The sequence below is a fragment of the Enterobacter sichuanensis genome (genome assembly GCF_009036245.1).
Taxonomy (GTDB): Bacteria; Pseudomonadota; Gammaproteobacteria; order Enterobacterales; family Enterobacteriaceae; genus Enterobacter; species Enterobacter sichuanensis.
Map to the genome: position 1 here is coordinate 114,640 of NZ_CP027986.1, position 230,686 is coordinate 345,325.

Annotated in this window: 197 protein-coding genes, 5 tRNA genes, 3 rRNA genes and 1 riboswitch (2 of these 206 running past the window's edge); of the genes, 129 read left to right on the plus strand and 76 right to left on the minus strand. The window is 55.4% G+C overall.

Annotation, left to right across the window (positions count from 1 at the left end):
* Positions 1 to 424, minus strand: the start of a protein-coding gene (rfaD, locus tag C1N69_RS00575) for an ADP-glyceromanno-heptose 6-epimerase (RefSeq protein ID WP_025758440.1). The gene continues 509 nt to the left of window position 1, outside the view; 424 of the gene's 933 nt are visible here — the first part of the coding sequence; the start codon lies at positions 422 to 424; its stop codon lies beyond the left edge, outside the window.
* A gap of 215 nt (positions 425 to 639) precedes the next feature.
* Between rfaD and kbl the strand changes: the two genes are divergently transcribed.
* The 3 genes from kbl to C1N69_RS00590 all read left to right on the plus strand — a co-directional run bounded on the left by kbl (position 640) and on the right by C1N69_RS00590 (position 3,813).
* Positions 640 to 1,836, plus strand: a complete 1,197-nt coding sequence (gene kbl / locus C1N69_RS00580) for a glycine C-acetyltransferase (RefSeq protein WP_025758439.1) — start codon at positions 640 to 642, stop codon at positions 1,834 to 1,836.
* 9 nt (positions 1,837 to 1,845) lie between these two features.
* Positions 1,846 to 2,871, plus strand: coding sequence for an L-threonine 3-dehydrogenase (gene tdh, locus C1N69_RS00585; protein WP_021242426.1), 1,026 nt, complete (start codon positions 1,846 to 1,848; stop codon positions 2,869 to 2,871).
* A 141-nt stretch (positions 2,872 to 3,012) separates the two neighbouring features.
* A complete protein-coding gene (locus tag C1N69_RS00590; RefSeq protein ID WP_095452069.1) occupies positions 3,013 to 3,813 on the plus strand; it encodes a glycosyltransferase family 2 protein in 801 nt (266 codons plus the stop codon).
* A gap of 11 nt (positions 3,814 to 3,824) precedes the next feature.
* On the opposite strand, the gene C1N69_RS00595 is transcribed toward C1N69_RS00590, so the two are convergent.
* The 3 genes from C1N69_RS00595 to gpmM are packed head-to-tail and all read right to left on the minus strand — an operon-like array spanning position 3,825 to position 7,598.
* On the minus strand, positions 3,825 to 4,757 hold the full coding sequence (locus C1N69_RS00595; RefSeq protein WP_047957459.1) for a divergent polysaccharide deacetylase family protein: 933 nt from the start codon (positions 4,755 to 4,757) through the stop codon (positions 3,825 to 3,827).
* A gap of 3 nt (positions 4,758 to 4,760) precedes the next feature.
* Entirely contained in the window at positions 4,761 to 6,020 is a 1,260-nt protein-coding gene (gene envC / locus C1N69_RS00600) for a murein hydrolase activator EnvC (protein WP_244956332.1), read from the minus strand.
* Between the two features lie 33 nt (positions 6,021 to 6,053).
* Entirely contained in the window at positions 6,054 to 7,598 is a 1,545-nt protein-coding gene (gene gpmM / locus C1N69_RS00605) for a 2,3-bisphosphoglycerate-independent phosphoglycerate mutase (protein WP_059386604.1), read from the minus strand.
* Positions 7,599 to 7,845: 247 nt separating this feature from the next.
* On the opposite strand from gpmM, the gene C1N69_RS00610 reads away from it, so the two are divergent.
* The 5 genes from C1N69_RS00610 to cysE all read left to right on the plus strand — a co-directional run bounded on the left by C1N69_RS00610 (position 7,846) and on the right by cysE (position 10,956).
* Positions 7,846 to 8,277, plus strand: coding sequence for a rhodanese-like domain-containing protein (locus C1N69_RS00610; protein ID WP_013094920.1), 432 nt, complete (start codon positions 7,846 to 7,848; stop codon positions 8,275 to 8,277).
* An 11-nt stretch (positions 8,278 to 8,288) separates the two neighbouring features.
* Positions 8,289 to 8,540 (plus strand): glutaredoxin 3, encoded by a 252-nt coding sequence (gene grxC / locus C1N69_RS00615; RefSeq protein WP_010426371.1) that lies wholly within the window; start codon positions 8,289 to 8,291, stop codon positions 8,538 to 8,540.
* Positions 8,541 to 8,572: 32 nt separating this feature from the next.
* Entirely contained in the window at positions 8,573 to 9,040 is a 468-nt protein-coding gene (secB, locus tag C1N69_RS00620; protein WP_003860835.1) for a protein-export chaperone SecB, read from the plus strand.
* Entirely contained in the window at positions 9,040 to 10,059 is a 1,020-nt protein-coding gene (gene gpsA / locus C1N69_RS00625) for an NAD(P)H-dependent glycerol-3-phosphate dehydrogenase (RefSeq protein WP_025758430.1), read from the plus strand. Before secB ends, gpsA begins: the two co-directional genes overlap by 1 nt.
* A gap of 75 nt (positions 10,060 to 10,134) precedes the next feature.
* Entirely contained in the window at positions 10,135 to 10,956 is an 822-nt protein-coding gene (cysE, locus tag C1N69_RS00630) for a serine O-acetyltransferase (protein WP_008502718.1), read from the plus strand.
* Positions 10,957 to 10,988: 32 nt separating this feature from the next.
* Here the strand turns inward: cysE and trmL are convergent, their stop codons facing one another.
* The 10 genes from trmL to C1N69_RS00680 form a co-directional block, all read right to left on the minus strand.
* Entirely contained in the window at positions 10,989 to 11,459 is a 471-nt protein-coding gene (gene trmL, locus C1N69_RS00635) for a tRNA (uridine(34)/cytosine(34)/5-carboxymethylaminomethyluridine(34)-2'-O)-methyltransferase TrmL (protein ID WP_025758428.1), read from the minus strand.
* 45 nt (positions 11,460 to 11,504) lie between these two features.
* Positions 11,505 to 12,845 carry an MFS transporter gene (locus C1N69_RS00640; RefSeq protein WP_047957462.1) on the minus strand — a complete coding sequence of 447 codons (1,341 nt, stop codon included), beginning with the start codon at positions 12,843 to 12,845 and terminating at the stop codon, positions 11,505 to 11,507.
* A gap of 178 nt (positions 12,846 to 13,023) precedes the next feature.
* On the minus strand, positions 13,024 to 14,211 hold the full coding sequence (gene lldD, locus C1N69_RS00645) for an FMN-dependent L-lactate dehydrogenase LldD (RefSeq protein ID WP_155030515.1): 1,188 nt from the start codon (positions 14,209 to 14,211) through the stop codon (positions 13,024 to 13,026).
* On the minus strand, positions 14,208 to 14,981 hold the full coding sequence (gene lldR, locus C1N69_RS00650; RefSeq protein ID WP_025758422.1) for a transcriptional regulator LldR: 774 nt from the start codon (positions 14,979 to 14,981) through the stop codon (positions 14,208 to 14,210). The genes lldD and lldR overlap by 4 nt, the downstream gene beginning before the upstream one ends.
* Positions 14,978 to 16,633: an L-lactate permease gene (gene lldP, locus C1N69_RS00655; protein WP_014882014.1), complete on the minus strand. Its 1,656-nt coding sequence runs from the start codon at positions 16,631 to 16,633 to the stop codon at positions 14,978 to 14,980. The genes lldR and lldP overlap by 4 nt, the downstream gene beginning before the upstream one ends.
* 278 nt (positions 16,634 to 16,911) lie before the next feature.
* Entirely contained in the window at positions 16,912 to 22,476 is a 5,565-nt protein-coding gene (locus C1N69_RS00660) for a DUF3320 domain-containing protein (RefSeq protein ID WP_155030516.1), read from the minus strand.
* A 256-nt stretch (positions 22,477 to 22,732) separates the two neighbouring features.
* Positions 22,733 to 23,095, minus strand: a complete 363-nt coding sequence (locus C1N69_RS00665) for a YibL family ribosome-associated protein (RefSeq protein ID WP_008502724.1) — start codon at positions 23,093 to 23,095, stop codon at positions 22,733 to 22,735.
* A gap of 58 nt (positions 23,096 to 23,153) precedes the next feature.
* The gene (mtlR, locus tag C1N69_RS00670; RefSeq protein ID WP_025758418.1) at positions 23,154 to 23,744 is read right to left on the minus strand and encodes a mannitol operon repressor MtlR; all 591 of its coding nucleotides are present in this window, start codon (positions 23,742 to 23,744) and stop codon (positions 23,154 to 23,156) included.
* Positions 23,741 to 24,889, minus strand: coding sequence for a mannitol-1-phosphate 5-dehydrogenase (gene mtlD / locus C1N69_RS00675; protein ID WP_275992104.1), 1,149 nt, complete (start codon positions 24,887 to 24,889; stop codon positions 23,741 to 23,743). The genes mtlR and mtlD overlap by 4 nt, the downstream gene beginning before the upstream one ends.
* A gap of 99 nt (positions 24,890 to 24,988) precedes the next feature.
* Positions 24,989 to 26,896, minus strand: coding sequence for a PTS mannitol transporter subunit IICBA (locus C1N69_RS00680; protein ID WP_025758415.1), 1,908 nt, complete (start codon positions 26,894 to 26,896; stop codon positions 24,989 to 24,991).
* 658 nt (positions 26,897 to 27,554) lie between these two features.
* Between C1N69_RS00680 and C1N69_RS00685 the strand changes: the two genes are divergently transcribed.
* The 6 genes from C1N69_RS00685 (at position 27,555) to aldB (ending at position 34,707) form a co-directional block, all read left to right on the plus strand.
* Positions 27,555 to 27,911, plus strand: a complete 357-nt coding sequence (locus tag C1N69_RS00685; protein WP_025758414.1) for a DUF3302 domain-containing protein — start codon at positions 27,555 to 27,557, stop codon at positions 27,909 to 27,911.
* 2 nt (positions 27,912 to 27,913) lie between these two features.
* Entirely contained in the window at positions 27,914 to 29,050 is a 1,137-nt protein-coding gene (locus C1N69_RS00690) for an HlyD family secretion protein (protein ID WP_025758413.1), read from the plus strand.
* Between the two features lie 90 nt (positions 29,051 to 29,140).
* Entirely contained in the window at positions 29,141 to 29,749 is a 609-nt protein-coding gene (locus tag C1N69_RS00695; RefSeq protein ID WP_025758412.1) for a glutathione S-transferase, read from the plus strand.
* Between the two features lie 103 nt (positions 29,750 to 29,852).
* Complete coding sequence (gene selA, locus C1N69_RS00700; protein ID WP_095441429.1) at positions 29,853 to 31,238, plus strand: L-seryl-tRNA(Sec) selenium transferase; 1,386 nt, start codon at positions 29,853 to 29,855, stop codon at positions 31,236 to 31,238.
* Complete coding sequence (selB, locus tag C1N69_RS00705) at positions 31,235 to 33,082, plus strand: selenocysteine-specific translation elongation factor (protein WP_155030517.1); 1,848 nt, start codon at positions 31,235 to 31,237, stop codon at positions 33,080 to 33,082. Before selA ends, selB begins: the two co-directional genes overlap by 4 nt.
* Before the next feature lie 86 nt (positions 33,083 to 33,168).
* Positions 33,169 to 34,707 (plus strand): aldehyde dehydrogenase AldB, encoded by a 1,539-nt coding sequence (gene aldB, locus C1N69_RS00710; protein ID WP_045286022.1) that lies wholly within the window; start codon positions 33,169 to 33,171, stop codon positions 34,705 to 34,707.
* Here aldB and C1N69_RS00715 read toward each other — a convergent pair.
* Entirely contained in the window at positions 34,704 to 35,666 is a 963-nt protein-coding gene (locus tag C1N69_RS00715) for a LysR family transcriptional regulator (protein ID WP_047957471.1), read from the minus strand. The two genes, aldB and C1N69_RS00715, sit on opposite strands and share 4 nt — an antisense overlap.
* 120 nt (positions 35,667 to 35,786) lie before the next feature.
* Between C1N69_RS00715 and C1N69_RS00720 the strand changes: the two genes are divergently transcribed.
* Positions 35,787 to 36,527 carry a MipA/OmpV family protein gene (locus tag C1N69_RS00720; RefSeq protein ID WP_155030518.1) on the plus strand — a complete coding sequence of 247 codons (741 nt, stop codon included), beginning with the start codon at positions 35,787 to 35,789 and terminating at the stop codon, positions 36,525 to 36,527.
* Between the two features lie 99 nt (positions 36,528 to 36,626).
* On the opposite strand, the gene C1N69_RS00725 is transcribed toward C1N69_RS00720, so the two are convergent.
* Both C1N69_RS00725 and C1N69_RS00730 read right to left on the minus strand, forming a co-directional pair.
* Positions 36,627 to 38,576, minus strand: a complete 1,950-nt coding sequence (locus C1N69_RS00725) for a glycoside hydrolase family 127 protein (protein ID WP_155030519.1) — start codon at positions 38,574 to 38,576, stop codon at positions 36,627 to 36,629.
* 10 nt (positions 38,577 to 38,586) lie between these two features.
* Complete coding sequence (locus C1N69_RS00730) at positions 38,587 to 39,987, minus strand: MFS transporter (protein WP_155030520.1); 1,401 nt, start codon at positions 39,985 to 39,987, stop codon at positions 38,587 to 38,589.
* Positions 39,988 to 40,212: 225 nt separating this feature from the next.
* Here C1N69_RS00730 and C1N69_RS00735 point away from each other — a divergent pair, with 225 nt between their 5' ends.
* Positions 40,213 to 41,031 (plus strand): helix-turn-helix domain-containing protein, encoded by an 819-nt coding sequence (locus C1N69_RS00735; protein ID WP_095452079.1) that lies wholly within the window; start codon positions 40,213 to 40,215, stop codon positions 41,029 to 41,031.
* Here C1N69_RS00735 and araD read toward each other — a convergent pair whose 3' ends face one another.
* The 8 genes from araD to yiaK all read right to left on the minus strand — a co-directional run bounded on the left by araD (position 41,032) and on the right by yiaK (position 48,598).
* A complete protein-coding gene (araD, locus tag C1N69_RS00740) occupies positions 41,032 to 41,727 on the minus strand; it encodes an L-ribulose-5-phosphate 4-epimerase (RefSeq protein ID WP_155030521.1) in 696 nt (231 codons plus the stop codon).
* Entirely contained in the window at positions 41,721 to 42,581 is an 861-nt protein-coding gene (locus C1N69_RS00745; protein ID WP_155030522.1) for an L-ribulose-5-phosphate 3-epimerase, read from the minus strand. Before C1N69_RS00745 ends, araD begins: the two co-directional genes overlap by 7 nt.
* Positions 42,582 to 42,583: 2 nt before the next feature.
* Positions 42,584 to 43,237, minus strand: coding sequence for a 3-keto-L-gulonate-6-phosphate decarboxylase UlaD (gene ulaD, locus C1N69_RS00750; RefSeq protein WP_045286013.1), 654 nt, complete (start codon positions 43,235 to 43,237; stop codon positions 42,584 to 42,586).
* Positions 43,234 to 44,739 carry an FGGY-family carbohydrate kinase gene (locus tag C1N69_RS00755; protein ID WP_155030523.1) on the minus strand — a complete coding sequence of 502 codons (1,506 nt, stop codon included), beginning with the start codon at positions 44,737 to 44,739 and terminating at the stop codon, positions 43,234 to 43,236. Before C1N69_RS00755 ends, ulaD begins: the two co-directional genes overlap by 4 nt.
* 64 nt (positions 44,740 to 44,803) lie before the next feature.
* The gene (locus tag C1N69_RS00760) at positions 44,804 to 46,123 is read right to left on the minus strand and encodes an MFS transporter (RefSeq protein ID WP_155030524.1); all 1,320 of its coding nucleotides are present in this window, start codon (positions 46,121 to 46,123) and stop codon (positions 44,804 to 44,806) included.
* A 45-nt stretch (positions 46,124 to 46,168) separates the two neighbouring features.
* The gene (locus C1N69_RS00765) at positions 46,169 to 47,095 is read right to left on the minus strand and encodes a DUF4862 family protein (protein ID WP_047957480.1); all 927 of its coding nucleotides are present in this window, start codon (positions 47,093 to 47,095) and stop codon (positions 46,169 to 46,171) included.
* 26 nt (positions 47,096 to 47,121) lie between these two features.
* Positions 47,122 to 47,589, minus strand: coding sequence for a YhcH/YjgK/YiaL family protein (locus C1N69_RS00770; RefSeq protein WP_059386745.1), 468 nt, complete (start codon positions 47,587 to 47,589; stop codon positions 47,122 to 47,124).
* Between the two features lie 10 nt (positions 47,590 to 47,599).
* Entirely contained in the window at positions 47,600 to 48,598 is a 999-nt protein-coding gene (yiaK, locus tag C1N69_RS00775) for a 3-dehydro-L-gulonate 2-dehydrogenase (protein WP_095441419.1), read from the minus strand.
* A 230-nt stretch (positions 48,599 to 48,828) separates the two neighbouring features.
* Between yiaK and yiaJ the strand changes: the two genes are divergently transcribed.
* Positions 48,829 to 49,641 carry an IclR family transcriptional regulator YiaJ gene (gene yiaJ / locus C1N69_RS00780; protein WP_025758387.1) on the plus strand — a complete coding sequence of 271 codons (813 nt, stop codon included), beginning with the start codon at positions 48,829 to 48,831 and terminating at the stop codon, positions 49,639 to 49,641.
* A gap of 72 nt (positions 49,642 to 49,713) precedes the next feature.
* Here yiaJ and avtA read toward each other — a convergent pair whose 3' ends face one another.
* Entirely contained in the window at positions 49,714 to 50,970 is a 1,257-nt protein-coding gene (gene avtA / locus C1N69_RS00785) for a valine--pyruvate transaminase (protein ID WP_025758385.1), read from the minus strand.
* A 171-nt stretch (positions 50,971 to 51,141) separates the two neighbouring features.
* On the minus strand, positions 51,142 to 53,172 hold the full coding sequence (locus C1N69_RS00790) for an alpha-amylase (RefSeq protein ID WP_155030525.1): 2,031 nt from the start codon (positions 53,170 to 53,172) through the stop codon (positions 51,142 to 51,144).
* Between the two features lie 314 nt (positions 53,173 to 53,486).
* Between C1N69_RS00790 and C1N69_RS00795 the strand changes: the two genes are divergently transcribed.
* Entirely contained in the window at positions 53,487 to 54,311 is an 825-nt protein-coding gene (locus C1N69_RS00795) for a protein bax (RefSeq protein ID WP_032672543.1), read from the plus strand.
* Positions 54,312 to 54,350: 39 nt separating this feature from the next.
* On the opposite strand, the gene xylR is transcribed toward C1N69_RS00795, so the two are convergent.
* The 4 genes from xylR to xylF form a co-directional block, all read right to left on the minus strand.
* The gene (xylR, locus tag C1N69_RS00800; RefSeq protein WP_021242460.1) at positions 54,351 to 55,529 is read right to left on the minus strand and encodes a D-xylose utilization transcriptional activator XylR; all 1,179 of its coding nucleotides are present in this window, start codon (positions 55,527 to 55,529) and stop codon (positions 54,351 to 54,353) included.
* A 33-nt stretch (positions 55,530 to 55,562) separates the two neighbouring features.
* Positions 55,563 to 56,744 (minus strand): xylose ABC transporter permease XylH, encoded by a 1,182-nt coding sequence (gene xylH / locus C1N69_RS00805; protein WP_155030526.1) that lies wholly within the window; start codon positions 56,742 to 56,744, stop codon positions 55,563 to 55,565.
* Positions 56,722 to 58,263, minus strand: coding sequence for a xylose ABC transporter ATP-binding protein (locus C1N69_RS00810; protein WP_047957484.1), 1,542 nt, complete (start codon positions 58,261 to 58,263; stop codon positions 56,722 to 56,724). Before C1N69_RS00810 ends, xylH begins: the two co-directional genes overlap by 23 nt.
* 71 nt (positions 58,264 to 58,334) lie before the next feature.
* Positions 58,335 to 59,327 carry a D-xylose ABC transporter substrate-binding protein gene (gene xylF / locus C1N69_RS00815; protein ID WP_025759158.1) on the minus strand — a complete coding sequence of 331 codons (993 nt, stop codon included), beginning with the start codon at positions 59,325 to 59,327 and terminating at the stop codon, positions 58,335 to 58,337.
* A 370-nt stretch (positions 59,328 to 59,697) separates the two neighbouring features.
* Between xylF and xylA the strand changes: the two genes are divergently transcribed.
* The 4 genes from xylA to C1N69_RS00835 all read left to right on the plus strand — a co-directional run bounded on the left by xylA (position 59,698) and on the right by C1N69_RS00835 (position 64,100).
* The gene (gene xylA, locus C1N69_RS00820; RefSeq protein ID WP_155031897.1) at positions 59,698 to 61,020 is read left to right on the plus strand and encodes a xylose isomerase; all 1,323 of its coding nucleotides are present in this window, start codon (positions 59,698 to 59,700) and stop codon (positions 61,018 to 61,020) included.
* Between the two features lie 62 nt (positions 61,021 to 61,082).
* Positions 61,083 to 62,537: a xylulokinase gene (gene xylB / locus C1N69_RS00825; protein ID WP_155030527.1), complete on the plus strand. Its 1,455-nt coding sequence runs from the start codon at positions 61,083 to 61,085 to the stop codon at positions 62,535 to 62,537.
* 103 nt (positions 62,538 to 62,640) lie between these two features.
* Entirely contained in the window at positions 62,641 to 63,180 is a 540-nt protein-coding gene (locus C1N69_RS00830; RefSeq protein ID WP_155030528.1) for an isochorismatase family protein, read from the plus strand.
* A complete protein-coding gene (locus C1N69_RS00835; RefSeq protein ID WP_047957487.1) occupies positions 63,180 to 64,100 on the plus strand; it encodes a GlxA family transcriptional regulator in 921 nt (306 codons plus the stop codon). Before C1N69_RS00830 ends, C1N69_RS00835 begins: the two co-directional genes overlap by 1 nt.
* Here C1N69_RS00835 and C1N69_RS00840 read toward each other — a convergent pair.
* Positions 64,093 to 65,088 carry an acyltransferase gene (locus tag C1N69_RS00840; protein ID WP_155030529.1) on the minus strand — a complete coding sequence of 332 codons (996 nt, stop codon included), beginning with the start codon at positions 65,086 to 65,088 and terminating at the stop codon, positions 64,093 to 64,095. The two genes, C1N69_RS00835 and C1N69_RS00840, sit on opposite strands and share 8 nt — an antisense overlap.
* 182 nt (positions 65,089 to 65,270) lie before the next feature.
* Between C1N69_RS00840 and C1N69_RS00845 the strand changes: the two genes are divergently transcribed.
* The 4 genes from C1N69_RS00845 to C1N69_RS00860 all read left to right on the plus strand — a co-directional run bounded on the left by C1N69_RS00845 (position 65,271) and on the right by C1N69_RS00860 (position 70,576).
* The gene (locus C1N69_RS00845; protein WP_025759165.1) at positions 65,271 to 65,576 is read left to right on the plus strand and encodes a YsaB family lipoprotein; all 306 of its coding nucleotides are present in this window, start codon (positions 65,271 to 65,273) and stop codon (positions 65,574 to 65,576) included.
* Positions 65,577 to 65,736: 160 nt separating this feature from the next.
* Entirely contained in the window at positions 65,737 to 66,648 is a 912-nt protein-coding gene (gene glyQ / locus C1N69_RS00850) for a glycine--tRNA ligase subunit alpha (protein ID WP_003860141.1), read from the plus strand.
* A 9-nt stretch (positions 66,649 to 66,657) separates the two neighbouring features.
* Positions 66,658 to 68,727: a glycine--tRNA ligase subunit beta gene (glyS, locus tag C1N69_RS00855; RefSeq protein WP_045286000.1), complete on the plus strand. Its 2,070-nt coding sequence runs from the start codon at positions 66,658 to 66,660 to the stop codon at positions 68,725 to 68,727.
* Between the two features lie 229 nt (positions 68,728 to 68,956).
* On the plus strand, positions 68,957 to 70,576 hold the full coding sequence (locus C1N69_RS00860) for an ABC-F family ATP-binding cassette domain-containing protein (RefSeq protein ID WP_155030530.1): 1,620 nt from the start codon (positions 68,957 to 68,959) through the stop codon (positions 70,574 to 70,576).
* Between the two features lie 39 nt (positions 70,577 to 70,615).
* Here C1N69_RS00860 and C1N69_RS00865 read toward each other — a convergent pair whose 3' ends face one another.
* Entirely contained in the window at positions 70,616 to 70,903 is a 288-nt protein-coding gene (locus C1N69_RS00865) for an HTH-type transcriptional regulator (protein ID WP_025759170.1), read from the minus strand.
* Between the two features lie 331 nt (positions 70,904 to 71,234).
* Here C1N69_RS00865 and C1N69_RS00870 point away from each other — a divergent pair, with 331 nt between their 5' ends.
* Positions 71,235 to 71,945, plus strand: a complete 711-nt coding sequence (locus C1N69_RS00870) for a DUF3053 domain-containing protein (protein WP_025759171.1) — start codon at positions 71,235 to 71,237, stop codon at positions 71,943 to 71,945.
* 247 nt (positions 71,946 to 72,192) lie between these two features.
* Complete coding sequence (cspE, locus tag C1N69_RS00875; protein ID WP_003860775.1) at positions 72,193 to 72,405, plus strand: transcription antiterminator/RNA stability regulator CspE; 213 nt, start codon at positions 72,193 to 72,195, stop codon at positions 72,403 to 72,405.
* A gap of 58 nt (positions 72,406 to 72,463) precedes the next feature.
* Here cspE and ghrB read toward each other — a convergent pair whose 3' ends face one another.
* The 6 genes from ghrB to C1N69_RS00905 all read right to left on the minus strand — a co-directional run bounded on the left by ghrB (position 72,464) and on the right by C1N69_RS00905 (position 78,516).
* Positions 72,464 to 73,438: a glyoxylate/hydroxypyruvate reductase GhrB gene (gene ghrB / locus C1N69_RS00880; RefSeq protein ID WP_095452088.1), complete on the minus strand. Its 975-nt coding sequence runs from the start codon at positions 73,436 to 73,438 to the stop codon at positions 72,464 to 72,466.
* Between the two features lie 26 nt (positions 73,439 to 73,464).
* The gene (locus C1N69_RS00885; RefSeq protein WP_155030531.1) at positions 73,465 to 74,745 is read right to left on the minus strand and encodes an MFS transporter; all 1,281 of its coding nucleotides are present in this window, start codon (positions 74,743 to 74,745) and stop codon (positions 73,465 to 73,467) included.
* Between the two features lie 117 nt (positions 74,746 to 74,862).
* Positions 74,863 to 75,801 (minus strand): sugar kinase, encoded by a 939-nt coding sequence (locus tag C1N69_RS00890; protein WP_155030532.1) that lies wholly within the window; start codon positions 75,799 to 75,801, stop codon positions 74,863 to 74,865.
* A 3-nt stretch (positions 75,802 to 75,804) separates the two neighbouring features.
* A complete protein-coding gene (locus C1N69_RS00895) occupies positions 75,805 to 76,554 on the minus strand; it encodes a sugar phosphate isomerase/epimerase family protein (protein WP_025759178.1) in 750 nt (249 codons plus the stop codon).
* A gap of 103 nt (positions 76,555 to 76,657) precedes the next feature.
* Positions 76,658 to 77,674: a LacI family DNA-binding transcriptional regulator gene (locus C1N69_RS00900; protein WP_155030533.1), complete on the minus strand. Its 1,017-nt coding sequence runs from the start codon at positions 77,672 to 77,674 to the stop codon at positions 76,658 to 76,660.
* A gap of 179 nt (positions 77,675 to 77,853) precedes the next feature.
* Positions 77,854 to 78,516, minus strand: coding sequence for an OmpA family lipoprotein (locus C1N69_RS00905; protein WP_021242473.1), 663 nt, complete (start codon positions 78,514 to 78,516; stop codon positions 77,854 to 77,856).
* A 211-nt stretch (positions 78,517 to 78,727) separates the two neighbouring features.
* Between C1N69_RS00905 and C1N69_RS00910 the strand changes: the two genes are divergently transcribed.
* Positions 78,728 to 81,007, plus strand: coding sequence for a molybdopterin guanine dinucleotide-containing S/N-oxide reductase (locus tag C1N69_RS00910; protein ID WP_244956333.1), 2,280 nt, complete (start codon positions 78,728 to 78,730; stop codon positions 81,005 to 81,007).
* On the opposite strand, the gene C1N69_RS00915 is transcribed toward C1N69_RS00910, so the two are convergent.
* Positions 80,970 to 81,416, minus strand: coding sequence for an N-acetyltransferase (locus tag C1N69_RS00915; protein WP_104557113.1), 447 nt, complete (start codon positions 81,414 to 81,416; stop codon positions 80,970 to 80,972). The two genes, C1N69_RS00910 and C1N69_RS00915, sit on opposite strands and share 38 nt — an antisense overlap.
* On the minus strand, positions 81,394 to 81,975 hold the full coding sequence (gene tag / locus C1N69_RS00920) for a DNA-3-methyladenine glycosylase I (RefSeq protein WP_155030535.1): 582 nt from the start codon (positions 81,973 to 81,975) through the stop codon (positions 81,394 to 81,396). The genes C1N69_RS00915 and tag overlap by 23 nt, the downstream gene beginning before the upstream one ends.
* Positions 81,976 to 82,132: 157 nt before the next feature.
* Here tag and C1N69_RS00925 point away from each other — a divergent pair, with 157 nt between their 5' ends.
* The 14 genes from C1N69_RS00925 (at position 82,133) to dppF (ending at position 98,608) form a co-directional block, all read left to right on the plus strand.
* On the plus strand, positions 82,133 to 82,828 hold the full coding sequence (locus C1N69_RS00925) for an autotransporter domain-containing protein (protein ID WP_095452092.1): 696 nt from the start codon (positions 82,133 to 82,135) through the stop codon (positions 82,826 to 82,828).
* A gap of 238 nt (positions 82,829 to 83,066) precedes the next feature.
* Positions 83,067 to 84,269, plus strand: a complete 1,203-nt coding sequence (locus tag C1N69_RS00930) for an L-lactate MFS transporter (protein ID WP_059386728.1) — start codon at positions 83,067 to 83,069, stop codon at positions 84,267 to 84,269.
* 438 nt (positions 84,270 to 84,707) lie between these two features.
* Positions 84,708 to 85,232: a long polar fimbrial major subunit LpfA gene (lpfA, locus tag C1N69_RS00935; RefSeq protein WP_059386727.1), complete on the plus strand. Its 525-nt coding sequence runs from the start codon at positions 84,708 to 84,710 to the stop codon at positions 85,230 to 85,232.
* A gap of 83 nt (positions 85,233 to 85,315) precedes the next feature.
* Positions 85,316 to 86,014, plus strand: a complete 699-nt coding sequence (gene lpfB / locus C1N69_RS00940; RefSeq protein ID WP_059386726.1) for a long polar fimbrial biogenesis chaperone LpfB — start codon at positions 85,316 to 85,318, stop codon at positions 86,012 to 86,014.
* 22 nt (positions 86,015 to 86,036) lie between these two features.
* Positions 86,037 to 88,565: an outer membrane usher protein LpfC gene (gene lpfC, locus C1N69_RS00945; RefSeq protein ID WP_059386725.1), complete on the plus strand. Its 2,529-nt coding sequence runs from the start codon at positions 86,037 to 86,039 to the stop codon at positions 88,563 to 88,565.
* Between the two features lie 17 nt (positions 88,566 to 88,582).
* The gene (gene lpfD, locus C1N69_RS00950; protein WP_155030536.1) at positions 88,583 to 89,656 is read left to right on the plus strand and encodes a long polar fimbrial protein LpfD; all 1,074 of its coding nucleotides are present in this window, start codon (positions 88,583 to 88,585) and stop codon (positions 89,654 to 89,656) included.
* A 5-nt stretch (positions 89,657 to 89,661) separates the two neighbouring features.
* Positions 89,662 to 90,189: a long polar fimbrial protein LpfE gene (gene lpfE / locus C1N69_RS00955; protein WP_059386723.1), complete on the plus strand. Its 528-nt coding sequence runs from the start codon at positions 89,662 to 89,664 to the stop codon at positions 90,187 to 90,189.
* A 218-nt stretch (positions 90,190 to 90,407) separates the two neighbouring features.
* The gene (gene eptB, locus C1N69_RS00960) at positions 90,408 to 92,099 is read left to right on the plus strand and encodes a kdo(2)-lipid A phosphoethanolamine 7''-transferase (protein ID WP_045285993.1); all 1,692 of its coding nucleotides are present in this window, start codon (positions 90,408 to 90,410) and stop codon (positions 92,097 to 92,099) included.
* A 91-nt stretch (positions 92,100 to 92,190) separates the two neighbouring features.
* Positions 92,191 to 92,267: transfer RNA gene (locus C1N69_RS00965), tRNA-Pro, on the plus strand.
* A gap of 620 nt (positions 92,268 to 92,887) precedes the next feature.
* Positions 92,888 to 94,495 carry a dipeptide ABC transporter periplasmic-binding protein DppA gene (dppA, locus tag C1N69_RS00970; RefSeq protein WP_025759189.1) on the plus strand — a complete coding sequence of 536 codons (1,608 nt, stop codon included), beginning with the start codon at positions 92,888 to 92,890 and terminating at the stop codon, positions 94,493 to 94,495.
* Positions 94,496 to 94,672: 177 nt separating this feature from the next.
* Complete coding sequence (dppB, locus tag C1N69_RS00980) at positions 94,673 to 95,692, plus strand: dipeptide ABC transporter permease DppB (protein WP_045285992.1); 1,020 nt, start codon at positions 94,673 to 94,675, stop codon at positions 95,690 to 95,692.
* 9 nt (positions 95,693 to 95,701) lie between these two features.
* A complete protein-coding gene (dppC, locus tag C1N69_RS00985) occupies positions 95,702 to 96,604 on the plus strand; it encodes a dipeptide ABC transporter permease DppC (protein WP_025759191.1) in 903 nt (300 codons plus the stop codon).
* Positions 96,605 to 96,614: 10 nt separating this feature from the next.
* Positions 96,615 to 97,598 (plus strand): dipeptide ABC transporter ATP-binding protein, encoded by a 984-nt coding sequence (gene dppD / locus C1N69_RS00990; RefSeq protein ID WP_008502772.1) that lies wholly within the window; start codon positions 96,615 to 96,617, stop codon positions 97,596 to 97,598.
* Positions 97,595 to 98,608 (plus strand): dipeptide ABC transporter ATP-binding subunit DppF, encoded by a 1,014-nt coding sequence (dppF, locus tag C1N69_RS00995; protein ID WP_008502773.1) that lies wholly within the window; start codon positions 97,595 to 97,597, stop codon positions 98,606 to 98,608. Before dppD ends, dppF begins: the two co-directional genes overlap by 4 nt.
* Positions 98,609 to 98,651: 43 nt before the next feature.
* Here the strand turns inward: dppF and coaA are convergent, their stop codons facing one another.
* Positions 98,652 to 99,602 (minus strand): type I pantothenate kinase, encoded by a 951-nt coding sequence (gene coaA / locus C1N69_RS01000; RefSeq protein ID WP_025759195.1) that lies wholly within the window; start codon positions 99,600 to 99,602, stop codon positions 98,652 to 98,654.
* Between the two features lie 318 nt (positions 99,603 to 99,920).
* Between coaA and C1N69_RS01005 the strand changes: the two genes are divergently transcribed.
* The 13 genes from C1N69_RS01005 to rpoC all read left to right on the plus strand — a co-directional run bounded on the left by C1N69_RS01005 (position 99,921) and on the right by rpoC (position 113,992).
* A tRNA-Thr gene (locus C1N69_RS01005) sits at positions 99,921 to 99,996 on the plus strand.
* An 8-nt stretch (positions 99,997 to 100,004) separates the two neighbouring features.
* Positions 100,005 to 100,089: transfer RNA gene (locus tag C1N69_RS01010), tRNA-Tyr, on the plus strand.
* Between the two features lie 117 nt (positions 100,090 to 100,206).
* Positions 100,207 to 100,281: transfer RNA gene (locus tag C1N69_RS01015), tRNA-Gly, on the plus strand.
* Positions 100,282 to 100,287: 6 nt separating this feature from the next.
* Positions 100,288 to 100,363: transfer RNA gene (locus C1N69_RS01020), tRNA-Thr, on the plus strand.
* 118 nt (positions 100,364 to 100,481) lie between these two features.
* Positions 100,482 to 101,666, plus strand: a complete 1,185-nt coding sequence (gene tuf, locus C1N69_RS01025) for an elongation factor Tu (RefSeq protein ID WP_014830236.1) — start codon at positions 100,482 to 100,484, stop codon at positions 101,664 to 101,666.
* A 229-nt stretch (positions 101,667 to 101,895) separates the two neighbouring features.
* Positions 101,896 to 102,279: a preprotein translocase subunit SecE gene (secE, locus tag C1N69_RS01030; RefSeq protein WP_013094999.1), complete on the plus strand. Its 384-nt coding sequence runs from the start codon at positions 101,896 to 101,898 to the stop codon at positions 102,277 to 102,279.
* A 1-nt stretch (position 102,280) separates the two neighbouring features.
* The gene (gene nusG, locus C1N69_RS01035) at positions 102,281 to 102,826 is read left to right on the plus strand and encodes a transcription termination/antitermination protein NusG (protein ID WP_003862341.1); all 546 of its coding nucleotides are present in this window, start codon (positions 102,281 to 102,283) and stop codon (positions 102,824 to 102,826) included.
* Positions 102,827 to 102,982: 156 nt separating this feature from the next.
* Positions 102,983 to 103,411 carry a 50S ribosomal protein L11 gene (gene rplK, locus C1N69_RS01040; protein ID WP_008503452.1) on the plus strand — a complete coding sequence of 143 codons (429 nt, stop codon included), beginning with the start codon at positions 102,983 to 102,985 and terminating at the stop codon, positions 103,409 to 103,411.
* Positions 103,412 to 103,414: 3 nt separating this feature from the next.
* Entirely contained in the window at positions 103,415 to 104,119 is a 705-nt protein-coding gene (gene rplA, locus C1N69_RS01045) for a 50S ribosomal protein L1 (RefSeq protein ID WP_013095000.1), read from the plus strand.
* A gap of 292 nt (positions 104,120 to 104,411) precedes the next feature.
* On the plus strand, positions 104,412 to 104,909 hold the full coding sequence (rplJ, locus tag C1N69_RS01050; protein WP_013095001.1) for a 50S ribosomal protein L10: 498 nt from the start codon (positions 104,412 to 104,414) through the stop codon (positions 104,907 to 104,909).
* Between the two features lie 66 nt (positions 104,910 to 104,975).
* Complete coding sequence (gene rplL / locus C1N69_RS01055; RefSeq protein WP_013095002.1) at positions 104,976 to 105,344, plus strand: 50S ribosomal protein L7/L12; 369 nt, start codon at positions 104,976 to 104,978, stop codon at positions 105,342 to 105,344.
* Positions 105,345 to 105,663: 319 nt separating this feature from the next.
* Positions 105,664 to 109,692 (plus strand): DNA-directed RNA polymerase subunit beta, encoded by a 4,029-nt coding sequence (gene rpoB / locus C1N69_RS01060; RefSeq protein WP_025759620.1) that lies wholly within the window; start codon positions 105,664 to 105,666, stop codon positions 109,690 to 109,692.
* Between the two features lie 76 nt (positions 109,693 to 109,768).
* Complete coding sequence (gene rpoC, locus C1N69_RS01065; protein ID WP_008503454.1) at positions 109,769 to 113,992, plus strand: DNA-directed RNA polymerase subunit beta'; 4,224 nt, start codon at positions 109,769 to 109,771, stop codon at positions 113,990 to 113,992.
* A 57-nt stretch (positions 113,993 to 114,049) separates the two neighbouring features.
* Here the strand turns inward: rpoC and C1N69_RS01070 are convergent, their stop codons facing one another.
* The 10 genes from C1N69_RS01070 to C1N69_RS01115 form a co-directional block, all read right to left on the minus strand.
* Positions 114,050 to 114,367 (minus strand): PTS lactose/cellobiose transporter subunit IIA, encoded by a 318-nt coding sequence (locus C1N69_RS01070; RefSeq protein WP_025759618.1) that lies wholly within the window; start codon positions 114,365 to 114,367, stop codon positions 114,050 to 114,052.
* 3 nt (positions 114,368 to 114,370) lie between these two features.
* Positions 114,371 to 114,676 carry a PTS sugar transporter subunit IIB gene (locus C1N69_RS01075; protein ID WP_014882067.1) on the minus strand — a complete coding sequence of 102 codons (306 nt, stop codon included), beginning with the start codon at positions 114,674 to 114,676 and terminating at the stop codon, positions 114,371 to 114,373.
* A 146-nt stretch (positions 114,677 to 114,822) separates the two neighbouring features.
* A complete protein-coding gene (locus C1N69_RS01080) occupies positions 114,823 to 116,364 on the minus strand; it encodes a sensor domain-containing diguanylate cyclase (protein ID WP_155030537.1) in 1,542 nt (513 codons plus the stop codon).
* A 336-nt stretch (positions 116,365 to 116,700) separates the two neighbouring features.
* Positions 116,701 to 117,828 (minus strand): 2-iminoacetate synthase ThiH, encoded by a 1,128-nt coding sequence (gene thiH, locus C1N69_RS01085; RefSeq protein WP_155030538.1) that lies wholly within the window; start codon positions 117,826 to 117,828, stop codon positions 116,701 to 116,703.
* Positions 117,825 to 118,595, minus strand: a complete 771-nt coding sequence (gene thiG, locus C1N69_RS01090; protein ID WP_155030539.1) for a thiazole synthase — start codon at positions 118,593 to 118,595, stop codon at positions 117,825 to 117,827. The genes thiH and thiG overlap by 4 nt, the downstream gene beginning before the upstream one ends.
* Position 118,596: 1 nt before the next feature.
* Positions 118,597 to 118,797 carry a sulfur carrier protein ThiS gene (gene thiS, locus C1N69_RS01095; protein WP_025759613.1) on the minus strand — a complete coding sequence of 67 codons (201 nt, stop codon included), beginning with the start codon at positions 118,795 to 118,797 and terminating at the stop codon, positions 118,597 to 118,599.
* Positions 118,781 to 119,536 carry a HesA/MoeB/ThiF family protein gene (locus tag C1N69_RS01100; protein WP_094917992.1) on the minus strand — a complete coding sequence of 252 codons (756 nt, stop codon included), beginning with the start codon at positions 119,534 to 119,536 and terminating at the stop codon, positions 118,781 to 118,783. Before C1N69_RS01100 ends, thiS begins: the two co-directional genes overlap by 17 nt.
* Positions 119,529 to 120,164 carry a thiamine phosphate synthase gene (gene thiE, locus C1N69_RS01105; protein WP_025759610.1) on the minus strand — a complete coding sequence of 212 codons (636 nt, stop codon included), beginning with the start codon at positions 120,162 to 120,164 and terminating at the stop codon, positions 119,529 to 119,531. Before thiE ends, C1N69_RS01100 begins: the two co-directional genes overlap by 8 nt.
* Positions 120,164 to 122,059, minus strand: a complete 1,896-nt coding sequence (gene thiC, locus C1N69_RS01110) for a phosphomethylpyrimidine synthase ThiC (protein WP_025759609.1) — start codon at positions 122,057 to 122,059, stop codon at positions 120,164 to 120,166. Before thiC ends, thiE begins: the two co-directional genes overlap by 1 nt.
* A gap of 79 nt (positions 122,060 to 122,138) precedes the next feature.
* A riboswitch (TPP riboswitch) is annotated at positions 122,139 to 122,247 on the minus strand.
* A 54-nt stretch (positions 122,248 to 122,301) separates the two neighbouring features.
* On the minus strand, positions 122,302 to 122,787 hold the full coding sequence (locus C1N69_RS01115; protein ID WP_025759608.1) for an Rsd/AlgQ family anti-sigma factor: 486 nt from the start codon (positions 122,785 to 122,787) through the stop codon (positions 122,302 to 122,304).
* Positions 122,788 to 122,882: 95 nt separating this feature from the next.
* Between C1N69_RS01115 and nudC the strand changes: the two genes are divergently transcribed.
* The 6 genes from nudC to C1N69_RS01145 all read left to right on the plus strand — a co-directional run bounded on the left by nudC (position 122,883) and on the right by C1N69_RS01145 (position 127,235).
* Positions 122,883 to 123,656 (plus strand): NAD(+) diphosphatase, encoded by a 774-nt coding sequence (gene nudC / locus C1N69_RS01120; RefSeq protein WP_155030540.1) that lies wholly within the window; start codon positions 122,883 to 122,885, stop codon positions 123,654 to 123,656.
* A 38-nt stretch (positions 123,657 to 123,694) separates the two neighbouring features.
* Positions 123,695 to 124,759, plus strand: coding sequence for a uroporphyrinogen decarboxylase (hemE, locus tag C1N69_RS01125; RefSeq protein ID WP_047957510.1), 1,065 nt, complete (start codon positions 123,695 to 123,697; stop codon positions 124,757 to 124,759).
* A 9-nt stretch (positions 124,760 to 124,768) separates the two neighbouring features.
* Positions 124,769 to 125,440 (plus strand): deoxyribonuclease V, encoded by a 672-nt coding sequence (gene nfi / locus C1N69_RS01130; RefSeq protein ID WP_047957511.1) that lies wholly within the window; start codon positions 124,769 to 124,771, stop codon positions 125,438 to 125,440.
* 41 nt (positions 125,441 to 125,481) lie between these two features.
* Complete coding sequence (locus C1N69_RS01135) at positions 125,482 to 126,072, plus strand: YjaG family protein (RefSeq protein ID WP_032644509.1); 591 nt, start codon at positions 125,482 to 125,484, stop codon at positions 126,070 to 126,072.
* Between the two features lie 186 nt (positions 126,073 to 126,258).
* On the plus strand, positions 126,259 to 126,531 hold the full coding sequence (hupA, locus tag C1N69_RS01140) for a nucleoid-associated protein HU-alpha (protein WP_002445246.1): 273 nt from the start codon (positions 126,259 to 126,261) through the stop codon (positions 126,529 to 126,531).
* An 11-nt stretch (positions 126,532 to 126,542) separates the two neighbouring features.
* Positions 126,543 to 127,235, plus strand: coding sequence for a DUF1481 domain-containing protein (locus C1N69_RS01145; protein ID WP_047957512.1), 693 nt, complete (start codon positions 126,543 to 126,545; stop codon positions 127,233 to 127,235).
* 91 nt (positions 127,236 to 127,326) lie between these two features.
* On the opposite strand, the gene purD is transcribed toward C1N69_RS01145, so the two are convergent.
* Together purD and purH are read right to left on the minus strand one after the other, a co-directional pair.
* Positions 127,327 to 128,619: a phosphoribosylamine--glycine ligase gene (gene purD / locus C1N69_RS01150; protein ID WP_095442149.1), complete on the minus strand. Its 1,293-nt coding sequence runs from the start codon at positions 128,617 to 128,619 to the stop codon at positions 127,327 to 127,329.
* A 15-nt stretch (positions 128,620 to 128,634) separates the two neighbouring features.
* Entirely contained in the window at positions 128,635 to 130,224 is a 1,590-nt protein-coding gene (gene purH / locus C1N69_RS01155; RefSeq protein WP_095442150.1) for a bifunctional phosphoribosylaminoimidazolecarboxamide formyltransferase/IMP cyclohydrolase, read from the minus strand.
* A 560-nt stretch (positions 130,225 to 130,784) separates the two neighbouring features.
* On the opposite strand from purH, the gene C1N69_RS01165 reads away from it, so the two are divergent.
* From C1N69_RS01165 to aceK, 7 genes are all read left to right on the plus strand, one after another.
* Positions 130,785 to 132,324, plus strand: a 16S ribosomal RNA gene (locus C1N69_RS01165).
* Positions 132,325 to 132,522: 198 nt separating this feature from the next.
* A 23S ribosomal RNA gene (locus tag C1N69_RS01170) occupies positions 132,523 to 135,425 on the plus strand.
* 70 nt (positions 135,426 to 135,495) lie between these two features.
* Positions 135,496 to 135,611 (plus strand): 5S ribosomal RNA (gene rrf / locus C1N69_RS01175).
* The 16S, 23S and 5S rRNA genes sit together here, the layout of an rRNA operon.
* A gap of 176 nt (positions 135,612 to 135,787) precedes the next feature.
* Complete coding sequence (metA, locus tag C1N69_RS01180; RefSeq protein ID WP_045286164.1) at positions 135,788 to 136,717, plus strand: homoserine O-acetyltransferase MetA; 930 nt, start codon at positions 135,788 to 135,790, stop codon at positions 136,715 to 136,717.
* Between the two features lie 270 nt (positions 136,718 to 136,987).
* On the plus strand, positions 136,988 to 138,589 hold the full coding sequence (gene aceB, locus C1N69_RS01185; protein WP_047957515.1) for a malate synthase A: 1,602 nt from the start codon (positions 136,988 to 136,990) through the stop codon (positions 138,587 to 138,589).
* A gap of 31 nt (positions 138,590 to 138,620) precedes the next feature.
* On the plus strand, positions 138,621 to 139,925 hold the full coding sequence (aceA, locus tag C1N69_RS01190) for an isocitrate lyase (protein WP_045286166.1): 1,305 nt from the start codon (positions 138,621 to 138,623) through the stop codon (positions 139,923 to 139,925).
* Positions 139,926 to 140,042: 117 nt separating this feature from the next.
* A complete protein-coding gene (gene aceK / locus C1N69_RS01195) occupies positions 140,043 to 141,779 on the plus strand; it encodes a bifunctional isocitrate dehydrogenase kinase/phosphatase (RefSeq protein WP_155030541.1) in 1,737 nt (578 codons plus the stop codon).
* Positions 141,780 to 141,816: 37 nt separating this feature from the next.
* Here aceK and iclR read toward each other — a convergent pair whose 3' ends face one another.
* Positions 141,817 to 142,647 carry a glyoxylate bypass operon transcriptional repressor IclR gene (gene iclR / locus C1N69_RS01200; RefSeq protein ID WP_045286168.1) on the minus strand — a complete coding sequence of 277 codons (831 nt, stop codon included), beginning with the start codon at positions 142,645 to 142,647 and terminating at the stop codon, positions 141,817 to 141,819.
* Between the two features lie 193 nt (positions 142,648 to 142,840).
* On the opposite strand from iclR, the gene metH reads away from it, so the two are divergent.
* Positions 142,841 to 146,524, plus strand: coding sequence for a methionine synthase (gene metH, locus C1N69_RS01205; protein WP_155030542.1), 3,684 nt, complete (start codon positions 142,841 to 142,843; stop codon positions 146,522 to 146,524).
* 116 nt (positions 146,525 to 146,640) lie between these two features.
* Positions 146,641 to 148,272, plus strand: a complete 1,632-nt coding sequence (locus C1N69_RS01210) for a Na/Pi cotransporter family protein (protein WP_025759001.1) — start codon at positions 146,641 to 146,643, stop codon at positions 148,270 to 148,272.
* On the opposite strand, the gene C1N69_RS01215 is transcribed toward C1N69_RS01210, so the two are convergent.
* Together C1N69_RS01215 and C1N69_RS01220 are read right to left on the minus strand one after the other, a co-directional pair.
* Entirely contained in the window at positions 148,269 to 148,556 is a 288-nt protein-coding gene (locus tag C1N69_RS01215; RefSeq protein WP_013095028.1) for an addiction module antidote protein, read from the minus strand. The genes C1N69_RS01210 and C1N69_RS01215 overlap by 4 nt on opposite strands.
* A 6-nt stretch (positions 148,557 to 148,562) precedes the next feature.
* Positions 148,563 to 148,865, minus strand: a complete 303-nt coding sequence (locus tag C1N69_RS01220) for a type II toxin-antitoxin system RelE/ParE family toxin (protein WP_155030543.1) — start codon at positions 148,863 to 148,865, stop codon at positions 148,563 to 148,565.
* Positions 148,866 to 149,061: 196 nt separating this feature from the next.
* Between C1N69_RS01220 and rluF the strand changes: the two genes are divergently transcribed.
* A complete protein-coding gene (gene rluF, locus C1N69_RS01225; RefSeq protein ID WP_048957452.1) occupies positions 149,062 to 149,934 on the plus strand; it encodes a 23S rRNA pseudouridine(2604) synthase RluF in 873 nt (290 codons plus the stop codon).
* A gap of 72 nt (positions 149,935 to 150,006) precedes the next feature.
* Here the strand turns inward: rluF and panS are convergent, their stop codons facing one another.
* Positions 150,007 to 150,951 carry a ketopantoate/pantoate/pantothenate transporter PanS gene (gene panS / locus C1N69_RS01230; RefSeq protein WP_155030544.1) on the minus strand — a complete coding sequence of 315 codons (945 nt, stop codon included), beginning with the start codon at positions 150,949 to 150,951 and terminating at the stop codon, positions 150,007 to 150,009.
* 93 nt (positions 150,952 to 151,044) lie between these two features.
* Complete coding sequence (gene lysC / locus C1N69_RS01235) at positions 151,045 to 152,394, minus strand: lysine-sensitive aspartokinase 3 (protein WP_045286172.1); 1,350 nt, start codon at positions 152,392 to 152,394, stop codon at positions 151,045 to 151,047.
* A 374-nt stretch (positions 152,395 to 152,768) separates the two neighbouring features.
* On the opposite strand from lysC, the gene pgi reads away from it, so the two are divergent.
* The 5 genes from pgi (at position 152,769) to C1N69_RS01260 (ending at position 158,615) form a co-directional block, all read left to right on the plus strand.
* On the plus strand, positions 152,769 to 154,418 hold the full coding sequence (pgi, locus tag C1N69_RS01240) for a glucose-6-phosphate isomerase (protein ID WP_094919312.1): 1,650 nt from the start codon (positions 152,769 to 152,771) through the stop codon (positions 154,416 to 154,418).
* Positions 154,419 to 154,785: 367 nt separating this feature from the next.
* Positions 154,786 to 155,028, plus strand: a complete 243-nt coding sequence (gene yjbE / locus C1N69_RS01245) for an exopolysaccharide production protein YjbE (protein WP_008503423.1) — start codon at positions 154,786 to 154,788, stop codon at positions 155,026 to 155,028.
* 118 nt (positions 155,029 to 155,146) lie between these two features.
* Positions 155,147 to 155,785 carry a YjbF family lipoprotein gene (locus tag C1N69_RS01250; RefSeq protein WP_155030545.1) on the plus strand — a complete coding sequence of 213 codons (639 nt, stop codon included), beginning with the start codon at positions 155,147 to 155,149 and terminating at the stop codon, positions 155,783 to 155,785.
* Positions 155,782 to 156,519, plus strand: a complete 738-nt coding sequence (locus C1N69_RS01255; RefSeq protein ID WP_155030546.1) for a capsule biosynthesis GfcC family protein — start codon at positions 155,782 to 155,784, stop codon at positions 156,517 to 156,519. The genes C1N69_RS01250 and C1N69_RS01255 overlap by 4 nt, the downstream gene beginning before the upstream one ends.
* The gene (locus C1N69_RS01260) at positions 156,519 to 158,615 is read left to right on the plus strand and encodes a YjbH domain-containing protein (protein ID WP_045286175.1); all 2,097 of its coding nucleotides are present in this window, start codon (positions 156,519 to 156,521) and stop codon (positions 158,613 to 158,615) included. The genes C1N69_RS01255 and C1N69_RS01260 overlap by 1 nt, the downstream gene beginning before the upstream one ends.
* Before the next feature lie 79 nt (positions 158,616 to 158,694).
* Here C1N69_RS01260 and C1N69_RS01265 read toward each other — a convergent pair whose 3' ends face one another.
* On the minus strand, positions 158,695 to 159,147 hold the full coding sequence (locus tag C1N69_RS01265) for an acyltransferase (RefSeq protein ID WP_155030547.1): 453 nt from the start codon (positions 159,145 to 159,147) through the stop codon (positions 158,695 to 158,697).
* 96 nt (positions 159,148 to 159,243) lie between these two features.
* On the opposite strand from C1N69_RS01265, the gene psiE reads away from it, so the two are divergent.
* Positions 159,244 to 159,654, plus strand: a complete 411-nt coding sequence (gene psiE / locus C1N69_RS01270; protein ID WP_000202963.1) for a phosphate-starvation-inducible protein PsiE — start codon at positions 159,244 to 159,246, stop codon at positions 159,652 to 159,654.
* 97 nt (positions 159,655 to 159,751) lie between these two features.
* On the opposite strand, the gene malG is transcribed toward psiE, so the two are convergent.
* From malG to malE, 3 genes are all read right to left on the minus strand, one after another.
* Positions 159,752 to 160,642, minus strand: coding sequence for a maltose ABC transporter permease MalG (gene malG, locus C1N69_RS01275; protein WP_025758991.1), 891 nt, complete (start codon positions 160,640 to 160,642; stop codon positions 159,752 to 159,754).
* 14 nt (positions 160,643 to 160,656) lie between these two features.
* Positions 160,657 to 162,201, minus strand: a complete 1,545-nt coding sequence (gene malF, locus C1N69_RS01280; RefSeq protein WP_155030548.1) for a maltose ABC transporter permease MalF — start codon at positions 162,199 to 162,201, stop codon at positions 160,657 to 160,659.
* Positions 162,202 to 162,321: 120 nt separating this feature from the next.
* Positions 162,322 to 163,512 carry a maltose/maltodextrin ABC transporter substrate-binding protein MalE gene (malE, locus tag C1N69_RS01285; RefSeq protein ID WP_032672582.1) on the minus strand — a complete coding sequence of 397 codons (1,191 nt, stop codon included), beginning with the start codon at positions 163,510 to 163,512 and terminating at the stop codon, positions 162,322 to 162,324.
* A 370-nt stretch (positions 163,513 to 163,882) separates the two neighbouring features.
* On the opposite strand from malE, the gene malK reads away from it, so the two are divergent.
* The 5 genes from malK to ubiA all read left to right on the plus strand — a co-directional run bounded on the left by malK (position 163,883) and on the right by ubiA (position 169,002).
* The gene (gene malK / locus C1N69_RS01290; protein WP_008500080.1) at positions 163,883 to 164,992 is read left to right on the plus strand and encodes a maltose/maltodextrin ABC transporter ATP-binding protein MalK; all 1,110 of its coding nucleotides are present in this window, start codon (positions 163,883 to 163,885) and stop codon (positions 164,990 to 164,992) included.
* 71 nt (positions 164,993 to 165,063) lie between these two features.
* On the plus strand, positions 165,064 to 166,374 hold the full coding sequence (locus C1N69_RS01295) for a maltoporin (RefSeq protein ID WP_155030549.1): 1,311 nt from the start codon (positions 165,064 to 165,066) through the stop codon (positions 166,372 to 166,374).
* Positions 166,375 to 166,488: 114 nt separating this feature from the next.
* The gene (malM, locus tag C1N69_RS01300) at positions 166,489 to 167,442 is read left to right on the plus strand and encodes a maltose operon protein MalM (protein ID WP_025758984.1); all 954 of its coding nucleotides are present in this window, start codon (positions 166,489 to 166,491) and stop codon (positions 167,440 to 167,442) included.
* Positions 167,443 to 167,622: 180 nt separating this feature from the next.
* Positions 167,623 to 168,120 (plus strand): chorismate lyase, encoded by a 498-nt coding sequence (gene ubiC / locus C1N69_RS01305; RefSeq protein WP_155030550.1) that lies wholly within the window; start codon positions 167,623 to 167,625, stop codon positions 168,118 to 168,120.
* 12 nt (positions 168,121 to 168,132) lie between these two features.
* Complete coding sequence (gene ubiA, locus C1N69_RS01310) at positions 168,133 to 169,002, plus strand: 4-hydroxybenzoate octaprenyltransferase (protein WP_025758979.1); 870 nt, start codon at positions 168,133 to 168,135, stop codon at positions 169,000 to 169,002.
* Positions 169,003 to 169,091: 89 nt separating this feature from the next.
* Here ubiA and zntA read toward each other — a convergent pair whose 3' ends face one another.
* Positions 169,092 to 171,263, minus strand: coding sequence for a Zn(II)/Cd(II)/Pb(II) translocating P-type ATPase ZntA (zntA, locus tag C1N69_RS01315; RefSeq protein WP_155030551.1), 2,172 nt, complete (start codon positions 171,261 to 171,263; stop codon positions 169,092 to 169,094).
* A gap of 76 nt (positions 171,264 to 171,339) precedes the next feature.
* On the minus strand, positions 171,340 to 171,966 hold the full coding sequence (locus C1N69_RS01320; RefSeq protein WP_095452270.1) for a lysoplasmalogenase: 627 nt from the start codon (positions 171,964 to 171,966) through the stop codon (positions 171,340 to 171,342).
* A 129-nt stretch (positions 171,967 to 172,095) separates the two neighbouring features.
* Here C1N69_RS01320 and C1N69_RS01325 point away from each other — a divergent pair, with 129 nt between their 5' ends.
* Positions 172,096 to 172,455 (plus strand): DUF2500 domain-containing protein, encoded by a 360-nt coding sequence (locus tag C1N69_RS01325; RefSeq protein ID WP_025758976.1) that lies wholly within the window; start codon positions 172,096 to 172,098, stop codon positions 172,453 to 172,455.
* Between the two features lie 82 nt (positions 172,456 to 172,537).
* Here C1N69_RS01325 and C1N69_RS01330 read toward each other — a convergent pair whose 3' ends face one another.
* Positions 172,538 to 172,819 (minus strand): DUF1145 family protein, encoded by a 282-nt coding sequence (locus C1N69_RS01330; RefSeq protein WP_008500088.1) that lies wholly within the window; start codon positions 172,817 to 172,819, stop codon positions 172,538 to 172,540.
* On the minus strand, positions 172,803 to 173,405 hold the full coding sequence (gene rsmD, locus C1N69_RS01335; RefSeq protein WP_047957528.1) for a 16S rRNA (guanine(966)-N(2))-methyltransferase: 603 nt from the start codon (positions 173,403 to 173,405) through the stop codon (positions 172,803 to 172,805). The genes C1N69_RS01330 and rsmD overlap by 17 nt, the downstream gene beginning before the upstream one ends.
* A 127-nt stretch (positions 173,406 to 173,532) precedes the next feature.
* Between rsmD and ftsY the strand changes: the two genes are divergently transcribed.
* From ftsY to livJ, 6 genes are all read left to right on the plus strand, one after another.
* A complete protein-coding gene (gene ftsY / locus C1N69_RS01340) occupies positions 173,533 to 174,996 on the plus strand; it encodes a signal recognition particle-docking protein FtsY (protein ID WP_094919301.1) in 1,464 nt (487 codons plus the stop codon).
* A 2-nt stretch (positions 174,997 to 174,998) separates the two neighbouring features.
* A complete protein-coding gene (ftsE, locus tag C1N69_RS01345; protein WP_025758973.1) occupies positions 174,999 to 175,664 on the plus strand; it encodes a cell division ATP-binding protein FtsE in 666 nt (221 codons plus the stop codon).
* Positions 175,657 to 176,712: a permease-like cell division protein FtsX gene (gene ftsX, locus C1N69_RS01350; protein ID WP_025758972.1), complete on the plus strand. Its 1,056-nt coding sequence runs from the start codon at positions 175,657 to 175,659 to the stop codon at positions 176,710 to 176,712. Before ftsE ends, ftsX begins: the two co-directional genes overlap by 8 nt.
* 251 nt (positions 176,713 to 176,963) lie before the next feature.
* The gene (gene rpoH, locus C1N69_RS01355; RefSeq protein ID WP_008500093.1) at positions 176,964 to 177,821 is read left to right on the plus strand and encodes an RNA polymerase sigma factor RpoH; all 858 of its coding nucleotides are present in this window, start codon (positions 176,964 to 176,966) and stop codon (positions 177,819 to 177,821) included.
* 137 nt (positions 177,822 to 177,958) lie between these two features.
* Complete coding sequence (locus C1N69_RS01360) at positions 177,959 to 179,224, plus strand: 4-aminobutyrate--2-oxoglutarate transaminase (RefSeq protein ID WP_155031898.1); 1,266 nt, start codon at positions 177,959 to 177,961, stop codon at positions 179,222 to 179,224.
* Between the two features lie 197 nt (positions 179,225 to 179,421).
* Complete coding sequence (gene livJ / locus C1N69_RS01365; protein WP_141237280.1) at positions 179,422 to 180,522, plus strand: branched chain amino acid ABC transporter substrate-binding protein LivJ; 1,101 nt, start codon at positions 179,422 to 179,424, stop codon at positions 180,520 to 180,522.
* A 90-nt stretch (positions 180,523 to 180,612) separates the two neighbouring features.
* On the opposite strand, the gene panM is transcribed toward livJ, so the two are convergent.
* Positions 180,613 to 181,002: an aspartate 1-decarboxylase autocleavage activator PanM gene (panM, locus tag C1N69_RS01370; RefSeq protein ID WP_025758967.1), complete on the minus strand. Its 390-nt coding sequence runs from the start codon at positions 181,000 to 181,002 to the stop codon at positions 180,613 to 180,615.
* Between the two features lie 424 nt (positions 181,003 to 181,426).
* Here panM and livK point away from each other — a divergent pair, with 424 nt between their 5' ends.
* The 11 genes from livK to ugpQ all read left to right on the plus strand — a co-directional run bounded on the left by livK (position 181,427) and on the right by ugpQ (position 192,823).
* Entirely contained in the window at positions 181,427 to 182,536 is a 1,110-nt protein-coding gene (gene livK, locus C1N69_RS01380) for a high-affinity branched-chain amino acid ABC transporter substrate-binding protein LivK (RefSeq protein ID WP_095441863.1), read from the plus strand.
* A 46-nt stretch (positions 182,537 to 182,582) separates the two neighbouring features.
* The gene (gene livH, locus C1N69_RS01385; RefSeq protein ID WP_025757805.1) at positions 182,583 to 183,509 is read left to right on the plus strand and encodes a high-affinity branched-chain amino acid ABC transporter permease LivH; all 927 of its coding nucleotides are present in this window, start codon (positions 182,583 to 182,585) and stop codon (positions 183,507 to 183,509) included.
* Positions 183,506 to 184,783 (plus strand): branched chain amino acid ABC transporter permease LivM, encoded by a 1,278-nt coding sequence (livM, locus tag C1N69_RS01390; protein ID WP_013099130.1) that lies wholly within the window; start codon positions 183,506 to 183,508, stop codon positions 184,781 to 184,783. Before livH ends, livM begins: the two co-directional genes overlap by 4 nt.
* A complete protein-coding gene (gene livG, locus C1N69_RS01395) occupies positions 184,780 to 185,544 on the plus strand; it encodes a high-affinity branched-chain amino acid ABC transporter ATP-binding protein LivG (protein WP_025757808.1) in 765 nt (254 codons plus the stop codon). Before livM ends, livG begins: the two co-directional genes overlap by 4 nt.
* Before the next feature lies 1 nt (position 185,545).
* On the plus strand, positions 185,546 to 186,259 hold the full coding sequence (gene livF / locus C1N69_RS01400; RefSeq protein ID WP_008500102.1) for a high-affinity branched-chain amino acid ABC transporter ATP-binding protein LivF: 714 nt from the start codon (positions 185,546 to 185,548) through the stop codon (positions 186,257 to 186,259).
* Between the two features lie 149 nt (positions 186,260 to 186,408).
* The gene (locus C1N69_RS01405; protein WP_420841803.1) at positions 186,409 to 187,551 is read left to right on the plus strand and encodes an IS481 family transposase; all 1,143 of its coding nucleotides are present in this window, start codon (positions 186,409 to 186,411) and stop codon (positions 187,549 to 187,551) included.
* Positions 187,552 to 187,805: 254 nt separating this feature from the next.
* Positions 187,806 to 189,122 carry a sn-glycerol-3-phosphate ABC transporter substrate-binding protein UgpB gene (gene ugpB, locus C1N69_RS01410; RefSeq protein ID WP_045285563.1) on the plus strand — a complete coding sequence of 439 codons (1,317 nt, stop codon included), beginning with the start codon at positions 187,806 to 187,808 and terminating at the stop codon, positions 189,120 to 189,122.
* Positions 189,123 to 189,278: 156 nt separating this feature from the next.
* Complete coding sequence (ugpA, locus tag C1N69_RS01415) at positions 189,279 to 190,166, plus strand: sn-glycerol-3-phosphate ABC transporter permease UgpA (protein ID WP_023618241.1); 888 nt, start codon at positions 189,279 to 189,281, stop codon at positions 190,164 to 190,166.
* Positions 190,163 to 191,008, plus strand: coding sequence for a sn-glycerol-3-phosphate ABC transporter permease UgpE (ugpE, locus tag C1N69_RS01420; protein WP_047957533.1), 846 nt, complete (start codon positions 190,163 to 190,165; stop codon positions 191,006 to 191,008). Before ugpA ends, ugpE begins: the two co-directional genes overlap by 4 nt.
* 1 nt (position 191,009) lies before the next feature.
* Positions 191,010 to 192,080, plus strand: a complete 1,071-nt coding sequence (locus tag C1N69_RS01425; RefSeq protein WP_025757813.1) for a sn-glycerol-3-phosphate import ATP-binding protein UgpC — start codon at positions 191,010 to 191,012, stop codon at positions 192,078 to 192,080.
* Positions 192,077 to 192,823, plus strand: a complete 747-nt coding sequence (gene ugpQ / locus C1N69_RS01430) for a glycerophosphodiester phosphodiesterase (protein ID WP_047957535.1) — start codon at positions 192,077 to 192,079, stop codon at positions 192,821 to 192,823. Before C1N69_RS01425 ends, ugpQ begins: the two co-directional genes overlap by 4 nt.
* Here the strand turns inward: ugpQ and C1N69_RS01435 are convergent.
* Complete coding sequence (locus C1N69_RS01435) at positions 192,807 to 193,184, minus strand: DUF2756 family protein (protein WP_047957536.1); 378 nt, start codon at positions 193,182 to 193,184, stop codon at positions 192,807 to 192,809. The genes ugpQ and C1N69_RS01435 overlap by 17 nt on opposite strands.
* 123 nt (positions 193,185 to 193,307) lie before the next feature.
* On the opposite strand from C1N69_RS01435, the gene ggt reads away from it, so the two are divergent.
* Entirely contained in the window at positions 193,308 to 195,053 is a 1,746-nt protein-coding gene (ggt, locus tag C1N69_RS01440; RefSeq protein ID WP_179958049.1) for a gamma-glutamyltransferase, read from the plus strand.
* A gap of 48 nt (positions 195,054 to 195,101) precedes the next feature.
* On the opposite strand, the gene yhhY is transcribed toward ggt, so the two are convergent.
* On the minus strand, positions 195,102 to 195,590 hold the full coding sequence (gene yhhY, locus C1N69_RS01445) for an N-acetyltransferase (RefSeq protein WP_059386348.1): 489 nt from the start codon (positions 195,588 to 195,590) through the stop codon (positions 195,102 to 195,104).
* 256 nt (positions 195,591 to 195,846) lie between these two features.
* On the opposite strand from yhhY, the gene C1N69_RS01450 reads away from it, so the two are divergent.
* From C1N69_RS01450 to gntU, 5 genes are all read left to right on the plus strand, one after another.
* The gene (locus tag C1N69_RS01450) at positions 195,847 to 196,884 is read left to right on the plus strand and encodes an oxidoreductase (protein ID WP_025757821.1); all 1,038 of its coding nucleotides are present in this window, start codon (positions 195,847 to 195,849) and stop codon (positions 196,882 to 196,884) included.
* A 123-nt stretch (positions 196,885 to 197,007) separates the two neighbouring features.
* Positions 197,008 to 197,703, plus strand: coding sequence for a pirin family protein (locus tag C1N69_RS01455; protein ID WP_025757822.1), 696 nt, complete (start codon positions 197,008 to 197,010; stop codon positions 197,701 to 197,703).
* 101 nt (positions 197,704 to 197,804) lie between these two features.
* Positions 197,805 to 198,800 carry a gluconate operon transcriptional repressor GntR gene (gntR, locus tag C1N69_RS01460; RefSeq protein ID WP_025757824.1) on the plus strand — a complete coding sequence of 332 codons (996 nt, stop codon included), beginning with the start codon at positions 197,805 to 197,807 and terminating at the stop codon, positions 198,798 to 198,800.
* A 126-nt stretch (positions 198,801 to 198,926) separates the two neighbouring features.
* Positions 198,927 to 199,454 carry a gluconokinase gene (gene gntK, locus C1N69_RS01465; RefSeq protein ID WP_025757825.1) on the plus strand — a complete coding sequence of 176 codons (528 nt, stop codon included), beginning with the start codon at positions 198,927 to 198,929 and terminating at the stop codon, positions 199,452 to 199,454.
* Between the two features lie 3 nt (positions 199,455 to 199,457).
* Positions 199,458 to 200,798, plus strand: coding sequence for a gluconate transporter (gene gntU, locus C1N69_RS01470; protein ID WP_045285558.1), 1,341 nt, complete (start codon positions 199,458 to 199,460; stop codon positions 200,796 to 200,798).
* Between the two features lie 106 nt (positions 200,799 to 200,904).
* Here the strand turns inward: gntU and plsB are convergent, their stop codons facing one another.
* Complete coding sequence (gene plsB, locus C1N69_RS01475; protein ID WP_025757827.1) at positions 200,905 to 203,325, minus strand: glycerol-3-phosphate 1-O-acyltransferase PlsB; 2,421 nt, start codon at positions 203,323 to 203,325, stop codon at positions 200,905 to 200,907.
* Between the two features lie 154 nt (positions 203,326 to 203,479).
* Here plsB and C1N69_RS01480 point away from each other — a divergent pair, with 154 nt between their 5' ends.
* The 4 genes from C1N69_RS01480 (at position 203,480) to C1N69_RS01495 (ending at position 206,296) form a co-directional block, all read left to right on the plus strand.
* Entirely contained in the window at positions 203,480 to 203,848 is a 369-nt protein-coding gene (locus C1N69_RS01480) for a diacylglycerol kinase (protein ID WP_155030553.1), read from the plus strand.
* A gap of 108 nt (positions 203,849 to 203,956) precedes the next feature.
* Positions 203,957 to 204,565: a transcriptional repressor LexA gene (lexA, locus tag C1N69_RS01485; RefSeq protein ID WP_025757830.1), complete on the plus strand. Its 609-nt coding sequence runs from the start codon at positions 203,957 to 203,959 to the stop codon at positions 204,563 to 204,565.
* A 63-nt stretch (positions 204,566 to 204,628) separates the two neighbouring features.
* Positions 204,629 to 205,966: an MATE family efflux transporter DinF gene (gene dinF / locus C1N69_RS01490; protein WP_095441868.1), complete on the plus strand. Its 1,338-nt coding sequence runs from the start codon at positions 204,629 to 204,631 to the stop codon at positions 205,964 to 205,966.
* A gap of 120 nt (positions 205,967 to 206,086) precedes the next feature.
* A complete protein-coding gene (locus C1N69_RS01495; protein ID WP_014882139.1) occupies positions 206,087 to 206,296 on the plus strand; it encodes a CsbD family protein in 210 nt (69 codons plus the stop codon).
* A 49-nt stretch (positions 206,297 to 206,345) separates the two neighbouring features.
* On the opposite strand, the gene zur is transcribed toward C1N69_RS01495, so the two are convergent.
* Complete coding sequence (gene zur / locus C1N69_RS01500) at positions 206,346 to 206,858, minus strand: zinc uptake transcriptional repressor Zur (RefSeq protein ID WP_025757832.1); 513 nt, start codon at positions 206,856 to 206,858, stop codon at positions 206,346 to 206,348.
* A gap of 115 nt (positions 206,859 to 206,973) precedes the next feature.
* Here zur and C1N69_RS01505 point away from each other — a divergent pair, with 115 nt between their 5' ends.
* The 4 genes from C1N69_RS01505 to pspG all read left to right on the plus strand — a co-directional run bounded on the left by C1N69_RS01505 (position 206,974) and on the right by pspG (position 210,402).
* Entirely contained in the window at positions 206,974 to 207,462 is a 489-nt protein-coding gene (locus tag C1N69_RS01505) for a cupin domain-containing protein (RefSeq protein WP_025757833.1), read from the plus strand.
* A gap of 172 nt (positions 207,463 to 207,634) precedes the next feature.
* A complete protein-coding gene (locus C1N69_RS01510; protein ID WP_025757834.1) occupies positions 207,635 to 208,945 on the plus strand; it encodes a conjugal transfer protein TraF in 1,311 nt (436 codons plus the stop codon).
* An 82-nt stretch (positions 208,946 to 209,027) separates the two neighbouring features.
* On the plus strand, positions 209,028 to 210,023 hold the full coding sequence (gene dusA / locus C1N69_RS01515; protein WP_155030554.1) for a tRNA dihydrouridine(20/20a) synthase DusA: 996 nt from the start codon (positions 209,028 to 209,030) through the stop codon (positions 210,021 to 210,023).
* A gap of 136 nt (positions 210,024 to 210,159) precedes the next feature.
* Positions 210,160 to 210,402, plus strand: coding sequence for an envelope stress response protein PspG (gene pspG / locus C1N69_RS01520; RefSeq protein ID WP_025757837.1), 243 nt, complete (start codon positions 210,160 to 210,162; stop codon positions 210,400 to 210,402).
* 184 nt (positions 210,403 to 210,586) lie between these two features.
* On the opposite strand, the gene C1N69_RS01525 is transcribed toward pspG, so the two are convergent.
* Positions 210,587 to 211,570 (minus strand): quinone oxidoreductase, encoded by a 984-nt coding sequence (locus C1N69_RS01525; RefSeq protein WP_047957542.1) that lies wholly within the window; start codon positions 211,568 to 211,570, stop codon positions 210,587 to 210,589.
* Between the two features lie 60 nt (positions 211,571 to 211,630).
* Between C1N69_RS01525 and dnaB the strand changes: the two genes are divergently transcribed.
* The 6 genes from dnaB (at position 211,631) to C1N69_RS01555 (ending at position 217,317) form a co-directional block, all read left to right on the plus strand.
* Positions 211,631 to 213,043, plus strand: coding sequence for a replicative DNA helicase (gene dnaB, locus C1N69_RS01530; protein WP_025757838.1), 1,413 nt, complete (start codon positions 211,631 to 211,633; stop codon positions 213,041 to 213,043).
* Positions 213,044 to 213,059: 16 nt separating this feature from the next.
* On the plus strand, positions 213,060 to 214,139 hold the full coding sequence (gene alr, locus C1N69_RS01535; protein WP_155030555.1) for an alanine racemase: 1,080 nt from the start codon (positions 213,060 to 213,062) through the stop codon (positions 214,137 to 214,139).
* A gap of 117 nt (positions 214,140 to 214,256) precedes the next feature.
* Positions 214,257 to 215,450, plus strand: a complete 1,194-nt coding sequence (gene tyrB, locus C1N69_RS01540) for an aromatic amino acid transaminase (RefSeq protein WP_155030556.1) — start codon at positions 214,257 to 214,259, stop codon at positions 215,448 to 215,450.
* A gap of 267 nt (positions 215,451 to 215,717) precedes the next feature.
* Positions 215,718 to 216,431 (plus strand): acid phosphatase AphA, encoded by a 714-nt coding sequence (gene aphA, locus C1N69_RS01545; RefSeq protein WP_025757841.1) that lies wholly within the window; start codon positions 215,718 to 215,720, stop codon positions 216,429 to 216,431.
* 113 nt (positions 216,432 to 216,544) lie between these two features.
* Positions 216,545 to 216,961 carry a secondary thiamine-phosphate synthase enzyme YjbQ gene (locus tag C1N69_RS01550; RefSeq protein ID WP_155030557.1) on the plus strand — a complete coding sequence of 139 codons (417 nt, stop codon included), beginning with the start codon at positions 216,545 to 216,547 and terminating at the stop codon, positions 216,959 to 216,961.
* A 2-nt stretch (positions 216,962 to 216,963) separates the two neighbouring features.
* On the plus strand, positions 216,964 to 217,317 hold the full coding sequence (locus C1N69_RS01555) for an MmcQ/YjbR family DNA-binding protein (protein WP_025757844.1): 354 nt from the start codon (positions 216,964 to 216,966) through the stop codon (positions 217,315 to 217,317).
* A 3-nt stretch (positions 217,318 to 217,320) separates the two neighbouring features.
* Here C1N69_RS01555 and uvrA read toward each other — a convergent pair whose 3' ends face one another.
* The gene (gene uvrA, locus C1N69_RS01560) at positions 217,321 to 220,143 is read right to left on the minus strand and encodes an excinuclease ABC subunit UvrA (protein ID WP_047957548.1); all 2,823 of its coding nucleotides are present in this window, start codon (positions 220,141 to 220,143) and stop codon (positions 217,321 to 217,323) included.
* Between the two features lie 251 nt (positions 220,144 to 220,394).
* Between uvrA and ssb1 the strand changes: the two genes are divergently transcribed.
* Both ssb1 and C1N69_RS01570 read left to right on the plus strand, forming a co-directional pair.
* Positions 220,395 to 220,919 carry a single-stranded DNA-binding protein SSB1 gene (ssb1, locus tag C1N69_RS01565; protein WP_008503384.1) on the plus strand — a complete coding sequence of 175 codons (525 nt, stop codon included), beginning with the start codon at positions 220,395 to 220,397 and terminating at the stop codon, positions 220,917 to 220,919.
* 116 nt (positions 220,920 to 221,035) lie between these two features.
* Positions 221,036 to 221,494 (plus strand): hypothetical protein, encoded by a 459-nt coding sequence (locus C1N69_RS01570; RefSeq protein ID WP_155030558.1) that lies wholly within the window; start codon positions 221,036 to 221,038, stop codon positions 221,492 to 221,494.
* 118 nt (positions 221,495 to 221,612) lie between these two features.
* Here C1N69_RS01570 and C1N69_RS01575 read toward each other — a convergent pair whose 3' ends face one another.
* A complete protein-coding gene (locus tag C1N69_RS01575) occupies positions 221,613 to 221,894 on the minus strand; it encodes a YjcB family protein (RefSeq protein ID WP_025757848.1) in 282 nt (93 codons plus the stop codon).
* A 487-nt stretch (positions 221,895 to 222,381) separates the two neighbouring features.
* Here C1N69_RS01575 and C1N69_RS01580 point away from each other — a divergent pair, with 487 nt between their 5' ends.
* Positions 222,382 to 223,782: a GGDEF domain-containing protein gene (locus C1N69_RS01580; RefSeq protein WP_155030559.1), complete on the plus strand. Its 1,401-nt coding sequence runs from the start codon at positions 222,382 to 222,384 to the stop codon at positions 223,780 to 223,782.
* A 339-nt stretch (positions 223,783 to 224,121) separates the two neighbouring features.
* Positions 224,122 to 225,687, plus strand: a complete 1,566-nt coding sequence (locus C1N69_RS01585) for an EAL domain-containing protein (protein ID WP_025757851.1) — start codon at positions 224,122 to 224,124, stop codon at positions 225,685 to 225,687.
* Between the two features lie 6 nt (positions 225,688 to 225,693).
* Here C1N69_RS01585 and soxS read toward each other — a convergent pair whose 3' ends face one another.
* Positions 225,694 to 226,020 (minus strand): superoxide response transcriptional regulator SoxS, encoded by a 327-nt coding sequence (gene soxS, locus C1N69_RS01590; RefSeq protein ID WP_013095071.1) that lies wholly within the window; start codon positions 226,018 to 226,020, stop codon positions 225,694 to 225,696.
* A gap of 98 nt (positions 226,021 to 226,118) precedes the next feature.
* On the opposite strand from soxS, the gene soxR reads away from it, so the two are divergent.
* The 4 genes from soxR to C1N69_RS01610 all read left to right on the plus strand — a co-directional run.
* On the plus strand, positions 226,119 to 226,577 hold the full coding sequence (soxR, locus tag C1N69_RS01595) for a redox-sensitive transcriptional activator SoxR (RefSeq protein WP_025757852.1): 459 nt from the start codon (positions 226,119 to 226,121) through the stop codon (positions 226,575 to 226,577).
* Positions 226,578 to 226,937: 360 nt separating this feature from the next.
* Complete coding sequence (locus tag C1N69_RS01600; protein ID WP_059386356.1) at positions 226,938 to 227,609, plus strand: glutathione S-transferase family protein; 672 nt, start codon at positions 226,938 to 226,940, stop codon at positions 227,607 to 227,609.
* 294 nt (positions 227,610 to 227,903) lie between these two features.
* Positions 227,904 to 229,253, plus strand: coding sequence for a guanine/hypoxanthine transporter GhxP (gene ghxP, locus C1N69_RS01605; protein ID WP_045285548.1), 1,350 nt, complete (start codon positions 227,904 to 227,906; stop codon positions 229,251 to 229,253).
* 150 nt (positions 229,254 to 229,403) lie between these two features.
* Positions 229,404 to 230,686: the 5' portion of a Na+/H+ antiporter gene (locus C1N69_RS01610; RefSeq protein ID WP_008503391.1), read on the plus strand. It continues 364 nt past the right edge of the window; the window shows 1,283 of its 1,647 coding nt (coding positions 1-1,283); it begins with the start codon at positions 229,404 to 229,406; its stop codon lies beyond the right edge, outside the window.

The following is a 230,686-nucleotide window of genomic DNA, read 5'->3' on the forward strand; positions in this document are numbered from 1 at the left end:
AACCGTAGACGTTCAGCGGCTGCTCATATTCGCGGGACTCGATGAAGTCCGAGGTGCGCCCGCCGTAGGTTGCCGCAGAAGAGGCGTACAGGAACGGAATTTCACGCTCGAGGCAGTAGTGCAGAATCTCTTTGGAGTACTGATAGTTGTTGTCCATCATGTACTTGCCGTCCCACTCGGTGGTGGATGAGCAGGCACCTTCGTGGAAGATGGCTTCGATCTCGCCGAACTCTTCCCCTGCCATAATCTGGATAAGGAAGTCTTCCTTATCCATATAATCAGCGATGTTCAGATCCACCAGGTTGACGAACTTGGTGCCGTCTTTCAGGTTGTCAACCACCAGGATGTCGGTGATGCCTTTGTCATTGAGAGCCTTAACAATATTGCTGCCGATAAAGCCCGCGCCGCCGGTAACGATGATCATAACTGTAACCTTTGAAGTGTGAAGCCCGGGGACAATCCCGGACGCTAATGTTTCTATCATATCATTAGTATGGCTGCCCTTCAGCCATTCACCTTCACAGCGCAGGGGTACGCGTGATTTATGCTGCAAAAACGACAAGAGATAATGTGTCATCTCGTCATGAACTATAGGTTTGGGTAATATGTCCCGAAATTTGCCGAGTCTGGAGAATTGCAATGCGTGGTGATTTTTACAAACAGTTAAACAGCGACCTCGACACCGCACGTGCGGAAGGGTTGTTCAAGGAAGAGCGTATTATCACGTCTGCCCAGCAGGCGGACATCACCGTTGCCGATGGCAGCCATGTGATCAACTTTTGTGCGAACAACTACTTAGGTCTTGCGAATCACCCTGAGCTGATTGCCGCGGCGAAAAACGGCATGGATACCCACGGTTTCGGCATGGCTTCCGTACGCTTTATCTGCGGTACCCAGGATAGCCACAAGCAGCTTGAGAAAAAGCTGGCGAACTTCTTAGGTATGGAAGACGCCATTCTGTACTCCTCCTGCTTCGACGCTAACGGCGGTCTGTTTGAGACCCTGCTTGGCGCAGAAGATGCCATTATCTCCGACGCCCTGAACCACGCGTCCATCATTGACGGCGTGCGCCTGTGCAAAGCGAAGCGCTACCGCTATGCCAATAACGACATGGTTGAGCTGGAAGCGCGCCTGAAAGAGGCGCGCGAAGCGGGCGCTCGTCATGTGCTGATCGCCACCGACGGCGTGTTCTCGATGGACGGTGTGATCGCCAACCTGAAGGGCGTGTGTGACCTGGCGGACAAATATGACGCGCTGGTGATGGTCGATGATTCTCACGCGGTCGGTTTTGTCGGCGAAAACGGCCGTGGCTCCCACGAATACTGCGACGTGATGGGCCGCGTGGACATCATCACCGGTACGCTGGGAAAAGCGCTCGGCGGCGCGTCCGGCGGCTATACCGCTGCGCGTAAAGAGGTGGTTGAGTGGCTGCGTCAGCGCTCCCGTCCGTACCTGTTCTCCAACTCCCTGGCGCCGGCTATTGTGTCTGCCTCCATCAAAGTGCTGGAGATGGTGGAATCCGGAGCCGAACTGCGCGATCGCCTGTGGTCCAACGCTCGTCTGTTCCGCGAAAAGATGAGCGCAGCAGGCTTTACGCTTGCCGGTGCTGACCACGCGATCATTCCGGTCATGCTGGGCGATGCGGTCATCGCGCAGAACTTTGCCCGTGAACTGCAAAAAGAAGGGATTTACGTCACCGGGTTCTTCTTCCCGGTGGTGCCAAAAGGTCAGGCGCGTATCCGCACCCAGATGTCTGCGGCGCATACGCCTGAACAAATTGAACGTGCGGTGGAAGCCTTCACCCGCATCGGCAAACAGCTGGGCGTCATTGCCTGAGGACGTAAGATGAAAGCGTTATCCAAACTGAAAGCGGAAGAAGGGATTTGGATGACCGACGTGCCGGAACCGGAAGTCGGTCATAACGATCTGCTGATCAAAATTCGTAAAACGGCTATCTGCGGTACTGACGTTCACATCTATAACTGGGACCAGTGGTCACAGAAAACCATTCCGGTACCGATGGTTGTCGGCCATGAATACGTTGGCGAAGTGGTGGGTATCGGTCAGGAAGTAAAAGGCTTCAAAATTGGTGACCGTGTCTCCGGTGAAGGCCATATCACCTGCGGTCACTGCCGTAACTGCCGCGGTGGGCGTACCCACCTGTGCCGTAATACCATCGGCGTGGGCGTGAACCGCCCGGGCTGTTTCGCAGAATACCTGGTGATCCCGGCCTTTAACGCGTTCAAAATTCCGGACAACATTTCTGACGATCTGGCCTCCATCTTCGACCCGTTCGGTAACGCGGTACACACCGCGCTCTCCTTCGATCTGGTTGGTGAGGACGTGCTGGTCTCCGGCGCGGGCCCAATCGGCATTATGGCCGCGGCGGTGGCGAAGCACGTTGGGGCACGTAATGTCGTGATTACTGACGTGAATGAATATCGTCTGTCGCTGGCGCGCAAAATGGGCGTGACCCGCGCGGTGGATGTCTCGAAAGAGAGCCTGACCGACGTGATGGAAGAGCTGGGCATGACCGAAGGTTTTGACGTGGGTCTGGAGATGTCCGGTGCGCCACCGGCGTTCCGCACGATGCTGGATACCATGAACCACGGTGGCCGCATCGCGATGCTGGGTATTCCGCCGTCGGATATGTCTATCGACTGGAACAAAGTCATCTTCAAGGGGCTGTTCATCAAAGGCATCTATGGCCGTGAGATGTTTGAAACCTGGTACAAGATGGCGGCGCTGATCCAGTCTGGTCTGGATCTGTCCCCGATTATCACTCATCGATTCTCCATTGATGAGTTCCAGCAGGGCTTTGACGCAATGCGTTCCGGTCAGTCCGGGAAAGTGATCCTGAGCTGGGATTAACAGAGAAAGCGCCTTCGGGCGCTTTTTTACGTCCTCTTCACGTTTCTGACATCCGCAATCAGAATATTTTGATTTTTTCTTCGCTTTTTTACCCACACACTTATAAAGTTTGTTGATTATCCGTTTACCTTTACAGTGCCTATGTTCAAGCTCACCGTTTGTTTATTGACCTGTAATTCTGCGCGTTTATTGCGCGAGGTTATCCCTCCACTGTTAACGGTGGCAGATGAAATTGTCGTTGTGGACTCCGGCAGCACGGATACCACGCTGGATATTTGTCGCGAATATGGACTTTCTATCCACCATCACCCCTATGCCATGCACGGTGCGCAGATGAATTATGCCGTTGATCTGGCGAGCAATGACTGGGTGTTGTGTATGGACAGTGATGAGATCCTGGATGCCGAAACGGTCGATTTTATTCTGGCACTGAAAGCCGGGGATGAACCTTCCGCCGATCGCGCCTGGCGCATCGCCCGATACTGGCATGTGCTGGGTGAAGAGGTACGCACCATTTACCCCGTCTCCTCTCCCGATTTCCCGGTACGGTTGTTTAATCGTACCCAGGCCCGTTTTAACCACCGTCCGGTGGACGACAAAGTTGAAGGTAAGGTTATTGCAGTAAAAATGCCGGGACGGGTGCGCCACGACACGTTTTATAACCTGCATGAAGTGTTCAACAAGCTGAACAGTTACACCACCCGTCTGGTGAAATACCAGCCTGTCCGGCCCTCAATTGGACGCGGCATAATCAGTGCGATCGGGGCGTTTTTCAAATGGTATCTGTTTAGCGGTGCCTGGCGTCAGGGCAAAGTCGGCGTGGTGACAGGACTCTATGCCACCGCCTACAGCTTTTTGAAGTATTTCAAATCCTGGTATCAGCATCAGGAGAAAAAAGAGCCCGTTGCGAAAGAGCATACGGACTCTCAGACGGCAAAATAAGCGTCAGGCAATCACGCTTTTTTTCCCCATCCCTGCCACTGCTGCTGGACGTATTTTACCAGCGTACTGTTGCTGATGCTGTCACCAATGACAGAGAAGAAGCGAGTCGCGTAGACCGGTTCAGGCGGCTGCTTCAGCACGCAGCGCTTCACGCCGCGGAACGGATTACGCGGCGCTGTCGGCGCGGGCTGTGCAGAATTCGGCGTAGAGGTATCCACCTGCGGCTCGTTCAGCAGATCGCTCGGGCGCACCAGCGTGATATCGGAAGGTAACGTCGGCAGCATTTGTTGCAGAACGCGAACGGTAGATGGGTGCGGGTGACCGATGGCAATGGCCGAGCCATTGCGGCGGGCCAGCTGCACCGCGCGATTAAACTGCATGCGGATATCGGCTTCGTTCTGGGTATCATCCAGGAACACTTTACGCTTAATGACTTTGACGCCCGTTCCCTGTGCCGCACGCATCGCCTGACTGTTGCCGATGGTCATGCTGTCGAGGAAATAGAGGTTGTAGCGCTCCAGCGCCTGCATCACTTTAAGCATCCCGTACAGGCTCGAGGTCATCGCGCTGCCCATATGGTTGTTCAACCCTACGGCATACGGCACTTTGTTGTATGCGTCGCGGATGATGCGCTCGATCTCATCGCTGCTCATATCCGGGCGCAGGGTGTCTTTTTCCAGCGGCTGCTTGCTGAGCGGTGCCATCGGCAGATGGATGAGGACCTGATGCCCGGCGTTATGGGCTTTAGTCGCCATCTCACGCGCGTGGGGCGCATTCGGAAGGACGGCAACAGAGATGGCTGACGGCATCGCCAGCACCTGATTTTCATAGTGTGGACGATAACCGAAGTCATCAATCACAATGGCGAGTTTACCTGCATATACCGGTGCAGCCAGCGCCAGTGCGCTGACGACGGAGAGAACAATGCGACGAAATTGAAGCAAAACTTATCTTCCCAACCACGGCTGTGGATTGACCGCCTGACCCTGACGACGAATTTCGAAATAGAGTGACGGGCGGCCCTGACCGCCACTGCTGCCCACAAGGGCGATGGGTTGGCCCGCGCGTACCTGTGTGCCGACGCTGACCAGCGCGCTCTGGTTGTAGCCGTAAAGACTCATATCGCCTTTACCGTGTTCGACCACGACCACCAGCCCGTAACCCTGCAGCCAGTCGGCCAGAATCACGCGGCCATCAGCGATGGCTTTCACTCCGCTACCTTCAGACGCACCGATAACTATCCCTTTCCAACGTAGCTCACCCTGCAACTGTTCGCCATAGCGATGCAGAATTGAACCACGAACGGGCCAGTAAGCCTGACCGCGAGGCGAGCCCAGGCCGCCGGTACGTGACATCAGGGAACGTTCGCTTTCGCTTGGCTTGTAGGTCGTCCCTTTACGGGACGCTTCCTGCTGTTTGTCGCGAACGGCCTGCGCCTCGCGGGCCTCTTTTTCAGCGCGCGCTTTTGCCGCGGCTTCCGCACGGGCGATGCTGTTACGCAGTTTTGATTCGTTGGCGCGCATTTCGCTCAGTTGGCTCTGACCTTCCTGAATGGAAGATTCAAGGCCGGAAAGGGTTTTCTTACGCTCGTTGCGGGCCTGCTCAAGTTTTGCCTGCTGGGCCTGCTGATCGTAGAGCAGCGTCTGCTGCTGGGTCTGCTTCTCTTCCAGCTCGGCTTTTTGCGTGGTGACCTCTTCGCGCGTCTGCTTCAGCTGCGCGATAGTCTCCTGACGCGCCTGGTTCAGGTAGCCGAAATAGGCCTGCAGGCGCTGGCCGCGCTGGCTCTCTTCACCGCTGAGGATCAGTTGCAGACCGGTGTGTTCACCCTGGCGGAATGCGGCATCAAGCTGTGCGGCAAGGTTGCGCTCCTGCGCATCGCGCTGCCGCTCCAGTCTGGCAATCGACGCGTTCATCTCGTCGATCTGCTTATTCAACTGGGCAAGGGTGTTTTGCGTTTCACGGAGTTTACGCGTGGCGGCAGAGATGGCCTCTTCCTGCTGCTTAAGCTGGGCGAGCAGGGCGGCACGCTGCTGCTGCTGCTGGCGTACCGCACGCTCTTTGGCGGCGATATCGGCCTGAATGGATTTCAGCTGGTCGCGGTCATCCGCGTGGGCGGATGCGGCGCACAGCAATACGCCAGCGCTGAGTGCGCTGGCGTAAAACAGAGGTCTGACTGATAACCTAAGCGGCTTCACGACCCATGTGATTGAAAAAATCGCCTTTCCCCTCATGGGGAGCGATTATTCCACGATGAACAGCGGCTTACCAGTCATCTCTTCAGGGATCGGCATCCCCATCAGCGACAACATGGTTGGCGCGATGTCAGAAAGCTTGCCGCCTTCCACTGCTTTCAGTGATTTATCACCGACATAAATCAGCGGAACGGGCAGGTTGGTGTGAGCCGTGTGCGCCTGGCCAGTCGCCGGGTCGCGCATCTGTTCAGCGTTACCGTGATCCGCGGTGATCAGCAGCTGGCCGCCAACGGATTCAACCGCTTTCGCGACTTGCTCAACGCAGTGGTCCAGCGCTTCAACTGCTTTTACTGCCGCTTCCATCACCCCGGTATGACCCACCATGTCGCCATTCGGATAGTTACAGATGATGGTGTCGTACTTGCCGCTAACGATTGCCGCAACCAGCTTTTCGGTCAGCTCAGCAGAGCTCATCTCTGGCTGCAGATCGTAGGTGGCGACTTTCGGGGAATTAATCAGAATGCGCTCTTCGCCAGGGAACGGCTCTTCAACACCACCGTTAAAGAAGAAAGTGACGTGCGCATATTTCTCGGTTTCGGAGATACGCAGCTGCGTCTTATCATTCTTCGCCATCCACTCACCGAAGGTATTCGCCAGTGAAGCGGGTGGATATGCGCATGGAGCCTTGATATCAGCGGCATATTCGGTCAACTGGATGAAGTTAATGTTCACCACTTTCTTACGGGCAAACCCGTCGAAGTCGCTGTTGACAAACGCACGGGTAATTTCACGCGCGCGGTCAGCACGGAAGTTCATGAAGATCAGCGCGTCGCCATCTTCCATCGCGGCATCCGCCTGGCCTTCAGCACGAATCACGGATGCTTTCACGAATTCATCGTTTTCATCACGGGCGTAGGCGGCTTCAAGCGCTTCAACGGCGGTCGCGAACTGGAATTCACCTTTTGCCAGGGTCATCAGGTCATAGGCCTGTTCCACGCGATCCCAGCGGTTGTCGCGGTCCATGGCGTAGTAACGACCAATAATGGAGGCCACGCGGCCTTTACCCAGCGCGGCGAATTTGTCTTCGAAGGCTTTCAGGGAGCCTTTTGCGCTACGTGGTGGCGTATCGCGGCCATCCAGGAAGGCGTGCAGATAGATTTTTTCCGCACCGCGCTCAGCGGCCAGTTCAACCATCGCCATGATGTGATCTTCATGACTGTGAACGCCGCCTGCAGAGAGCAGACCCATGATATGTACGGCCTTGCCAGCGGCAACGGCGTTATCGACGGCATCGCACAGCGTTGGGTTGGCGAAGAAGGTGCGTTCTTTGATTTCAACGTCCAGACGCGTCAGGTCCTGATACACAATACGTCCGGCGCCCAGGTTAACGTGACCCACTTCGGAGTTGCCCATCTGGCGATCCGGCAGGCCCACTTCCAGGCCAGACGCGTCAATCAGCGTATGTGGACGTTTTGCCCACAGCGCATCCATGACGGGGGTTTTGGCGGTGAAAATAGCGTTATCCTGGCTGTCTTCACGGTAGCCATAGCCATCCAGAATCACCAGTACCATAGGTTTTTTAGAAACCGACATTGCGACAACCTCATGCTCAAGAGTCAAAATTTGCGTAATTTTACTACAGCTGAATCGATCAAATAGCCGCAGAAGATCAAAGAAAGCGTAAGGGCAAGGTGCTTCTCAGACCATTTTGAGGCATTTTTTTAGGTGGCATGCCGCAGAAAATGGATTAGGTTAGGGTCGCTGGCTGTATTTGCCACAACGCACAGGTATACTCCTGTCCTGGTTTTTTTAATCACTAAGTCGGGAGTAGTTACCCTCCATGCAAGAAATTATGCAATTCGTTAGCCGCCATCCGGTTCTGAGCATCGCGTGGATTGGCCTGCTGGCCGCTGTGCTGTTCACCACATTTAAGGGTCTGACGTCTAAGATTAAGGTTATCACCCGTGGTGAAGCGACGCGTCTGATTAACAAAGAAGATGCCGTCGTAGTCGATCTGCGTCAGCGTGACGATTTCCGTAAAGGGCACATTGCGGGTGCGATTAACCTGCTGCCTGCTGAAATCAAAGCGAATAACGTGGGCGAGCTTGAGAAGCATAAAGCCCAGCCGATTATCGTTGTTGACGGTACCGGCATGCAGGCGCAGGAATCCGCCAGCCTGCTGCATAAAGCAGGCTTCGAAAACGTATCTGTGCTGAAAGAAGGCATTTCCGGCTGGAGCGGGGAAAACCTTCCTTTGGTGCGCGGTAAATAAGGAGTTCAGTGATGGCCAATATTGAGATCTACACCAAAGCGACCTGCCCGTTCTGCCATCGTGCGAAAGCGCTGCTGAACAGCAAAGGCGTCACGTTCCAGGAACTGCCTATCGACGGTGACGCGATTAAACGCGAAGAGATGATTCAACGTAGTGGTCGCACAACGGTTCCGCAGATTTTTATTGATGCGCAGCACATTGGCGGCTGTGATGACTTGTATGCGCTCGACGCCCGTGGTGGACTCGATCCCCTGCTGAGCTAAGAGACTTTAGGACAATTAAAAAGGGTTTTTCCATGTCAGAACAAAACAACACCGAAATGACTTTCCAGATCCAGCGTATCTACACCAAGGATGTCTCTTTCGAAGCGCCAAATGCGCCGCACGTTTTCCAGAAAGACTGGCAGCCAGAGGTTAAACTTGATCTGGATACCGCATCAACCCAGTTGGCTGATGACGTGTATGAAGTCGTACTGCGTGTGACCGTGACCGCCTCTCTGGGCGAAGAGACGGCTTTCCTGTGTGAAGTACAGCAGGGGGGGATCTTCTCCATCGGCGGTATCGAAGGTAACCAGATGGCGCATTGCCTGGGTGCATACTGCCCGAACATTCTGTTCCCGTATGCGCGTGAATGCATCACCAGCCTGGTTTCTCGCGGTACATTCCCGCAACTGAACCTTGCGCCAGTTAACTTTGATGCGCTGTTCATGAACTATCTGCAGCAGCAGGCTGGCGAAGGTGCTGAACAACATCAGGATGCCTGATGAGCACTGTTAATGCGTCAATGACTGTGATCGGTGCCGGCTCATACGGCACCGCTCTTGCCATCACGCTGGCAAGAAATGGTCACGAGGTGGTCCTGTGGGGCCACGACCCAAAACATATCGCGACGCTGCAGCGCGACCGCTGCAACGTGGCGTTTCTCCCGGACGTTCCGTTCCCTGACTCCCTGCATCTGGAAAGCGACCTTGCGACCGCGCTGGCGGCCAGCCGCAACATTCTGATTGTCGTCCCGAGCCATGTATTCGGTGAGGTGCTGCGTCAGATTAAGCCGCTGATGCGCCCGGATGCACGCATTGTGTGGGCGACGAAAGGGCTGGAAGCCGAAACCGGACGCCTGCTGCAGGATGTTGCCCGTGAAGCGCTGGGTGATGACATCCCGCTGGCGGTGATTTCGGGTCCGACCTTTGCCAAAGAGCTGGCCGCTGGCCTGCCAACGGCGATTTCGCTGGCATCAACCGATCAGACCTTCTCCGACGATCTGCAACAACTGCTGCACTGCGGCAAGAGCTTCCGCGTCTACAGCAACCCCGATTTTATCGGCGTACAGCTGGGTGGGGCGGTGAAGAACGTGATTGCGATTGGTGCCGGCATGTCCGACGGCATTGGTTTCGGTGCCAACGCACGTACGGCGCTGATCACCCGCGGCTTAACCGAGATGTCCCGCCTTGGCGAAGCGCTGGGTGCCGATCCGGCCACCTTTATGGGGATGGCGGGCTTAGGCGATCTGGTGTTGACCTGTACCGACAATCAGTCCCGTAACCGCCGCTTTGGCATGATGCTCGGACAGGGCAGCGATGTGAAAGCCGCGCAGGAGAAGATTGGTCAGGTGGTTGAAGGCTACCGCAATACCAAAGAAGTTCGCGAATTGGCGCACCGGTTTGGTGTCGAAATGCCAATAACCGAGGAAATTTATCAGGTATTGTATTGCGGAAAAAATGCGCGCGAGGCAGCATTGACCTTATTAGGTCGTGCGCGCAAGGACGAGCGCAGCAGTAACTAGTCGGAACCGTTATCACCTGAATGACCCAGCCAGCGCAGAACTGGCTGGTCATTATACTATCGTCTGGAGTTAGCAATGCCGTGTGAAGAACTGGATATCGTCTGGAATAATATTAAAGCCGAAGCCCGGGCGTTGGCCGACTGTGAGCCGATGCTGGCCAGTTTCTACCATGCAACGTTACTCAAGCACGAAAACCTCGGCAGCGCCCTGAGCTATATGCTTGCCAACAAGCTGGCATCCTCGATCATGCCCGCCATCGCCATTCGTGAAGTGGTGGAAGAAGCTTACGCCGCTGACCCGGAGATGATCGCCTCTGCCGCCTGCGATATCCAGGCCGTGCGCACCCGTGACCCTGCCGTCGACAAATATTCTACGCCGCTGCTGTACCTGAAAGGCTTCCACGCCCTGCAGGCTTACCGCATCGGCCACTGGTTATGGAATGAAGGCCGCCGCGCGCTGGCTATTTTCCTGCAAAACCAGGTTTCCGTAACCTTCCAGGTGGATATTCACCCGGCCGCGAAAATTGGCCGCGGGATCATGCTCGACCATGCCACCGGCATTGTTGTCGGTGAAACGGCGGTCATTGAAGATGACGTCTCGATCCTGCAGTCGGTTACTCTGGGCGGTACCGGTAAAACCAGCGGCGATCGCCATCCGAAAATTCGTGAAGGGGTGATGATTGGCGCGGGCGCCAAGATCCTCGGCAATATTGAAGTGGGGCGCGGCGCGAAAATTGGCGCGGGGTCTGTCGTGCTGCAGCCTGTGCCGCCGCATACCACCGCCGCTGGCGTGCCGGCGCGCATCGTCGGCAAACCCGACAGCGATAAACCGTCCATGGATATGGACCAGCACTTCAACGGCATTCACCATACCTTCGAGTACGGTGACGGCATCTGAGATTTTGCCCGGTGGCGCTGCGCTTACCGGGCCTACCTTAGAATGGCGCCCGGATACCCAAGCTGGCGCCATGCTTCATAGACCACCACCGACACTGCGTTCGACAGGTTCATGCTGCGGCTGTCCGGCATCATCGGAATACGGATTTTCTGCTCAGCGGGCAGGGCATCAAGGATTGTGGCGGGCAGGCCGCGCGTTTCCGGGCCAAACATCAGATAGTCACCCTCCTGATAGCTCACGGCGCTGTGTGCGGGCGTCCCTTTAGTGGTCAGGGCGAACATGCGCTGCGGCTTTTCGCTTTCCAGAAACGCGGCGTAATCAGGGTGGCGCACCACGGCGGTAAATTCATGATAATCCAGCCCTGCGCGGCGCAGACGTTTGTCGTCCCACGTAAAGCCCATCGGCTCAATGATATGCAGGCGAAAACCGGTGTTGGCACACAGGCGAATAATATTGCCGGTATTTGGCGGAATTTCTGGTTCGAATAAAACGATGTTAAGCATACTGCCCCCTTAATTGCGGGGGCAGAATAGCAGAAAAGAGAGGGACTACGCGACGCCGGGTTCCTGCAGGCGACAGCGCAGCATTTTATAGACGGTGGCCCCCGCAGCGACCAGTGCAGGCAGGCTGAGGATCATTAAAATACTGTCTGCCTGCCACTGCAGCGAAAGCAGTTGCGCGCTGGTCATGGTGCCCGCCACGCCGCCAAAACGGCCGATCCCCTGCATCCAGGCGATGCCCGTCGCGCGACATTCGGTGGGGTAAAAGGTGGCGGCCAGGGTTTGCATGCCCGATTGCGCACCGTTCATCGCGATCCCCATCAGGAATATCAAGGCGCCAAACAGGACGATATGGTTATGCTCAAGGCCAAGCAGCAGGATCAGCCCCATGGTCAGGACAAATCCTCCTGCGACCACTTTGTGCGCCTCCCAGCGGTCCATCATCCAGCCTGCGAGCAGAATGCCTGCGGTACCGCCAAAGGTGAACAGTGACGTCAGCCAGGCGGATTCCGTCAGAGCATAACCCATCCCCTGCATCAGCGTCGGCATCCAGCTCAGCAGGACGTAATAAATCACCAGCCCCATAAAATAGGTCACCCACAGCATCAGGGTGCCGGGTAGCCAGGGCATGGAAAACAGCTGCGCCACGCTCCCTTTTTTAGAGGCGACCCGTTCCTCCTGCAGGAAAAAGCCGGTCACGCCGTCCAGCGTGCTGCGGGCGAACCGGCTGGCGATGCGGCGGATCTGCATCACGTCTTTCCCGCGCTGCACCAGAAATTTCACCGACTCTGGCAAAAACAGCGCCAGCAGCAGCGTTAACATCAGCGGGGCAATCGCGCCGGTCAGCAGTACGCTCCGCCAGCCATGATGAGGAATCAGCCAGGAGGAGATCGCTCCGCCGCCCGCCGCGCCCAGCGGGAAACCGCAGTACATGGTGTTAATCGCCATGGCGCGACAGCGCTGAGGGGCAAATTCTGAGATAAGCGTGATAGCGTTAGGCATTGCCGCCCCCAGACCCAGCCCCGTCAGAAACCGCCATAGCGTCAGGGTGTTAAGGGTTTGCGCCCAGGCGGCCCCCAGGCTTGCAAGACCAAAGAACAGACACGAAAAGACCAGCACGCGCTTACGCCCCATTCTGTCCGACACCGGACCGGCGATCAGCGCGCCCAGTGACAGCCCCAGCAGCGCCGCACTTAGCACCGGCCCCAGATCCTGTTTATGGATACCCCATTCAGCCGACAGCGTAGGCGCAATGTAGCCCATCGCCGCCGTATCAAAACCATCGATCGCCAGAACCAGGAAACCCAGCACGATAAGAAGCCAGTGAAATCCTGAAAAGCGACTGTCATCGATCACCTGCTGAATATCCACCTTACCTGAATACGTCATACGCACCCCTCTGATGTAATGTTGTTTTTGTGTTCTTGTATTTGCTTGTCTATACAATTGCGGACGGCAGGGGGATGTCAAATTTTCTTATCCAATATGTTATCTGGATGTTATTTTTGGCATAAAAAAGCGCCCGAGGGGGGATCGGACGCGTGAGGGAAGGCAACGGGGGGAAGCGTCAGGCGGCGTTACTCTGAGCAAGGGGAGCCAGCGCTGCCGGTAATTTATTTAACTCCTGCACCAGAGAATCGTTACTGATTTCGCCGATCGTTTTCGCACCGGTCAGCGTCATCGCCACCTTCATCTCTTTTTCGATCAGGTTAAGCAGATTTGCCACGCCAGCCTGGCCGCTGGTGGCCAGCGCATACAGATATGCCCGACCCAGCAGCACGCTGTCGGCACCCAGCGCAATCATACGCACCACGTCCAGACCGTTGCGGATGCCGCTATCGGCCAGGATGGCAATATCGCCTTTCACCGCATCGGCTATTGCCGGCAGGGCGCGCGCGGAAGAGAGCACCCCGTCAAGCTGGCGTCCGCCGTGGTTAGAAACCACAATCCCGTCTGCGCCAAAGCGTACCGCGTCGCGGGCATCTTCCGGGTCGAGGATCCCTTTGATCACCATCGGGCCGTCCCAGAATTCGCGGATCCACTCCAGGTCTTTCCAGGAGATGGACGGATCGAAATTGTTCGCCAGCCAGCCGATGTAATCTTCCAGCCCGGTCGGTTTACCCAGATACGCCGAGATATTTCCCAGATCGTGCGGACGGCCGTTGAGGCCAACATCCCAGGCCCATTGCGGATGCGTTACAGCCTGCCAGTAGCGGCGCAGGGCGGCATTCGGGCCGCTCATGCCGGAGTGGGCATCACGGTAGCGCGCGCCGGGTGTCGGCATATCGACGGTAAAGACCAGGGTGGAGCAGCCCGCCGCTTTGGCGCGCTCCAGCGCGTTTCGCATAAAGCCGCGATCGCGCAGGACGTACAGCTGGAACCACATTGGGCGCTTGATGGTTGGGGCCACCTCTTCGATCGGGCAGACGGACACGGTAGAGAGGGTAAACGGAATGCCTTTGGCATCCGCCGCGGCGGCCGCCTGCACTTCCCCGCGACGGGCGTACATGCCGCACAGGCCTACGGGCGCAAGGGCCACCGGCATGGCGAGCGTCTCGTTAAACAGTTTTGTCTCAAGGCTCAGGTCAGACATATTTTTCAGCACGCGCTGGCGCAGAGCCACCTCCGAAAGATCTTCCACATTGCGACGCAGGGTATATTCGGCATACGCCCCGCCGTCGATGTAGTGGAACAGGAACGGGGGCAAAATGCGCTGCGCCGCGGCGCGGTAGTCACTGGCTGCTGAAATAATCATGCTTTGTTCTCCCTGGAAATATCACTGTCGCCAGGCAGACGGGTAATACGCGCCTGTCGTGCCTGGTCTTCATCGAATCGTTTAATGGTGGTGTGTACGAAGCCCAGATGCGCCATCATCGCTTTGCGCGCGGCCCCGGCATCACCGGCCAGAATGGCGTTGAGCACCGCCTCGTGTTGTTCAGTGAGCTGGGCAAACACCGGCGGGACCAGATACATGCGCTGGCGGCTCTGCTTCACGGAGGATTGCAGCAGGTCGAAGAAACCGCGCATGGTCTGGAGCAGCACCACGTTGTGCGACGCCTCGGCAATAGCCAGGTGAAAACGCACGTCCGCCTGGGAGGCGATATCCGGGTCGCTGCTTTGCGTGGCCTCAAAGCAGGCTTTGAGCTTCTCTTTGTCGGCGTCGGTTGCTCGCATGGCCGCGTGCCAGGCGGTACTGGTTTCGATGGCGTGACGCGCTTCAAGGATGTCGAAGCTGTAGTCCGGGTCGTTCTCCATCAGCGTTTTCAGCGGCTGCACGATGTTTTGTTCGGACCAGTCGTCATGCTGCCAGCGTACAAAGGTGCCGCCGCCGCGACGGCTCACCAGTACCCCTTCGCTGACCAGCGTGGCCAGCGCTTCACGCAGTGAGTTGCGTGATACGCCAAGCTGGGCGGCGAGCTGGCGCTCGGCGGGCAATTTCATGCCCGCTTCCAGCTGTTGTTCTTCAATCAGCGCCCGCACGCGAGAGGCAATCTCGTCGGACAGGCGTCTGGGCATCACTATCATGGGATCATCCAGGTTAAGACATAGGCCTGCAGGGTGGTAATCACCCCGACCATGCAGGTGAATATCAGGCTGTGTTTCACGGTAAAGCGGAACAGATCCGACTCTTTACCGACCAGTCCCACCGCCGCACAGGCAATGGCGATGGACTGCGGAGAGATCATCTTCCCGGTCACGCCGCCGGTGGTATTCGCGGCCACTAACAGCACGTCTGAGACGCCGATTTGCTGGGCGGCCGTCGCCTGCAGGGCGGCGAACAGGGCGTTAGACGAGGTATCTGAACCGGTCAGGAACACCCCCAGCCAGCCGAGGAACGGCGAGAAGAAGGTAAATGCGTGGCTGGTATGCGCCAGCGCCAGTGCCAGCGTCGATGACAGGCCGGAGTAGTTCGAGATAAACGCGAACGCCAGCACCATGCCGATGGAGTAGATCGGCAGCATCAATTCTTTAATGGTCGCCGCAAAGGTCTGCACCGCAGCGGCAGGCTTCATGCGCAGCCACACAACAGAAAGAATAGCGGCAAACAGAATGGCCGTGCCGGTAGCAGAGAACCAGTCGAATTTATAGACCGCGGCATACGGCGTGGCGGCGTGCACCACCGGCGGCATACGGGCGACCATCTTATCGAGGAACGGCACAGAGATGTTAATCACCATGTCATACAGCGCGCCACCTGGGGCAAACAGGGCCTTAAACGGCGGGATACTCCAGAGCGTCACCGTGGCAGTCAGGAACAGGAACGGCGACCATGCGCGGATGACCTGGCCTGCGGTATAGCCTGTACGCGCCAGGGTTTGATCGACCTGTGAGGCGCCCATATCGGCGAAGCGGAAAATACGTACCGGCTGCCAGCGCTTCAGGAACAGCGTCAGACAGACCAGCGAGACCAGCGAAGAGATGATGTCCGGCAGCTCCGGGCCGAGGAAGTTGGAGCTGAGGTACTGTGCAATAGCGAACGAACCGCCGGCGACCATCACCGCAGGCCACGTCTCTTTCACGCCGCGCCAGCCATCCATGATCGCCATGATCCAGAACAGGACGATAATGGTCAGGAACGGCAGCTGGCGGCCCACCATCTGGCCAATCTCAAAGCTGTCCAGCCCGGTCACCTGGCCTGCGACCAGAATCGGGATCCCCATTGCGCCAAACGCCACCGGTGCGGTGTTCACAATCAGACACAGTCCCGCGGCATACAGCGGGTTAAAGCCCAGCCCGACCAGCAGCGCGGCGGTGATCGCCACCGGTGCGCCGAAGCCAGCGGCCCCTTCAAGAAACGCCCCAAAAGAGAAGCCGACAATCAACATCTGCAGGCGCTGGTCCGGCGTGATGGAGAGAATCGACGAGCGGATGATGTCGAACTGCCCGGTTTTCACCGAGATTTTATAGACAAACACCGCCGCGATGATGATCCACGCAATTGGCCACAGGCCGTAGAAGAAACCGTAGACGACGGAGGCCAGGGCGCGATCGACCGGCATTTTGTAGAAGAACAGCGCCACCAGCAGCGCGATGGCGACGGTGTACGTCGCGGCAAGGTAGCCCTTCAGCTTGAGCTTAATCAGCGCAAAGAAGAAGAACAGGATCGGTAGCGATGCGATCAGGCTCGACAGCCAGATATTTCCGGCCGGGTCGTAGTTTTGTTGCCAGAGGCTCATGCAGGTCTCCTGAGGACCAGACAGCCTGCGCTGCGGGTGAGTCTCCGCTCATCTCTGCGTCACAGTCTGTGTAAAAGTGGTCCTGCCAATATTGTGTTGTAGGGTTAATGACAATGAATGGTTAACCAGATGTTATGAGCTAGCAATGGTTTTGTGAGCGAAAATGATGGAATTGTGAACCAGGGAAGAAAGAAAAGGGGGATTGGTTGGGCCAATTTTTTATGGGGCTCCACTATATGGTAGTGGGCCCCATAAAAGGGTTAATAGATGAACATGAATTAAACAGCGTTCTGAACGGAGGCGGTATCTCCGATAACAATCAAACCATCTTGTTGCTTAAGACGGTTATCGTTAATTTCCTGCTCAATGACTTCGGAGATCACTTTTCGAAGAACACTACTGGTCGATTTAAAACCAAGCATCCTTGAAATGGATGTAATGATCTCATCTTCAGTTGCACCCAGACTTGTGCTAACGATGTCAAACACACCTGAAGCGATTTCTACAGGTGCGATCAATTCTGGTTTACGGACGCCTGCAGATAAGACGTTCTGTCTGTTGCGGAGTCGAATTGATACTTCTTTGTGTATGAAAAATTCATGCTCCTTATAAATCTTACCTCGTTTACAGGCAATTTGAGCTGCCTGGCTAACAACGCTTTCTATCCGTGCACCGGCTCGCTGCAATCCCCATGCTGAGCGAAGACGAGTGATTACTTCGTTCAAATGGATAGGTGATTCTGTGAAGACTATTTTTTCAACCATATCAGCAAGTATGCTGATTGGCGTTTCATGTAAAGCATATGAAAGATTGGCTTCGGGTTGTGCTTCTTCATAAATGATAGACTGGTCATTAGCGGAATCAGCTCTATCAAAACCAACCTCAATAACGTCTTCTCGTTCAACGGTGACGATATCTACAGGAACGGCTCGGGAACGACCGTATGTATGTTCTGCTCTACTATTCAGTTCTCTTTTTGCATTTTCAATAGCATTAATAACTTTTTGCAATTGCTCCTCAGGTCTTTGGAACCAATCAGTACTCCAGATTCGGTGTATGATCCATCCATGATCTTCCAGAACGGCCTGACGTAAACGATCACGCTCTCTTGCAGAACGAGAGGAATGATAAGCGCTGCCATCACATTCAATCCCGAGAAGATACCGCCCCGGTAACTCAGGATCCGCAATTGCCAGATCGATAAAGAAGCCAGCGATTCCAACTTGTGGGTGCACCTGATAACCTCGGTTCTGAAGTGCTGAGGCGACCTGTTCTTCAAATACGCTGTCCATCGGACGTCCGGAAACGGTGGACACTGATAAACGTCCTGTGCGGGCATATTGAAGGAAGAGTTTGAACGCCAATACACCAACACCTTTTGCACGCTCGAGATCAATATCTTCATCGGTGATCGATGCAAAAACCTCACATCGGCGTTTCGCTCGACTAATCAGTACATTCAGCCGTCGCTCACCACCTTGTGAACCCAGAGGACCGAATCGCATTGCCAGATAACCTTGGTTATTACGCGCATATCCGACCGAGATCATGATGACATCACGCTCGTCACCTTGAATGTTTTCCAGGTTCTTAATGAAGAATGGTTCGCCAGGATGATAATTAAAGAAATCTTCATATTGAGGGTTTAAACGGCGGAGAATCTCTAATTCATCCTGAATAGCCTTACGTTGTGAAACAGAGAATGTTGCGACTCCCAGTGACAATTCAGGGTTCTGCTGTATATGTTCAAGAATTGCGGTAGCAATTCTTTTGGCCTCAATAGGATTGGCATTACCTGCACCTGATTCGAAAACACCGTTTTCAACATAATGGAATCGCAAACCCATACCAGCCTCTTCGGTATATGGGCTTGGGACAATAAACAATTTATTTTCGTAGAACTGACTATTTGAAACCGCGATAAGCGACTGGTGTCGACTGCGGTAATGCCAGCGAAGCATGCGCTGTGGCAAGCCTCTGGCAACAAACAATCCGAGTATGCTTTCGATATCTGCTACTTGCGTTGAATCCTCATCCCCATCATCGTTACTGGCTTCAGTCATACGAGAGAAGAAACTGGTTGGCGGTAATTGTCTTTCGTCGCCGACAACAACAACTTGCTGACACCGTGCAATTGCACCTATGGCATCGACAGGTTGAATCTGGCTGGCTTCATCCATCACAAGCAAATCAAATTTTTGCTTACCTGGGATCAAGAATTGTGCGACAGAGAGTGGACTCATCATCATTACTGGTTTGATTGCCTGAATTGCCGGGCCAGCTTTAAGCATCAATTGACGAATAGGCATATGGCCTCTTTTCCTCGCCATTTCAGCGCGCAGAACGCCAACCGGGCCTGCCGCTCCGGTTTTTGAAGGAATACGGCGATGATGTGCCCGAGCGACCTCAATACTTGAGCTCTTTATGCGGCGTAAATCCATTTCGGCAAAATACTGAACTTTTCGGTTATGAAGATCGCCGTCGAAGCGGGAAAGAGATGGCGTCTCTTTAACCATTAAACTGAACAGCGATTCATAATAGGCATATTCGACCGAGCTATAACAAGTGGATAATGGTAAGCGCCCATCCTCAAGCCGTTCTACCACTTCTGAGAGTCCCAGATTATTCGCCTGGTTGCGTCGGTGTTGCCAGGCAACCCATTTAGACAATTGCTCGGCATTTTCAATCCAGGAGATTAGTTTACTTAGGACGCTATCGATACGTAAATGCTGATTATCCAAATGGAATAATTCTTTGGTGGACGATTCGAGTTCGTTGTTCAGGTTTTCAAGTTCGTCAATAATTGAGACACGCGTCGCTGAAAGTTGATTCGCGGAATTCAGTAACTCATTACGATCATTTACGGTCGCGCAGACGAAGCGTAAGTCACCGTGATTTTCCATCCATGTATAACCGTTAACGAGATTGTGCCAGTTAGACCGTGTCTCTAGCCACGAATTACCAAATGCTGAACTTCCTAATTCGGATTGGGACTCAATGTCCTTCTTCTGATACTGCAATGCGATAATCTTCTTAACCAGCGTCAGGCGTTCACTGGGCCGATCTGCTGGATCTTTAAACACCTGATGTGATGTAGAGTCTATACGACTGAGTTTTTGAGCCAGAGCTTCAACATAGCTTAATGGAACTCGCTTAATAGAATAATGATTATCAAACCAAGATTCTGCAGTTGTGCCAAACGCTTTCCAAAGTTGTTTCAGTTCGATGGCAGCTTGATTAAGAAGCAGCTCCAGTTTCTGGCTAAGGTGCCTCAATGTTTCACGATCAGACAATTGGCTCGCAAGTAAACGTGCTTCTGAGCCAACATCTTTAAGTGTCGCCATCCATTCTACTAGTGCTTTCAAAGCACCGCTGTCACTGCTTTCACCACGCCAGTGTGAGCCAAAAGCACTGCTGCCAAACTCGCTAGCGTTGGCGATATTTTTTCGCAGTACTTGTGCCTGAATCACGTTATCCAAAAGCTCGATTTGCTGCTGAACAGGCAGATTTATATCGCGAATAAGAGAGCGGGAAAGCGCACGTGAACGGCGCCATTCACTATTCAATATTTTGAACATCCCTGTATGAATCGCGAGGTTATGACGAATTTGTGTAAGTTCGGTATCCCAAATGGTCTCCGAAACAAGAGGATCGATTTTCTGACGCAAAGCATGTAAATCAGCGATCGAATTGACCAACTCCCTGGCTTGCTCGACACCATGTTCCCATACAGACGCGACAAAGGCTTGTGGGCTCGCATCAGGGGCCTCTGCTACACGTATGCTGAGTTCAATCAGATTTTTGATTTCCTGAGATGAACGATACAGAGATTCAGTACCTAGCTCTTTAGTCAGATGGTTCACTGTTAATTGAATTTGGGGTATTAGCGGTAATAAGGCTCTGGAGGTCGAGAAGGCATCTGGTAAAAGGTCCTCCGGGATCGTTTGCAGCTCATCTCGAAATTCAAGAAGAGGGGTGTCAACCTGTTCATCATTAATTAGTTGTTTGATTTCATTTAAATCATTCTGATACGTTACACCCTGTTCAATTAGACTTTTTATTTCATTAAGAGAAGTAGACCAGACAGGATTTATTAGTGCAGCTTCCTCAAACTTGGGGGCCTGAGTTATGAGGTTAGCGATCTGAACGATTTTCTCCGCCTCGTTGAAATTTACGGGTTCAGGCGTTATCCCAACTCGTCCAGCAAGGGGCACGATAGTGCTTTGAAAATTATTTACTTTGTCCAGCAACGTAGTGATTTTTGGCATCAGGCGATCGAGCTCACCCGGTAAAACGGATTCTCTTTTTACGCCATTCCAGGGGTGATTACGGGGTAGTCCAATATCTTCAATTCGTTCAATAAGCTCTTTAACGAGATCCAGTCGTTTTATCAGATCGTTATTGTTCCATTCCTCGAAGCCATGAAGAATAAAGTCTGTAGGTGTTTGTCCATTTTGACGCAACCTTACCAATTGGCCAATCACCTGATAAGGGCTCAAACCCGAAGGTGTATAGACTTTGTGGAGGCGTGCTGGGTGCGCATTCAGGGAGTCACGGGCTTCGGTTAAGTTCTCTATCAATTCATCAGGAAATTCACCGCGAGGTGAGCCTAAATCCCACACTCGCTTCAACTCTTCAAGTAAAATCCGTTTATTGGCCTTATTACTGTGGAGTTCTAAACAAGCATCACCTACCCCTGTTTGATCTAAGCGCCGTTTGACCACTTCAAGAGCTGCCATTTTTTCTGCAACAAAGAGTACCGTTTTTCCATCCGCGATGGCTGAGGCAATGATATTGGCTATCGTCTGCGACTTACCCGTCCCCGGTGGCCCTTGTATAACAAGGTTTCTCCCTCTTCTTACTTCATGAATCGCGAGCGTCTGAGAGCTATCACTATCCATAATATGAAGCATATCTTTTGGCGAAATAATAGGGTCTATAGGACTCTCTTCTGAAAGAAGTCCATCGCTTTCATCGAACCCTTCCTCCATGAGCGCACGAATAAGGTATTGTGATGTGATCGCATCATCCTCAGGCCAGTTGGCAGGGTCAAGATCGCGATACATCAAAAACTTAGAAAAAGAGAATAAACCAAGAATTATGTCATTGGCCTTAACTTCCCAATCTGTTTTTATTGCTATAGCTTGCTGTACAGCCTCAAAGTAACCGCTTACGTTAATTTCATCATCATTAGATGGCAGTACCGGTAATGTGATCTGGTGTACGCGTTCAAGGAAGGCTTCCAGAGAGAGGTTAGGGATGATGTCTTCTGAGCGCGCTTTTAGCTTAAATCTTTCTCCTGCACTACCGCGCTCCAGGCTGACTGGTACAAGTATCAATGGGGCGTAACGGACATTCTCTTTATTGGCGGGATCTACCCACTTCAATGTGCCCAGTGCTAAGAAAAGGATGTTTGCGCCTTGCTCCTCTTCAAGCGTTTTGGAGTCGTGGTACAAATCGAGTAATCGAGTCTGCAATCCTTTAGGTGTTAAACGAGTCTGCAGTTTAGTATCAAGATGTTGCGATTTTATTTCTGTGTCTGATTCATCGAATTGATAAATAAAAGCTTTTTCTTCAGAAGGGCTATCTTCAGTCTCCAGATCGTCTTCTTTTCCTGATTTACCATGCAAAAAAGTGAACGTCTTTTTTTCATTAAACAGAAGGTTATAGACCTGTTCAGAACGCTCATCAATCACTTCCAGGAAGCGTGTATTCTTTGATCGCGGAATGTTGAGTAAGCGGTTCCTTGCCCCTAAATCCAGAAGTTCAGCCCTGGCTTTTTCAAGTTTTTGTTCTAAAGAAAGGGCGCTGTTTTGAAAGGTTGAGCTCTCAGTAGAATTCATAAAATTTATAACCTAATGCAATGACATACCATCACGCCAAGGAAGATATATTATATTTCAATGGCGTGCCGTGTGTATTAGTTAGATCGAAAGAAATGAATATCTACTTTACTCTTAAGGAAGGGAATTGTGAACCGGCAGATTTTACTGTTACATATTTACACTTGTGAGCAGTCATCTGATATTTAAGGCAAATACCCAATATATTCGCCTGGTGAATACATTGGGTCGGTTTGTGTTTAATTTAAATTAAATATCAGAACGCGGTCTTACAAAAACCCGTCATCTCTTTCAGGCCCATTTCGCGGCCAAGCTCGGTCATCGGGTGGACCACCACCAGACCACGGACGCTTTTCTTCAGCTTGCCCATGTCGGCCTGCTCTTTTTTGGTGATCGCGCGGCGGTGCGGCATGTTCATCAGCTTCTGCGCTTCTTTGCTCAGCTTCTGGCCTTTAACTTCACGCAAACGCTCGATCTCCGCTTCCAGCTTTGCGGTCTCTTTCTCAAGCTCGGCGTACTTCTCGGCGGAATCGACCAGCGAGAGACCAGCCATCTGGTGGCGGATCAGATCCAGACGGTCGCTCAGGCGTTTAATTTCGTTCTTTTCGACTTCTTTCATGACAAATAACTCTGAAAACGGGGAATTTACAGGGAAGGATACACCAATGTGAGCAGGCTTACTTCTGAAACGCTTTTTTTAAGCTGATTCGGGAAATCAGCTCAGTCAGGGAGAGGACCATTGTGGAACGGACAACCTGTTGATAACGCAACTTTTGCATCGCGTACAGCTCAGGGTCGCTGTTGTCAAAATGGGGGGCAGGGGGGAGCGCAGTGACGCAATGCAGCTCGCCAAAGGGGCCAAGGATCTCGTCATCGGTAAAGGTGTACTCATTACCGTCATGATTGAGCTCTTCGCGCAGCGCCATCAACAGCTCCGCATCTTCATACTCTTGTCGGTTCAGCACGCCAAGACCATAAATCAGCTTCAGACGCACGGATAAATCGCCCAGCGGCCCGTCGCCGTCCAGTAACGGTTCTACAGCATATTTTACCGCGTAGTCGTCTTTGCGGAACACCTGAAGCACCAGGATATTCACCGCCTCGGTTAATAGCTCGACGGCGGCAATCAGGAAGCTTCGTACGGTTTTGCCAGCATTCAGACGCTCAAGCACACGATTTTCAAAGGCCTGGGTTTGTTCCATTATTGCCTGCATATCTGACAATCTGTAATCAGGGCGCAGGATGACCTGCGCCTCACTGTGCATCATTTGGTTGCGTTGTATGCGTTAACCGCCTCCACAACCACGTCGCTGTTGGCGTCCAGACCGGAAATCTGCGCCAGCGCAGCTTGCGCGCCTTTGTCGTCAATCAACTGAGCCAGCTCAATCGCCTGGGGATCCTGCTCGCTGCGATAGTGCATCGCGGCGGCAATCCCTTTCACCAGGTTGGCGTGCGGCAGGCCGTATTCCAGCGTGCCCAGCAGCGGCTTAATCAGGCGATCGCCCGCGCTCAGTTTACGCAGCGGCTGGCGGCCTACGCGCTCAACGTCATCTTTCAGATACGGGTTTTCAAAACGACCGAGGATTTTCTGGATGTATGCTGCATGTTTCTCAGCATCAAAACCGTAGCGTTTGATCAGCACCGCGCCGCTCTCTTCCATTGCCCCTTTCACCACCGCACGGATCTTCTCATCAAGGATCGCGTCGCGAATGGTCTGATGACCGGCCAATTTCCCGAGGTAGGCGGTTATAGCATGCCCGGTGTTCAGCGTGAAGAGTTTGCGTTCGACAAATGCCATCAGGTTATCGGTTAATTCCATTCCCGGAATGGTCGGCAGCGTGCCTTTAAACTGGGTTTTATCAACGATCCACTCGCTGAAGGTTTCCACGGTCACTTCCAGCGGATCGTTGGTCGCAGATTCTGACGGCGGGACGATACGGTCAACGGCGGAATCCACAAACCCGACGTGCGCTTCCACCCAGGCTTTGTCTTCCTCTGCTACGGCGTTGAGCACGTGGCCTTTCAGCTGCGTGGTGCCGCGCACCATGTTCTCGCAGGCAATGATGTTCAGCGGGGTGTCGATGCCCTGCGCTTTACGTTTTGCCAGGCCTTTTGCCACCGCAGGGGCGATACGCTCCAGTACCACCGGGCCCACCGCCGTGGTGACCAGGTCAACGCTGGCGATAAGGTCGATAACGTCGTCGCCGATACTGCTTACCGCGTTGACGCCAGTGACCGTTTCCACCTGCTCATTTTCACCCACCACATGTACCTGGTAGCTATGACGGTCATTCAGGGCATCCAGAACGACCTGATTTACATCGGCGAATGTCAGCGTAATGCCCGCGTCTGCCAGCAGCTTGCCGATAAAGCCACGACCGATATTACCTGCGCCAAAATGTAATGCTTTCATAGTGTTAACCTTAATCAATGTTTTTACCCGAGAGGGCTGGGGTGAGGAACGTTTTCCCCTCACCCTAGCCCTCTCCCCGGAGGGGAGAGGGAAGAGAACTTATTTGTTCAGCAGAGCCAGCACTTCTTCCACGCTGGTGGTATTGGCCAGACGCTCAATGACAGACTCATCATCCAGCGCGTTGGTCAGGCTGGTAATCACCTGAATGTGCTCGTTGTTACGCGCGGCGATACCAATCACCAGACGGGCGATGTCGTCTTCTTCTTCACCGAAGCGCACGCCCTGCGGGTACTGACAGAATACGACGCCGGTTTTCAGAACGCGATCTTTCGCTTCCACCGTACCGTGCGGCACCGCGATGGATTCGCCCAGGTAGGTTGGCGTCAGTTTTTCACGTTCCAGCATCGCGTCTACGTATTCAGGCTGAACGTAGCCGCCTTTTACCAGCTGCTCACCGGCAAAGCGAATCGCTTCTTCTTTGGTTGCCGCAGTGCGACCGAGGAAGATGTTCTCCGCACCCAGTTTGAACAGGTGGGTATTGCTCTCGTCAAAGCTGTCCTGCAGGCTGGTGCGCACTTTCACTTCGTTATCTTCATGACGCTGCGCGGCCACCAGACGCTCGGTCAGGCTGGTGTACAGGCCGCTGTCGAGGAAGTTGGTCAGCGAAATATGCTGAGCCTGCGGTACCTGGCGCATGGCGCGCTCGGTCAGGTCGCGGTGCGTGATCACCAGGTCAACATCCGGTGGCAGGCTGTTAATGGCGCTGTTGGTCACGGAGATGTTGGTCAGACCCGCATCCTGCACTTTCTTACGCAGCACGCCTGCACCCATTGCGCTGGAACCCATGCCGGCATCACAGGCCACGATGATTTTACGCACGTGGCTCAGGTCGTTAGAGACATCGCCCGCGGCCAGTGGGGTCGCGCCTTTGGATTCGGCTTTCATGTCGTGCATACGACGGGTTGCTGCTTCGATGTCATCATCTTCTTTCACTTTGCTGGTTTTCAGCAGGATAGAAGAGACCACGAAGGAGACCGCCATGGCGGCAAAGATGGCCGCGATGTTTGCGAAGTAAGCCCCTTTTGGCGTCATTGCCAGCACCGCCAGGATAGAGCCCGGAGAGGCCGGAGACACCAGGCCACCGCCCAGCACGCTCAGGGTGAACACGCCGGTCATACCGCCGAGGATAACGGCCAGGATCAGACGTGGGTTCATCAGCACGTACGGGAAGTAAATTTCGTGGATACCGCCCAGGAAGTGGATGATAGCCGCACCGCCAGCAGACTGCTTCGCGCTGCCGCGACCAAAGAAGATGTACGCCAGCAGCACACCCATACCCGGGCCCGGGTTGGCTTCAATCAGGAAGAAGATGGACTTGCCGAGGTCGTGCGACTGCTGAATACCCAGCGGCGAGAAGATACCGTGGTTAATGGCGTTGTTGAGGAACAGGATTTTCGCCGGTTCAACAAAGATAGACGCCAGCGGCAGCATCTCGTGCGCCACCATGAAGTTAACGCCAGCCGCCAGAATTTTAGACAGGACTTCAACTGCCGGGCCAATGCCGAGGAACGCCAGAATCGCGAGGATCATCCCGATGATGCCCGCAGAGAAGTTGTTCACCAGCATTTCGAAGCCGGATTTGATCTTACCATCAACCCAGACGTCGAATTTCTTAATCGCCCAGCCGCCCAGAGGACCGGCAATCATCGCCCCGAGGAACATCGGCATATCCGCGCCGACGATAACCCCCATCGTGGTGATGGCCCCCACGACGCCACCACGGTCACCACCCACCAGACGACCACCGGTGAAACCGATGAGCAGTGGCAGCAGGTAGGTAATCATTGGGCCAACAAGTTTCGCCAGCGTCTCGTTAGGCAACCACCCTGTCGGAATAAACAATGCAGTGATGATACCCCACGCGATAAACGCGCCGATATTTGGCATCACCATGTTGCTGAGGAAACGACCAAAGCTTTGAACTTTGATCTTGAAATCGGATGACATAAAACACCCCTTCTTTTGTTTACGCTTAGGCTTGTGGCCCGAGGTTTATTGTTAATGTGCGGCGGCAGAGGTAGCCGGGCCCTGTTCTGATGCTGTGAAATCTGGCACTGAATCGTTCAACTGTCCAGACAGTGAAAATTTATGTGATTTGTGTCACGTAAATGTAGGGGGTGTGGTCAGTAATTGGGTGATCTGAATCACAAAATAAGTGGACAAAAAAAATACGATGGTGAGAATTAACGCAAAAACTACCATTTTTCGTGATATGCATCACATTTTGATTTGGCGTGTTTGTTTCTGGATTGTGATTGATTTCACAAAATATTTTTATGCAGATTTCTCCGGCTGCGATCGCCAGCAAACTCTGCTTTGCGATTCGGTGCCAGGCTGATACAGCACGACACGTAAAGCTAAAAAACCACTTTTGATGTGTGGTATGGCGAAAAGTTAAAAGGTGGGTTACGCTCATAATGTAAGGTTAAGTCTATTATTATTCAGGATATATTTTGACACGCTTATAAACTTGCAAGGAGATATTATAAAAATCCATACTCCCCGGCTCTGAAATAGTGAGCAAAAAACCGTTTTTATAAAAAATAATTAGGTTGCGTACTGTTTTATTAATTTAATGAGTTGACGTTGTTTAAGTGAGGAGAATATGTTTCTCAACTATTTTGCGCTGGGCGTATTGATTTTTGTATTTCTGGTTCTTTTTTACGGAATCATCGCCATTCATGACATCCCTTATAATATGGCCAAAAAGCGTAACCATCCGCATGCCGATGCTATTCACACGGCAGGGTGGATTAGTCTGTTTACGCTTCATGCCATCTGGCCGTTCCTGTGGATTTGGGCCACCCTGTACCGCGAAGATCGCGGCTGGGGTATGCAAAACCACATCACCAGGGCTGATGAGGTCCCGGGCATGGATGCGCTAGCCAAACGCGTGGCGGAACTCGAACAAAAGCTGGCCGCAGTAGAGCCTACTGCTGATAAGAACACGCTGGAGCGCTAATCATGGATCTGTTGATTATTTTGACCTACGTGGCATTTGCCTGGGCCATCTTTAAAATATTCCGTATTCCGGTAAACCAGTGGACGCTTGCCACCGCTACATTAGGCGGGGTGTTTATTGTTGCCGGACTTATTCTGCTCATGAACTATAACCACCCGTATACGTTTACGGCGCAAAAAGCGGTTATTTCCATTCCGATTACGCCGCAGGTGACTGGCGTGGTTAGCGAAGTGACCGATAAAAATAACCAGCTAATTAAAAAAGGCGAAGTGTTATTTAAACTGGATCCAGGCCGTTATCAGGCGCGGGTCGACAGACTGCAGGCTGACCTGGTGACCGCGACGCACAACATCGATAATCTGAAAGCGCAGCTGGCGGAAGCTGTCGCCAATACCACGCGCGTTTCCGCTGAGCGCGATCGCCTGTACAAAGATTATCAGCGCTACCTGAAAGGCAGCCAGGCGAAGGTGAATCCATTCTCTGAAAGCGATATCGACAACGCGCGGCAGAACTATCTGGCGCAGGATGCACTGGTAAAAGGCTCCGTGGCTGAACAGGTGCAGATCCAAAGCCAGTTAGACAGCATGGTGAACGGCGAACAGTCGCAGATTGCCTCCCTGCGCGCCCAGCTTGCCGAAGCGAAATACAACCTGGATCAGACCGTGGTGCGTGCACCGAGCAATGGCTATATCACCCAGGTGCTGATCCGTCCGGGGACCTATGCCGCCGCGCTGCCTCTGCGTCCGGTGATGGTCTTTATTCCTGAACAGAAACGTCAGATCGTGGCCCAGTTCCGCCAGAACTCGCTGCTGCGTCTGAAGCCGGGTGATGAAGCGGAAGTGGTGTTTAACGCCCTGCCGGGCCAGGTGTTCTCCGGTAAGCTCACCAGTATTCTGCCGGTGGTGCCGGGAGGAACCTATCAGGCGCAGGGCGCACTGCAGTCGCTGACGGTGGTGCCGGGCACGGATGGCGTACAGGCGCTGATTGAGCTGGAACCCAACGCCGAAGTCGATGCCCTGCCGGACGGTATCTATGCCCAGGTGGCAGTCTATTCGGACCACTTCGCCCACGTTTCGGTCATGCGTAAAGTGCTGCTGCGTATGACCAGCTGGATGCACTACCTCTACCTCGATCACTAATCCCTCCCGGGCAGGAATGCGACACGCAGACCTGCCCTTTTTTCATCGCTTGATCCATACTGACTTTTTTCCGGCATCAAGGATCAGGCAATGAAACTCATCGGTAGCTACACCAGTCCCTTCGTGCGAAAAATCTCGATTCTCCTGCTGGAGAAGGGGATTGAATTTGAATTCGTCAATGAGCAGCCCTACAACGCCGAAAACGGCGTCGCGCAGTACAATCCGCTGGGGAAAGTCCCCGCGCTGGTGACGGACGAGGGTGAATACTGGTTCGATTCCCCGATTATTGCCGAGTACATCGAACTGCTGGGCGTTGCGCCGGCCATGCTGCCTGCTGACCCAAAAGCGGCGCTGGCGGTGAAGCAAATTGAAGCCCTGGCCGACGGCATTATGGATGCGGCGCTCACCTCCGTGCGAGAACAGGCGCGGCCTGCTGCCCAGCAGTCAGAAAACGAACTGCTGCGCCAGCGGGAAAAAATCAGCCGCAGCCTGGACCGGTGCGAACAGCTTATCCGGGAGGGCAAGATCCACATCGACAGCCTGAACCTGGGGACCATCGCCATCGCCTGCGCCATCGGTTACCTCAACTTCCGCCGCGTCTCCCCTGGCTGGTGCGTCGACCGTCCGTTGCTGGTGAAACTCGCAGAATCGCTTTTTAGCCGCGAGAGCTTTGCCCGTACCGAACCGCCAAAGGCTTGACGCGGGTTATAACACTTCGCCGCGGGAGGGGGTACAATCTCTCCACATGTTAACTCCCTCTCCCGTCGGGAGGGGGGAAGATATTTACTCGCCAGGCGCTTTCATGACTACTCATCATTCGCTGTACAGCCAAATCCCCGCGACCGATCGTCTTCTTCGCAACCCCCGCATTCATGCCGCTGTTGAACGTTTCGGCCATACCGCGACGGTTGAGATGTTACGTCTGCTTCAGGACGAAGCCCGAGGTGCGATTCAGGCAGAAAACGCCTTGCCCGCCTGGTGTAGTGCGTGGGAGCAGGAAGTTGAACAGCGGCTGGAGGCGAAGGCGCAAAGCGCGTTGCGCCCGGTGATTAACCTGACGGGAACCGTGCTGCATACCAATCTGGGGCGCGCGCAGCAGGCGGAAGAGGCGGTGGACGCCGTGATGCAGGCCATGCGAGCGCCTGTGACGCTGGAGTACGATCTGGACGGCGCCGGGCGCGGGCATCGCGATCGCGCGCTGGCGGAGTTGCTGTGCCAGCTGACCGGCGCGGAAGATGCCTGCATTGTGAACAACAACGCCGCAGCGGTGCTGCTGATGCTGGCGGCCACCGCCAGCGGCAAAGAGGTGGTGGTGTCCCGCGGTGAGCTGGTGGAGATTGGCGGCGCGTTTCGCATCCCGGACGTGATGCGCCAGGCGGGCTGTACGCTGCATGAAGTGGGTACCACCAACCGCACCCATGCGAAAGATTATCGCGCGGCGGTAAATGAAAATACCGCCCTGCTGATGAAGGTCCACACCAGCAATTACCATATTGAAGGCTTTACCAAAGCTGTTGACGAGGCCGGGCTGGTGGCGATAGGGCATGAGCTGAATATACCGGTGATTGCCGATCTCGGCAGCGGTTCGCTGGTCGACCTGAGTCAGTACGGCCTGCCAAAAGAACCGATGCCGCAGGAGATGATTGCGGCGGGCGTAAGCCTGGTCAGCTTCTCCGGCGACAAACTGCTGGGCGGGCCGCAGGCCGGGATTATCGTGGGTAAACGCGAGCTGATTGCGAAGCTGCAGCAGCACCCGCTCAAGCGCGCCCTGCGTGCCGATAAAATGACGCTTGCCGCGCTGGACGCGACGCTGCGACTCTATCTCCATCCTGAGAAGCTGGCTGACCGCCTGCCGACGCTGCGTCTGTTAACACGGGATGCCGCCTCGATTCGCGCCCAGGCCGAGTTACTGCTGCCGCGCGTCGCCCCGCACTACCCCGATTTTGACGTTCGCATTGAGCCTTGCCAGTCACAGATTGGCAGCGGTTCGCTGCCTGTGGACAGGCTGCCGAGTGAAGCGCTGACGTTCACCCCGCGCGACGGGCGCGGCAGCCACCTTGAAGCCCTGTCGTCGCGCTGGCGTAATTTGTCGACGCCGGTGATCGGGCGGATTTACGATGGCCGGATGTGGCTGGATCTGCGCTGCCTTGAAGATGAAGAGCGATTTCTGGAGATGTTGTTGAAATGATTATTGCCACCGCCGGTCACGTTGACCACGGAAAAACCACGTTACTGCAGGCGATCACCGGCGTAAACGCCGACCGCCTGCCGGAAGAGAAAAAGCGCGGCATGACCATCGATCTGGGGTATGCCTACTGGCCCCAGCCTGATGGCCGCGTGCTGGGTTTTATTGATGTGCCGGGGCATGAAAAGTTTCTGTCTAACATGCTGGCGGGGGTAGGCGGCATCGATCATGCCCTGCTGGTGGTGGCCTGTGATGATGGCGTTATGGCGCAAACCCGCGAGCATCTGGCGATCCTGCAGCTGACCGGCAATCCGCAGCTGACCGTGGCGCTGACCAAAGCCGATCGCGTGGATGACGCACGCGTCAGCGAGGTGCGCGAAGCGGTGCAGGCGACCTTACGTGAATATGGCTTTGCCGATGCAGCGCTTTTTGTCACCGTGGCGACCGAAGGGCGAGGTATCGACGAACTTCGCCACCATTTGCAGCATCTTTCATCACGTGATCACGCCGGCCATCACCGTTTCCGTCTGGCGATTGACCGGGCGTTTAGCGTAAAAGGGGCGGGTCTGGTGGTCACCGGGACGGCGCTCAGCGGCGAAGTGAAAGTAGGCGATAGCTTATGGCTGACGGGCGTGAATAAACCGATGCGCGTGCGCGGCCTGCATGCTCAAAACCAGCCCACAGAGCATGCTCACGCCGGGCAGCGGATCGCCCTTAATATTGCCGGGGATGCGGAAAAAGAGCAGCTTAACCGCGGCGACTGGCTGCTGGCCGATGCCCCGCCTGAACCGTCTGAACGCGTCATTGTCTCCCTGCAGACGCATGCGCCGCTGACCCAATGGCAGCCGCTGCATATTCACCACGCGGCCAGCCATATTACCGGGCGCGTGTCGCTGCTGGAAAACGACCTTGCTGAACTGGTGTTCGATTCGCCGCTGTGGCTGGCAGACAACGATCGTCTGGTACTGCGTGATATTTCCGCGCGCGAAACGCTGGCCGGGGCGCGGGTGGTGATGCTTAACCCACCGCGACGCGGCAAGCGTAAACCTGAATATCTGCAGTGGCTGGCCGCACTGGCGCAGGCCAGAGAAGATGACGCCGCGCTGCGGGTGCATCTTGAGCGTGGGGCGGTGAGTCTTAAGGATTTCGCATGGGCGCGCCAGCTGAGCGGGGAAGGCTTACGACAGCTGACACAAGAGCCGGGCTTTATACAGGCGGGTAACCGCCTGCTCAATGCCCCGGTTGCCGCACGCTGGCAGCGCAAGATACTGACTACGCTCGCCACTTACCATGAACAGCATCAGGATGAGCCTGGTCCGGGTCGGGAACGTCTGCGGCGCATGGCGCTGCCAATGGAAGACGATGCGCTGGTGCTGCTGCTGATTGAAAACATGCGCGAAAGCGGGGCGATCAAAAGCCACCACGGCTGGCTGCACCTGCCGGATCACAAGGCCGGGTTTAGCGCAGAGCAAGAGGCAATATGGCAGAAAGTGGCCCCGCTGTTTGGCGACGAACCGTGGTGGGTTCGCGATCTGGCTCGTGAAACAAACGCCGACGAGCAGGTGATGCGTCAGGTGTTGCGCCATGCCGCGCAGCAGGGGCTGATAGTCGCGATCGTAAAAGATCGTTATTACCGTAACGATCGTATTGTTGCGTTTGCGAACCTGATCCGCGAGCGGGATCAGGCGCGGGGCTCCACCTGCGCAGCCGATTTCCGCGACCAACTGAACGTGGGACGCAAGCTGGCGATTCAAATCCTGGAGTATTTCAACCGCATCGGCTTCACCCGCCGTCGTGGTAACGATCATGTCCTGCGGGATTCACTGCTCTTTCCAGAAACACCGTGACCCCTGTCGTAAACACCGTTACCGGCTGGCGATAAAATCACCAGCCGGTACTACCCTTGTTGTACACCCACAGCAAGGAGACGGTCATGACAAACAATCCTCCCTCATCGCGTATCCAGCCTGGCGAGTATGGTTTTCCCCTTAAGCTGAAGCCCCGTTATGACAACTTTATTGGCGGCGACTGGGTCGCTCCCGTCGACGGCGAATATTATTCCAACCTGACCCCTGTTACCGGCCAGCCGCTGTGTGAGATTGCCAGCTCCGGCAAGCGTGATATCGATCTGGCGCTGGATGCGGCGCACAAAGCGAAAGATAAATGGGCCCATACCTCCGTGCAGGACAGGGCAGCCCTGTTGTTCAAGATTGCCGACCGGATGGAGCAAAACCTTGAGCTGCTGGCGACGGCTGAAACCTGGGATAACGGCAAGCCGATCCGGGAAACCATGGCGGCAGACGTGCCGCTGGCGATTGACCACTTCCGCTATTTCGCCTCCTGTATTCGTGCCCAGGAGGGCGGGATCAGCGAGGTAGACAGTGACACCGTGGCGTATCACTTCCACGAACCGCTGGGCGTCGTCGGGCAAATTATTCCGTGGAACTTCCCGCTGCTGATGGCGAGCTGGAAAATGGCACCGGCGCTGGCGGCGGGAAACTGTATTGTGCTTAAACCGGCCCGTCTGACGCCGCTCTCGGTTCTGCTGCTGATGGAAATCGTTGGCGATCTTCTGCCGCCGGGCGTGATTAACGTGGTGAACGGCGCGGGCGGTGAGATAGGCGAATATCTGGCTACTTCAAAACGTATCGCTAAAGTGGCGTTTACTGGCTCGACGGAAGTGGGCCAGCAGATCATGCAGTACGCCACGCAGAACATCATTCCGGTGACGCTGGAGCTGGGGGGCAAATCCCCGAATATCTTCTTCGCGGACGTGATGGAAGAAGAAGATGCCTTCTTCGATAAAGCCCTGGAAGGATTTGCGCTGTTTGCCTTTAACCAGGGCGAAGTCTGTACCTGCCCGAGCCGCGCGCTGGTGCAGGAGTCCATCTATGAGCGCTTTATGGAGCGGGCCATTCGCCGCGTCGAGTCTATCCGCAGCGGTAACCCGCTCGATAACGTCACCCAGATGGGCGCGCAGGTCTCGCACGGACAGCTGGAGACTATCCTCAACTACATTGATATCGGCAAGAAAGAAGGGGCGGATATTCTGACCGGCGGTCGCCGTAAAGTGCTGGGTGGGGATCTGCAGGAGGGGTACTACCTTGAGCCGACGATCCTGTTCGGCCAGAACAATATGCGCGTTTTCCAGGAGGAAATTTTCGGACCGGTGCTGGCCGTGACCACCTTCAAAACGATGGAGGAGGCGCTGGAGATTGCCAACGACACGCCATATGGCCTGGGGGCAGGCGTCTGGAGCCGCAACGGTAATCTGGCCTATAAAATGGGCCGGGGCATACAGGCCGGGCGTGTATGGACTAACTGCTACCACGCCTATCCGGCGCACGCGGCGTTTGGGGGTTATAAGCAGTCGGGTATCGGGCGTGAAACCCACAAGATGATGCTGGAGCATTATCAGCAGACGAAATGTCTGCTGGTCAGCTACTCTGATAAACCGCTGGGGCTGTTCTAATCACCCAGTTCAGGCCGTCCATGGGCGGCCTGAGCAATTTGCTGGCGCAGGCAGTTCAGAACGCCGTCCAGAACGTATTGCACACGCCAGGGCTGGTATTCGCGTTTACGGAAGATGGCGGTCAGATCGAGCCACCACTCCTCCTGGTGCGGAAAGCAGGGGACCAGCATGCCTTTGGTTAATTCTTTTTTCAGACTCTCTTTTGGCGCAAACACAATTCCCAGATTATTTCTTGCCAGCTCCAGGGCCGTTTGCGTATTGTCACAAATATAATTACCGGTTACCCGGTAATCATGTACGTGATCGCTGCCGTGGACGCGGAAACGCCAGATGTTTGCATCATCGACCAGCATGGAATCAATGAGAATACAGGAGTGATTAATTAAATCTTCAGGTCCCTTCAAGGGGTGTTTATTTAAATATTCAACGGTTGCGAATGCCGTTACAGAATATTTTGTTAGCACGCTGGCAACCAGACTTTCGTCTTTCGGCTGCGCATAAGTAATTAAAATATCGCAGTCATCCGGAAAGGAAACTCCTTCTGAAAATTCATTCCGGTCCAGATTATAGGTTTTCAGGGAGATGCGGATGTCACCGATGTTCTCTATCTGATGGATCACGTGTCGCGCGAGATAGGTCACGATGCCCGTTGGGGCGTAGATCGTCACTTTGCCACGCTTTTCATGCTTATAATCAGCAATGAAATTAACAAGTTGACTGTTCTTATCCAGCGTGGCATTCACGTATGGGAGTAACGCCTCGCCAAACTGGGTGAGGGCGAGCTGACGGGTGGTGCGCTCGAAAACCTTCAGCCCAACCCGCGTTTCAAAATCAGACAGATATTTACTGACGTTGGCCTGCGCCATACCCAGCAGGGCGGCGGCATCACCAATGCTGTGGGTTGCGGCGATGACGGATATGATTTTTAATTCGCGTGGTTTTAGCTGTAATTTACTCATCCTGCGCACCCATCTATATGATTTTATATATAATATTATATAAACCGCAGCGTTGCATTGGCAAATTTGTAACCATTATTATGCGCCTCGCTTGTTTGGCATATAAATGGATTACATGTAATGACTATTAAATACAATTTACTCATCGCGGCCACGTTATTTGCAACAACTTCTGCAATGGCCGGTGACTTTTCACTTGGCGCGGGGGCTGTATTTAATGAGTCTCCTTACAAAGGATATAATGAAAATACCACCGCGGTTCCGTTAATTAGCTATGAAGGCGACAGATTCTATGTTCGCCAGACCACGGGCGGATGGATCCTGTGGAAAGACGCAAAAAATGAATTCAGCCTGACCGCATCGTGGATGCCGCTGCATTTTGATCCAGATGATAACGACGACCATCAGATGAAAAAACTTGATGAGCGTAAAGCGTCTGCCTTCCTCGGTGGCGCCTACTACCGCCACGAAAGCTGGGGGTCTCTGAAAGTGGCCGTTGCCGGCGATGCGATGGATGAAAGCGGTGGCGTGGTGGGCGAGGTCTCGTACTTCCGCCCAATCAGGATGGAACGCCTGACTCTGACGCCCTCTGTCGGTGTTTTCTACAGCGACGAAAGCTACAACGACTACTACTACGGCGTATCCGGCAGCGAGTCTCGTCGCTCAGGTCTGGATGAATACACCGCCGGTGACAGCTGGACGCCATACATTGGCCTGGCGGCAAAATATCAGTTAACCGAGAAGCTGTTCCTTAACGCCAGCGCGGTCTATACCGTATTACCTGACGATGTGAAGAACAGCCCGATGATCGACCGCGACGACAGCTTCGCGCTGATGACCGGCCTGACCTGGCGTTTCTGATGTGATAAAGCCGGGTGGCGGCTTCGCCTTGCCCGGCCTACGGATTGACTCCCTCTCCCGTGGGAGAGGGTTGGGGTGAGGGCAACAGGCCGCAGATAATCAGCCTTCATCCACCCAAATCCGCATTTCCCCTTCTCCCCGGTTAGCCCAGCTGAACCAGGGAATAAAGGTCAGCGTCTGGGGCTGACGTTGTACCGGCGAGCGGTCGTACTGCCACAGCGCATCCGTGTCCTTCACGTGACACCCCATCCCCTCAGCCTGAATCAGCATCTTATGCGCGAATATTCCTTTTCCCGCAAAGACCCGAAATTCGCTGTCTGCAGGCAGGGAAAGGTTATGTAGGTTGGCTCCGTTATCGGCCTCTTCCAGGCAGTAGACCAGCGGGCCGCGCTGCAGGGCGACTTTGCCCGCCTGCTGGCGTACCTGCGGGTTTCCATACACGCGGCGAACCGGCATCGGTAGCGTCAGCGTGACAGCATCCCCCTCTTGCCAGGTACGGGTCAGGTAGAGGTATCCCCGGGAGATTTCACCCGCAACGGCTTCACCGTTCAGCGACACGGCAGGCTCCGCGCACCAGTCCGGGAGCCGCAGGGCCAGGGTATGCCTCACCGGCGCAGGCGAGACGATCTCGATATTTACCTCTTCCTGCCACGGATAATTGCCGCTAATCCGCAGTTGCAGCGTCTCGTCGCCCACCGGTATGGCGACCTCGTTGCCCACGTAGAGGTTAATAAAAAGCGCATCCGGGCGAACGGTATAGATGTAATGCCCCAGCGACGTCAGCACGCGAGCGATATTCGGCGGGCAACAGGCACAGCCGAACCAGCGCTGACGAACGGGTTTCACGTGATCGTAGATATGGTTGAATGCCAGGGTTTGCGGATGGACCTCCAGCGGGTTCACATAGAAGAAGTGCTTACCGTCCAGCGCCATGCCCCCAAGCACCGTGTTGTATAACGCCCGCTCCATCACGTCGGCGTAGTGACTGTCGGCCTCCATCTCCAGCATCCGACGGGCAAACATCATCAGGCCGATGGAGGCGCAACTTTCGGCATAGACCGTATCGTTGGGCAAATCATAATCGCTGCTGAAGGCTTCACCGCTGCTTTGCGAGCCTATCCCGCCAGTTATGTACAGCTGGCGCTGCGTCATGTTGTTCCACAGTCTCAGGCAGTCCTGCCGCTTGCCCTCGTCATGGCTCAGACGAGCCAGATGCGCCATACCCGCCATCAGGTAGACAAAGCGCACCGCGTGGCCAGTGGCCGTTTGCTGTTCAGCAAGTGGCTGATGCGCCTGGCTATAGGCTTTGTCCTTGACCATCCATGCCGGACCGTAGGTGTTCCAGTATGACGTTCTTCCACGCTTCTCATATTCGATATCGTAGAAGTGAGGCTGCACGCCGCGTTGTTCAATAAAATATTTCACCAGCGTGAGATAGCGTGGCTCTTGCGTAACGTCGTAAAGCCGCATCAGCGCCAGCTCGATTTCCGGGTGACCCGGATAACCGTGGAGCTGGCTGTCACCAGGGCCAAACACGCTGTCGATGTGGTCCGCCAGACGGCATACCACCTCCAGCAGACGGCGTTTACCGGTGCCCTGAAAATACGCCACGCCGGCTTCAATCATATGTCCTGCGCAGTAAAGCTCGTGGCATTCAGCCAGGTTGGTCCAGCGCTCGCTGGGGGCTTTTACCGTAAAATAGGTATTGAGATAGCCATCTTCACACTGCGCTGCCGCGATCAGTTCAATGACCTCGTCGGCGGTTTTTTCCAGTTCAGCATCCGGTTTCTGGCACAGCGACCACGCTACGGCTTCCAGCCATTTCGCCACGTCGCTGTCCTGAAAGACCATGCCGTAGAACTCCCCCTGCTCGAGGCCTGCCGCGATGCGGAAGTTGGTGATGGCGTGGCTGGGTTCGGCGTCCTGCACGCGATCGTTCAGCGCATCCCACTGGTAGGGGATCACCACATCACGCACCAGCCGCTGATACTGGCCGAGAAACGGGTCGTTGATTTTCAGGTTGTGCAGGTTGGCTTCCATTACGGACATAGCGTTCTCCTCAGGACGATACATGACGCTGGCGCAGATCGGTGGCAATGCGCGCCATCATCGGGTTGTTGAGCCTGCACCAGCGAACAGAGACAGCCAGCAGCAGGTGGAATAGGGCAGGGAGTAACGTCTCCATGGCGGTGATACCCTGCAGTGAAGCGGGAGTCTGGTTGCCCGTGCCAGGCTGGTAGGCCACGGCGATAAACACCAGACTGATGATCCCGGCGCTGGATGCCCACGCCAGCTTGATGAAAAACAGGTTAAAGGCGAAGTTCATGCCCGACGAGCGCACGCCCGTTTTCCACTCGCCGTAGTCGTCGGCAAAGGCCATCAGCGAGAAGTGCAGCGGCAGGGTAAAACCGAGAATGACGCCGTTGCTCAGAATGACGATAAGCCACAGGGTCTGGTGAGCCGGGCCGCCGGGCAGGAACCACATGCCCACCGCGAGCGCGGCCAGCACCAGGTTGGTGTAGTAGTAGAGTTTGACAGTATCAACGCGGCGAGAGAGAGGGTTGACGATCACCGCGCCCAGAATGGCCGCGAAGGTCACCATGGTGAAAAACAGCGAGGTATAGGCGGTGCTGCCCTGCAGCACGTAGGTGATGAAGTACATGTAACCGCCGCCGCGGATGTTGAACACGTTGATCAGCAAAAACGACATCACCAGCATCAGCAGCAGCTGGTCATTTTTACGCAGACCGGCCAGGTGTTCGCGCAGGGTGAATTTGCCCATCAGCGCCAGCGGAACGCGCTCACGCACCCAGAAGAAACAGCAGAGAAACATCACCACCGCGATGGCGCACAGCACGCCAACCCCCAGTTGATAGCCCCGTGCGGCATTCCCCTGGCCCAACTCCGCAACCAGCCACGGCAGACCCACGGAGACCAGAAAACCTGCCACGCCGCACAGCACAAAGCGCCATGACTGGCAGGAGATCACCTCGTTGTGACGAGTCGTCATGGTGTTGATCAGCGCGCAGTAGGGGACGTTGATGGCGGTATAGCCAACGGACAACAGCAGGTATGTGCCGAACGCCCAGGCGATTTTCACGCCCATACTGGCTTCCGGCGCGGTGAAGGTCAGCACGCCAATAATTCCGATGGGAAATGCCACCCACAGCTGCCAGGGACGAAAGCGTCCCCAGCGGCTCTGAGTGCGGTCGGCAATGATGCCCATCACCGGGTCGGAAATGGCATCAAAGACGCGCAGGGCGATAAACAGCGTACCGACAAGTGCCGGGGTGAGGCCAAAAACGTCGGTGTAGAAAAAGGTCAGAAAATTCATGATCAGGCAGGTCATCACCGTTCCGCCCGCATCGCCCAGGCCGTAGCCAATTTTCTCGCGAACGGACAAACGGCTATCGGTTGCCCCTTGTGTCACGTCTGATTCTGTAATCGGTGTGGAAGTCATGAGATAACTCCTCGGGAATCGAATTTATTATCGTATTTGTGCAAGGTACGCATTTATTCTGCACCGAACAGACAGGCCAACAAGGGAAGGGAAAAGTATAAAAAGATGACGATTCCGACCTGATGATAAAAATGTGAGTTTGATCGGGCCGTTATTCGATTATTTATTAATAATCAAAGCGTAAGTCGAATATTAACGGCAATAAAAGCGGAATGGTGAATATCCATGCTCGAATTATCCATAGCGCTTCCGATTAAAGTCCAGAATGGCGGGCTGTTTATTTCCCGGGGCGTGGGGCGTCACCCTGCCAGGAAGTTAACCTCATGGGAGATAATATTTGTTGAAAAAGGGACATTAACGATCCAGGAGGAACATCATCTCTTTGAGGTGAAGGCGGGAGAAAGTTTGCTTCTCTGGCCGGGCCGTCGACACGTGGGCGTGGAGGATTTCCCGGCGGACCTGCGCTTTTACTGGCTCCACTTTGAGGTTGAAAAGCAACATATCACCTTGCCAGAAGCCACCCCTCTGGCAATAGAACAACATTGCCGCGTAAGGGATGCGCAATATGTTATTGCGCTATTTCGGCAATTCCTCAGCGAGCAGGAGAAATTACAGCGAAGCGTGGCGCTGGAGATGATTTTATTACTGATTTTACAGCAGGTGTCGATCTCGTCGGGATATGAAGACAACGTCGATGAGGCCGGGGCGGCAATAGCATGGAAGGCGAAGCAGCTTATTCGCACGCAGTTTCATTTGCCACTTTCCACATCGCAACTGGCAAAAGCGTTGCACTGTAATGCTGATTATCTCGGACGCGTGTTTCGCCGGACTTTCCATTTAACCCTGACGGAAGCAATACATCGCCAGCGCGTCAGGGCGGCAGAAAAACTGTTGCTGGATGGCACCGCCTCGCTCACCGAAGTGGCCACCCGCTGCGGTTTTAATGACGTAGGTTATTTCCGACAGATATTTTCAAAGCACACCGGGTTAACCCCCGCCGTCTGGAAACGGCGGTACTGTAAAGAGCATATTAATTCCGGATGATTACTGGCCGTAATAGGCATGTGCCCCGTGCTTACGCAGATAATGTTTGTCGAGCAGTTCCTGCTGCATAACCGGAAGCTGGGGGGCAAGCTGGCGCGAGAACAGGCCCATGTAGGCGCACTCTTCCAGCACGACGGCATTGTGTACCGCATCGGCGGAATCTTTACCCCAGGCGAACGGGCCGTGAGAGTGCACCAGAACCGCCGGGATCTGCACTGGGCTGAGATCGCGCTCCTCGAAGGTTTTGATGATCACTTCCCCCGTCTGGTATTCGTATTCCCCTGCAATCTCGGCCGGGGTCATCTTCCGCGTGCAGGGGATTGTCCCGTAGAAATAGTCGGCGTGCGTGGTGCCCCATGCCGGTAAATCCTGTCCCGCCTGCGACCAGATGGTGGCGTGGCGAGAGTGAGTATGCACGATGCCGCCAATCTCAGGGAAACGACGATACAGCGCAAGATGCGTTGGGGTGTCTGACGAGGGTTTTTTGCGGCCTTCGACCACCTCACCGGTGGCGATATTCACCACTACCATATCTTCTGCGGTCATCACGTCATACTCCACGCCGGAGGGCTTGATCACCATCAGGCCGCTTGCGCGATCCACTGCGCTGACGTTGCCCCAGGTGAAGGTCACCAGCTGGTGGGCGGGAAGCGCCAGGTTTGCCGCCAGTACCTCGGCTTTGAGTTGTTCTAACATGTCATGCCTCCTTCCTGCATGCGGGCTTCAATCCAGCGGCGCGCCTGGATGATCTCCAGCACCGGCTCTTTTGCTTTTTCAGTCCACATTTCAATCAGAAACGCGCCGCGATAGTTCAGCTGATTGAGTGTGTTAAATACCCCAACGAAATCGACGCAGCCCTCGCCAAACGGCACATCGCGGAACTGTCCCGGACTTTGCTCGGTGACGGGCTGGGTATCTTTCAGGTGAATTGCAGCGATGCGATCGATACCCAGCGTCAATTCGGCAGCCACATCGTTGCCCCACGCGCTGAGGTTGCCGACATCCGGATAAACGCTGAACCACGGCGAGGCGAGCATCTCGTCCCACTTTTTCCATTTGCTGATGGAGTTCATAAACGCCGTGTCCATGATCTCCACCGCCAGCATCACCTGGGCGGCCGCGGCCTGCTCTACAGCCCACGCCAGCCCTTCAGCAAAGCGCTGTTGCGTGCCCTCGTCGTGCGCTTCGTAGTAGACGTCATAACCCGCAAGCTGGATGGTGCGAATGCCGAGATCGCGGGCCAGCCTGATGGCTTTAGTCATGATTTCACGGGCGCGTTCACGCACGGTTTCATCCCGGCTACCAAACGGGAAGCGGCGGTGGGCAGACAGGCACATGGAGGGGATCGCCACCCCGGTTTCCAGCATCGCTTCAACCAGCGATGCGCGCTGCGTGGTGCTCCACTCGAGGCGCGACAGGCGTTCGTCGGTTTCATCAACCGACATCTCAACAAAGTCGAACCCGCAGCTTTTCGCCAGCACCAGGCGCTCCGGCCAGGTGAGGGATTTCGACAGCGCTTTTTCGTAAATACCTAACGGATGCTGACGCATGGTTACGCTCCCCAGATGTCGCGGATTTGTGAATGGAACGCGTGCGCCACCTGCGATGGATTGGCCGCGCCTGCCAGCGCGCGTCCGGCAATGAAGGCTTTCACGTTGATCTGCTTAAACAGCGGCAGGTCGGCGGGGGTGATGCCGCCGGTGATCGAGATCTGCAAACCGATGTCGGAGAGGGCTTTCATTCTGGCGAGATCCGCCTCGCCCCACTGCTGTCCGCTGGCCTGGGCGTCGCGACCCCGGTGATAAATGGCCTGCTTCACGCCGATGCGCTGCCAGGCGCGCGCGTCGTCCAGCGTCCAGTGGCCAAAGAGTTCCATCTGGATTTCTCCCCCGCAACGCAGTGCCACTTCGTGGCCTCTTTCAACGGTCGCCAGAGGTGCGGCGCAGATAATGGTCATCCAGTTCGCGCCTGCGCCAAACGCCTGTTCCGCCAGCGTTTCTCCGGCATCGGCCACTTTCCAGTCCGCCACGACGATCTTATCCGGGCACTGCGCGCGCAGGGCGCGTACGGCGTTCAGCCCTTCGGTCAGGCACAAAAGGGTGCCCGCTTCGACAATATCAACGTGATCTGCAAGCGTCGCGACATCGCGCTGCGCGGCCTGCAGAGAGGTGTGGTCGAGCGCCAGCTGCAATAATGGTCGGCTCATAGGTCGTACTCCTTAACGCGGGCGTGGTAGCCCTGTAGTGCTGAAATCAGTAGCCGGTAGCGCTGATACTTGCGCTGATAGGCTGCATGGGCGTGCATGTCAGGTTCAATGACCCGAATGTCGTGTCGAAGGGCGCGTTGCGCCGCGTGAAAATCGGGATATACGCCAGTGCCAACCAGGGCTGCCAGCGCCGCGCCGGAACAACCGGTCTCCTCAACCTGCGGCAGTTCAATGGCCAGGCCGCTGACGTCTGCAAGCATTTGCATCCACACCTCAGAATGGGTGGGTCCCCCCGTTACGCGCAGGGCATGAACGTGGGTAAAGCGTTCGAGCATACGGTTGAGGTGGGTCATGTGGCTAAATACCACGCCCTCATAAACAGCCTGGAGCAGATGCGCGCGGGTGTGCAGCGCCTGCATGCCGTAGAAGCCGCTGGTCATCTCCAGCCCGGCGTTGCTGCCGTAAAGGAACGGCAGGAAGAACAGATCGCTTTCGGCTTTCGGCAGGCTGGCGACGGCAAGGTTGATCTCATCGAATGATATGTCGCCCCACTGCGCGGTCAGCCACTCCAGGTTGCCGGACGAGGTAGGGCTGGCTTCGTGCACGATGTATTGCTGTGGATGCACGTAGCGTCCATAGACGTACGGGAATGGTTCGTTGTCGCGAAGCGCACTGGCGATCCCGCTGGTGACGGCCCAGGTGCCCATCACGGCGTTCAGCGTATGTTCGTCATGCAGTCCGGCGCAGATCGCGGTGGAAACCACATCAAACAGTCCACCCACGACAGGCGTGCCCGCCGCGAGACCGGTAAGCGCGGCTGCCTGAGGGGTGATTTCCCCGCAAATTTCTGCTGAACCGACAACCGGCGGCAGTGCACTGTCAATCTCGCTGATGCCAAGCCAGCGCGTAAGCTGTGGGTCGTACTGGCCGGTGTTCATGTTGTAGAGGTTGGACTCGGAAATGTTGCTCTCTTCGCCGCCTTTTACGCCGGTGAGGCACCAGCGCAGATAGTCGTGCGCCATCATCACGCAGCCGATTTGCTGATACCGCTGCGGTTCGTTCTCTTTGATCCAGCGCAGCAGGGAGACCGGATGCCCGGTCCACAGCGTCTGGCGCGTATGCGGATACAGTTTTTCGGGAATACCGTCCTGCTGCCAGCGCTGCACAATGTCCAGGGCCCGGCGGTCAGAGGAGAGGATGGCGTTACCCAATGGCTTGTCATTTTTATCCAGTAAAAACAGTCCCTTGCCCTGCGCGGAAATACCGACACCCTTGATCTGTTTTCCGTTTATCCCTGAATGGTTGAGCAGCAAGGCCACGGTCGCGTGGCAGTGCTGCCACAGCTGGGGCATATCCCGCTCGGCGTAGCCCGCTCGTGGGCTGAGCGTGGCAACGGAGCGGCGTTCGATACTGACTTCTTTGCCCTGGCTGTTGTATAAACCGGCTTTCAGATAAGTACCGCCACAATCGATACCCAGCCAGAAGGGCTCTTTTTCACTCATCTTGATCTCGCTTATTCGCCGGGTGGCGCTGCGCTTACCCGGCCTACGGTTCGGTTTGGGGGCATCAGGCCGCACGTTTATGGGGGGTCACCGTGGGATTGGGCTCTGTCCCCGCATCACATTTCGCCGGCAGCAGCAGGGCCAGCAGCGATGCCAGCGCCAGAGAGACCGCCAGGCAGTACACTCCCGCATCTTTGCTGTAGAGCGTGATCAGCACGCCTACCGCATACGGGCCGCAGAAGCCACCGAGGTTGCCCAGAGCGTTGATCACGCCGCGCGCACCGCCCGCCATCTCCGCGCTGAACAGGCGGGCCGGAATGGTCCAGAACACGCCTGCGGCCGACTGCAGGAAGAAACCACAGCCCACCAGAGCGGCATAGGCCAGCCAGGTATTCGCTTTGAGCGCCACCGAGAGGAACATGCAGAGCGCGAAACCAATCAACGGCAGGGAGACAAACAGCTTGCGCTTGCCGGTACGGTCAGAGAGCGTAGAGAACAGGAACATGCCCGCAATAGCGCCGATGTAAGGCAGGATCGCGAGCACTCCCACCTGGCCGATGCTGGTGTGCGTCAGCTCTTTGAGAATGGTGGGCAGCCAGAGGGTGTAACCGTAAATTCCGGTCTGATAGAAGAAGTTCAGGGCGATCAACTGCCACATGGTTTTGTCTGACAGCACCGCACTGAGCGAGGCGTTTTTCACCTCTTTTCCGGCGATGGCCTGCTGTTCAGCCGCCAGCGTGTGCACCAGATAGTTTTTCTCTGCTTCTGAGATCCAGCGGGCTTCCTGGGGACGGTCATAAATGGTGAACGCCCACAGCACCAGCACCGCGATGGACATCAGCCCTTCAATGATAAACAGCCAGCGCCAGTCGAGTGTGGTAATAATCCAGCCCGACAGCGGGGCGGTGATGATCCCGGCGATGGGCACAAACATGATCACAATGGCGTTGGCGCGACCGCGCTCGGCATCCGGGAACCAGTTGCTGATCATGGTGAGCACAACGGGCAGCATCCCCCCTTCCGCCACACCGAGTAAGAAACGCAGCACCAGAAGCTGATACTGATTCGTCACAAGCCCGGTCAGAACCGAGATCACCGCCCAGGCGACCAGTGACCAGCCGATAAACTTCTTACCGCTGCCGTGCACGGCAATCTTGCCGCCGGGAACCTGCAGGAACAGATAACCGATAAAAAATATCCCGCCCGCCAGACCTGCCATGGTGGCGGAAATACCCAACTCTTCATCCATACCGCCCGGCATGGCAAAAGCGATATTCACACGGTCCATATAAGAAATAATGCAGGCGATAAGAATAGGGGGAATGATTCTTAGCCAGCGCTGGCGCGGAATGTCCGCATGTAGGGCTTGAGTAGACGTAGTCATATTTAATCTCTCAGTGTAGGTAACCGGAATTACGTTTTTTTATTGTTATTGTGTTGCTTTTTTCATCGCGCTAATGCCGTCGCGTAAAATAGCGATACGATGCCCGACGTCAGCATTAGCATTTATTTCCAGTAATTTAATACCGGAGAATTTCAACGTTGCGGCGTGCGCCGCAGTAAACAGTGCTTTTACGTGTTCAGTGGACATCAGACTGTCGGCGCAGAACGAAGAAAACGGCGCGTGCAGATCCTGCCATTCACCGTACTCCCCGCTGAGGGTGGTACCCGAGAACATCAGCGCGCCCAGCTTTCCGGCCTGAAGGGCGGTCTGCACATGCTCAACCGGAAGCGTTGTGTTGCGTCCTTCAATGGCCGAACGCGCCCAGTTGATGCAGACGCTGATATCGGTCTCGTTGATCGCCTCCAGAACCTGCTTCAGAGGCAGGAAACCCTTGCGCGGGGCGAGACCTGTCATAGCATCACAATGTTCAAGCACCAGGTCGCAGGACCAGTCCCACGCGGTGATTTCGCGAACAGAGCGGGAAAATGCGTCGGTGGCCTGCTCAACAGAAGCATTGCCGATCTGCGGAGCCGCCTGCATCTCCAGCGCGATAATTTTTCCTGGAAAACGGGCATTCACGGCGTCAATTTTCTGATGCAGATGACGGTAGAAATTGACGCAGGCTTTACGCTGCGCTTCGTCAGCAGACGCCAGGCCAAACGCACCGTGGGTGCCCCGGCGGCGCATGGTTTCCATAACGGCGGTGACAACCATTTGCCAGTCGCCCGGCGTATGGCGGAACAGCCATTCATCACCAAACGGATGGAGATTTTCCAGACACGGTTGTTCCAGCCCACGGATATCCGGCGTGTCGGAAAGTGCCCGCCAGAAGGCCCGTTCTTCTTGTTCCCCTTGCTGGTGAAACGAGGGTGCGCAGGGATACGCACCAATAATAAACCCGGTGTTGGTCATTTCGCGTTTCCACTATTTATAAAAAATTAATTCAATTCGCTGATGGCAACTTTCACCACAATTTTACGAATTGCAGAACTTTTATTTTTAATACAGGCAGGGCGGTGAACGTCCTGCGGGAAAAATATGGCGTAGCTGCCCGGTACCATTTCAATAAACGACTCATTTTCACTGTCGTGATAAAAAATAATATCCCGCTGTTCGAGCAATGATTCGCTTATTTCGTTATTGCCGGTATCAATAGCGATACCGATTTTCTCTTCGCCGGAGGCCAGGAATTGAATATCGAGGTAGCGGCGATGTACTTCCGGGCGATTCTCATGCTGTGCTTTGGTGGTCAGGTCGAGCACTTGAGCAAAGATGTTACGTCCTTCGATTTCAACGACGCCCGGCATCAGGGAGGTGAAATCCGTGGTACGCAGAAAATCCAGCGCTTTTTCAATGGCGCGTGGCAGGCGGCACGGATTGGGCTGCGAGATATGTCCGAATATCATGGTCCACTCCTTACAGTGCCTGGATTTTCGCCCACACGCTGTCGTCGATGGTGATACCGTGGCGACGGTTCTCTTCCAGATGACGCGTAAATTCATGCCCCGGCAGACGGACCGCCACGTTTTCATCTGACCGCTCTGCGGTAGTGATAAAGTCCATGATGCGCTGCAGCTTAGCGTCGCGGGTTGGTCCGTCGATCAGGCGATCGACCTCGATGGCGATAAAGATCTGCGACACGCCGTATTCGTCACTGTTGTCCTGGGTGACTTCCGCCACGGACGCGCCGTTGGAGAGCAAGGTGGCGATCATATCGAGCACGATCGATAAGCCGGAGCCTTTCCAGTATCCCATCGGCAGGATGCGACGGTTTTTCTCAATCACGCCAGGCTCTCTGGTGAGATTACCCTCGTCGTCAAAGCCGCCGTCTACCGGGAGTTCGCGCCCCGCGAGACGATTGACCTCCAGCATGCCGTAGGAAAACATCGACATCGACATATCGACCATGGTGATCGGGCTGGAAGGAATGGCCACGATCAGCGGGTTGGTGCCGATGCAACACGTTTTTGAGCCCCAGGCGGGCATCACGGCTATGGAGTTGGTCCAGCAAATCCCGATATAGCCCTTCTCGGCGGCTTGCCACCCGTAGCTGCCGCCGCGCATCCAGTGGTTAGCGTTACGTAGCGCCACCAGACCAATCCCGTGATCGGACGCCAGCTCGGTGGCGCGGTCCATCATCTTCTTCGCTGTCAGGTTGCCGATGGATCGCTGCGCATCCCACTGTTCGATGGCCCCTAATGTGGTAACCCGTTTTGGCTGGGCGTCAGGAATGATGTCGCCGGCGTCAAGCTGCTGGATAAAGCGCGGGAAGCGGTTGACGCCATGCGAATAGACGCCGGATTCCGTGGTGCGGGCAAACATCTCCGCGCAGGCGTCCGCGGTATCCGCGTTGACACCGCGATCGAGCAGAACCCGATTGAACGCCGCTTTCAACTCTTCGAAGGTCACTTTCATCCCTGTTCTCCTGTTTTTGTCGGGGCAAGTGCGAGTGCTTTTTTATCGCTAAATTTCACTATGCGAAATCTGATTTCAAATATAGCGATCAAAATTTGTCAGATCAACGACATTCCTGTTTTTCAAAATCGATTAAAATCAACTGGTTGTATTTTTTCTGTCGAGATCGTGAACTGACCCACACTTTGCGCTACCATCAGGACGCGCTAAACAGGAGCCATGGGAAAAGCATGAAAGAGAGCGAAATGACGCAAGAAAAAGAGAGGCCAGCAGGCAGCCAGAGCTTGTTTCGCGGCCTGATGCTGATTGAGATCCTCAGTAACTATCCGAACGGCTGTCCGCTGGCGCATTTATCGGAACTGGCGGGGCTAAATAAGAGCACCGTGCACCGGTTGCTGCAGGGATTGCAGTCGTGCGGGTACGTCACGCCGGCACCCGCGGCGGGGAGCTATCGCCTGACCACCAAATTTATCGCCGTCGGGCAAAAGGCGCTGTCATCACTGAATATTATCCACGTGGCGGCGCCACACCTTGAAGCGCTGAACATTGCTACCGGCGAGACGGTGAACTTCTCCAGCCGGGAAGACGACCACGCTATTCTGATTTATAAGCTTGAGCCGACAACCGGTATGCTGCGCACGCGTGCTTATATCGGTCAGCATATGCCGCTCTACTGCTCTGCGATGGGCAAGATCTACATGGCGTTTGGTCAACAGGCGTATGTGGCGAGCTACTGGGAAAGCCACCAGGATCAGATCCAGCCGTTGACCCGCAATACCATCACCGAACTGAGCGCGATGTATGACGAACTGGCAACGATCCGCGAGCACAGCATGGCGATGGACAAAGAAGAGAACGAACTGGGTGTCTCCTGTATTGCCGTGCCGGTATTTGATATTCATGGCCGCGTGCCGTACGCGATCTCTATATCGCTGTCGACGTCGCGCATGAAGCAGGTGGGCGAGAAGAACTTACTCAAGCCGCTGCGCGAAACGGCAGAGGCTATTTCAAAAGAGCTGGGTTTTAACGTGCGCGAGGCGTAGCACAAGGGCAGGTTTATCGTTGCGGAGCCTGCCAGATGACGTACCGTCTGGTGCGTCATCTGGCGTAAGCCCTTACTGCGTATCTTCGCGCCAGGCGTATTCGATCTCTTCGGCGAGAATTTTCACCCCGGCTTCAATTTTTTCCGGATCGGGCACGTAGTTCATCCGCATGCACTGATGTGTATGTGGCCACGGCTTATCCAGCCCCGGGAAGAAGTAATCACCTGGTACCATCAGTACGCCGCGCTTTTTCAGGCGCTGGTAGAGCAGTTCGGTGGTGATAGGCAGGTCCTTAAACCACAGCCACAGGAAAATCGCCCCTTCAGGTTTGTGGATCAGGCAGCGTTCTTCCGGTAAATAGCGGCGAAGAATCGCAATGGTTTCCTGAACGCGCTGGTAATAGAACGGTTTGATGACCTCATTCGACAGGCGCAGCAGGTCGTTGCGTTTGATCATTTCGCACATCATCGCCGGACCGATGCCGCCCGGTGAAAGGCTGATAATGCCGTTCATATTGGTAATGGCGGTGATGATTTTCTCATTGGCGATGATGATGCCGCAGCGGCTGCCCGGCAGGCCCAGCTTAGAGAGGCTCATGCACAGGACAATGTTCGGGTTCCACAATGGACGTGCTTCGCTGAAGATAATACCGGGGAACGGTACGCCGTAGGCGTTATCGATCACCAGCGGGATGCCGTGCTGATTCGCCAGCGCATCCAGCTTCATTAACTCCTCGTCGGTGATCACGTTGCCCGTTGGGTTCGTGGGACGTGACACGCAGATCATGCCCGTCTCTTCACCAATATGCAGATGTTCAAAATCGACGTGATATTTGAACTGGCCTTCCGGCAGCAGTTCGATGTTTGGGCGCGCGGAGACGAACAGATCCTCTTCCAGGCCGGAATCGGCGTAGCCGATGTACTCTGGTGCCAGCGGGAACAGCACCTTTTTGGTGGTGCCATCGGCGCGACGCCCCGCGAAGAGGTTAAACAAGTAGAAAAATGCGCTCTGGCTGCCGTTTGTCAGTGCAATATTCTGTGGTTCGATATCCCAGCCCAGCTCGTCACGCAGCATTTCAGCGAGGAGTGCCAGCAGTTCAGTTTTCCCCTGCGGGCCGTCGTAATTGCAAAGCGCATCGGTTGCTTTGCCGCTTTCCAGCATCTGAGCAAGCAGGGTCTGGAAATAGGTATTCATCTCCGGGATTTGAGCCGGGTTTCCGCCGCCGAGCATGATTGCGCCCGGTGTGCGCAGCCCGTCGTTGAGGTCCTCCATCAGGCGAGTAATGCCTGAATGGCGGGTAAATTTGTCGCCGAAAAGTGAAAACGTCATAGCAGGTGATCTGTCGAGCTTATTTTGAAAGTGGGTAACCATAACGCTAGCACCGTGCTGGTGCAAATCGGCTGGTGTGGTCGGATTTGTTGTTTTATCTGGCGGGAGTGGATTTATGTAGTGAATAGTTCTGGTGCTTTTCCCCTCACCCCAAAGGGTGAGGGGTGTGGTTTATTGATTACCTGCCCAAACCACCATCACCTTATCGCCCTTATGCTCGCGCACGAAGCCATACCCCTCTTTCAGCGACAGCGTGGTTTGCTTGCCTTCACCTATCGCGGGATGGCGGGCGCGGAACTGACCCAGCGTTTGCCAGTGGGCGACGGTTAAAGCCTGTTTGCCCGTCACGTCCTGCCAGTTCATGTCTGAACGGGTGCCCTGCAGCGGGTCGGAACCCGTCGGGCCGAACGGACGTTCAGATTCATCTCCGTAATAGATTTGAACGCTACCCGGAGCTAACAGGAGCAGTTCGGCCGCGCGCTGGCCGCCTTCACGGAACAGTCGCGTGTCATGCGAGGAGAGATAGCTCAGCACATTGAAGCTTTGCAGCTTTTCCGCCATCTGCTGCCACGTGAGGTCCATATCAGCCAGGCAATTCACCGCTTTCGCCGCCTGCTCCTGATAATCGAAGTTGATCATCGCGTCGAAGCCGTGGCGATAATAATCGCTCTGCATGACCCCGTGGCCCCAGGATTCCCCGGTCATCCAGAATGGCGCGTTGTCGAGCTTCTTGTCCGGGTTCGCGCCTTTCCAGGCGGCCAGCGCCTGACTTGCCTGGTCTTTCAGTTGTTGCCAGGCCGCAAGTTCGACGTGTTTGGCGGTATCCACCCGGAAACCGTCAATGCCATAGTCCCTGACCCACTGGCTGAGCCAGTGGGTCAGGTAATCGCGCGGGGTATAGCCCGGAATGGCTTTCGCATGGGTATCGGGTTTGTGTTGATAGAAGTTAGGTAACCCGGAAGGCGCGGTGGATTCTGTTTTCAAATCGGGTAAGAACGCCAGCGACATCGTTAAATCATCGAAGCCGGGGTTGTCGTAATCGCCAATGTCGGTGCGGATCCACTTTTTCCCCCACCATTTTTCCCATGCGGCTTTGTCGCTGAAGTTGATGTAGTCGTTAAAGCTGTGCCAGCTTTGGCCTGCGCCCGGCGTCCAGTTTGTCCAGCGCTCTCCCAGCGTCTTTTTCAGCTCATCGCCCTGCAGGTACAGGGCGCCAAACTGATACTCCTGCATGTCCGCAAGCGTTGCGTAGCCCGTGTGGTTCATCACGATATCGAACAGGATGCGAATGCCGCGTTTATGCGCTTCATCAACAAGATGGCGTAAATCCTCTTCGCTACCCATATTGGCATCAAGCGTTGTCCAGTCCTGGGTGTAGTAGCCGTGATAGGCGTAATGAGGGAAGTCACCTTTGGTCCCCCCGCCCACCCAGCCATGGATCTGCTCAAGCGGAGAGCTTATCCAGAGGGCATTCACGCCCAGCTGCTGTAAGTAATCGAGCTTGCTGGCCAGTCCCTTAAGATCGCCGCCGTGGAATGTGCCTATCTCCTGCATGCCGTCTTTATGACGGCCATAGCTGTTGTCGTTGCCAGGATCGCCATTCACATAGCGGTCGGTCAGTACAAAATAGACGGTGGCGTTTTGCCAGCTAAACGGCGCGGGTTTGTCGGTTTCTGCGCGCTCAAGCAGCAGCAGGCCATTGCTGTTGGCAGCTGGCTGCAGAGTGATTTTTCCGTTCTGCACTGTCGTGGTCTGTTTACTGTAATAGTCGCGCACGACCGAGCCTTCCGGGAAGGTATGGCTGACGTCCAGCGTCAGCGGTTTACCGTCCCACCTTGGGCACTGGCGGATTACGTTTGCCACCGGTTGTTCTGCAGTGCTCTGGATGGTCAGCAGCAGAGTGGGCGTGCCGGAGCGGGTATCTATTCGCATCTGGTATTCACCGTCGCGGAACAGGCGCCACTGCGGCGGCGTGCCGTCACAGGGTTTAAGTGACAGCATCTCATTGAGTTTTATCGCGTCTGTTGGCTGCCAGCACGTGTTGTCAAAACTCACGGTCAAAGGACGCGTACCCTTCGCAAGCTTTGCCTGGCTTATGAAAACGCCGGTGCCTTCGGCGCTAAAGGCGTTAAACCCCGGTGACGACCAGTCAGCATGTGCCAGTGCGGGTAACATCAGAAAGGCTATTGCGGTGCGTTTCATTCCATTTTCCTGTCGCGGCATTTTTGACCAGTGTGCCACCAGGCGGAGGGTAAAAACTCATCCCCCGGCGCTTTCTGCCCGGAGGATGCGTGAGGATGAGTGATCTCGCGCAAAATTAGGCAGTTATCTGCGAGATCGCACACATTTTTTCAGAATTGATGCTTAAATGAGCAAGTTTCAGATGACATAGTTTCAGAATTGGACTATTTCTATACGTGCTCTTGAAGTCTATTTTTGATATGATTTGAGATTCCGCTCTCAAATTTGTGAAAAAAATAAGGTGTTAGGATGATTACATCCGACCAGGAGACCTAATGATATCGACTCCCATCCGACGATATGGGGCTGCGATACTCATGTTACTCACCACGGCATTTTCGGGTGAGGTGCTTGCGAAGACGCACACGGATACAACGAGTAAGAAAGCCCACGTAATAAAGACGACAAGTAGTAAGGTTAGCAGTAAACAAGAGTATTCTCGCAATAGTGCAAAGAGTAGTTCACTTCCTGATTTGCGAAAATACCCTTCCGGAACACCAAGGAAAAAAGCGTTTCTCCGGACGGTAATGCCTTACATCACGAGTCAAAATGCCGCGATTACTGCGGATCGTAACTGGCTGATTTCGAAACAGTACGATAGCCGCTGGTCGCCGTCAGAGCGCGCGCGTCTGAAAGATATCACGAAGCGCTACAAGCTGAGTTGGAACGGTAACACTCGTCGTGTGCCGTGGAACGCTCTCCTTGAGCGTGTGGATATCATCCCGGGTAGCATGGTTGCGACCATGGCGGCGGCTGAAAGCGGCTGGGGGACCTCTAAACTTGCGCGTAACAACAATAACCTTTTCGGTATGAAGTGTGTGAAAGGTCGTTGTAACAATGCGCCTGGCAAGGTGAAAGGTTATTCTCAGTTTGAATCAGTGAAAGATTCTGTGAATGCCTACGTGGTGAATCTGAACACGCACCCGGCCTACTCATCGTTCCGTAAATCACGCGCGCAGTTGCGTAAAGCGGACCAGGAAGTGACGGCCAGTACGATGATCCACAAGCTGAAAGGGTATTCGACGAAGGGGCAGAGCTATAACAACTATCTGTTCGCGATGTATCAGGATAACCAGCGCTTAATTGCCGCCCATATGTAATCTTAAAAGAACGCCTTCCAGTGGAAGGCGTTTTCTTTTCTATATCAGCACCTCGCTGTGGCGATCCCGGTACTCTTTGGGTGTGGTGTCATATTCTTTGCGAAACACCGAATAGAAATACTGCAGGGATGGGTAACCGCACATCTGCGAAATTTCGTTGATCGATAGCGACGTGGAGATGAGCAGGCTGCGGGCCTTCTCCAGCTTCTCAGCATGAATAACCGCATGAATGGTTTCGCCCACCTCTTCTTTGAAGCGCTTCTCCAGATTCGAACGAGAAATGCCCACTGAATCCAGAACCTGATCGACCTTTATCCCTTTACACGCGTGGTTGCGAATGTAGTGCATGGCCTGAATGACGGCAGGATCGCTTAAGGAGCGATAGTCGGTTGAGCGCCGTTCAACGACCCGCACAGGGGGTACCAGCAAGCGCTGAAGCGGCAGAGACTCTTTATCCAGCAGACGATGCAGCAGCTTCGCCGCCTGATACCCCATCTGACGTGTGCCCTGAGCAACGGAAGAGAGCGCCACGCGAGACAGATAGCGGGTAAGTTCTTCGTTATCAATGCCAATCACGCACAGTTTTTCAGGTACCGGGATGTGTAAATGTTCGCAGACCTGCAGCACGTGGCGCGCGCGGGCATCCGTAACGGCAATAATACCGGTTTGCGGCGGCAGCGTTTGCAGCCAGTCTGCCAGGCGGTTTTGCGCGTGCTGCCAGTTCTCCGGTGCGGTTTCCAGCCCCTGATAGACCACGCCGCGGTACTTCTCCTGCGCGACCAACTGACAAAACGCGTGCTCACGCTCAACGGCCCAGCGCTTGCCGCTGGTGGCGGGCAAACCATAAAACGCAAAGCGATGAACGCCTTTCTCTTTTAAATGGAGAAAGGCCGCTTCAACCAGGGCATGGTTATCGGTAGCAATATAATGGACTGGCGGATAGTGTTCCGGAGAATGGTAGGAGCCGCCGACGCCCACAATCGGGACGTCGACGTCGGTCAGCAGTTGCTCAATGACGGGGTCGTCATAGTCGGCGATGACGCCATCGCCCAGCCAGTCTTTAATGTTCTCCAGACGGGTGCGGAAATCTTCTTCAATAAAGATATCCCACTCCGATTGCGACGCCTGCAAATATTCGCCAACCCCTTCAACCACCTGACGGTCGTAGGCTTTATTGGCATTGAATAACAACGTAATGCGGTGACGCTTTTCAAACATGGCTCACTTCCCAATTAAGTCACAATACCGTTATCAGGCCCGTCGCTTGGTTGCTGAGTCCATCCAGACTGCCAGCAAAAGAATGGCCCCCTTGACGATATACTGCCAAAACGTCGGGACGTCCATCATACTCATCCCGTTATCCAGCGACGCCATAATAAATGCCCCCATCACCGCGCCCGCCACGCTACCGATACCGCCTGCAAGGCTGGTGCCGCCAATGACGCAGGCGGCAATAGCATCCAGCTCGGCGATGTTGCCGGCGGAGGGAGAACCGGCTCCCAGACGCGAGCTGAGGATCAGCCCGGCGATAGCGACCATCAGGCCATTAATGGCGAAGACGGCCAGTTTGGTACGCTCGACGTTAATCCCTGACAGACGGGCGGCTTCAAGGTTGCCACCGATGGCGTAAATACGGCGACCGAACGCGGTACGGGTGGCCATAAACATGCCGCCCAGCAGTAAGAGGGCCAGCAGCAATACCGGCGTAGGCACGCCGCGATAGTCGTTCAGGAGCCAGATTGCGCCGAGCACAATGACTGCGGTGAGCGCCTGACGCCCTACCACCGACGTTGGCGCCGGAGACGCCAGCCCCAGCGCCTGACGGCGCATACGACCGCGCCACTGCCACGCGACAAACGCCAGCAGCCCAATCACCCCAATCGTAAAGCCTATGCTGTCTGAGAGGTAACTCTGGCCAATCTGCGACATGGCCGCGCTGGTGGGAGAGACGGTGGTACCGTTGGTGATGCCGATTAAGATCCCGCGGAAGGCCAGCATTCCTGCAAGGGTAACAATGAACGACGGCACTTTACGGTAGGCAACCCACCAGCCGTTCCAGGCCCCCAATACCAGACCCAATACCAGCGTGACCGCCACGGTCAGCGGCAGCGGCCAGCCAAGCCAGACGTCAAAAATAGCCGCCACGCCGCCAAGCAGGCCCATCATCGACCCGACGGACAGGTCGATTTCCGCGGAGATAATCACAAACACCATCCCCACGGCCAGAATGCCGGTGATGGCGGTCTGGCGCAGCAGGTTTGAGACGTTACGCGCGCTCAGGTACGAGCCATCGGTCATCCATGTAAAAAACAGCATGATGACGATAATCGCCGCGATCATCACGAAAACCTGCAGGTTCAGCGCTTTTAGCCCCGCGAACGCGCCGGGCGTCGGAACAGCGACTTTGATATCAGACGGATTGCTTTTCGACATGACGTTCGCTCCTTAAAGCGGCTTCCATCACCTGCTCCTGCGTCAGGTTCTGGTTAATCAGGTTGGCTTTCAGTTTTCCCTCGTGCATGACCAGCACACGGTCGCTCAGGCCGAGCACTTCGGGTAACTCAGACGAGATGACAATGACGGCAATCCCTTGCTGTACAAGCTGATTAATCAGTTTGTAGATTTCATATTTGGCACCGATATCAATCCCGCGCGTGGGCTCATCGAGGATTAATATGCGCGGGTTGAGAAGCAGGCAGCGCGCCAGAATCGCTTTTTGCTGGTTGCCGCCGCTCAGACGACCAATGGCCAGTTCAGGAGAGGAAGTCTTCACCTTGAGGCGGGCGAGAGACTGCAAAATACACTGCTGCTCTGCGGCATCGTCCAGGCTGCTTAGCGCACCGGAGAACTGATCGAGTGCTGCCAGCGTGATATTTTTTCCGACCGCCATCACCGGCACGATGCCGTCTTTTTTACGGTCTTCCGGGACCATGGCAATGCCGCGGGCAATCGCCTGCTGGCAGTTGTCAATTTTCACCGGCTGGCCGTCGATATAAATTTTGCCCTCCCAGCGCCCCGGCCATACGCCAAACAGACACTGTACGGCTTCGGTTCGCCCGGCCCCGACGAGCCCCGCAATCCCAAGAATTTCACCGCTGTGAAGAGAAAACGAGACGTTATTGACGCGCTTAATGTGGCGGTTAACGGGATGCCACGCGGTCAGGTTTTCCACGCGTAACACTTCGTCACCGGTGGTGTGAGGTTCATTAGGGTAGAGTGCCGTCAGCTCGCGGCCCACCATCATGGTGATGATGTCATCTTCACTCATGCCCGCGGCTTCACGCGTGCCGATGTGTTGTCCGTCGCGGATCACGCAAATGGTGTCCGAAATGGCTTTGACCTCGTTGAGCTTGTGCGAAATGTAGATGCAGGCGATGCCGTGGTTTTGCAGGTCGCGGATGATATTGAGCAGAACCGCGGTTTCCTGTTCGGTGAGCGACGCCGTTGGCTCATCGAGTATGAGCAGCCTGACCTGTTTATTCAGTGCTTTCGCAATTTCGACCAGCTGCTGCTGCCCCAGGCCCAGATCCCCCACGCGGGTGTCCGGTGAAATGCTGAGGCTCACCTGCGCCAGCAGCTTTTCACAGCGCAGCGTCATGGTGTCGTAATCCAGCACGCCGTGGCGGGAAATTTCGGCCCCAAGGAAAATGTTCTCCAGCACGGTGAGATGCTTCACCAGCGCCAGCTCCTGGTGGATGATGGCGATGCCTTTACGTTCGGTATCGCGAATGTGTGTCGCCTGAATCACTTCACCGGCAAAGACGATTTCGCCTTCGTAACTGCCATGGGGGTAGATCCCGCACAACACTTTCATCAGCGTTGACTTGCCCGAGCCGTTCTCGCCACACAGCGAAACGACCTCGCCGGGGTTCAGCCGAAGACTGACGTTGTCGACGGCTTTCACCGTGCCGAAGCGCTTGGTGATGCTTTTCATTTCAAGTAAATAAGGCATAACTGCTCCACGTAACCCGAGGGAAGAACAGTACAACGTGAAGCGCCCCCGCAGAGCAGGGGCGCGCCGGATTACAGTTCGCTCTTCTTGTGGAAACCGTCTTTAATCACGGTGGCGTCAATGTTCTCTTTATTGACTTCAATAGGGGTGAGCAGACGAGCCGGAACGTCTTTCAGCCCGTTATTCAGCGTCGCGTCGGCTTTAGGTTGCTTACCGTTGCCCAGCTCCACGGCAATTTCCGCCGCCGTATTCGCAAGCTCGGTAATCGGTTTGTAGACCGTCATGGTTTGGGTGCCGGCGATAATGCGTTTTACCCCGGCCAGATCGGCATCTTGCCCTGAAATGGCCACTTTCCCGGCCAGGCCCTGGGCGCTCAGCGCCTGAATCGCGCCGCCTGCGGTGGCATCGTTGGAGGCGACGACCGCATCAATTTTGTTGTTGTTGGCCGTCAGCGCGTTCTCCATAATTTTCAGCGCGTTTTCTGGCAGCCATCCGTCGGCCCATTGATCGCCAACCACTTTAATTTTCCCGCTGTCGATGTACGGCTTAAGAACTTTCATTTGCCCTTCGCGGAACAGTTTGGCGTTGTTATCTACCGGTGAACCGCCCATCAGGAAATAATTGCCCTGAGGCACTTTGTCGATCAGGCTTTGCGCCTGTAATTCGCCCACTTTTTCATTGTCGAAGGAAATATAATAATCAATATCCGCATTATTAATCATACGGTCATAGGCCAGAACTTTTATCCCTTCCTGTTTGGCTTCTTTCACCACGTTACTTAATACCTGGCCGTTATAGGGGATAATGACCAGGACATCGACACCACGGTTAATCATATTCTCAATTTGCGACATTTGCGTTTCTTCGTTGCCGTTCGCCGACTGAACAAACACGCTTGCGCCAAGTGATTCTGCTTTTTTAACAAAAATATCGCGATCTTTTTGCCAGCGCTCCAGACGCAGGTCATCAATCGCCATGCCGATTTTGACCTCCTTAGCATGGCCTGCAAAGCTTGCCAGCAGGAGTGTAGTGCAGAGCGTTAGGGTCAGGTTCTTTATCTTCATAATTATTAGGCCTTTTGTAGGGGTATGTGTTGCTGAGATAAAAGAAACATTCACTACTGAGACGCAGCAAATTTTTAACGCGGAAAGGCAGGCTGGCAATTACAGATTTTTATCTTCCTATTATGATATTTGGTTTATTTCTGAATTTATGACCGCGATCGGATTTTAAAATACGTAACGTCTTAATTACATTTGATTCTGGAATACACGCCGAAAAATAGTTTGCCTGCGCATTATTTTGCGAGCCAGCGCACAGTTGTGCATTCTCTCAATAGCAGTGTGAAATAACGTAATTGAGCAACCCCAAATGTCTATTCACTATTACTCCTGTATCAACGACTCGCCGCATACCCTGATTATGGAGCTCAATATGCAAGCTTATTTCGACCAACTCGATCGTGTTCGTTACGAAGGTCCAAAAACGGCCAATCCTTTAGCATTTCGTCACTACAACCCGGATGAGCTGGTGCTGGGTAAGCGCATGGAAGATCATTTGCGCTTTGCTGCCTGTTACTGGCATACCTTCTGCTGGAATGGCGCCGACATGTTCGGCGTGGGCTCCTTTGACCGTCCCTGGCAACAGCCGGGTGAAGCCATCGAGCTGGCGAAACGGAAAGCCGATGTGGCGTTTGAGTTCTTCCACAAGCTGAACGTGCCGTACTACTGCTTCCACGATGTGGACGTGTCGCCAGAGGGCGCATCGCTGAAAGCGTACCTGAACAACTTCGCGCAGATGGTGGATGTGCTGGCGGCGAAACAGCAGCAAAGTGGCGTGAAGCTGCTGTGGGGCACGGCGAACTGCTTCACGAATCCACGCTACGGCGCGGGGGCAGCAACTAACCCGGATCCGGAAGTATTTAGCTGGGCGGCCACGCAGGTGGTGACGGCCATGAACGCCACGCATCAGTTGGGCGGTGAGAACTATGTTCTGTGGGGCGGCCGTGAAGGCTACGAAACCCTGCTTAACACGGACCTGCGCCAGGAGCGTGAGCAAATTGGCCGCTTTATGCAGATGGTTGTTGAGCATAAGCATAAAATCGGTTTCCGCGGCACGCTGCTGATTGAGCCGAAACCGCAGGAACCCACCAAGCACCAGTATGACTATGATGTGGCGACGGTGTACGGTTTTCTGAAGCAGTTTGGCCTGGAAAAAGAGATTAAAGTTAACATTGAAGCCAACCACGCCACCCTGGCGGGCCACTCATTCCATCACGAGATAGCGTCTGCGATTGCGCTGGGTATTTTCGGCTCTGTCGACGCTAACCGTGGCGATGCGCAGCTGGGCTGGGATACGGATCAGTTCCCGAACAGCGTGGAAGAGAATGCGCTGGTGATGTATGAAATTATCAAAGCGGGGGGGTTCACCACCGGTGGGTTGAACTTTGACGCCAAAGTGCGTCGCCAGAGCACCGATAAATACGATCTGTTCTACGGCCACATTGGCGCGATGGACACCATGGCGCTGGCGCTAAAAGTGGCCGCGCGCATGATCGAAGACGGCGAGCTGGATAAGCGCGTGGCGAAGCGTTATAGCGGCTGGAACAGTGAGCTGGGCCAGCAAATTCTGAAAGGTCAGTTATCGCTTGCGGAAATTGCGAAGTACGCTGAACAACACCAGTTGGCTCCGCAGCACCAGAGCGGACATCAGGAGCTGCTGGAAAATCTGGTCAATCACTACCTGTTCGATAAATAACAGCACGCAGGCCCGGTAAGCGGTTGCGCCACCGGGCATTTCTGTTAAAGGAGTCACCGTTAATGTACATCGGGATCGATCTTGGCACATCGGGTGTGAAAGCCATCCTGTTAAGCGAGCAGGGCGACGTGTTAGCAACGCAGACAGAAAAACTGCAGGTTTCACGTCCGCACCCGCTGTGGTCGGAGCAGGATCCGGAGCAGTGGTGGCAGGCGACGAATCGTGCCATTCAGGCCCTGGGTGAGCAGCACAGTCTGCGTGACGTCAACGCGCTGGGGATCGCCGGACAAATGCACGGCGCTACGCTGCTCGACAGCCAGCATCGTGTGCTCCGTCCTGCCATTCTCTGGAACGATGGCCGATGTGCAGAAGAGTGTGCGCTTCTTGAGGCACGTGTTCCTGCCTCTCGTGAGATTACCGGCAACCTGATGATGCCCGGCTTTACCGCGCCCAAATTACTGTGGGTACAGCGACATGAGCCGGATATTTTCCGTCAGGTGGCAAAAGTGTTGCTGCCAAAAGATTATCTGCGTTTTCGCATGACGGGGGATTTCGCCAGCGACATGTCCGATGCCGCCGGCACGATGTGGCTCGACGTGGCGAAACGTGACTGGAGCGAGGCGATGCTGGATGCCTGCCATCTCACCCGTGAACAGATGCCCGCACTGTTCGAAGGCAGTGAGGTGACGGGCACATTGCTGCCAGCGGTTGCTGAGCGCTGGAATATGCCTGCCGTACCGGTGGTGGCCGGAGGCGGGGACAACGCGGCGGGGGCTGTAGGTGTCGGGATGGTTGAGGCCGGGCAGGCTATGCTCTCGCTGGGAACCTCAGGCGTCTATTTTGCCGTCAGTGATGGGTATCGCAGCAACCCTGAAAGTGCAGTGCACAGCTTCTGCCATGCGCTGCCAGGAAAATGGCATTTGATGTCGGTGATGCTGAGTGCCGCGTCGTGCCTGGACTGGGCGGCGAAGCTGACCGGGATGGCCGATGTGCCTGCGTTGATTGCCGCAGCCCAACAGGCGGATGAAAATGCCGGTACCGTCTGGTTTTTACCGTATCTGTCCGGTGAGCGAACGCCGCACAACAACCCGGAAGCAAAGGGAGTGTTCTTTGGCTTAACCCATCAACATGGCCCGGCAGAACTGGCACGAGCAGTTCTCGAAGGCGTAGGTTATGCCCTGGCTGATGGAATGGACGTGGTGCATGACTGCGGCCTGAAACCGGCGAGCATTACCCTGATCGGCGGCGGGGCGCGAAGCCCGTACTGGCGACAAATGCTGGCGGATATTAGCGGACTGCAGCTGGATTTTCGCACCGGTGGTGACGTCGGGCCAGCGCTCGGTGCCGCGCGACTGGCGCAGATCGCCATGAACCCGGAAATACCGCTTGCGCAACTGTTGCCGCAGCTTACGCTGGAACAGGCGCATCTGCCTGATGCGACACACCATGCGCGTTACGCAGAAAGGCGCGATGTGTTCCGCAAAATTTATCAGCAGTTGCTGCCGCTGATGTCGTAAACGCGATTGTCTGCCAGCGGCACGAGGATGTCCTTTTTTGGTCTGTCCGCGTGCCTGTTTTCTCGTCAGTATGTATTCATACCCACTGGCGAGGAGCACCATCATGACACGCATTGCACTACTCAACATCGATACCCAACAGTCTTTTCATCACCGTGATTACTGGCAGGAACAAGACATTCCGGCCTTTCAGCAGGCAATGCTGGGGTTGATTGAGGGCTGCCAGGCACGCAATGTTCCCGTCGTTGATATATTTCATGTGGATGAAGATGGCCCTTTCTCACTGCAAAGCGGCTATGTCAAACCGATGGCCTTTTTACGTCACCAGCCGGATGTGGTTTTCAAGAAACACGTTCATAATGCCTTCACGGATACCGGGCTTGACCGCTGGCTGCGTGCGCGTGATATCAACCAGCTGATTGTGTGCGGCATTCGTACTGAACAATGCTGCGAGACCACCGCACGGGTGGCATCCGATCTGGGTTATGCTGTTACCTTTGTAAGCGAGGCAACGCTGACGTTTCCCATGACGTACAGAGGGATTACCCTTAGTGCAGCGGAAATTCGCCATCGTACCGAAACGGTACTGGCCGGGCGGTTTGCCGGGATTAAAACGGTAGCGGAGACGCTGGAGTCACTGTAATGCGCATCGACGTCTGGTTTGTGATGTTGCCCGGGGTGCTGTCTTTAGATATGACCGGCCCGGCGGAAACCTTTGTGCTGGCGGGCGAGGCGTTTCGCCTGCATTACATTGGCCCGCAACCTGAGGTCCAAACGTCGATTGGTCTCGCAATGAGCGGCATTCAGCCTTTACCGGAAGGGCTCCCGGCGGGGAGCCTGCTGGTTCTGCCCGGCGTGAGCGACTCCCGCACTCAGTTTTCGACACCCCAGGCGTTGCAGATCCAGCACTGGCTGATGCGCCTGCAGCCAGCCATTCAGCGTCGGGATATCACGGTGATGTGCGTCTGTTCGGGGGCATTGCTGGCGGCGAAATCCGGGTTGCTGAATCACCGGCAGTGCACCACACATCATGACGTGATTAGCCGTTTGCGTACCGCGGCTCCCTCGGCGGTGATTAAAGAAAACCGGATATTTGTGCAGGATGAGAATATCTGGACCAGCGCAGGGATCACTTCAGGCATCGATCTGGCGCTGCATATGATTAACCGCCTGTGTGGCCCCGAAAAGGCGCTGGCCGTGGCGCGTGAGATGGTGGTCTGGTTCCGCCGGTCGGGAGACGATCCGCAGCTTTCTCCGTGGCTACGCTACCGCAATCATCTTCACCCGGCTATCCACCGTGCCCAGGATGCGCTGACCGCCGAACCACAAAAAGCCTGGAGCGTTCCGGATATCGCCGCGCTGGCGCACGTCAGCCCGCGCCATTTAACCCGTCTGTTTCAGACGCATTTAGGCATTAGCGTTCGCGATTACCTGGAGCAGCTGCGTCTGGCAGTGGCCGAGCAGTGGTTATTGCAGGGTCGTGGCGTGGAGCAGGCTTCCCTGGCGGCAGGGTTTTCTTCCCCGCGCCAGTTTCATCGCGCCCGACAGCGCACCGTTAACTGACGAAGCGGCGCGTATCTATCTTCTGTAGCAGCATCGACAGCAGTAAGCTCACGACCAGTGTGGCGGAGAAAATCCAGACGATGTCCAGCACCGGCCAGCTTTTCAGTTCCACCCCCCTCGTTCGCAGGGCGTGGATCACCAGGGCATGAAAACCGTAAATCCCCAGCGAGTGGCGCGAGATATAGCCCAGCACGGGAAGCGGGCGCGCGTTCATCGTGTTTTTGACCAGCGTCAGCAGGGAAACGGCACAGATAAAGACCATCGGCCCGCAGTAGAGATACCAGGTATCCGCAAAATTACCGCGCCACTGCAGTTCATGCAGTGTCCCGCGCGCAATCACCGCCACGCCAGCAATAAACAGCGCCGCGCAAAGCCCGTTCAGACCGCGTTTTTGCGTATTCATCATCCCGATGGCCCGTCCCAGCATGCCGTAAAGCACATAGTAAAAGGTATCGCCGTTGATATAGAGGTTGACCGGTAGCCACTCAAAACCGTCGATTTTCTGCGAGACTGTATTCGGGTTGGCGACAATGCCAATCACCACCATCAGCGCCAGAAGCATTTTTCCGCTGACGTTTTTCACCTGTATGAGGGGGGAGATCAGATAGATAACGATAATGGCGAAGAAGAACCAAAGATGGTAGAACACCGGTTTTTGCAGTACGTATTTCAGCGCTAACCCGGCGTTAATTGAGGTGAACAGGGTAATATAGAGCAGGGCAATGGCGCTGTAGAACCCGAGGCAAGCCGCGATGCGAATGAAATGCCTCGGCTGCGCGCTACGCTCACCAAAAAAGAGAAAGCCGGAAATCATAAAGAACAGCGGCACGCTGACGCGTGAAGCAGAATTGAGAATATTGGCGATATCCCAGTTAACGGGGCTGACGCTGTGGGCGTTCGTGATATACCAGGTCGTCGTGTGGATCATCACCACCATCAGACACGCTATTCCTCGCAGGTTATCAACCCAGTTAATTTTCGACTGCATCAGTTCCTCTTTTCCCTGTAAATAGAGTGTGACTGCCGTTGTGGAAATATCTTTCCCTGGAAAAATCTGAGATTTATTCAGCAGTGTTGTCGGGAGGCCGCGAGATTCGCAGAATGCCAGACCATAATCTATAAAAGCTTTGATACTAAAAATAACAGCCACAGACCAGGGCGGTAATAAAAATGATGATGAAGCGTGTGGCGTCACTCTTTCTGCTGGGCATTCTGGCAGGATGCAGTGCCCCGCAAGAAGCACCGGTGCAAAAAGCACAGCAGGGTAAAATGAGCCCGGAACGTTCACTGAATATGGAAGCGCTCTGTAAAGATCAGGCTGCGCGACGTTATAACTCGGAGGTGCAGAAAATTGATGTCACCGGGTTTGAGCGCTTTCAGGGAAGCTATGAACTGCGGGGCCATACGTCCCGTAAAGAGGGCTTTGTCTGCTCGTTTGATGCGGACGGTCAGTTTTTACACCTCTCCATGCGCTAGCCTGCTCGGATAATCAACAGCCAGACGCCCGCGGCGTTCTGGCTTGAATGCTTATTTCCCAATTTTCCCTAAACAACTCCGTTTCGTACTGTATATCTTGCAGCCAGCGGGTATACTGGTCCCTTCCATTTAAAACCACACGTATCCAGCACGAAATACTATGCAAAAGTTTGATACCAAGACCTTCCAGGGCCTGATCCTGACCTTACAGGATTACTGGGCTCGTCAGGGCTGTACCATTGTTCAACCTTTGGACATGGAAGTCGGCGCCGGCACTTCACACCCGATGACCAGCTTACGCGCGTTGGGGCCAGAGCCAATGGCGACCGCTTATGTGCAGCCTTCCCGCCGTCCGACCGATGGTCGTTACGGTGAGAACCCGAACCGTCTGCAGCATTACTATCAGTTCCAGGTGGTGATTAAGCCATCACCAGACAATATTCAGGAACTGTATCTCGGGTCACTGAAAGAGCTGGGTATGGATCCCACCATTCACGATATCCGTTTCGTGGAAGATAACTGGGAAAACCCAACGCTGGGTGCCTGGGGGCTGGGTTGGGAAGTGTGGCTGAACGGCATGGAAGTGACCCAGTTTACCTACTTCCAGCAGGTTGGCGGTCTGGAATGTAAACCGATCACCGGTGAAATCACCTACGGTCTGGAACGTCTGGCTATGTATATTCAGGGCGTAGACAGCGTTTACGACCTGGTCTGGAGCGACGGCCCGCTGGGTAAAACCACCTACGGCGACGTGTTCCATCAGAACGAAGTGGAGCAATCCACCTATAACTTCGAATACGCGGACGTGGACTTCCTGTTCACCTGCTTCGAGCAGTACGAGAAAGAAGCGCAGCAGCTGCTGGCTCTGGAGACTCCGCTGCCGCTGCCTGCTTATGAGCGTATTCTGAAGGCCGCCCACAGCTTCAACCTGCTGGACGCCCGCAAAGCGATCTCCGTGACTGAACGTCAGCGCTACATTCTGCGTATTCGTACCCTGACCAAAGCCGTTGCAGAAGCTTACTATGCGTCCCGTGAAGCCCTTGGCTTCCCGATGTGCAACCGAAACAAATAAGAGGCGGCCATGTCTGAGAAAACTTTCCTGGTGGAAATCGGCACCGAAGAGCTGCCACCAAAAGCCCTGCGCAGCCTGGCTGAATCTTTTGCTGCGAACGTGACTGCCGAGCTGGATAACGCTGGCCTGGCGCACGGTAAAATTGAATGGTTTGCTGCACCGCGTCGTCTGGCGCTGAAAGTGGCTAACCTGGCGGCGTCTCAGCCGGATCGTGAAGTGGAAAAACGTGGCCCGGCCATTGCCCAGGCGTTTGACGCGGAAGGCAAGCCAAGCAAAGCGGCAGAAGGCTGGGCGCGCGGCTGCGGTATCACCGTTGACCAGGCCGAGCGTCTGACCACCGACAAAGGCGAGTGGCTGCTGTATCGCGCTCACGTAAAAGGTGAAAGCGCTGAAGCGCTGCTGCCGGAGATGATTGCGAGCTCGCTGGCTAAGCTGCCGATTCCTAAGCTGATGCGCTGGGGCGCGTCCGACGTGCACTTCGTGCGTCCGGTTCACACCGTGACCCTGCTGCTGGGCGATACCGTGATTCCGGCCACCATTCTGGGCGTGGCGTCCGATCGTGTGATCCGCGGTCACCGCTTCATGGGCGAGCCTGAGTTCACCATCGACAATGCCGATCAGTATCCGCAAATCCTGCTGGAGCGCGGTAAGGTCATTGCTGACTACGAACAGCGTAAAGCCAAAATCAAAGCCGATGCAGAAGAGGCGGCGCGTAAGATTGGCGGTAAAGCCGATCTGAGCGACAGCCTGCTGGAAGAAGTGACCTCGCTGGTGGAATGGCCGGTTGTGCTGACCGCGAAGTTCGAAGAGAAGTTCCTGGCCGTTCCGGCTGAAGCGCTGGTGTACACCATGAAGGGTGACCAGAAGTACTTCCCTGTCTACGCCAACGACGGCAAGCTGCTGCCAAACTTCATCTTTGTCGCGAACATCGAATCGAAAGATCCGAGCCAGATTATCTCCGGTAACGAGAAAGTGGTGCGCCCGCGTCTGGCGGATGCCGAGTTCTTCTTCAACACCGACCGTAAAAAACGTCTGGAAGATCATCTTCCGCGTCTGCAGACCGTACTGTTCCAGCAGCAGCTGGGTACGCTGCGCGACAAGACCGACCGTATTGCGGAGCTGTCCGGCTGGATCGCCCGTGAAATCGGCGCTGACGTCAACCACGCCACCCGTGCGGGCCTGCTGTCCAAGTGCGACCTGATGACCAACATGGTGTTCGAATTTACCGACACCCAGGGTGTGATGGGGATGCACTACGCGCGTCACGATGGCGAAGCGGAAGACGTGGCGGTTGCCCTGAACGAGCAGTATCAGCCGCGCTTTGCGGGTGACGAGCTGCCGTCTAACCCGGTTGCCTGCGCCGTGGCGATTGCCGATAAGATGGACACCCTGGCAGGTATCTTCGGTATCGGTCAGCATCCAAAAGGCGACAAAGATCCGTTTGCGCTACGTCGTGCTGCGCTCGGCGTGCTGCGTATCATCGTTGAGAAGAATCTGAACCTGGATCTGCAGACCCTGACCGAAGAAGCGGTGCGTCTGTACGGTGACAAGCTGACCAACGCCAACGTGGTGGATGATGTGATCGACTTTATGCTCGGTCGCTTCCGCGCGTGGTATCAGGATGAAGGTTACACCGTTGACACCATTCAGGCGGTACTGGCGCGTCGTCCTACCCGTCCGGCAGATTTCGATGCGCGTATGAAGGCGGTTTCCCACTTCCGTACGCTGGAAGCGGCATCTGCCCTGGCTGCGGCCAACAAGCGTGTCTCCAACATTCTGGCGAAATCCGACGAAACGCTGAACGAGCGTGTAAACGCCGCGACGCTGAAAGAGCCGGAAGAGATCGCCCTGGCGATGCAGGTTGTGGTGCTGCGCGACAAGCTCGAGCCGTTCTTCGCGGAAGGCCGTTACCAGGAAGCGCTGGTGGAGCTGGCGGAGCTGCGTGACGTTATCGACGCCTTCTTCGAGAAAGTGATGGTGAACGTAGAAGACAAAGAGCTGCGTATTAACCGTCTCTCTATGCTCGAAAAACTGCGTGAGCTGTTCCTGCGCGTGGCGGATATTTCGCTGCTGCAGTAATGTGCCCGTTGTTATAAAGGCTAAAAACCCGCTTCGGCGGGTTTTTTTATGGTGCACTGATGAAAATTTAACCTTGAAATGGTCAACACATTACCGCTATCCTTATCCGCGTTAACTTTCTCGCTCTGGAGCGCCCCCCAAAAATGAACAAACACGACTGATGAATTTCGATCCTTGCTAAACGCTACCGCGTCGGCAGGGGATGTTTTGATTTCATTCAGGAGTGCTTATGGCTCATTTTGCGCAGTCCCCCTCTTTTATTTTGCATCAGGTCACCTGTCAGTTTGCGACGGGCGATATCCTTTTTGGTCCGCTGAATCTCACGCTGGAGCCCTCCCTGTGCGCGCTGGTTGGTCGCAACGGTAGCGGGAAAACGCGTCTGCTGCGCATGCTGGCGGGGCGGGATGAACCAGCCAGCGGTCACATTGAACGCTTTGGCTCGCACTTCTATGTGGCGCAGCAGCATGCAATTTCTGCACAGACGACACTGGCAGAACTGCTGGGTTATGAGGCGATTTTCGCGGCACGTAAGCGTATTGATAGCGGCGATTACCAGCCTGGCGATCTGGACATACTCGACGGCCACTGGGATTTAGCCGAGCGTCTGAGCGAGGCATTTATCCATGCGCAACTGCCCGCGTTTGATCCGGATAAGCCCGCCGGTGAACTCAGCGGCGGCGAGCGCATTCGCGCCCTGCTGTGCGGGGCATTTACGGCGGACGCGGACTTTCTTCTGCTGGACGAACCCACTAACCATCTGGATCGACAAAGCCGGGCATGGTTTTACGACCAGCTTAGACGGTTTCAGGGCGGTGTGCTGGTGGCCTCCCATGACCGAGAACTTCTGGAGCAGGTACCGCGTATTCTGGAACTGAGCGCCTCGGGCCTGCGCAGCTACGGCGGGAATTATGCGGACTATACCCATCAGCGGGATACCGAACAGCAGGCTGCCCGTGCGGCGCTGGAGCATGCAGCAACCGAGCGCAAACGTACCCGGGCGCGCATGCAGAAAGAGCATGACGACAGCCAGCGGCGGTCGGCAAAGACGTTACGCACCGTTGATACCCTGAATATCGCCTCGTTTGAGCGGGTCAAATACAAAGGCGCGGCAAAGGAACGAATTGGCAGCTGGAAGAAGCAGCACAGCGAGCAAAACGAGGCGCTGAATGCCGCGGTTAATAAGGCGCGTGAAAGGGTTGAAGAAGATAACCCGGTGATGTTTACCCTGCCGGGAAGTCAGATCCCGGAAGGCAAACAGGTGCTGGTGCTGGAGGATCTGGTATTGCCGCATGTGCCCGTTGCACCCATCACCTTGCGCATGGACGGACCGATGCGCGTGGCGTTAAAGGGGCCAAACGGCTGCGGAAAATCAACGCTGTTAAGAACTATCCTCGGTGAGATCGCCCCACGTTCAGGTGCCTGTAAGGTTTCTGTCAGCTGCGCCTATCTCGATCAGCATTTGTCACAGCTCGATCTTTCACAATCGGTCATGACGCATCTCAATTTGAGTCATACGCCTCTGGAAGAGGGGGTATTGCGAACCCGTTTAGCGCAGCTGCAGCTGGGTGCCGACAAAGTCACGCTCCCGCTGGCGGAACTCAGCGGTGGCGAGCGTCTTAAGGCTGCGCTCGCCTGCGTGCTTTGGCGCGCTGAAGCCACGCAGCTTCTGCTGCTGGATGAACCAACCAATCATCTTGATCTGGCTTCGGTACAGGCGATTGAAGCGGCGCTGGCCGGTTTCCCCGGGGCACTGCTGGTGGTATCACACGATGAGGCTTTTTTAAGAGGCTTAACGTTAACGCATGAATGGGTGTGGGAACAGGCGGGATGGCGTTGTGAAAGCCTTTAAAACACAAGCCCCCGCAAAGGCGGGGGCATTCAAACGTCACTACGCTATCTGTTTGCTGAGTGCAGGGTTGGCCTGAATCAGGCGCATCAGCTTTAACTCGGTTGGGGTGGGTTTCTCACGTTTCGACTCCCACTCCTGCACCATAGCCACGCTGACACCCATCGCTCTGGCGAATTCTTCGGTTTTCAGTCCTGTCCCTTTGCGCAATTGCTCATATTCTGTAAAGGGATTGGATTTTTGTTGCAGGGTAATCGTCTGCGGTACATCTTTAAAAATGATCTGTTCCAGACTGCTCAGCAGCTCAAACTCAGGATCTTTATATTCCATTGAGGACTCCTCTTAAATCTCACATCGTGATCAAGAACATCAGAGAGCCAATTAAGAATAGTCCCTAATCCAGACCCAGGATCGTCACGGCTGTGATTAATCGTGCGGTAACGAATGCTGTACCCGATTCAGCGTTATGGATATTTATGCTAATTACCTGATTAGTCATATATCGGCCTCGCCAGGTATTTTTTTGTAAATGGTAAGAAATAAATTGGCAATAGCCGTTTTGCATGAAAAGAGTATCTTGCAAGGCTGACCTGGACTATCCTTGTCAGCGTTGGGCACGCGTGTGCCGGTGTGCGCTTTTTTGGGTGAAAGGAGTAATAAAATGGCGACAGGAAAGTCCTGCTCTCGCTGGTTTGCGCCTATTGCGGCGTTGTTGATGGTTGTTAGCCTGAGTGGGTGTTTTGATAAAGAAGGCGATCAGCGCAAAGCGTTTATCGATTTTCTGCAGAATACAGTGATGCGCAGCGGCGAGCGGTTACCGACGCTGACTGCGGATCAGAAAAAACAGTTTGGCCCCTTCGTGTCCGATTACGCCATTCTTTATGGTTATTCACAGCAGGTGAGTCAGGCGATGGATTCCGGGATCCGTCCCGTGGTGGATAGCGTGAACGCCATCCGCGTTCCACAGGATTATATGACGCAGCGCGAACCGTTACGTCAGTCCAACGGTGCGCTTGGCGTGCTGAGCCAACAGCTGCAGAATGCGAAAATGCAGGCTGATGCGTCACGTTCTGCGCTGAAGCAGGGCGACGATCTCAAACCTGTCTTCGACAAAGTGTATGAGAAAGTGGTGACCAAACCGTCTGAAGCGCTGCAACCGCTGATTCCGGCCGCGCAAATTTTCACGCAGCAGCTGGTTCAGGTTGGTGACTTTATCGCCCAGCAGGAGACTCAGGTAAGCTTTGTCGCCAATGGCATTCAGTTCCCGACCTCGCAGCAGGCAAGTCAGTACAATACGCTGATTGGACCGCTGGCCTCCCAGCATCAGGCCTTTAGCCAGGCCTGGAGCGCAGCCGTCGCGGCCACAGAATAAACTGAAAAAACCCCGCTTCCGGCGGGGTTTTTTTATGCATTCCGAAAATAACGCTTGTCATTCCTCCCCCACATCGGTATAACTGTTCGCGTCGGTTTGTTACACAGACCTAAAGCAGTTTAGTAAAGCAGTCCAGATTGTTATCCATAGATACCCTTCGTAGTGACCCTTCCTTCATCGCTTAAAAATCTGTAACGCAATCCATCAAGCCGGAAGGCACAATATATTTGTTAATTAAGGTAATTCTATGTCTGCTAAAATGACTGGTCTGGTAAAATGGTTCAACGCTGATAAAGGTTTCGGCTTCATCACTCCTGACGATGGCTCTAAAGACGTGTTCGTACACTTCTCTGCTATCCAGAACGATGGCTACAAATCTCTGGACGAAGGTCAGAAAGTGTCCTTCACCATCGAAAGCGGCGCTAAAGGCCCAGCAGCTGGTAACGTTGTAAGCCTGTAAGCTTCCAACCCAGTAGCAAAGAATTTAAAAACCCGCCTTCTGGCGGGTTTTTTCGTTTCTACCGTTGTACCTGCGGATTCACGCAGTTCATCTCCACTCTGCCACTGAGGGCAGCGATAAGATTATCTACTGCCGTGGCCGCCATGTTGTAGCGCGTCTCATGGGTGGCGGAGCCGATGTGGGGCAGGGCGACCACGTTGGGTAGCGTCAGCAGTGGGGAATCCACCGGCAGCGGCTCCTGCTCAAACACGTCCAGACCGGCGGCATGGATCTCACCGTTTTGCAGGGCTTCAATCAGCGCCTTCTCATCCACTACCGGGCCGCGACCCGCGTTGATGAAAATGGCTGACTTCTTCATCTTTTCGAACGCCGCTTTGCCAATCAGATGACGGGTTTCGTCTGTCAGCGGCAGGACCAGGCAGACAAAATCCGCTTCCTGCAGCAGCGTATCCAGCTCGCAGTAGCGGGCGTTAAAACGTTCTTCAGCTTCACTGTGGTGGCGACGCGCGTTGTACAGAATCGGCATGTTAAACCCAAAATGCGCGCGCTGCGCCAGTGCCAGTCCGATACGCCCCATGCCCACAATACCCAGCGTTTTGCCGTGCACATCCACGCCGAACCAGTCCGGACCTATGCTTTTTGTCCACTCGCCCGCTTTGACGCGCTCTGCCACTTCCACCACGCGACGGGCCGTCGTGAGCATCAGCGCCATTAGCGTGTCGGCCACAGTTTCCGTCAGGGCATGCGGTGTATGCATCAGCAGGATCCTGCGGGCATTAAGGGCCTCCACGTCGAAGTTATCGTAACCCACGGACACGGTTGAGGTAGCACGAAGCTTCGGCATTTTCTCCAGCAGGGCGACATCCACTTTTTCGCTTGAACCCAGCAGGCCTTCAGCGCGGGCGAACGCCTCGGCGTGCTGTGCCACGGTCTCCGGGCTCAGGTTCTTCACCTGCGTGACGGTGAAGTGCTCTTCAAGGCGCTTCTGCAGATCTTCCGGCAGGGCTTTATACAAAATGACGGACGGCTTCATGCTAATCTCCGTTGTGTTTTAAGGTTTCAGGCGTGGCGAGCGCCGACAGGGTGTTGTTGATTATTAGCAGGCTTAACAATCAGAGTAAGCCATACGGAGGCGAAAAGCGCCACCCCCATAAAGATGTACGATGCAGCCGGGCTGCCGGTGGCACCGTTCAGGTAACCGACGAACCAGGAGCCGCAGAACGAGCCCAGCGCACCCATACTGTTGATCAGCGCCATCGCGCCACCTGCGACGTTACGTGGCAGCATCTCCGGGATGATGGCAAAGAACGGGCCATACGGGGCGTACATGGCTGCACCGGCAATCACCAGCAGCGTATAAGAGACCCAGAAGTGGTTTGCGCCCACGGCCCAGGAGCCAATGAAGGCAAAGGCAGCGATCAGCAGCAGCGGCCAGACAAACAGCTTACGGTTTTGCAGCTTGTCCGATGCCCAGGAGACAATAATCATCGCGATCGTCGCCGCCAGATACGGCACGGATGACAGCCAGCCTACCTCGACCATACCGAGGTTTTCACCGCCGCTGCGGATAATGGACGGCAGCCACAGCACAAAGCCGTACACCCCAATACTCCAGGTAAAATACTGTGCGCACAGCAGGATCACGTTGCGGGAGCGGAAGGCTTCGCCATAGTTACGCACCGCCTTCAGTCCTTGCTGCTCTTTATCCAGCTGTGCCTGCAGCGCCGTTTTCTCATCTTCGGAGAGCCATTTCGCCTGGGCTGGTTTATCTTTCACCAGCACCCACCAGCAGAAGGCCCAGATAATCGCCGGTACCCCTTCGATGATAAACATCTCGCGCCAGCCGAAGGACTGGATGAGGTAGCCGGAGACGACCGACATCCACAGCACCGTGACCGGGTTACCGAGGATCAGGAAGGTATTGGCGCGTGAACGTTCGGATTTGGTAAACCAGTTGCTGATGTAGATCAGCATCGCCGGCATCACCGCCGCTTCAACCACGCCGAGGATAAAGCGAATAGCGGCCAGGGCAGGAATATTGTTCACCATGCCGGTGAGAGACGCGCAGGCGCCCCACAGGATCAGACAGATGAAGATCAGCTTGCGCACGCTGCGGCGTTCCGCATAGATCGCGCCAGGGATCTGGAAGAAGAAGTAGCCGAGGAAGAAAAGGGCGCCCAGCAGGGAGGAGATCCCTTTGGTGATCCCCAGGTCTTCGGTGATCCCTGCCGCGGACGCGAAACTGAAGTTGGCACGATCAAGGTACGCCAGGCTGTACGTGATGAACACGATTGGCATGATGTACCACCAGCGTTTTACTGCATTGGTCGAACTGTTCATAGGCTTGCCTCTGTTGTTGAGGTGGTTACCGCCGTTGTCTGTAGGGTACACGGTGGTTTAATTATCTGGTGCGGCTTGCTGCCCTCACCCTGGCCCTCTCCCACAGGGAGAGGGAATTTAAGCGCCGAGCTGTGCTCGTGTTGGTAATCCTTCGCTATCGCCCTGTACCTGAATGGCCAGCGAGCCAATTTTGTTGCCCCGCGCGACAGCCTGCTGCAGCGTTTTGCCTTCCAGCAGGGCGCTAATGACGCCCACGGCAAAACCATCGCCCGCGCCGACGGTATCGACGACGTTCTCAACCTTCACCGCAGCGACCGCGCCTTGTTCACCCTCGGCGGTTTTAAACCATGCGCCATCGGCACCGGTTTTCAGCACCACCGCTTTTACCCCCTTATTAAGGTAGAAGTCGGCAATGCCTTCCGGCGTACTTTCGCCGGTCAGGATCATTCCTTCTTTCAGGCCCGGCAGAACCCAGTCCGCCCGGAACGCCAGACGGTTGAGCTTCTCAACCATTTCTGCCTCGCTTTTCCACAGCACCGGGCGCAGGTTGGGATCGAATGAGATGGTCTTCCCCTGGGCCTTCATGGTGGTCGCGGCATGATCGAGCAGTTCATACGAGCTGGCAGAAAGTGCCGCGGCGACGCCGCTCAGGTGCAGGTGACGTGCGCCAGCAAAATAGTCGGCGTGGTAATCCGCCACGGAGAGATGGCTTGCGGCCGATCCTTTACGGAAATATTCCACGATGGGATCGGTTCCATTTTCGACCTTAGATTTAAGCTGAAAACCGGTGGGGAAGCGTCCGTCGAGGGTGACGCCTGCGGCATCAATACCCTCTTTTTTCAGTGAGTCGAGAACGAAATGGCCAAAGCTGTCATCCCCCACACGGCTGACCCAGCCGACGTTCAGGCCGAGACGCGCCAGCCCGGTCGCAACGTTCAGTTCTGCGCCTGCCACGCGTTTCATAAAGCGCTCCACCGCGCTCAGTTCGCCTGTTTCGGTGGCGACAAACATCGCCATGGCCTCGCCGATGGTGATGACATCCAGCGTCTTGTGCATGGTTTACTCCTCGCGTAGCAGGTTGACGTAATGGCGGGTCACGGCGGTTAAATCCGTCCCTTCCAGCGGGAACTCGATACCGCGCGGGGCATCGGCGGGCAGCTGGCTGAGCAGATCCAGCCAGCGCGCATCGGCGTGGTCCGGTGCGACAGCGCGGAAGTTATCCTTATGCGGCACGGCGGCTTTCACGTGGATATAGCTCACGGCAGGGGCCAGGTGGCGGGCTGCTTCTTCGGGCGAATCGCCGACCCACAGCCAGTTACCCATGTCGAAGGTCAGGGTGACGGGGAGCGCCATATCCCGACAGGCGGCCTGGAAACGTTGCATAGGCGCCAGCTGGCCGCAGTCGGTCTGATCGTTTTCCACGACCAGCGCCATGCCGCTTGTGTTCAGCAGCGCACGCAGGGCGTCGAGAGCGTGCGTGTCGCTGAAATGGCCGAGGGAAACCTTGAGCCACAGCGCGTTCAGGGTATTGGCCTCTGAAAGATAGCGGGGCAGATCCGGGTTTAGCGTGCCGTCGGGCATAAACAGGGCGGCGGGTGCGGAGTAGCACGCCAGCAGGCCCAGCAGTTCAATGGATTCCCCCAGCGCAGGCAGCGCCAGCAGCTCTTCGCTGTTGAACAGTTCCCGGCGGATCTCCACGCCGTCTGCGCCCGCGCCAGCAATAACGGGAAGCATCGCCCGCTGACCGCCCGCCTGTCGCACCTGTTCCGCGCCGTACGCGGCGGTGACCACCATTATTTTCCTGTCCATCGTCGGACTCCATCGCAACATATCAATACTATTACGCTAGATGGAACCGGTTCCAAAGAAAAGGTCAGGATGTTGAATTTATGATCGACATCACAAGGGGAAATTAACGCGCGGTGGAGCCGCGAACAATCAGTTCACCGGAAAACACCTGCTCGCGTACGGCATCGCTGATACCTTCGATACGACGAACCACTTGTTCTACAGCAGCATAGCCAATTTGCCAGGTGGGTTGTTTGAGGGTGGTGATACCGACACCGGCCAGCTCCGCCCACTCCAGTTCATCAAACCCCAGCAGACCAATGTCGCTGCCCCAGTGCAGGCCAATGCGCTTGAGCGAACGGGCGACCTGAAGCGTCAGCGCCCCGTTGGCGGAGATCACGGCTTTGCGCATCCCGCGATGGCGGGTGTGGAACTGGCGCAGGGTGTTGTCGAGCTGGTCGGCTTCGTGAAGCGGCGTTTCGGCATTTTCGGCGATCACACCCGGATAACGCTCCAGCGTGGCGCGAAATGCGCCCAGGCGTTCACGACGGGTGTTAACCATGCCCAGCGGTTCGCTCAGAAACAGAATGGCCTCGAAACCCTGTTCAATCAGATGTTCGGTGGCGGTCGTGGCTGCCTGGGTGTTATCCAGCCCGACCACATCACAGGCAAATTCGGGAATTTTACGGTCGATGAGGACCATGGGCAGGGAGGACTGCTGCAGGCGATTTAATCCTTCTTCCCGCATGCCCACCGCGTTAACCACAATCCCTTCCACCTGATAGCTGCGCAGCAGATCGAGATAGTGCAGTTCCTGGTCGACTTCATTGTTGGTATTACAGACCAGCGGCGTGAAGCCCTTCTCGCGACAGGCCGCTTCGATACCGCTGAGCACGTTAACGGAATAGGGATTGGTGATATCGGCGATGATAAGACCGATGAGGCGAGTGCGGCCGCGTTTGAGTCCGCGCGCCATCAGGCTGGGACGATAGTCGAGATCGGCAATCGCCTGTTCAATTCGCGCCAGCAGGGCATCAGACAACAGGTGTTTCTCGCCGTTGAGATAGCGCGAAATACTGGTTTTACCGGTTCTGGCGGCTTTCGCCACGTCGCTGATGGTGGCCCGGACTGGTTTGCTCATCACTGATTTCCCTGAATTTAGTGAGAATACCTTAGCGGGAAAATCGGACGAATCAAGTAATTTGCCCGGTGGCGCTGCGCTTACCGGAGGTTACGGCCTGATGCCCTCACCCCAACCCTCTCCCACGGGAGAGGGCGCAAACACTAAAAACGGCAACGGGGTTGCCGTTTTGCTTTTACCTACTGAATTGGGCTTAACGTAATCTCAACGCGGCGGTTCTGTGCTTTGCCTTCCGCCGTGCTGTTGCTGGCGATAGGGTTAGCTGGGCCCATGCCGCTGGTGCGGATGCGGTTTGCTTCAACACCCTGGGTAATCAGCGAGCTGGCCACGGAATCGGCGCGCTGCTGGGACAGACGCATGTTCAGATCCTTGCTGCCGGTGCTGTCGGTGTAGCCAATCACGTTCACGGCGGTTTTGTTGTACTCTTTCAGCACCATCGCCACGCCGGTCAGGGTGTTAGCACCCGCAGGTTTCAGCGTGGCGCTGTTGCTGTCGAAGGTCACGTTGTTTGGCATGTTCAGGATGATGTTATCCCCGCTGCGGGTGACGCTCACGCCGGTTCCCTTCATTTTGTCGCGCAGTTTCGCTTCCTGTACGTCCATGTAATAACCGACGCCGCCGCCCAGCGCCGCGCCCGCTGCTGCGCCAATCAGCGCGCCTTTGCCACGGTCTTTCTTGGAGGAGGAGAGTGCCCCAACGCCTGCGCCTACCAGCGAGCCGATACCCGCGCCGATACCGGATTTACCCGCTTCGCGTTCGCCGGTGTAAGGGTTGGTTGTGCAGCCAGAAACAGCCAGTGCACCGCTCACCAGAGCGGCAATAACGAGTACGCGTTTTTTCATCTTCTTTCCTTAATCCTTTTTATTCTTTGCCACGGCGAGCGTGACAGTTGATTATGACGTCCGGATACGGAGAAAATTCCGGGGATAACTCTGAAATTTGTGACAAACCATAAACTGCCTCAATAAGAAGGCCGTAAACCTGCACGCAACCAGGAGCGCACGCTTGAGCACCTCAACGAAAACCATTCTGACCGCCGCCCACTGGGGGCCGATGCTGGTCGAAACCGATGGCGAGAATGTCCTGTCGTCTCGCGGGGCATTGCCAACCCAACATCCCAACTCTTTACAGACCGTCGTTCGCGATCAGGTGCACAGCAAAACGCGCGTGCGCTGGCCGATGGTGCGTAAAGGATTTCTGGCTTCGCCGGACAAGCCACAGGGCATTCGGGGTCAGGACGAATTTGTTCGCGTGAGCTGGGATGACGCGCTGGCGCTGATCCACACGCAGCACAAGCGGATCCGCGAGAGCTACGGCCCTGCCTCTGTTTTTGCCGGCTCTTACGGCTGGCGTTCAAACGGCGTGCTGCATAAGGCCTCGACGCTGCTGCAGCGTTATATGAGCCTGGCGGGAGGCTACACCGGCCATCTCGGGGATTATTCCACCGGCGCGGCGCAGGCGATTATGCCGTATGTGGTGGGGGGCAATGAGGTTTATCAGCAACAGACCAGCTGGCCGCTGGTGCTGGAACACACCGACGTGGTGGTGCTCTGGAGCGCTAACCCCCTCAACACGCTGAAAATTGCCTGGAATGCCAGCGACGAGCAGGGCATTGGCTATTTTGATGCGCTGCGTAAAAGCGGCAAGCGCATCATCTGTATTGACCCGATGCGTTCTGAAACCATGGACTTCTTTGGCGACAGCGCCGAGTGGATTGCCCCGCATATGGGCACCGACGTGGCAATGATGTTAGGTATCGCCCATACGCTGGTCGAAAACGGCTGGCACGATGTCGAATTCCTGACGCGTTGTACCACCGGCTTCGATAAATTCGCCGACTATCTGACGGGTAAAACGGATGGCGTGGCCAAAACGGCAGAGTGGGCGGCAGACATTTGCGGCGTTCCTGCGGATAAACTCCGCGAACTGGCGGCGTTGTTCCATCAAAACCTCACGATGCTGATGTCCGGCTGGGGGATGCAGCGCCAGCAGTTTGGCGAGCAAAAACACTGGATGCTGGTGACGCTCGCCGCGATGATCGGGCAGATCGGTACCCCGGGCGGTGGTTTTGGCCTCTCTTATCACTTCGCGAACGGCGGTAACCCCACCCGTAAAGCGGCCGTGCTGGCTTCCATGCAGGGCTCGGTGCAGGGGGGCGTGGATGCCGTGGATAAAATTCCGGTGGCGCGTATTGTTGAAGCCCTGGAAAATCCGGGCGGTTTTTATCAGCACAACGGTCAGGACCGCCATTTCCCGGAGATTAAATTCGTCTGGTGGGCGGGTGGGGCGAACTTCACCCATCATCAGGATACCCATCGTCTGATCCGCGCCTGGCAGAAGCCGGAGCTGGTGGTGATCTCAGAGTGCTTCTGGACCGCCTCGGCCAAACACGCCGATATCGTGCTGCCGGCGACCACCTCGTTTGAGCGTAACGATCTCACCATGACCGGTGACTACAGCAACCAGCATATGGTGCCGATGAAGCGCGTGGTGGCGCCACGTGATGAAGCGCGTGATGACTTTGACGTATTTGCTGAACTGAGCGAGTTGTGGGAAGCGGGTGGTCGGGAGCGGTTCACCGAGGGGAAAACTGACCTCGAATGGCTGGAAACCTTCTATCAGATTGCCGCTCAACGCGGGGCCGCCCAGGGCGTTACGCTTCCGCCCTTTACTGAATTCTGGGAAGCAAACCAGATCGTGGAGATGCCGGAGAGTGAACAGAACGCGCAGTTTGTCCGTTTCGCCGATTTCCGACGCGACCCGGAAAAGCACCCGCTGAAAACCGAGAGCGGAAAGATGGTGATCTACAGCGAGCGCATCGCCAGCTTTGGCTATGCCGACTGCCCGCCGCACCCTATGTGGCTCGAGCCGGACGAGTGGCACGGCAACGCCCAGCCGGGGCAGCTGCAGGTGTTGTCAGCCCATCCTGCGCATCGTCTGCACAGCCAGCTTAATTACACGTCACTGCGTGAGCGGTATGCGGTTGCAGGGCGAGAGCCGATTACGCTGAATACCCTCGATGCAAATGCCCGCGGAATTGTTGACGGTGACGTGGTGCGCGTCTGGAACCATCGCGGACAGGTGCTGGCCGGAGCGGTCGTGAGCGACGGGATTAAACCGGGCGTTTTCTGTATTCACCAGGGCGCCTGGCCTGACCTGGAGCCCACCGAAGGGGGGATCTGTAAAAACGGGGCGGTTAACGTGCTGACCAAAGATCTCCCCAGCTCGAAGCTGGGGAATGGTTGTGCAGGAAACACGGCGCTGGCCTGGGTCGAGAAATATCAGGGACCCGAGCTTACCTTAACGGCGTTTGATCCGCCTGCCAGCTCATGATCCAGGTCGGATGTTGAGTGTCATCCTGCCAGGCGCTGTCTTCAATACGAAAGCCCTGCGCGTGGTAGAAATTCACCGCCCGGACATTTTTCTGATACACCTCCAGGCTTAAGTGCGGGAAGCGCTGTTGAACGTGGTTCAGCAGCGCACGCCCGATGCCTTTACCGATATACCCCGGGGCAACAAACAGTGCGCCGACAAACTGCGACTGCATCACGCTGATAAATCCGCAAGGTTCGCCATCCTGTTCCCAGACCCAGGTTTCAGCCGAAGGCAGGTAAACGTCCCGCACCATGGCTTCATTTTCTTTCCAGTAGCTCTCCTCAATAAACGGATGCGCTTCTGTGGTGCTTTCAAGCCATAGGCTCAGAAGCGGCGCGGTATTCTCACTTTGCCATTTGCGGATCATGATGGCCTCCCGGATGACAGAAGCAGCCGGTAACATGGTCGTTGACCAGGCCACAGGCCTGCATAAAGGCGTAGCAGATGGTGGAGCCGACATACTTAAAGCCGCGTTTTTTTAGCGCTTTCGAGAGCGCATCCGAGGCCGGCGTTGAGGCGGGGATTTCCGCGAGCGTAGCGGCCTGCGTGATTTGCGGTTCGTTATTCACAAACGTCCAGACAAACGCTGAAAATGATTCACCGTTTTGTTCCATCGCCAGGTAAGCGCGTGCGTTACCGATGATGGCCTGGATCTTACCGCGATGGCGGATGATGCCGGCATCCAGCACCAGGCGTTCCACGTCGTCATCGGTCATGGCGGCGACGGCGACAGGATCGAACTGGTGAAAAGCGTTGCGGTAGTTTTCGCGTTTCTTCAGTACCGTAATCCATGACAAACCCGCCTGCTGGCCCTCCAGGCAGATCATCTCGAAGAGTTTTTTGCCATCCCTTTCCGGCACGCCCCATTCCCGATCGTGATAGTCGATATAAAGCTGATCCTGGCTTACCCAACCGCAACGTTCCATCCCTCATCTCCCTTATTGATACTGATTTGGCAAAATTTTCATGCTGTCTGGCTTGACGTGTTTACTATAAAGACAATAGTTAATACAAGGGCTATAAGCCCTTCCTGTATAACGACAAATATCGCCGAATTCGGCTCTCTCTGGGGTCGCGTTGAAGATGATAAAAAAAATCAGTGGTCGCCATGCTGCTTCTGGCCTGGTGGGGATTTCAGCCTGCCTGTTTTTGTGTACTACAGCGTCTGCCTGGCAACAGGAATATATCGTTTCAGACGCACAAAATAATACGGCGGAACGCTATACCTGGGACGCGGATCACCAACCGCGTTATGAGGATATTCTCGCTGAGCGAATTCAGTCTTCGCAAGATGCGCCTGGTCTGGCCCTGAATGTGCCGTCTGGCACCACCCTGGACGGTGGGATGAGCGTGGGCTGGAATTTTCCGGTTTCAGCGGGCATCAACACCGGCCCGGTGGTGGCGTGGCGTTATGACGGCACGGCTCCCATGATGATTAACGAGTTTGGTGATAGTGCGACGATGCAAACGTCCAGCGACCCGCTCTGGCATGCCAGCGTCAGCACGCTGGGGTGGCGTGTGAATACCCGCTACGGCGATCTCCGTCCCTGGGCGCAGATTAGCTATAACCAGCAGTTTGGTGAGAATCAGTGGAAATCGCAGTTTGGCATGCCGCAGACACCCTCTCCGGCACAAAACGGCAACTGGATGGATGTGACCGTGGGAACGGATATGCCGTTTAACACGCACGTTGCGGCCTATGCGTCGCTTGCACAGGGGGAACACACCACCAGCGGAGAGGAGTTTTTGTATACTCTGGGTGTTAATGCAAATTTCTAGCGTTGTTACTTTTTTAAACGTTACGATAACATCCTGAACACAATAACCGCAGGGGTTACAGCGATAGCAGGTACTAACATACTATCGCTTTATTCCCGGGCCAGGCCATTCATTCCCGATTCCAGGCATTTCATTCCGTTTCGCCTGCACTTCATGCCGTTTTACCCCAGGCATATTAAGGTTTTGTTTATCGTTGTCCTCAGTGAATTCCCTCAATTTCTCTTGCAGGACAACTGCCATGAACACATCAACTTATAACCGCACGCGCTGGCTCACGCTCTTTGGCACCATCGTCACCCAGTTTGCGCTGGGCTCGGTCTATACCTGGAGCCTGTTTAACAGTGCCCTTTCCGACAAACTCGGCGCACCGGTTAGCCAGGTCGCGTTCTCCTTTGGTCTGCTGAGCCTGGGGCTGGCAATTTCGTCTTCCGTGGCGGGCAAGCTGCAGGAGCGTTTTGGCGTGAAGCGTGTGACCATGGCGTCCGGGCTCCTGCTCGGCCTGGGCTTTTTCCTGACGGCGCATTCCAGCAACCTGATGATGCTGTGGCTGAGCGCCGGGGTGCTGGTGGGGCTGGCCGATGGCGCAGGTTACCTGCTGACGCTGTCGAACTGCGTGAAGTGGTTCCCGGAACGTAAAGGCCTGATCTCCGCATTTGCCATCGGATCTTATGGTCTGGGCAGCCTCGGCTTCAAATTTATCGACGCCCACCTGCTGGCGTCCGTTGGTCTCGAAAAAACCTTTATGATCTGGGGCGCAATCGTTCTGGTGATGATCCTCTTCGGCGCCACGCTGATGAAAGATGCGCCGCAGCAGGAGGTTAAGTCCGTGAACGGCGTGGTGGAGAACGACTTCACCCTCGCGCAGTCCATGCGTAAACCCCAGTACTGGATGCTGGCGGTGATGTTCCTGACGGCCTGCATGAGCGGCCTGTATGTTATCGGTGTCGCAAAAGATATCGCCCAGGGGATGGTGAAACTGGATGCGGCCACGGCGGCCAATGCGGTGACCGTGATCTCCATTGCCAACCTCTCCGGTCGTCTGGTGCTCGGTATTCTCTCTGACAAAATCGCCCGTATCCGCGTGATTACGATTGGGCAGGTGGTTTCGCTGGTCGGTATGGCGGCTCTGCTGTTTGCCCCGCTGAACGAAGCGACCTTCTTTGCGGCGATTGCCTGCGTAGCCTTTAACTTCGGCGGCACCATTACCGTCTTCCCGTCACTGGTGAGCGAGTTCTTTGGCCTGAATAATCTGGCGAAAAACTACGGCGTTATCTATCTGGGCTTCGGGATTGGCAGTATCTGCGGTTCGCTGATTGCTTCCCTGTTCGGTGGGTTCTACGTGACCTTCTGCGTCATCTTCGCCTTGCTGATTATTTCCCTGGCGCTGTCGACCACGATTCGTCAGCCGCAGCGCGAAGTCTTCAACGAAGCGCATGCGTAGGGTATGTCATTAATAATGTAGCCGGTCATACACTGCGCTTACCCGGCCTACATTTCACAACAATATCAGTACATTGCACAGTTCCTTGTAGGCCTGTGCAAGCGTAGCGCTCCTCGGGCGCTTTTTTTATTTAGCACAAATACATAATTAATTATGTCCAAAGAAACGTTAAATAAAGATGATGATTCATTTGTGTGATCTAAGAATTCATAAAAATAATATATAATTTATATGGGTTTATTCCTAATAAAAGACCAGATTTATACGAACAGTCTTATATCACAATGAATTTGCTTAATTTTAGTTTTGGCTAAAAACCCGCTTTACTTTATCTAATTTTAAAGTCCAATTCCCCCTCTATATACTCCGTTTCCTCACAGAATGCAGGTAATTCCTAAGGATGCATTCTGTCATCTACCGTCATAAATGGAGTTTTAAATGAAAAAGGTTATTTTTGCACTGTCTGCTCTGGCTGTCGTTTCCTCTTCTGCTTTTGCTGCTAACTCTGGCGATGGCACCGTTAAATTCACCGGTGAAATCGTTGACGCGCCATGCGTAATTTCTACTGACTCTCAGAACCAGGAAGTTGTGCTGGGTCAGGTTAAGAAAACTGTTTTCAAAGCTGTTGGCGACAAATCTGTTTCCAAGCCATTCCAGATCAAACTGGAAGATTGCGACATCACCTCTAAAACCAAAGTTGACGTGAGCTTCGCTGGCGTGGCTGACGCAGACAACGCGAAACTGGTTTCTGTAAACACCGAAGCGGGCGCGGCAACGGGCGTGGGTATCGGTATCTATGACAACAGCAACACCGCTGTTGACATGAACACCGGTAAATCCACCACCACGCTGTCTGCTGGTCAGACCGTGCTGTACTACACCGCTAACTACGTTGCGACCAAAGCGGCCGTTACCACCGGTTACGGTAACGCAGAAGTTGATTTCAACCTGACCTACAACTAATAAGCGCTTTACCTTTACTTAAAAAACCAATGGCAACGGAAACCCCGTTGCCATTTTTTCCAGCGAGTCTCAGGGAGAGAAGCATGAACCGCTCACGTTTGATATCTTGCGCAGCACTGGCGCTGGCGCTGATTACACAAAACAGTTTTGCAGGCGGCGTGGCATTAAGCAGCACGCGCGTTATTTATGACGGCAGCAGAAAGGAAGCTTCTCTGACGGTCAATAACAAAAGCACCACGGATGAATTTCTTATTCAGTCATGGATTGATGATGTTAGCGGTAATAAAAAAACGCCGTTTATCATCACCCCACCTTTATTTAAATTAAACCCGACGAAAAATAACGTTTTACGTATTGTGAATGCCGCTAATACGTTACCGCAGGATCGTGAGTCCGTTTACTGGATTAACGTGAAAGCGATTCCTGCCAAAAGTGAAAACGCCGAAGGTAAAAACGTACTGCAAATTGCCGTGCGTACTCGCTTAAAACTTTTTTATCGCCCGGCTGGCCTGAAAGGCAACAGCATGGACGGCTGGAGCAAACTGCAGTTTACCAGCGCAGGGGCTAACCAGATCAAAGTTGAAAACCCCTCTGCCTTTAACCTCACTTTTAATAAATTTTATGCCAACGGCCGCGATATTGAAAAAGCGGGAATGGTTCCAGCAAAAGGTTCGTTGAATATTGAATTGCCTGCCGGCACCGGCAAGGTAAGCGAAGTCAAATACAACATTATTAATGACTTCGGTACGGCTGGCGACATGCTAACTCAGCGCGTTAATTAATACGTTTTGAAGGTTTATTACTATGCCATGGACGCATCTTCCTCAGGTCAATAAGGTCCCGCGTTTCCCACTGTCCGCGCTCGCGCTGATGGTTGCGGGTATGCTTCCCGCGTATGCGGGAACATTTAACCCGCGCTTTCTGGAAGATGTGCCGGGTATTGACCAGCATGTTGACCTTTCAATGTATGAATCCAGTAAAGCCGAACAGCTGCCGGGTAAATACCGCGTGTCGGTGGTGGTCAACGATAAAAAAATGGAGTCCCGTACCCTGGAGTTTAAGACTGCGACAGAGGCTCAGCGCACAAAAATGGGTGAAAGCCTGGTGCCGTGCTTAAGCCGCGTGCAGCTTGAGGACATGGGTGTGCGTATTGAAAGCTTCCCGGCGCTGAACATGGCACCGCCGGAAGCGTGCGTGGCCTTTGACGACATTATTCCTCAGGCCGCCAGCCATTTCGATTTTGCAGACCAGACGTTGATCATGAGTTTCCCGCAGGCCGCGATGAAGCAGACGGCGCGTGGTACCGTACCTGAATCGCAGTGGGACGAAGGGGTGAATGCCCTGCTGCTGGATTATAACTTCACCGGGAGCAACGCCAGCTATGACGCGCACGACGGTGAAACCAGCTACAGCAGCGACAGTTACTACCTGAACCTGCGCAGCGGCGTGAACCTTGGGGCATGGCGGTTACGTAACTACAGTACCTGGACGCGAAACGATGGCGATAACAAATGGGATAACATCGGCACCTCGTTGAGCCGTGCCATTGTGCCGCTGAAATCACAGCTGACGTTGGGGGATACCTCCACTGCGGGTGATATATTTGACAGCGTGCAGATGCGTGGGGCGCAGTTAACCTCCGACGAAGAAATGTTGCCTGACAGCCAGCGCGGATTTGCGCCCGTTATCCGCGGTATTGCTAAAAGTAACGCCGAAGTCACCGTTGAGCAGAACAACTACGTAATTTACCGCACGTTTGTTCAGCCAGGTGCGTTTGAAATTAATGACCTGTACCCAACCTCAAACAGCGGCGACCTGACGGTCACCATTAAAGAGGCGGACGGCAGCGAGCAGAAATTCGTACAGCCGTTCTCCGCAGTGGCTATTCTCCAGCGTGAAGGTCACCTTAAGTACAGCCTCTCCGCAGGGGAATACCGTGCCGGGAACTATAGCAGCGCCGAGCCAAAGTTCTGGCAGTTGGATGCCATGTACGGTCTGCCGTACGGCTTTACCGTTTACGGCGGGTCGATCTTCTCGGATGACTATTACTCGATGGCGGGGGGCTTAGGTAAAAACTTCGGTTACATCGGTGCGGTCTCCATTGACGTGACGCAGGCGAAAAGCAACCTGGCAAACAATGAGAGCGCGGAAGGTCAGTCTTACCGCTTCCTCTATTCCAAGAGCTTTAACAGCGGTACCGACTTCCGTCTGCTGGGTTACAAGTATTCCACCAGCGGCTACTACACCTTCCAGGAAGCGACGGATGTGCGCAGCGATGCGGACAGCAGCTACAGCCAGTATCACAAACGCAGCCAGATCCAGGGCAACCTGACGCAGCAGTTGGGCACCTGGGGCTCGGTCTACTTTAACGTCACGCAGCAGGACTACTGGAACGATGAAGGCAAGCAGCGCTCGCTGAACGCTGGTTATAACGGCCGTATTGGCCGCGTGAACTACAGCGTGGCCTACACCTGGACGAAAAGCCCGGAGCGGAATGAAAGCGACCGCTTGCTGTCATTCTCCCTGTCGATCCCGCTGGGACGCATGTGGAGCAACTACCACCTGACCACCGATCAGCACGGCCGCACCAACCAGCAGGTGGGCGTGAGCGGAACCGCGCTGGAAGAGCGCAACCTGAACTACAGCGTGCAGGAAGGCTACGGCAGCAACGGGGTGGGTAACAGCGGCAGCGTGAACCTGGATTACCAGGGCGGCGTGGGCAGTGCCAGCATGGGTTACAACTACAACCGCGACGGCCAGCAGGTGAACTACGGTCTGCGCGGCGGGGTTATTGCCCACAGCGAAGGCATTACGCTTTCTCAGCCGCTGGGCGAATCCATGGCGATTATCTCCGCGCCGGGCGCGCGCGGTGCGCACGTTATCAACAACGGTGGGGTGGAAGTGGACTGGATGGGTAACGCGGTGGTGCCTTACCTCACGCCGTACCGTGAAACGGAAGTCTCACTGCGAAGCGACAGCCTGAACAGCAGGGTTGACCTTGATACAGCTTCCGTCAACGTGGTGCCGACGCGCGGCGCGATTGTCCGGGCGCGTTTCGATACCCGGGTGGGCTATCGCGTGCTGATGACGCTGACCCAGGCGGATGGCAAGCCGGTACCGTTCGGTGCCACCGCCACGCTTCTGGATAGCAAAAAAGAGTCCAGCAGTATCGTCGGTGAAGACGGACAGCTTTATATCAGCGGTATGTCGGATAAAGGCGCGCTGCAGGTGACCTGGGGTAAAGGCCAGGCTCAGCAATGCCGCGTGGCGTTTACGCTACCGGAACAACAGGATAATGCCGGCGTGGTGATGGCGAATGCCGTCTGCCGGTAACAGGGAAGGATAGGATTATGTTGAAAAAATTGATGACGTTTGCTGGCCTGCTGGGTGGTGCTGTGTTGTTCTCCGGGCAGGCGCTGGCGGCAGCGGACTGGGGACCATGCACGCCGGATGGTGGTACGCACAACTTTTCTGCCGTGCTGGAAAAAACGATAACCGATACTTCGAAGAATGCCACGGGAAACGTTTTTCCTGATTTTTGGTCGTGGAATTTGGGAGGAACATATACAGCTGTCTGTGAATGCCCGGCAGGGACTGATAAATCCGTTTTATATTATCGGGCGACCTCCCCCCTGCCTCTTGGTCATAGCCAGGGTGATCGTGATTTTTTTGTTGTTAACAATTATATCCAGATTTCAGCCGACGTTTGGATTGAAGGTGTCAAAAAGGATTATTTTAAAGTTCCTTTTACCAATCAGGATAATGGCAATATGAGCCGAGGGGGCTGTGATGTGGATCCAGACGCGAGAATAAGTTTTGTGACAGGGAGTAAAGGAAAGTTAACGCTCTATATCAACCATCCGTTTGTAGGACAACTGGATATCCCCAACACAAAAATAATTGATTTATTTGGCTCTTTCAAATCGGGGGTTTTTGGTGCGACTCCGCTGGCATCCGTTTTTTTGAGTGGGCACATTATCGTTCCCCAGGGCTGCGAACTGTCTAGCGGCAGCACTCTGGAAATTCCGTTTGGTGAATTCCAGTCACATGACTTTAAAAATCGCAAAGGGCAGATGCCCACGGGCGCCACGTCCATTACCAAAGAGTTGCAGTTTAAATGCACCAATATATCGGATGGCGTAAAAATCTATCTGCATATTGAGGGCACGCCGAACGAGAACGACAGCCGGGCAATTAGCATGGGTAACCCGGATGTGGGCGCCATTATCAAGGGCGAAAGCGGTAACGTACTGGTACCAAACAGCCCTGCCTTTGTGCAGGATATGAAAGTATCAGACCTGATGGATGAGACTCACCGCGTTGCATCCACAAAGTTGACCTTCGAGCCGATTAGCACCACCGGTAAAATGCCGACAACGGGTGATTACGAAGGCATTGCCAGCCTGCGTATCGATGTGGAGTAACGACAATGAAAATCATCAATGCATTAGCAGGCTGTGGGTTACTGGTTTCAACGGTCGTGATGGCGGCACCGGTGAACATCGGTTCTGCGGGTGACGTGCATTTCACCATCAGCATCCGCCAGGGGACATGCGAGCTGGAAAAAGACAGTATCGACGTTGACATGGGGTCGGTTGTTTTACAAAAACCGGTGAGAGTCGGTAAGGAACTCAACCAGAAAAGCTTCTCGATTGGCCTGAAAAACTGCGCGGACGTTGCGCGCGTGTATGTGACGATGGACGGAACGGCGGATTCAACCAATCCAGATCTTTTCGCTCTCGACAGCGGCGGCGCAACCGGGGTTGGGCTGAAGATTCAAACCAAAGGTGGCGTGCAGCAGTTTCCGGTCAGTACCGATACCACGCCGGTTGAACACACCGTCTGGTTTGATGGTACGAACAAGCTAAACTATATCGCCAGCTATGTTACTGTTAAACCCGATGCAACCGTGGGCGCGGCGAATGCGACGGTGAATTTTAGCGTCGTATACGAGTAATCACAGAGGGCCAGTTCGCTGGCCCTTTTCCATTTTTACTGATTTTTTGTAAAAACCTTCATCGATCACACACTCAGCTGCCACTTTTTCCTTCCTCTGTGGTCTACTTACCACGCCTGTCGTCGTTTCACTGAACGATCCCTTGTGCGTATATTTAATCTGCCCACGTAATAATCAGCGTGGGCGGCGGTACTGTCCCTTATTTCCGGGTAGCTTGCATGAAATACATTAAATCGATGGCGCAACAAAAGCTCTGCTTTTTGCTGGCGTTGTACATCGGCCTGTTTATGAATGGCGCGGTTTTTTTCCGTCGGTTTGACGGTTATGCGCAAGATTTTACCGCCTGGAAAGGAATTGCAGCGGTTGTTGAATTGGTCGCCGCGGTACTGGTCACCTTCTTTTTATTCCGTATTCTGACCCTGTTTGGTCGTCGCGTGTGGCGTGTGCTGGCAACGTTTATCGTGCTGTGCTCGGCGGGGGCCAGCTATTACATGACCTTTATGAACGTGGTGATTGGCTACGGCATTATTGCCTCGGTGATGACCACGGATATCGATCTCTCTAAAGAGGTCGTGGGGTTGCACTTTATTCTCTGGGTGGCGGCGGTTAGTGCTTTGCCGTTGCTGCTCATCTGGAGTAACCGCTGCCGGTACACGCTGGTTCACCAGATCCGCACGCCGGGTAAACGCTTCAGAAGCGTTGCGATTGTCCTGCTGGCCGGTCTGATGGTCTGGGGGCCAATTCGTCTGCTGGAGGTGAAGCAGAAGAATGACGAACGTACCTCCGGCGTGGATATGCCAAGCTACGGTGGTGTGGTTGCCAACTCGTATTTACCGTCTAACTGGATCTCTGCGCTGGGGCTGTATGCGTGGGCGCAGGTGGATGAGTCTTCTGATAATAAATCGCTGATGAACCCGGCGAAGAAGTTTACCTATGTCGCGCCAAAAGATATCGACGATACCTACGTCGTCTTTATTATTGGGGAAACCACGCGCTGGGATCATATGGGTATTCTTGGCTATGACCGCGATACAACGCCAAAACTGGCGCAGGAGAAAAACCTGATTGCCTATCGCGGCTATTCCTGTGATACCGCCACCAAGCTCTCCTTGCGCTGCATGTTCGTACGCGAAGGGGGGGCGAGCGATAACCCACAGCGGACATTGAAAGAGCAAAACGTCTTCTCGGTGCTGCATCAGCTTGGGTTTACGTCTGACCTGTATGCGATGCAGAGCGAGATGTGGTTCTACAGCAACACCATGGCGCAGAACATTTCCTACCGCGAGCAGATTGGCGCGGAGGCGCGTAACCGCGGTAAGCCTGTTGATGACATGCTGCTGATTGATGAGATGAAGTTGTCTCTCAACGGTAACCCGAACGGTAAGCACATGATTATTCTGCATACCAAAGGGTCGCACTTTAACTACACGCAACGCTACCCGCGTAGCTTTGCGAAATGGACGCCGGAATGTGTCGGGGTGGATAAAGACTGCACCAAAGAGCAGCTGATTAACTCTTATGACAACTCCGTGATGTATGTGGATCACTTTATTGATTCGGTTATTGACCAGGTGCGTGATAAGAAAGCGATAGTGTTCTATGCGGCGGACCATGGTGAATCCATCAATGAATTCGAGCACCTGCACGGTACGCCACGTAAGATGGCGCCGCCGGAGCAGTTCCGTGTACCGATGATGGTGTGGATGTCTGACAAGTATCTGGAGGATCCGGAGAAAGCGAAGATGTTTGCTCACCTGAAAAAAGAGGCGGACATGAAGGTGCCACGTCGTCACGTTGAGCTGTACGACACTATTTTAGGCTGCCTGGGTTATACCTCTCCGGACGGCGGTCTGAACGAAAATAACAACTGGTGCAAACTCCCTGACAGCACCGCTAAAGCCGCGCAGTAACTCGCCTGGCGAGAATATCGCCAGTTGAAGGGCTTTTTTAAATTAAGGGATTGACGGGGGCGCACCTCAGCAGTAAGATGCGCTCCGCATTCGGCGAGTAGCGCAGCTTGGTAGCGCAACTGGTTTGGGACCAGTGGGTCGGAGGTTCGAATCCTCTCTCGCCGACCACATTCTGAAAAGGGCTAACCGTAAGGTTAGCCCTTTTTGCATTATGATCTTAGCCCGCCAGAGTGGCCAAAATGCCCCTTAGCCTCGCTTCACCCTGCCTGTTAACGATTTTGTGACATAATCCATTGTATTTTTTTATATATAGATTGATCTTTTTTCGCGTTGCTTATGGATAACCTCAGCATTTTTCGCTGTGCGTTTTAACGTTCGCGGTATTTAGTGCTCAGATAATCACCATTCTGCAAGAAAATTTACCCATTCTGAATAAAAGTTAATCACTGATTGTTGCGCAATATGAAGATAGTTGTGCTGCAAGATGGCGAGTAGCATAAATTTCCCTGCTGAAAACTGGCATGCATAGTTTTTTTAATCTTTGTTTGCGGTTTCTCACACTCAGCGTAAATCCCCGTCACCTGTATTGACGTTTTCACATTCTGTTGACAGATTGTAGGGCATGAGGGGCATTTCAGGGACGATCTGCGCTGCAACTCAAACGCTCTTCTGAAAGGATTCTCCATCCCTTTAACGCCTTCGGGCATCACCGACCGGACCGGGTAAAAAATAAATAAAGGTCTGGCGGCGTAACACAACAAAGCAAAACATCACATTGGAGCAGAATAATGAGTATTTCCTTGAAGAAGTCAGGGATGCTGAAGCTTGGTCTGAGCCTGGTGGCTATGACCGTGGCAGCAAGCGTACAGGCAAAAACCCTGGTTTACTGTTCTGAAGGCTCGCCGGAAGGCTTTAACCCACAGCTCTTTACCTCTGGTACGACATACGACGCAAGCTCTGTACCAATCTATAACCGTCTGGTTGAATTCAAAACCGGTACTACGGAAGTGATCCCGGGTCTGGCGGAGAAGTGGGACGTCAGCGAAGACGGTAAAACCTATACCTTCCACCTGCGCAAGGGCGTGAAGTGGCAGGACAGCAAAGAATTCAAACCAACGCGCGACTTTAACGCCGACGACGTTGTGTTCTCCTTCGATCGTCAGAAAAACGCCCAGAACCCGTATCACAAAGTCTCTGGCGGCAGCTATGAATACTTCGAAGGGATGGGTCTGCCGGACCTGATCGCTGAAGTGAAAAAAGTGGACGATAATACCGTTCAGTTCGTGCTGACGCGTCCTGAAGCGCCATTCCTGGCGGATCTGGCCATGGACTTCGCCTCTATTCTGTCTAAAGAGTACGCGGACAATATGCTGAAAGCCGGTACGCCGGAGAAAGTTGACCTGAACCCAATCGGTACCGGTCCATTCCAGCTGCTGCAGTACCAGAAAGACTCCCGTATTCTCTACAAAGCGTTCGAAGGCTACTGGGGAACCAAGCCGAAGATCGACCGTCTGGTCTTCTCTATCACGCCTGATGCGTCAGTGCGTTATGCAAAACTGCAGAAAAACGAATGCCAGGTGATGCCATACCCGAACCCGGCTGACATTGCTCGCATGAAGCAGGATAAGAACATCAACCTGCTGGAGCAGGCGGGTCTGAACGTAGGCTACCTCTCTTTCAACACCGAGAAGAAACCGTTCGATGACGTAAAAGTGCGTCAGGCGCTGACTTACGCGGTGAACAAAGAAGCGATCATCAAAGCGGTTTACCAGGGCGCTGGCGTTGCTGCCAAAAACCTGATCCCACCGACCATGTGGGGCTATAACGATGACGTTAAAGACTACACCTACGATCCTGAGAAAGCGAAAGCGCTGCTGAAAGAAGCAGGCCAGGATAAAGGCTTTACCGTTGAGCTGTGGGCGATGCCGGTACAGCGTCCGTACAACCCGAACGCACGCCGCATGGCAGAAATGGTTCAGGCTGACTGGGCGAAGATTGGCGTTCAGGCCAAGATTGTGACCTACGAGTGGGGCGAGTATCTGAAGCGCGCCAAAGCGGGTGAGCACCAGGCGGTAATGATGGGCTGGACCGGTGACAATGGGGATCCGGACAACTTCTTCGCTACCCTGTTCAGCTGCGCGGCGGCAAAAGATGGTTCTAACTACTCTCGCTGGTGCTACAAGCCGTTTGAAGACCTGATCCAGCCGGCGCGTGCGACCGACGATCACAACAAACGTATTGAACTGTACAAGCAGGCGCAGGTTGTCATGCACGATCAGGCTCCGGCGCTGATTGTTGCTCACTCCACCGTGTACGAGCCAGTGCGCAAAGAAGTGAAAGGCTACGTGGTTGATCCACTGGGCAAACACCACTTCGAAAACGTTTCTGTTGAATAATTAAAAGCCACGCCAGGCGACGCTGCGCTTGCACTGGCCTACGGTATGTAGGCCGGGTAAGCGTAGCGCCACCCGGCAGCAGTGCTTTATTCCCTCTCTGAAAGGAGAGGGGATAAGATTTGTGAGCAATACAGACGCCACGCCACTGGTCGTGCGTCATCAGAGAGAATCCGGGTTATGTTGCAGTTCATCCTCCGACGTCTGGGACTTGTTATCCCCACGTTTATCGGTATCACCCTTCTCACTTTTGCCTTCGTCCATATGATCCCCGGCGACCCGGTAATGATTATGGCGGGCGAGCGTGGTATTTCCCCTGAGCGCCATGCACAGCTGCTGGCTGAACTCGGCCTCGATAAGCCGATGTGGCAGCAGTACCTCCATTATATTTGGGGCGTCATGCACGGCGACTTAGGGATTTCGCTGAAAAGCCGTCTTCCGGTGTGGGACGAGTTCGTGCCGCGTTTTAAAGCGACACTGGAGCTTGGCGTCTGCGCCATGATTTTTGCCACTGCGGTGGGTATTCCGGTTGGGGTACTGGCTGCCGTTAAACGTGGCTCCATTTTTGACCATACTGCCGTGGGCCTGGCGCTGACCGGCTACTCCATGCCTATCTTCTGGTGGGGCATGATGCTGATCATGCTGGTCTCGGTTCAGCTTAACCTGACGCCGGTCTCCGGGCGCGTCAGCGACATGGTCTTCCTGGATGACTCCAACCCGCTCACTGGCTTTATGCTGATTGATACGGCTATCTGGGGTGAAGAGGGCAATTTCATTGATGCCGTTGCGCATATGATCCTGCCTGCCATGGTGCTGGGCACCATTCCTCTGGCGGTCATCGTGCGTATGACCCGTTCGTCCATGCTGGAAGTGCTGGGTGAGGATTATATCCGCACCGCGCGCGCCAAGGGCCTGACGCGTATGCGCGTCATCATCGTCCATGCGCTGCGTAACGCCATGCTGCCGGTGGTAACCGTTATCGGGCTGCAGGTGGGGACACTGCTGGCGGGGGCGATCCTGACCGAAACCATCTTCTCCTGGCCAGGTCTGGGCCGGTGGCTGATTGATGCGCTGCAACGCCGTGACTATCCGGTTGTGCAGGGCGGTGTACTGCTGGTCGCGACGATGATTATCCTCGTCAACCTGCTGGTCGATTTGCTGTACGGCGTGGTGAACCCGCGTATTCGTCATAAGAAGTAAGGGGCCATCATGTCACACGTTTCTGAAAATAAAGTGGTTGCTGCACCGGTTCCAATGACGCCGCTGCAGGAATTCTGGCACTACTTCAAGCGCAACAAAGGCGCGGTGGTGGGGCTGGTGTATGTCTCTATCATGATCCTCATTGCGGTGTTTGCGAACGTGCTGGCACCGTATAACCCGGCGGACCAGTTCCGCGATGCGCTGCTTGCCCCCCCGGCATGGCAGGATGGCGGTAGCCTGGCGCACCTGTTAGGTACCGATGACGTGGGCCGCGATGTGTTGTCGCGTCTGATGTATGGTGCGCGACTGTCGCTGCTGGTCGGCTGCCTGGTGGTGGTGCTGTCCCTGATTATGGGGATCATCCTCGGCCTGGTTGCGGGTTATTTCGGCGGTATCGTTGATAACATCATCATGCGTATTGTCGACATCATGCTGGCGCTGCCTAGTCTGCTGTTGGCCCTGGTGCTGGTGGCGATATTTGGCCCGTCGATCGGTAACGCCGCGCTGGCGCTGACCTTCGTGGCACTCCCTCACTACGTACGTTTAACCCGTGCGGCAGTGCTGGTGGAAGTGAATCGCGACTACGTCACCGCGTCTCGCGTGGCGGGTGCGGGTGCGATGCGTCAGATGTTCGTCAATATCTTCCCTAACTGCCTTGCGCCGCTGATTGTTCAGGCGTCGCTCGGTTTCTCTAACGCCATTCTTGATATGGCCGCTCTTGGCTTCCTGGGCATGGGTGCGCAGCCGCCAACACCGGAGTGGGGCACCATGCTCTCCGACGTGTTGCAGTTCGCACAAAGCGCCTGGTGGGTTGTCACCTTCCCGGGTCTGGCAATCCTGCTGACGGTGCTGGCATTTAACCTGATGGGTGATGGCCTGCGTGATGCACTTGATCCCAAACTGAAGCAGTAAGAGGCACGAGATGGCGTTATTAAATGTAGATAAATTATCGGTGCACTTCGGCGATGAAGGCACCCCGTTTCGCGCCGTGGACCGCATCAGCTACAGCGTTAATCAGGGCGAAGTGGTAGGTATTGTCGGGGAGTCCGGTTCCGGTAAGTCAGTAAGCTCACTGGCGATCATGGGGCTGATTGATTATCCGGGCCGCGTGATGGCGGAAAACCTGCAGTTCAACGGTCAGGATCTGAAGCGCATTTCCGAGAAACAGCGCCGCCAGCTGGTGGGCGCGGAAGTGGCGATGATTTTCCAGGATCCGATGACCAGCCTGAACCCGTGCTACACCGTGGGTTTCCAGATTATGGAAGCGATCAAGGTGCATCAGGGCGGGAATAAGAAAACCCGTCGCCAGCGTGCGATCGATCTGCTTAACCAGGTCGGGATCCCTGACCCGGCATCCCGTCTGGACGTTTACCCGCATCAGCTCTCCGGTGGGATGAGTCAGCGCGTAATGATCGCGATGGCGATTGCCTGTCGACCAAAGCTGCTGATTGCGGATGAGCCGACGACGGCGCTGGATGTGACCATTCAGGCGCAAATCATCGAGCTGCTGCTGGAGCTGCAGCAGAAAGAGAATATGGCGCTGGTGCTGATTACGCACGACCTGGCGCTGGTGGCCGAAGCGGCGCATAAGATCATCGTGATGTATGCCGGCCAGGTGGTCGAGACCGGAAATTCGCACGATATTTTCCGCGCGCCGCGTCACCCGTATACCCAGGCGCTTTTACGCGCGCTGCCGGAGTTTGCCCAGGACAAAGCGCGCCTGGCGTCGCTGCCGGGCGTGGTACCGGGTAAATATGACCGTCCGCAGGGCTGTCTGCTTAACCCGCGCTGTCCGTATGCGACAGACAAATGTCGGGCAGAAGAGCCAGAGCTGAACCAGCTTGCTGACGGTCGTCAGTCAAAATGCCACTACCCACTCGATGATGCCGGGAGGCCAACACTATGAGTACGCAACAGGCCACCACGCAACAGCCGCTGTTGCAGGCCATCGATCTGAAAAAATACTACCCGGTGAAGAAGGGACTGTTTGCCCCTGAGCGCCTGGTGAAAGCGCTGGACGGCGTCTCCTTTAACCTCGAACGCGGTAAAACGCTGGCGGTGGTGGGGGAGTCTGGCTGCGGTAAATCCACGCTGGGCCGTCTGCTGACGATGATTGAAGTGCCGACCGGCGGCGAGCTCTATTATCAGGGGCAGGATCTGCTCAAGCATGACCCGCAGGCGCAGAAGCTGCGTCGCCAGAAAATCCAGATTGTGTTTCAGAACCCGTACGGTTCGTTGAACCCGCGTAAAAAAGTAGGGCAGATTCTGGAAGAGCCGCTGTTGATTAACAGCAATCTGAGCAAAGAGCAGCGCCGTGAAAAAGCGCTGGCGATGATGGCGAAGGTCGGGCTCAAAACCGAGCATTATGACCGCTATCCGCATATGTTCTCCGGCGGGCAGCGTCAGCGTATCGCGATCGCGCGGGGGCTGATGCTCGATCCGGACGTGGTGATTGCCGATGAACCGGTTTCAGCGCTCGATGTTTCCGTCCGCGCGCAGGTGCTAAACCTGATGATGGATCTGCAGCAGGAGCTGGGGCTCTCTTACGTCTTCATCTCACACGACCTGTCGGTAGTGGAGCATATCGCTGATGAAGTGATGGTGATGTATCTGGGACGCTGCGTGGAGAAGGGGACCAAAGACCAGATCTTTAATAATCCTCGTCACCCGTATACCCAGGCGCTGCTGTCTGCGACGCCGCGTCTGAACCCGGACGATCGTCGTGAGCGTATTAAGCTGACGGGTGAACTGCCAAGCCCGCTTAATCCACCTCCGGGATGTGCATTCAACGCCCGCTGCAGCCGTCGCTTTGGCCCTTGCACCCAGCTACAGCCGCAGCTGAAGGAGTATGGTGGTCAGCTGGTTGCCTGCTTCGCGGTCGATCAGGATGAAAATGGCGAGAAGCCACATGCATAAAGTAAAAAACCGGCGTTAAGCCGGTTTTTTTATGCCTGCGTGATTACTTCCGCAAGCGAATCTGGTCAACGGCGTGCTTCTCGCTCTTGGTGAGGATCAGACTCGCACGCTCGCGTGTGGGCAGGATGTTCTCTTTGAGGTTCACGTAGTTGATCTCTTTCCACAGCCCCGTGGCCACATTGATCGCTTCTTCTTCAGATAGCTGAGCATAGTGATGGAAATAGGAGTCCGGGTCAGTGAACGCCCCTTCACGGAACTTCAGGAAGCGGTTGATGTACCAGTTTTGCAGAAGGTCTTCCGGCGCATCGACATAAATAGAGAAATCGACGAAATCTGAGACAAAGACATGATGCGGATCGTGAGGATAATCCATGCCACTTTGCAGCACGTTCAGACCTTCCAGAATCAGGATATCCGGCTGGACCACAGTTTTATCCCCACCCGGGATGCGATCGTAGATCAGGTGTGAATAGACTGGCGCCGTCACGTGAGGCACGCCAGATTTCAGATCGGAGACAAATTTTACCAGGCGGTGCATATCATAAGAGAGCGGGAAACCTTTCTTCTTCATCAGCCCGCGTTCTTTTAATACTTCGTTCGGATGCAGGAAACCGTCGGTGGTGATTAACTCTACGCTGCGGTGTTCGGGCCAACGGCTCAACAGCGCCTGCAGGACACGTGCGGTGGTGCTTTTACCCACGGCCACGCTGCCGGCAATACTGATGATATAAGGAATGCGTTGACCATTGGTTCCGAGGAACTGCTCCAGCACCGCCTGACGACGCAGGTTGGAGCTGATATAGAAGTTAAGCAAGCGAGAGAGGGGGAGATAAATTTCTGCCACCTCTTCCAGGGACAGATCTTCGTTTATCCCTTTTAACCGTGCGATTTCACCTTCCGTCAGCGTCATAGGGACGGAATCACGCAGGGCAGCCCACTGACTGCGGTTAAAGTGAAGGTAAGGCGTCATTAACGTTTGCTCTTTTTTGCTCATAAGCATGCTTCATTGAGCCAGCATCACAACTGCCGGATCGTGGCTCATCACACAGTTAATTTTGGACAATGGGCAGGAGGTTAACACCAGATGACAGGAATAATAAGAAAAAAGATGGAAAGCGCTGCGTAACGCGGAAGCCGTCACGCTACGGTGTATACGGTGCAAATCACACTGATATGTTGAATATTTGACCGTGAATGACTACTTTTACAGCGCTCAGTGCGCTGTTCGCATAAAATGTGAGCGAAAGAACGTTTTATGCAAATTTTTAGTTGCATGACCGCGCAGGTATCCATAGAATGCGCGCTACTTGATGCCGACTTAGCTCAGTAGGTAGAGCAACTGACTTGTAATCAGTAGGTCACCAGTTCGATTCCGGTAGTCGGCACCATCAAGTCCGGTGGGGTTCCCGAGCGGCCAAAGGGAGCAGACTGTAAATCTGCCGTCACAGACTTCGAAGGTTCGAATCCTTCCCCCACCACCACTTTCTGGCAGCGTAAATGCCGCCGGAGCTGGTTTAAAAGCTGAATCAGCTCGAACTGAAAAAGAGAGAAATCTCTTTTTTTGTTACAGAAAGAACTGGGTAGCCGAGTTTCAGGATGCGGGCATCGTATAATGGCTATTACCTCAGCCTTCCAAGCTGATGATGCGGGTTCGATTCCCGCTGCCCGCTCCAATACGTGCTGATATGGCTCAGTTGGTAGAGCGCACCCTTGGTAAGGGTGAGGTCCCCAGTTCGACTCTGGGTATCAGCACCACTTCACTTCTCCTTCCCGTTTCTCTCTGTTTCAATTTTACTGTATTCAACAATTCAGGCATTTCGCCTGGTTGATGTGGTGATATCACCGATTTATCCGTGTCTTAGAGGGACAATCGATGTCTAAAGAAAAGTTTGAACGTACAAAACCGCACGTTAACGTCGGTACTATCGGCCACGTTGACCATGGTAAAACAACGCTGACCGCTGCAATCACTACCGTTCTGGCAAAAACCTACGGTGGTTCTGCTCGTGCATTCGACCAGATCGATAACGCACCAGAAGAAAAAGCTCGTGGTATCACCATCAACACCTCTCACGTTGAGTACGACACCCCGACTCGCCACTACGCACACGTAGACTGCCCAGGCCACGCCGACTATGTTAAAAACATGATCACCGGTGCTGCGCAGATGGACGGCGCGATCCTGGTAGTTGCTGCGACTGACGGCCCAATGCCTCAGACTCGTGAGCACATCCTGTTGGGTCGTCAGGTAGGCGTTCCTTACATCATCGTGTTCCTGAACAAGTGCGACATGGTTGATGACGAAGAGCTGCTGGAACTGGTAGAGATGGAAGTTCGTGAACTGCTGTCTCAGTACGATTTCCCAGGCGACGATACCCCAATCGTTCGTGGTTCTGCTCTGAAAGCGCTGGAAGGCGACGCAGAGTGGGAAGCGAAAATCATCGAACTGGCTGGCTTCCTGGATTCTTACATCCCAGAACCAGAGCGTGCGATTGACAAGCCATTCCTGCTGCCAATCGAAGACGTATTCTCCATCTCCGGTCGTGGTACCGTTGTTACCGGTCGTGTAGAGCGCGGTATCATCAAAGTTGGCGAAGAAGTTGAAATCGTTGGTATCAAAGAGACTGCGAAGTCTACCTGTACTGGCGTTGAAATGTTCCGCAAACTGCTGGACGAAGGCCGTGCTGGTGAGAACGTTGGTGTTCTGCTGCGTGGTATCAAACGTGAAGAAATCGAACGTGGTCAGGTTCTGGCGAAGCCAGGCTCAATCAAGCCACACACCAAGTTCGAATCTGAAGTGTACATCCTGTCCAAAGACGAAGGCGGCCGTCATACTCCGTTCTTCAAAGGCTACCGTCCACAGTTCTACTTCCGTACAACTGACGTGACCGGTACCATCGAACTGCCAGAAGGCGTTGAGATGGTAATGCCAGGCGACAACATCAAGATGGTTGTGACTCTGATCCACCCAATCGCGATGGACGACGGTCTGCGTTTCGCAATCCGTGAAGGTGGCCGTACCGTTGGCGCGGGCGTGGTTGCTAAAGTTCTCGGCTAATTGCTGATAACATTTGACGCAATGCGCAATAAAAGGGCATCATTTGATGCCCTTTTTGCACGCTTTCACGTCAGAACCTGGCTCATCAGTGATTATTTTTGTCATAATCATTGCTGAGACAGGCTCTGCAGAGAGCGTATAATTCGAAAAGCGAATTAGCATTTCGATTTGGTTTGCCTCGCAATCGCGGGGTGAAAATGTTTGTAGAATACTTCTGACAGGTTGGTTTATGAGTGCGAATACCGAAGCTCAAGGGAGCGGGCGCGGCCTGGAAGCGATGAAATGGGTAGTGGTAGCCGTTCTGCTGATCGTAGCGATTGTCGGTAACTACCTTTATCGTGACATTATGCTGCCGCTACGCGCGCTTGCAGTGGTAATTCTGATTGCTGCAGCGGGTGGTGTCGCGCTGTTGACGACGAAAGGCAAAGCGACTGTCGCTTTTGCTCGCGAAGCGCGTACCGAAGTCCGCAAGGTAATTTGGCCGACTCGCCAGGAAACATTGCATACCACGCTGATCGTAGCGGCGGTTACCGCTGTAATGTCACTGATCCTGTGGGGACTGGATGGTATTCTGGTTCGCCTGGTATCCTTTATCACTGGCCTGAGGTTCTGAGATGTCTGAAGCCCCTAAAAAGCGCTGGTACGTCGTTCAGGCGTTTTCCGGTTTTGAAGGCCGCGTAGCAACGTCGCTGCGTGAGCATATCAAATTACACAACATGGAAGAGTTATTTGGCGAAGTTATGGTTCCGACCGAAGAAGTGGTTGAGATCCGTGGCGGCCAACGTCGCAAAAGCGAGCGTAAATTCTTCCCGGGTTACGTGCTGGTTCAGATGGTTATGAACGACGCGAGCTGGCACCTTGTGCGCAGCGTACCGCGTGTGATGGGCTTTATCGGCGGCACGTCTGACCGTCCGGCGCCAATCAGCGACAAAGAAGTTGATGCGATTATGAACCGCCTGCAGCAGGTGGGTGATAAGCCGCGTCCGAAAACGCTGTTTGAACCGGGTGAAATGGTTCGTGTTAATGACGGTCCGTTTGCTGACTTTAACGGCGTTGTTGAAGAAGTGGACTACGAGAAGTCCCGCCTGAAAGTGTCTGTTTCTATTTTCGGTCGTGCGACCCCGGTAGAGCTGGACTTCGCTCAGGTCGAAAAAGCCTAAGCAGCGATCAAAAAAGCGACGATTTAATCGTTGCACAGGGCGCGAGATTGGAATACAATTTCGCGCCTTTTGTTTTTATGGGTTAAGGCCCGTAAAACGAATTTTATTCACGGGGAGCCTCACTGAGGCGTTATCACCCAATCAGAGGATTTTAGAATGGCTAAGAAAGTACAAGCCTACGTCAAGCTGCAGGTTGCAGCGGGTATGGCGAACCCAAGTCCACCAGTTGGTCCAGCTCTGGGTCAGCAGGGTGTGAACATCATGGAATTCTGTAAAGCGTTCAACGCCAAAACTGAATCCCTGGAAAAAGGTCTGCCAATCCCAGTTGTTATCACTGTTTACGCTGACCGTTCTTTCACTTTCGTTACCAAAACCCCTCCAGCAGCTGTTCTGCTGAAGAAAGCGGCTGGTATCAAGTCTGGTTCCGGTAAGCCGAACAAAGACAAAGTGGGTAAAATTTCCCGCGCTCAGCTGCAGGAAATCGCGCAGACCAAAGCTGCCGACATGACTGGTGCCGACATTGAAGCGATGACTCGCTCAATCGAAGGTACTGCACGTTCCATGGGCCTGGTAGTGGAGGACTAAGAAATGGCTAAACTGACCAAGCGCATGTCCGTGATCCGTGACAAAGTTGATGCGACCAAACAGTATGACATCAACGAAGCTATCGCTCTGCTGAAAGAACTGGCGACCGCTAAGTTCGTTGAAAGCGTTGACGTTGCTGTTAACCTGGGCATCGATGCTCGTAAATCTGATCAGAACGTTCGTGGCGCGACTGTACTGCCACACGGTACTGGCCGTTCCGTTCGCGTAGCTGTATTTACTCAGGGTGCAAACGCAGAAGCTGCTAAAGCTGCTGGCGCTGAACTGGTAGGTATGGAAGATCTGGCTGACCAGATCAAGAAAGGCGAAATGAACTTCGACGTTGTTATCGCATCTCCAGATGCAATGCGCGTTGTTGGCCAGCTGGGCCAGGTTCTGGGTCCACGCGGCCTGATGCCAAACCCGAAAGTGGGTACTGTAACCCCTAACGTTGCTGAAGCGGTTAAGAACGCTAAAGCAGGTCAGGTTCGTTATCGTAACGACAAAAACGGCATCATCCACACCACCATCGGTAAAGTGGACTTCGACGCTGACAAACTGAAAGAAAACCTGGAAGCTCTGCTGGTTGCGCTGAAAAAAGCAAAACCAACTCAGGCGAAAGGCGTGTACATCAAGAAAGTTAGCATCTCCACCACCATGGGTGCAGGTGTTGCAGTTGACCAGGCTGGCCTGAGCGCTGCTGCAAACTAATGCCTTTACGTGGGCGGTGATTTTGTCTACAATCTTACCCCCACGTTTGCTAACGAAAGTTAGCGGCTAAAAGAATTGTTCGTTGGAGCCTGGCCTAATCCAGGCCTCCGTCGAAGACCGCAGGTGTTTCGCAAGAGACTTAATCCCCTGCGTAGACGGTGACAGAACGCTAAGATTATTTTTGGATATTCTGGCTTGTTTCTGCTCACCGTATTAAGACGCTCTTTCCGTTGGGAAGAGTGAAGTGAGTTCCGGAACATGAGTTCCGGCAAACATCCAGGAGCAAAAGCTAATGGCTTTAAATCTTCAAGACAAACAAGCGATTGTTGCTGAAGTCAGCGAAGTAGCCAAAGGCGCGCTGTCTGCAGTAGTTGCGGATTCCCGTGGCGTAACTGTAGATAAAATGACTGAACTGCGTAAAGCAGGTCGTGAAGCTGGCGTTTACATGCGTGTTGTTCGTAACACCCTGCTGCGTCGTGCTGTTGAAGGTACCTCTTTTGAGTGCCTGAAAGACACGTTTGTTGGTCCGACCCTGATTGCATACTCTATGGAACACCCGGGCGCTGCTGCTCGTCTGTTCAAAGAGTTCGCGAAAGCGAATGCAAAATTTGAGGTCAAAGCCGCTGCCTTTGAAGGTGAGCTGATCCCGGCGTCTCAGATCGACCGCCTGGCAACTCTGCCGACCTACGAAGAAGCAATTGCACGCCTGATGGCAACCATGAAAGAAGCTTCGGCTGGCAAACTGGTTCGTACTCTGGCTGCTGTACGCGATGCGAAAGAAGCTGCTTAATCGCAGTTATCTTTATAAAGCATCTGCTTACGTATAAACTTATTCTGATATTCAGGAACAATTTAAATGTCTATCACTAAAGATCAAATCATTGAAGCAGTATCCGCTATGTCCGTAATGGACGTTGTTGAGCTGATCTCTGCAATGGAAGAAAAATTCGGTGTTTCTGCTGCTGCTGCTGTAGCTGTTGCTGCTGGCCCAGCTGCTGACGCTGCTGAAGAGAAAACTGAATTCGACGTAATTCTGAAAGCTGCTGGCGCGAACAAAGTTGCTGTAATCAAAGCTGTTCGTGGCGCTACCGGTCTGGGTCTGAAAGAAGCTAAAGACCTGGTAGAATCTGCTCCAGCTGCGCTGAAAGAAGGCGTGAGCAAAGACGACGCAGAAGCACTGAAAAAATCTCTGGAAGAAGCTGGCGCTGAAGTTGAAGTTAAATAAGCCAACTTTTCTGGTTGCAGCCTAAGTTATTAGGCTGATGGCTGGTGACTTTTTAGTCACCAGCCTTTTTGCGCTGTAAGGCCTCGGTAGCATTTCACACTGTTTGACTATCGATGTGTCTTTCAATGCTTGTTTCTATCGACGACTTAATATACTGCGACAGGGTGCTCGCTCTGTGTAAATCGCAATGAAATGGTTTAAGCGTGATAGCAACAGGTATTGCGGAAAGTATTCAATTTTCCGGTCCACAAAATGGTGTTGCACAAACTGTCCCTTCGTCGGACAGATGGGTCGACTTGTCAGCGAGCTGAGGAACCCTATGGTTTACTCCTATACCGAGAAAAAACGTATTCGTAAGGATTTTGGTAAACGTCCACAAGTTCTGGACATTCCATATCTCCTTTCTATCCAGCTTGACTCGTTCCAGAAGTTTATCGAGCAAGATCCTGAAGGGCAGTACGGTCTGGAAGCCGCCTTCCGTTCCGTGTTCCCAATTCAGAGCTACAGCGGTAACTCCGAGCTGCAGTACGTCAGCTATCGCCTTGGCGAGCCGGTGTTTGACGTTCAGGAATGTCAGATCCGTGGCGTGACCTATTCCGCACCGCTGCGCGTAAAACTGCGTCTGGTGATCTACGAGCGCGAAGCGCCAGAAGGCACCGTAAAAGACATTAAAGAACAAGAAGTCTACATGGGTGAAATTCCACTCATGACGGACAACGGTACTTTCGTTATCAACGGTACTGAGCGTGTTATCGTTTCCCAGCTGCATCGTAGCCCGGGTGTCTTCTTCGACAGCGATAAAGGTAAAACACACTCTTCCGGTAAAGTACTGTATAACGCACGCATCATTCCTTACCGTGGTTCCTGGCTGGACTTCGAGTTCGATCCAAAAGACAACCTGTTTGTCCGTATCGACCGTCGTCGTAAACTGCCTGCTACCATCATTCTGCGTGCACTGAACTATACCACTGAGCAGATCCTGGACCTGTTCTTTGAGAAAGTGATCTTTGAAATCCGCGACAACAAGCTGCAGATGGAGCTGGTGCCGGAACGTCTGCGTGGTGAGACCGCGTCGTTCGACATCGAAGCCGACGGCAAAGTGTATGTGGAAAAAGGTCGCCGTATCACCGCGCGCCACATCCGCCAGCTGGAAAAAGATGATATCAAACACATCGAAGTTCCGGTTGAATACATTGCAGGAAAAGTAGCCGCGAAAGATTACGTTGATGAATCAACTGGCGAGCTGATCTGCCCGGCGAACATGGAGCTGAGCCTGGATCTGCTGGCTAAGCTGAGTCAGGCTGGTCACAAACGTATCGAAACGCTGTTCACCAACGATCTGGACCACGGTCCATATATCTCTGAGACTATTCGCGTCGACCCAACGACCGACCGTCTGAGCGCGCTGGTTGAAATCTACCGCATGATGCGTCCTGGTGAGCCACCAACTCGCGAAGCGGCTGAAAGCCTGTTCGAGAACCTGTTCTTCTCCGAAGACCGCTATGATCTGTCTGCAGTGGGTCGTATGAAGTTCAACCGTTCTCTGCTGCGTGATGAGATCGAAGGTTCCGGTATCCTGAGCAAAGACGACATCATCGAAGTGATGAAGAAGCTCATCGATATCCGTAACGGTAAAGGCGAAGTGGACGATATCGACCACCTCGGTAACCGTCGTATCCGTTCCGTAGGCGAAATGGCGGAAAACCAGTTCCGCGTTGGCCTGGTACGTGTAGAACGTGCGGTGAAAGAGCGTCTGTCTCTGGGCGATCTGGATACCCTGATGCCTCAGGATATGATCAACGCCAAGCCGATTTCTGCAGCAGTGAAAGAGTTCTTCGGTTCCAGCCAGCTGTCTCAGTTCATGGACCAGAACAACCCGCTGTCTGAGATTACGCACAAGCGTCGTATCTCTGCACTCGGCCCAGGCGGTCTGACCCGTGAACGCGCAGGCTTCGAAGTTCGAGACGTACACCCGACGCACTACGGTCGCGTATGTCCAATCGAAACGCCTGAAGGTCCAAACATCGGTCTGATCAACTCCCTGTCCGTGTACGCACAGACGAACGAATACGGTTTCCTCGAGACGCCGTACCGTAAAGTGACTGACGGTGTTGTGACCGACGAAATTCATTACCTGTCTGCTATCGAAGAAGGCAACTACGTTATCGCTCAGGCGAACTCCAACCTGGATGACGAAGGCCACTTTGTAGAAGATCTGGTTACCTGCCGTAGCAAAGGCGAATCCAGCTTGTTCAGCCGCGACCAGGTTGACTACATGGACGTATCCACCCAGCAGGTGGTATCCGTCGGTGCGTCCCTGATCCCGTTCCTGGAACACGATGACGCCAACCGTGCATTGATGGGTGCGAACATGCAACGTCAGGCCGTTCCAACTCTGCGTGCTGATAAGCCGCTGGTTGGTACCGGTATGGAACGTGCTGTTGCCGTTGACTCCGGTGTTACTGCAGTTGCTAAGCGTGGCGGTACCGTACAGTACGTCGACGCATCCCGTATCGTTATCAAAGTTAACGAAGACGAGATGTATCCGGGCGAAGCGGGTATCGACATCTATAACCTGACCAAATACACCCGTTCTAACCAGAACACCTGTATCAACCAGATGCCATGTGTGTCTCTGGGTGAGCCGGTCGAGCGCGGCGACGTGCTGGCAGACGGCCCATCCACCGACCTCGGTGAACTGGCGCTCGGTCAGAACATGCGCGTAGCGTTCATGCCGTGGAACGGTTACAACTTCGAAGACTCCATCCTCGTTTCCGAGCGTGTGGTTCAGGAAGATCGTTTCACCACCATCCACATTCAGGAACTGGCATGTGTGTCCCGTGACACCAAGCTGGGGCCAGAAGAGATCACCGCTGACATCCCTAACGTGGGTGAAGCTGCGCTCTCCAAACTGGATGAATCCGGTATCGTTTACATCGGTGCGGAAGTGACTGGCGGCGATATTCTGGTTGGTAAGGTTACGCCGAAAGGTGAAACCCAGCTGACGCCAGAAGAGAAACTGCTGCGTGCAATCTTCGGTGAGAAAGCGTCTGACGTTAAAGACTCTTCTCTGCGCGTACCAAACGGTGTTTCCGGTACGGTTATCGACGTTCAGGTCTTCACCCGTGACGGCGTTGAGAAAGATAAACGTGCGCTGGAAATCGAAGAGATGCAGCTCAAACAGGCTAAGAAAGACCTGTCTGAAGAACTGCAGATCCTCGAAGCGGGTCTGTTCAGCCGTATCTATGCGGTACTGGTTGCCGGTGGCGTTGAAGCTGAGAAGCTCGACAAACTGCCACGCGATCGCTGGCTGGAACTGGGCCTGACCGACGAAGAGAAACAGAATCAGCTGGAACAGCTGGCTGAGCAGTATGACGAACTGAAACACGAGTTCGAGAAAAAACTCGAAGCGAAACGTCGCAAAATCACTCAGGGCGACGATCTGGCACCAGGCGTGCTGAAGATTGTTAAGGTGTATCTGGCTGTTAAACGTCAGATCCAGCCTGGTGATAAGATGGCAGGTCGTCACGGTAACAAGGGTGTTATCTCTAAGATCAACCCGATCGAAGATATGCCGCACGATGCTAACGGTACGCCGGTAGATATCGTACTGAACCCGCTGGGCGTACCGTCTCGTATGAACATCGGTCAGATTCTGGAAACCCACCTGGGTATGGCTGCGAAAGGTATCGGCGACAAGATTAACGCCATGCTGAAACAGCAGCAGGAAGTCGCGAAACTGCGCGAATTCATCCAGCGTGCCTACGATCTGGGTACCGATGTGCGTCAGAAAGTCGACCTGAACACCTTCAGCGATGAAGAAGTGCTGCGTCTGGCAGAGAACCTGCGCAAAGGTATGCCAATTGCAACGCCGGTATTCGACGGTGCAAAAGAAGCTGAAATCAAAGAGCTGCTGCAACTGGGTGGTCTGCCAACGTCTGGCCAGATTACGCTGTTTGACGGCCGTACCGGTGAACAGTTCGAGCGTCCGGTAACCGTAGGTTACATGTACATGCTGAAACTGAACCACCTGGTCGACGACAAGATGCACGCTCGTTCTACCGGTTCTTACAGCCTGGTTACTCAGCAGCCGCTGGGTGGTAAGGCACAGTTCGGTGGTCAGCGCTTCGGGGAGATGGAAGTGTGGGCGCTGGAAGCATACGGCGCAGCATACACCCTGCAGGAAATGCTCACCGTTAAGTCTGATGACGTGAACGGTCGTACCAAGATGTATAAGAACATCGTGGACGGCAACCATCAGATGGAGCCGGGCATGCCAGAATCCTTCAACGTACTGTTGAAAGAGATTCGTTCGCTGGGTATCAACATCGAACTGGAAGACGAGTAATTCTCGCTCAAACAGGTCACTGCTGTCGGGTTAACCCCCGACAGCAGAGTGTGCTAACTCCGACGGGAGCAAATCCGTGAAAGACTTATTAAAGTTTCTGAAAGCGCAAACTAAAACCGAAGAGTTTGATGCGATCAAAATTGCTCTGGCTTCGCCAGACATGATCCGTTCATGGTCTTTCGGTGAAGTTAAAAAGCCGGAAACCATCAACTACCGTACGTTCAAACCTGAGCGTGACGGCCTTTTCTGTGCGCGTATTTTCGGGCCAGTAAAAGATTACGAGTGCCTGTGCGGTAAGTACAAGCGCCTGAAACACCGTGGTGTGATCTGTGAGAAGTGCGGCGTTGAAGTGACCCAGACCAAAGTGCGTCGTGAGCGCATGGGCCACATCGAGCTGGCGTCTCCGACCGCCCACATCTGGTTCCTGAAATCACTGCCGTCCCGTATCGGTCTGCTGCTGGATATGCCGCTTCGCGATATCGAACGTGTTCTGTACTTCGAATCTTATGTGGTTATCGAAGGCGGGATGACAAACCTGGAACGTCACCAGATCCTGACTGAAGAGCAGTATCTGGACGCGCTGGAAGAGTTCGGTGACGAATTCGACGCGAAAATGGGTGCGGAAGCTATCCAGGCCCTGCTGAAGAGCATGGATCTGGAGCAAGAGTGCGAGCAGCTGCGTGAAGAGCTGAACGAAACCAACTCCGAAACCAAGCGTAAAAAGCTGACCAAGCGTATCAAGCTGCTGGAAGCGTTCGTGCAGTCTGGTAACAAACCAGAGTGGATGATCCTGACCGTTCTGCCGGTTCTGCCGCCAGATCTGCGTCCGCTGGTTCCGCTGGATGGTGGTCGTTTCGCAACGTCTGACCTGAACGATCTGTATCGTCGCGTCATTAACCGTAACAACCGTCTGAAACGTCTGCTGGATCTGGCTGCGCCGGACATTATCGTACGCAACGAAAAACGTATGCTGCAGGAAGCGGTAGATGCCCTGCTGGATAACGGTCGTCGCGGTCGTGCGATCACCGGTTCTAACAAGCGTCCTCTGAAATCTTTGGCCGACATGATCAAAGGTAAACAGGGTCGTTTCCGTCAGAACCTGCTCGGTAAGCGTGTTGACTACTCCGGTCGTTCTGTAATCACCGTAGGTCCATACCTGCGTCTGCATCAGTGCGGTCTGCCGAAGAAAATGGCTCTGGAGCTGTTCAAACCGTTCATCTACGGCAAGCTGGAGTTGCGAGGACTCGCCACCACCATCAAAGCCGCTAAGAAAATGGTTGAGCGTGAAGAAGCTGTCGTTTGGGATATCCTGGACGAAGTGATCCGCGAACACCCGGTACTGCTGAACCGTGCACCAACCCTGCACCGTCTGGGTATTCAGGCATTTGAGCCAGTCCTGATCGAAGGTAAAGCTATCCAGCTGCACCCGCTGGTTTGTGCGGCATATAACGCCGACTTCGATGGTGACCAGATGGCTGTTCACGTACCGCTGACGCTGGAAGCCCAGCTGGAAGCGCGTGCGCTGATGATGTCTACCAACAACATCCTGTCTCCAGCGAACGGTGAACCTATCATCGTTCCTTCTCAGGACGTTGTATTGGGTCTGTACTACATGACCCGTGACTGTGTTAACGCCAAAGGCGAAGGCATGGTGCTGACTGGCCCGAAAGAAGCTGAGCGTATTTATCGCGCTGGCCTGGCCTCTCTGCATGCGCGCGTTAAAGTGCGTATCACCGAATACGAAAAAGATGCAAACGGCGAATTCGTTGCGAAAACCAGCCTGAAAGACACGACCGTTGGCCGTGCCATTCTGTGGATGATCGTACCGAAAGGTCTGCCTTTCTCCATCGTCAACCAGGCGCTGGGCAAGAAGGCAATCTCCAAAATGCTGAACACCTGTTACCGCATTCTGGGCCTGAAGCCGACCGTTATCTTCGCTGACCAGACAATGTACACCGGCTTTGCTTATGCAGCGCGTTCAGGTGCATCTGTTGGTATTGATGACATGGTCATCCCAGAGAAGAAACACGAGATCATCTCTGAAGCGGAAGCCGAAGTTGCTGAGATCCAGGAGCAGTTCCAGTCTGGTCTGGTTACCGCGGGCGAACGCTATAACAAAGTCATCGATATCTGGGCAGCGGCGAACGATCGTGTATCCAAAGCGATGATGGATAACCTGCAGACCGAAACCGTGATTAACCGTGACGGTGTCGAAGAGCAGCAGGTTTCCTTCAACAGCATCTACATGATGGCCGACTCCGGTGCGCGTGGTTCTGCAGCACAGATTCGTCAGCTGGCAGGTATGCGTGGTCTGATGGCGAAGCCAGATGGCTCCATCATCGAAACGCCAATCACCGCGAACTTCCGTGAAGGTCTGAACGTACTCCAGTACTTCATCTCCACGCACGGTGCGCGTAAAGGTCTGGCGGATACCGCACTGAAGACAGCGAACTCCGGTTATCTGACGCGTCGTCTGGTTGACGTTGCGCAGGATCTGGTTGTGACCGAAGACGATTGTGGCACCCTCGAAGGTATCACCATGACCCCGGTTATCGAGGGTGGTGATGTTAAAGAGCCACTGCGCGATCGCGTACTGGGTCGTGTGACCGCGGAAGACATCCTGAAGCCGGGTACCGCAGACATTCTGGTTCCACGCAACACCCTGCTGCACGAACAGTGGTGTGACCTGCTGGAAGCGAACTCTGTTGACTCCGTGAAAGTGCGTTCCGTTGTATCCTGTGACACCGACTTTGGTGTATGTGCGCACTGCTACGGTCGTGACCTGGCGCGTGGCCACATCATCAACAAAGGTGAAGCCATCGGCGTTATTGCGGCACAGTCCATCGGTGAGCCGGGTACACAGCTGACGATGCGTACGTTCCACATCGGTGGTGCGGCATCTCGTGCGGCTGCTGAATCCAGCATCCAGGTGAAAAACAAAGGTAGCATCAAGCTCAGCAACGCGAAATCGGTTGTGAACTCCAGCGGTAAACTGGTTATCACTTCCCGTAACACCGAGCTGAAGCTGATCGACGAATTCGGTCGTACCAAAGAGAGCTATAAAGTGCCTTACGGTGCGGTTATGGCGAAAGGTGATGGCGAGCAGGTTGCCGGCGGTGAAACCGTTGCAAACTGGGATCCACACACCATGCCGGTTATCACCGAAGTAAGTGGTTTCATCCGCTTCACTGACATGATCGACGGCCAGACCATTACTCGTCAGACCGACGAGCTGACCGGTCTGTCTTCTCTGGTGGTTCTGGATTCTGCTGAACGTACTACCGGCGGTAAAGATCTGCGTCCTGCGCTGAAAATCGTTGATGCTCAGGGTAATGACGTTCTGATCCCAGGTACTGATATGCCTGCGCAGTACTTCCTGCCGGGTAAAGCGATTGTACAGCTGGAAGATGGCGTACAGATCAGCTCTGGTGACACCCTGGCGCGTATTCCTCAGGAATCTGGCGGTACCAAGGACATCACCGGTGGTCTGCCACGCGTTGCGGACCTGTTCGAAGCACGTCGTCCGAAAGAGCCGGCAATCCTGGCTGAAATCAGCGGTATCATCTCCTTCGGTAAAGAGACCAAAGGTAAACGCCGTCTGGTTATCACCCCGGTAGACGGTAGCGAGCCATACGAAGAGATGATTCCTAAGTGGCGTCAGCTCAACGTGTTCGAAGGTGAACGTGTAGAACGTGGTGACGTGGTTTCCGACGGTCCAGAAGCGCCGCACGACATCCTGCGTCTGCGTGGTGTGCATGCTGTTACGCGTTACATCGTTAACGAAGTACAGGACGTATACCGCCTGCAGGGCGTTAAGATTAACGATAAACACATCGAGGTTATCGTTCGTCAGATGCTGCGTAAAGCAACCATCGAAAACGCGGGCAGCTCCGAGTTCCTCGAAGGCGAGCAGGTTGAATACTCACGCGTCAAGATCGCTAACCGCGAACTGGAAGCGAACGGCAAAATCGGTGCGACCTTCTCGCGCGATCTGCTGGGTATCACCAAAGCGTCTCTGGCAACCGAGTCCTTCATCTCTGCAGCATCGTTCCAGGAAACCACTCGTGTCCTGACCGAAGCCGCTGTTGCAGGTAAACGTGATGAACTGCGCGGTCTGAAAGAGAACGTCATCGTGGGTCGTCTGATCCCGGCTGGTACCGGTTATGCGTACCATCAGGATCGTATGCGTCGTCGTGCTGCAGGCGAACTGCCAGCCGCACCGCAGGTTACTGCTGAAGATGCATCCGCGAGTCTGGCAGAACTGCTGAACGCAGGTCTGGGTGGTTCCGACAACGAGTAATCGTTGAGTCGCTAATAAAAAACCCGCTTCGGCGGGTTTTTTTATATCTGTACAATTTCAGTTTACTAACGGGATCCGTCGATACAGCTCAATCATATCGCCCGCCAGATCCTGTATGACCATCGCGTTCATCAGGTGATCCTGGGAGTGGACGGTGATCAGGTTTACCGGCAGTTTTCCGCTGCCTTCATCAAGACCGATAAGCTGCGTCTGGATCGTGTGCGCATGCTTCACATATTCCCGCGACTCTTCCATCGCTTTCTCGGCTTCGGTAAAGTCGCCTTTACGCGCCATCTGCAACGCCGTGAGGGCAGCACTGCGTGCCGCACCCGCATTGACCAGCAGTTCCATGATCGTTGTTTCTAAATCTTCCATGGTTCACTCCAGAAGTTTGAGCGCTTTTTCCAGTACGGCATCACCTTTCATCATGCCGTAATCCATCATGTCGATCACCGCGACCTTTTTACCCAGAGGGTCGGCCTGCGCCTGGAGTTTCGCCTGCTCGTATTTCACCTGGGGCCCCAGCAGAACGATGTCGGCCGTCGCGATGTTGTCTTTAAACTCCGCAACCGGAACGGCTTTAATGGTGACTTCTACTCCTTTTTTCTGCGCGGCGTCTTTCATACGTTGAACCAGCATGCTGGTTGACATTCCCGCTGCACAGCATAAAACGATGTTCTTCATAATCAGCCTCGATCTACATGTGTTTATTGATAATTATCCCGTGCAGAACGCTTCAACAACCGCTTTACCGCGATTGTGTGTCAGGCATCACAAAGAAATCAGCATTTTTCTGAAACCGGTTACAATTTTGCCAGGCATCGCGAAAATCAGCCGACGGAGGTGCGAAGAATGCGGTTTTTCCCCTGCCGCTTCGCACTGTAGAGAGCGTTATCCACACTTTCTACAAATTGCTCCAGCGGTTCGAAATGCCACTCCCCAAGACCACCGCTGAACGTGACCCGCAGGTTTTCCTCCCGCCAGACGCGCTTTTCAACCGCGGTACGCCATGCCTCCAGTAAGGAGAAGGCGTCCGCGATCTGCCCGGCCTGGAAGACTACCGCGAATTCCTCTCCACCGTAGCGGTAAACCGGGACGTGGTGAGGCTGCATGATCTGGATCCCTTCACGGGCTACGTTGCGCAGGACAATATCACCGGTCAGGTGGCCCAGGGTGTCGTTAATCGACTTAAAGTTATCGATATCTACCAGCGCCATCGCAAACGGCTGCTGGGCATTCAGCAATTCCGCGACATCGCTGTCGAATGCGCGGCGGTTTTTACAGCCCGTCAGCGCATCGTGAGTCGCCTGGCGCACATAGGCCATCTCGCGCTCTTTATTCGACTGGATCGTGTGGCTCAGCATGGCTTCAAGACGCGGTGCCTCGCTGACATCGCCGGTTTTGATGGCATTGATAATGTGCATCAGCACGCTACGCGAGGCGTGTCGGAGGTATAAGCCAAAGAGAATGATAATGATGGCCGCCAGCGCGAACCCCCAGCCAACAATCGTCGTTTCGTGGCGGGTAATATCGGTGAGCGTATCACCTGATACCCGGTAGATGACAAACCAGTCCGGGTTAGTAAAGGAGTAGTAGTAATACCAGGCATTGCTTTTCTTGTCGTACAGGTGGCCTTCGCCGCTGGTCATTTTGTCCATCAGCGCTTCGCTTACGTACTTTTTGAAAAGCGCGCCGGTATCAGGGTGAAGCACGACGGCACCGTCACGTTCGACGACGAAGAATTCTCCCTGCACGGGCGCCACCATCTGACGCAGCGTATAGCCCATTGAGGTCAAATCGAGATGAAACGCGATCGTTCCCTTTAGTCTTCCTTCCGGTGAAATCAACGGCTTATAGAGTGTTACTGTCGGATGGCCGGTGAAGTAGTCCATGTAGGGGCGCGTATAGTGGCTGAAGATACTGGCTTCCGCCTGGGCGATAAACCACGGGCGCGTCCGGGGATCGAAGGTTTTACTCTTCTCAGTGGGGAGTACTTCCGGTGCGCGCAGATAATGCCCCTGCGTGTCGGCAAGCGAAATGGAGGAGACGGTCGGCATCAGGTTTTGCAAATGCATCACCATCTGCAGCCCCTGCGTCGGGTTGACGTTCAGCGTCTCGTTTAGCCTGTCGTCGCGCGCGAAGTATATCGCGGCGCGGCCAAGGATATAGTCATTTTCACGCAGGATGGATTCGGTGTAGTTCACCGCCAGGTTGTGCGTAAAATTGCTATTAATCTTGTGATAATCCTCAAGAAAATCCTTTCTCTGCGAAAGCGTCACCGCAATCGCGATCACCGCAAAACTGTAGAGGATCCCCGCGAAGCTGAGCATGATTGGTCGGGTAAAAGAGAGCTTTTTGCTGTGAAGTGCCATGAGTTGTACATCGATCCTGATGGTGAATACTTTTCGTCTGCCGATATCCTCTCAGCATAGTCGCTGTCCTGCGGTTAGCGGTGAATTATACGGAACATGATTACTGACGGGATGATTTATCTTAAGGATCATTAAGAAAATACTTATTAAACGGGCGTGCGCTTTTTGCGCAATTAATCAGAGGCAGGGCGAAACGAGGAAGAAGCTTTTCGCCCTGGCCAGCATCCGTTGCTGACCCTGCGACGATAAAAAACCGGATGAGTGCTGGCAATCATCCGGTTGTGACTCTCCGTAGCGCCTCGACACTTTTTTATCGGGTTGCGGTACGTTGCAACGTTATTGTGAGGCTCTTCCCAGCCAGCTGTCCCAGTCTTTCCAGACCGGTTGTAATCCCTGAGCGCTCAGGGCGGCAGCGACCGCTTCCGGACGCCGCCCGTCATGCGGTACAAACTGCTCCAGCTCCGGGCGATCGTCGGCGTAGCCACCAGGTTGCGTTTTGGAAAACGCGCTGACGTTGTTGATCGCGAGTGGGACCACGCGATCGCGAAACGCCGGCGATTCACGCGTTGACAGGGATAACTCCACTTCCGGCGCGAACAGGCGAAACGCGCAGATGGTCTGCACCAGCTGGCGTTCATCCATAAGCGACGCCGGTTCAATCCCGCCAGCGCAAGGTCGCAGCCGGGGGAAAGAGATGGAATAACGGCTCTGCCAGTAGTGCTGCTGGAGCCACAGGAGATGTTCCGCCACCATGTAACAATCCACCCGCCAGCTGTCGGAGAGCCCGATCAGCGCACCTAGACCGATTTTGTCGATGCCAGCGCGACCCAGCCTGTCCGGGGTCTCCAGGCGGAAGATGAAATCCTGTTTCTTCCCCTTAAGATGATGCCGGGCATAGGTCGCCTCATGGTACGTTTCCTGATAGACCATGACCCCATCCAGACCGAGCGTTTTGAGCTCCGCGTACTCCTCCTGCGAAAGAGGCTGCACTTCCATCTGCAACGACGCGAATTGACGACGAATAGCGGGAAGGTGCTGGCGAAAATAGTCCATTCCCACCTTCCCCTGATGTTCGCCCGTTACCAGCAGCAGATGCTCGAAGCCCATTTCACGGATGGCCGCACACTCACGGGCAATCTCACCCTCATCGAGCGTTTTACGCCTGATGCGGTTGCTCATGGAGAAACCGCAGTAGGTACAGTCATTAGCGCACAGATTCGAAAGATAGAGCGGTACGTAGAAGCTCACCGTGTTGCCAAAGCGCTGACGGGTAAGCCGCTGGGCACGCTGGGCCATCGGTTCGAGGTACGCACTGGCCGCCGGCGAGAGCAGGGCCATCAGATCTTCGCGGGTCAGATGTCGGGCCTGCAACGCCCGCTCCACGTCGGCCGCCGTTTTGCTGTTGATGCGCAGGGCAATGTCGTCCCAGTTAAGCTGCCGCCAGCGCTCGGTAAACGTCCTCATGAGATCGCCTCCAGAAAACCGGTCAGCGGGCTGGTGGCCTGTGCCTGAAAACTGCGTGAACCGGGGCCGGATGCTCTTGCCAGCAAGCCGGCTTCGACAGCCATGCGGAACGCGCGGGCCATCATGACCGGATCGTCGGCAACCGCGATGGCGGTGTTCACCAGTACCGCATCGGCACCCATTTCCAGCGCCTGCGCGGCGTGGCTGGGTACGCCAATGCCGGCATCTACCACCACCGGTACGGTGGCCTGTTCGATGATAATTTCCAGCATCGCGCGGGTTTCCAGCCCCTGATTGGAGCCGATAGGCGCGCCCAGCGGCATGACGGCGGCGCAGCCGACCTCTTCCAGCCGTTTACACAGCACGGGATCGGCCCCGCAGTAAGGCAGAACAGTAAAGCCTTGCTGCACCAGCTTTTCAGCCGCTTTCAGCGTTTCGATGGGATCGGGCAGCAGCCAGCGCGCGTCCGGGTGAATTTCCAGCTTGAGCCAGCGTGTGCCCAGCGCTTCACGGGCCAGCTGAGCCGCAAAAATCGCCTCCTCGGCGGTTTTCGCACCGGAGGTGTTGGGCAGCAGCGTGACGCCCGCTTCCAGTAAGGGAGCCAGAATGGCGTCGCTGTGGTGGCGCAGATCCACGCGCTTGAGCGCCAGCGTCACCAACTGGCTGCCGCTTTCCCGAATGGCGTCCACCATCAGCTGCGGCGAGGCGAATTTCCCGGTTCCGGTAAACAGATGCGAATCAAAAACTTTATCAGCAATACGTAACATCTCAGCCCCCTGCGATAACCTGAAACAGCAGGATCTGGTCGCCCTCATTGACCTGCTGATGTTCCCACTGCTCGCGCGGCAGGATCTGTTGATTGAGTGCCAGCGCCGTTCCCGGCCTGAGCTGGCGCAGCTTGTCGAGCAGGACGGCAACGGTGAGGCCGTCATCGCATTTCATCGGCTCATCGTTAAACAGAATGCGCATTGTGGCCTCCGCACACCGGGCAGCGGCTGTCACGGTGCAGCGCCAGATGGCGCCAGCCGCTGGAGCGGGCATCAAACAGCCGCAGGGTATTGCGTTCCGTCTCCATGCCGCTGAGTAACTTGATGGCTTCCAGCGCCTGCATGGTGCCCATTACGCCGACCACCGGACCAAGAATGCCTGCCGTGCGGCAGTTGCGTTCCGGTTCGGCATCATCCGGCCACAGGCAGCGATAGCAGCCCTGTGCCCACGGTGGCGTCAGGACCATCATCTGGCCGCCGAACCCCACCGCACTGGCGGTGACGAGGGGGGTATGCGTGGCCACGCAGGCGGCGTTGATCGCCTGGCGCGTCGCCATATTGTCGGTACAGTCCAGCACCACATCAGCAAGGGCGACTTCACGCTGCAAATTTTCGCCGCTGAGCCGCTCCTGGCGCGCAATAAGCGTAATATCCGGGTTCAATTGATTCAGCCGCTGGCGGGTAATACGCGCTTTGGGCTGGTTGACATCCTCCGTGGTAAAAAGGATTTGGCGCTGCAGGTTACTGAGATGCACGTCGTCGTCGTCGGCCAGCACCAGCGTGCCCACGCCGGCGCCTGCCAGATAGAGCGCGGCAGGTGCGCCTAATCCTCCCAGACCAACAATCAGCGCCCGGCTGGCGAGCAGTTTTTGCTGCCCGTCGATGGCAATATCCTCCAGCAGGATCTGGCGGCTGTAGCGCATAAAATCACGATCATTCATCACCTGCTCCTGCCAGCTGTAACAGCTGTTCGGTGGCGGCCTGCCAGTTTGCGGCCTGGGTGATGGCGCTGACGACGGCAATACTGCCAACGCCCGTCTCCAGCACCGCCGGCGCCCGTTCAAGGCTAATGCCGCCGATGGCGACGGTAGGATAATCGGCAAGGCGTTTGACGTGACCCGCCAGCTGCGTCAGCCCCTGCGGTGCGGAGGGCATCTGTTTGGTTTGCGTCGGAAAGACGTGACCGAGCGCGATATAGGAGGGGCGAGCCGTCAGCGCCACGTCGATCTCCATGTCGTCGTGCGTTGACACCCCCAGCCGTAATCCGGCGTCCCGGATAGCGCTCAGGTCCGTTGTTTCCAGATCCTCCTGACCCAGATGCACGCCGTAAGCCTGGTGCTTAACGGCCAGTCGCCAGTAGTCGTTTATAAACAGACGGGCGTGATACTGACGCCCCAGCGCAATGGCGGCGACCACATCCGCCTCCACCTCGTCATCGTGTTTATCCTTGATGCGCAACTGGATCGTGCGAACGCCTGCCTCCAGCAGACGTTTGATCCACGCCACGCTGTCCACCACCGGATAGAGACCTAAACGGTAGGGGACGGGCGGAAAATCGGGCTGATACATTACGCCTCCTCTTTTTTGAGGTAGATTTCGCCGCCTTTGGCGCGGAAGGTTTCAGACATGTCCGCCATGCCCACTTCAATGGTTTGCGTGGCGGCGTAGTCGCGTACCTCCTGGCTGATTTTCATCGAGCAGAATTTCGGTCCGCACATGGAGCAGAAGTGCGCGACTTTGCCCGATTCCTGCGGCAGGGTCTCGTCGTGATAGGCGCGGGCGGTGAACGGGTCCAGCGCCAGGTTGAACTGATCTTCCCAGCGGAATTCAAAGCGTGCCTTCGACATGGCGTTATCGCGGATTTGCGCGCCGGGATGGCCTTTCGCCAGGTCCGCAGCGTGGGCGGCGATTTTGTAGGTAATCAGCCCCTGCTTCACGTCCTCTTTGTTAGGCAGGCCGAGGTGCTCTTTCGGCGTCACATAGCAGAGCATGGCGCAACCGAACCAGCCGATCATCGCCGCCCCAATCCCGGATGTGAAGTGGTCATAGCCTGGCGCAATATCGGTGGTCAACGGCCCCAGGGTGTAGAATGGCGCTTCGTGGCAGTGCTCCAGCTCTTCGGTCATATTGCGGCGGATCATCTGCATCGGCACATGTCCCGGGCCTTCAATCATCACCTGCACGTCATACTCCCAGGCGATTTTGGTCAGCTCGCCCAGGGTATGCAGCTCGGCAAACTGCGCTTCGTCGTTGGCGTCGCGAATGGAGCCCGGACGCAGGCCATCCCCCAGCGACAGGGAGACATCGTACGCGGCGCAGATTTCGCAGATCTCGCGGAAGTGTTCGTAGAGGAAGTTCTCTTTATGGTGCGACAGGCACCATTTGGCCATGATGGAGCCGCCGCGTGAGACAATACCGGTCAGACGTTTCGCCGTCATCGGCACGTAGCGCAGCAGTACGCCCGCGTGAATGGTGAAGTAATCTACGCCCTGTTCAGCCTGCTCCAGCAGCGTGTCGCGGAAGGCTTCCCAGGTGAGGTCTTCGGCAATGCCGTTGACCTTCTCCAGGGCCTGGTAGACGGGCACCGTTCCGATAGGAACCGGGCTGTTACGCAGGATCCACTCGCGGGTTTCGTGAATATAGCGCCCGGTTGAGAGATCCATGACCGTGTCCGCACCCCAGCGCGTTGACCAGACGAGCTTTTCCACCTCTTCTTCGATGGAAGAGGTGACGGCCGAGTTACCGATATTGGCGTTAACCTTCACCAGGAAATTGCGGCCGATAATCATCGGCTCAGATTCCGGGTGGTTGATGTTGGCGGGGATAATCGCACGGCCTGCGGCCACCTCATCACGCACAAACTCCGGCGTGATGTTCTCCGGCAGGCGAGCGCCAAAGCCTTCGCCCGGATGCTGATGGCGGAGCACTTCGCTGCGGATGCGCTCGCGCCCCATGTTTTCACGGATAGCGATAAACTCCATCTCCGGCGTGATAATACCCTGGCGCGCATAGTGCAACTGGGTCACACGTTTGCCCGCTTTCGCCCGTTTCGGCGTCAGCAGTCCGGCGAAGCGCAGCTCGTCAAGACCGTCGTCGGCCAGACGCGCTTTGGTGTAAGCCGAACTGCGATCAGACAGCGCTTCGCAGTCATTACGTTCATCAATCCATGGCTGGCGCAGTTTCGCCAGACCCTGCTGCACGTTAATGGCAACAGCAGGATCGCCGTACGGGCCGGAGGTGTCATACACCGGCACAGCTTCGTTGTCTTCATACTGCGGGTTATCTTTGCTGCCGCCGATAAGCGTCGGGCTCAGCTGGATTTCACGCATCGGGACGCGGATATCCGCCCGGGAGCCGGAAATGTAGATGCGTTTTGAGTTCGGGAAAGCAGTGCCTTCCAGGGTATCAATAAAGTGTTGGGCCTGTGCGCGCTGTTCGCGGCGGGTCAGTTTTGCAGTAGACATAGCTCATTCCAAAAGTGAAGGACATGGCTTGTCAGACGACGGATGAAGCAAGAGAGGATCGCCCAGGGGGCGATACAACAGCAGTGTGACTCTTGTTCCCTTCGCAGGTATTAACCTGATCAGGTTCCGCGGATCCCGAATTAACGGTCTCAGCCCGGCTTTCGCTCTGGGCACTCCGACAAGAAAAATCCCCCTCGTGAGAGGGGCGAATGGTTGTAAATTACTCGTTAACGATTAAGAACTCAAGCAGGGCGCACGATGTTATCTTCGGGGCTGGCATCAAGGACGAGGCTAATCAGCTTATCTTCCAGCGTGAATCGCTCTTCCAGCGCTTCGCCAAGGTCGGAAAGCGCCTGCTGGAACTCAAGATAGTTATCGTGATCGATGGCGTTCTCAAGCGTGGAATCGTAGTAATCCATGATCTGTTGGGTGTTGGCTTCCAGCAGCGGATAGAGTTTGCTGGCCGCTAAATACGGTGTTGTCCCTTCCATTTCGCGGATAATGCGTTCATAAATATTGAAATGGCCGTCGGACAGATAGTCGACCAGGCTCTGACAAAAATCATCCAGCGCTTTTTCATTCAACCGCATAAACGATTCTTTGCCAGGCTTAATACCGACCAGATTGTAATAAGCCACGAGTAGATGCTTGCGCACATGTAGCCAGCGATCCACCAGTTTGTTACTTCCTCTAACGCGCTCAGTCAGGCTTTCCAGCTGGTTTAACATGGTCGACTCCGCAAAGTGTAGGATTGAATCTGCTCATCCAGAATGTAACCACAATGCTAACAACATGTCAGTGAAGCGAAGGTAGTGCAATAGATATGGATCGTATTATTGAAAAATCAGATCTCGGTTGGTGGATCGTCAGTCACGAACAAAAATTATGGCTTCCTGACGGGGAGATCCCTTATGGCGCAGCAGAGAGGTTCGATCTTGTGGGCCAGCCGGCGCTGAAGATCGGCGAATGGCAGGGAGATGCGGTGTGGTTGATCCAACAACCCCGTCGTCAGGACATGGGATCGGTTCGACAGGTGTTGGATCTGGACGTGGGCCTGTTCCAGCTGGCGGGGCGTGGTGTACAGCTGGCGGAGTTTTACCGCTCGCATAAATACTGCGGCTACTGCGGTCACACTATGCACCCGAGCAAAACCGAGTGGGCGATGCTCTGCAGCCACTGCCGCGAACGCTACTACCCACAAATTGCGCCGTGCATTATCGTCGCTATCCGCCGGGAGGATTCTATCTTGCTGGCCCAGCATACCCGTCATCGCAACGGCATTCACACCGTGCTGGCTGGTTTCGTTGAGGTGGGTGAAACGCTGGAGCAGGCGGTGGCGCGCGAGGTGATGGAGGAGAGTGGGATTAAAGTGAAGAACCTGCGCTACGTGACCTCCCAGCCCTGGCCCTTCCCGCAGTCGCTGATGACGGCCTTTATGGCCGAATACGACAGCGGCGAGATCGTTATCGATCAGAAAGAGCTTCTGGAAGCGAACTGGTATCGCTATGACGATTTACCGCTGCTTCCCCCACCGGGCACCGTGGCGCGTCGGCTGATAGAAGATACCGTGGCGATGTGTCGGGCCGAGTATGAGTAGTGTTACACTGGGGCCATGACGCTTAAGGAACTGCAAAAATGACCGAACTGAAGAACGATCGTTATCTGCGTGCGCTGCTGCGCCAGCCCGTTGATGTCACCCCGGTATGGATGATGCGCCAGGCGGGACGCTATTTGCCAGAGTACAAAGCCACGCGCGCGCAGGCGGGTGATTTTATGTCGCTGTGCAAAAACGCCGAGCTGGCCTGCGAAGTGACGCTCCAGCCACTGCGTCGCTTCCCGCTGGATGCCGCCATTCTCTTTTCGGACATTCTGACCATTCCGGACGCGATGGGCCTTGGGCTCTATTTCGAAACCGGTGAGGGCCCGCGTTTTACCTCCCCGATTAAAAGCAAAGCCGATGTCGATAAGCTGCCGATCCCCGATCCGGAAGGAGAACTGGGGTATGTGATGAACGCTGTGCGCACCATTCGCCGCGAGCTGAAAGGCGAAGTGCCGCTGATTGGTTTTTCCGGCAGCCCATGGACGCTGGCGACCTATATGGTTGAAGGCGGCAGCAGCAAAGCCTTCACCCAGATTAAAAAGATGATGTACGCCGAGCCGCTGGCCCTGCATGCGCTTCTCGACAAGCTGGCGAAGAGCGTCACGCTCTACCTCAACGCGCAGATTAAAGCGGGTGCGCAGTCGGTCATGATTTTCGACACCTGGGGTGGCGTGCTGACCGGACGCGATTATCAGCAGTTCTCGCTGTACTACATGCACAAAATCGTCGACGGCCTGTTGCGTGAAAACGAAGGCCGCCGCGTGCCGGTGACGCTGTTCACCAAAGGTGGCGGTCAGTGGCTGGAAGCCATGGCGGCAACCGGTTGTGACGCGCTGGGTCTCGACTGGACCACCGATATCGCTGATGCCCGCCGCCGCGTGGGTGACAAAGTGGCGCTGCAGGGCAATATGGATCCTTCCATGCTCTATGCGCCGCCTGCCCGCATTGAGGAAGAAGTGTCGACTATACTGTCTGGTTTCGGCCAGGGTGAAGGACACGTCTTTAACCTTGGCCATGGTATTCATCAGGATGTGCCGCCAGAGCACGCTGGCGTATTTGTGGAGGCGGTGCATCGGCTTTCTGCCCAGTATCACCAGTAAGGAGTGGTTATGGATCTCGCGTCGCTACGCGCTCAGCAAATCGAACTGGCTTCATCAGTGATCCGTGAGGATCAGCTGGATAAGGATCCTCCGCAGTACATTGGCGGAGCCGACGTTGGGTTCGAGCAGGGCGGTGAAGTGACGCGAGCGGCAATGGTGGTTCTGAAATACCCTTCGCTTGAGCTGGTGGAATACAAGGTGGCGCGTATCGCCACCACCATGCCCTACATTCCCGGCTTTCTCTCCTTTCGTGAATATCCCGCGCTGCTGGCCGCGTGGGAGCAACTTTCGCAAAAACCCGACCTGCTGTTTGTCGATGGACACGGTATCTCACACCCGCGCCGTTTAGGCGTTGCCAGCCACTTTGGGCTGCTGGTGGATGTGCCGACCATTGGCGTCGCCAAGAAACGCCTGTGCGGCGCGTTTGAACCCCTTTCCGCCGAGCCGGGCGCGCTGGCGCCGCTTATCCATAAAGGCGAGCAGCTGGCATGGGTCTGGCGCAGTAAAGCCCGCTGTAACCCGCTGTTTATCGCCACCGGGCATCGGGTAAGCATGGACAGCGCTCTGGCGTGGGTGCAGCGCTGTATGAAGGGCTACCGTTTACCGGAACCCACGCGCTGGGCAGACGCCGTGGCCTCTTCGCGTCCAGCTTTTGTTCGTTGGCAGGAAATTCAGCGATGATTCAGGTAAACTGCGCCTAATTTTCGATTCGAGAGATCATCATGCTACAAAACCCGATTCACCTGCGCCTGGAAAAGCTGGAAAGCTGGCAGCACGTCACCTTTATGGCTTGCCTGTGCGAGCGCATGTATCCCAACTATGCCGCGTTTTGCAAGGAGACAGGCTTTGGCGATGGGCATATTTATCGTCGCATTCTGGATCTGATCTGGGAAACGCTGACGGTGAAAGACGCGAAGGTGAATTTCGACTCTCAGCTGGAAAAGCTGGAAGAGGCGATTCCGGTTGCGGATGATTTTGACCTGTATGGCGTCTACCCCGCGATTGATGCCTGCGTGGCGTTAAGCGAACTGCTTCACTCCCGTCTGAGTGGCGAAACGCTGGAGCATGCAATCGAAGTCAGTAAAGCGTCTATCACCACCGTGGCGATGCTGGAAATGACCCAGGAAGGTCGTGAAATGACCGACGAAGAGCTGCGTGCAAACCCGGCCGTAGAGCAAGAATGGGACATTCAGTGGGAAATTTTCCGCCTGCTGGCAGAGTGTGAAGAACGCGATATTGAGCTGATAAAAGGGCTGCGCGCAGACTTACGTGAGGCCGGCGAGAGCAATATTGGTATAATTTTTAACCAATGAGATAAGAAAACTTGAGATAACGCCCGTTTTGTCGCTCCTCGACTCTTCCCTTTCGACCCTTGTCTGGTCTACATTTGGGGGGCGAAAAAAAGTGGCTATCGGTGCGTGTATGCAGGAGAGTGCTTTTTTGGCATTTTCGTCGCACTCGATGCTTAGCAAGCGATAAACACATTGAAAGGATAACTTATGAACAAGACTCAACTGATTGATGTAATTGCGGACAAGGCTGATCTGTCTAAAGTGCAGGCTAAAGCTGCTCTGGAATCTACCCTGGCTGCTATTACTGAGTCTCTGAAAGAAGGTGATGCTGTACAACTGGTTGGTTTCGGTACCTTCAAAGTGAACCACCGCGCTGAGCGTACTGGCCGCAACCCGCAGACCGGTAAAGAAATCAAAATCGCCGCAGCTAACGTGCCGGCATTTGTTTCTGGTAAAGCACTGAAAGACGCTGTTAAGTAAGACGCGTGGCAGTGAACAGTTTTAGCGAAGGGGCGGCAACGCCCCTTTTGTCTTTCTGGCGTGGAACGCTCGCGCTGGCAGGCATACTGTTGCTGTCAGCCTGTAGCCACGATACCTCTCTGCCACCGTTTACCGCCAGTGGCTACGCTGATAACCAGGGTGCGGTCAGGATCTGGCGTAAAGATTCCGGCGGTGAAGTTCATCTGCTCTCTGCGTTTAGCCCGTGGCATAACGGCAATACGTCGACGGCGGAATATCGCTGGCAGGGCGATGAGCTGTCGCTCATTGAACTGAACGTCTACAGCAAAACCCCCGAACATGTGAAAGTGCGTTTTGACGACCACGGCGAGCTAAGCTTTATGCAGCGTGAAGTCAGCGGTCAAAAACAGCAGCTTTCCAGCGATCAAGTCGCGCTCTACCGTTACCGTGCTGAACAAATCCGCCAGACCAGCGATGCGCTGCGTCAGGGCCGCGTCGTGCTGCGCCAGGGTCGCTGGCATACTGATGGGACGGTGACAACTTGCGAAGGGCAGACCATCAAGCCTGACCTCGAATCCTGGGCCATCGAACACATCGAACGCCGTCAGCGGCATTCATCAATGGAAGTGAGTGTGGCGTGGCTTGACGCGCCGGAAGGCTCTCAGCTGCTGCTGGTGGCTAACGAAGACTTCTGCACCTGGCAGCCGACAGAGAAGAGTTTCTGAGTTCTGTGGATTAAGCCGGATGGCGCTAACGCTTATCCGGCCTACGAACGATCCCCTCTCCCTTTGGGAGAGGGTTAGGGTGAGAGGGAAATTACTCCCCCTGCTCACGCGCAATCGCGCGATAGCCGATATCCTGGCGGCTAAAGCTACCGTTCCAGTGAATATCCGCCATCAGCGCATAGGCGCGTTTCTGCGCTTCTGCTACGGTATGGCCCAGCGCGGTAGCACACAGCACGCGTCCGCCGTTGGTCAGTACGCGGTCATCGTCAGCCAGCTTCGTTCCGGCGTGGAATACCTTCGCGCCTTCAACCTCTTCCAGCGGCAGGCCGTGGATCTCATCACCGGTGTTGTAGTGGCCAGGGTATCCACCCGCAGCAATGACTACGCCCAGTGACGCACGCTCGTCCCACTCGGAAGTTTTCTCGTCCAGCTTACCTTCGCACGCCGCCAGGCACAGTTCTACCAGGTCGGATTTCATGCGCAGCATAATGGGCTGGGTTTCCGGATCGCCAAAGCGGCAGTTGAATTCGATGACCTTAGGATTACCCTGCTTGTCGATCATCAGGCCCGCATAGAGGAAACCGGTGTACGTATTCCCCTCGGCAGCCATCCCTTTTACGGTTGGCCAGATGATGCGATCCATTGTGCGCTGGTGCACTTCATCAGTGACCACCGGAGCAGGGGAGTAAGCCCCCATTCCGCCGGTATTCGGGCCGGTATCGCCATTGCCCACACGCTTATGATCCTGGCTGGTGGCCATCGGCAGAACGTGCTCGCCGTCGACCATCACGATAAAGCTCGCCTCTTCGCCGTCGAGGAACTCTTCAATCACAATGCGGTGGCCCGCATCGCCAAAGGCATTGCCTGCCAGCATATCCTGAACCGCGGCTTCGGCTTCTTCGAGCGTCATCGCTACGATCACGCCTTTCCCGGCAGCCAGGCCGTCGGCCTTAATGACAATCGGTGCGCCTTTTTCACGCAGGTAAGCCAGAGCGGGCTCAACCTCTGTGAAGTTCTGGTATTCCGCCGTCGGGATATTGTGACGTGCGAGGAAATCTTTGGTGAAAGCTTTGGAGCCCTCCAACTGGGCAGCACCTTCCGTCGGGCCGAAGATTTTCAGGCCTGCCGCGCGGAACGCATCCACCACGCCAATCACCAGCGGCGCTTCCGGGCCGACGATGGTCAGGTCGATTTTCTCGCTTTGGGCGAAACTCAACAGCGCCGGAATGTCGGTCACGCCGATAGCCACGTTCTGCAGCGCGGGTTCCAGGGCGGTACCGGCGTTGCCCGGCGCCACGAAGACCGTTTTCACCAGCGGAGACTGGGCCGCTTTCCATGCCAGAGCATGCTCGCGTCCGCCGTTACCAATCACTAATACTTTCATTTTCTGCTCCGGGAATTAATGGCGGAAGTGACGCATGTCGGTGAAGATCATCGCAATGCCGTGTTCGTCGGCAGCGGCAATCACTTCGTCGTCACGGATAGAACCACCTGGCTGGATCACGCAGGTGATGCCTACCGCGGCAGCCGCGTCAATACCGTCACGGAACGGGAAGAAGGCATCAGAGGCCATGGCGGAGCCTTTGACTTCCAGACCTTCGTCACCTGCTTTAATACCCGCGATTTTCGCCGAGTAAACGCGGCTCATCTGGCCTGCGCCTATCCCGATGGTCATGTTCTCTTTGGCGTAAACAATGGCGTTGGATTTGACGAACTTCGCCACTTTCCAGCAGAACAGCGCGTCACGCAGCTCCTGCTCTGTCGGCTGACGCTTGGTCACCACGCGCAGGTCGGCTTCTGTCACCATACCCAGATCGCGGTCCTGAACCAGCAGGCCGCCGTTCACGCGTTTGAAGTCCAGGCCCGGAACGCGTTCCGCCCACTGGCCGCAAACCAGGACGCGCACGTTCTGTTTCGCCGCAGTGATCTTCAGCGCTTCTTCAGACGCCGATGGCGCGATGATCACTTCAACAAACTGACGGGAGATAATGGCCTGTGCGGTTTCGGCATCCAGTTCGCGGTTAAACGCGATAATGCCGCCGAAGGCAGACGTCGGGTCGGTTTTATACGCGCGGTCATAGGCATCCAGAATGGAGGTGCTCACGGCAACGCCGCATGGGTTTGCGTGCTTGACGATAACGCAGGCAGGCTCGCTGAATTCTTTCACGCATTCCAGCGCGGCGTCGGTGTCGGCAATGTTGTTATAGGAGAGCGCCTTACCCTGAACCTGCCGGGCGGTCGCAACAGAGGCTTCTTTTACCTCTTCTTCTATATAGAAGGCAGCCTGCTGGTGGCTGTTCTCACCATAACGCATATCCTGCTTCTTGATGAAGTTCAGGTTCAGGGTGCGCGGGAAGCGACCGGAAGGATCTTTACTTTCACCGTGGTAAGCCGGTACCAGGCTACCGAAGTAGTTGGCAATCATGCTGTCGTACGCAGCGGTGTGTTCGAAGGCTTTGATGGCGAGGTCGAAACGCGTTTCCAGGGTCAGTGACCCTTCGTTGGCGTCCATCTCATTAATAATGGCTTCGTAATCGCTGCTCTTTACGACGATGGCGACATCTTTATGGTTCTTGGCCGCGGAGCGCACCATGGTCGGGCCGCCGATATCAATATTTTCTACGGCATCTTCCAGAGAGCAGCCTTCACGGGCAACGGTCTGGGCGAACGGATAGAGGTTAACGACAACCATGTCGATTGGCGCGATCTCATGCTGTTCCATAATGGCGTCGTCCTGACCGCGACGGCCAAGAATACCGCCGTGGACTTTTGGGTGCAGGGTTTTGACGCGTCCATCCATCATTTCCGGGAAACCGGTGTAATCGGACACTTCGGTTACCGGCAGACCTTTATCTGCTAACAGGCGAGCGGTACCGCCTGTAGATAGCAGCTCCACACCGCGTGCAGAAAGTGCCTGAGCGAATTCGACGATACCGGCTTTATCAGAAACACTGAGCAGAGCGCGGCGGACTGGACGACGTTGTTGCATGGTAAATCCCCTGGATTTCACGATTACAGAGAGCGTTAGATGAATTTTCCTGTGAAAAACTCATCTAACACACCTGACGAGGCATCCTTGTGAAGCGCGAGCATTTTAACGAAAACGTTTGCGCAACGCTCGCACATTTTCACTTTTTCGTATCATTGTGGATAAGTCTGTGTGTAAAAAGGTATAAGGCGGGGTTTTGCTGTGGAATGCAGCAGTCAGTCATCTTTCTGTCATTTAGCGGTTGCGGCCTGCGGAGAACTCCCTATAATGCGCCTCCATCGACACGGCGGATGTGAATCACTTCACAAACAGCCCGGTCGGTTGAAGAGAAAAAATCCTGAAATAACGGGTTGACTCTGAAAGAGGAAAGCGTAATATACGCCACCTCGCAACGGTGAGCTGAAAGCCGCGTTGCAACTGCTCTTTAACAATTTATCAGACAATCTGTGTGGGCACTCAAAGTGACATGGATTCTTAATGTCTTCGGACAATAAATGAATACCAAGTCTCTGAGTGAACACGTAATTCATTACGAAGTTTAATTCACGAGCATCAAACTTAAATTGAAGAGTTTGATCATGGCTCAGATTGAACGCTGGCGGCAGGCCTAACACATGCAAGTCGAACGGTAGCACAGAGAGCTTGCTCTCGGGTGACGAGTGGCGGACGGGTGAGTAATGTCTGGGAAACTGCCTGATGGAGGGGGATAACTACTGGAAACGGTAGCTAATACCGCATAACGTCGCAAGACCAAAGAGGGGGACCTTCGGGCCTCTTGCCATCAGATGTGCCCAGATGGGATTAGCTAGTAGGTGGGGTAACGGCTCACCTAGGCGACGATCCCTAGCTGGTCTGAGAGGATGACCAGCCACACTGGAACTGAGACACGGTCCAGACTCCTACGGGAGGCAGCAGTGGGGAATATTGCACAATGGGCGCAAGCCTGATGCAGCCATGCCGCGTGTATGAAGAAGGCCTTCGGGTTGTAAAGTACTTTCAGCGGGGAGGAAGGCGTTGTGGTTAATAACCACAGCGATTGACGTTACCCGCAGAAGAAGCACCGGCTAACTCCGTGCCAGCAGCCGCGGTAATACGGAGGGTGCAAGCGTTAATCGGAATTACTGGGCGTAAAGCGCACGCAGGCGGTCTGTCAAGTCGGATGTGAAATCCCCGGGCTCAACCTGGGAACTGCATTCGAAACTGGCAGGCTAGAGTCTTGTAGAGGGGGGTAGAATTCCAGGTGTAGCGGTGAAATGCGTAGAGATCTGGAGGAATACCGGTGGCGAAGGCGGCCCCCTGGACAAAGACTGACGCTCAGGTGCGAAAGCGTGGGGAGCAAACAGGATTAGATACCCTGGTAGTCCACGCCGTAAACGATGTCGACTTGGAGGTTGTGCCCTTGAGGCGTGGCTTCCGGAGCTAACGCGTTAAGTCGACCGCCTGGGGAGTACGGCCGCAAGGTTAAAACTCAAATGAATTGACGGGGGCCCGCACAAGCGGTGGAGCATGTGGTTTAATTCGATGCAACGCGAAGAACCTTACCTACTCTTGACATCCAGAGAACTTAGCAGAGATGCTTTGGTGCCTTCGGGAACTCTGAGACAGGTGCTGCATGGCTGTCGTCAGCTCGTGTTGTGAAATGTTGGGTTAAGTCCCGCAACGAGCGCAACCCTTATCCTTTGTTGCCAGCGGTCCGGCCGGGAACTCAAAGGAGACTGCCAGTGATAAACTGGAGGAAGGTGGGGATGACGTCAAGTCATCATGGCCCTTACGAGTAGGGCTACACACGTGCTACAATGGCGTATACAAAGAGAAGCGACCTCGCGAGAGCAAGCGGACCTCATAAAGTGCGTCGTAGTCCGGATTGGAGTCTGCAACTCGACTCCATGAAGTCGGAATCGCTAGTAATCGTAGATCAGAATGCTACGGTGAATACGTTCCCGGGCCTTGTACACACCGCCCGTCACACCATGGGAGTGGGTTGCAAAAGAAGTAGGTAGCTTAACCTTCGGGAGGGCGCTTACCACTTTGTGATTCATGACTGGGGTGAAGTCGTAACAAGGTAACCGTAGGGGAACCTGCGGTTGGATCACCTCCTTACCTTAAAGAACCTGCCTTTGTAGTGCTCACACAGATTGTCTGATGAATGATGAACTTCTGAATGTACTTTTGAGTGCATTAAGAAGTTTTGCTCTTTAAAAATCTGGATCAAGCTGAAAATTGAAACGACACACAGTTAATGTGTGTTCGAGTCTCTCAAATTTTCGCAATCAGAAGTGAAACATCTTCGGGTTGTGAGGTTAAGCGACTAAGCGTACACGGTGGATGCCCTGGCAGTCAGAGGCGATGAAGGACGTGCTAATCTGCGAAAAGCGCCGGCGAGGTGATATGAACCTTTGACCCGGCGATGTCCGAATGGGGAAACCCAGTGTGTTCCGACACACTATCGTTAACTGAATACATAGGTTAACGAGGCGAACCGGGGGAACTGAAACATCTAAGTACCCCGAGGAAAAGAAATCAACCGAGATTCCCCAGTAGCGGCGAGCGAACGGGGAGCAGCCCAGAGTCTGAATCAGCTTGTGTGTTAGTGGAACGGTCTGGAAAGTCCGACGGTACAGGGTGATAGTCCCGTACACGAAAACACACAGGTTGTGAACTCGAAGAGTAGGGCGGGACACGTGGTATCCTGTCTGAATATGGGGGGACCATCCTCCAAGGCTAAATACTCCTGACTGACCGATAGTGAACCAGTACCGTGAGGGAAAGGCGAAAAGAACCCCGGCGAGGGGAGTGAAAAAGAACCTGAAACCGTGTACGTACAAGCAGTGGGAGCACCTTCGGGTGTGACTGCGTACCTTTTGTATAATGGGTCAGCGACTTATATTCTGTAGCAAGGTTAACCGTATAGGGGAGCCGAAGGGAAACCGAGTCTTAACTGGGCGTTAAGTTGCAGGGTATAGACCCGAAACCCGGTGATCTAGCCATGGGCAGGTTGAAGGTTGGGTAACACTAACTGGAGGACCGAACCGACTAATGTTGAAAAATTAGCGGATGACTTGTGGCTGGGGGTGAAAGGCCAATCAAACCGGGAGATAGCTGGTTCTCCCCGAAAGCTATTTAGGTAGCGCCTCGTGAACTCATCTTCGGGGGTAGAGCACTGTTTCGGCTAGGGGGCCATCCCGGCTTACCAACCCGATGCAAACTACGAATACCGAAGAATGTTATCACGGGAGACACACGGCGGGTGCTAACGTCCGTCGTGAAGAGGGAAACAACCCAGACCGCCAGCTAAGGTCCCAAAGTCATGGTTAAGTGGGAAACGATGTGGGAAGGCACAGACAGCCAGGATGTTGGCTTAGAAGCAGCCATCATTTAAAGAAAGCGTAATAGCTCACTGGTCGAGTCGGCCTGCGCGGAAGATGTAACGGGGCTAAACCATGCACCGAAGCTGCGGCAGCGACGCTTATGCGTTGTTGGGTAGGGGAGCGTTCTGTAAGCCGTTGAAGGTGGCCTGTGAGGGTTGCTGGAGGTATCAGAAGTGCGAATGCTGACATAAGTAACGATAAAGCGGGTGAAAAGCCCGCTCGCCGGAAGACCAAGGGTTCCTGTCCAACGTTAATCGGGGCAGGGTGAGTCGACCCCTAAGGCGAGGCCGAAAGGCGTAGTCGATGGGAAACAGGTTAATATTCCTGTACTTGGTGTTACTGCGAAGGGGGGACGGAGAAGGCTATGTTAGCCGGGCGACGGTTGTCCCGGTTTAAGCATGTAGGCGGAGGTTCCAGGTAAATCCGGTACCTTTTTAACGCTGAGGTGTGATGACGAGGCACTACGGTGCTGAAGTAACAAATGCCCTGCTTCCAGGAAAAGCCTCTAAGCATCAGGTAACATCAAATCGTACCCCAAACCGACACAGGTGGTCAGGTAGAGAATACCAAGGCGCTTGAGAGAACTCGGGTGAAGGAACTAGGCAAAATGGTGCCGTAACTTCGGGAGAAGGCACGCTGATATGTAGGTGAAGCCCCTGCGGGTGGAGCTGAAATCAGTCGAAGATACCAGCTGGCTGCAACTGTTTATTAAAAACACAGCACTGTGCAAACACGAAAGTGGACGTATACGGTGTGACGCCTGCCCGGTGCCGGAAGGTTAATTGATGGGGTTAGCGGTAACGCGAAGCTCTTGATCGAAGCCCCGGTAAACGGCGGCCGTAACTATAACGGTCCTAAGGTAGCGAAATTCCTTGTCGGGTAAGTTCCGACCTGCACGAATGGCGTAATGATGGCCAGGCTGTCTCCACCCGAGACTCAGTGAAATTGAACTCGCTGTGAAGATGCAGTGTACCCGCGGCAAGACGGAAAGACCCCGTGAACCTTTACTATAGCTTGACACTGAACACTGGTCCTTGATGTGTAGGATAGGTGGGAGGCTTTGAAGTGTGGACGCCAGTCTGCATGGAGCCGTCCTTGAAATACCACCCTTTAATGGCTGGTGTTCTAACGTAGACCCGTGATCCGGGTTGCGGACAGTGTCTGGTGGGTAGTTTGACTGGGGCGGTCTCCTCCCAAAGAGTAACGGAGGAGCACGAAGGTTAGCTAATCCTGGTCGGACATCAGGAGGTTAGTGCAATGGCATAAGCTAGCTTGACTGCGAGAGTGACGGCTCGAGCAGGTGCGAAAGCAGGTCATAGTGATCCGGTGGTTCTGAATGGAAGGGCCATCGCTCAACGGATAAAAGGTACTCCGGGGATAACAGGCTGATACCGCCCAAGAGTTCATATCGACGGCGGTGTTTGGCACCTCGATGTCGGCTCATCACATCCTGGGGCTGAAGTAGGTCCCAAGGGTATGGCTGTTCGCCATTTAAAGTGGTACGCGAGCTGGGTTTAGAACGTCGTGAGACAGTTCGGTCCCTATCTGCCGTGGGCGCTGGAGAATTGAGGGGGCTGCTCCTAGTACGAGAGGACCGGAGTGGACGCATCACTGGTGTTCGGGTTGTCATGCCAATGGCACTGCCCGGTAGCTAAATGCGGAAGAGATAAGTGCTGAAAGCATCTAAGCACGAAACTTGCCCCGAGATGAGTTCTCCCTGAGACTTTAAGTCTCCTGAAGGAACGTTGAAGACGACGACGTTGATAGGTCGGGTGTGTAAGCGCAGCGATGCGTTGAGCTAACCGATACTAATGAACCGTGAGGCTTAACCTTACAACGCCGAAGATGTTTTGGCGAAGAGACGACACAAGTTTCAGCTTTGATACAGATTAAACAGAATTTGCCTGGCGGCTTTAGCGCGGTGGTCCCACCTGACCCCATGCCGAACTCAGAAGTGAAACGCCGTAGCGCCGATGGTAGTGTGGGGTCTCCCCATGTGAGAGTAGGGAACTGCCAGGCATCAATTTAAAAGAACCCCGTACCGTAAGGTGCGGGGTTTTTTGCTTTTGTTTTTCTCCCTCTCCCTGAAACTTTCTCACCTTCGCCTTGCAGACTCGACATTCCGATCATTTCTGGGTATCGTTAGCTGTCTGGATGTCTAAACGTTTATACGTATACTGTGAGGAAGTAAGGTTATGCCGATTCGGGTGCAGGACGAGCTACCAGCCGTCAATTTCTTACGTGAAGAAAACGTCTTCGTTATGACGGCTTCACGTGCGACAGTTCAGGAAATTCGCCCGCTGAAGGTGCTTATTCTCAATCTGATGCCGAAGAAGATTGAAACTGAAAACCAGTTCCTGCGTTTGCTCTCGAACTCCCCGCTGCAGGTGGATATTCAGCTCCTGCGAATCGATGCCCGAGAGTCGCGTAATACGCCTTCTGAGCACCTGAACACCTTCTACTGCAACTTCGATGACATTCAGGGCGAAAACTTCGACGGACTGATTGTGACCGGTGCCCCGCTGGGTCTGGTTGAATTCAACGATGTTGCCTACTGGCCGCAGATCAAACAGGTGCTGGAGTGGGCAAAAGATCACGTCACGTCGACATTGTTTGTCTGTTGGGCGGTACAAGCCGCTCTGAATATTCTTTATGGCATCCCCAAACAAACCCGCACTGAAAAGCTCTCCGGCGTGTACGAACACCACATTCTCCATCCCCATGCTCTGCTGACGCGCGGGTTTGATGATTCTTTCCTGGCGCCACATTCACGTTATGCCGATTTCCCGGCGCAGTTGATACGTGATTACACCGATCTGGAGATCCTGGCCGAAACAGAGGATGGCGATGCTTACCTGTTTGCCAGCAAAGATAAACGCATTGCCTTTGTAACCGGACATCCGGAGTACGATCCGCATACCCTCGCGTCAGAGTATTTCCGTGATGTCGAAGCGGGCCTTAACCCGGATGTTCCGTACAACTATTTCCCGAAAAACGATCCACAGAACACACCGAGAGCCACCTGGCGCAGCCACGGGAATTTGCTTTTTACCAACTGGCTCAACTATTACGTCTACCAGATCACGCCATACGATCTGCGTCACATGAATCCGACGCTGGAGTAATCGTCTGCACTAAACGATCCTAAAGCGTTTCAGCTATTCACATCAGGCACCTTCGGGTGCCTTTTTTATTTCCGAAATGCCACTCATCAAGCGAGGTAACTTTAATCTCATTAAAATCAATTGGTTGCCTGTTATTTTAAATTAAAATGGAAATTGTTTTTGATTTTAGAAAAAATGGAGATAGTCTTAATTCTGCTGAGCGAAAACTACCCAACGATCTTTCGTTCGCATCGGGGGCGTGATTTTGGATCTTTGATGAGGAGCAGAGTAATGACTCAACAGGCAACGACGGTCGATGAACTGGCCTTTACCCAGCCGTATGGCGAGCAGGAACAGCAAGTATTGACGGCAGAAGCGGTAGAATTTCTGACTGAACTGGTAACCCGCTTTACGCCACAGCGTAATAAGCTGCTGGCGGCACGCATTCATCAGCAGCAGGAAATTGATAACGGCAAGTTGCCTGGTTTTATTTCGGAAACCGCTTCCATTCGCCGTGGTGAATGGAAAATCCGCGGCATTCCTGACGACTTACAGGATCGTCGCGTTGAGATCACCGGCCCGGTAGAGCGTAAAATGGTGATCAACGCCATGAACGCGAACGTTAAAGTCTTTATGGCCGATTTTGAAGACTCACTGGCACCGGACTGGCGTAAGGTCATCGAGGGGCAGATCAACCTGCGCGATGCCGTGAACGGCACCATCAGCTATACCAACGAAGCCGGTAAAATTTATCAACTCAAACCGAACCCGGCGGTGCTGATCTGTCGCGTACGTGGTCTGCATCTGCCGGAAAAACATGTTACCTGGCGCGGGGAAGCCATTCCGGGAAGCCTGTTTGATTTTGCGCTCTATTTCTTCCACAACTATAAGGCCCTGCTGGCAAAAGGTAGCGGCCCGTATTTCTATCTGCCTAAAACACAGGCCTGGCAGGAAGCGGCCTGGTGGAGCGAGGTGTTCAGCTATGCGGAAGATCGTTTCAACCTGCCGCGTGGCACCATCAAGGCCACACTGCTGATTGAAACATTGCCCGCAGTGTTCCAGATGAACGAAATTCTCCATGCCCTGCGCGACCACATTGTCGGCCTGAACTGTGGGCGCTGGGACTATATTTTCAGCTACATCAAAACCCTGAAAAACTATCCCGACCGCGTGCTGCCGGATCGCCAGGTCGTCACCATGGATAAACCGTTCCTCAGCGCCTACTCGCGTCTGCTGATCAAAACCTGCCACAAGCGCGGCGCTTTTGCGATGGGCGGTATGGCGGCCTTTATCCCGAGCAAAGATGCTGAGCGTAACAACCAGGTGCTCAACAAGGTGAAAGCCGATAAAGAGCTTGAAGCACGTAACGGCCATGACGGGACGTGGATCGCGCACCCGGGTCTGGCGGATACGGCCATGGAAGTCTTCAACCGCATACTCGGTGACAACAAAAACCAGCTGTTCGTCACGCGCGAAGAGGATGCCCCAACGGCGGAAGAACAGCTGCTGGCCCCGTGTGCAGGCGAACGTACGGAAGAGGGCATGCGCGCCAATATTCGCGTGGCCGTGCAGTACATCGAAGCGTGGATCTCCGGCAACGGCTGTGTACCGATCTACGGCCTGATGGAAGATGCCGCGACGGCAGAGATCTCACGCACCTCAATCTGGCAGTGGATCCACCATCAAAAAACGCTCAGCAACGGCAAGCCGGTGACCAAATCCCTGTTCCGCCAGATGCTGGCTGAAGAGATGCGGGTGATCCAGGACGAGCTGGGCGAACACCGCTTCAGCAGCGGACGTTTTGACGACGCCGCGCGCCTGATGGAGCAAATCACCACATCAGATGACTTAATCGACTTCCTGACCCTGCCGGGCTACCGCTTCCTGGCGTAACTCACCACATAACAATATGGAGCATCTGCACATGAAAACCCGTACCCAACAAATCGAAGAATTAAAGAAAGAGTGGACACAGCCTCGCTGGGAAGGCATCCGCCGTCCTTATAGCGCGGAAGAGGTGGTGAAATTACGCGGCTCGGTCAATCCGGAATGCACGCTGGCACAGAACGGTGCGGCGAAGATGTGGAAGCTGTTGCACGGCGGTTCCAAAAAGGGCTATATCAACAGCCTCGGTGCGCTGACCGGCGGTCAGGCACTGCAGCAGGCGAAGGCAGGCATTGAAGCTATTTATCTCTCCGGCTGGCAGGTCGCGGCGGATGCCAACCTGGCGTCCAGCATGTATCCGGATCAGTCGCTCTATCCGGCTAACTCGGTGCCGTCGGTCGTGGATCGGATCAACAACACCTTCCGCCGTGCGGATCAGATCCAGTGGGCCGCAGGTATCGAGCCAAACGATCCGCGCTTTATTGACTACTTCCTGCCGATCGTCGCGGACGCAGAAGCCGGTTTTGGTGGCGTGCTGAACGCATTTGAGCTGATGAAATCGATGATTGAGGCCGGTGCAGCGGCCGTTCACTTCGAAGATCAGCTGGCGTCCGTGAAGAAGTGCGGGCACATGGGCGGGAAAGTTCTCGTCCCGACCCAGGAAGCGATTCAGAAGCTGGTAGCGGCGCGTCTGGCCGCTGACGTGCTCGGCGTGCCGACGCTGGTCATTGCCCGTACCGATGCGGACGCGGCTGATCTGATCACCTCGGACTGCGACCCGTACGACAGCGAGTTTATTACCGGCGAGCGCACCAGCGAAGGGTTCTATCGTACCCATGCGGGCATTGAGCAGGCGATCAGCCGTGGCCTGGCGTACGCCCCGTACGCGGACCTGGTCTGGTGTGAAACCTCCACGCCGGATCTGGCGCTGGCAAAACGCTTTGCCGATGCCATCCACGCGAAATACCCGGGCAAACTGCTGGCCTATAACTGCTCGCCGTCCTTCAACTGGCAGAAGAATCTGGACGATAAAACCATCGCCAGCTTCCAGCAGCAGCTGTCTGATATGGGCTACAAGTACCAGTTCATCACCCTGGCGGGTATCCACAGCATGTGGTTCAACATGTTCGACCTGGCCCATGCCTACGCGCAGGGTGAGGGCATGAAGCACTATGTTGAGAAGGTACAGCAGCCAGAATTTGCCGCCGGTAAAGAGGGCTATACCTTCGTTTCACATCAGCAGGAGGTGGGAACCGGCTACTTCGATAACGTGACAACCATCATTCAGGGTGGCGCCTCCTCCGTCACCGCTTTAACGGGATCAACGGAAGAAGCACAGTTCTAATCTTTTCCCCCCTCACCCTAACCCTCTCCCCGAAGGGGAGAGGGGACGGTCTGGTGCAGATCTGTTTCTCCCTCGCCCCATTGGGGAGAGGGCCGGGGTGAGGGGTAAGGGGAATATATGTCGCGTGGTCTGGAATTACTGATTGCCCAAACTATTCTGCAGGGCTTTGATGCACAGTATGGACGTTTTCTGGAAGTGACCTCCGGCGCCCAGCAGCGCTTTGAACACGCTGACTGGCATGCGGTGCAGCAGGCGATGAAGCAGCGTATCCATCTTTACGACCACCACGTGGGTCTGGTGGTGGAGCAGTTGCGCTGTATTACCGACGGTAAAAGCCCGGATGCGGAATTTTTGCTGCGCGTGAAGGATCATTACACCCATTTGTTACCGGACTACCCGCGCTTCGAGATTGCGGAGAGCTTTTTTAACTCCGTCTATTGCCGGTTATTTGACCACCGCTCATTATCTCCTGAGCGGTTATTTATCTTCAGCTCCCAGCCCGAGCGACGCTTTCGTACCATTCCGCGTCCGCTGGCCAAAGATTTCTTCCCTGATAGCGGATGGGAAAAGCTTCTGCATCGTGTGCTAACTGATTTGCCGCTGCGCTTACCCTGGGAGAATAAAGCCCGGGATATTGGTTATATCCACGCCCATCTTATTGAAACCTTCGGCACGGAGGTACTCAGCCATAGCCATTTGCAGGTCGCTAATGAGCTTTTCTACCGCAATAAAGCCGCATGGCTGGTCGGTAAACTGATTACACCCTCGGCCATTCTGCCGTTTCTGCTGCCCATCCATCGCACCGATGACGGCGAACTGTTTGTCGATACCTGCCTGACCACCAGCGCGGAGGCCAGCATTGTGTTTGGCTTCGCCCGCTCCTACTTTATGGTCTATGCCCCGTTACCTGCCGCGCTCGTGGAGTGGTTGCGTGAGATCCTGCCGGGCAAAACCACGGCCGAGCTGTATATGGCGATTGGCTGTCAGAAGCACGCCAAAACGGAAAGCTACCGGGAGTACCTGCGCTATGTCACCACCGCCGATGAGCAGTTTATTGAAGCGCCCGGCATTCGCGGCATGGTGATGCTGGTATTTACCCTTCCGGGCTTCGACCGCGTATTTAAGGTGATCAAAGATAAATTCGCGCCGCAGAAAGAGATGACCGCGGCACACGTTCGTGCCTGCTACCAACTGGTGAAGGAGCACGATCGCGTCGGACGCATGGCGGATACTCAGGAGTTCGAAAACTTTGTGCTGGATAAGCAGCAGATCGATCCGGCGCTCATGACCCTTTTACTGCAGGAAGCCTCGGGTAAAATCACCGATCTTGGCGACAAAATCGTAATAAGCCATCTCTACATTGAACGCCGCATGGTGCCGCTGAATATCTGGCTGGAGCAGTCCGAAGGCCAGGCGCTGCGTGATGCCATTGAAGAGTACGGCAACGCGATTCGCCAGCTTGCCGCGGCCAATATTTTCCCCGGTGATATGCTGTTTAAGAACTTCGGCGTCACGCGTCACGGGCGCGTGGTGTTCTACGATTACGACGAAATTTGCTACATGACAGAAGTGAATTTCCGCGATATCCCACCGCCCCGTTATCCGGAAGATGAGCTTTCCGGCGAGCCGTGGTACAGCGTCTCACCGGGCGATGTCTTTCCTGAAGAGTTTCGCCACTGGCTGTGCGCTGACCCGCGCATCGGGCCGTTGTTTGAAGAGATGCATGAGGATCTGTTCCGCGCCAGCTACTGGCGGGGACTGCAAACGCGGATCAAAAATGGGCATGTGGAAGATGTCTACGCTTACCGCCGTAAGCAGCGCTTTTGCATCCGGTTTTCAGAGTGCATCATGTAGGCCGGGTAAGGCGAAGCCCCCACCCGGCAATGCATGCCTAACGGATCCCACCATACGCCAGGGTCACCTCTTTCGCCGCCTTAATCACCAGCGCACCCAGCTCGGTGACCCGATCGTCGGTCATGCGGGAAATCGGCCCGGAGATGGAGATGGCGGCAAACGGTTCGCGGTGTTCGTCAAAGATACAGGCTGCGATACAGCGCAGGCCGAGGGCATGTTCTTCATCATCAAACGAATAGCCACGCTTGCGGGTCAGGGCCAAATCTTCTTTCAGATGCACCGGCGACACCAGCGTAGCGTGCGTGTAGGCATGCAGTCCCTTGCGGTGCAGCAGCCCTGTCACCTGTTCCTCGCTCAGCTGTGACAGAAACGCTTTCCCCGCGCCCGACGCGTGCATCGGCAGCTTGCCGCCAATGGGGGCTGACATGCGCATCAGCTGCGTGCACTGTACCTGGTCGATAATGATCGCCTGATGGTCACTCTGGTCGAGTACCGCCAGGTTTACCGTCTCGCCGGAATCTTCCATCAGCTTGCGCAGAATCGGGTGCACAATCGCCAGCAGGTTGCGGCTCTGCAGGAAGCTGCTGCCGACGATAAACGCATGGGCGCCTACCGCCCAGTGCCCCAGCTCGCCGACCTGACGGACAAAGCCCAGCTGTTGCATGGTGGTCAGCAGCCGGTGGGTTGTGGAGTTCGGCAGGCCCGCCTGCTGCGCCAGCTCCGTCAGGGCCACGCTGCTGTGCGACTCGGCTATCCACTCCAGCAGCTTCAGACCGCGCGTGAGCGATTGAACCTGTCCGCCCTGTTGTGCGGCGGCGGTGGTGGCAGCAGGTTTTCTGCCGCGTTTAGCGGGAACGGTCGCGACCATGACGATCTCCTTTTTCTGTATCGTGGAAATCATTTTCGTTTTATTTGGTGAATTTGCAACCGTTATCCTGACTGATCGGAGGAGTGATGGTGAACATGTCTCATGTTACCCCTGAGTGACTTTTCCACCCTGCGAGATTGTGCCAGTATGGGACGCAGCCTTTTGGCCTTGTTGAGCGTTGTCGGGAGCAAGTGTGAGCAGCAAAGTAGAGCAACTGCGTGCGCAGTTAAATGAACGAATTCTGATGCTGGACGGCGGTATGGGCACCATGATCCAGGGCTATCGCCTGAGCGAAGACGATTTCCGCGGCGAACGCTTCGCTGACTGGCCATGCGACCTGAAAGGAAACAACGACCTGCTGGTGCTCAGCAAGCCGTCCGTGATCAAGGATATCCACAACGCCTACTTTGAGGCGGGCGCGGATATTATTGAAACCAACACCTTTAACTCGACAACCATCGCCATGGCGGATTACCAGATGGAATCCCTGTCGGCGGAAATCAACTATGAAGCCGCGAAGCTGGCGCGCACCTGTGCCGATGAGTGGACGGCCCGCACGCCGGAGAAACCGCGCTACGTTGCCGGGGTGCTGGGTCCCACCAACCGCACCGCGTCGATTTCACCGGACGTGAACGACCCGGCGTTTCGTAATATCACCTTTGACCAGCTGGTCGTGGCCTATCGTGAATCGACCAGAGCGCTGGTGGAAGGCGGTTCCGATCTGATCCTGATTGAAACGGTATTCGACACCCTCAACGCCAAAGCCGCGATTTACGCGGTGAAAGAGGAGTTCGAGGCGCTGGGCGTTGACCTGCCGATCATGATTTCCGGCACCATCACCGACGCCTCGGGCCGTACCCTGTCCGGCCAGACAACTGAAGCGTTTTACAACTCGCTACGGCATGCTGAGGCCCTCTCCTTCGGCCTGAACTGTGCGCTGGGGCCGGATGAGCTGCGCCAGTACGTGCAGGAGCTGTCGCGTATTGCGGAATGCTACGTCACCGCCCACCCGAACGCCGGTCTGCCGAACGCGTTTGGTGAGTACGATCTGGATGCCGACACCATGGCGGCACAAATTCGCGAATGGGCCGAGTCCGGCTTTCTGAACATCGTCGGCGGCTGCTGCGGCACCACGCCGGCGCACATCGCTGCGATGAGCAACGCCGTAGCCGGACTGCCGCCGCGCAAGCTGCCGGAGCTTCCCGTTGCCTGTCGTCTTTCCGGCCTTGAGCCGTTGACCATCGGCGAAGACAGCCTGTTTGTGAACGTGGGTGAACGTACTAACGTCACCGGCTCGGCGAAGTTCAAGCGCCTGATTAAAGAAGAGAAGTACAGCGAAGCGCTGGACGTCGCCCGCCAGCAGGTGGAGAGCGGCGCTCAGATTATCGATATCAACATGGATGAGGGGATGCTCGACGCCGAAGCGGCGATGGTGCGTTTCCTCAACCTGATTGCCGGTGAGCCGGATATCGCCCGCGTGCCGATCATGATTGACTCCTCCAAATGGGAGGTCATCGAAAAAGGGCTGAAGTGCATTCAGGGGAAAGGCATCGTCAACTCCATCTCGATGAAAGAGGGCGTGGATATCTTTATCCACCACGCGAAGATGGTGCGCCGCTACGGGGCCGCCGTGGTGGTGATGGCCTTTGACGAAGTGGGCCAGGCCGACACCCGCGAGCGCAAAATCGAGATTTGCCGCCGCGCGTACAAGATTTTAACCGAAGAGGTGGGCTTCCCGCCGGAAGACATCATCTTTGACCCGAATATCTTCGCCGTCGCGACCGGGATTGAAGAGCACAACAACTACGCCCAGGATTTTATCGGCGCGTGTGAAGACATCAAACGCGAGCTGCCGCATGCGCTGATCTCCGGCGGCGTGTCGAACGTCTCGTTCTCGTTCCGCGGTAACGACCCGGTGCGTGAAGCGATTCACGCCGTGTTCCTCTATTACGCCATCCGCAACGGGATGGACATGGGGATCGTCAATGCCGGACAGCTGGCAATTTATGACGACCTGCCTGCGGAGCTACGCGACGCGGTAGAAGACGTGATCCTTAACCGCCGCGACGACGCGACCGAGCGGCTGCTGGATTTGGCCGAAAAATACCGTGGCAGCAAGTCGGATGACGCAGCCAATGTTCAGCAGGCCGAGTGGCGCGCCTGGGACGTGAAAAAACGCCTGGAATATTCGCTGGTCAAAGGCATCACCGAGTTCATCGAACAGGATACCGAAGAGGCGCGTCAGCAGTCAGCCCGTCCGATTGAAGTGATCGAAGGGCCACTGATGGACGGCATGAACGTGGTGGGCGATCTGTTCGGTGAGGGCAAGATGTTCCTGCCCCAGGTGGTGAAGTCTGCCCGCGTAATGAAGCAGGCCGTGGCATACCTGGAGCCGTTTATCGAAGCCAGCAAAGAGCAGGGTTCCAGCAACGGCAAAATGGTCATTGCCACCGTGAAGGGCGACGTGCATGACATCGGCAAGAACATCGTCGGCGTGGTGCTGCAGTGTAATAACTACGAAATTATCGACCTCGGCGTGATGGTCCCGGCGGATAAAATCCTCAGGACCGCGCGCGAAGTGAATGCCGACCTGATTGGCCTCTCCGGGCTGATTACGCCATCGCTGGACGAGATGGTTAACGTGGCGAAAGAGATGGAGCGTCAGGGCTTCACCATTCCGCTGCTGATTGGCGGGGCGACCACCTCGAAAGCGCACACGGCAGTTAAAATCGAACAGAACTACAGCGGCCCGACGGTGTACGTGCAGAACGCCTCGCGTACCGTTGGCGTGGTCTCCGCGCTGCTCTCCGACACCCAGCGCGATGACTTTGTGGCGCGTACCCGTAAAGAGTACGAAACCGTCCGCATCCAGCATTCCCGCAAGAAACCGCGTACGCCACCGGTAACGCTGCAGGCGGCACGCGATAACGATCTGGCCTTTGACTGGTCGAGCTATACGCCGCCGGTGGCCCATCGGCTGGGCGTGCAGGAGGTGACCGCCAGCATCGAAACGCTGCGCAACTACATCGACTGGACTCCGTTCTTTATGACCTGGTCGCTGGCGGGTAAATATCCGCGCATCCTCGAGGATGAGGTGGTCGGTGATGAGGCGAAGCGCTTGTTTAAAGACGCCAACGATATGCTCGATAAGCTCAGTGCAGAGAAAACCCTTAACCCGCGGGGCGTGGTCGGGCTCTTCCCGGCGAATCGCGTGGGCGATGACATCGAAATTTATCGTGATGAAACCCGCACCCATGTGCTGGCGGTCAGCCGCCATCTGCGTCAGCAAACCGAAAAAGTGGGCTTTGCCAACTACTGCCTGGCCGATTTCGTGGCACCGAAGCTTTCCGGTAAAGCGGATTATATCGGTGCCTTCGCCGTGACCGGTGGTCTGGAAGAAGATGCCCTGGCGGACGCTTTTGAAGCGCAGCACGATGATTACAATAAAATCATGGTGAAAGCGATTGCCGACCGCCTGGCGGAAGCCTTCGCCGAGTACCTGCATGAGCGTGTGCGTAAGGTGCACTGGGGCTACGCGGCCAATGAGAATCTCAGCAACGAGGAGCTGATCCGCGAGAACTACCAGGGCATTCGTCCGGCACCGGGTTATCCGGCCTGTCCGGAGCACACCGAAAAAGGCACCATCTGGACATTACTGGACGTAGAGGCGCATACCGGGATGAAGCTCACGGAGTCGTTCGCCATGTGGCCGGGGGCGTCCGTTTCCGGCTGGTACTTCAGCCATCCTGACAGCAAATATTTCGCCGTGGCGCAGCTGCAGCGGGATCAGATTGAAGATTATGCCCTGCGTAAAGGCATGAGCGTTGCTGAAGTGGAGCGCTGGTTAGCACCGAATTTAGGCTACGACGCGGACTGACGTCACTTTTCCTTACAACAAACAGGGCGCTCATTGGGCGCCCTGTCTCTTTCTTACGTTTAAACCCTTATACTGAACCTAAGGAAAACGAATAACGATAAGGAGGAAAACCTTCCGTGCTGACCTTGTTACATCTGCTTTCTGCAGTCGCACTGCTCGTCTGGGGCACCCATATCGTTCGTACCGGCGTGATGCGTGTCTTTGGTGCCCGTTTACGCACCGTTCTCAGCAACAGCGTTGAGAAGAAGCCGCTCGCCTTCTGCGCGGGCATTGGCGTGACGGCACTGGTGCAGAGCAGTAACGCCACAACACTGCTTGTCACCTCCTTTGTGGCGCAGGATCTGGTGGCGCTGGCCCCGGCGCTGGTCATTGTGCTGGGGGCGGACGTGGGTACCGCGCTGATGGCGCGTATCCTGACGTTCGATCTCTCCTGGCTCTCGCCGCTGCTGATTTTCATTGGCGTCATCTTCTTCCTCGGACGCAAACAGACGCGGGCCGGGCAGCTTGGACGCGTGGGGATTGGCCTGGGGCTGATCCTGCTGGCGCTGGAGCTGATTGTTCAGGCCGTCACCCCTATTACTGAGGCCAACGGTGTTCAGGTGATCTTCGCCTCCCTGACCGGTGACATCATGCTGGACGCACTGATTGGCGCGGTGTTTGCCATCGTCAGCTACTCCAGCCTGGCCGCCGTGCTGCTGACGGCAACGCTCACCGCCGCCGGGGCGATCTCCTTCCCGGTTGCGCTGTGCCTGGTGATCGGGGCTAATCTCGGCTCTGGCCTGCTGGCGATGCTCAATAACAGCGCCGCCAACGCTGCCGCCCGCCGCGTGGCCCTGGGTAGCCTGCTGTTTAAGCTGGTGGGCAGCCTGATCATTCTGCCGTTTGTCCATCCGCTGGCGAACCTGATGGACAACCTCCCGCTGCCGAAGGCGGAGCTGGTGATTTACTTCCACGTCTTCTACAACCTGGTACGTTGCCTGGCGATGGTCCCCTTTGCCGAGCCGATGGCCCGCTTCTGTGAGCGCCTGATCCAGGATGAACCGGAGCTGGATGCGCGCCTGAAACCGAAGCATCTGGATACCTCCGCGCTGGATACGCCGGCGCTGGCGCTGGCGAATGCCGCCCGCGAGACGTTGCGCATGGGCGACGCCATGGAAACCATGCTCGAAGGCCTGCAAAAGGTGATGCACGGCGAGCCGCGAGAAGAGAAAGAGCTGCGCAGGCTGGCGGACGATATCAACGTGCTCTATACCGCCATCAAGCTCTATCTGGCGCGCATACCGCAGGATGAACTGGCGGAGGAGGAGTCCCGCCGCTGGGCGGAAATCATAGAGATGTCGCTTAACCTTGAGCAGGCTTCGGATATTGTGGAGCGGATGGGCAGTGAAATTGCTGACAAATCTCTGGCCGCCCGCCGTGCGTTCTCCGTCGAAGGGCTGAAGGAGCTGGAAGCTCTGCACGAACAACTTCTTAGCAACCTGAAGCTGGCGATGCTGGTCTTCTTTTCCAGCGACGTGCCAAGCGCGCGCCGCCTGCGCCGCAACAAGCATCGCTTCCGTATCCTTAACCGCCGCTACTCGCACGCCCACGTTGAGCGTTTGCATCAGCAGAACGTGCAGAGTATTGAGACCAGCTCACTGCACCTGGGGCTGCTGGGGGATATGAAACGCCTCAACTCGTTGTTCTGTGCGGTGGCCTATAGCGTGATGGAACAGCCGGATGAAGATGACGAGCGGGATGAGTATTAATCCCCGGCAGGTTTGATTGTGAGCCCAAGACCCAATGCTTTCATGACCGCCAGCGTGGTTTTAAGCGTTGGGTTCCCCTTATCACTAAATGATCGGTACAGTTGTTCTCGTGACAGGCCAGTTTGCTGTGAAATGGTCGACATCCCTTTCGCTCGCGCGATGACGCCCAAAGCTTTAGCAATATACGCTGAGTCACCAGTTTCTAATGCATCAGCCATAAACACGGCTATTTCCTCATCATCCACCAACGCGATGGCTGGATCGTAGGGTGTTAATTTATGCATGCTCATTCACTCCTGCCATTGGGATACATTGCTCAGCATTTTTGCCATAAGTATGTCTCTGGCCTGGCTGCTTTTTTCCCCACCACACAACAGCACGATGATGCAATTGCCCTGGTCTTTAAAATAGATTCTGTAGCCCGGACCAAAGTGGATCCTCAGCTCGCATATACCTTCCCCCACGGGTTTTATGTCGCCCGCTAAGCCATTTGCCAACCGAAAGAGGCGGGAAGCGATAATAGTCCTTGCTCGCCGATCTTTTAAGTTTTGCTCCCAGCGTCGGAAGGATTCTGTCTGAACGATCTCCTTCATATTACTCCCTGTGATTTATAAACTACAAATAAATGTATGTGGGGAGTAAAGCTAAAAGGAGTTAGCTCAAGGATAAATGGCCTGACGCTAAATCCTGAAAGTGTCTCGCAAACTAAAAAACCCGTCTCAGTTACCGTCGGCTAATCTTTTTTTCCAGCCCAAACCTAAGGTATATTTCGCCTTCACAGGAGAAACTATGCTGCCAACTCAATCAACCCGATTAAACAAATACATTAGCGAGAGCGGGATCTGCTCACGTCGCGAGGCGGACCGTTACATTGAACAGGGTAACGTGTTCCTCAACGGCAAACGCGCCACGATTGGTGACCAGGTGATGCCTGGCGACGTGGTTAAAGTGAATGGTCAGCTTATCGAACCTCGCGATGCTGAAGACCTGGTGTTTATCGCGTTGAATAAACCGGTTGGGATTGTCAGCACCACGGAAGATGGCGAGCGGGATAACATTGTTGATTTCGTGAACCACAGCAGCCGTATCTTCCCGATCGGCCGTCTGGATAAAGACTCTCAGGGGCTGATTTTCCTCACCAACCACGGCGATCTGGTCAACAAAATCCTGCGTGCCGGTAACGATCACGAGAAAGAGTACATTGTGACGGTGAATAAGCCGGTCACGGACGAGTTTATTCGCGGCATGGGCGCCGGTGTGCCGATCCTTGGGACCGTCACGAAAAAGTGTAAGGTGAAGAAAGAGGCGCCGTTCGCGTTCCGCATTACTCTGGTGCAGGGCTTAAACCGCCAGATCCGCCGTATGTGTGAATACTTTGGCTATGAAGTGACGAAGCTTGAGCGTACCCGCATCATGAACGTCAGCCTGTCCGGTATCCCGCTGGGCGAGTGGCGCGATTTAACCGATGATGAACTGATCGAGCTGTTTAAGCTTATCGAGAACTCCTCGTCTGAAGCGAAGCCCAAGGCCAAAGCGAAACCGAAAACCCAGGCGATTAAGCGCCCGGTGGTCAAGGCGCCACAGGCGGAAGAGAAAGGACGCGGCAAACCGGGTAACGGCAAACGCTTTACCCAGCCGGGGCGTAAAAAGAAGGGGCGTTAAACCCCTTCAATATCTCGCTACCCTTACGCGGACCTTGAGCGTAGGTCGGGTAAGCGTAGCGACACCCGACGTTTAAAGACGATATTCACCGCTTTCCTGTGGCTTTTCATCTATCGGTTTTCCTGACCAGTAGCCCGCCAGCAGCGAACCGGAGAGGTTATGCCAGACGGAGAACAGGGCTCCCGGCAGTGCCGCCAGCGGTGAAAAGTAAATTTTCCCGAGCGCTGCCGCCAGGCCGGAGTTCTGCATGCCTACCTCGATTGCCAGCGTGCGGCAGGTCGATTCGTCAAAGCCAAACAGTTTCCCGCCCCAGTAGCCGCCCAGCAGGCCGATGGTGTTATGCAGCACCACAGCGACGATTACCACAAACCCCACGGAAGCAATGTGCGACGCGGAGCCCGCCACCACGGCGCTGATGATGGCCAGAATACAGACCATCGAAAAGGCAGGCAGATACGGCTCAACCGCTTTCACCACGCGCGGGAAGAGATGGTGAATGACCAGGCCCAGCGCAATCGGGATCACCACGATTTGCAGAATGCTCAGCAGCATGCCCATCACATCCACCTGGATATGCGCGTCCACGTACAGGCGGGTTAACAGCGGTGTGGCAATTACGCCCACCAGGGTTGAGACGGAAGAGATAGTGACGGAAAGCGCCACGTCGCCTTTCGCAAGAAAGATCATCACGTTAGACGCCGTGCCGCTGGCCACGCTACCCACCAGCACCATCCCGGCGGAGAGGTCGGGCGGCATCTTAAAGGCCATAGCCAGCAGCCACGCCGCAAGCGGCATCACCAGGTAGTGCAGGAAAATCCCTGCTGCGACAGGCGCCGGGCGGGACAGCACGCGTTTGAAGTCGTCGATTTTCAGGTGGACACCCATACCGAACATGATCAACATCAGCAGCGTGGTGATCCACGGACCAATGCCCGTGAACGTAGCGGGAGTGTAATACGCGAGTACGGAGAGCAGCAGCGCCCAGAGCGGGAACAGCCGGGTAATGGCGGATAACATAGTGGATTCCTTGCAGTATTGTCGTGTTGTTTAGTTATGAAAAAGCCGGGTCTGTGCCCGGCTTGTAGATAATGTTTATCGTGCTAACGAATTTTATTCAAACAAATTCTGATGAAGTTTCTGCACCACCTGCTCGGCCTGATCGGCAGGCACCAGGAAGCAGAGGTTATAGCTGGACGCGCCGTAGCAAATCATACGGATATTGAACGGGTCGAGCACGCCGAACACTTCTTTGCCTACGCCGCAGGCGCGGGACAGTTTGTTGCCGATGATGGCTACCAGCGCCAGGTCTTCTTCCACTTCCACGCGGCACAGCTCAGACAGCTCAATCAGCAGCGACTGTGTCAGCAGGGTGTCACCGGTGGAGGTAGAGCCGGTGGTGTCCAGCGTCAGCGCAATGCTCACTTCAGAAGTGGTGATCAGATCCACGGAGATATTATGGCGCGCCAGAATGCCAAACACTTCCGCCAGGAAACCACGCGAGTGCAGCATATTGTGGCTGTGGAGCGTCACCAGCGTCTGGCGACGGCGCAGGGCCAGCGCGCGGAACAGCGGTGGGTTTTCCGTTTTCTTGCAGACCAGCGTACCGCCCGCTTTCGGATCTTTACTGGAGCCGACGAACACCGGAATATCGCTGCGCACGGCCGGCAGCAGCGTGGCAGGGTGCAGCACTTTCGCGCCGAAGGTGGCCATTTCCGCCGCCTCTTCAAAAGCGATGACATCAATACGTTTGGCCGCAGAAACGACGCGCGGGTCGGTGGTGTAAATACCCGGAACGTCAGTCCAGATATCGACGCGCGTGGCGTGCAGGGCTTCGCCCAGCAGCGCGGCGGTGTAGTCGCTGCCGCCACGGCCAAGCGTTGTTGTGCGCCCTTTGGCTTCACTGCCGATAAAGCCCTGGGTGATCACAATGCCATCGGCCAGGCGTGGGGCCAGCTGCTGAGTGGTCAGCTCGGCCAGCGCTTCTACGTCCGGCTCGGCGCGGCCAAAGCGATCGCTGGTACGCATCACTTTGCGCACGTCAAACCACTGCGCCGGAATATTACGTTCGCGCATGATTTCCACGAACAGCAGGGTGGACATCAGTTCACCGTGGCTGACCAGCTCGTCTGTCAGGGCAGTGGAGGTTGCCAGAGAGGCCGCTTCGGCCAGCGTGGTGATATTTTCCAGCAGACGTTCCACTTCCTCGCGGATGACGTTCGGGTTCTGCAGACGCTCAAGGATGTCGAACTGAATTTTGCGCAGTGCATCCAGCTTCACGAAACGTTCTGTCGCTTCCAGTCCTTCAGACAGAGAAACCAGCAGGTTCGTCACGCCGGCAGAGGCGGAAAGCACCACCAGGCGGGTATTCGGATCGGCCAGCACCACATCGGCGCTGCGGTTCATGGCATCGTAATCGGCCACACTGGTGCCGCCAAATTTGGCGACCACAAAACTCGTCATAACAACCTCGTGTCAGGGAATGAATAAGCGACCATGGCACAAGAATGAAACGAAAACAGGTGCAGGCGCAAAATACGGCCCTATAAATAAAATGTGGGGGAGGTCCTGTCAATGCTGGGATTATGCGGATTTTTTATGGGGGGGTACCCCTGAGAAACAGGACTTATAACAGGGCCAGATTTTATGCTCCGTTTTAGGGCTTTTTGACCGACATTTCGCCGCCGCAGAAGGGCAATTCAGCAGCTATACTTTTCGGGTCTTTTCACCTGTGTTTGATGCAGGCCAGGGCAATGGCATAAAAACCATCACAATTTTTATTTGCAGGCGCTACAATCGACCGCAGTCACAATTCTCAAATCAGAAGAGTATTGCTAATGAAAAACATCAACCCAACGCAGACCGCTGCCTGGCAGGCACTCCAGAAACATTTTGATGAAATGAAAGACGTCACCATCGCGGATCTGTTCGCGAAAGATGCCGATCGTTTCAATAAGTTCTCCGCGACTTTCGATGACCTGATGCTGGTGGATTTCTCCAAAAACCGTATCACCGAAGAGACGCTGGCAAAACTGCAGGATCTGGCGAAAGAGACTGAACTGGCCGACGCCATCAAATCCATGTTCTCCGGTGAGAAGATCAACCGCACCGAAGACCGTGCCGTGCTGCATGTAGCCCTGCGTAACCGTAGCAATACCCCAATCATCGTCGACGGCAAAGACGTGATGCCGGAAGTGAACGCGGTGCTGGAAAAGATGAAAGCCTTCTCTGAAGCGATCATCTCCGGAAGCTGGAAAGGTTACACCGGCAAACCGATCACCGACGTGGTTAACATCGGTATCGGTGGTTCTGACCTCGGTCCGTTCATGGTGACCGAAGCGCTGCGCCCGTACAAAAACCACCTCAACATGCACTTTGTCTCGAACGTTGATGGTACCCACATCGCCGAAGTGCTGAAAAACGTGAACCCGGAAACCACCCTGTTCCTGGTCGCGTCTAAAACCTTTACCACCCAGGAAACCATGACCAACGCCCACAGCGCGCGCGACTGGTTCCTGAAAACCGCGGGCGACAACAAGCACGTGGCGAAACACTTCGCGGCGCTGTCCACCAACGGTAAAGCGGTCAGCGAGTTCGGTATCGATACCGCGAATATGTTTGAGTTCTGGGACTGGGTTGGCGGCCGTTACTCTCTGTGGTCCGCGATCGGTCTGTCCATCATCCTGTCCGTGGGCTTCGACAATTTCGTTGAGCTGCTCTCCGGCGCGCACGCGATGGATAAACACTTCTCCACCACCGCACCTGAGAAAAACCTGCCGGTGCTGCTGGCGCTGATCGGTATCTGGTACAACAACTTCTTCGGTGCCGAAACCGAAGCGATCCTGCCGTATGACCAGTACATGCACCGCTTTGCTGCTTACTTCCAGCAGGGCAACATGGAATCCAACGGTAAATATGTTGACCGTAACGGCAACGCGGTGGATTACCAGACCGGGCCAATCATCTGGGGCGAGCCGGGTACTAACGGCCAGCATGCCTTCTACCAGCTGATTCACCAGGGCACCAAAATGGTACCGTGCGATTTCATCGCCCCGGCTATCACCCATAACCCGCTGTCCGACCATCATCCGAAGCTGCTGTCGAACTTCTTCGCCCAGACCGAAGCGCTGGCGTTTGGTAAATCCCGCGAGGTGGTAGAGCAGGAATACCGCGACCAGGGTAAAGATCCGGCCACGCTGGACCACGTTGTCCCGTTCAAAGTGTTCGAAGGCAACCGCCCAACCAACTCCATCCTGCTGCGCGAAATCACGCCGTTCAGCCTGGGTGCGCTGATTGCCCTGTATGAGCACAAAATCTTTACTCAGGGCGCGATCCTGAACATCTTCACCTTTGACCAGTGGGGCGTTGAACTGGGCAAACAGCTGGCAAACCGTATCCTGCCAGAGTTGGGTGACGATAACGCGATCACCAGCCACGACAGCTCGACCAATGGCTTGATTAACCGTTATAAAGCATGGCGTGCGTAATTAAATTGTCATGAAAATGTGCCGGCGATATGCCGGCATTTTTTTATCAGATAATTCCTGATGTCTGTTATTTAGCTCAAATTCCTGTACTGAGTTTAATCTGAAAAAAGCCGTTAACCCGTTAATGACTGAGGTTTACTTTAGGAATATACGGATAACGGCATAGTCGCTTTTTAATTCTATCTTATTGATTTGTATGTTCTCTATATTTGGTTAATTGCCCTTATCTTTCAATTTTATCCATTAGTCTGAAAACCCCTTTCCTATTTCCCCGGACGGCAAACCCGCGGCGGGAGTTGTGTATACTCGAATCCGCCTGAAATTCTTTTTGGGCAAATCTCCATTCATTCAATGAAGGGAAATTCTTATGAAGAAAGTACTGTATGGCATTTTTGCCATATCTGCGCTTGCGGCGACATCTGTTTATGCAGCTCCGGTTCAGGTCGGGGAAGCGGCAGGTTCGGCTGCGACGTCTGCGTCTGCGGGAAGTTCTACCGCGGCCAGCGCCAGCACCGTAAGTTCAGCCGTGGGTGTCGCGCTGGCGGCAACCGGTGGCGGTGATGGCTCCAATACCGGAACCACGACCACCACGACAACCAGCACCCAGTAATAGCGGGTGTTTTAATCATAACCACACTTCGGTGTGGTTATTCTGGCTTTTCAGTAGCCTTCGGGACCTGTCGGCCGGGTACGAGCAGCGCCACCCGGCATTAATGCGGAGAAGAGTCGTGAAGCGACCTTGGATCATCCTGATTTGCCTGCTGTTGCAGGCGTGCTCGGCCACCACCAAAGGGCTGGGAAACTCACTGTGGGAGAGCATGTTCGGCACACCGGGCGTGCATCTGACCGATGACGAACTGCAAAACATGCCGTATGCCAGCCAGTACATGCAGCTTAACGATGGCCCGCAACTGTTTGTGGTGCTCGCTTTCGATGAAAACGGGCAGCAGAAATGGGTGACGCAGGATCAGGCCACCATCGTGACGCAGCACGGTCGTATCGTAAAAACCCTGTTGGGGGGCGATAACCTTCTTGAGGTGAATAACCTCGCGGCCGACCCGCTGATCAAACCGAACCAGATTACCGACGGCGCAAGCTGGACGCGTACGATGGGCTGGACCGAACATAAGCAGGTGCGTTACGCCACGGCGCGTTCGACCTTCCGCTGGAACGGCACGGACAGCGTCAGCGTGGGCAGCGATAAAACCCGTGTTCGCGTGCTGGATGAAGAGGTCGTCACCGATCAGGCCACCTGGCATAACCGTTTCTGGATCGACGATGACGCGCAGATCCGCCAGTCCCTGCAGTATCTCGGCGCCGGATTCTTCCCGGTCAAAACCACGCTGATCAAGGCCGCGAAATCATGAAAACACTTATTCGCGTTGCGCTGATCGCAAGCTTTGCCACACCGCTCGCATGGTCTGCCGGGACGGTGAAGGTCTATACCCCAGAGAGCACGCAGCCTAAAACATTGACCAATGCCGGTCATCTTATCGATCTCGTCGGCCAGCCACGTCTGGCAAACAGCTGGTGGCCGGGTGCGGTCATCGCTGAACGCCAGAAGACTGCTGAAGCGGAACAACAGCACAAGGCGCTTCTCGCCAGGCTTACGGGGTTAGCGGAGCAGGAAGACGGTGATGACGCGGCGGCGATTAACAGCGTTCGCCAGCAGCTTCAGGCTCTGAAAATAACAGGACGGCTGCAGGCCAATCTCGATCCGGATGACGTGCGGGTGTCGGAGAACGGCAACCCGGCACTGGAAGGCGATTACACGCTCTGGCTACCGGCACAGCCTGCCACCATTACCGTCTTCGGACTGATCAGCAGCCCGGGTCACAAGCCTTTTACGCCGGGTCGCGATGTGGCGAGCTATCTTGACGAGCAAAGCCTGCTGAGCGGAGCGGACAACAGCTACGCCTGGGTGGTTTACCCGGACGGGCACACACAAAAAGCCCCGGTTGCTTACTGGAACAAGCGCCATATCGAACCTGCGCCTGGCAGCGTGATTTTTGTCGGTTTTGCCGACCATTTCTGGACGAAGGCCTATGACGGGCTTAACGCCGATATCCTTCACTCCCTGATTCAGCGGATACCGGAATAATGAAAAGAACCTATCTCTACAGCATGCTGGCGCTCTGCGTGAGCGCCGCCTGCCACGCAGAAACGTATCCGGCACCCATTGGCCCGTCTCAGTCAGACTTCGGTGGCGTCGGTTTAATGCAGACTCCCACCGCGCGAATGGCGCGTGAAGGTGAGTTGAGCCTTAACTACCGCGATAACGACCAGTATCGCTACTACTCGGCCTCTGTGCAGCTGTTCCCGTGGCTTGAAACCACGCTGCGCTACACCGACGTGCGGACAAAAAAATACAGCAGCGTTGAGTCCTTCTCTGGCGATCAAACCTACAAAGATAAAGCCTTCGACGTCAAACTGCGTCTGTGGGAAGAGAGCTACTGGATGCCGCAGGTCTCCGTTGGCGCGCGTGATATCGGCGGTACCGGTCTGTTTGATGCGGAATACGTCGTCGCCAGCAAAGCCTGGGGACCGTTCGACTTCTCTCTCGGCCTGGGATGGGGCTATCTGGGCACCAGCGGTAACGTGACCAACCCGTTCTGTTCCTACAGCGATAAATACTGCTACCGCGATAACAGCTATCAGAAAGCGGGATCCATCAATGGCGACCAGATGTTCCACGGCCCGGCATCGCTGTTTGGCGGTGTGGAATATCAGACCCCCTGGCAGCCGCTGCGCCTGAAGCTGGAGTACGAAGGTAATAACTACTCGCAGGATTTCGCCGGGAAGATTGAGCAGAAGAGCAAGTTTAACGTCGGCGCCATTTATCGCGTCACTGACTGGGCTGACGTTAACCTCAGCTACGAGCGTGGCAATACGGTGATGTTTGGCTTCACGCTGCGCACCAACTTTAACGACATGCGTCCGCACTACAACGACAACGCGCGGCCTGCATACCAGCCGGAGCCGCAGGATGCGATCCTGCAGCACTCCGTGGTGGCAAACCAGCTGACACTGCTGAAATACAACGCAGGCCTCGCCGATCCGAAAATTCAGGTCAAAGGGGATACGCTGTACGTCACCGGTGAGCAGGTGAAATATCGCGACTCGCGGGAAGGGATCGAGCGCGCCAACCGGATCATCATGAACGATCTGCCGGACGGGATCCGTACGATCCGCGTGACGGAGAACCGTCTCAACCTGCCGCAGGTGACAACGGAAACGGACGTCGCCAGCCTCAAGCGCCATCTGGAAGGCGAACCACTGGGGCATGAAACGGAACTGGTGCAAAAACGCGTTGAGCCGATCGTGCCGGACACTACCGAACAGGGCTGGTATATCGATAAATCGCGCTTTGATTTCCATATCGATCCGGTGCTGAACCAGTCCGTCGGCGGGCCGGAAAACTTCTACATGTATCAGCTCGGGGTCATGGCGACGGCGGATCTGTGGCTCACCGACCACCTGCTGACCACCGGCAGCCTGTTTGGCAACATCGCCAACAACTACGACAAGTTCAACTACACCAACCCGCCAAAAGACTCGACGCTGCCGCGCGTGCGTACCCGCGTGCGTGAATATGTGCAGAACGATGCCTACGTGAACAACCTGCAGGCCAACTACTTCCAGTACTTTGGCAACGGCTTCTACGGCCAGGTTTACGGGGGGTACCTGGAAACCATGTACGGCGGCGCGGGGGCGGAAGTGCTGTATCGTCCGGTGGACAGCAACTGGGCGTTTGGTATTGATGCCAACTACGTCAAGCAGCGTGACTGGCGCAGCGCGCAGGACATGATGAAGTTCACCGACTACAGCGTCAAAACGGGCCATCTGACCGCCTACTGGACGCCGTCGTTTGCGCCTGATGTGCTGGTAAAAGCCAGCGTCGGTCAATACCTGGCGGGCGATAAGGGCGGCACGCTGGATATCTCTAAACACTTCGACAGCGGCGTGGTCGTGGGCGGTTACGCCACCATCACCAACGTCTCGCCGGACGAATACGGGGAAGGGGACTTCACCAAAGGGGTGTATGTGTCGATTCCGCTGGATCTCTTCTCGTCAGGCCCAACCCGCAGCCGCGCGGCCATTGGCTGGACGCCGCTGACGCGTGACGGCGGTCAGCAGTTGGGTCGTAAGTTCCAGCTGTACGACATGACCAGCGATAAGAACATTAACTTCCGCTGATGCCTGATTGCCGGGCGGCACTGCGTTTGCCCGGCCTACGGTTTCGTAGGCCCGGTAAGCGCCAGCGCCACCGGGCGACCTACAGGCGGCGCAGAAGCCTCGCCGGGTTCCCGGCATAAATGCCTTTCTCGGTGATGGATTTGGTTACCACGCTGCCTGCGCCAATCACTGTGCCATCGCAGATGGAGACCGCCAGGATGGTGGCACCGCTGCCTATCGATACATCATTCCCTACGGTAATTCGCCCCCAGCTGTTCCGGTCAGCATTGGGTTTGCCTTCGCGAAACAGGTCGTTGGCAAACATCACACCATGGCCGATAAAACAGCGTTCGCCGACAGTGACGTACTCACAGATGAAGGTGTGCGACTGGATCTTGCTGTCGTCGCCAATTCGCGTATTGCCCTGAATTTCAACAAACGGGCCGACGAACACCCCGTTACCGAGCACGCAGTCATAAAGATTGGCCGGTTCGTAGACGGTGACATTTTCGCCGCAGGTGACGTTACGAACCCCGGTGGGTTTGCGCTCCATCGTTTACCTCCGTACATAAAACATAATTAAAAAATATAGATCCACGTCACATTTTTGCGTTATACAGGAACCTCGCCCTGGAGAATGAGGTGCTGTATGACATCCCTGACTCGCCCGCGCGTTGAGTTTATCTCAACAATCCTCCAGACCGTGCTGAACCTCGGTCTGCTGAGCCTTGGCCTGATACTGGTCGTCTTTTTGGGTAAAGAGACGGTGCATCTGGCGGATGTGCTGTTCGCCCCCGAGCAAACCAGCAAATATGCGCTGGTGGAAGGACTGGTGGTCTACTTTCTCTACTTTGAATTTATCGCCCTGATTGTGAAGTATTTTCAGTCAGGCTTTCACTTCCCGCTACGCTATTTTGTCTACATTGGGATCACCGCGATAGTGCGGCTGATCATCGTCGATCATAAATCCCCCCTCGATGTGCTGATCTACTCGGCGGCGATCCTGCTGCTGGTGATCACCCTTTGGCTGTGTAATTCGAAGCGGCTGAAGCGAGAATAAAAAAATGGCGCTCCGAAGAGCGCCTAACAACAGTCACAAGTTGGGTCAATACAATACGTCTAAAGTTGAGGGTTGCAGTGGCATAACAAAATGAAACTTAACCTTTCACACCGCCCGCCGTCAGGCCGTTGACCAGCCAGCGCTGCGCCAGCAGGAACACCACGGTAATCGGGATGGCAGAGAGTACGGCCGCTGCGGCAAAGTCACCCCACAGGTAGTTTTGCGGGTTGAGGTATTGCTGCATCCCTACGGCCAGGGTGTAGCTGTTAACATCGCGCAGCAACAGCGACGCGACAGGCACTTCGGTGATGGCGGCGATAAACGACAGGATAAACACCACCGCCAGGATTGGCACCGAAAGCGGCAGCAGCACCAGACGGAACGCCTGCCACGGGGTTGCCCCATCCAGCGCGGCTGCTTCTTCCAGCGAACCGTCGATGGTTTCGAAATAGCCTTTAATGGTCCACACATGCAGCGCGATACCGCCCAGATAAGCGAAGATCACGCCGCCGTGGGTGTTGAGACCGATAAACGGCACATACTGGCCCAGGCGGTCAAACAGGGCATACAGCGCCACCAGGGAGAGCACTGCCGGGAACATCTGGAAAATCAGCATCCCTTTCAGCAGCGTCGCTTTGCCCGGGAAACGCATACGGGCGAAGGCGTAAGCGCAGGTGGTGGAAAGCGCCACGATACCAACCGCGGTAATACCTGCGATTTTCACCGAGTTCCACAGCCACAGCAGGACCGGGAACGGCGGCGGTGTGACGCGGCCATCCGCGTGTTCCACACTGAAGCCCAACGCGAGCTTCCAGTGCTCCCAGGAGATTTCGTCCGGGATCAGGCTCCCGGTGGCGAAGTTACCCGAACGCAGGGAGATGGCGATAACCATCAACAGCGGGAACATGATCGCCGCGATAAAAATCAGCAGACCTAAGTGCGTCACGAGGAGGCGCAGTTTTTGAGATTTGGGTTGTACCATAGCCATGATCGTTGCCCTCCTTAGTCAAATTTCATACGTGTGGCTTTCAGATTCACAATCGCCAGAGCGCCAACCAGCAGGAAGATCAGGGTGGCAATCGCTGCCGCCAGACCGAAGTCCTGTCCGCCGCCGCCTTCGAAAGCGATACGGTAGGTGTAGCTCACGAGCAGGTCGGTATAGCCGGCCGGCGTGGTGGTGCCAAGACGGTCCGGACCACCGTTGGTCAACAGCTGAATCAGCACGAAGTTGTTAAAGTTAAAGGCGAAGCTGGCGATCATCAGCGGCGTCAACGGCTTAATGAGCAGCGGCAGCGTAATCTTAAAGAAGTTCTGGAACGGGCCTGCGCCATCCATCGCTGAGGCTTCGTACAGGTCGTCCGGGATGGCCTTCAGCAGACCCATGCACAGGATCATCATGTACGGATAGCCCAGCCAGGTATTCACAATGATAATCATCGAGCGGGCGGTGGTCGGGTCGCTGAACCAGGCTGGTTTAATGCCAAACAGCGCGCTCAGCATCATGTTGATTTCACCGAAGCTCTGGTTAAACAGCCCTTTGAAAATCAGAATCGAGATGAACGACGGTACGGCATAGGGCAGGATCAGCAGCACGCGGTAAATCGCTTTCCCTTTCAGGGACTCCCACTGAACCAGGCAGGCCAGCACCATGCCCACGGCCACGGTCAGCAGCACGGTCAGCACCGAGAAGACAACTGTCCAGACAAAGATGGCGAAGAACGGTTTCTGAATACCTTCGTCGGTGAACACGCGGGTAAAGTTGTCCCAGCCGATGGTCACGGTATAGCCCGGGCTGAGTTTGTCATCACCCCATTTGCCGTCGGCGGTAATGGACTGATAGAAACCAATGTCGTTGTTCGGACGATATTTCACGCCGCTCTGGTTGTTGGTCAGTGTGCCGTCATCCGCCAGGGTGTAGAGCGGCTGTGTGCCGGAGAACTGGCGCAGCGAGCTCATCGTCACTTTGCTTTCGTCTGGCAACACGGCAGTGAGCTGGGTCAGCGCCTGACGGTTCTGGGTAATGACGCGCAGGTTGGCGCGTTCACCTTCCGGCAGGGCGGCAGCCTCTTTTAAGGCCAGCTTCTGTTCGCCGCCGAACGTGAAGGCGTCGGAGACATAATATTTGCCGCTAGCTTCGTCAGTGAGCGCTAACTTCCACTCTTTACCAGCAGGGTACAGACCGAAATTAAAGGTCTTGCCGGCCTGATAAGAGCGGTCCAGCAGGACCTGCTGCGCGCGTTCCTGCGCAAGCTGGTTGGTGCTGCTGTAGTTGGTAAACGCAATGGCGATAGTACAAATCAGCGGGAAAAGGACAAACAGCCCCATCCCGGCCACGCCCGGATAGACATAACGCCAGGCATAGGTTTTACGGTTGGCGAAAATATACAGGCCAGCAGAGCTTAAAATCAGCGTCATGATGGCAAACAGATATTCCCCTTGTACGTACATTAAAACAACAAGGTAACCCACCAGCAGACTCAGCAGACCGATCGCTGACCATTTCAGCGCGTCGCTTTGCCACCAGCGTTTCTTTTTAATGACATCCATGGGGTTTTTCCTCTACAACGGTGAAAACTTATCGTCAGGTGGCGCTGCGCTTACCTGACCTACGGATCGTGCCGTAGTCGTAGGGCGGGTAAGCGCAAGCGCCACCCGCCGTTTTTCTGCTTACTTGGTAATACGACCCTGTGCATCTTTCAGCGCGGCATCGACAGTCTGACGACCGCTTGCGGCGTTGATGACGGCAGTACGAGTGGCGTACCAGAACGCGGCCATCTGTGGGATGTTCGGCATGATTTCGCCTTTCTGGGCGTTATCCATGGTGGCGGCGATACGAGGATCTTTCGCCAGCTGATCCTGGAAGGATTTCAGCGCAACAGCACCCAGCGGTTTGTCCTTGTTCACTTCATCCAGACCCTGATCGGTCAGCAGGTAGTTTTCCAGGAACTCTTTCGCCAGCTCTTTGTTCGGGCTGGCCGCGTTGATACCGGCGCTCAGCACGCCAACGAACGGTTTAGACGGTTTGCCTTTGAAGGTTGGCAGCAGCGTCACGCCGTAGTTGATTTTGCTCTTGTCGATGTTGCTCCAGGCCCACGGACCGTTGATGGTCATCGCGGTTTCGCCTTTGTTGAACGCCGCTTCTGCGATGGAGTAGTCGGTATCCGCGTTCATGTGTTTGTTCTTGATGAGGTCAACCAGGAAGGTCAGGCCTGCTTTCGCGCCAGCGCTGTCCACGCCCACGTCTTTCACGTCATATTTGCCGTTTTCAAACTTGAACGCGTAACCGCCGTCGGCTGCAATCAGCGGCCAGGTGAAGTACGGCTCCTGCAGGTTGAACATCAGCGCGCTCTTGCCTTTCGCTTTCAGCTCTTTATCCAGTTTCGGGATCTCTTCCCAGGTTTTCGGCGGGTTAGGTACCAGGTCTTTGTTGTAAATCAGAGACAGGGCTTCTACCGCAACCGGGTAAGCGATCAGTTTGCCGTTATAGCGAACGGCGTCCCAGGTGAACGGGAACAGCTTGTCCTGGAAGGCTTTGTCCGGGGTGACTTCAGCCAGCAGGCCAGACTGTGCGTAGCCACCGAAGCGGTCATGTGCCCAGAAGATAATGTCCGGACCGTCACCCGTTGCCGCAACCTGCGGGAATTTCTCTTCCAGTTTGTCCGGGTGCTCTACGGTGACTTTGATACCGGTGTCTTTCTCGAATTTTTTACCCACTTCGGCCAGGCCGTTATAGCCTTTGTCGCCGTTAATCCAGATAACCAGCTTGCCTTCTTCAATTTTGGCGAGCGCCGGTGCGGAAACCATCATTGCTGCGAGGGCGGACAATGCGAAAACGCGTGCGCCAGTCTTGATATTCATATCTGCCATCCTTTTTGGTGATGTCTCGTGGTATGACTTCAGTGGTTCAACGTGACTCAGTCTCCTTATTTGACATCCTCTTTCCATCCTCCCAACCCCTACGCCCCACCCCCCGTTTGTGTGATCTCTGTTGCATAAATTTAAGTTATGAGTGCTGGCGCACATAAAAACACACTGAATTTTGCAGGCCGCTTCACGAATTTCGCCTCACCCCGCCAGCGACGGTCGCAGAGCCTGCTCTCTCATCCTCCCGCCTCCTCCCCCATAAAAAAGCCGGGGGGTGGAGGATTCAGGAAAGTAATGGATACCCCATAGTGAACTTATCTTGAATGTTTCTGTCGGTGACAGGTTGTAACGAAGGGAGAAGGGCATGGCGAGCGTACAGCTGCGTAATGTAACGAAAGCCTGGGGCGATGTTGTGGTGTCGAAAGACATCAATCTGGACATCCACGAAGGTGAATTCGTGGTATTTGTCGGCCCATCAGGCTGCGGTAAATCAACTCTGCTGCGTATGATTGCCGGTCTTGAAACCATCACCAGCGGCGACTTGCTGATCGGTGATACCCGAATGAACGACATCCCACCCGCCGAACGTGGCGTCGGGATGGTGTTCCAGTCTTATGCACTCTATCCCCATCTTTCCGTGGCCGAGAACATGTCCTTCGGTCTGAAGCTGGCCGGCGCGAAGAAAGAGGTCATTAACCAGCGCGTCACCCAGGTGGCGGAAGTGTTACAGCTTGCGCACCTGCTGGAGCGTAAACCGAAAGCGCTTTCCGGCGGTCAACGTCAGCGTGTGGCGATTGGCCGTACCCTTGTCGCCGAACCGCGCGTGTTCCTGCTCGATGAACCGCTTTCCAACCTGGATGCTGCCCTGCGCGTCCAGATGCGTATTGAAATCTCCCGTCTGCATAAACGTCTTGGCCGCACAATGATTTACGTCACCCACGATCAGGTCGAAGCGATGACCCTGGCGGACAAAATTGTGGTGCTGGATGCCGGTCGCGTGGCGCAGGTGGGCAAACCGCTGGAGCTCTATCACTACCCGGCAGACCGCTTTGTTGCGGGCTTTATTGGCTCGCCAAAGATGAACTTCCTGCCCGTTAAAGTGACCGCGACAGCCATTGAACAGGTACAGGTGGAGCTGCCAAACCGTCAGCAAGTCTGGCTGCCGGTCGACAGCGCCAACGTACAGGTGGGGGCAAACATGTCCCTCGGTATTCGTCCTGAACATTTACTGCCGAGCCACATCGCCGATGTGACGCTGGAAGGTGAGGTTCAGGTCGTCGAACAGCTTGGTCACGAAACACAGATTCATATCCAGATCCCCGCCATTCGTCAGAACCTGGTCTACCGCCAGAATGACGTGGTGTTGGTAGAAGAGGGTGCCACATTCGCTATCGGCTTGCCGCCAGAGCGTTGCCATCTGTTCCGTGAGGATGGCACTGCATGTCGTCGGTTGCATAAAGAGCCAGGCGTTTAAGCAATCCCAAAAGAAGACACGAAACCGACAGGTGAAGTGTTCAAAGAAAAGCAATGATCTCAGGAGATAGAATGATGATTACTCTGCGCAAACAAGTCCCTCTGGCAATCGCCGTTGCGGCAGGCATCCTGTCTGCCCAGGCAGGCGCCGTGGACTTTAAAGGTTATGCTCGTTCCGGCATTGGCTGGACCGGGAGTGGCGGTGAACAACAATGTTTCCAGGCAACCGGTGCTCAAAGTAAATACCGTCTCGGTAACGAATGTGAGACCTACGCCGAGCTGAAACTGGGCCAGGAAGTGTGGAAAGAGGGCGATAAGAGCTTCTACTTCGACACCAACGTCGCGTATTCCGTTTCTCAGCAGAATGACTGGGAATCCACCAGCCCGGCCTTCCGTGAAGCTAACGTGCAGGGTAAAAACCTGATTGAATGGCTGCCAGGTTCCACCATCTGGGCCGGTAAGCGCTTCTATCAGCGTCATGACGTTCACATGATCGACTTCTACTACTGGGATATTTCTGGTCCTGGTGCGGGTATCGAAAACATCGACCTGGGCTTCGGTAAGCTCTCTCTGGCAGCAACCCGTTCTTCTGAATCTGGCGGCTCTGCAACCTTCGCTGACCGTGATGCGAATGGCGACCGCGTTTATGACAACGTCGTGCCAAACGATGTCTTCGACGTCCGTTTAGCTGGTCTGGAAACCAACCCGGGCGGTACGCTGGAACTGGGTGTTGACTACGGTCACACCAACATTCCAGACGATTACTACCTGCAGCCTGGCGCCTCTAAAGATGGCTGGCTGTTCACTGCTGAACATACCCAGAGCATGATGAAGGGCTTCAACAAGTTCGTACTGCAGTACGGTACGGACTCGATGACCTCTAACGGCAAAGGTATTCCACAGGGCGGTAGCGTTGATAACGATGGCTCCATGTGGCGTGTGCTGGACCACGGTGCCATTACTCTGGCTGACCGTTGGGACCTGATGTACGTCGGTATGTACCAGAACATCGATCGTGATAACAACAACGGTACCGAGTGGTGGACCGTGGGTGTTCGTCCAATGTTCAAATGGACGCCGATCATGAGTACCTTGCTGGAAGTGGGCTACGACAACGTCAAATCTCAGAGAACTGACGAGAAAAACAGCCAGTACAAAATCACCCTGGCACAGCAATGGCAGGCAGGCGACAGCATCTGGTCTCGTCCGGCTATCCGTGTCTTCGCAACCTACGCGAAGTGGGATGAGAAATGGGGTTACGCGAACAACAGTGACACCGGCTACACCTCTGGCGTGGCATACAGTGACACTTCCGCGAAAACCTTCAGCCGTGGCGACGACGATGAGTGGACCTTCGGCGCCCAGATGGAAATCTGGTGGTAATTCGTTAGACCTGACGTAATGACCTAAAAAGAGGGGCGAAAGCCCCTCTATCCTTAGGGTGCTGCGCGCTATTGCCTGGCCACCGCAGTGCTCACGCTATCAGAGGTAATAACAATGAAAATGAAGAAAAGTCTCGTCGCGCTGTGCCTCTCTGCGGGGCTGATGGCCTGTGTTCCGGCGGTCTCCCTGGCAGATGTGAATTTCGTGCCACAAAATACCAGCGCTGCGCCAGCTATCCCGGCGGCGGCGCTCCAGCAACTGACCTGGACACCGGTTGATCAATCCAAAACGCAATCCACCCAGCTTTCTACGGGCGGACAACAGCTGAACGTGCCCGGGATCACCGGGCCGGTTGCCGCCTACAGCGTGCCAGCCAATATTGGTGAACTGACCCTGACGTTAACCAGTGAGGTGGACAAACAGACCAGCGTATTTGCCCCGAACGTGCTGATTCTGGACCAAAACCTGACGCCTTCTGCTTTCTTCCCGAGCAGCTACTTTAGCTATCAGGAGCCTGGCGTGATGAGTGCAGACCGCCTGCAAGGCGTGATGCGCCTGACGCCTGCCCTGGGACAGCAAAAAATTTACGTGCTGGTCTTCACCACCGAGAAAGATTTGCAGCAGACCACAAAGCTGGTTGACCCGGCGAAAGCCTATGCGAAAGGCACCGGCAACTCGGTTCCGGATATTCCGGACCCACTTGCCCGTCATACCACTGATGGCCTGATCAAACTGAAAGTTTCCACCAACAGCGCCTCCAGCGTACTCGTTGGCCCACTGTTTGGTTCCTCTGGCCCAGGGCCGGTGACCGTGGGGAATACCGCTGCACCTGTCTATGCCGCGCCAGCTGCCACGGCAGCCGCACCGGTAGCGACCGCAGCGCCGGCCCCGGCGAAGAAAGCTGAGCCGGTACTGAACGACACCGAAGAGTACTTCAACAACGCCATTAAGCAGGCGGTGAAGCGCGGCGATGTCGATAAAGCGCTGAAACTGCTTGATGAAGCCGAACGTTTAGGTTCAACCACTGCCCGTTCCACCTTTATCAGCAGTGTAAAAGGCAAGGGGTAACCGTTTCCCCACAGTGCTGATTTGTTAGTAGTTTAGTGCGCCTGAGTGGGCGCACTTTTTTTCGTCTCGTCCTGGTTGTTGCGCCCTTGTTGCGATCGTGATCGTTAAATAACGTTTGGCCCCCCTCAATCCGCGTTTCTGCGATACAATGCCAGTACGTTATGTATCGGAGAGTCTGGCATGTCACACCCCGCGCTAACGCAACTGCGTGCGCTGCGCTATTTCGACCACATCCCTGCGCTTGATCCGCAGCAGCTTGACTGGCTGTTGCTGGAAGATTCCATGACGAAACGTTTTGAGCAGCAGGGGAAAACGGTCACGGTGACCCTGATTCAGGAAAGGTTTGTCTCTGGCGATGAGATCGCCAGCGAACTGCCGCTGCTGCCGCAGGAGCCGCGTTACTGGCTGCGTGAAATTTTACTCTGTGCTGACGGTGAACCGTGGCTTGCCGGACGGACGGTGGTACCCGAGTCCACCCTTTCCGGGCCCGAGCTGGCGCTGCAGCGTCTGGGGAAAACGCCGCTGGGGCGTTACCTCTTCACCTCGTCTGAACTTACCCGGGATTTTATTGAAATTGGTCGTGATGCCGAACTGTGGGGGCGTCGTTCCCGCCTTCGCCTGAGTGGTAAACCGTTAATTCTGACGGAGCTTTTTTTACCGGCATCACCGTTGTACTAAGAGGAAGACAAAATGGAGTGGAGCCTGACGCAGAATAAGCTGTTGGCTTATCACCGCTTAATGCGTACCGATAAACCTATTGGCGCGTTACTGTTGCTGTGGCCGACCTTATGGGCGCTGTGGGTGGCGACGCCAGGCGTGCCGCCGCTGTGGATCCTTGGCGTGTTTGTTGCCGGGGTCTGGCTGATGCGTGCGGCGGGCTGCGTGGTCAATGACTATGCCGACCGTAAATTTGACGGCCATGTCAAACGGACTGCCGGTCGTCCGTTACCCAGTGGGCAGGTGACCGGGAAAGAGGCCCGCGTGCTGTTCGTTGTTCTGGTGCTGCTCTCCTTCCTGCTGGTGTTAACCCTGAACACCATGACCATTCTGCTCTCCGTGGCAGCGCTGGCACTGGCCTGGGTTTATCCGTTTATGAAGCGCTACACTCATCTGCCGCAGGTTGTGCTGGGTGCGGCGTTTGGCTGGTCGATTCCGATGGCGTTTGCGGCGGTTAGTGAGTCCTTACCGCTCAGCTGCTGGCTGATGTTTCTGGCGAACATTCTCTGGGCCGTGGCTTACGATACCCAATACGCGATGGTTGACCGCGACGACGACCTGAAAATTGGCATCAAATCCACCGCCATTCTGTTTGGCCGTCACGACAAGCTGATCATCGGGATTCTGCAGGTTGCCGTGCTGGCGCTGATGGTGGCGATCGGTCGCCTCAACGGTCTGAACTGGGCGTTTTACTGGTCAGTGCTGGTGGCAGGTCTGCTGTTTGCTTATCAGCAGAAGCTGATCGCTAAGCGTGAACGTGACGCCTGCTTTAAAGCGTTTATGAACAATAACTACGTCGGTCTGGTGCTGTTTTTAGGCCTGGCGATGAGCTATTTCTTATAAAAAAAGTCGGGTGGCGGCTTCGCCTTACCCGACCTACTATCTGGCAGGACATGCAGGCCCGGTAAGCGTTAGCGCCACCGGGCGTTTTTTTACCGGCGACGCAACAGCCGGAGCGCGTTTGCCGTCACCAGCACCGTTGCCCCGGTATCCGCCAGCACCGCCAGCCATAATCCGGTCATGCCCAGCAGCGTGGTGACCAGGAAAATCCCCTTCAGCCCCAGCGCGATGCCGATGTTCTGGCGGATGTTGGCGCGCGTCGCGCGCGCAAGCGCGATCATCTGGGCCAGCCCGGTCAGGCGGTTGTGGGTCAGCGCCGCGTCAGCGGTCTCCAGCGCCACGTCGGTACCGCTGCCCATGGCGATGCCAATGGTGGACGCCTTCATCGCCGGTGCATCGTTAATCCCGTCGCCGACCATCGCCAGCGGGGCGTGTGCGTTCAGCTCCGTCACCGCGCTGACCTTATCCGCAGGCAGCAGGCCAGCTTTAAACTCGAGCCCCAGCTCACCGGCAATGGCCGCCGCCGCGCGAGGGTTGTCCCCGGTTAAAATCACACCCTGCACGCCCAGCTGATGCAGCGCCGCCACCGCCTCTCTGGCATCGTCACGCAGGGTATCGCGCAGCGCCAGAATGCCTTTCACGACGCCGTCAAGCATGACGGCAACAACCGTCTGTCCGGCTTTTTCTAACGCCTCGACCTCTGGATTTGAAGACTTGCCAGCCGCGACAATCAGTACCTTTTTACCGTCAACGGTGGCCTCAATCCCTGACCCTACCAGCGCTCGCTGCGCGGTCGCCGCCGGGATGGTTAATCCTCGCGACTGTGCTTCACGCACAATTGCCATCGCCAGCGGGTGAGTGGAACCCTGTTCAACGGCGGCGGCCAGTGTCAGCAGTTCATCTTCACTGATTTCCTGCGGATACACGCCGGTGACCTGCGGCTTGCCGACGGTCAGTGTGCCGGTTTTATCGAAGGCGATGTGTTCAACCTGGCTCAGCTGCTCCAGCGCCGCGCCGCCCTTAATCAACGCGCCGCGACGTGCCGCCGCCGCCAGGCCGGACGTAATGGCCGCCGGGGTGGAGATGACCAGCGCGCACGGGCAGCCGATCAGCAGCAGCGTCAGCCCTTTATAAATCCAGCCCTCCCACGGCGCGCCAAAGAACAGCGGGGGAATGACGGTAACCAGCAGGGCAACCAGCATAATGGCGGGGGTGTAGATACGGCTGAAGCGGTCGATGAAGCGTTCGACAGGCGCGCGGCGCTCTTCGGCCTCTTCAATCAGCTTCAGGATACGGTCTATGGCGCTGTCGCCCGGTTCGGAAAGAACCTTAAGCTGCACCAGACGATCGACGCTGGTGGCGCCCGCAGGCACTTTTTCGCCCATTGCGCGTTCCACCGGAATGGACTCCCCGGTGAGAGCACTTTCATCGAAGCTTGCCGTGGCGGTGAGCAACTCACCGTCCGCAGGCAGACGGCCCCCTGCGGCAACGTCTATCACGTCGCCCGGGCGGAGCGTACTGATGGCGACTGTTTCACGCGTACCGTTTACCACGCGGGTGGCGGTTTCCGGTTTCAGGGCCATTAACGCGCTGACCCCTTTACGCGCCCGGCTGGCAGCCCAGCCCTCAAGGCGTTCACCGATTAAGAACAGCAGCAGCACCATTGCCGCTTCTGCCGTCGCGCCAATAAACAGCGCGCCGATGGCGGCCACGCTCATCAGCGTTTCGATGGCAAACCAGCTGCCGCTTCTCATCAGACGCCATGCCTGACGGGCAATCGGGAAAAGCCCGACCAGGGTGGTGGCGATAAATGCCAAATTGCCAAACGGGTGGTTGATCTGTTCCAGCCCCCAGCTCAGGGTCATCATAATGATGAGCGTAACAAGCGGCAGATTTTCGCGCAGGGATGACGTTTTTTCCGCGGGGGCGGTTTCGCTACGCAGGCTATAACCGGCCTGACTGACCGCGGCTTCCACCTGTTTGCTGACGTCCTTTTCGGCGCTGATCAGCAGTTTTTCGGTGGCGAACAGCACCTGAACGTGACTCACGCCCGGAACCTGTTTCACGGCGTTTTCAACTTTACGGGCGCAGGCGGCGCAGTCCATACCGTTGACGATCCAGCTGTAGCGATTTCCGCTTTCGGGCAGCGGCTGCGTTTGCGTTTCACACGCGCCTTCGCAGCAGCAGTCGTCTTTCGACGGCACCGGGCTGAGCTTAAGCGCCGAGAATTGAGGAACTTTTTTAGGTATTTCTGGAGTCGACATGGCAGTCTCCGGCAATGATAATTTTCTCATTAACCGCAGCATACACTCTGGAGTCGACTCCAGAGTCAAGCGTTATTTAGATATACAGGGAACGCACAATCAGGAAGTGCCCGGCAAAGTAACAGGCGGCGGCAATCGCGTTATCTGCCCGGAAACGGCGGCGATAGTGGCTACCCAGCCAGACGATATTGCCGAACAACAGCAGCGCCGCACCGAAGAATGCGGACATCGCCGGGGCCGTTGGGCGGAAGAACCACAGTTCACCTGCCAGCCATACCATCACCAGCGTCATGGCGATAAACGTGCAGATCGGCAACCGCATCTCTTCCAGACGCGACCAGATCACCGCAATCAGCAGGGCGCCAATCACCAGCAGCACCAGCGGCAGCGGCCAGAAGAACGAGAGCGTCATCTGGCTGGCGAAGTAAATGGTGTACAGCAGATGCGACAGGAAGAACGCCCCCACGGCATACAGCAGGCGCTGGCGCGGCAGCAGGGTCAGGGCATCGCCAATCAGGGAGGCGCACAGTCCGGCGAGGACCAGATAGCTTATGGCGTTGAACATCGGTGCTTGCCAGGCAAGCAGCAGGAGCAGCAGCAGCGTGACGGGTTTAAACAGCCAGCGCTGCCAGGTGGGACCACGGTACGACGCATCGACATAAAGCCATGCGGAAAAACAGACAGCGATAAATGACCAAAGCATATTAACTCCCTGTATCTGTTAAGGCTGAATAATCAGTTTCTCATTCAGTGTAGTGACGCGGGCGGGCGTTTGGCAATGGCGGGGAAGGCAAGGTATCCTGAATTCCGCATAATCTTATGGGATGGTTGAATGAGCAAGATGCCGCTGTTTTTCATTATCGTGGTGGCGATTATCGTTATTGCCGCGTCGTTCCGTTTTGTGCAACAGCGCCGCGAAAAGGCGGATAACGACGCTGCGCCACTGATGCAAAAGCGCGTGATTGTGAGCAACAAACGCGAGAAACCCCTTAACGACCGCCGCTCACGGCAACAGCAGGTCGCGCCGGCGGGTACCGCTATGCGCTATGAAGCGAGCTTTAAGCCGGAAACGGGCGGTCTGGAGATGACCTTCCGCCTGGAGGCGCCGCAGTATCATCAACTGACGGTGGGGGAGAAAGGGACGCTGAGTTATAAAGGGTCGCGGTTTGAGGGGTTTAAACCGGCGCTGTAATTTTCCCTCACCCTAACCCTCTCCCAGAGGGAGAGGGTGTAATCGTCCCCTCTCCCTCTGGGAGAGGGTTAGGGTGAGGGTGTTATTTCTTCACCTGCGCCTTAAACTTCTTCATCCACACTAGCAGTTCAAACACGCCGAAAATAAAGACGCGCAGCTGCTGCCAGCCGGTCATCTGTGGGCCATCTTTCGGCAGGCCATTTTTTAGCATCACCATCTGCAGGGCGTGCATGAACGAGGTGAAAATCAGCGCGACGTTAACAAAAATATTCATCGGGCGCGGGAACGGGTGTACCAGGTTGAGAAGCAAAAACGCCCAGACGCCCAGCATCAACAAACGTCCCAGATTAATCAGTACCGGCATCGGATCCTCCTTGTGCCTGACGGTGATACAGACGATAAGCGACCTGACCGGCCACTTTCTCACGGTGCAGTTCCCAGTGGGCGGGAACCGGGGGTAAACCGTTTTCCACTTCGCTTTCCACGTAAATTAATGCGTCATCCGCCAGCCAGCCGTTTTGCTCCAGCAGGGATAACGTCTCTTCCAGCAGACCCTTACGGAATGGCGGGTCGACAAACACCACGTTATGCGGCGTGCCCTTCTGTGCCAGAAAGCTCAGGGTGTTGGTGTTCACCACTTTCGCGTTGCTCGCTTTCAGCGTCGCCAGATTCTGCTGCAAGGTCTGCGCAACACCGCGCTCCATCTCCAGCAGCGTGGCGCTGGCGGCATAGCGCGACAGCGCTTCCAGCCCGAGCGCGCCGCTGCCGGCGAAGCAGTCGAGACAGTGGGCGTCGACCATTGACGGGGCCAGCCAGTTAAACAGCGTTTCGCGCACGCGGTCGGTGGTGGGGCGTAAACCGGGGCTGTCCGGCACCGGTAATTTCCGGCCTCGCCACTGACCACCGATAATACGAATTTGACCGGCCGGGGCGCGGTTGGGTTTCTTCATTTCAGGAAAGCTCTGTTAACAATTGGCCTGCGATTGCGGGCGGTGATGTCAATTAAGTAAAGTGTTAGACTATTTCATCATTTTTTTAGCTTCCATGTATATAGCGCCGCGAGGAGTGTAGTCGCAGATGGCAAAACAAAAAAAACGTGGCTTCTTTTCCTGGCTGGGCTTCGGTGAAAAAGAGCAAGAAACAGAACAGAAAACCGAAGAGCAACACGCCGTTGAAGAGCAATCGCCGCCTGAAACGCCTGTAGAAACCGCCGCGGTTGTCGAGGCGGAAGAAACGGCGCACAGCAAAGAAGAGATTGAATCTTTCGCTGAAGAGGTGGTTGCGGTCACTGAACAGGTTCAGGAGAGCGAGAAGCCAGAACCGGTCGTGGTTGATGAGATCCCCGACGCGCCGCAGGCCGTTATCGAACGTGAAGAGCTGCCGCTGCCGGAAGAGGTGAAAGCCGAAGCCGTTTCTGCCGAAGAGTGGCAGGCCGAAGCGGAAACCGTTGAGATTGTTGAGGCGGTGGAAGAAGAGGCCGAAAACGAACCCGAGCTGACCGACGAAGAGCTGGAAGCTCAGGCGCTGGCGGCAGAGGCCGCTGAAGAAGCGGTTATCGTCGTGCCGGTGGAAGAGCCAGAGCAGACCGAAGAGATTGTCCAGGAGCAGGAAAAACCGACCAAAGAAGGTTTCTTCGCTCGCCTGAAACGCAGCCTGCTGAAGACCAAAGAAAACTTAGGTTCCGGATTTATCAGTCTGTTCCGCGGCAAAAAGATCGACGACGATCTGTTTGAAGAACTGGAAGAACAGTTGCTGATCGCGGACGTGGGGGTAGAAACCACCCGTAAGATCATCACCAATCTGACCGAAGGGGCGAGCCGCAAGCAATTGCGTGACGCCGAGGCGCTGTACGGCCTGCTGAAAGACGAGATGGGTGAAATTCTCGCAAAAGTTGACGAACCGCTTAATATTGAAGGCAAAACGCCATTTGTTATTCTGATGGTTGGCGTGAACGGCGTGGGCAAAACCACCACCATCGGCAAGCTGGCGCGTCAGTTCGAGCAGCAGGGCAAATCGGTGATGCTGGCGGCGGGCGATACCTTCCGTGCGGCAGCGGTTGAGCAGCTTCAGGTCTGGGGCCAGCGCAATAATATTCCGGTGATTGCTCAGCATACCGGCGCGGACTCCGCATCCGTGATCTTCGACGCCATTCAGGCGGCGAAGGCGCGCAACGTGGACGTGCTGATTGCCGATACTGCAGGCCGTTTGCAGAACAAATCGCACCTGATGGAAGAGTTGAAGAAAATCGTCCGCGTGATGAAGAAGCTGGACGAAGACGCACCGCATGAAATTATGCTGACCATTGATGCCAGCACCGGACAGAACGCCATCAGCCAGGCGAAGCTGTTCCATGAAGCGGTAGGACTGACGGGGATCACGCTGACCAAACTGGACGGCACCGCGAAAGGCGGGGTGATCTTCTCTGTGGCTGACCAGTTCGGCATTCCTATCCGCTACATCGGTGTGGGCGAGCGTATTGAGGATTTACGTCCGTTTAAAGCGGACGACTTTATTGAGGCATTATTTGCCCGAGAGGACTAACAATGATTCGCTTTGAACACGTCAGCAAGGCCTATCTCGGTGGGAGACAAGCGCTGCAGGGGGTGACATTCCACCTGCAGCCGGGCGAGATGGCATTCCTGACCGGCCATTCCGGCGCGGGGAAAAGTACCCTGCTCAAGCTTATCTGTGGGATTGAGCGGCCAAGCGCCGGGAAAATCTTTTTCGGCGGCCATGAGATCAGCCGCCTGAAAAACCGCGAAGTGCCTTTCCTGCGTCGTCAGATTGGCATGATTTTCCAGGACCACCACCTGCTGATGGATCGCACCGTTTTCGATAACGTGGCCATTCCGCTGATTATTGCCGGTGCCAGCTATGACGATATCCGCCGTCGCGTCTCTGCGGCGCTGGATAAGGTCGGGCTGCTGGACAAAGCGAAGAACTTCCCGATCCAGCTCTCCGGCGGTGAACAGCAGCGTGTAGGCATTGCCCGTGCGGTGGTGAATAAGCCTGCGGTACTGCTGGCGGATGAACCGACCGGTAACCTGGACGATGCCCTGTCCGAAGGGATTTTGCGTCTGTTTGAGGAATTTAACCGCGTGGGGGTCACCGTATTGATGGCGACGCACGACATCGGGCTCATTTCCCGTCGTTCGTACCGCATGCTAACCCTGAGCGACGGTCATTTGCACGGAGGCCACGGTGAATAAGCGTGATGCAATGAACCAGATTCGGCAGTTTGGCAACCGGTTAGACCGTTTCCGCAAGCCGCAGAGCGGCGGTGACGGTAACCGTAATGCGCCGAAGCGCCAGAAGGCCGCGCCTAAGCCGGCTTCGCGCAAAACCAACGTGTTCAACGAGCAGGTGCGCTACGCCTTCCACGGCGCGCTGCAGGACCTGAAAAGCAAACCGCTGGCGACGTTCCTGACGGTGATGGTGATTGCCATCTCCCTCACGCTGCCAAGCGTCTGCTATATGGTTTATAAGAACGTTAACCAGGCGGCTTCACAGTATTATCCGTCTCCGCAGATCACGGTCTATCTGGATAAAGCGCTCGACGATAACGCGGCGGCGCAGGTGGTCGGGCAAATTCAGGCCGAGCAGGGCGTGGAGAAGGTTAATTATCTCTCGCGTGAAGACGCGCTGGGCGAGTTCCGCAACTGGTCAGGCTTTGGCGGTGCGCTGGATATGCTCGAAGAGAACCCGCTGCCTGCCGTGGCGGTGGTGATCCCGAAGCTGGATTTCCAGGGTACCGATTCCCTTAACACCCTGCGCGATCGCATTACCCGCATTAAAGGCATTGACGAAGTGCGCATGGATGACAGCTGGTTTGCGCGTCTTTCTGCTCTGACCGGCCTGGTCGGGCGTGTGGCGGCGATGATTGGCGTGCTGATGGTGGCGGCGGTCTTCCTGGTCATCGGCAACAGCGTGCGCCTGAGCATCTTCGCCCGTCGCGATACCATCAACGTGCAGAAACTGATTGGTGCGACGGATGGCTTCATCCTCCGACCGTTCCTTTACGGTGGCGCACTGCTCGGTTTTTCCGGCGCATTTCTTTCACTGATATTGTCAGAAATTTTGGTGATGCGGCTTTCCTCTGCCGTGACTGAAGTGGCGCAGGTTTTCGGAACGAAGTTTGATATCAGTGGCTTAGGGTTCGATGAGTGCCTGCTGCTGCTGCTGGTGTGCTCGATGATCGGGTGGGTGGCCGCCTGGCTGGCAACCGTTCAACATTTACGCCACTTTACTCCCGACTAAGAAAAGCGTGATATAATCTTTCCCTGCACCGAGATGTTCGCTCTGCAGGGAAAGCGTCCCTGTTGTCACTTCCCCTGTTATCATCTCCATGTCACATTTTGTGCGTAATTTATTCACCGTTGCACCTGGAACTTGTGGATAAAATCACTGTCTGATAAAAGAGTGAATGCTAATCTCGTTGCTCAAACGCTTTGGCATGGTTGTTGCCTGACGGGGACAACCAGGACCAGAAGAAACATTGAGAGGAATGAATGACCAAAGAAATGCAAACTTTAGCTTTAGCCCCTGTTGGTAACCTGGAATCGTATATCCGGGCTGCGAACACCTGGCCGATGTTAACGGCCGAGGAAGAAAAGGAGCTTGCTGAAAAGCTGCATTACCAGGGCGATCTGGAAGCAGCGAAAAAGCTGATCCTGTCTCACCTGCGCTTTGTTGTTCACATTGCTCGTAATTACGCGGGCTATGGCCTGCCGCAGGCGGACTTGATTCAGGAAGGTAACATCGGTCTGATGAAGGCTGTGCGTCGCTTTAACCCGGAAGTGGGTGTGCGGCTGGTCTCCTTCGCTGTGCACTGGATCAAAGCAGAGATTCACGAATACGTGCTGCGCAACTGGCGTATCGTGAAAGTCGCCACAACAAAAGCGCAACGCAAACTGTTCTTTAACCTGCGTAAAACCAAGCAGCGTCTGGGCTGGTTCAATCAGGATGAAGTCGAAATGGTGGCGCGCGAGCTGGGCGTATCCAGTAAAGACGTGCGTGAGATGGAATCCCGTATGGCCGCGCAGGACATGACTTTTGATATGTCCTCTGACGACGATGCTTCCGACAGCCAGCCAATGGCGCCGGTTCTGTATCTGCAGGATAAGACCTCTAACTTTGCTGACGGTATCGAAGAGGATAACTGGGAAGATCAGGCCGCGAACAAGCTGAGCTATGCGATGGAAGGCCTGGACGAGCGTAGCCAGGATATTATCCGCGCCCGCTGGCTGGACGAAGACAATAAGTCCACGCTGCAGGAGCTGGCCGACCGCTACGGCGTCTCCGCTGAACGTGTGCGTCAGCTTGAAAAGAACGCCATGAAAAAACTTCGCGCCGCTATCGAAGCGTAATTTCCGCGAAGTATGACGAGAACCCCTGGATGCCAAGTCCGGGGGTTTTGTTTTTTTAGCGCCCGCTCTGGCGAATTTCCGCCCCCTGGCAAACACTTACTGATGCGCTAAGCAGGCGACTTTCTCAGGGGGACATGGTGAAAAATAACGAACTCAACGACCGGCGTTTACAGGCGACGCCGCGCGGCATCGGCGTGATGTGTAACTTCTATGCCGATAAAGCGGAGAACGCCACGGTGTGGGACGTCGAGGGCAACGAGTACATCGACTTTGCCGCGGGGATCGCGGTGCTGAATACCGGCCATCGCCATCCAAAGGTCATTGCCGCCATCGAAAAACAACTCCACGCCTTTACCCATACGGCTTACCAGATTGTGCCGTATGAAGGCTATGTGTCGCTTGCCGAGCGTATCAACGCACGCGTGCCCATTGACGGCCCGGCGAAAACGGCGTTCTTCTCGACGGGCGCAGAAGCGGTGGAAAACGCCGTAAAAATTGCCCGCGCCTTTACCAAACGTCCTGGCCTTATCACCTTCGGCGGCGCGTTCCACGGCCGAACCTTTATGACCATGGCGCTGACCGGCAAAGTTGCGCCCTACAAGCTCGGCTTTGGCCCTTTCCCTGGCTCGGTTTATCACGCCCAGTACCCGAACGAACTGCATGGCGTCAGCACCGCGGAGGCGCTAAAGAGCCTGGAGCGCATCTTTAAAGCGGATATCGCCCCGGATCAGGTTGCGGCGATTATTCTCGAACCGGTTCAGGGGGAGGGCGGTTTCAACATCGCCCCGGCTGATTTTATGCAGGCCCTGCGCGCCCTGTGCGATACCCACGGTATTTTGCTGATTGCCGACGAGGTGCAAAGTGGTTTCGCCCGCACCGGCAAGCTGTTCTCGATGGAGCACCACTGCGTGAAGCCGGATCTGATCACCATGGCGAAAAGCCTGGCGGGCGGGATGCCGCTCTCGGCGGTGTCGGGTCGTGCTGAGGTGATGGATGCGCCTGCGCCTGGCGGGCTGGGCGGTACCTACGCGGGGAACCCGCTGGCGATTGCCGCGGCGCATGCCGTGCTGGACGTGATTGATGAAGAAGACCTCTGCACCCGCTCTGCGCATCTTGGCCATCACCTGGTGGATGTGTTGAACAAAGCGAAGGAACACTGCCCGTATATCGCGGATATTCGCTCGCAGGGCTCGATGGTGGCGGTGGAGTTTAACGACCCGCAAACGGGTCAGCCTTCGCCGGAATTTACCCTCCAGGTTCAGGAGCGTGCATTGCAGGAAGGTTTGCTGCTTCTGAGCTGCGGCGTGTACGGTAACGTCATTCGCTTCCTCTATCCGCTGACGATCCCCGAGGTGCAGTTCCGTAAAGCGCTGGACATTATCTTCGCCTCGCTGACACGTTAAAGCCACATGCCCGGCAGAACACCCTGCCGGGCTTATCATATATTCATTTCAAATTTGCTATTCCAAAATCATAAAAATGGGGTATGTTTTAGCAGAGTATGCTGAAAAAGCGCGAACAGCACACCTATAACTGAAATAAAGCGCTGCACAACAACATCACAACAATCGTAATAACCATAATAATGGGGAATCTCAGGATGAACATGAAGGGTAAAGCGTTACTGGCAGGATGTATCGCGTTGGCATTCAGCACCATGGCACAGGCAGACATCAAAGTGGCTGTGGTAGGCGCGATGTCCGGTCCGGTAGCGCAGTACGGCGACCAGGAGTTTACTGGCGCAGAACAGGCGGTTGCAGACATTAACGCTAAGGGCGGTATCAAGGGCGAAAAACTGCAGATCGTAAAATATGATGATGCCTGTGACCCGAAACAAGCGGTCGCGGTCGCGAACAAAGTGGTGAACGACGGGATCAAATACGTTATCGGTCACCTGTGTTCTTCCTCTACGCAGCCTGCGTCTGACATCTACGAAGACGAAGGTATTCTGATGATCACCCCGGCGGCGACCGCACCGGAGCTGACCGCACGCGGCTACAAGCTGACCCTGCGTACCACCGGTCTGGATTCTGACCAGGGTCCAACCGCGGCAAAATACATTCTTGAAAAAGTGAAGCCGCAGCGTATCGCCATTGTTCACGATAAACAGCAGTACGGTGAAGGTCTGGCGCGTGCGGTGCAGGAGGGTCTGAAGAAAGGAAATGCGAACGTCGTCTTCTTCGACGGGATCACTGCCGGCGAGAAAGACTTCTCCACGCTGGTTGCGCGTCTGAAGAAAGAGAATATCGACTTCGTTTACTACGGTGGCTACCACCCGGAAATGGGCCAGATCCTGCGTCAGGCACGCGCGGCCGGTCTGAAAACCCAGTTTATGGGACCAGAAGGGGTGGCGAACGTTTCCCTGTCTAACATCGCGGGTGAGTCTGCGGAAGGCCTGCTGGTGACCAAGCCGAAGAACTACGACCAGGTCCCTGCGAACAAACCTATCGTTGATGCCATCAAGGCGAAGAAACAGGATCCAAGCGGCGCGTTCGTCTGGACCACCTACGCGGCGCTGCAGTCGCTGCAGGCGGGCCTGAACCAGTCAGCCGATCCAGCTGAAATTGCCACCTGGCTGAAAGCGAACACCGTCGAGACCGTTATGGGGCCTCTCTCCTGGGACGCGAAGGGCGATCTGAAGGGCTTCGAGTTCGGCGTGTTTGACTGGCATGCTAACGGCACGGCGACAGACGCCAAATAAAAGCAAAAAGGCAACGTAAGTTGCCTTTTTTAATGTTTTCTCCCTCTCCCCGTGGGAGAGGGCCGGGGTGAGGGCATCAGGCCGCACATATCAACTCTGGCGCTTCTCCCACCCGCTCTCCTGCGCCGTAAACCCTAACGCCTGCATAAACGCCGCCATCACACCGCGGTCTTCTACCCCCACGTCGGCCATCCACCATGAGGTCACGTTCGGGTTTGTGCGAATCACTTCTTCAATTAAGTACTGTCCTACACCGCGACGACGGGTAACGTCACGTACGCGCAATGAGTCCAGCGCCCCTTCTGTCCCGCTTAGCGTCACGCGAACCGCAGCCAGCAGGCGCTCGTTGAAGCGCGCGGCATAAATGCGGTGGGTCTCATCGACGCGTAGCGACGAAGGGGAATATTCCGGCCAGATCTTGCCCAGGTCGATATGATCCTGGTCGCTAAAGGTCACCAGACGCACGATAGTCAGTTTCATTAGCCACTTGTCCAAATCAAATTGAGTAGGGGCAGTGTACTCAATTTATTCGCTCAGCGGCTTCCTCTTTTTATTCTCATTCGCCAGGTGATTAGTTTTTTGACAACACAATGGGCAGATTGAAAACACATGGATCGAAAAATAAGCAGAATTTTAACCTGAATGGTAGTGATTTATTCGGCGCTTTGTACCGTTATTTTATGCTGCAAACTGCACTTTTAGTTGTTTATCTCTGCCTGATTTCAGAATATTATCTTTGCTTAATCGCCTGAAAAATAGAGATTTTAGTCTGGTTTTTGACAAAAAACTGCGCTAAACCATTAAAGGCACTGGTAAAAATAGCGTTGTTCATTAAAAGTACAGAATGCTTTTTAACCATAATAAAACAAAATATAAACACGACATCACGAATGGGGATTCAGAGATGAAAAGGAACGCGAAGACGATACTCGCGGGGATGGTCGCACTGTCGATCTCGCATGCCGCTATGGCGGAGGACATTAAAGTTGCGGTTGTAGGGGCGATGTCCGGTCCTGTTGCTCAGTGGGGTGACATGGAGTTCAACGGTGCGCGCCAGGCCATCAAAGACATCAACGCCAAAGGCGGCATCAAAGGCGACAAGCTGGTAGGCGTGGAATATGACGACGCCTGCGATCCGAAACAGGCCGTCGCGGTCGCTAACAAAATCGTCAACGATGGCATCCAGTACGTGATCGGCCATCTGTGCTCATCCTCCACCCAGCCGGCGTCTGATATCTACGAAGATGAAGGCATTCTGATGATCACCCCCGGTGCGACCAACCCGGAGCTGACCCAGCGCGGCTATCAGCACATTATGCGTACCGCCGGTCTGGACTCCTCTCAGGGGCCGACTGCCGCCAATTTTATCCTCGAAAACGTCAAGCCACAGCGCATCGCCATTATTCATGACAAACAACAGTATGGCGAAGGCCTGGCGCGTTCCGTTCAGGACGGCCTGAAAAAAGGCGGCGCAAACATCATCTTCTTCGACGGCATTACCGCCGGTGAGAAAGACTTCTCCGCGCTGATTGCCCGTCTGCAAAAAGAGAATATCGACTTCGTTTACTACGGTGGCTACTACCCGGAAATGGGGCAAATGCTGCGTCAGGCGCGTTCGGTAGGGTTGAAAACCCAGTTTATGGGGCCGGAAGGCGTGGGTAACGCCTCCCTGTCTAACATTGCCGGTGATGCCGCCGAAGGCATGCTGGTGACGATGCCAAAACGCTATGACCAGGATCCGGCCAACAAGGCTATCGTTGATGCGCTCAAGGCGCAGAAAAAAGATCCGAGCGGTCCGTACGTCTGGATCACTTACGCCGCCGTACAGTCTCTGGCGACGGCGCTGGATCGTACCGGCAGCAAAGAACCGCTGGATCTGGTGAAAGATTTAAAAGCGCACGGGGCGAACACCGTGATTGGGCCGCTGAACTGGGATGAGAAAGGCGATCTGAAGGGATTTGAGTTTGGTGTCTTTAAGTGGCACGCCGACGGTTCGTCCTCGGTCGCCAAATAATTATCCCACCGCCCGGACCGCCGGGCGGGTATAAAAAGGTTTGCATATGTCCGAGCAGTTTCTCTATTTCCTGCAGCAGATGTTTAACGGCGTCACGCTGGGAAGCACCTACGCGCTGATTGCCATCGGCTATACGATGGTTTACGGCATTATCGGCATGATCAACTTCGCCCACGGCGAGGTGTACATGATCGGTAGCTATGTCTCCTTTATGATCATCGCCGCGCTGATGATGATGGGCATCGACAGCAGCTGGCTGCTGGTCGCCGCCGGGTTTGTCGGCGCGATTGTGATTGCCAGCGCCTACGGCTGGAGCATCGAACGCGTGGCCTATCGGCCGGTGCGCAGCTCCAAGCGCCTGATTGCGCTCATCTCCGCGATTGGGATGTCCATCTTCCTGCAAAACTACGTCAGCCTGACCGAAGGCTCGCGCGACGTGGCGTTGCCAAGCCTGTTTAACGGCCAGTGGGTTGTGGGGGCCAGCGAAAACTTCTCTGCCTCTATCACCACCATGCAGCTGGTTATCTGGGTGGTGACCTTTATTGCGATGCTCGCCCTCACGCTGTTCATCCGTTACTCGCGCATGGGACGCGCCTGCCGCGCCTGCGCGGAAGACCTGAAGATGGCGAGCCTGCTGGGGATCAACACCGACCGCGTCATTGCCCTCACCTTTGTGATCGGTGCCGCGATGGCGGCCGTTGCCGGGGTTCTGCTCGGCCAGTTCTACGGCGTGATTAACCCGTACATCGGCTTTATGGCCGGGATGAAAGCCTTTACCGCGGCGGTGCTGGGCGGTATCGGCAGTATTCCGGGGGCAATGATTGGCGGCCTGATCCTGGGCGTGGCGGAAGCGCTCTCCTCGGCGTATCTGAGCACTGAGTATAAAGATGTGGTGTCGTTTGCCCTGCTGATTCTGGTTCTGCTGGTGATGCCTACCGGTATTCTGGGCCGTCCGGAGGTAGAGAAAGTATGAAACCGATGCATTTTGCAATGGCGCTGCTCTCTGCCGCCATGTTCTTCGTGCTGGCGGGCGTCTTTATGGGCGTTCAGTTAGAGCTGAACGGCACTAAGCTGGTGGTCGACACCGCTGCCGACATTCGCTGGCAGTGGGTATTTATCGGCACGGCGGTCGTATTCCTGTTCCAGCTGCTGCGTCCGCTGTTTCAGAAGACGCTGAAAGGCGTCTCCGGGCCGAAGTTTGTTCTGCCGGCAATTGACGGTTCGACCGTTAAGCAGAAACTGTTCCTCGTGGCGCTGCTGGTGGCCGCGGTGGCGTGGCCGTTCGTGGTCTCCCGCGGCACGGTGGATATCGCCACCCTGACCATGATCTACGTGATACTCGGTCTGGGTCTGAACGTGGTGGTGGGGCTTTCCGGCCTGCTGGTGCTGGGCTACGGCGGCTTCTACGCCATCGGTGCCTACACGTTTGCGCTGCTGAACCACTATTACGGCCTCGGCTTCTGGACCTGTTTGCCGCTGGCGGGGCTGGTCTCTGCCGCCGCCGGTTTCCTGCTTGGCTTCCCGGTGCTGCGCCTGCGCGGTGACTACCTGGCGATTGTGACCTTAGGCTTCGGTGAAATCGTCCGTATCCTGCTGCTCAACAACACCGAAGTGACCGGTGGCCCGAACGGTATCAGCCAGATCCCGAAACCGACCTTCTTCGGTCTGGAGTTCAGCCGTACCGCCCGTGAAGGCGGCTGGGACACCTTCAGCAACTTCTTTGGCGTGAAATATGATCCGTCCGACCGCGTTATCTGGCTCTATCTGGTGGCGCTGCTGCTGGTGGTGATTACCCTGTTCGTGATTAACCGCCTGCTGCGTATGCCGCTGGGCCGTGCGTGGGAAGCGCTGCGCGAAGATGAGATCGCCTGCCGTTCTCTGGGCCTGAACCCGACCCGCATCAAGCTGACCGCGTTTACCATCAGCGCCGCGTTTGCCGGTTTTGCCGGGACGCTGTTTGCCGCACGTCAGGGCTTCGTCAGCCCGGAATCGTTCACCTTTGCCGAATCCGCCTTTGTGCTGGCGATTGTGGTGCTCGGTGGGATGGGCTCGCAGTTTGCCGTTATTCTGGCGGCCATTCTGCTGGTGGTCTCGCGTGAGCTGATGCGTGACTTTAACGAATACAGCATGCTGATGCTGGGTGGTTTGATGGTGCTGATGATGATCTGGCGTCCGCAGGGCCTGCTGCCGATGACCCGTCCACAGCTGAAGCTGAAGAACGGGCAAGCGAAAGGAGAGCAGGCATGAAGCCTTTATTATCCGTTAACGGTCTGATGATGCGTTTTGGCGGCCTGCTGGCGGTCAATAACGTGAATCTGGATCTGCACAAGAAAGAGATCGTCTCCCTGATTGGCCCGAACGGCGCGGGGAAAACCACGGTCTTTAACTGCCTGACCGGTTTCTATAAGCCGACGGGCGGCACCATCATGCTGCGCGACCAGCATCTCGAAGGTTTACCGGGTCAGCAGATTGCCCGCATGGGCGTGGTGCGTACCTTCCAGCACGTACGTTTGTTCCGCGAAATGACGGTGATTGAGAACCTGCTGGTAGCACAACATCAGCAGCTGAAAACCGGGCTGTTCTCCGGCCTGCTGAAAACCCCGGCGTTCCGCCGCGCGCAGGATGAAGCGCTCGACCGTGCCGCCACCTGGCTCGACCGAATTGGCCTGCTGCAGCACGCCAACCGTCAGGCGAGCAACCTCGCCTACGGCGACCAGCGCCGCCTTGAAATTGTGCGCTGCATGGTGACCCAGCCGGAAATCCTGATGCTCGACGAACCGGCAGCAGGGCTTAACCCGAAAGAGACCAAAGAGCTGGACGAGCTGATTGCCGAACTGCGCGATCATCACGACACCACCATTCTGCTGATTGAGCATGACATGAAGCTGGTGATGGGCATTTCTGACCGTATCTACGTGGTCAACCAGGGCACGCCGCTGGCAAACGGCACGCCGGAAGAGATCCGCAACAACCCGGACGTGATCCGCGCATACCTTGGTGAGGCATAAGATGGAAAAAGCGATGTTAACGTTCGATAAGGTCAATGCGCACTACGGTAAGATCCAGGCGCTGCACGACGTCAGCCTGCATATCAACCAGGGGGAAATCGTCACCCTGATCGGGGCCAACGGCGCGGGTAAAACCACGCTGCTCGGCACCCTGTGCGGCGACCCGCGCGCCACCAGCGGGCGGATTGTGTTCGATGGCAAAGACATTACCGACTGGCAGACCGCCAGAATCATGCGTGAGGCGGTGGCGATTGTGCCGGAAGGACGTCGCGTGTTCTCGCGTATGACGGTGGAAGAGAACCTGGCGATGGGCGGTTTCTTCGCCCACCGCGATGAATATCAGACCCGCATCAAGTGGGTGTACGAACTCTTCCCGCGTCTGTGGGAGCGCCGCATCCAGCGTGCGGGCACCATGTCCGGCGGTGAACAGCAGATGCTGGCGATCGGCCGCGCGCTGATGAGCCAGCCGCGCCTGCTGCTGCTGGACGAACCGTCGCTCGGTCTGGCACCGATCATCATCCAGCAGATCTTCGATACCATCGAACAGCTGCGTAAAGAGGGGATGACTATCTTCCTCGTCGAGCAGAACGCCAACCAGGCGCTGAAGCTGGCTGACCGTGGCTACGTGCTGGAGAACGGCCGTGTGGTGCTTGAGGATACTGGCGACGCGCTGCTGGCGAACGAAGCGGTGCGGAGTGCGTATTTAGGGGGATAGGTAAAAGCAAAATGGCAACGCAAGTTGCCATTTTTAGTGTTTTCTCCCTCTCCCTGTGGGTGTACGGTCCGGGGACATAGTGAACGCTTGTTCGGGGACATGGTAGACACTTACAACTAAGGCATAAGAACCCGTTTATGGAGTCGCTTATGCCCTGGGATGCGAGAGATACCATGTCATTACGTACCGAGTTTGTTTTGTTCGCCTCGCAGGACGGGGCGAATATCCGTTCCCTCTGCCGTCGCTTCGGCATTTCACCTGCCACCGGCTACAAGTGGCTTCGTCGCTGGGCGGAGGAAGGGGCCTCCGGCCTTCAGGACCGCCCGCGCATACCGCACCATTCCCCGAACCGCTCATCTGACGACATCACTGCCCTGCTGCGCATGGCCCATGACCGTCATCAACGCTGGGGAGCCCGCAAGATTAAACGCTGGCTGGAAGACCAGGGGCACACCATGCCCGCCTTCAGCACCGTTCATACCCTGATGGCCCGTCACGGCCTGCTGCCGGGCACTTCACCGGGCATTCCCGCCACGGGACGGTTCGAACATGACGCGCCCAACCGGCTCTGGCAGATGGATTTTAAGGGCCACTTTCCCTTTGGCGGTGGCCGCTGCCATCCGCTCACTTTGCTGGACGACCACTCCCGTTTTTCCCTGTGCCTGGTGCACTGTAACGATGAACGTCGAGAGACCGTGCAGCAGCAGCTGGTCAGCGTGTTTGAACGCTACGGCCTGCCGGACAGGATGACGATGGATAACGGCTCACCGTGGGGAGACACCACCGGCACCTGGACGGCGCTGGAGCTGTGGCTGATGCGCCAGGGTATCCGGGTGGGGCACTCCCGGCCGTATCATCCGCAGACGCAGGGCAAGCTGGAGCGTTTTCACCGCAGCCTGAAGGCGGAAGTGCTGCAGGGGAAGTGGTTCGCGGACAGCGGTGAACTGCAGCGCGCCTTCGACCACTGGCGGACGGTCTATAACCTTGAACGCCCGCATGAGGCGCTGGATATGGCGGTACCGGGCTCGCGGTATCAGCCGTCATCGCGACGGTACAGCGGCAACACAACGCCCCCGGAATACGACGAGGGCGTAATGGTCAGGAAAGTGGATATCAGCGGAAAGCTGAGCGTGAAAGGGGTGAGTCTGAGCGCGGGTAAAGCGTTCAGGGGAGAACAGGTCGGACTGAAGGAGACGCAGGAGGATGGCTGCTATGAAGTGTGGTGGTACAGCACGAAAGTGGGGGTGATCGACCTGAAGAAAAAGTCGATCACCATGGGTAAAGGATGTTAAAAAGTGTTCACCATGTCCCCGAACACCTGTCTACCATGTCCCCGGACCGTACAGTGGGAGAGGGCCGGGGTGAGAGCACCAGACCGCACCTAAACCACCCACCCAACCCCTTCACACAACCATCATCCCCCTGACCTTTTGTTGTCACTTATCTGTAAACAAACAGTTATTTTTCTGTCATTCGAGCATGTCATGTTACCTCGCGAGCATAAAACGCGTGATATCGCGCATCCGGCACAATAAGAGAGATGACAATGACATCGTTACGACACACAGCTTTGGGTCTGGCACTGGGTCTGGCTTTTGCGACGAACGCAATGGCTGTGACGACCATTCCGTTCTGGCATTCCATGGAAGGGGAGTTGGGTAAAGAAGTTGACTCCCTGGCGCAGCGTTTCAACGACACCCATCCGGATTACAAAATTGTGCCGGTGTACAAAGGGAACTACGAGCAGAGCCTGAGCGCAGGCATTGCCGCCTTCCGTACCGGTAACGCCCCTGCGTTGTTACAGGTTTATGAAGTGGGTACCGCGACCATGATGGCCTCGAAAGCCATCAAGCCGGTCTATGAAGTGTTCAAAGAAGCGGGTATCAACTTCGACGAATCCCGGTTCGTACCAACCGTGGCGGGATACTACACGGATTCCAAAAGCGGCCATCTGCTGTCTCAGCCGTTTAACAGCTCTACGCCGGTGCTCTACTACAACAAAGATGCCTTCAAAAAAGCCGGTTTAGACCCGGAGCAGCCGCCAAAAACCTGGCAGGATCTAGCTGAATATACCGCGAAGCTGAAAGCGGCAGGGATGAAGTGCGGCTACGCCAGCGGCTGGCAGGGCTGGATCCAGATTGAAAACTTCAGCGCCTGGCACGGCCTGCCGGTTGCCACCAAAAATAACGGCTTCGACGGCACTGATGCGGTACTGGAATTCAACAAGCCAGAGCAGGTGAAGCACATCGCGCTGCTTGAAGAACTCAACAAGAAGGGCGACTTCAGCTACTTCGGGCGTAAAGACGAATCCACCGAGAAGTTCTACAACGGTGACTGCGCCATTACCACCGCCTCTTCCGGCTCGCTGGCGGATATCCGTCACTACGCCAAATTCAACTACGGCGTGGGCATGATGCCGTACGACGCTGACGTGAAAGGCGCGCCGCAGAACGCCATCATCGGCGGGGCAAGCCTGTGGGTGATGCAGGGTAAAGACAAGGGCACCTACAAAGGGGTGGCCGAGTTCCTCGACTTCCTGGCGAAGCCGGAAAACGCCGCCGAATGGCACCAGAAGACCGGCTATCTGCCGATCACCAAAGCGGCCTATGACCTGACCCGCGAGCAGGGCTTCTACAGCAAGAACCCGGGCGCAGATATCGCGACGCGCCAGATGCTGAACAAGCCGCCGTTGCCGTTCACCAAAGGCCTGCGCCTGGGCAATATGCCGCAGATCCGCACCATCGTGGATGAAGAGCTGGAAAGCGTGTGGACCGGGAAGAAAACGCCACAGCAGGCGCTGGATTCCGCGGTAGAGCGCGGGAATCAGCTGCTGCGCCGCTTTGAGCAGTCGACCAAATCGTAAAAAAATGCCCGGTGACGCGTAGCGATCCGGGCCTACGGATGAATGCGGCCTGATGCCCTCACCCCAACCCTCTCCCACGGGGAGAGGGAGAAAACCGAAACCGTAGGCCGGGTAAGGCGTAGCCACCACCCGGCATTGTTCAGGAACCCAATCTCAATGTCCTCATCCCGTCCGGTGTTTCGTTCCCGCTGGCTGCCGTACCTGTTGGTCGCGCCGCAGCTGGTCATCACCGTTATCTTCTTTATCTGGCCTGCGGGCGAAGCGCTGTGGTACTCGGTACAAAGCGTTGATCCGTTCGGACTCTCCAGCCAGTTTGTTGGCCTGGACAACTTTACCGCGCTGTTCCATGACAGCTACTACCTGGATTCCTTCTGGACGACGATGAAGTTCAGCGCGCTGGTCACCGTCAGCGGCCTTGTCGCCTCGTTGTTCTTCGCCGCGCTGGTAGATTATGTCGTGCGCGGCAGCCGTCTGTATCAGACCCTGATGCTGCTGCCGTACGCCGTGGCGCCTGCCGTCGCCGCCGTGCTGTGGATCTTCCTGTTTAACCCCGGTCGCGGGTTGATTACCCATTTCCTGGCAGAGTTTGGCTACGACTGGAACCACGCCCAGAACAGCGGCCAGGCCATGTTCCTGGTGGTGTTTGCCTCGGTGTGGAAGCAGATCAGCTACAACTTCCTGTTCTTCTTTGCCGCGCTGCAGTCTATTCCGCGTTCGCTGGTGGAAGCCGCGGCGATCGACGGCGCAGGGCCGATTCGTCGCTTCTTCCGGCTGTCACTGCCGCTGATCGCCCCGGTGAGTTTTTTTCTGCTGGTGGTGAACCTCGTGTACGCCTTTTTCGACACCTTCCCGGTGATCGACGCCGCCACCGCCGGCGGCCCGGTACAGGCGACCACCACGCTGATTTATAAGATCTACCGCGAAGGGTTCGCTGGGCTGGATCTCTCAGCCTCCGCCGCGCAGTCCGTCGTGCTGATGTTCCTCGTCATCATCCTTACGGTGGTGCAGTTCCGCTATGTTGAAAGTAAGGTGCGCTACCAATGATTGAGAACCGTCGCGGGCTGACGATTTTCAGCCACACCATGCTGATTCTGGGGATCATCGTCATCCTGTTCCCGTTGTACGTGGCGTTTGTCGCCGCCACGCTGGACACCAAAGCGGTGTTCGACACGCCGATGACGCTGATCCCAGGCACGCATTTGCTCGAAAACATGAAAACCATCTGGACCCAGGGCGTGGGGGCCAACAGCGCGCCGTTCTGGCTGATGATGCTCAACAGCTTCATCATGGCGTTTGGCATTACGGTCGGAAAAATCACGGTATCGATGCTCTCGGCGTTCGCCATCGTCTGGTTCCGCTTTCCGCTGCGTAACCTGTTCTTTTGGATGATTTTCATTACCCTGATGCTGCCGGTGGAGGTACGTATCTTCCCGACGGTGGAAGTGATCGCCAACCTCAAGATGCTGGACAGCTATGCGGGCTTAACCCTGCCGCTGATGGCCTCGGCGACGGCCACTTTCCTGTTCCGCCAGTTCTTTATGACCCTGCCGGACGAGCTGATTGAAGCCGCGCGGATCGATGGCGCCTCACCGATGCGCTTCTTCCGCGACATCGTGCTGCCGCTGTCGAAAACCAACCTTGCGGCGCTGTTTGTGATCACCTTTATCTACGGCTGGAACCAGTACCTGTGGCCGCTGCTGATTATTCAGGACGTCAACCTCGGCACTGCCGTGGCAGGTATCAAAGGCATGATTGCCACCGGCGAAGGCACCACCCTCTGGAACCAGGTGATGGCGGCGATGCTGCTCACCCTTATCCCACCCGTAGTCATTGTTTTAGCCATGCAGCGCGCGTTTGTCCGCGGCCTGGTCGATAGCGAGAAATAAGATGGCAGGTTTAAAACTTCAGGCAGTAACCAAAAGCTGGGACGGCAAAACCCAGGTGATCCAGCCGCTCACGCTCGACGTGGCGGACGGGGAATTCATCGTCATGGTCGGACCGTCCGGCTGCGGCAAATCCACCCTGCTGCGCATGGTGGCGGGGCTGGAGCGCGTGACCTCTGGCGATATCTGGATTGACCGCCAGCGCGTGACCGAGATGGAGCCGAAAGACCGCGGCATCGCGATGGTGTTCCAGAACTATGCGCTGTACCCGCACATGAGCGTGGAAGAGAACATGGCCTGGGGGCTGAAAATCCGCGGCATGGGCAAAGGTCATATTGCGGAGCGCGTGAAAGAGGCTGCGCGTATTCTGGAGCTGGATGGCCTGCTGAAGCGCCGTCCGCGCGAGCTCTCCGGCGGCCAGCGCCAGCGCGTGGCGATGGGGCGCGCTATTGTGCGCGATCCGGCGGTGTTCCTGTTCGATGAACCCCTCTCTAACCTGGACGCCAAGCTGCGTGTGCAGATGCGTCTTGAGCTGCAGCAGCTGCATCGTCGTCTGAAAACTACCTCCCTGTACGTTACCCACGATCAGGTCGAAGCCATGACGCTGGCCCAGCGGGTGATGGTGATGAACAAAGGCATCGCCGAGCAGATTGGTACTCCGGTGGAGGTATACGAGAAGCCCGCTACCCGCTTTGTGGCGAGTTTTATTGGCAGCCCGGCGATGAACCTGCTTGAAGGCCGCATCAGCAACTCGGGCACGCACTTTGAACTGGAAAGCGGGATGGCATTGCCGATCAACTGGTACTATCGTGGCTACGCCGGGCGTAAGATGACGCTCGGTATCCGCCCGGAACATATCGGTTTAACCTCACAGGCGGACGGCGGCGTGCCGCTGGTGATGGATACGCTGGAGATGCTGGGCGCGGATAACCTCGCGCACGGGCGCTGGGGCGAGCAAAAAATGGTGGTGCGTCTTGCGCATCAGGAGCGCCCGAAAGCGGGCAGCACGCTGTGGCTGCATCTGCCGGAAAATCACCTGCACTTATTTGACGGTGAAACAGGACAACGAGTATGAGCAACTGGCCTTATCCCCACATCGTCGCCCATCGGGGCGGCGGTAAACTGGCGCCGGAGAACACCCTGGCGGCAATTGATGTTGGCGCGCGCTACGGCCACACGATGATCGAGTTCGACGCTAAGCTGTCAAAAGACGGCGAAATTTTCCTGCTGCACGACGATAACCTTGAGCGCACCAGCAACGGCTGGGGCGTGGCGGGTGAACTGCCGTGGCGCGATCTGCTGAAAGTGGACGCCGGAAGCTGGTACAGCGGCGAATTCAAGGGCGAGCCGCTGCCGCTGCTGGCGGAAGTGGCCGACCGCTGCCGTCAGCACGGCATGATGGCCAATATCGAAATCAAACCGACCACCGGCACCGGGCCGCTGACGGGCAAGGTGATTGCTCTTGCCGCGCGCGAGCTGTGGGAAGGGATGACGCCACCGCTGCTCTCCTCGTTTGAAATCGACGCGCTGGAAGCCGCACAGGCAGCCGTACCGGCGCTGCCGCGCGGGCTATTGCTGGACGAGTGGCGTGAAGACTGGCGCGAGCTGACGACGCGTTTAGGCTGCGTGTCTATCCACCTTAACCACAAGCTGCTGGATGAGGCGCGGGTGAAGATGTTGAAAGCGGAAGGGCTGCATATTCTGGTCTACACCGTCAACAAACCCCAGCGTGCGGCCGAGCTGCTGCGCTGGGGCGTGGACTGCATCTGTACCGATGCGATTGACCTGATCGGTCCGGACTTTAGTTCTGCGGATTAAGCATACTGCCATTCGACTGCGGCGGCAGCATATGCTGCTGCCCGCTGCCTGATGACGTCATGCCACCTAACATCCCGCCGTTTTTATTGGGCAGCGGCTGCTCGCGGACCTGGCCCTGCTGCACGCGCTGGGTGTTGGCGTTCATCTGATTTTGCAGACTCTGCTGCTGCAGCTGGGTCTGGGTTCTTAGCTGCTGGTTCAGCATCCCTTTTTGCTGTTGTTGCTGGCTCATCATCTCGGTCTGCATACGCTGCTGGCTCGGGATAACGTAACCCGGCTGGTTCGGGTTATTCATCGTATTAAGTGGCTGTGCGAGCGCGGCAAACGGGATCAGCGCCGTAAGAATCATCAAGCGTTTCATTGTCATTTCCTCCTCTTGAGGTCTCTCTTAAGTTTACCCTGATTTCACCATGACGATGATTTTTTAGGAGTTGTGAACCAGGCTTAAGCGGGGAATATGGATCCCTTCACCTGGAGAACAATAATGATGAAACCAACGTTTTTGCGCTGGGTCGCCATCGCTGCGCTGATGGCAGGCGGCACATTTAGCGTGGCGGCCAACCCGCCAGCGGCGCCTCCGGTCTCTTACGGCGTGGAGGAAGATGTCTTTCATCCTGTGCGGGCAACGCATGGCATGGTGGCCTCTGTGGATGCGCTGGCAACGAAAGTGGGCGTCGATATTCTTAAGCAGGGCGGTAATGCGGTGGATGCCGCAGTGGCGGTCGGCTACGCGCTGGCGGTGACGCATCCGCAGGCCGGGAACCTGGGCGGTGGCGGCTTTATGATGCTGCGCACCAAAGACGGGAAAACCACCGCCATCGACTTTCGCGAGATGGCGCCTGCTCAGGCTTCCCGCGATATGTTCCTCGACGATCAGGGTAACCCCGACAGTAAAAAATCCCTGACGTCGCATCTCGCCTCCGGCACACCGGGCACCGTTGCGGGCTTCTCGCTGGCGCTGGAAAAATACGGCACGATGCCGCTGAATAAAGTGGTCCAGCCTGCGATAAAACTGGCGCGGGAAGGTTTTATCGTGAATGACGCCCTGGCCGACGACCTCAAAACCTACGGCAGCGAAGTCATTCCAAATCATGAAAACAGTAAGGCGATCTTCTGGAAAGACGGCGAGCCGCTGAAGAAGGGCGATAAGCTGGTGCAGAAGAACCTTGCCAAAAGCCTGGAGCTGATTGCGGAGCACGGTCCGGACGCCTTCTACAAAGGGGCGATTGCCGACCAGATTGCGCAAGAGATGCAAAAGAACGGCGGGCTCATCACCAAAGCGGACCTGGCGGAGTACAAAGCGGTGGAGCGCGAGCCGATTAGCGGAACCTATCGCGGCTACGAGGTCTTCTCCATGCCACCGCCGTCTTCCGGGGGCATTCACATCGTGCAGATCCTCAACATTCTCGAAAACTTTGATATGCACAAGTTCGGCTTCGGCAGTGCGGATGCCATGCAGATAATGGCGGAAGCGGAGAAACGCGCCTACGCTGACCGGTCGGAGTACCTCGGCGACCCGGACTTCGTGAAGGTGCCGTGGCAGGCGCTGACCAACAAGGCGTATGCCAAATCCATTGCCGATCAGATTGATATCAATAAGGCTAAGCCATCGAGCGAGATCCGCCCCGGCAAGCTGGCACCGTACGAGAGCAACCAGACCACCCACTTCTCGGTGGTGGATAAAGACGGTAACGCAGTTGCGGTGACCTATACGCTCAACACCACGTTTGGTACCGGGATTGTGGCGGGCAACAGCGGCATTCTGCTCAACAACGAGATGGACGACTTCTCCGCCAAGCCGGGCGTGCCGAACGTCTACGGGCTGGTCGGCGGCGATGCGAACGCGGTAGGGCCGAAGAAACGCCCGCTGTCGTCCATGTCGCCCACTATCGTGGTGAAAGACGGTAAGACCTGGCTGGTGACGGGCAGTCCGGGCGGCAGCCGGATTATCACCACCGTGCTGCAGATGGTGGTGAACAGTATCGATTTTGGGATGAACGTCGCGGAAGCGACCAACGCGCCACGTTTCCATCACCAGTGGCTGCCGGATGAACTGCGCGTTGAGAAGGGCTTTAGCCCGGACACCCTTAAACTGCTGGAGCAGCGCGGACAGAAGGTGGCAGTGAAAGAGGCGATGGGCAGTACCCAGAGCATTATGGTGGGTCCAGACGGGGCGCTGTTTGGCGCGTCAGACCCGCGTTCGGTGGATGATTTAACGGCGGGGTATTAACGGTTCCCCTCACCCTAACCCTCTCCCCATTGGGGAGAGGGGAATGTGTCACTTCATTCTCGCCATATAATACGCGTCCACATATTCACCGTTGCGCAGGGCATAGCGCTTGCCGGTGCCTTCAATTTCGAACCCGTGTTTTTTGTACACCGCAATCGCCGGTTCGTTATCGACAAACACCGTCAGCTCAATGCGGTCAACGCGCAGCCAGTTATCGCACATATCAATCATGGTGCGCATCAGCGCGCTGGCAACGCCCCGGTTTTGCCACTGCGCGCCGACACAAATCCCAAAATCAGCCACATGGCTGCGGCGCGGGCGTTGCGCGACGGCGATGCACAGATGGCCGGCGACTTGACCGTCTATGCAGGCGACGAGCTGCTTGATGCCGGGCTGGTCGGATAGCCGTTCTTGCCACATCTGCTCAGAGGGATGAGGAACCTGTAGTGTGTTGTGGTACACCTCCGGCTGGGCGTGGATCTGACGAATGGCGTCATAATCTTTCGGTTCCGCATGGCGTATCACTATCTCACTCATTCCTTGTTCCTCAGTCAGTTAAATGTCCCTTCCAACATCAATGAGTTTAAAATTTGAGTCAACCGCTATTTTTTGCAAAAAGTATTGGACAAGTGCGAATGAGAATGATTATTATTGCTTTGCATTCAGGAAGACCGCTACGGGAACCTGAAAGCACGACATTGCTCACATTGCTTCCAGTATTACTTTAGCCAGCTTTTAGCTGGCTTTTTTTTTGTTATGGTTAGACTCAGTAACCTTCCAAAAGGACTGAGCCATGACACTACATTGCGCATTTATTGGATTTGGTAAAAGCACCACCCGCTATCACCTTCCGTATGTCCTCAACCGTAAAGACAGCTGGCATGTGGCGCATATCTACCGTCGCCGCGCGAAGCCTGAAGAGCAATCCCCGCAGTATTCCCATATTCATTTCACCAGCGATCTGGATGAGGTGCTGGGCGACCCGCAGGTTAACCTGGTCGTCGTCTGTACCCATGCCGACAGCCATTTTGACTATGCGAAACGCGCGCTCGAAGCGGGCAAAAACGTGCTGGTAGAAAAGCCCTTCACCCCGACTATCGCCGAAGCGAAGGCGCTATTCGCGCTGGCAAAAAGCAAGGGCCTGACCGTCACGCCATATCAGAACCGACGCTTTGACAGCTGTTTCCTGACGGCGAAAAAAGCGATTGAGAGCGGCAAGCTGGGCGAGATCGTGGAAATCGAAAGCCACTTCGACTACTACCGTCCGGTAGCGGAAACCCAGCCCGGCCTGCCGCAGGACGGTTCCTTCTACGGTCTCGGCGTCCATACTATGGATCAGATCATCTCCCTGTTTGGTCGACCTGACCACGTGGCGTACGACATTCGCAGCCTGCGTAACAAAGCCAACCCGGATGACACCTTTGAAGCGCAGCTGTTTTACGGCGATCTCAAAGCCATCGTTAAGACCAGCCATCTGGTGAAAATCGACTACCCGAAATTTATCGTTCACGGCACCAAAGGTTCGTTTATCAAATACGGTATCGACCAGCAGGAGACCAGCCTGAAGGCCAACATCATGCCGGGTGAACCGGGCTTTGCGGCGGATGATTCCGTGGGCGTGCTGGAGTACGTCAACGCTGAGGGGGTGACGGTCCGAGAAGAGCTTACGCCAGAAACCGGCGACTATGGCCGCGTCTATGACGCACTGTTTGCAACCCTGACTCGCGGCACGCCGAATTACGTCAAGGAATCTGACGTTCTGACCAACCTCGAAATCCTTGAGCGGGCCTTTGAACAGGCTTCTCCTGCCACGGTAACCCTCGCGAAATAAGCAAAAATGGCTCCTCTGCGCTTGTTCATAATTTTTGAACAGAGGAGTCAATTTTCACCCTCTATGATCCCAGACCGTTTGCGTCCACACTTACTCCATCGAAACGAACTGAGGGTGAAAACAATGATCTACTTACGCAAAGCAAACGAACGTGGTCACGCGAATCATGGCTGGCTGGACTCATGGCATTCATTCTCGTTTGCCGACTACTACGACCCGAATTTCATGGGCTTCTCCGCACTGCGCGTGATTAACGATGACGTCATTGATGCAGGCCAGGGCTTCGGTACCCATCCGCACAAAGACATGGAAATCCTCACCTATGTGCTGGAAGGCGCGGTGGAGCACCAGGACAGCATGGGCAACAAAGAGCAGGTTCCGGCGGGCGAGTTCCAGATTATGAGCGCGGGTACCGGGGTTCGTCACTCCGAGTACAACCCGAGCAAAACGGAAAAACTGCACCTGTATCAAATCTGGATCATTCCAGAAGAGACCGGCATCACGCCGCGCTATGAGCAGCGCCGCTTTGACGCGAAACAGGGCAAACAGCTGGTACTGTCCCCGGATGCGCGCGACGGTTCCCTGAAAGTACATCAGGATATGGAGTTGTACCGCTGGGCGCTGGCGAAAGATGAACAGTCTGTACACCAGATTGCCGCTAACCGCCGCGTCTGGATCCAGGTGGTGAAAGGTGAAGTCTCCATCAACGGTACGAAAGCGACAACCGCCGATGGTCTGGCAGTCTGGGATGAGCAGGCGCTCTCCGTGCATGCCGACAGCGAAAGTGAAATTCTGCTGTTTGACCTGCCGCCAGTGTAATAAAACATAAATAAATACCCATCCTTCCCTTTGACAGGGGAAGGATGGGCTTTGTCCGTGATAAACTGAGCAAATCTCTCTCTTCAAGATTTCTCAGGACGATGAAAAAGAAACGCCCCGTACTTCAGGATGTCGCCGATCGCGTCGGTGTGACCAAAATGACGGTCAGCCGTTTTTTACGTAACCCGGAGCAGGTTTCCGTGGCGTTGCGTGGCAAGATTGCTGCTGCCCTTGATGAACTGGGTTATATCCCCAACCGTGCGCCCGATATCCTCTCCAATGCGACCAGCCGTGCGGTGGGCGTCCTCCTGCCTTCCCTGACTAACCAGGTGTTTGCCGAGGTGCTGCGTGGCATTGAAAGCGTCACCGACGCCTTTGGTTACCAGACCATGCTCGCCCACTACGGGTACAAGCCGGAACTGGAAGAGGAGCGTCTTGAATCGATGCTTTCCTGGAACATCGACGGCCTGATTTTAACCGAACGTACTCACACTCCCCGCACGCTGAAGATGATTGAAGTCGCCGGTATTCCGGTGGTGGAGCTCATGGACAGCCAGTCGCCGTGCCTCGATATCGCCGTCGGCTTTGATAACTTCGAAGCGGCGCGGCAGATGACAGCGGCAATCATCGCCCGCGGACATCGTCATATCGCCTATCTGGGGGCGCGTCTTGATGAACGTACTATCATCAAACAGAAGGGATACGAGCAGGCGATGCTCGACGCAAACTTAACCCCGTACAGCGTGATGGTGGAGCAGTCCTCTTCCTACACCTCGGGTATTGAGCTGATGCGTCAGGCACGACGCGAGTATCCGCAACTGGACGGTATTTTCTGTACCAACGATGACCTTGCGGTCGGCGCGGCGTTTGAGTGCCAGCGTCTGGGTCTGAAGATCCCTGACGATATGGCCATCGCCGGTTTCCACGGCCACGACATTGGCCAGGTGATGGAGCCGCGTCTGGCGAGCGTTCTGACGCCGCGTGAACGCATGGGGCGCATTGGTGCAGAACGCCTGCTGGCGCGCATTCGGGGTGAGACGGTTACGCCGAAAATGTTAGATTTAGGTTTCACCTTGTCACCGGGTGGATCTATTTGAATCGACAAATTTGAAGTAGCTCACACTTATTCACTTCGCGCACGTTTGGATATTGCTTCTCTTTTGCCCCGGCAGGACAATGTTACCGATAACTGTTACCCGTAACAATTGACTGAGGGACACCCTTTGAGCACGACTAATCATGATCACCACGTTTACGTCCTGATGGGCGTTTCCGGTAGCGGGAAATCAGCTGTGGCCAGCGAAGTGGCGCATCAACTCCATGCTGCGTTTCTTGATGGCGACTTCCTCCATCCGCGCAGCAACATCATGAAAATGGCCTCCGGCGAGCCGCTGAACGACGACGACCGCAAACCGTGGTTGCAGGCGCTGAATGACGCCGCGTTCGCCATGCAGCGCACCAACAAAGTTTCCCTGATCGTCTGCTCCGCGCTGAAAAAAACCTATCGCGATCTGCTGCGTGACGGCAATCCGAACCTCTCGTTCATCTACCTGAAAGGTGACTTCGAGGTGATTGAAAGCCGCCTGAAGGCGCGTAAAGGTCACTTCTTCAAAACGCAGATGCTGGTGACGCAGTTCGAAGCGCTGCAGGAGCCGGGTGAAGATGAGAAAGACGTCTTAGTGGTTGATATCGATCAGTCACTGGAGGGTGTTGTTGCCAGCACCATCGAGGTCATTAATAAAAGGCAGTAAGTTTTGAGTACATTAACGCTAGTTTTGACAGCCGTGGGTTCCGTATTGCTGCTGCTGTTTTTAGTGATGAAGGCACGTATGCATGCTTTTGTTGCTTTGATGGTGGTTTCTATTGGTGCAGGTCTTTTTTCCGGTATGCCGCTCGACAAGATCGCCGCGACAATGGAAAAAGGGATGGGTGGCACGCTGGGCTTCCTGGCGATTGTGGTCGCGCTGGGCGCCATGTTTGGCAAGATTTTGCACGAGACGGGCGCGGTCGACCAGATTGCCGTCAAGATGCTGAAATCCTTCGGCCACAGCCGCGCGCACTATGCGATAGGTCTGGCGGGGCTGATCTGCGCGCTGCCGCTGTTCTTTGAGGTTGCCGTGGTGCTGCTGATTAGCGTGGCGTTCTCTATGGCGCGCCATACCGGCACTAACCTCGTGAAGCTGGTGATTCCGCTGTTTGCGGGCGTGGCGGCAGCGGCAGCGTTTCTGCTACCCGGGCCCGCGCCAATGCTGCTGGCCTCCCAGATGCATGCTGACTTTGGCTGGATGATCCTGATTGGCCTGTGTGCGGCGATCCCGGGGATGATTATTGCCGGCCCGCTGTGGGGCAACTTCATCAGCCGTTACGTTGAACTGCACATCCCGGATGATGTCACCGAGCCGCACCTGGGCGAAGGCAAAATGCCCTCCTTTGGTTTCAGTCTGTCGCTGATCCTGCTGCCGCTGGTTCTCGTGGGCCTGAAAACCATCGCCGCGCGCTTTGTGCCGGTAGGCTCCACCGCGTATGAGTGGTTTGAGTTTATTGGTCATCCGTTCACGGCGATCCTGGTGGCCTGTCTGGTAGCGATTTACGGCCTGGCGATGCGTCAGGGAATGGCGAAAGACCGGGTGATGGAAATCTGCGGTGCAGCGCTGCAGCCTGCGGGGATTATCCTGCTGGTGATCGGTGCCGGCGGCGTGTTCAAGCAGGTGCTGGTGGATTCTGGCGTCGGCCCGGCGCTGGGCGAAGCGCTGACCGGGATGGGGCTACCGATTGCAGTCACCTGTTTCGTGCTAGCGGCGGCGGTGCGTATCATCCAGGGGTCCGCAACCGTGGCGTGTTTAACCGCTGTGGGTCTGGTGATGCCGGTGATTGAACAGCTTAACTACTCTGGTGCACAGATGGCCGCGCTTTCTGTCTGTATCGCGGGCGGTTCGATTGTGGTCTCTCACGTTAACGATGCCGGATTCTGGCTGTTCGGCAAGTTTACCGGCGCCACCGAAGCGCAAACCCTGAAAACCTGGACGCTGATGGAAACCATCCTTGGCACAACGGGTGCGATTGTCGGGATGATTGCGTTTACGCTGTTGAGCTAAACGCGACGCGTTAACAACGCTCAAAAAATAAGGCCCGGTAGCGTTAGCGCTTACCGGGCCTTTTTATTATCCAGGGCGTCAGGCCGGGCCATAACCCGGCATTGTGTTACTCGCCCTGCGTGGCGCTCTCAATCGTCAGGCGCACGTCTGAGGTGATCAGCTCTGCCAGCATCTGGTAAACCTTCAGCGTCTCTTCCGGCTCGGCATCACCCGTATCACTGATATAGCCTTCATCACGCAGCGTCAGAACCAGGGAGCTGAAGACCGCTTTGTCGAAGAATTCAGGCGCGTTAATGCCGTGCAGCACGGACAGGCGTTGTGCCAGCGTCCGGCTCTCTTTCTCCAGCGTACCGCGGTTGATGGACGGGTTCGCACTCAGCAGCCAGAACGTAATGGCGTAGCGCTGCAACGTTTCGCGCGCACCGGCCGCCAGCAGCTGCAGGGTACGGGAGCGTGACGGATTGATGTGCAGCTCGTCATTCGTCACGGTGATCAACCCCTGACGACGCAGCTCTTCGGTCAGTTTATCCAGCACGCCCGCCAGCTCGTCTTTGCTCCAGCGCAGGAACAGCTCCGCTTTCAGCATCGGGTAGAGTGTCTCAACGTGGTGCAACAGCGCCTGGCGCGAGATGCGACGATGCTGGGTAATAATGGCCGCCATGAGCGACGGCAGCATCAGCATGTGGGTGATGTTGTTACGGTAGTACGTCATCAGCACGGCCTGCTCGCGCGGCAGAATGATGATGTCGCCGATGGTGTCTTTTTCGACTTCGAACTTGTTCATCTGCAACGCGTGATCGATAAGCTCACTGGCCGTTGCAGAAGGTACGGTTGAATCAACCGAATACGGCACGTTGCGCATCATATCCAGATAGCAATCCAGCTGCTCTGTCAGCTGTTCACGGGTTAGCGAACGTTGACGTGAAGCCAGAAGCGCCGTACAGCACAGGTTCATGGCGTTAGCCGCACCGGCGTTGTTAATGCGCACCATCAACTCAGAGGCGATGCCGTTGACCGTTGGCGTCAGCCAGGCCGGACGAACCGCTTCGATAGGGTCAATGGACTCGCGCCACTCCGGAACGTGGTGGTTCAGGTACGTCATCAGCGGCATCGGCTCGCCAAAGTTGACGTAGCCCTGGCCGAGGTTGCGTAACTTGCTCAGGCCACGCAGCATCTGCGGCAGGCTCTCTTTCTCTTTGGTCGCCCCACGCAGCTCTTTGGCGTAAGTTCCTACTTCCATCACATGCTCATAGCCAATGTAGATTGGCACCAGCGTGATGGGACGGGTTCCTCCGCGCAGCATCGCCTGGATGGTCATCGACAGCGTGCCGGTTTTCGGATCGAGCAGACGCCCGGTACGGGAACGACCGCCCTCCACGAAGTACTCCACGGAATAGCCACGGCTGAACAGCTCGCCCAGATATTCACGGAATACGGTGGAGTAGAGCTTGTTGCCCTTGAAGGTACGACGAATAAAGAAGGCACCCAGGCGGCGGAAAATCGGGCCTGCTGGCCAGAAGTTCAGGTTAATCCCGGCAGCGATGTGCGGTGGCACCAGCCCCTGGTGATAGAGCACATAAGACAGAAGCAGGTAGTCCATGTGGCTGCGGTGGCAGGGAACATAGACAATCTCATGGCCATCATGCGCCAGCTGACGTACACGCTCGGCATTATGAACGTTGATGCCCTGATAGAGGCGGTTCCAGGTAAAGCCGAGAATACGGTCGGAAAGGCGAATCATCTCGTAAGAGAAGTTCGCGGCGATCTCTTCCATCAGCGCAATGGCGTTCTGCTGGGCTTTCTCATGCGAAATTTTCTTGCTGCGCGCTTCGTCTTCAACGGCGCGGGCAATCGCTTTAGAGGCCAACAATTTGTTGAACAGATCCTGACGCGCCGGGAGACGTGGCCCGACGGCAGCCAGGCGCTGACGGGCGAAGTGCATACGCGCCACGCGCGCCAGTTTTTGCGCGATGATCTTGTCGGTGCCGTGCTCGTCCGCCATTCGACGCAGCGACACGGAAGGGGAGAAACGGACGAAACTGTCGCGTCCCAGCCAGGAGACCGCAAAGAACTTCTGGATGCCGTTAAGCATGCGCAACGGTGGGTTCTCTTCCCCTTTTTCGCGGCCCGGGCGGCGACCAAACATCACCGACACCGGCACCATCTGTACATCCAGGTCAGGATTGCTGCGGTGCAGGTCGAGATAGTCATGGAACAGCTTGATGGACTCTTCCTTTGGCGTGTAATAGGTAAACACACGCGGCCCACCGTGGATGAACACGTAGCGCGGCAGCAGCGTACCGTCAACTTCCAGCGGTTCAAGCGGGTCAGGTAAGTCATGCGCCAGACACTGGGCGCGAAGCGTCAGTAAGTCTGCCTTCGAGTTATAAGGCAAAACATACATAATGGGACGCGACGTATCGAGCCCCAATTCCAGCGCGGGTTCTGCTGGGATAGACTTGCTTTTTACCAGGATGCTTAATGGTAAATTAAGTAATTTGTAGTAAATTCGTGGCCAGCCGGACATAAACGATGTAAAGCCTCTGGTTAATAATGCAATTGCGGCGCAAGGATAACAGAAAGCGCGCAAAATTTCTGTTGTTACCCGTCATACTTCAGGCTGTAGCGAAACGCGTTACGGCCCCTGTTACTGACGCTCTTTTTTAAAAAAGGTTCTTTTAATGGCCAATAATACCACTGGGTTAACCCGAATCATCAAAGCTGCTGGCTACTCCTGGAAAGGTTTTCGCGCCGCGTGGGTCAACGAAGCTGCCTTCCGCCAGGAGGGCATCGCCGCGATTGTCGCGGTGATTATCGCCTGTTTCCTTGATATTGATGCGATAACGCGCGTTCTTCTGATCGGATCCGTATTGTTGGTGATGATAGTGGAAATTCTGAATAGCGCTATTGAGGCCGTTGTGGATCGTATCGGCTCTGATTTCCACGAACTTTCAGGCCGGGCAAAAGACATGGGCTCTGCTGCCGTGTTGCTGTCGATTATCACTGCCGTTATCACCTGGGTCACGCTGCTTTGGTCACATTTCCGATGAGCCTCGAGGAATAATTAAGTCCCTGGTTTTTTGTGCAGTTTTTGGTTCCAAAATCGCCTTTGACTGTATATACTCACAGCATAACTGTATATACACCCAGGGGGCGGAATGAAAGCGTTAACGACCAGGCAGCAAGAGGTGTTTGATCTCATTCGGGATCATATCGGCCAGACGGGTATGCCACCCACGCGTGCGGAAATCGCGCAGCGTCTGGGCTTCCGTTCTCCGAATGCTGCCGAAGAACACCTGAAAGCGCTGGCGCGTAAGGGTGTCATTGAGATTGTTTCGGGCGCGTCACGGGGTATCCGCCTGCTGGTGGAAGAAGAGACGGGCATTCCGCTGGTAGGGCGTGTTGCTGCAGGTGAGCCTTTACTGGCTCAGCAGCATATTGAAGGCCATTACCAGGTCGATCCTGGTATGTTCAAACCGAGCGCTGATTTCCTGCTGCGCGTAAGCGGTATGTCGATGAAAGACATCGGCATTCTTGATGGCGATCTGCTTGCGGTTCACAAAACGCAGGATGTACGAAACGGCCAGGTTGTGGTCGCACGCATTGATGATGAAGTGACCGTCAAGCGTCTGAAAAAACAGGGTAACACCGTACAGTTACTGCCTGAAAACAGCGAGTTCTCCCCGATTGTGGTGGACCTCCGTGAACAGAACTTCTCTATCGAAGGACTGGCGGTTGGGGTGATTCGCAACGGTGAATGGCTTTAATCTTTTCCTGACAGGCTACAGCTCCGCTGTAGCCTGATTCATTTCCCACTTCCGGTATTTTTCATGTCACTGCTGACGGCATCCGATAAGGCATTGTGGCGTCTTGCTTTGCCGATGATTTTCTCCAATATCACCGTGCCCTTGCTGGGGCTGGTCGATACCGCCGTTATTGGTCATCTGGATTCGCCTGTTTATCTTGGCGGCGTGGCGATTGGCGCGACGGCAACCAGCTTTCTGTTCATGTTGCTGCTCTTTTTGCGCATGAGTACGACCGGCCTTACCGCGCAGGCTTACGGTGCAAAAGATCCGTTGCGTCTGGCGCGTGCGCTGGTACAGCCGATGATGCTTGCGCTTGGCGCAGGGGCGTTGATCGTTTTACTGCGCGCTCCCCTGATTGACCTTGCACTCCATATCGTTGGCGGCAGCGAGGCAGTACTGGAACAGGCGCGGCGTTTTCTTGAAATCCGCTGGCTTAGCGCGCCCGCCTCGCTGGCTAATCTGGTTCTACTGGGGTGGCTCCTGGGCGTCCAGTATGCCCGTGCGCCTGTCATTCTGCTGGTGGTGGGCAACCTGCTCAACATTGTGCTGGATGTCTGGCTGGTAATGGGGCTGCAAATGAACGTGCAGGGGGCAGCGCTGGCGACGGCGATTGCCGAATACGGGACCTTTATTATTGGTCTGTGGATGGTCTGGCGTGTGCTGGTGATGCGCGGGATTTCCCTTGCGCTGCTCAAAACCGCCTGGCGCGGCAATATCCGTAAGCTGCTGGCGCTCAACCGTGACATCATGCTGCGTTCATTGCTGCTTCAACTCTGCTTTGGTGCACTGACGGTCTTTGGCGCACGGCTCGGGCCAGACATCGTTGCGGTTAATGCCGTCCTGATGACGCTGCTGACCTTTACCGCCTATGCGCTGGACGGCTTTGCCTATGCGGTTGAAGCGCATTCGGGGCAGGCGTATGGCGCACGGGAAAGCGGGCATCTGCGGGATGTCTGGCGGGCGGCCTGTCGACAGTCGGGTCTGGTGGCGTTGGCATTCGCGCTGATTTACGCCTGCTTTGGCGAACAGATTATCGCGTTACTCACCTCCCTGCCGGCACTGCGCGAACTGGCGAGCCATTATCTCATCTGGCAGGTCATTTTGCCGGTGGTGGGTGTCTGGTGTTATCTGCTGGACGGCATGTTTATTGGCGCGACGCGCGGAGCCGAAATGCGTAACAGCATGGCTGTCGCGGCGGCCGGGTTTGGCCTGACGTTGCTGACGCTTCCGTGGCTTGGTAACCACGGTTTATGGCTGGCGTTGGCCGTCTTTCTCTCACTGCGCGGGTTATCGCTGGCGTTTATCTGGCGCCGACACTGGCAAAACAATACCTGGTTCCCCTCACGCCACGATATATCGTGACGGTTAAAGATTCCGAATATGAAACTAACAGCGGAATCCTTAACTACAATAATTATCACGTCCAGCAGAAAAGAACGTAACGGACGTTACGACCCGACGCTTAACGAAGAGGACACGATGATGAATAAAGACGAAATCGGCGGCAACTGGAAGCAGTTCAAAGGTAAAGCGAAAGAACAGTGGGGTAAGCTGACGGATGACGATATGACCGTCATTGAAGGTAAACGCGACCAGCTTGTCGGTAAAATTCAGGAGCGTTACGGCTACGCAAAAGACCAGGCGGAAAACGAAGTCAAAGACTGGGAAACCCGTAACGATTACCGCTGGTAACGCTGAATAACCCACTGAGGCGGCTTAAAAGCCGCCTTTTCTTTTGCTGCTAACGCGGCTTTTTCTTTACCAGAATCGAGTGGTCGTGCTGACATGCGTCCTGATGACGACAGGCTTCCACTTCCACACACGCTGAGCACAGACCGTGTGCTTCAATCACGTTATGGCGCAGGGCAAAGCCCATTTTAGCGGCCAGCGTATGCATAATGTCTTCCACACCTTCCGCACCTTCTTCTTTCACCACGCCGCAGCGGTCACAAATAAACATCGCCGAGGTGTGGGTAGGCTGATCGAACAGATGACACAGCACATAGCTGTTTGTGGATTCGACTTTATGCACAAACCCTTGTTCCAGCAGGAAATCCAGCGCGCGATAGACCGTCGGTGGCTTTGCCTGCGGCTCGCTTTCGCGGAGCAGGTCGAGCAGATCGTAGGCGCTGATGGCACCCTGTTGCAGACTCATCAAGCGCAACACTTCAAGGCGCTGCGGAGTCAGGCGCACATTGCGTTGCGCGCACAGCTTTTCGGCCTGCGCTAACAGCTCTTTTGTGGACTTATCCATTTAGCACCCCGGATGTTATAGGACGGAAAACCCTCACTTTATCATGTTCTGCTAAAAACACCGAGATCGGCCAGTCTGTGCTATACCTGACCCATCGCAAACCGGGAGATAAACAATGAAAAGACCTGACTGTATTCGGCACTGGCGTGATGTTGAAGGTGCGGATGACTCGACTTACCCCGACAGCGATGAGCTGTTTTCCATCGGTGCGCCACTGGCCCGCAAGCTCGGGCTCGGGCGCATTGGCATCCATCATGAGCGTTTGCCGCCAGGACGCAGGACATCCTATCCCCACGCGGAAAGCGATGAAGAAGAGTTTATTTACGTGATTGAAGGCTACCCTGAAGCCTGGATTAATGGCTATTTGTGGAAGCTGGAGCCTGGCGACAGCGTAGGCTTTCCTGCCGGAACCGGCATCTGTCATACCTTTATCAATAACACGGACGAAGAGGTTCGGTTACTGGTCGTTGGCGAGGCTAACAAGAAGCACAACCGTATCTACTATCCGCTCAACCCGGAGTACGCCGCCACGCGGCAAGATCGCTGGGTAGACCATCCTCCCCAGTTTTTTGGGCCGCATGATGGAAAACCTGGGAAAAAATAATTTCCTCTTCTATAAATATTGAGGGCCGTCACAAATTACAACAGGCCGTAAGGAAGTTTTACTTAGGGAAAGAATTAGCGGGTCTTTTACTACTTATTCACAGCAATAGTTCGTTCCTGTTTGGGTGATAACAGACAGGGGTTATTTCATAACAGACTATAACGGGCATACTGTGAAAAAAAATTTTAAATTTTCGGTGGTTAGCATTGCTGTCTCCTTGTTTATGGCAAATCAGGCGGGAGCAGCCAATACCTGGACAGAATCACGCAGCGACGCAATGGGTGGCACCGGCGTGGCTTCGGGAAGCTATGGCAGTGGGGCGTTAATCAACCCCGCGCTGCTGGCAAAGGCAAAACCGGACGATGATGTGACGGTCATATTGCCTTCGGTTGGCGCGCAGATCACGGATGAAGACAATCTTCAGGACGAGATTGATAATATCAACGACAAAATTAATCACTATAAGGATGTGGTGGATAATCTTACACCGGTTGAAATTATCACCAATCCATTAGGTTCTATTAACCAGTTCCAGGGCGCGGCAAAAGATCTTGCCGATGAGCTGGACTATCTCAAGGGCAAGACCGCACGCGCTACGGCAGGGGCAGGCATTGCCGTGAGTATCCCTAACGATGTCCTTTCTGTGGCGTTTATGGCGAAAGGCTACGCCCATGGTCGGGTGAGTTCGTCGATCGACCAGCAGGATATTGATTACCTCCGCGGTATTCAAAACAGTGATGCGGTCGCGGCCGGCGTCGCGCTGGATGCTGCGCTGAACGGCACGGACCAAATCACCAAAAACCTCAACTCGACGGCCTCTGGCCGGGCGGCAATTGTGTCCGACTATGGCGTTGCCATTGCCCGTCAGTTCGATCTTGGCGGCGTTCCGGTTTCCGTGGGTGTGACGCCAAAACTGCAAAAAACCTGGGTCTATAACTACACCACCTCAATCTACGATTACGACAGTAATAAGTGGAACGACAGCCGCTACCGTACAGACGATACGGGCTTCAACGTGGATGCCGGGATTGCGGCCGATTTCGGCGAAAACTGGACCGTCGGCGTGAGCGGACAAAACCTGATGTCGCGTGATATCGACACCAAAGATATCCGTATCCGCAACGGGCGTACGGGAGAAGTGGTGAGCTATAAAGACACCTACCAGATCCGTCCGCTGGTGACCGCCGGGGCCGCCTGGCACAACGATCTGGTGACGCTGACTGCCGATGGTGATCTGACGGAAACCAAGGGCTTCAAGAGCGAAGATACGTCACAGTATGTTGGCGTCGGTGCCGAAGTCACGCCGTTGAGCTGGCTGGCGGTGCGGGCGGGTTATCGCGCAGACGTGAAGGGTAACGACAGCAATGTCTTTACCGGCGGTGTCGGTTTCGCGCCGTTTAGCACCGTGCATGTTGACCTGATGGGCCTGTACGGCGAAGACGAGACCTGGGGGGCAGGGGCTCAACTGAGCATGACGTTCTAAAGTCCACCGGAGGCGCTGCGCCTCCGGCTTTTCTTTGTGCTATAGTAGCGCCCCTTTTCCACCAGATGCTTAAAACTTCGCCATGTCGTCAGAATTACAGACTGTTTTTCCCGCACACCGTTTTTCCATTGCGCCGATGCTCGACTGGACGGACAGACACTGCCGCTACTTCCTGCGTCAGCTCTCCCGCCATACGCTGCTGTACACCGAGATGGTGACCACGGGCGCAATCATTCACGGCAAGGGCGATTATCTGGCCTATAGCGAGGAAGAGCATCCGGTTGCCCTGCAGCTGGGCGGCAGCGATCCGGCCGCGCTGGCGCAGTGCGCGAAGCTGGCAGAAGCGCGCGGCTACGACGAGATCAACCTCAACGTCGGCTGCCCGTCCGATCGCGTGCAAAACGGCATGTTCGGCGCGTGCCTGATGGGGAACGCTCAGCTGGTGGCGGACTGTATCAAGGCGATGCGCGACGTGGTCTCCATCCCGGTGACGGTCAAAACCCGCATCGGCATTGATGACCAGGACAGCTACGAATTCCTGTGCGATTTTATCAATACGGTTTCCGGGAAAGGCGAATGCGAGATGTTTATCATCCACGCGCGTAAAGCCTGGCTTTCTGGTCTTAGCCCAAAAGAGAACCGTGAAATTCCACCGCTGGACTATCCTCGCGTGTATCAGCTGAAGCGTGATTTTCCGCACCTGACGATGTCGATCAACGGCGGCATTAAGTCGCTGGAAGAGGCGAAAGCGCACCTTGAACATATGGATGGCGTGATGGTCGGGCGCGAGGCGTATCAAAACCCGGGCATTCTGGCGTCGGTCGATCGCGAAATCTTTGGTGTTGAAGGGGCAGACATCGACCCGGTTACCGTGGTGCGTGCCATGTATCCTTACATTGAGCGCGAGCTGAGTAACGGCACATATCTTGGCCACATTACCCGCCATATGCTCGGCCTGTTCCAGGGGATCCCCGGGGCGCGCCAGTGGCGTCGCTACCTGAGCGAGAATGCACATAAAGCCGGCGCCGATATCGACGTGTTGGAACATGCGCTGCGACTGGTGGCAGATAAGCGATAATTTTCGCTAAAAGTTCGTCAAATTCACCACGCCCTGCGACATGTCGCGGGGCGTTTTGCTTTAAGAACAATAAGTTAGATTTGGCATGAATATTGTAATGCCTGTTGCATTACTCGGGAACTCGTGGGAGAGCACCATGCTGGAACTACTTTTTGTGATTGGCTTTTTTGTCATGCTGTTAGCGACAGGTGTGTCGCTGCTCGGCATTCTGGCGGCTATCGTCGTGGCGACGGTGGTGATGGTTATCGGCGGTTTATTTGCCCTGACGATCAAGCTGTTACCGTGGTTACTGCTGGCCATTGCGGTGGTGTGGGTGATACGGGCGATAAAATCACCAAAACTGCCCACTTATCAGCGCAATAACCGCTTTCGTTACTAAGGTATTGAGGGGTTCGTCACATACTTGTAACTTTTCCGGCAGCAGGGCTTAGAACAGAATAGGATTTACTTATCGAATCTGTCACTATGGCTGCCGCTAAAGAATTCATCGAGCTGTACCCTACATACAGCCGAACTAAAAAAAGAAAGGGCTTCCTTAAGGAAGCCCAATTTCTTTTCAGGGCTCAGGGAATCAGCAAACTCGATCCCTGCGTGGCCCGGCTCTCCAGCACCTCATGTGCGCGCTGCGCATCGATTAGCGGATATTTTTGCGCCTCTGCCACATCCACTTTTATCACCCCGCTGGCGATCAGCGAGAACAGCTCGTTACTGGCTTCCTCCAGCTCTTCCCGGTTGGTGATGTAACCCTGCAGGGATGGGCGCGTGACGTACAGCGAGCCTTTCTGATTCAGAATGCCGAGATTTACCCCGGTCACCGCGCCTGACGCATTCCCGAAGCTGACCATCAGCCCACGACGCTGCAGACAATCCAGCGAGGCTTCCCAGGTATCTTTCCCTACAGAGTCATACACGACGCGGACTTTTTTGCCGTTGGTTATCTCTTTCAGCCGTTCGGTAATGCTCTCTTCACGGTAGTTAATGACCTGCCAGGCGCCCGCCTGCAGCGCGCGCTGCGCTTTTTGCGCATTGCCCACGGTACCGATCAGTTTCGCGCCCAGTGCTTTTGCCCACTGGCAGGCGATAAGCCCGACGCCACCCGCCGCGGCATGAAACAGGAACTGCTCGTCGGGTTTTATTTCATAGGTTTTGCGCAGCAGGTAGTAAACGGTCAACCCCTTCAGGAACGAGGCCGCCGCCTGCTCAAAGGTGATGGCGTTGGGCAGCAGGGCGGCTTTATCCGCCGGGACGTTATGGACGGAGCTGTAAGCCCCAAGAGCCGATTGCGCATACACCACGCGATCGCCCTCCTTAAGATGCTTAACCGCGCTGCCCACTTTGCTGACGATACCGGCCGCCTCGGTACCCAGCCCGCTCGGCAGTGACGGAGGCGGGTAGAGGCCGCCGCGAATATAGGTATCGATATAATTTATGCCGATGGCTTTGTTTTCGACCTGCACTTCATTTTCGCCAGGCGCGGCGGGGATGAACTCCACCGCTTTGAGTACGTCAGGGCCACCATGCTTGTGAAATTCAATACGTGTTGCCATGCTTCCTCCAGAATGTGGTAATCTTTCGACCCACTCTTTATCTCGGTAACTCCATTCACTATGGCAGGAAACAAACCCTTCAACAAACAGACTGAACCTCGCGAGCGTGATTACCAGGTCGCAGGGTTAAAGGTCCCGCCGCACTCGATTGAAGCGGAACAGTCGGTGTTGGGCGGTTTAATGCTGGATAACGAACGCTGGGACGACGTCGCTGAGCGCGTGGTGTCTGAAGATTTCTACACCCGTCCGCACCGTCATATCTTTACCGAAATGGCGCGTCTGCAGGAGTCGGGCAGCCCGATTGACCTGATCACGCTCGCGGAATCGCTGGAGCGTCAGGGTCAACTGGACAGCGTCGGCGGGTTCGCCTATCTGGCAGAATTATCGAAAAACACGCCAAGTGCGGCGAACATCAGCGCCTACGCCGACATTGTGCGCGAACGTGCGGTTGTCCGCGAGATGATTTCGGTGGCGAATGAGATCGCCGAAGCCGGTTTCGATCCGCAGGGCCGCACCAGCGAAGATCTGCTCGACCTCGCCGAGTCCCGCGTCTTTAAAATCGCCGAAAGCCGCGCCAATAAAGACGAAGGCCCGAAAAACATCGCCGATGTCCTCGACGCCACCGTCGCCCGTATCGAACAGCTGTTCCAGCAGCCGCATGACGGTGTGACCGGGGTGAACACCGGCTATGACGATCTCAACAAGAAAACCGCCGGCCTGCAGCCGTCGGATTTGATTATCGTCGCCGCGCGTCCGTCGATGGGTAAAACGACCTTTGCGATGAACCTCGTCGAAAACGCGGCGATGTTGCAGGACAAGCCGGTACTCATCTTCAGTCTTGAGATGCCCTCCGAGCAGATCATGATGCGTTCTCTGGCATCGCTGTCGCGCGTGGACCAGACCCGCATCCGTACCGGTCAGCTTGACGATGAGGACTGGGCGCGCATCTCCGGCACCATGGGCATTCTGCTGGAAAAACGTAACATTTATATTGATGACTCCTCCGGCCTGACGCCGACGGAAGTCCGTTCCCGCGCGCGCCGTATCGCCCGCGAGCACGGCGGCATTGGTCTTATCATGATCGACTACCTTCAGCTGATGCGCGTGCCGTCGCTTTCCGACAACCGTACGCTGGAAATCGCCGAGATTTCCCGCTCGCTCAAGGCGTTAGCCAAAGAGCTGCACGTGCCGGTCGTGGCGCTGTCGCAGCTTAACCGCTCTCTGGAACAACGTGCCGACAAACGTCCGGTCAACTCTGATCTGCGTGAATCCGGCTCCATCGAGCAGGATGCGGACTTAATCATGTTCATCTACCGTGATGAGGTTTATCACGAGAACAGCGACCTGAAAGGGATCGCCGAAATTATTATTGGTAAACAACGTAACGGCCCGATTGGGACGGTGCGTCTGACCTTTAACGGCCAGTGGTCGCGTTTCGACAACTATGCCGGTCCTCAATATGATGATGAGTAATTTCTAAGGAATTCAAATGCAAGCGGCAACAGTCGTCATCAACCGCCGCGCTCTGCGACACAACCTGCAACGTCTGCGTGAACTGGCACCCGCCAGCAAGCTCGTTGCAGTCGTGAAAGCGAACGCTTACGGACACGGTCTTCTCGAGACCGCGCGAACGCTCCCCGATGCCGACGCCTTTGGCGTCGCCCGTCTTGAAGAAGCTCTCCGCCTGCGCGCGGGGGGGATCACGCAACCGATTCTGCTGCTGGAAGGTTTTTTCGAAGCCACCGATTTGCCGACCATTGCAGACCAGCATCTTCACACGGCGGTGCATAACGAAGAGCAGCTCGCCGCACTGGAAACCGCCGAGCTAAGCGAACCGGTCACCGTGTGGATGAAGCTCGACACGGGCATGCACCGTCTGGGTGTGCGTCCTGAGAACGCGGACGCGTTTTACCAGCGTTTGTGCCAGTGCAAAAACGTGCGTCAGCCGGTGAATATTGTCAGCCACTTCGCCCGTGCCGATGAGCCCGAGTGCGGTGAGACCGAGCGGCAGCTGGATATCTTTACCACCTTCTGCGAAGGAAAGCCCGGGATGCGATCCATTGCGGCATCCGGCGGAATTTTACTGTGGCCTCAGTCGCACCTCGACTGGGCTCGCCCGGGCATCATTCTTTACGGCGTTTCGCCGCTGGAGAACAAACCCTGGGGGCCGGACCTGGGTTTCCAGCCGGTGATGTCTCTGGTGTCTAATCTGATTGCCGTGCGCGAACACAAAGCGGGTGAGCCGGTAGGTTACGGCGGCACCTGGACCAGCGAGCGTGATACCCGTCTCGGCGTCGTGGCGATGGGCTATGGCGACGGCTATCCGCGCGCCGCGCCGTCCGGTACGCCGGTTCTGGTCAACGGCCGTGAAGTGAAGATTGTGGGTCGGGTGGCGATGGACATGATATGCGTCGATCTGGGGCCTGAGGCCCAGGATAAACCCGGCGACGATGTGGTGATGTGGGGCGAAGGGTTGCCTGTTGAACGCATTGCTGAAATGACAAAAGTGAGTGCTTACGAACTTATCACGCGCCTGACATCAAGGGTGGCGATGAAATACATCGATTGAACCGACAATGAAGTGAGGCCAATAACCTCACTTCAACTTTATTAACATCCACTCGATCTTCTCCCACTTCCGGTTTATTGTTGGATTCCCTGCCTCATCGAATTCCGGAGACATCGCGTGTTTCAGAAAGTTGACGCCTACGCCGGCGACCCCATTCTCTCCTTAATGGAGCGTTTCAAAGAAGATCCTCGCAGCGATAAAGTGAACCTCAGCATTGGCCTGTATTACAACGAGGATGGCATTATTCCTCAGTTGAAAGCCGTCGCTGAAGCCGAAGCGCGTCTGAACGCCGCGCCGCACGGTGCGTCGCTATATTTGCCGATGGAAGGGCTCAACAGCTACCGCAACACCATCGCGCCGCTGCTGTTTGGTGCCGATCACGCCGTGCTGGCGCAAAAACGGGTGGCGACCATCCAGACGCTTGGCGGGTCGGGTGCGCTTAAAGTGGGTGCCGACTTCCTGAAAAAATATTTCCCGGATTCGGGAGTGTGGGTCAGCGACCCAACGTGGGAAAACCACGTAGCGATTTTTGAAGGCGCAGGATTTAAGGTGTCGACCTACCCGTGGTTCGACAGCGAAACCAACGGCGTGCGCGTTGAGGCGCTGCTGGAAAAACTGAATACGCTGCCGGAGCGCAGTATCGTCCTGCTGCATCCGTGCTGCCATAACCCGACCGGTGCAGACCTGACAAATGCTCAGTGGGATGCGGTGATTGAGGTGTTGAAAGCGCGCAATCTGATCCCGTTCCTCGATATTGCCTATCAGGGCTTTGGCGCAGGGATGGAAGAGGATGCCTACGCGATCCGCGCCGTTGCCAGCGCCGGGCTGCCAGCACTGGTGAGTAACTCCTTCTCGAAAATCTTCTCCCTGTACGGCGAGCGCGTCGGTGGCCTTTCCGTGGTGTGCGAAGACACCGAAGCGGCGGGCCGTGTACTGGGGCAGTTGAAGGCGACGGTGCGCCGTATCTACTCCAGCCCGCCAAACTTTGGTGCGCAGGTGGTGGCGACCGTTCTCGGTGATGAGCAGTTGAAAGCTAACTGGCTTGCTGAAGTGGAATCCATGCGTAAGCGTATTCTGTCGATGCGTCAGGAACTGGTTAACGTGCTAAAAGAGGCTGTGCCGGGGCATAACTTTGACTATCTGCTGAAACAACGCGGAATGTTCAGCTACACCGGACTGAGCGCCGCTCAGGTCGATCGCCTGCGTGAAGAGTTTGGCGTCTATCTGATTGCCAGCGGGCGTATGTGCGTGGCAGGTCTCAATGCCAGCAACGTGCATCGTGTAGCGCAGGCATTTGCCGCTGTAATGTGAGTATTTACTTACGTATATGCCCTGTGTAGGCCGGGTAAGGCGTAGCCGCCACCCGGCTTTTTTGTTTGCACCAGTGTAAAATTTCGCCCGGTGGCGCTGCGCTTACCGGGCCTACACGCCTCTTCTGTGCTTTGTGATCGTCTTCTTTTTATTCGACTTCATAAGTAAAAACTCCTTCCCTTCACCTCCCGCTGGGGTTATGGTCGGAAAGTTTTTGACCATTCGCTCAAAATAAAACGATAACGAACTGAATATTCAGGGGAAAATATGCGCAAGATCACACTGGCGCTCAGCGCCGCCTGCTTATTGTTCTCGCTTAACAGTGCTGTCGTCGCGCGCGCTTCCGCCCCGACGCCGCTTTACACCGGTACCACCGCTGCCATTCTTGCCGAACAGGCACCCATTCACTGGGTTTCCGTGGCCCAGATCGAGAACAGCCTGATGGGGCGTCCGCCAATGGCCGTGGGCTTCGATATTGACGATACCGTTCTGTTCTCCAGCCCGGGATTCTGGCGCGGCAAAAAAATGTATTCGCCCGACAGCGAAGCGTATCTGAAAAACCCCGAGTTCTGGGAAAAAATGAACAACGGCTGGGACGAATTCAGCATCCCGAAAGAGGTGGCCCGCGCGCTTATCGCCATGCACGTGAAGCGCGGCGACAGCATTTACTTTGTCACCGGACGCAGTCAGACCAAAACGGAAACCGTCTCTAAAACCCTGCAGGATGATTTCATGATCCCGGCGGCCAACATGAACCCGGTGATCTTTGCGGGTGACAAAGAAGGGCAAAACACCAAAACCCAGTGGCTGGAAAAGAAAAATATCAAACTGTTCTACGGTGATTCAGATAACGACATTACCGCTGCGCATGACGTCGGGGCCAGAGGGATCAGAGTGTTACGCGCTTCTAACTCGACCTATCGACCGCTGCCGATGGCCGGAAAGTTTGGCGAAGAGGTGATCGTCAACTCGGAGTATTAAGCCCCAGGCAGCGACTTTGACTCTTTTTTAGTCAAATCTCGCTGCTGCGGGTTTTACCTTTCGTCTTCTTGCTGCACACTTAGAAAGATTCATCTTTCATTACGGAGCAGCACATGTGGTATCAACAGACCCTGACGTTAAGCGCTAAACCACGCGGATTTCACCTTGTGACAGATGAAGTCATCGGGCAAATCCGCGACCTGTCGCGGGTCAAAACGGGTTTGCTGCATTTGCTGCTTCAGCACACGTCTGCCTCTCTCACGCTTAATGAAAATTGCGATCCCACCGTCCGGTCTGACATGGAGCACCATTTTCTGAAGACCGTTCCAGACAACGCGCCTTATGAGCACGACTATGAGGGCGACGATGACATGCCTTCACATATCAAATCTTCCCTGCTGGGCGTATCGCTGATATTGCCGGTACACCATGGGCGGCTAATGCTGGGAACATGGCAGGGGATCTGGCTGGGAGAGCATCGTATTCACGGTGGTTCGCGTAAAATTATCGCCACGCTACAAGGGGAATAAAGATGACAATTTCGGAGCTACTTCAGTACTGCATGAGTAAACCAGGCGCGGAGCAGAGCGTTCATAGCGACTGGAAAGCCACCCAGATTAAAGTGGGGGACGTCCTGTTTGCGATGGTGAAAGAGGTTGAGGGGCGTCCAGCGGCGTCGCTGAAAACCAGCCCGGAACTGGCCGATTTGTTACGCCAGCAGCACCATGACGTGCGGCCAAGCAAGCATCTCAATAAAGCTCACTGGAGTACCGTCTATCTTGACGGGTCGCTGCCAGGCTCACAAATATACTATCTGGTTGACGCGTCTTATCAGCAGGCGGTTGAGCTGCTGCCGGAAGCGACCCGACAGCAACTCTCCGTGTGACAATTACAGCAATGGCTTGAGGAAGCGCGCGGTGTGCGAGGCTTCGCACTCTGCAACGGTCTCTGGCGTACCGGAGACAAGGATTTCACCGCCGCCGCTGCCGCCTTCCGGGCCGAGATCGACAATCCAGTCCGCGGTTTTAATCACGTCCAGGTTGTGTTCAATGACCACAATGGTGTTGCCCTGATCGCGAAGCTGATGCAGAACGTCGAGCAGCTGCTGGATATCGGCAAAGTGCAGACCGGTGGTCGGCTCATCCAGGATATACAGTGTCTGCCCGGTACCGCGTTTGGACAGTTCACGTGCGAGCTTCACGCGCTGCGCTTCGCCCCCTGACAGCGTGGTGGCGGACTGCCCCAGACGAATGTAGGTCAGACCCACGTCCATCAGCGTCTGCAGCTTACGCGCCAGCGCAGGAACGGCGTCAAAGAACTCACGCGCCTCTTCGATGGTCATATCCAGCACTTCGTGGATCGTTTTGCCTTTGTACTTAATCTCCAGCGTTTCGCGGTTATAGCGTTTGCCTTTGCACTGGTCGCACGGCACGTAGATATCCGGCAGGAAGTGCATCTCCACCTTGATCACGCCGTCGCCCTGACACGCCTCACAGCGGCCGCCGCGAACGTTAAAGCTGAAACGACCTGGCGTATAGCCGCGCGAACGCGCTTCCGGAACGCCTGCGAACAGCTCACGAACGGGCGTAAAGACGCCGGTATAGGTCGCCGGGTTGGAACGCGGGGTCCGGCCAATCGGGCTCTGGTCAATGTCGATAACCTTATCGAAATGCTCCAGCCCCTGGATATCGCGGTACGGTGCCGGTTCGGCCAGCGTCGCGCCGTTCAGCGCCGTCTGCGCAATCGGGAACAGCGTATCGTTGATCAGCGTCGATTTACCGGAACCGGATACGCCGGTAATACAGGTAAATAGCCCCACCGGCAGCGTCAGGGTAACGTCTTTCAGGTTGTTGCCGCGCGCGCCGGTGAGCTTAAGCACTTTCTCCGGATTCGCCGCCACGCGCTGCTTCGGCACCTCAATCTTGCGCTTGCCGCTCATGTACTGGCCGGTTAACGATTCTGGCACTGCCATAATGTCTTTCAGGGTGCCTTCCGCGACCACCTGGCCGCCGTGTACGCCCGCGCCCGGGCCGATGTCGATAACATGGTCGGCAGCACGGATCGCATCTTCATCATGCTCAACCACAATCACCGTGTTGCCGAGGTTACGCAGATGAATAAGGGTACCGAGCAGACGCTCGTTGTCGCGCTGGTGAAGGCCGATGGACGGCTCATCGAGCACGTACATGACGCCGACCAGGCCTGCGCCAATCTGGCTTGCCAGACGGATACGTTGGGCTTCACCGCCGGAGAGCGTTTCTGCCGAGCGGGAAAGCGTCAGGTAGTTCAGGCCGACGTTGACCAGGAACTTCAGACGATCGCCGATCTCTTTCAGCACTTTTTCGGCGATTTTCGCGCGCTGGCCAGAGAGCTTCAGGTTGTTGAAGAAGTCCATTGCGTGACCGATGCTCATATCTGAGATGGTCGGCAGCGCGGTGTTTTCCACAAACACGTGGCGCGCTTCGCGACGCAGACGGGTGCCGTCACAAGTTGCGCAGGAGCGGTTGCTGATGAACTTCGCCAGCTCTTCGCGTACCGCACTGGATTCCGTCTCTTTGTAGCGGCGCTCCATATTGTGCAGCACCCCTTCGAACGGGTGGCGACGCACGGAGGTGTCGCCGCGATCGTTCATGTATTTGAACTCGATGTTCTCTTTACCGGAACCGAACAGGATCACTTTGTGCACGTTCGGGCTCAGGCTGGCCCACGGCGCTTCCACGTCGAACTTATAGTGCTCTGCCAGCGATTTAAGCATCTGGAAGTAGTAGAAGTTACGCTTATCCCAGCCGCGGATCGCGCCGCCCGCAAGCGACAGCTCCGGATTCTGGATCACACGATCCGGGTCAAAATACTGCTGCACACCCAGGCCGTCACACGTCGGGCAGGCGCCCGCCGGGTTGTTGAATGAGAACAGGCGCGGTTCCAGCTCGCGCATGCTGTAGCCGCAAATCGGACAGGCAAAGTTGGCGGAGAAGAGCAGCTCTTCCGCCTGCGGGTCGTCCATGTCGGAGACCACGGCGGTACCGCCGGAGAGTTCCAGCGCGGTTTCAAACGATTCCGCCAGACGCGTGGCGAGATCGTCACGCACCTTAAAGCGGTCAATCACCACTTCAATAGTGTGCTTCTTCTGCAGCTCCAGCTTAGGGGGATCGGACAGGTCACACACCTCGCCATCAATACGGGCGCGGATATAGCCCTGGCTTGCCAGGTTTTCCAGCGTTTTGGTGTGCTCGCCCTTACGCTCTTTGATGATCGGCGCCAGCAGCATCAGGCGTTTGCCTTCCGGCTGCGACAGCACGTTATCCACCATCTGGCTCACGGTCTGTGCCGCCAGCGGGACGTCGTGGTCCGGGCAGCGCGGCTCACCCACGCGGGCATACAGCAGACGCAGGTAGTCATGAATTTCGGTAATGGTACCGACCGTTGAGCGCGGGTTATGCGAGGTGGACTTCTGCTCAATAGAGATAGCAGGAGACAAGCCTTCAATGTGGTCGACATCCGGTTTTTCCATCAGCGACAGGAACTGACGCGCGTACGCAGAGAGTGATTCAACGTAACGACGCTGTCCTTCGGCATACAGAGTGTCGAAAGCCAGTGAGGATTTGCCAGACCCCGAAAGCCCGGTCACGACAATGAGTTTGTCGCGAGGGATTATGAGGTTGATATTCTTGAGATTGTGGGTGCGGGCGCCCCGAACTTCGATCTTATCCATTCACCTTTCCCGGTTGGAACACGGATTGCCTGGTTTGTTTGAAGGACAAACGGCTGTCAGAAACGGCTAATTATGACACAATTTGACCTGTTTGAATATACAGTATTGGAATGCATTTTCTGACTGACTGTGTAACAATGTTATGTTCGCACGAGAACTCTGGAATCCATCTCGCAGCTATCAAAATGCAGCATGGAAATGGTACACTCGCGCGTTTACACTATTAAGAAACGTATTCAGGAGACACGAACATGGCCAGCAGAGGCGTAAACAAGGTGATTCTCGTCGGTAATCTGGGCCAGGACCCGGAAGTACGCTACATGCCGAGTGGTGGCGCAGTTGCCAACATTACGCTGGCTACTTCCGAATCCTGGCGTGATAAAGCGACCGGTGAGATGAAAGAGCAGACCGAATGGCACCGCGTTGTGCTGTTTGGCAAACTGGCAGAAGTGGCCGGTGAGTATCTGCGTAAAGGTTCTCAGGTGTATATCGAAGGCCAGCTGCGTACCCGCAAATGGACCGATCAGTCCGGTGCTGAGAAGTACACCACTGAAGTGGTGGTTAACGTCGGTGGCACCATGCAGATGCTGGGTGGCCGTCAGGGCGGTGGCGCACCAGCAGGTGGTGGCCAGCAGCAGGGCGGTTGGGGTCAGCCTCAGCAGCCACAGGGCGGCAACCAGTTCAGCGGCGGCGCACAGTCTCGTCCGCAGCAGCAGTCTGCGCCGGCGCCGTCTAACGAACCGCCAATGGATTTCGACGACGACATTCCGTTCTGATTTCCAGCCTCTAACAAAAGCCCTGCTGTCGCAGGGCTTCTTATATTACCCGGTGGTTGATAATTACATGCATAACGGTGTAAATGTTGTCTGAATAATATCGTCCGCGAGGTGCTATGCCACAACAACTCTTTGATCCTGCTGACGTCCAGAAAACATTCTCAATGCTGACTGTGGACAGCCATAATACGACGTTGCTGAATGAGATTTCCCTTCGAGCATCAGTCGATGATGAGCTGAGTTTTGGCCCATTCCCTCCAGGCTATCATTTTGTCAGGGCTGAAAATCGTATTGCGGGTATTCCTAACGAGCATTTTGAACTGGCCTTAGTTAATGAAATCACCAAAGAGATTGTTTACTACAATCGCGTGATTTATCAGAAAGATGCCTTCTTAAACTACATGCCGGTAACGCAAATCCTGATATGGCGGTCGCCCAAACCGTCGCATCGTGGCGTGTTACGCGATCTGCCTGGCAAAGTGTTTTCCCAATACTTACTGGAAAAATACAACGTCATTATCACAGATCGTCACCAGACGCGTGACGGTATGAGCTTCTGGCAATCTCGGCTGTAACACCACCAGAACCGCCTGGCGATTATCAGTAAATTCCCGCTGCTTGTTATGGGCTGAAGCCCTGAAAATAAAAAAGCCTCGTAAAAGAGGCTCTTAACATCTTGTTATAAAACGACCATCAGGTAATCACCATCGGCCAGTCTGGTGGCGTGTGGCTCATCGCTTCAACCATCACCACTTTGATATTTTCCCAGACGGCGGCCATATCCAGCAGAGTAATGCCAAGCAGACCCGTTGCAAACCAGCAGGCCGCACCCAGCCCTAGCAGCGTGCTGATGACAGCAAGGCCCGTGTAGTCAGATTTACGAAATTGAATGTTCAGCGTGCTGGCTAAAAACATCAGTACCGCACTCAACAAAGGCCAGCGCAAGAGAACCATGCTGGTAGTAATGGTTGCCATAAAACCCATCCTCTACAAAACAGACGAACTGAATGAAACAGATTTTTTCGTTACATAAGATGTGTGAACTATATCACGTTTGCTGTTTTATTCGCCAGTCCCGGGCTGATGAAAAAGAGGGATCCCTCGCTGCCTGTAAACCGTATTCGCCTGAGAGAAAATATATCTTTGCAGGCTAAGCTCTCATTCCCCACACTCTTTATAATGAATTCATTGAGATAGCAAAATCGATGCAAAAGAGGGCGCGTTGTATAACGTTTACAGCCATATCCCTTTGGCTTATGCTTGAGTGGACAATTAATTTTACTCGCAGCTAACCTTTCAGGTTTTTGAATTTTATTGTTTTTTATTTATTTGTACGTATTTAATTACACACAACGTTGTTTTAATTCGCTACGCTGAGTTCCAGCTTGTGGCGTTGGTATGACGACATTTCGAATCTGAAGAAAGTTGCGTCCGGTTTATCGCCTGATAATCAGCGAAAAAAATGAAAGAAAACCGACGTGAGATTATTAATGACAGCATGCAGGCGCTGCATGCGCTGGCAAAGCTGATGCCCCAGCTTCATGCCCAATGTTCACTGGCCGACATGCTGGAGACCATCAGCCGCGCCCTGGGCGCAAGCCTTGCCTGGGTCAGCGTAAATGGTGATGACGGCCTGCAGCGTGTGGTCAGCGCCGGGGAGATGACCTGCCATCCCTTCGAGGTCGCCGATTTCCTCGCGGGCACTCTGCTGGAGCGGCATCATCGTTCGTGGCGGGTGGTTTACTGGAAAGAGAATATTGGCCGCGCGTTATTTCCTCCTCAGCATCCCGGCTATGCGCAGCTGCAAAGCGGGGTACTGTGCAAACTTTCGACCCATAACTGGCACTGCAGCGGTTATTTCTTTTTAGGGTTTGATGAACGACTCTATTCTCTGCCGGTTCTAAAAAATATCGTCGTGGTGCTGGTCGAAAAATTAAAAGACTATTTCGCGGAAATTATTGCCCGGGAGAAAACCGCCCAGGAAATGCAGCGCGTAGTGACGCAATATAAGACCCTGTTTGAACGGGCCCCGGTGTTAATGAACTCTTTCGACAAATTTAACCGCTGCGTGCTATGGAATGCCGAATGTGAAAAAGTGTTCGGCTGGACGATGGCGGAGATCGCTGAATATGCCGATCCGCTTGCGCTGTTTTATCCCGACCCTGAAGAGCGGCGGCGGGTCAGGGAGTCGGTCAATGTCTCACCGCTTAAAGATATGTATGAATGGCATCCGCTGCGCAAAGACGGCACCCGGCTGACGGTACTGTGGTCCAACATTCTGTTGCCGGACAACTCTATCCTCAATATTGGGCTGGACATTACCGAGCGGAAAAAAGCTGAGCAGGAGCTGGAGGTAAAAGCCACCACCGACGATCTTACCGGCTGCTTTAACCGTTCGGCGATTTTGCAGCAGCTGGAGCTTGCGCTGGCGGCCAATACCCGGCAGGAGGTTAACAGCCACTTTTGTGTCCTGATGTTTGACCTGGATTTTTTCAAGCAGATCAACGATGAGTGGGGTCACCCGGTGGGCGATGCGGCGCTCCTTCACTTTTGTAACGCGATCCGTGAGTTAGCGCCCTCAGAGTCAGCGTTAGGGCGCGTGGGAGGAGAAGAGTTTTTGCTTTTGCTGGCGCACGCTGACGGTAATGGCGCTGCGCAGTTGTCCGCCAGGCTGCGCACCTTTCTGCAAACACACCCGCTGGTGGTGGGTGAGAGAAAGCTGTCGCTGTCGTTTAGTGCCGGGGTTGTCGAAGTCTGTGGGGGACAGCGGGATACTTCAGCCTTACTGAGGCGTGCCGATAAAGCATTATACGAGGCCAAGCATTCGGGGCGAGGAAAAACGGTGGTGGCTGATTATTTATAAATCAATGCACAAAATACGCCCAAACAAATAGCATAAAATGTCATGATGGGGTTGTGCTTTTTTCGTGCTGTCACAAGTTTGGCTTAATCAACGATCGTCTGTTGTGTTATCTTCCCACCGCGCTTACGGGCTGGATAATTATTTTCCTTAATTGAAACGGAACGAATACTTACAGTTTCACTTACGGGAAAATATTATCGTCATAACGAAATTTAAGATTTTTAATACTAAAAGTCAGTTGCTAACTTCGCATGATTCATGCAACGTAATCACCTGTTTAACAAAGCATCCGGCCTTCATTACTACAGGCGTACAACATGCAGGGATATAGGGCGGGAAATGAATCGTAGCGCACGGCGCAAGATGCTCAGGGTGGTAGGGATCATCATGGTAGTTATGCTGCCGGTGATGCTTGCGCTATGGTTTGCCCAGCTAAGAGCCGTATCAGAAACAAGCGCCCAGCTACGCACCTTTGCTGAACTGGCTTTAGACAAAACCGAGCTGGTTATTCAGCAGGTTGATCTGGCCCGGATTGAGGCTACAAAATATCAGGGTGAGCGTTGTACGCCGGAACACCGTCAATATATGTTGAACGTGGTTCGTGGCCGCCTGTTTGTTGCCGATTTAATTTATGCGGAAGGTCAGAATTTTCTTTGTTCGACCGTTTTTACACCGGATCATCCCTACGCCATTCCCGTTGCTAATTACACCCGGAAACCTGACGTCGCTATCTATTATTATCGCGATACCCCATTTTATACTGGCTATAAAATGACATATATGCAGCGCGGAAATTATGTGGTGGTGGTTAATCCACTTTCATACAGCGAAGTCATGTCCGAAGATCATTCCCTTTCATGGGGAGTATACGACACGGTTACCAATGCGTTCTTTTCCGTTAGCCAGAAAGCCAACGTGTCGTTATTAAATTCGATGATTCGGGATAAGGAATCGGTATTTCAAAAAGATAACCGTTTTTATACGGTCGTAAAATCGCCCAAAAGACCGATTGCGGCGATTGTGTCGACATCGAATAAACGCTTTTATGAAACGCTTTATCATCAGGCGACCCTGACGCTGCCGCTGGGCATGATCTGCAGCATGATTATTTTGCTGGTATGGTCCCGTACCCATCGTGAGCTTAATTCGCCAGGACGCCTGCTGCACCGGGCGCTGAACAAGCGTCAGCTTTGCGTACACTATCAGCCGATTATTGATATTAAGAATAATCAGTGTGTGGGTGCGGAGGCGTTGTTACGCTGGCCGGGGTTTAACGGGCAGGTGATGAGCCCGGCTGAGTTTATTCCGCTGGCGGAAAAAGAGGGCATGAGCGAGCGGATCACGGATTATGTCGTTGAGGAGGTGTTCAGCGATCTGGGCCATTTCCTGGCCGGGCATCCGCATCTCTATATTTCAATTAACCTGTCGGCCACAGATTTTCACTCCTCGCGGCTGATAGCCATGATTTCTGACAAGGCCCGCCACTACGCCGTCCGTGCGCAGCAAATCAAAATAGAAGTGACGGAACGCGGTTTTATCGATGTTCCCAAAACCACGCCGGTGATTCAGGCTTTTCGTCAGGCGGGCTATGAAGTCGCGATCGATGATTTCGGTACCGGTTACTCGAACCTGCATAACCTTTACTCGCTGAACGTGGATATTCTGAAAATCGATAAATCGTTTATCGATACCTTAACCACCAACAGCACCAGCCACCTGATCGCCGAACACATTATCGAGATGGCCCAGAGCCTGCGGCTTAAAACCATTGCGGAAGGGGTTGAGACGGCAGAGCAGGTAAGCTGGCTGCTGAAGCGCGGCGTCCAGTACTGTCAGGGATGGCACTTCGCGAAAGCGATGCCGCCCCAGGAATTTATGACCTGGCAGCAGCAACCTTTGCATTGATCGTACTTAGTTCAACTGGTGGCGATAATCGCTCGGCGTGCGGTCAAATTCACGGCGAAATACGCGGGAAAAGGTCTGTTGCGACACGTAGCCAAGATCCATCGCGATATCAAATATCGGCCGCTGCGTTGAGCGTAACGCCTGCGCCGCCAGCAGCAGTCTGCGCTGACGGATGTACTCACCCAGCGTCTGATGCATAACCGTGCGGAACATTCGCTGTAAATACCATTTCGAATAGCCCGATTTTTTCGCGACCACATCAATGTTCAACGGTTGGTCGATATGTTCATCAATCCATTCAATAAGCGTCTGAATAATCTGCTGATGCGACATAAGGTTGCCCCTCTGTAGATACAACTATCTCGGTTAATTCGTCGTTTTCTCTGCGGGGGAGTATAATTCCTCAAGTTAACTTGAGGTAAAGAGGTTTTATGGAAAAGAGATTGCCGCGAATAAAAGCGCTTTTAACTCCCGGTGAAGTGGCTAAGCGAAGCGGTGTTGCCGTGTCGGCGCTCCACTTCTATGAAAGCAAAGGGTTAATCAAAAGCATTCGTAACGCCGGAAACCAGCGGCGCTACACCCGCGACGTGCTCCGCTACGTGGCGATTATCAAAATTGCGCAACGAATCGGCATTCCCCTGGCCACGATTGGCGAAGCCTTTGGCGTACTACCGGAAGGGCATACGCTGAGCCCGAAAGAGTGGAAAGAGCTGTCATCCCAGTGGCGTGAAGAGCTGGACAGGCGTATCCATACGCTGGTCGCTTTGCGTGATGAACTGGATGGCTGCATTGGTTGCGGGTGTTTGTCTCGTAGCGATTGTCCTCTGCGTAACCCGGGAGACAGGCTGGGCGAGCAGGGGACGGGGGCGCGGTTGCTGGAAGAGGATTGAGATCGGTTTGCCGGGTGGCGGCTGCGCCTTACCCGGCTTACAAAACCGAGAACCCAGGCCGGGTAAGCGAAGCGCCACCCGGTAAAAAGCATAATAAAGAACTAAAGCGCCACATAAGGGCGCTTTAGTTTTTCCCGGTCTTTGTCTTTCACTCTATCCCGCTGGTTCACGGGAGGGTTTCCCCCGACATCAGCACCCCTCGTGTCGAGCTGGTTGGGGAGGTTCCGGATTGTGCTGACACTTTAATTCTATGCAAGACCCGTTTTTTCGCCAGCCGCCCCCACGCTTTTTTAGCCGAATTTTTTTCGCGGTGTTGTTCGATTTTCTATAGTTAAAAAGTATGAATAACAGGAGAAAACCATGCTCACGGTACACCACCTCAACCAGTCGCGCTCGCACCGCGTGATCTGGGCGCTGGAAGAACTCGCGCTGCCTTATGAGATCGTTCACTACCAGCGGGAAAAGAACATGCTGGCACCGGCCTCCCTGAAAAAGGTGCATCCGCTGGGCAAATCACCGGTTATTGAAGATAACGGACTGATCCTTGCCGAATCCGGCGCCATTCTGGAATACCTGCAGGAAACGTACGATCCCGAGTCCCGGTTTAAGCCTTTAGATCCAGCCCATAAGGTGCAGTACCGCTTCTGGCTGCATTACGCGGAAGGTTCGCTGATGCCGCTGCTGTTAATGAAGCTGGTCTTTAATAGTCTCGGCAAGCCACCCGTGCCGTTTGGTATCAGAACCCTGGGGAAAGCGCTGGGGCAAGGGGTGCAGAAAGCGTATCTCAACCGTCAGCTGGAAACCCATGCGCGCTTTATTGAATCACATCTTGCTGAAAACAGCTGGTTTGCCGGGAAAGCGCTCAGCATGGCCGACATTCAGATGAGCTTTCCGATCTTTGCCCTGCTGGCACGCGGCGGTATCAACAACTTGCCGCATATTCAGGCATGGAAGACAAAGGTGGAGAACAGCCCGGGCTGGCAAAAAACCCTGGAGCAGGGTGGCCCGTTATCTATCCCGGGTGAGGATTGAAATGTAAACACATTGCGCATAAACGATAACGTTTGCGCATCCTCTGTTTATTTCTTCAGCGTCATAAGTGAGTTTTAGCGAAAAACGATAAAGTTCAGTTGAAAAGGGCGGGTATTAGGCTGGATAATCGTTTGCCTTAATTTGACCACCCGTTTGTAAGTGCGGAGCTAAACGTTTGCTTTTTTTGCGACGCCCTTTCGTCGCAAACGCAACACAAGGGTTTGACGTTTAGCTGGCAGCGGCGTCTCCACCTTGCTTACAGACTTCCTAAAAAACTCTCAGGGGATGTTTTCTATGTCTACGCCATCTGCGCGTACTGGCGGTTCACTTGACGCCATGTTTAAAATTTCGGCTCGCGGCAGCACCGTGCGCCAGGAAATCGTTGCGGGTTTGACAACGTTTCTGGCGATGGTTTACTCCGTCATCGTGGTGCCGGGCATGCTGGGCAAAGCGGGCTTCCCGCCCGCGGCGGTCTTTGTGGCGACCTGTCTGGTGGCCGGTGTCGGCTCTATCGTGATGGGTCTGTGGGCCAACCTGCCGCTGGCGATTGGTTGCGCCATCTCTCTGACCGCATTTACCGCGTTCAGCCTGGTGCTGGGCCAGCAGATCAGCGTCCCGGTTGCGCTGGGGGCTGTGTTCCTGATGGGCGTGCTGTTTACCGTTATTTCAGCGACCGGTATCCGTAGCTGGATCTTGCGCAACCTGCCGCAGGGCGTGGCGCACGGTACCGGCATCGGTATCGGCCTGTTCCTGCTGCTGATCGCCGCCAACGGCGTCGGTCTGGTCATCAAGAACCCGCTGGACGGTCTGCCGGTGGCGCTGGGTCATTTCGCCAGCTTCCCGGTGATTATGTCGCTGATCGGCCTGGCGGTGATTATCGGTCTGGAAAAACTGAAAGTCCCGGGCGGCATTTTGCTGACGATTATCGGCGTCTCCATTGTCGGCCTGATTTTCGATCCGAACGTTCACTTCTCCGGCATTTTCGCCATGCCGTCGCTGAGCGATGACAAAGGTAACTCCCTGATTGGCAGCCTGGATATCGTTGGCGCGCTGAACCCGGTGATCCTGCCAAGCGTGCTGGCGCTGGTGATGACCGCCGTGTTTGATGCGACCGGGACCATCCGTGCGGTTGCGGGTCAGGCAAACCTGCTGGATAAAGACGGCCAGATTATTGATGGCGGTAAGGCGCTGACCACCGACTCTCTGAGCAGCGTCTTCTCTGGCCTGGTAGGCGCGGCGCCTGCGGCAGTGTATATCGAGTCTGCAGCGGGCACGGCGGCAGGCGGTAAAACCGGCCTGACGGCGATCACCGTTGGCGTGCTGTTCATGCTGATCCTGTTCCTCTCGCCACTCTCCTATCTGGTTCCGGCCTACGCCACCGCGCCAGCGCTGATGTACGTTGGCCTGCTGATGCTGAGCAACGTGGCGAAAATCGACTTCGCGGATTTCGTCGACGCCATGTCAGGTCTGATTACCGCAGTGTTTATCGTGCTGACCTGTAACATCGTGACCGGCATTATGATCGGCTTCGCGTCGCTGGTGATTGGCCGAGTGGTCTCCGGTGAGTGGCGCAAGCTGAACGTAGGTACCGTGGTCATTGCCGTTGCGCTGGTGGCGTTCTACGCGGGCGGCTGGGCAATCTGAGTTGTCCTTTGATGCGAAAACGGGTGGCTCAGGCCGCCCGTTTTTATTTTCAGGACTCATCCTGTTGCCTTTTACGTTACTCTGGGGAAGATAGAATAAAAGGCACGACGCCTTCCGTAGTAAATAAGCAACACAGCAAACAGGGAACGCATGGAAATCTTCTTCACAATACTCATCATGACCCTTGTGGTCTCGCTATCCGGGGTGGTTACACGCGTACTGCCCTTTCAGGTCCCCCTGCCATTAATGCAAATTGCCATCGGCGCGCTGCTGGCGTGGCCGACGTTTGGCCTGCACGTGGAATTTGACCCCGAACTGTTCCTCGTGCTGTTTATCCCGCCACTGCTGTTTGCCGATGGCTGGAAAACGCCGACGCGTGAGTTCCTTGAGCACGGACGAGAGATCTTCGGCCTGGCGCTTGCGCTGGTGGTGGTCACCGTCGTCGGGATTGGTTTCCTGATCTACTGGACGGTACCGGGTATCCCGTTAATTCCTGCCTTTGCGCTGGCCGCCGTGCTGTCGCCAACCGATGCCGTGGCGCTGTCCGGCATTGTGGGCGAAGGCCGCATTCCGAAGAAAATCATGGGGATTTTACAGGGTGAGGCGCTGATGAATGACGCCTCCGGCCTGGTTGCCCTGAAGTTTGCCGTGGCCGTTGCGATGGGCACGATGGTCTTTACCGTCGGCGGCGCGACGCTGGAGTTCTTTAAGGTAGCCATCGGCGGTATTCTCGCGGGCTTCGTGGTGAGCTGGCTGTACGGCCGCTCATTGCGCTTCCTCAGCCGCTGGGGCGGCGATGAACCCGCGACGCAGATCGTGCTGCTGTTCCTGCTGCCGTTCGCCTCTTATCTGATTGCCGAACATATCGGCGTGTCGGGCATTCTGGCCGCGGTCGCGGCAGGGATGACCATCACCCGCTCCGGCGTGATGCGCCGCGCGCCGCTGGCGATGCGCCTGCGTGCCAACAGCACCTGGGCGATGCTGGAGTTTGTCTTTAACGGCATGGTGTTCCTGCTGTTGGGCCTGCAGCTGCCGGGCATTATGGAATCCTCGCTGGTGGCGGCGGAGGCCGATCCGAACGTTGAGGTCTGGATGCTGTTTACCGACATCGTGCTGATCTACCTGGCGCTGATGCTGGTGCGTTTCGGCTGGCTGTGGACGATGAAAAACTTCAGCGTCCGCTTCCTGAAGAAAAAACCGATGGAGTTCGGCTCGTGGACAACGCGTGAGCTGCTGATCGCCTCTTTTGCGGGCGTACGCGGGGCGATAACCCTCGCCGGTGTGCTCTCCATTCCGCTGCTGCTGCCGACGGGCGATGTCTTCCCGGCGCGTTACGAACTGGTGTTCCTGGCGGCGGGGGTGATTCTGTTCTCCCTGTTCGTCGGCGTGATTATGCTGCCGATTTTGCTCCAGCATATTGATGTTGGCGATTC

Bases quoted from the DNA above. Each gene is read 5' to 3' on its own strand.
- kbl (WP_025758439.1), top strand. From the start codon at position 640: ATGCGTGGTGATTTTTACAAACAGTTAAACAGCGACCTCGACACCGCA.
- tdh (WP_021242426.1), top strand. From the start codon at position 1,846: ATGAAAGCGTTATCCAAACTGAAAGCGGAAGAAGGGATTTGGATGACC.
- C1N69_RS00590 (WP_095452069.1), top strand. From the start codon at position 3,013: ATGTTCAAGCTCACCGTTTGTTTATTGACCTGTAATTCTGCGCGTTTA.
- gpmM (WP_059386604.1), bottom strand. From the start codon at position 7,598: ATGTCGGTTTCTAAAAAACCTATGGTACTGGTGATTCTGGATGGCTAT.
- C1N69_RS00610 (WP_013094920.1), top strand. From the start codon at position 7,846: ATGCAAGAAATTATGCAATTCGTTAGCCGCCATCCGGTTCTGAGCATC.
- grxC (WP_010426371.1), top strand. From the start codon at position 8,289: ATGGCCAATATTGAGATCTACACCAAAGCGACCTGCCCGTTCTGCCAT.
- secB (WP_003860835.1), top strand. From the start codon at position 8,573: ATGTCAGAACAAAACAACACCGAAATGACTTTCCAGATCCAGCGTATC.
- gpsA (WP_025758430.1), top strand. From the start codon at position 9,040: ATGAGCACTGTTAATGCGTCAATGACTGTGATCGGTGCCGGCTCATAC.
- cysE (WP_008502718.1), top strand. From the start codon at position 10,135: ATGCCGTGTGAAGAACTGGATATCGTCTGGAATAATATTAAAGCCGAA.
- trmL (WP_025758428.1), bottom strand. From the start codon at position 11,459: ATGCTTAACATCGTTTTATTCGAACCAGAAATTCCGCCAAATACCGGC.
- C1N69_RS00640 (WP_047957462.1), bottom strand. From the start codon at position 12,845: ATGACGTATTCAGGTAAGGTGGATATTCAGCAGGTGATCGATGACAGT.
- lldD (WP_155030515.1), bottom strand. From the start codon at position 14,211: ATGATTATTTCAGCAGCCAGTGACTACCGCGCCGCGGCGCAGCGCATT.
- lldR (WP_025758422.1), bottom strand. From the start codon at position 14,981: ATGATAGTGATGCCCAGACGCCTGTCCGACGAGATTGCCTCTCGCGTG.
- lldP (WP_014882014.1), bottom strand. From the start codon at position 16,633: ATGAGCCTCTGGCAACAAAACTACGACCCGGCCGGAAATATCTGGCTG.
- C1N69_RS00660 (WP_155030516.1), bottom strand. From the start codon at position 22,476: ATGAATTCTACTGAGAGCTCAACCTTTCAAAACAGCGCCCTTTCTTTA.
- C1N69_RS00665 (WP_008502724.1), bottom strand. From the start codon at position 23,095: ATGAAAGAAGTCGAAAAGAACGAAATTAAACGCCTGAGCGACCGTCTG.
- mtlR (WP_025758418.1), bottom strand. From the start codon at position 23,744: ATGATGCACAGTGAGGCGCAGGTCATCCTGCGCCCTGATTACAGATTG.
- mtlD (WP_275992104.1), bottom strand. From the start codon at position 24,889: ATGAAAGCATTACATTTTGGCGCAGGTAATATCGGTCGTGGCTTTATC.
- C1N69_RS00680 (WP_025758415.1), bottom strand. From the start codon at position 26,896: ATGTCATCCGATTTCAAGATCAAAGTTCAAAGCTTTGGTCGTTTCCTC.
- C1N69_RS00685 (WP_025758414.1), top strand. From the start codon at position 27,555: ATGTTTCTCAACTATTTTGCGCTGGGCGTATTGATTTTTGTATTTCTG.
- C1N69_RS00690 (WP_025758413.1), top strand. From the start codon at position 27,914: ATGGATCTGTTGATTATTTTGACCTACGTGGCATTTGCCTGGGCCATC.
- C1N69_RS00695 (WP_025758412.1), top strand. From the start codon at position 29,141: ATGAAACTCATCGGTAGCTACACCAGTCCCTTCGTGCGAAAAATCTCG.
- selA (WP_095441429.1), top strand. From the start codon at position 29,853: ATGACTACTCATCATTCGCTGTACAGCCAAATCCCCGCGACCGATCGT.
- selB (WP_155030517.1), top strand. From the start codon at position 31,235: ATGATTATTGCCACCGCCGGTCACGTTGACCACGGAAAAACCACGTTA.
- aldB (WP_045286022.1), top strand. From the start codon at position 33,169: ATGACAAACAATCCTCCCTCATCGCGTATCCAGCCTGGCGAGTATGGT.
- C1N69_RS00715 (WP_047957471.1), bottom strand. From the start codon at position 35,666: ATGAGTAAATTACAGCTAAAACCACGCGAATTAAAAATCATATCCGTC.
- C1N69_RS00720 (WP_155030518.1), top strand. From the start codon at position 35,787: ATGACTATTAAATACAATTTACTCATCGCGGCCACGTTATTTGCAACA.
- C1N69_RS00725 (WP_155030519.1), bottom strand. From the start codon at position 38,576: ATGTCCGTAATGGAAGCCAACCTGCACAACCTGAAAATCAACGACCCG.
- C1N69_RS00730 (WP_155030520.1), bottom strand. From the start codon at position 39,987: ATGACTTCCACACCGATTACAGAATCAGACGTGACACAAGGGGCAACC.
- C1N69_RS00735 (WP_095452079.1), top strand. From the start codon at position 40,213: ATGCTCGAATTATCCATAGCGCTTCCGATTAAAGTCCAGAATGGCGGG.
- araD (WP_155030521.1), bottom strand. From the start codon at position 41,727: ATGTTAGAACAACTCAAAGCCGAGGTACTGGCGGCAAACCTGGCGCTT.
- C1N69_RS00745 (WP_155030522.1), bottom strand. From the start codon at position 42,581: ATGCGTCAGCATCCGTTAGGTATTTACGAAAAAGCGCTGTCGAAATCC.
- ulaD (WP_045286013.1), bottom strand. From the start codon at position 43,237: ATGAGCCGACCATTATTGCAGCTGGCGCTCGACCACACCTCTCTGCAG.
- C1N69_RS00755 (WP_155030523.1), bottom strand. From the start codon at position 44,739: ATGAGTGAAAAAGAGCCCTTCTGGCTGGGTATCGATTGTGGCGGTACT.
- C1N69_RS00760 (WP_155030524.1), bottom strand. From the start codon at position 46,123: ATGACTACGTCTACTCAAGCCCTACATGCGGACATTCCGCGCCAGCGC.
- C1N69_RS00765 (WP_047957480.1), bottom strand. From the start codon at position 47,095: ATGACCAACACCGGGTTTATTATTGGTGCGTATCCCTGCGCACCCTCG.
- C1N69_RS00770 (WP_059386745.1), bottom strand. From the start codon at position 47,589: ATGATATTCGGACATATCTCGCAGCCCAATCCGTGCCGCCTGCCACGC.
- yiaK (WP_095441419.1), bottom strand. From the start codon at position 48,598: ATGAAAGTGACCTTCGAAGAGTTGAAAGCGGCGTTCAATCGGGTTCTG.
- yiaJ (WP_025758387.1), top strand. From the start codon at position 48,829: ATGAAAGAGAGCGAAATGACGCAAGAAAAAGAGAGGCCAGCAGGCAGC.
- avtA (WP_025758385.1), bottom strand. From the start codon at position 50,970: ATGACGTTTTCACTTTTCGGCGACAAATTTACCCGCCATTCAGGCATT.
- C1N69_RS00790 (WP_155030525.1), bottom strand. From the start codon at position 53,172: ATGAAACGCACCGCAATAGCCTTTCTGATGTTACCCGCACTGGCACAT.
- C1N69_RS00795 (WP_032672543.1), top strand. From the start codon at position 53,487: ATGATATCGACTCCCATCCGACGATATGGGGCTGCGATACTCATGTTA.
- xylR (WP_021242460.1), bottom strand. From the start codon at position 55,529: ATGTTTGAAAAGCGTCACCGCATTACGTTGTTATTCAATGCCAATAAA.
- xylH (WP_155030526.1), bottom strand. From the start codon at position 56,744: ATGTCGAAAAGCAATCCGTCTGATATCAAAGTCGCTGTTCCGACGCCC.
- C1N69_RS00810 (WP_047957484.1), bottom strand. From the start codon at position 58,263: ATGCCTTATTTACTTGAAATGAAAAGCATCACCAAGCGCTTCGGCACG.
- xylF (WP_025759158.1), bottom strand. From the start codon at position 59,327: ATGAAGATAAAGAACCTGACCCTAACGCTCTGCACTACACTCCTGCTG.
- xylA (WP_155031897.1), top strand. From the start codon at position 59,698: ATGCAAGCTTATTTCGACCAACTCGATCGTGTTCGTTACGAAGGTCCA.
- xylB (WP_155030527.1), top strand. From the start codon at position 61,083: ATGTACATCGGGATCGATCTTGGCACATCGGGTGTGAAAGCCATCCTG.
- C1N69_RS00830 (WP_155030528.1), top strand. From the start codon at position 62,641: ATGACACGCATTGCACTACTCAACATCGATACCCAACAGTCTTTTCAT.
- C1N69_RS00835 (WP_047957487.1), top strand. From the start codon at position 63,180: ATGCGCATCGACGTCTGGTTTGTGATGTTGCCCGGGGTGCTGTCTTTA.
- C1N69_RS00840 (WP_155030529.1), bottom strand. From the start codon at position 65,088: ATGCAGTCGAAAATTAACTGGGTTGATAACCTGCGAGGAATAGCGTGT.
- C1N69_RS00845 (WP_025759165.1), top strand. From the start codon at position 65,271: ATGATGATGAAGCGTGTGGCGTCACTCTTTCTGCTGGGCATTCTGGCA.
- glyQ (WP_003860141.1), top strand. From the start codon at position 65,737: ATGCAAAAGTTTGATACCAAGACCTTCCAGGGCCTGATCCTGACCTTA.
- glyS (WP_045286000.1), top strand. From the start codon at position 66,658: ATGTCTGAGAAAACTTTCCTGGTGGAAATCGGCACCGAAGAGCTGCCA.
- C1N69_RS00860 (WP_155030530.1), top strand. From the start codon at position 68,957: ATGGCTCATTTTGCGCAGTCCCCCTCTTTTATTTTGCATCAGGTCACC.
- C1N69_RS00865 (WP_025759170.1), bottom strand. From the start codon at position 70,903: ATGGAATATAAAGATCCTGAGTTTGAGCTGCTGAGCAGTCTGGAACAG.
- C1N69_RS00870 (WP_025759171.1), top strand. From the start codon at position 71,235: ATGGCGACAGGAAAGTCCTGCTCTCGCTGGTTTGCGCCTATTGCGGCG.
- cspE (WP_003860775.1), top strand. From the start codon at position 72,193: ATGTCTGCTAAAATGACTGGTCTGGTAAAATGGTTCAACGCTGATAAA.
- ghrB (WP_095452088.1), bottom strand. From the start codon at position 73,438: ATGAAGCCGTCCGTCATTTTGTATAAAGCCCTGCCGGAAGATCTGCAG.
- C1N69_RS00885 (WP_155030531.1), bottom strand. From the start codon at position 74,745: ATGAACAGTTCGACCAATGCAGTAAAACGCTGGTGGTACATCATGCCA.
- C1N69_RS00890 (WP_155030532.1), bottom strand. From the start codon at position 75,801: ATGCACAAGACGCTGGATGTCATCACCATCGGCGAGGCCATGGCGATG.
- C1N69_RS00895 (WP_025759178.1), bottom strand. From the start codon at position 76,554: ATGGACAGGAAAATAATGGTGGTCACCGCCGCGTACGGCGCGGAACAG.
- C1N69_RS00900 (WP_155030533.1), bottom strand. From the start codon at position 77,674: ATGAGCAAACCAGTCCGGGCCACCATCAGCGACGTGGCGAAAGCCGCC.
- C1N69_RS00905 (WP_021242473.1), bottom strand. From the start codon at position 78,516: ATGAAAAAACGCGTACTCGTTATTGCCGCTCTGGTGAGCGGTGCACTG.
- C1N69_RS00910 (WP_244956333.1), top strand. From the start codon at position 78,728: ATGCTGGTCGAAACCGATGGCGAGAATGTCCTGTCGTCTCGCGGGGCA.
- C1N69_RS00915 (WP_104557113.1), bottom strand. From the start codon at position 81,416: ATGATCCGCAAATGGCAAAGTGAGAATACCGCGCCGCTTCTGAGCCTA.
- tag (WP_155030535.1), bottom strand. From the start codon at position 81,975: ATGGAACGTTGCGGTTGGGTAAGCCAGGATCAGCTTTATATCGACTAT.
- C1N69_RS00925 (WP_095452092.1), top strand. From the start codon at position 82,133: ATGATAAAAAAAATCAGTGGTCGCCATGCTGCTTCTGGCCTGGTGGGG.
- C1N69_RS00930 (WP_059386728.1), top strand. From the start codon at position 83,067: ATGAACACATCAACTTATAACCGCACGCGCTGGCTCACGCTCTTTGGC.
- lpfA (WP_059386727.1), top strand. From the start codon at position 84,708: ATGAAAAAGGTTATTTTTGCACTGTCTGCTCTGGCTGTCGTTTCCTCT.
- lpfB (WP_059386726.1), top strand. From the start codon at position 85,316: ATGAACCGCTCACGTTTGATATCTTGCGCAGCACTGGCGCTGGCGCTG.
- lpfC (WP_059386725.1), top strand. From the start codon at position 86,037: ATGCCATGGACGCATCTTCCTCAGGTCAATAAGGTCCCGCGTTTCCCA.
- lpfD (WP_155030536.1), top strand. From the start codon at position 88,583: ATGTTGAAAAAATTGATGACGTTTGCTGGCCTGCTGGGTGGTGCTGTG.
- lpfE (WP_059386723.1), top strand. From the start codon at position 89,662: ATGAAAATCATCAATGCATTAGCAGGCTGTGGGTTACTGGTTTCAACG.
- eptB (WP_045285993.1), top strand. From the start codon at position 90,408: ATGAAATACATTAAATCGATGGCGCAACAAAAGCTCTGCTTTTTGCTG.
- dppA (WP_025759189.1), top strand. From the start codon at position 92,888: ATGAGTATTTCCTTGAAGAAGTCAGGGATGCTGAAGCTTGGTCTGAGC.
- dppB (WP_045285992.1), top strand. From the start codon at position 94,673: ATGTTGCAGTTCATCCTCCGACGTCTGGGACTTGTTATCCCCACGTTT.
- dppC (WP_025759191.1), top strand. From the start codon at position 95,702: ATGTCACACGTTTCTGAAAATAAAGTGGTTGCTGCACCGGTTCCAATG.
- dppD (WP_008502772.1), top strand. From the start codon at position 96,615: ATGGCGTTATTAAATGTAGATAAATTATCGGTGCACTTCGGCGATGAA.
- dppF (WP_008502773.1), top strand. From the start codon at position 97,595: ATGAGTACGCAACAGGCCACCACGCAACAGCCGCTGTTGCAGGCCATC.
- coaA (WP_025759195.1), bottom strand. From the start codon at position 99,602: ATGAGCAAAAAAGAGCAAACGTTAATGACGCCTTACCTTCACTTTAAC.
- tuf (WP_014830236.1), top strand. From the start codon at position 100,482: ATGTCTAAAGAAAAGTTTGAACGTACAAAACCGCACGTTAACGTCGGT.
- secE (WP_013094999.1), top strand. From the start codon at position 101,896: ATGAGTGCGAATACCGAAGCTCAAGGGAGCGGGCGCGGCCTGGAAGCG.
- nusG (WP_003862341.1), top strand. From the start codon at position 102,281: ATGTCTGAAGCCCCTAAAAAGCGCTGGTACGTCGTTCAGGCGTTTTCC.
- rplK (WP_008503452.1), top strand. From the start codon at position 102,983: ATGGCTAAGAAAGTACAAGCCTACGTCAAGCTGCAGGTTGCAGCGGGT.
- rplA (WP_013095000.1), top strand. From the start codon at position 103,415: ATGGCTAAACTGACCAAGCGCATGTCCGTGATCCGTGACAAAGTTGAT.
- rplJ (WP_013095001.1), top strand. From the start codon at position 104,412: ATGGCTTTAAATCTTCAAGACAAACAAGCGATTGTTGCTGAAGTCAGC.
- rplL (WP_013095002.1), top strand. From the start codon at position 104,976: ATGTCTATCACTAAAGATCAAATCATTGAAGCAGTATCCGCTATGTCC.
- rpoB (WP_025759620.1), top strand. From the start codon at position 105,664: ATGGTTTACTCCTATACCGAGAAAAAACGTATTCGTAAGGATTTTGGT.
- C1N69_RS01070 (WP_025759618.1), bottom strand. From the start codon at position 114,367: ATGGAAGATTTAGAAACAACGATCATGGAACTGCTGGTCAATGCGGGT.
- C1N69_RS01075 (WP_014882067.1), bottom strand. From the start codon at position 114,676: ATGAAGAACATCGTTTTATGCTGTGCAGCGGGAATGTCAACCAGCATG.
- C1N69_RS01080 (WP_155030537.1), bottom strand. From the start codon at position 116,364: ATGGCACTTCACAGCAAAAAGCTCTCTTTTACCCGACCAATCATGCTC.
- thiH (WP_155030538.1), bottom strand. From the start codon at position 117,828: ATGAGGACGTTTACCGAGCGCTGGCGGCAGCTTAACTGGGACGACATT.
- thiG (WP_155030539.1), bottom strand. From the start codon at position 118,595: ATGTTACGTATTGCTGATAAAGTTTTTGATTCGCATCTGTTTACCGGA.
- thiS (WP_025759613.1), bottom strand. From the start codon at position 118,797: ATGCGCATTCTGTTTAACGATGAGCCGATGAAATGCGATGACGGCCTC.
- C1N69_RS01100 (WP_094917992.1), bottom strand. From the start codon at position 119,536: ATGAATGATCGTGATTTTATGCGCTACAGCCGCCAGATCCTGCTGGAG.
- thiE (WP_025759610.1), bottom strand. From the start codon at position 120,164: ATGTATCAGCCCGATTTTCCGCCCGTCCCCTACCGTTTAGGTCTCTAT.
- thiC (WP_025759609.1), bottom strand. From the start codon at position 122,059: ATGTCTACTGCAAAACTGACCCGCCGCGAACAGCGCGCACAGGCCCAA.
- C1N69_RS01115 (WP_025759608.1), bottom strand. From the start codon at position 122,787: ATGTTAAACCAGCTGGAAAGCCTGACTGAGCGCGTTAGAGGAAGTAAC.
- nudC (WP_155030540.1), top strand. From the start codon at position 122,883: ATGGATCGTATTATTGAAAAATCAGATCTCGGTTGGTGGATCGTCAGT.
- hemE (WP_047957510.1), top strand. From the start codon at position 123,695: ATGACCGAACTGAAGAACGATCGTTATCTGCGTGCGCTGCTGCGCCAG.
- nfi (WP_047957511.1), top strand. From the start codon at position 124,769: ATGGATCTCGCGTCGCTACGCGCTCAGCAAATCGAACTGGCTTCATCA.
- C1N69_RS01135 (WP_032644509.1), top strand. From the start codon at position 125,482: ATGCTACAAAACCCGATTCACCTGCGCCTGGAAAAGCTGGAAAGCTGG.
- hupA (WP_002445246.1), top strand. From the start codon at position 126,259: ATGAACAAGACTCAACTGATTGATGTAATTGCGGACAAGGCTGATCTG.
- purD (WP_095442149.1), bottom strand. From the start codon at position 128,619: ATGAAAGTATTAGTGATTGGTAACGGCGGACGCGAGCATGCTCTGGCA.
- purH (WP_095442150.1), bottom strand. From the start codon at position 130,224: ATGCAACAACGTCGTCCAGTCCGCCGCGCTCTGCTCAGTGTTTCTGAT.
- metA (WP_045286164.1), top strand. From the start codon at position 135,788: ATGCCGATTCGGGTGCAGGACGAGCTACCAGCCGTCAATTTCTTACGT.
- aceB (WP_047957515.1), top strand. From the start codon at position 136,988: ATGACTCAACAGGCAACGACGGTCGATGAACTGGCCTTTACCCAGCCG.
- aceA (WP_045286166.1), top strand. From the start codon at position 138,621: ATGAAAACCCGTACCCAACAAATCGAAGAATTAAAGAAAGAGTGGACA.
- aceK (WP_155030541.1), top strand. From the start codon at position 140,043: ATGTCGCGTGGTCTGGAATTACTGATTGCCCAAACTATTCTGCAGGGC.
- iclR (WP_045286168.1), bottom strand. From the start codon at position 142,647: ATGGTCGCGACCGTTCCCGCTAAACGCGGCAGAAAACCTGCTGCCACC.
- C1N69_RS01215 (WP_013095028.1), bottom strand. From the start codon at position 148,556: ATGCATAAATTAACACCCTACGATCCAGCCATCGCGTTGGTGGATGAT.
- C1N69_RS01220 (WP_155030543.1), bottom strand. From the start codon at position 148,865: ATGAAGGAGATCGTTCAGACAGAATCCTTCCGACGCTGGGAGCAAAAC.
- rluF (WP_048957452.1), top strand. From the start codon at position 149,062: ATGCTGCCAACTCAATCAACCCGATTAAACAAATACATTAGCGAGAGC.
- panS (WP_155030544.1), bottom strand. From the start codon at position 150,951: ATGTTATCCGCCATTACCCGGCTGTTCCCGCTCTGGGCGCTGCTGCTC.
- lysC (WP_045286172.1), bottom strand. From the start codon at position 152,394: ATGACGAGTTTTGTGGTCGCCAAATTTGGCGGCACCAGTGTGGCCGAT.
- pgi (WP_094919312.1), top strand. From the start codon at position 152,769: ATGAAAAACATCAACCCAACGCAGACCGCTGCCTGGCAGGCACTCCAG.
- yjbE (WP_008503423.1), top strand. From the start codon at position 154,786: ATGAAGAAAGTACTGTATGGCATTTTTGCCATATCTGCGCTTGCGGCG.
- C1N69_RS01255 (WP_155030546.1), top strand. From the start codon at position 155,782: ATGAAAACACTTATTCGCGTTGCGCTGATCGCAAGCTTTGCCACACCG.
- C1N69_RS01260 (WP_045286175.1), top strand. From the start codon at position 156,519: ATGAAAAGAACCTATCTCTACAGCATGCTGGCGCTCTGCGTGAGCGCC.
- C1N69_RS01265 (WP_155030547.1), bottom strand. From the start codon at position 159,147: ATGGAGCGCAAACCCACCGGGGTTCGTAACGTCACCTGCGGCGAAAAT.
- psiE (WP_000202963.1), top strand. From the start codon at position 159,244: ATGACATCCCTGACTCGCCCGCGCGTTGAGTTTATCTCAACAATCCTC.
- malG (WP_025758991.1), bottom strand. From the start codon at position 160,642: ATGGCTATGGTACAACCCAAATCTCAAAAACTGCGCCTCCTCGTGACG.
- malF (WP_155030548.1), bottom strand. From the start codon at position 162,201: ATGGATGTCATTAAAAAGAAACGCTGGTGGCAAAGCGACGCGCTGAAA.
- malE (WP_032672582.1), bottom strand. From the start codon at position 163,512: ATGAATATCAAGACTGGCGCACGCGTTTTCGCATTGTCCGCCCTCGCA.
- malK (WP_008500080.1), top strand. From the start codon at position 163,883: ATGGCGAGCGTACAGCTGCGTAATGTAACGAAAGCCTGGGGCGATGTT.
- C1N69_RS01295 (WP_155030549.1), top strand. From the start codon at position 165,064: ATGATGATTACTCTGCGCAAACAAGTCCCTCTGGCAATCGCCGTTGCG.
- malM (WP_025758984.1), top strand. From the start codon at position 166,489: ATGAAAATGAAGAAAAGTCTCGTCGCGCTGTGCCTCTCTGCGGGGCTG.
- ubiC (WP_155030550.1), top strand. From the start codon at position 167,623: ATGTCACACCCCGCGCTAACGCAACTGCGTGCGCTGCGCTATTTCGAC.
- ubiA (WP_025758979.1), top strand. From the start codon at position 168,133: ATGGAGTGGAGCCTGACGCAGAATAAGCTGTTGGCTTATCACCGCTTA.
- zntA (WP_155030551.1), bottom strand. From the start codon at position 171,263: ATGTCGACTCCAGAAATACCTAAAAAAGTTCCTCAATTCTCGGCGCTT.
- C1N69_RS01320 (WP_095452270.1), bottom strand. From the start codon at position 171,966: ATGCTTTGGTCATTTATCGCTGTCTGTTTTTCCGCATGGCTTTATGTC.
- C1N69_RS01325 (WP_025758976.1), top strand. From the start codon at position 172,096: ATGAGCAAGATGCCGCTGTTTTTCATTATCGTGGTGGCGATTATCGTT.
- C1N69_RS01330 (WP_008500088.1), bottom strand. From the start codon at position 172,819: ATGCCGGTACTGATTAATCTGGGACGTTTGTTGATGCTGGGCGTCTGG.
- rsmD (WP_047957528.1), bottom strand. From the start codon at position 173,405: ATGAAGAAACCCAACCGCGCCCCGGCCGGTCAAATTCGTATTATCGGT.
- ftsY (WP_094919301.1), top strand. From the start codon at position 173,533: ATGGCAAAACAAAAAAAACGTGGCTTCTTTTCCTGGCTGGGCTTCGGT.
- ftsE (WP_025758973.1), top strand. From the start codon at position 174,999: ATGATTCGCTTTGAACACGTCAGCAAGGCCTATCTCGGTGGGAGACAA.
- rpoH (WP_008500093.1), top strand. From the start codon at position 176,964: ATGACCAAAGAAATGCAAACTTTAGCTTTAGCCCCTGTTGGTAACCTG.
- livJ (WP_141237280.1), top strand. From the start codon at position 179,422: ATGAACATGAAGGGTAAAGCGTTACTGGCAGGATGTATCGCGTTGGCA.
- panM (WP_025758967.1), bottom strand. From the start codon at position 181,002: ATGAAACTGACTATCGTGCGTCTGGTGACCTTTAGCGACCAGGATCAT.
- livK (WP_095441863.1), top strand. From the start codon at position 181,427: ATGAAAAGGAACGCGAAGACGATACTCGCGGGGATGGTCGCACTGTCG.
- livH (WP_025757805.1), top strand. From the start codon at position 182,583: ATGTCCGAGCAGTTTCTCTATTTCCTGCAGCAGATGTTTAACGGCGTC.
- livM (WP_013099130.1), top strand. From the start codon at position 183,506: ATGAAACCGATGCATTTTGCAATGGCGCTGCTCTCTGCCGCCATGTTC.
- livG (WP_025757808.1), top strand. From the start codon at position 184,780: ATGAAGCCTTTATTATCCGTTAACGGTCTGATGATGCGTTTTGGCGGC.
- livF (WP_008500102.1), top strand. From the start codon at position 185,546: ATGGAAAAAGCGATGTTAACGTTCGATAAGGTCAATGCGCACTACGGT.
- C1N69_RS01405 (WP_420841803.1), top strand. From the start codon at position 186,409: ATGCCCTGGGATGCGAGAGATACCATGTCATTACGTACCGAGTTTGTT.
- ugpB (WP_045285563.1), top strand. From the start codon at position 187,806: ATGACATCGTTACGACACACAGCTTTGGGTCTGGCACTGGGTCTGGCT.
- ugpA (WP_023618241.1), top strand. From the start codon at position 189,279: ATGTCCTCATCCCGTCCGGTGTTTCGTTCCCGCTGGCTGCCGTACCTG.
- ugpE (WP_047957533.1), top strand. From the start codon at position 190,163: ATGATTGAGAACCGTCGCGGGCTGACGATTTTCAGCCACACCATGCTG.
- C1N69_RS01425 (WP_025757813.1), top strand. From the start codon at position 191,010: ATGGCAGGTTTAAAACTTCAGGCAGTAACCAAAAGCTGGGACGGCAAA.
- ugpQ (WP_047957535.1), top strand. From the start codon at position 192,077: ATGAGCAACTGGCCTTATCCCCACATCGTCGCCCATCGGGGCGGCGGT.
- C1N69_RS01435 (WP_047957536.1), bottom strand. From the start codon at position 193,184: ATGAAACGCTTGATGATTCTTACGGCGCTGATCCCGTTTGCCGCGCTC.
- ggt (WP_179958049.1), top strand. From the start codon at position 193,308: ATGATGAAACCAACGTTTTTGCGCTGGGTCGCCATCGCTGCGCTGATG.
- yhhY (WP_059386348.1), bottom strand. From the start codon at position 195,590: ATGAGTGAGATAGTGATACGCCATGCGGAACCGAAAGATTATGACGCC.
- C1N69_RS01450 (WP_025757821.1), top strand. From the start codon at position 195,847: ATGACACTACATTGCGCATTTATTGGATTTGGTAAAAGCACCACCCGC.
- C1N69_RS01455 (WP_025757822.1), top strand. From the start codon at position 197,008: ATGATCTACTTACGCAAAGCAAACGAACGTGGTCACGCGAATCATGGC.
- gntR (WP_025757824.1), top strand. From the start codon at position 197,805: ATGAAAAAGAAACGCCCCGTACTTCAGGATGTCGCCGATCGCGTCGGT.
- plsB (WP_025757827.1), bottom strand. From the start codon at position 203,325: ATGTCCGGCTGGCCACGAATTTACTACAAATTACTTAATTTACCATTA.
- C1N69_RS01480 (WP_155030553.1), top strand. From the start codon at position 203,480: ATGGCCAATAATACCACTGGGTTAACCCGAATCATCAAAGCTGCTGGC.
- lexA (WP_025757830.1), top strand. From the start codon at position 203,957: ATGAAAGCGTTAACGACCAGGCAGCAAGAGGTGTTTGATCTCATTCGG.
- dinF (WP_095441868.1), top strand. From the start codon at position 204,629: ATGTCACTGCTGACGGCATCCGATAAGGCATTGTGGCGTCTTGCTTTG.
- C1N69_RS01495 (WP_014882139.1), top strand. From the start codon at position 206,087: ATGAATAAAGACGAAATCGGCGGCAACTGGAAGCAGTTCAAAGGTAAA.
- zur (WP_025757832.1), bottom strand. From the start codon at position 206,858: ATGGATAAGTCCACAAAAGAGCTGTTAGCGCAGGCCGAAAAGCTGTGC.
- C1N69_RS01505 (WP_025757833.1), top strand. From the start codon at position 206,974: ATGAAAAGACCTGACTGTATTCGGCACTGGCGTGATGTTGAAGGTGCG.
- dusA (WP_155030554.1), top strand. From the start codon at position 209,028: ATGTCGTCAGAATTACAGACTGTTTTTCCCGCACACCGTTTTTCCATT.
- pspG (WP_025757837.1), top strand. From the start codon at position 210,160: ATGCTGGAACTACTTTTTGTGATTGGCTTTTTTGTCATGCTGTTAGCG.
- C1N69_RS01525 (WP_047957542.1), bottom strand. From the start codon at position 211,570: ATGGCAACACGTATTGAATTTCACAAGCATGGTGGCCCTGACGTACTC.
- dnaB (WP_025757838.1), top strand. From the start codon at position 211,631: ATGGCAGGAAACAAACCCTTCAACAAACAGACTGAACCTCGCGAGCGT.
- alr (WP_155030555.1), top strand. From the start codon at position 213,060: ATGCAAGCGGCAACAGTCGTCATCAACCGCCGCGCTCTGCGACACAAC.
- aphA (WP_025757841.1), top strand. From the start codon at position 215,718: ATGCGCAAGATCACACTGGCGCTCAGCGCCGCCTGCTTATTGTTCTCG.
- C1N69_RS01550 (WP_155030557.1), top strand. From the start codon at position 216,545: ATGTGGTATCAACAGACCCTGACGTTAAGCGCTAAACCACGCGGATTT.
- C1N69_RS01555 (WP_025757844.1), top strand. From the start codon at position 216,964: ATGACAATTTCGGAGCTACTTCAGTACTGCATGAGTAAACCAGGCGCG.
- uvrA (WP_047957548.1), bottom strand. From the start codon at position 220,143: ATGGATAAGATCGAAGTTCGGGGCGCCCGCACCCACAATCTCAAGAAT.
- ssb1 (WP_008503384.1), top strand. From the start codon at position 220,395: ATGGCCAGCAGAGGCGTAAACAAGGTGATTCTCGTCGGTAATCTGGGC.
- C1N69_RS01570 (WP_155030558.1), top strand. From the start codon at position 221,036: ATGCCACAACAACTCTTTGATCCTGCTGACGTCCAGAAAACATTCTCA.
- C1N69_RS01575 (WP_025757848.1), bottom strand. From the start codon at position 221,894: ATGGCAACCATTACTACCAGCATGGTTCTCTTGCGCTGGCCTTTGTTG.
- C1N69_RS01580 (WP_155030559.1), top strand. From the start codon at position 222,382: ATGAAAGAAAACCGACGTGAGATTATTAATGACAGCATGCAGGCGCTG.
- C1N69_RS01585 (WP_025757851.1), top strand. From the start codon at position 224,122: ATGAATCGTAGCGCACGGCGCAAGATGCTCAGGGTGGTAGGGATCATC.
- soxS (WP_013095071.1), bottom strand. From the start codon at position 226,020: ATGTCGCATCAGCAGATTATTCAGACGCTTATTGAATGGATTGATGAA.
- soxR (WP_025757852.1), top strand. From the start codon at position 226,119: ATGGAAAAGAGATTGCCGCGAATAAAAGCGCTTTTAACTCCCGGTGAA.
- C1N69_RS01600 (WP_059386356.1), top strand. From the start codon at position 226,938: ATGCTCACGGTACACCACCTCAACCAGTCGCGCTCGCACCGCGTGATC.
- ghxP (WP_045285548.1), top strand. From the start codon at position 227,904: ATGTCTACGCCATCTGCGCGTACTGGCGGTTCACTTGACGCCATGTTT.